This window comes from Pseudomonas sp. MONT-RG-20F-20-E-7-02 (assembly GCF_022662395.1).
Taxonomy (GTDB): domain Bacteria; phylum Pseudomonadota; class Gammaproteobacteria; order Pseudomonadales; family Pseudomonadaceae; genus Aquipseudomonas.
In genome coordinates, this window is the sequence record NZ_JAKNQN010000001.1 from 915446 (window position 1) to 1146131 (window position 230686).

Sequence of the window (230686 nt, forward strand, 5' to 3'; positions counted from 1 at the left end):
TGGAGGTCATCCACACGCCCAGTGCCACGGCCGCTACCGCGAACATCGCGCAACTGATGATCAGCAGGCGCAGCAAGTGTTGATCAATCAACACGCCCGTCAGCCAGATGCTCAGCAAGGCCATGAGGCCAAACACCAGCAATATCTGGTCGATGTCGGCGACTAGCCCGGCAGGCACCAGCAGGGGCGCGATGTAGGTGTATAGAATGTTATGCGCCAGCACGTAGGTAAAGGTCACCCACAGCACCGGGCGAATGCCCGGCAGGCTCAGTACCTGGCGCAATCCCAAGCGCTTTTGCGCCGCTTGCCCGGCGAAATCCGGCAGTTGCCAGCGTGCCCACACCAGCAGCAACAGCGTTAGCCCGGTCATGATGGCAAAGCTCAAGCGCCAACCCACAACGCTGCCAAGGAACGTACCGGCGGGTACGCCCAGCGACAAGGCCAGCGGTGCGCCGAGCATGGCGACAGCAATCGCCCGGCCTTGCAGGTGCGGGGCCACCATTCGGCTGGCATACCCGGCCAACAGCGCCCAGAGCAACCCGGCGAATACGCCGGCAAAAAACCGCGCGACCAGGGTCAGCCCGTAATGGGTGGACAGTGCCGTCACGCTGTTGACCAAGGCAAAGCCGCCGATGGCAATCAGCAGCAAGGGTCGCCGCCGCCAGCCTCGGGTCAACAGCGTGAGCGGGATGGCCGCGAGCAATGAGCCCAGGGCGTACAAGGTGACCAGTTGGCCCACCAGTGCAGGCGAAACGCCCAGGCCGTCGCTCATTTGCGGTAGGAGCCCGGCGGGCATGGCTTCGGTGAGGATGGTGATAAAGCCGGCTGCGGCCAATGCCAGCAAGCCGCCGAATGGCAGTGCGTCACGCTGGGTGACAGCGGGTGAATCGGTGATTGAAGGGCTGTTGCTCATCGCACGCTATCCATGAAAAGGGCCAGGGACGCAGAGTAGGGGGCTGCAGGCTGCGGAAAAACAGGCTAAGGTTCCGAACTTATCGGACGTTGGTGTCCGCAATCTTCAAGGGTAAGACGATGGACAGTCTGGGCAGCCTCTCGGTGTTTGTGCAGGTGGCGGAGACGCGCAGTTTCACCGCCGCTGGCCGCGTGCTCGGCGTGTCGTCTTCGGCGGTGGGCAAAAGCATCGCGCGCACCGAAGCGCGCTTGGGCGTGCGTTTGTTTCATCGCAGTACGCGCAGCATCACGCTGACCAGCGAGGGCGCGTTGTTCCTTGAGCGTTCACGGCGGATCCTCGCCGAGGTCGAGGCAGCGGAGCAGGAGTTGACCGAAGCCAGTGCCACGCCACGCGGCAAGTTGCGTGTCAGCCTGCCGCAAGTGCGCGGGCTGTTGATGCCGGTGCTCAGCGACTTTATGCGCGCCTACCCGGATATCGAGCTGGACCTGGATTTTTCCGACCGCATGGTGGACGTGATCGAGGAAGGTTTCGACGCGGTGATTCGCACCGGCAAGCCGGAAGATTCGCGGTTGATGGCGCGACACTTGGGGCATTACCGCTTGGTACTGGTGGGCACCCCGACTTACTTCGCGCAGTTCGGCACCCCGCAACAGCCACAGGATTTGAGCAGCCACGCCTGCCTGCGCCATAAATTCTGCGCCACCGGCAAGCTGGAACCCTGGCCGCTGCGGCACGTAGCCGGCTCGGTTGAGCCCACCTTGCGCACGCCGCTGGTCAGCACCACCATCGAGTCCCTCAACCATGTGGTGCACGAAGGGTTGGGCATCGCCTGCCTGCCGGACTTCATGGTCAACCAGGCTGTGCGGGAAGGGCGTTTGCAGCGGGTGCTGGACGACCATCTCGACCACCGTGGCAGTTTCTGGATGTTATGGCCATCAAGTCGCCATGCCTCGGCAAAACTGCGCGTATTTATTGACCATATGGGCGCCGGGCTTTTTCCTGCAGGCGCCGTCCTGTAGGCCTGTGACGTTTTACCGACAGGAATGCGCGCGCCAAGGCCTCGTTCTGTTGCACAATACCGCCCGGACTGTTTTTCTCAGGATTTTCAATGTCGACATCATTTCACTTGCGTAGCCTCGGGCTGGCGCTGGTGCTGGCGGGCGCCGCGGGCTGCTCGTCACCCAAGACCGCTATTTATGAACATGAGAATTTCGACGACTCCGGTACGTTCTCCCGTGATTACCCGGTCAGCGATGTGGCGGCCTGTGAAGCGGCGCGACGTGCGCTGTTGAGCCAGGGTTACATCATCACCAGCAGCGACCCCAAGCTGGTGGTGGGTAACAAGAGCTTCCAGCAGACTGGCGAGACTCATTTGCAGATCAGCTTCAACGTGGTGTGTGCCAACGATGGCAAAGGCAATAACCACTCGACGATGTTTGCCAACGCCTTGCAGGATCGCTACGCGCTGAAGAAGGTCAACAACTCCGCGAGCCTGGGTGTGGGCGTGTTGGGCTCGGTGTCGATGCCGATTGGCTCCACCGATGACTCGATGGTCAAGGTGGCGAGTGAGACGGTTTCGGCGCCGAAGTTCTATGACCGTTACTTTGCGCTGGTGGATGTGTTCCTGCCGCAGGAAGTGAAGAAGGCCGAGCACATCCCTGAAAAGCCCAAGGCTGAGCTCGGGGTGCCGGAACCCAAGGCCGCTCCGGTTGCGGAGAAGGTCGAGGCACCGAAGGACGCAACGCCAGCGCCTGCCGCTGCGCAACCGTTGGCACCGCCTGCCGAGGCCGCACCGATTGCGCCACAGGCCGAACCCGAACCGGCTCCAGCACCCGCTCCGACCACGCCGACCACGCCGACCTTGCCGGCGCCGACAGAGGCGATTCCTCCGCTGCCGACGCCTGCGCAGTAACTCAGACCGCTACGGGGTTCGCCTTGTCGACGTTGATCCCGTAGCGGTTGATCGCTTCACTGACGTTATCGCGCCCGATCACGCCGTCATCCGCCAGCGCTTTTAAAGCCGCGAGGACGATGAAGTGGCGATCCACCTCAAAGAATTCACGCAAGGTTTCCCGGGTGTCCGATTGCCCGAAACCATCGGTGCCCAGCGCCACAAAGCGGCGGGCGTGGACGAAGGGGCGAATCTGGTCGGCGAATAATTTCATGTAGTCCGTGGCGACCACCACCGGCCCGGTGTGCCCGGCGAGGCATTCCTCGACGTAGCTGCTGCGCGGCTCGCTCAGCGGGTGCAGCAGGTTCCAGCGCTCCGCCGCGTGCCCGTCTCGGCGCAACTCGGTCAGGCTGGTGACGCTCCACACGTCGCTGTGTATGCCGAAGTCCTTGGTGAGCAAGTCGGCTGCGGCGATCACTTCGCGCAAAATCGAACCACTGCCCATCAGTTGCACCTGCGCTTGCGGGTGGCGGCTCAGCGGATACATGCCCTTGAGAATGCCATCCTCCACGCCTTCGGGCATTGCCGGGTGCGGGTAGTTTTCGTTGAGCAGGGTGATGTAGTAGTAAATGTCCTCCTGCTCGACATACATGCGCCGCATGCCCTCCCGAATAATCACCGCCAGCTCGTAGGCAAAGGTCGGGTCATACGACACACAGCACGGAATGACCGACGACAGAATGTGGCTGTGGCCGTCGTCATGCTGCAAGCCTTCGCCCATCAATGTAGTGCGCCCGGCCGTAGCGCCGAGCAGGAAACCACGCGCCCGTGCATCGCCGGCCGCCCACGCCAGGTCGCCGACCCGTTGGAAGCCGAACATCGAGTAGAAAATGTAGAACGGCACGGTCATCAGGCCGTGGTTGCTGTAGGACGTACTCGCCGCGATCCACGAGGAAATGGCGCCGGATTCATTCAGGCCTTCCTGCATGATCTGTCCGTCTTTGCTCTCCTTGTAGTAGCTCAGTTGCCCGGCATCCTGTGGGGTATAGAGCTGGCCTACAGCAGAGTGGATGCCGATCTGACGGAACAGGCTTTCCATGCCGAAGGTGCGCGACTCATCCGGCACGATGGGGACGATCAGCTTGCCCAGGTGCGGATCCTTGAGCAGTGTGCCGAGGATGCGCACAAATGCCATGGTGGTGGAGATGGCGCGCTCGCCCGTGTCCTTCAGTTGGGTGGCAAAGGCGCTCAGTTCGGGGATCTGTAATGACTCGACGGCCGTGTGGCGCGCGGGCACATAGCCGCCCAAGGCCTGGCGCCTGGCGGCGAAATAACGCGCCTCTTCACTGTCGGCGGCGGGTTTGAGGTAGGGGATTTCGTCGAGTTGGTCATCCGCCACTTCCAGCCCGAAGCGGTCGCGGAAGGCTTTTACCGCGTCGGCGCCCATCTTCTTCAACTGGTGGTTGATGTTCTGGCCTTCGCCGGCTTCGCCCATGCCAAAGCCCTTGACGGTCTTGGCCAGGATCACCGTCGGCTGGCCCTTGTGGCGCACGGCGGCCGCGTAGGCGTTGTAGACCTTGTCCGGGTCATGGCCACCGCGTGAGAGTTTCCAGATTTCGTCGTCGGACATGTCCGCAACCAACGCCAGCAACTCCGGGTATTTGCCGAAGAAGTGCTCGCGTACATAGGCGCCGTTCTGCGATTTGTAGTTCTGATAGTCGCCGTCCACGCATTCCATCATGCGCTGGCGCAGCAGGCCGCTCTGGTCTTTTTCCAGCAGCGCATCCCAGCCACCGCCCCAGATCACCTTGATCACGTTCCAGCCGGCGGCGCGGTACAGGCTTTCGAATTCCTGGATGACTTTGGCATTGCCGCGCACCGGGCCGTCCAGGCGTTGCAGGTTGCAGTTGACCACGAAGATCAGGTTGTCGAGTTTCTCGCGGCCGGCCAGGGAGATCGCCGCCAGGGATTCCGGCTGGTCCATTTCGCCATCACCAAGGAACGCCCACACTTTGCGGCCTTGGTGTTGCTTGAGGTCACGCAACTCCAGGTAACGCATGAAGCGCGCCTGGTAAGCCGCGGTGATCGGCCCGAGGCCCATGGACACAGTAGGGAATTGCCAGAAGTCCGGCATCAGCCGTGGGTGCGGGTAGGAGGACAGCCCCTCGCCAGCGGCCTCGCGGCGGAAGTTGTCCAGCTGAGCTTCGCTGATGCGGCCTTCCAGGTAGGCGCGGCCGTAGATGCCCGGCGAGGAGTGACCCTGGATGTACACCAGGTCACCGTCGAACGTGTCGGTGCGCCCACGGAAGAAATGGTCGAAGCCTACGTCGTACAGCACGGCGGCTGACGCATAGGTCGCGATATGCCCACCCACACCGGAATGTTTGCCTGCGCGCAACACCATGGCCATGGCGTTCCAGCGAATAAACGCATTGGTGCGCCGCTCGATGGCGAGGTTGCCAGGGTAGGGCAGTTGGCGGTCAACCGGGATGGTGTTGACGTAAGGCGTGGTCACCCGCCCGTAGAAGTCTCCATGGCGCGCAACGTCGAAATCCAGCAACTGATCAATCAGGTAGTGGGCGCGCGGGCGGCCTTCGGTGGACAGCACCGATTCGATGGACTCCAGCCATTCGCGGGTTTCCTGTGGATCGTCGTCCAGTCTTACTGCGTTATTCGGGGTCATGTGAGGCTCCAGGGTAGGCGGATTTCAAGCGGCAAGCTCCTTGTGGGAGTAACGCCAATGTAGTTGCAATTGCAACGACATGCCTGAATCTAGCGCGGGATGAGCTACTATTGCAACCTTCTTGAAATTCCCCGGATGGTGTTGCATGTCGTCGAAAGAGCCTGATGTATGGTTCCGTTTTGTCAGGGCCCACAGGACGGTCATCCGTGAAATCGAACGCCGTTTGGCGCAGGCGGACCTGCCGCCATATGCTTGGTATGACGCCCTGTGGGGCCTGGAAAGTGGTCCCGATGGCACCCGTCGCATGCACGAATTGGCCGACGTGCTGGCGATTGAGCGCTACAACCTGACACGCCTGGTGGACCGCCTGGAAAAAGACGGCCTAGTGGTGCGTTCGCGTTCTGACGGCGACGGCCGTGCGGCGTTTGCCTCGATCACCGACGCGGGTCGGGTATTGCGAAAAAAGATGTGGACGATCTACGAAAGCACCGTGGACGAGCTGTTCCTGTCGCAAATCGAGCCCGAGCAGCGCCAGCTGTTTGCCGACACCCTGGAGCGCGCGGCGGGGCTGGCCGTGGAGGCGGGCGTGCAGGTTCGAGGGCGACGCAAGGTGTGAGGCAGCACAGGCAAACCATGTGGGAGCAGGCAAGCCAGCTCCCACCATTGACGGTTTCCCCCTTCAGTTGAGTGCATACCGATCCATCGCCTTTTCTACCTGATTCGCATCCATACATCCCTCATCCACCAACGCCCTCAACGCACACACCACAATCCAGTAACAGCTGGGCGCAGACGCCTGCACCGAACCCGCGCCGAGCGCGACAAACCGCGCCTCCACATGCGCCGCCAGCTGATCGACAATCGCCTGCGGATAACCGGTGACGGCAATCACGGGCGCGCGGCTGCCGCCCAGGCACTCACGTAAATGGCAGCTCTGCCTGGGCGCTGTGGGGTGCAGTCGATTCCAGCGTTCGGCGGCTGCCGCTTCGCGCGCCAGTCGCGTGTAGCTGGGGCAGCTCCACAGCTGCGCCGTGATGTTCCAGTCCTTTTCCAGCAATTGTGCAGCCTCGGCAACTTCCACCAGCGCCCGGCCGGCACCGAGCAATCGCACCTGCCCTTGGCGACGCTGGATCGGGTACATCCCCTTGAGGACATCGTCACGATCCTGTGCATCCAGCGTCGTCGCGCTGTCCTGGTCGTGCAGCGCCAGGTAATAAAACCCAGGCTTGCCCTCGACATACAGCGTGCGCAAACCCGCCAGCACAATCGCGCGGGCTTCCGCGCCTGACGCCGGGTCATACGGCGTGCAGCGCGGGTGAGTGGCCAGCCATAACGGCAGCGACGGTTGCGTGCCCCTGGGCCATGCCGACGGTTGATTTTCGATGTCGTTGCACAGGATGCCGCGCTGCGCGGTCTCGTCCGACAATGCACATAACTGCGCCGACGACGCCGCGCTGTGCAGGTACAACATGGGTTTTTCAGCGGTGTTGCGTGCGAACCAAACCGGCCAGCCGCCCACACGGCGGGAGCGTGACTGACCGCGGATCACCCAGGCCTGGCGGCTGAGTTCCAGGGTGTTGGCCATGGTCATGACCGTGTACAGCGGCGAACTGCTTGAGTGCGCAGCCGTGCTGAGTGCGTCGATACAGCATTGGGCGGCATGGGCGGTAGAGGCGGGCATGGGACGAGCTCCTTGCAACAGAGGTTCGTACCCTAATGGAAATGTTGTTGCAATTGCAATGATTGCAATAGTATCTCAACGCCCAGGTGCTAAATCAAGGCAGCGCTGCTACGTTTTATCCTGAAGTGCAGGAACGTCATGGCGCCGACATTTTTTCGTCATCACGGCACTTTAGGCTGGCTGTGCAGGTCATTTATTGGCAGCTGCTTTAAACCTACAAGGAGTCCACCATGGACGATTACCAAGAAGAACTGCTTGAGTACCACGCGTTTGAGTTGGATCCGCTGGATCCGGTTGATGACGCCACCGAGCTGTAACACCGACTTCAGGCGGAATGCCGCTGACTGCGGCGAAATTCCCCTGGGGTCTGGTTGTTCCACCGCCTGAACGCCCGTTGAAACGCCTGGGCTGAGGCAAAACCGAGCAAGTAGGCGATCTCGCCGAACGCCAGCTCCGTATCGCGAATGTAGGTCATGGCCAAGTCGCGGCGGGTGTCGTTGAGAATCGCGCGAAACTGCGTGCCTTCATCGGCCAGTTTGCGGCGCAGCGTCCAGGTCGGCAGCTTCAAGCGTGCCGCCACTTCTTCCAGGTCGGGTTCCCGGCCACCATTGAGCATCGGCCCGAGCAAACGGGTAATGCGCTCGCGCAAGCTGCGGGTGCGCGTCAACTGCTCCAATTCTGCTTCACACAACTTCAACAACAGCTGCCAGGTACTCGGGCAATGCTGCGGGTTACGCAGTGCCAACGTGTTTTGGCTCAGGCGCAGTTGATTGGCCTCGGCGCCGAAGCACACCGGGCTGTCGCCCAGCACACCGTATTGTTCGCTGTACTCGGGGGCTTCAAATTCGATGTCGATGCGCTGCGCCCGCACCGGTTGCAGCGCCACGCTGGATAACTGCTGCAGCCAGCCGGCGATGATCGAATCCACCACAAAGCGGTTATAGGCGTTGTACGGGCTGATGGAATAAAACCGCAGCCAGGCGCCTTCGGCATCCTCGTGAAAACTCGATTGCCCGCGGTAATTGGAGCCGTACAGCGCTTCAAAACGGGTCAAGGCACGCGCCGCTTCACGCACATTGGGCGCTTGTGCGGCGGTGACGCCTGCCAGACCTGCCTGGCTCAAACGGCTGAGCTGGCCCATGCGCAGGCCCAGGCCTGGGTCGCCGGTCAGCTGGATGGCTGCGTGGCCCAAGCGCATATAGCGCGGGATCGACAAGCGTGCGCCGGCTTCGGCCAGGCGTGCCGGGTCAAGGCCGTATTGCAGGAGCAGCGGTTGCGGGTCCAGGCCGTGGCTTTGAATAGCATCCGCCAAGGTGTGCACGAAACCCACCGACAGATCGCCAAGGCGCACCGGCTTCAAGACGCTACAACCAGATATTCAGCAGGCGCGCGCCACGGGCACCGTTGTCGGCATTGATTTGCCCGTTGCTGCTGAGAAAGCTGTGCCCGGCAGTGCCCAGATCCCAGAACTGCCCGCGCAGGAACACGCTCATGCCGGCAGTGGCCTGGCTGATCGGTTGCTGGCTGATCAGCGTAAGGCGGTGCCAGGCTTCGCCTTCGCTGAGTTCTTCGGGTTTGAGGCTGATTTCGGGCGGCGTCGAAACGCTTTTGAAACCGCGCCATGGGCGGTCCCACGTCTCGCGGCCGGTCACAAAGGCAGGCACGGCAACCAATTGCGCGCCTTGCTCGTTCAGTTTGCGGTAGTTGTCCGGGTACCAGCTGTCGCTGCCGATCAGGATGCCCAGGCGCCCGGCCGGGGTATCGACCACGCTGACGATGTTTTCATCGCCCGGCTGGATAAAGCCGCGCTCATCGTAGATCGGATAGAACTGGCGCTGCGGCTGGCCAACCGGCAAGCCGTCGGTGCCAAACACCAGGCTGGCGTTGTACAGCGCGCCATGGCCAATGTGCAGTTGCCCTTGCTCGACACTCGGGTTGGGCAGGGCGATGGAGCCGGCCACCAGCGTCACGCCAAACTCTTTGGCCAACCCGCCGAACAGCACCTGATAGTCGCGGGCCATGGCGGGGGCTTTCATGCGCAGGTAGGCGTCGTCCATGCGGTTATCGCCCTTGGCGCTGATCCACGCGCGTGCGAACTGCAGCGGGTTGCTGGCTGACAGCCAGTTCATCGCGTCCTTTAAATGGACCGCTTGGTACAGCTCGTTCTTTTCGCCGCTGAGCATCAGCCAGGTGCCGATGTGTTCCGGCAGCACGACGATGGTCTTGCTGTTAATCAACCCTTGGTCCCGAGCTTTTTGCAGATAAGCCGCCAGCTTCAGGTGCAGGCGTTCCAGGCTCTGGTAATCGGCGGGGAACAGCTCCGGCTGGATACCCAGCAGGTTGCCACGGTCGGCAGGCTGGCCTTCATTGACGGCCAAAGTGATGCGCAGGTCCGACAGGTAATGCGCCACAGGGCGCTCCTGGGTCCAGACCAGATACGCGGTGGTGGCGGCAACCAGGGCCATGACGAGGGTGAAGCCTAGAAGTTTACGCATGGGGCAACAGACAACAGACCGTGTGCAGGGTTCGCCGACTAGGGTAGGGCCCATGCACCGGCTTGCCAAGGGGCGCTGTGCATTTGGATCAATAACTTGTCAGTTTCAGTCATTGAGCGGTAGTCCGCTGCCTCTTAGTCTGTGGGACATAAACCGATGGCAGGCCATTTCGAGCCTTCCACGTCCCGTGATGATCCGTTGTGGAGCTGTACCATGACCGCTGCTGCCTACCCGCACCTGCTGGCCCCGTTGGACCTGGGCTTTACCACCTTGCGCAATCGCACCCTGATGGGTTCGATGCACACCGGCCTGGAAGAAAAACCCGGCGGCTTCGAGCGCATGGCCGCCTATTTTGCCGAGCGCGCCCGGGGTGGTGTCGGCCTGATGGTCACCGGCGGTATTGGCCCGAACGATGAGGGCGGCGTGTACGCCGGTGCCGCCAAGCTGACCACCGACGAAGAAGCCCAGAAACACAAGATCGTGACCCAGGCCGTGCACGCAGCGGGCGGCAAGATCTGCATGCAGATCCTCCACGCCGGGCGCTATGCCTACAGCCCCAAGCAGGTCGCACCGAGCGCGATCCAGGCGCCGATCAACCCGTTCAAGCCCAAGGAGCTGGACGAGGAAGGCATCGAGAAGCAGATTCAGGACTTTGTCACCTGTTCGCTGCTGGCCCAGGTCGCCGAGTACGACGGCGTGGAAATCATGGGCTCCGAAGGTTATTTCATTAACCAATTCCTCGCCGCCCACACCAACCATCGCACCGACCGTTGGGGTGGCAGTTACGAAAACCGCATGCGCCTGGCGGTGGAAATCGTGCGCCGGGTGCGCGAGGCCGTCGGCCCGAACTTCATCATTATCTTCCGCCTGTCGATGCTTGACCTGGTGGAAGGCGGCAGTAGCTGGGAAGAAATCGTGCTGTTGGCCAAGGCCATCGAGCAGGCGGGTGCGACCCTCATCAACACCGGCATCGGCTGGCACGAAGCGCGTATCCCGACCATCGCCACTAAAGTGCCGCGTGGCGCGTTCAGCAAAGTCACCGCCAAGCTGCGCGGTGCGGTGCAGATTCCGCTGATCACCACCAACCGCATCAATACGCCGGAAATTGCCGAGCAGATCCTCGCCGAGGGCGATGCCGACATGGTCTCGATGGCGCGGCCGTTCCTGGCCGACCCCGAGTTCGTCAACAAGGCCGCTGAAGGTCGCGCCGATGAAATCAACACCTGCATCGGCTGCAACCAGGCCTGCCTGGACCACACCTTCGGCGGCAAGCTGACCACCTGCCTGGTCAACCCGCGCGCCTGCTACGAGACCGAGCTGAACTACCTGCCGGTCAAGCAGATCAAGAAAATCGCCGTGGTCGGTGCCGGCCCCGCAGGCCTGGCGGCGGCCACCGTGGCGGCGGAGCGCGGCCATCAAGTGACCTTGTTCGACTCGGCCAGCGAAATCGGCGGCCAGTTCAATATCGCCAAGCGCGTGCCGGGCAAAGAGGAGTTCTTTGAAACCCTGCGCTACTTCAAACGCAAATTGCAGACCACCCACGTCGAGGTGTGCCTCAACACCCGTGTGGATGCCGCGCAACTGGCGGCGGGCGGGTATGACGAGATCATCCTGGCCACCGGCATTGCGCCGCGTACCCCGGCGATTCCGGGGATCGACAACGCCAAGGTGCTGAGCTATCTGGACGTGATCCTTGAGCGCAAGCCAGTGGGCAAGCGCGTGGCGGTGATTGGCGCTGGCGGTATCGGCTTCGACGTCTCCGAATTCCTGGTGCATGCAGGCGTGTCTACCAGCCTGGACCGTGAGGCATTCTGGAAAGAGTGGGGCATCGACACCCAGCTGCAAGCCCGTGGCGGTGTGGCGGGTATCAAGCCTGCGCCGCATGCACCGGCCCGTGAAGTGTTCCTGCTGCAACGCAAGGCCTCCAAAGTTGGCGACGGCCTGGGCAAGACCACCGGCTGGATTCATCGCACGGGCCTTAAGAACAAGCGGGTGCAGATGCTCAACAGCGTCGAATACCTGAAGATCGATGACCAAGGCTTGCACATCCGCATCGGCGCCGACGGTGAACCTCAAGTGCTGGCGGTGGACAACATCGTCATCTGCGCTGGCCAGGACCCGCTGCGCGAACTGCAGGACGGCCTGGTTGCCGCAGGCCAGAACGTGCACCTGATCGGCGGCGCCGATGTGGCGGCCGAGCTCGACGCCAAGCGCGCCATCAACCAGGGCTCGCGCCTGGCCGCCGAGCTGTAAAACGCCCAAAGGGGCGGTGTTAGACTGCCGCCCCTTTTCATTCAGATACCTTCCCCGATGGGCCCTTTCGACTGGCTTCCCCACGCACCGCTCGAACCTTTGCAGCTGGATTGGCTGAACGGCGTCGAGTTGGCTGTGCTGCGCCTGGACCGCATCGACCCGCTGATCAGCGGCAACAAGTGGTTCAAGCTCACCGAGCACCTGGCCCAGGCAAACATGGCCGGTGCCAGCGGGGTCATCAGCCTCGGCGGCGCCCACTCCAACCACCTGCACGCCCTGGCGGCAGCCGGCAAACGCTTCGGTTTCCCCACCGTCGGCCTGTTACGCGGCCATCCTCAAGACACGCCCACTGTTCTCGACCTCAACACCTTCGGCATGCAGCTGCATTGGCTGGGGTATGGCGGCTATCGTGCGCGGCATGAGCCAGGTTTCTGGCTGCCATGGCGTGAACGCTACCCGCAGTTCCATGCCGTGCCCGAAGGCGGCGGTGGAATAGCGGGTGCCTTGGGCTGCGCGGCACTGGTCGAGCAGGTGCGCGAGCAGTTGGGCAACCTGGGTTGGGCCGATTACGATGCCTGGTGGCTGGCGGCGGGCACCGGCACCACCGTGGCCGGGCTGGCGCTGGCAGAGGCGGGCGCGCACCCGGTGTTCGGCGCCTTGGCCGTGCCGGACGATCACGGCGTTGAGCAAAACGTGCAGGCGATCGTGCAGGGCGGTTATGAACTGCTGGACGCCAGCCGAGGTGGCTTCGCCAAAGTCGATCCGTTATTGCTCGCATTTATTGAACACACCGAACAAGCGTCCGGCATGCCGTTGGAGCCGCTCTACACCGGCAAGGCCCTGCTGGCGCTCAAACACCAGATCGAGGCCGGACACTTCGCCCCCGGCACCCGCCTGATCTTCGTGCACACCGGCGGCCTGCAAGGCCGCCGAGGGTTTGAAATCTAGCGATGTGCCCCTGTGGGAGCGGGCTTGCCCGCGATTGCGGTCTATCATTCAACAGATTTGGTGACTGACCCGCCGCCTTCGCGAGAGAGCCCGCTCCTACCCGGCATCATGCGCAGCGCCGTGTTATCGCGCAGGATGTAATGGTGAATGATCCCCGCCAATGCATGCAGCCCGATCAGCCAGTAGCCGATCTTGCCGAACAGCACGTGCCAGCCTTCAATCTGCTTGGCCAGCGCCTTGTTCTCAGCGATCAATGGCGGCAACTCGATGCCGTAGAACATCACCGAATGCCCCTCGGCGCTGACGATCAGCCATCCGGCAATCGGCATGCCGATCATCAATGCATACAGCGCAACATGCATCAGCGTGGCCAGCAGGCTTTGCCATTGTGGCGGCGTCGGCACGATTTTCGGTGCCACCCCCAGGCTGCGTGCAAACAGGCGCAGCCACACCAGCACGAACACGGTCAGGCCGAACATAAAGTGCATTTCGACGATCAATGTTCGCGCGCCACTGCCTTTGGGGAATTGGCCGCGTAACTCTATGCAGGCGTAAACCACCGCCAGCAGCACCACCATCAACCAGTGCAGCGCAATCGACATGGTGCTGTAGCGCGTATCGGAGTTTTTCCACGGCATCGCTGTGTTCCTCACTCATCAGGGCAAACCTCCATTCTTTAGTGACGGAGTCCTTTAACTGTATGCCGATTTTGAGCGATTCGCCTGGCGTAAGTGCCGTTGTTTTGACCTCAATCAGTGGCTTTGCGGCATTTCACCGCGGGCCAGGCGCTGGTTGATGTCGGTGATGACAGCCGGCAGGTCGTTGATAGTGTCGATCAGGTAGTGCGGGCGCGAGCCTTCGAACAGTTTCTCGATGCGTTCGCGCTCGCTGTTCAGGGCGGCGGCGTCCAGGTCGCGGAATTGCTCATAGGTCAGGCCCAGCGCATTGCCCGAGCAGGTGAGGGCGACGGTCCACATGCCGGCGCGGCGGCCTTCGAGGATGCCCGGCACGGTGTCGTCGACCTTTACGCAAGCCGCCACATCGTCAATGCCCAGCGCAATCACGTTGGCCAGCGCCTGGGCGGGCCATGGGCGGCCGTTGGGCACTTCGTCGGTGGCAACCACGTGGTCAGCGATGTAGCCATTGGTGGCGGCGAGGGCGACGACTTTGTCCATCACTTGCTTGGGGTAGCCGGAGCAGGAACCGATCTTGATGCCCTGCACGCGCAGCCGCGCAATGGTGTCGAGGGCGCCGGGAATCAGCGCCGAGTGCTCGGCGATTTTCTCGATCTGCAACGGCATGAAACGCTGGTAGATGGCGGTTACGTCATCATCCGTTGGCGTACGACCGAAGGCCTTGCGATAACGCTCGGCCACCTGCGGCTGATTGCAGAGCGTGCGGATATGGTCCCATTTGCCCATGCCCATCGGGCCACGGGCTTCGTCGATGGAGACTTGCACGTCGAACTCGGCGAAGGCTTCGACAAAGATCTGCGTGGGGGCGAAGGAGCCGAAATCGACTACGGTGCCGGCCCAGTCGAGGATAACGGCCTGCAGGGTGTTGGGGTTCTGGTAGTTCATGGTTCGATCCTGTGAGTAATTGGGGGAAATCAAACGGTCAACACTTCCATTTCTTGCAGCACTTCGGCGATCGCCTTGACCGCTGCGCGCATGCCGGCCGCATCAACGTGGCCGATGCAACCCACGCGGAAGGTTTCCACTTGGGTCAATTTGCCGGGGTAGAGGATGAAACCCTTGGCCTTGACCCGCTCATAGAAGTCCTTGAACTGGTAGCGCGGGTCTTGCGGGGCGTGGAAGGTGACGATGATCGGTGCCTGGATCGCCGTCGGCAGAAAACTGCGCAGGCCCAGTTCGGCCATGCCGTCCAGCAGCGCCTGGCAGTTGCGGGCGTAGCGTTGGTGACGCGCGGGCAAGCCGCCTTCTTCCTGGTATTGCAGCAGCGCTTCATGCAAGGCCGCGACCACGTGAGTGGGCGGGGTGAAACGCCACTGGCCGGTCTTGGCCATGTAGCTGTGCTGGTCGAACAGGTCCATCGCCAGGGAGTGGCAGTTGCCTTGGGCGGCGGCCAGTGCCTGTTTGTTGGCGAAGACGAAACCCATGCCCGGTACGCCTTCCAGGCATTTTCCGGAGGCTGCGATGAGTGCGTCGAACGGCACTTCGCGCGCGTCGATCGCCAGTGCGCCGAAGGAGCTCATGGCATCAATGATCAGGCGCTTGCCGTGGTTTTTCACCACGCCTGCGATCTGCGCCAAAGGGTTGAGGATGCCGGTGCTGGTTTCGCAGTGGATCAGCGCCACGTGGGTAATGGCCGGGTCGGCCTGCAGCAGGCGGTCGACGTCGGCGGCGGTGGTCGGTTCATCTTCGGCGGTTTCGAAGGTGCTGAAATCGCGGCCGAGCACTTCGCAGATCTTCGCCAGGCGCTTGCCGTAGGCGCCGTTGATCAACACCAGCACCTTGCCGTCACGCGGCACCAGCGTGCCAATGGCGGCCTCGACGGCAAAGGTGCCGCTGCCTTGCAGGGGCACGCAGTGGTGGCTGCCTTCGCCGTTGAGGATCGCCAGCAGTTGCTCGCAGACACTCGCGGTGAGCTGGTTGAAACGGTCATCCCAGGAGCCCCAATCCACCATCATTGCCAGACGGGTGCGGTTCGATGTGGTCAGTGGGCCAGGGGTCAGCAGGATCGGCGCGGCAGTGCTCATCTCAATTCCTCGCAAGGTATCGGGGGTTGAATCTACGGCGCCTAAATTGCAGTTTGGCTTGTCATCAATCAAATTGTTTGTTGTTATGCGAGCTATCAGTGAGGCCGATAGCTATGAACCTGTTTCAATTGCGTGCATTCGATGCAGTGGCCCGCGAGGGCAGCTTTACCCGAGCGGCCGCGCGGCTGTTTATCAGCCAGCCAGCGGTGACCGGGCATATCAAGGCGCTGGAAGAGCACTACCAGATTCCGCTGTTGCGCCGCACGGCACGGCGCGTGGAGCTGACCGAGGAGGGCACCCGCCTGGCGGCGATCACCCGCGCGATCTTCGGCCTGGTGGACGAGGCGCAGACCTTGCTGGAGGCCAATCGCCAATTGCTCACCGGGCGCCTGGAAGTCGCGGCGGATGGGCCGCACCTGGTGATGCCGATGATTGCCAGCCTGCGCGCTCGCTACCCGGGTATTACCGTCAACTTGCGGCTGGGCAACGCCCAGGAAACCTTGGCGGCGCTGTTGTCGGAGCATGCGGATGTGGCGGTGCTCACCGAGGTGGAACCGCGTAACGGCCTGCACCTGCAACCGCTGAGTGAGTCGCGCATTTGCGCGTTGGTGCCCGCCGGCCACCCGTGGGCGCAACTGCCCAAGGGCATAGGCCTGGGGCAGTTGAACGATGTGATCATGGTACTGCGCGAACCTACCTCCATCACCCGTCGCACCTTCGATGACGCTTGCCGCTCAGCCGCGGTGCAACCCAAAGTGTTGCTGGAGCTGGACAGCCGCGAGGCGGTCACCGAAGCCGTTGCCGCCGAACTGGGCGTGGGCGTGGTCTCATCGATGGAAGTCAGCCCGGACCCACGGGTGCAGCCCGTTGCGATCCAGGGCGATGGGTTGCGCAACCGGCACATGCTCGGCTGCATGGAGAGGCGCCGCTCGTTGCGCCTGATTCAGGCGTTCTTCGAGTTGGCGCCTTAAGCGCAAGGAGGCTGAAGGCCGGGTGGGCGCAATCGCCGGCTTGCCCGTGATGGGCCCTTGGAGTTCACCGCAGGCTTTCCCGGACAATATCGAGAAAGGTCGCCACCACCCGGCGCGAACTCTGCTCTTTGAGGCACACCAGGGTTTCTTTCATGCGCTGGCTGCAATCGCGGATCGGCATGGCGTACACCCGTGAGTCGGCGCCGAGTTCGGCTGCGGACACCACGCCCACGCCAATCCCCACCACCACGGCCTCACGCGCGGCTTCGCGGCCCTCCACCTGGATCGCCGGGCGGATACGCAGCCCGGCTTGGCGCATTTCCTGTTCGAGGGTCTGGCGCGTCACCGAGCCGATTTCGCGCAGAACCAGCGGCGTATCATCCAGATCGGCCAAGCAGATCGACGCGCGCCCGGCCCATGGGTGGTTGCGTGCGACAAAGGCGAGCAATTGGTCGTCGGGCAAGGGCAGTGAGAGCAGGCGTTCATCGTCGACATCGCGACCCAGCAACGCCAGGTCGGCCTGGTAGTTGTACAGGCGAAACAGCGACTCATCGGTGTTGCCGGTTTCAATCTTCACGTTGATCCCCGGGTAAAGCTGACAGAAACGTGCGATTTGCGGCAGCACGTGCACAGGCGCATCCACGGCGAGTGTGAGGGTGCCGGTTTGCAAGGCGCGCGAGTCCTGCAGCAACTCTACGGCCTCGGCTTCGATCACAAACAGACGCTGGGTGATGCTCAGCAGGCGCTCACCCAGGTCGGTCAGGCGCACCGAGCGTTTGTTGCGGTGAAATAACAGCACGCCGAAGCGCTCTTCGAGTTTGCGCACCTGGTCGGAAATGGCCGGCTGCGTCAGAAACAGGCGCTCGGCCGCTTGGGTAAAGCTGCCGTGTACGGCCACGGCGTGGAAGGCTTTGAGTTGTGCATGGGAAACCGACATCGCAGATCCTCTTACAAGCTCAGCTTATATTTGAAATACGATAAATCGATTTTACCTATTAGTCAGCCATTGGTTTTATACGCCCAGTCGCCGTCAGTTGAGTCCTACAACTGCGCCGGCCATGGGTTCTGGCAGCAGTGCCCATCTGACCAATGTCGTGCGCTCCAAGGCTCGACATTGCAGTGCTTAACCATAAAAAAAACAGGCATTCGCTTCTCGATTCTGCCGGCACACTCACCTGAGGTCAGAACCACCATGAATATCCCTATGGGTAATATCAAGCGTTGGCGCGTGCAGATTTTCGCCATCACCTGGCTGGCGTACGCCGCCTTCTATTTCACTCGCAAAGCATTTTCGGTGGCCAAACTCGGGATCGTCGACGACCCCAGTTTTCCCCTCGATAAAATGATGATGGCCAACCTCGATGGCCTCTACCTGGCTGCCTATGCCGTGGGGCAATTCACCTGGGGCATGCTGGCCGACCGCTTTGGCCCTCGGGTGGTGGTGCTGGGCGGGCTGCTGATCTCCGCTGCCGCCGCCTTGGTGATGGGTACGTTTGCCACCTTGCCGATCTTTGTCAGTTGCATGCTGATCCAGGGGCTGGCGCAGTCCACCGGCTGGTCGGGTTTGTGCAAGAACCTGGGCAGTTTCTTTCCGGCGCAGCAACGTGGGCGAGTGCTGGGATTATGGAGCTCGTGCTACGCCTTCGGTGGCCTGGTGGCGTCACCCTTTGCCGGGTGGTGGGCCTACACGTTGATCGGCAGTTGGCACGCGGCTTTTATGTCCAGTGCGGCGGTGGTGGCCGTGGTCGCGGTGCTGTTCTTTATCTTCCAGCGCAATACGCCTCAGGATGTGGGCTTGCCTGCAGTCGACCCGCAACCGCAGCTGAGCGCCGAGGAGGCGGCCGCCGAACAACGTATCAGCGTGCTTGAACCGCTGCGCGCCATCCTGCGTAACCGCACGGTGCTGACGTTGGGGCTGGCGTACTTCCTGTTGAAGCCTGCGCGTTACGCCATCCTCTTGTGGGGACCGGTGATCGTTTACGAACAGATGCCCTCGGTGGGCAAGGTGGGGGCGGCTATCGTGCCCACGGCGTTTGAGCTGGCCGGGTTGCTGGGGCCGATCATGATCGGGCTGGCGTCCGACAAACTGTTCGGCGCTCGGCGCATGCCCGCCTGTGTGCTCAGCCTGCTGGCGCTGACGGTGGCCCTGGCGTTGTTCATGGGGGCGCTGCACACCGGCAGTGTCATGCTGGTGATGGCCTTGTTGTTTGTCATGGGCCTGACCCTGTACGGCCCGGATTCGATGATCAGCAGTACCGCCGCCATCGACTTCGGTACTGCCAAGGCCGGCGCCACGGCCGCCGGCTTTGTGAATGGGTGCGGTTCGGTCGGGGCGATTCTCGGCGGGTTGCTGCCGGGATACTTCGACACGGTGACGGTATTTATCGTGTTTGCCGGCGCCGCGCTGTTTTCCTCGGTGGTGCTGATGCCGTACTGGAACGCCAGGCCTGCGGTGCTGGCGCAGGTGGGGGATTTTGTGCCGGACCGCAGCGTTGCGATCAAACCCTTGCGAACCTGAGGGGCATAGCCGGTTTTTTGGTGGATTAGCGCGTTTTTGCCCTATAAACTCTGCCCCCAAAGCGCCGGCCAGTAGACGTCTCGGCGCGATGGACAGAAGAGAGTGAGTCATGGGCGCACAGTGGAAAGTTAAACATAAAGAAGCGGCATCGAATGCCAAGGGCAAAATCTTCGGCAAGCTGGTGAAAGAAATCACCATCGCCGCCCGCAACGGCGCCGACACCGCGACCAACGCCCACCTGCGTCTGGTGGTAGAACAGGCCAAAAAGGCCTCGATGCCCAAGGAAACCCTGGAGCGCGCGATCAAAAAAGGCGCCGGCCTGCTGGGTGAAACCGTGCAGTACCACCGCGTGACCTACGAAGGGTTTGCCCCGCACCAGGTGCCGCTGATCGTTGAGTGCGTGACCGACAACATCAACCGTACCGTGGCGGAAATCCGTGTGGCATTCCGCAAGGGGCAACTGGGCGCTTCCGGCTCCGTGGCCTGGGACTTCAACCATGTCGGCCTGATCGAAGCCTCGCCGGACACCCCGGATGCCGACGCGGAAATGGCCGCGATCGAAGCCGGCGCCCAGGATTTTGAAGACGGCGAAGAAGAGGGCACCACCCTGTTCATCACCGAAACCACCGACCTGGATGCCGTACAGAAAGCGCTGCCGGAGCAGGGCTTTACCGTGCTGTCGGCCAAGCTCGGCTACATCTCGAAGAACCCGGTGAGCGGTTTGACCGATGAGCAGATGGCTGAAGTCGAAGCCTTCCTGGAAGGCCTGGACAACCACGACGACGTGCAGGATATGTTCGTTGGCCTGGCTGGCTGATTAAACGCGGTTCACTCATGAGGGAGCTGGCTTGCCTGCGATAGCGCTGTATCAGTCACTGAAAAGGTGAATGACACGGCCTCACCGCAGGCAAGCCAGCTCCCACAGTTGGATTGGGTTTCACCCCAGGTTCAGCAGCGCTTCAATCTCTTCAAAGCTCGGCCGCGCCAACACATCAGGCTGGCAGCAGCTGTTCTGCAGCGCGACCAACGCCTCGTCGTTGAACGGCGTGTCGACGCGCTCCAGCAACTCCCCCAGCAACACCCCAAACGCCCGCACTTCAATGCGCTGCAATGCCCGGGTTTCCACGGTATCCGCCGTGGCATGGAACGAGGCCGCGCCAAAGTCGCCGAGCAAGCAGTCGCCATCGGCGTTCCACAGAATATTGTGGCCGTAGAGGTCGCCATGGGTGATGCCGTGCCGGTGCAAGTGCGCCGCCACCGAGGCAATGCCCCGCGCCATGCGCAAGGCCACTTCAGGGCTGAAGCGCGTGCTCGGTGCGTAGATGTCCCGCGTGCACGACGCCAGGCTCGGCAAGGCGGCGAGGTTGCGGTAGCTCGGGTCGATCAGGTCCATCACCAGCGCGGCCTGATCTTCGGGATGGCCCACCACGCGGCCTTCCACCTTGATCAGGTTGGGGTGCAGGCCAGCGGCGATGCAGGCCTGCATTTCATGCAACGGTGAACCGTCGCTGGTGATCGCGCCTTTGTACAGTTTGACCGCCACGGGCAAGGCCTGCGGCTTCCATAGCGCCTTGCGGATGATCCCCGAAGCGCCTTCGCCGAGCACATCGCCCAGCTCCAGTTCCGCCCAGGCAATGTTCGGTGTTGCGTCATCGGTGGCTACGTCCACCGCCATCTCCACCGGGTTGCCGGCATAGGCCAGCCAGGTCAGGCTCGGCAGCGTCAGCAGCCACTCGGGCAATTGGGTCAGGCGGTTGGAGGCGATGCGGATCAGCTCCAGGTTGTGGCAGTTGATCAGGCTGTGCGGCAGCTCCGTCAGTTGGTTGCCGGCCAGCATCAGTTTTTGCAGCAGCGGCCGCTCGCCCAATTCGCTGGGCAATTGGCTGATGCGGTTATCGGTGAGGATCAGCCAGCGCAACTGCGGCGGCAGGGCGGCGGCGGGCACGTGGCTGATCTGGTTGGCCTTGAAGCCGATCATGCTTAGCTTGGCGCACTGGCCCAGGCATTCCGGCAACGCGGTGAAGGCGTTGTCCGAGCAAAACAGCACGCGCAGGTGCGACAGGCGATGCAGGTCGTCGGGCAGGCTGCTCAGGGCGTTGCCCGTGAGGTTGAGGATTTCCAGCGAGTCGGCCAGTTCGAAGATTTCCCGCGGGAATTCGGTCAGCCCGCAGGACAGGTCCAGGCGCGTGGTGCCGGCCAATTGGCCGGCCTTGAGTTGGGCGAGGGTATTCATGAACGGCGCGGTCACTCGGCAAGAGGGCGTAAAAGGCGCTCATGATACCGGGTGATGCGCGGGTTGCGGGCACAGGCTTTGCAATTCGGCGGTTTGTAATTGATGCAGGCGGCTGGCCGTGCGGGCAAGGTCGATGGCTTGGCCTTCCAGGCAGTGCGCCAGCGGCTGTTGACCGATCAGCGTCAGGCGTTTGTCCTGGTCGTAAAGCACATCCACCAGGTTGATAAAACGCTGTTGCACGGCGATTGGGCATTCGGCCAATTGCGGCAGCCCGTCGATGATCCAGTGGTCGAAGTCCTGACACAGCAGCAGGTAATCCATCACGGCCGTGAGCTGTTCGCAAAGGTCGTTGAAGGTGAAGACGATGGTCGGCGCCTGATGGCTGCGACACCGCAACTGGCGGTTGCCCACTTGCAGGGTCTGCGCCGGGCCATCCACGGCGGGCAGCCCCAGCGCTTCACGCTGGGCGGCTGTGCCGGGCCATACATACTGACCGGCGCTGAAGCGTTGCTCGGTATGCGCCTGGGGCAGGCTGCGAAAGTCCTGGGGCGAGCTGACTTCCAGCACGTCCATGCGCGCGGCGATCAGGTCGATCACCGGCTTGAACCGTTCGTGGTACAGCGGGTTGGGCAGCAACCCCTCGGGAGCATAGTTGGAGGTCACCAGCACCCACACGCCACGCTGGAACAAGGCCTTGAACAGCCGGCTGATGAGCATGGCATCGCCGATATCGTGCACATGGAACTCGTCGAAACACAGTACCCGGCAACCCGCCAGCAGCTCGTCCAGGGTGACGCCCAAGGCATCGTCGTGCTCGCGGTGCTGGAACATGCCGTGATGCAGGCGCGCAAAAAACGCGTGGAAATGCACGCGCTGCTTCTCGGCAATCGGCAACGCCTGGAAAAACCCGTCGAGCAGCCAGCTTTTGCCGCGCCCCACCGGGCCATGCAGGTACAGGCTGCGCGTCGGCGTGCCAGTGAGCAGGTGCTCGGTCTCGCGGGCCAGGGCGGCAATCGCCTGGGTTTGGCCGGTGCTGAGGGTGTAGCCCTGCTGCTCGGCTTTTTGCTTAAAGAACGCCGGGATAGGCGAGGGGCCCGAAGGTGCGGTGGTTTTACCGAGCAGGCGCCGGATCAGGGAAAGCACAGCCAATGCAAGTCACTCTGTAGTGCGGTGGTCGCTCACTTTAGGGCGCCTGTCGCCATTTGACCAATAGAGAAGGGCGCTGCCAGCTATCTCGAAACAGCATGTCGCAGGTGTAATCCTGTCCAGACTGGCAGTTTCCCCCTGAGTGACTAACCTCCTACATAGCAATTACCCCTGTACAAAGGATTGGGTGCAGTGAAGGGACGAGTGGTATTGGCAGTCATGGGCACGATGCTCTGCAGCACGGTTTACGCTGCGCAGCTCCAAGTGGAGGTGCGCATCGACGTGCAGCGGGGCTGCCAGTTGGTGGGCACCACCCGCAGTGCTGGCATCGAGCAGCTTGGCGTTTTGGATTTCGGCAGCGGCCCGCGTCTGGATGACCCGGCCGGCCCCTTGAGTGCGGCGCTGATCAGCCAGCGCCAGCCACGCCTGGAATGCAACCCCGACACGCCCTATCAAATGCGCGTCGACGGCGGCCTGCACGGCGGCGTAGGCGAAATACGCTACCTGAGTGCCGCAACCCCTTCGAGCAAACCTATTCCCTATCGTATTTACGCCGATGCAGCGCGGCGAATTCCGTTGTCCGTCAATGAACCGTTGAGCGGGCGCGTGCCGGACTCCGGCTCGGTCGACCTGCCGCTGTATGGCCGCATCGAACCGCTCAAAGACATCCCCGCCGTCGGCCGCTACACCGACCTGCTCAAGGTCACGGTCACATGGTAAGCCGGGGCTGGGCCCTTGTGGCCATGGGCGGCCTGTTGCTGCTGGCGGATGACGCCCAGGCGGCAGCGGTCACCGGGCAGATCCACGCGCGTTTGGTGATCACCGCCAGTTGCGAAGTCAGTAAAGGCGTAGAAAGCGCCCCGGTCAGCCCCACGGGCGGCACCGCGATGCTCGACTTCGGCAGCCAGGGGCCGACCTGGAGCAACCCCTTGGGCGCAGGCGTGACCGACGGCAGCAAGGCGCCGCTGTCGGTGTCGTGCAACCCCTCGGTGGTCAGCAGTTTCACCGTGACCATCGACGGCGGCGCCAACGGCGACGGCACCACACGGCGCCTGAGCAACGGGCGCCAGACCATTCCCTATCGGCTATCGGCTGACCCGCTGGGCCACAGCGACTACAGCATCGGCCAACAACGCAATTTCGTCGTGACCAAGGGCACACAAGTACCGATCCCGGTATTCGGCTCGGTGGTGGCGAATACCAGGGCCCTACCGGCCGGCATCTACACAGACACCCTGACGGTGACTCTGGATTGGTAAATCATGAGGATGAACATCATGCATGCACTTGTATCGAAAGCGGTTTTTCCATTGATGGCGCTGGTGTGGGTGTCGGGGGCGCAGGCGGCGACCGTGGCCGGCACCGTCACCGCGACGCTGGTGCTGACCAGCAGTTGCCAGGTCAATGGTGCGGCGGCGACCGGCGGGATGAGCTTCGGTAACTTGAACTTCGGTACGGCCAACAGCCTGTTCACCGAAGCCGACGGCCAGGTGCTGGGCGGCGGTGGCGGGGCATTGTCGATTCTGTGTTCGGCGGGCACTTCGCCGACGCTGACCGTGTCCGCCGGCGCCAATGACGGCAAATCCACCGGCGGCGCCCGCGCACTCTACGACGGCGTGGCCAACTACGTGCCGTATGACTTGTACACCGACAGCGGCCATTCGCAGCTGCTGGCCATCGGCGGCGTGATCAACCTGGCACCGAGTACGGGTGTTGCCCAGGCCGTGAATATTTACGGTAAGGCCAATGGCAAGGCCGGGCTGCCGGCCGGTACGTATACCGACACGGTCAACGTGACCCTGACGTTCTAAGGGCCATGAACCGGGCAGGGTGGGCGGCGTTGGCGGTGTGCATCGGCTGGGGCATGCCGGTGTCGCTGCTGGCGGTGACCAGCCAATCGTTCCAGGTCAGCGCGACGATCACGCCCGGCTGCCTGGTGGTCGGTGGCGGGACGAACTACGGCAGCCTGGTGTTCGGCACGTACTCGGCACTGGCGACCAGCACGGCGTCGGTCGCACTCACCGGCGGCGTGACCCTGCAATGTACGCCGGGGGTGGCGTTGAACATGAGTGTCGATGGCGGTTTGCACAACAACAGCGGCCGGCGGATGCAGCTCAATAGCGGCACCGCCCAAGTGGCGTATCAGCTGTTTCGGGACGCGGCGTTCAGCCAGAGCCTGGGCATCAGCCAAAGCGTGAGCGTGACCTACGCCAACGCCGCCAGCATCACCTTGCCGATTTATGGGCGAGTGCAGTTACCGGGTAATACGCCTGGGGGGACGTACAGCGACACGTTGCAGGTGCAGCTGTCGTGGTAAGGCGATTGGCAATAAGGAGTGAGACCTATGTATGCAGCTTCCCGGCGGTGGTGGGCAGCGGGTTTTAGCGCGGTGTTGGGGTTGGCGGCGGGGCAGGCCCAGGCGGCCAGCTCGGTGCTGATTTGGCCGATTGACCCGGTGCTGGAGGCCGATCAACAGGCCAGCGCATTGTGGCTGGAGAACCGTGGCACCGAGACCGCCAACCTGCAAATCCGCGTGTTTGCCTGGACCCAGAGCGGCTTTGATGAGCAATACCAGAACCAGCGCGACGTTATAGGCAGCCCGCCGGTGGCGAAAATCGAGCCGGGGCAAAAGCAGTTGGTGCGCCTGACCCGTACCAAAGAGGTGCCGCCGGGCCAGGAGTTGGCCTATCGCATCATCATTGATGAGATCCCTTCGGCGACGCCGCCCGCCGCCCCGGCCGATGGCAAGACCGCCGCCGCGGTGCGTTTCCAGATGCGTTATTCGGTGCCGCTGTTCGCCTATGGCCCAGGCCTGTGGAGCAAGGTCGACGGCACTCGCGATCGCGACCCCAAGGGCGCCGGCAAGCCGGACCTGAGCTGGAAAAAAGTCAGCGTCGGCGGGCGCAACTACGTCGAGATGCGTAACCAGGGCGCCGTCCACGCGCGTTTGACCGATGCCACCTTCAAGCAGGGCGGCCAACCGCGGCCACTGGTGGAAGGTTTGATGGGCTATGTGCTGCCTGGAGCGACCATGCGCTGGGCGGTGCCGGATGGGCTGCCGGCGGATCAGCCGTTGCAGGTACGTGTGAATGGTGCGACGCAACTGGAGAGCCTCGCGCCAGGGCGATAAAACAGTGCGGTAGGGCATGGAGCAGCCCTTGGTGTTAACGGATGGAGATGTCCATTGATGGACACAAAGCCTTGGTGAGCCATGGTCGAGCTCGATATCTATGGCGATCGGTGTGGGTGGTGAGTGGCTTGTCCGGCCTGGCGTTTGCGGCGCCGGGCGTGGCCGCGCCGTTGCCGCCCCCTCCCAGCAGTATGGAGGCTGTTGCCGATGCTCAGTTGTTTCTGGAACTGGTGGTCAACCAGATGGACACCGGCCGCGTGGTCGCCGTCAATCAGCGCGCCGGGCAATTGTTTCTGCCGGCCTCGGTGTTGCAGGAGATCGGCATGAAGCTGCCAGGCGAGGTGGGCGCCGAGGTTGCGCTGGAAAACCTGCCGGGCCTGCACACCGATTACGACAGCCAGGGCCAGCGCCTGATGCTCACGGTGCCGCCCGCCTGGTTGCAGGAGCAATTTATCGGCAGCCGCAATAACTACCCGCGCACCCAGGCGCTGACCAGTTTCGGCGCGTTGCTCAACTATGACGCCTACCTGAATGACACGGATGACGCCGGCACTTACCTCGGCATCTTCAACGAAGTCAGGCTGTTCGACAGCTGGGGTACGCTGTCCAACACCGGCCAGTACCGCACCACCATTGGCCGGGAGACAGCGGGCAGCAGCCTTGACAATGGCTATCGGCGCTATGACACCACCTGGCGCTTTTCCGACGATGAGCGCCTGCTGACCTACGAAGCGGGCGACGTGATCAGTGGCGCCTTGCCGTGGAGCACCTCGGTACGCCTGGGTGGAGTGCAGGTATCCCGCGACTTTGGCGTGCGTCCCGATCTGGTCACTTACCCCTTGCCACAGTTCGCCGGGGAAGCGGCGGTGCCGTCGTCGGTGGACCTGTTTATCAACGGTTACAAAACCAGCAGCGCCGACCTGCAGCCGGGGCCGTACACCCTTACCAACGTACCGTTTATCAACGGCGCGGGGGAGGCGGTGGTGGTCACCACCGATGCCCTCGGCCGGCAGGTGTCGACCACGGTGCCGTTCTATGTCACCAGTACGCTGTTGCAAAAGGGCTTGTCGGACTTCTCGGTGGCGGCGGGTAACCTGCGCCGCGATTACACCGTGCGCGATTTCGGCTACGGCCCCGGCGTGGCCAGTGGCACCTTTCGCTATGGTCTGTCGGATGCGTTTACCCTGGAAAGCCACGCCGAAGCCTCCGGCGACCTGGCCTTGGGCGGTGTCGGCGGCAACCTGCGCATGGGCAATTTCGGCGTGCTCAACACCGCCGTCAGCCAAAGCCAGTTCGACGGCCGCACCGGCCAGCAGTTGAGCCTGGGCTACCAATACAGCAATCAGCGTTACAGCCTGTCTTACCAACGCGTGGAGCGCCGCGATGAATACGCCGACCTGAGCCTGGTCGATACGCCGTATGCCAGCCTCAGCAAGCGCAGCCAGCAAGCCACCTTGAGCCTGAACCTCAACGATTTCGGCAGCCTCGGCGTGGGCTATTTTGATGTGCAGGCGGCGGACGACTCGCGCACGCGCCTGGTGAATATGACCTGGAGCAAATCGTTGTGGCGCAACAGCAGTTTTTACCTGTCGGCCAACCATGAGGTCGGCGATAGCAGTTGGGCCGTGCAGGCGCAGGTGGTTATTCCCTTCGACGTCTACGGCAGCCTCAGCGTGGGCAGTGAGCGCAGCAAAACCGGGCAAAGCCTGCAGCGCGTCAACTACAGCCGTGCGGTGCCCGCCGAGGGCGGCGTGGGCTTTAACCTGGGCTACGCCAGCGGTGATGGCCCGGCTTATCGTCAGGCCGATCTAACCTGGCGCCTGCAGTCGGTGCAATTGCAGGCGGGCGTGTACGGCACCAGCGACGCCGAAACCCGCTGGGCGGATGCCAGCGGCTCGCTGGTGTGGATGGACAACCAAGTGTTCGCCGCCAACCGCGTCAACGATGCGTTTGTGGTGGTGAGCACCGACGGCGTCAGCGGCGTGCCGGTGCGCTACGAGAACCAGGTGGTCGGCGAAACTGATCGCAACGGCCACCTGCTGGTGCCGTGGAGCAGTGCCTACTACCGTGCCAAATACGAGATCGACCCACTGAACCTGCCGGCCAACGTACAGGTGCCGAATGTCGAGCAACGCGTTGCCGTGCGCCGGGGCAGTGGTTATTTGCTGGAGTTCCCGGTGCGCCGGGTGCTTGCCGCGAGCATCACCTTGGTCGATACCCAGCATCAGGAGTTGCCCCTGGGCAGCCAGGTGCGCCATGAACAAAGCGGCGCGTTGGCGGTGGTCGGCTGGGACGGCCTGGTCTACCTGGAAAACCTCGCGGCCCATAACACCTTGCAGGTCACGGTCGGCGACGGCCAGACCTGCCAGGCCACGTTCGAGCTCGATACAACACAGGAGCAGGTGCCGCTGATCGGGCCACTGGTGTGCCAATGACATAAAGGAGTGTGCGTGTGCGGGTCAGGGAATGGCTGTTGCGGTTACTGCTGTTGGCGGGCCTGGGTGTGTCGGCGCAGGTGCAGGCCGTGTGCTCGGTGGTCGCCACCGTCCCGGCCAGCTTTGGCACGACGGTGAGTTCGATGATCGTGCGCACCACCTCCCAGCCCAGTTCGACCACCAACGGTGGCTTGAGCTGCACGCCCGCCGTACTGTCGGTATTGACCTCCAGCGACCATTTCTACGCAACCATTACCGGCTCTTCACAAGGCGGTTTGGTCGGGCCGACCGGTGACGTGATCAACTATACGGTCTACGCCAACAACACCACCGCGTTCCCGATGACACGCGGCACGGCGTTCGATTTCGGCGGCAGTGGCGGGATTGCCGCCTCCCTCGGCCTGGTGTTCGGGCCCGGCACGAAAGTCGTGCCGTTGTACTTCGCCACCACCATTGGCAGCAACGTGGCTGCAGGTGTGTACAGCGAAACCCTGAGCATTTTCTGGAACTGGAACTACTGCTCCGGCATTGGGTTGGGCGGGATATGCCTGGGCCGCGAGGTCAACAGTGGCACCACCACGCTGAACGTGAGCATGACCGTGGTCAATGACTGCCAGATCACCACACCGCCCATCGCGTTCGGCAGTGCGCCTGTGGTCGGGGCGTTTTCCACCGTCAGCGGGCAGGCCAGTGTGGCGTGCACCAAGGGCAGCGCCTACACCGTGGGCCTCAGCGATGGGCAGAACCCTGTGAGCGTGGGCGGGCGGCGGCGCATGGTGTCCGGGAGTAATTTTCTCGCCTACGACATCTTCCAGGGGGCCGGCACCACCCGCTGGGGCAGCGTGGGCGCGGCGCGGCGGGCCAGCTCCACGGCCGAGATCAACCCCGGCAACGGCCTGGGCACCGGCAGCCAGGTGTTCAACTACAACGCCAAGGTCTACACCGACCAAACCACGCCGCCCGCTGGCACCTATATCGACAACGTGGTGCTCGATGTCGGCTTCTAGAACTTCAACGTAGTCTGCTGACCCACCGGGCTGACCACGGCGTAGTTGTAGCCGCTGCCGGACCAGTACTCGGCCTGCAAGCCATCGGCGCTGCGGCTGCCGCGCGGCAGGAAGCCGTTTTCCGGGCCCGGTGGGCGGATGTAGAAACTGATGCGCCGACCTTGCCCGTCTTCGTACAGCACCATGGCGGCGGCGCCTTGCTCGGTGGTGAGCAAACGCCCGCTCACCGGTTTGAAGCCCGATTGGCTCAAGTCCGGCAGGCGATGGGCCTGGTTGAAGTAGCGGTCCAGCCAGGCCTGCATGCTGCCGCTGTTCTGGGCGTTGTAGTCGGCGGGCATGATGCCGTCCTGGGCAAACAGGCGGAACGCCTGCATCGCGTCGGCCATCGGCAGCATCGCCGGTTGCGTGGCTTCACGGGCGTGCCAGCCGCCAATGCCGCCCAGGCTGATTGCGATCAGCAGCACGGCGGCGCTGGCGAGGTGGCGGCGCGACTGATGCTTGATGCGCTGGCGAATCAGTGCCGGGTCCAACTCGGGGTTGGCGGGTTGCTGCAGCGCGCCGCTCAGTGACGCGCGCAGCGCCTGTGCATCCTGTTGCCAGGCGTGCACCTGGGCGGCGACTTCCGGGTGGGCCGCCAAGTAGGTTTCAAGCACGCGGCGGTCGCTGTCCAACAGTTGGTGATCGACGTAGGCATGCAAATCGCGTTCGCTGGGGGGCAGGCTGATCATTTGAGTATCCGCAGGGAAGGGCTGGCAATTTCGCCATCGCTGAGTTGACGCAAGGCTTGGCGCGCCCTGGACAGGCGCGACATGACGGTACCGACTGGCACCTCAAGGATAGCGGCAACCTCCTTGTAGCTTAAGCCTTCGACCGACACCCAGAGCAGCAAGGCGCGCTGTTCGGTATTGAGTTGATCGAAGGCCTGCAGGGCCGATTGGGCCATCACCGTGCGCTCCACCGACGGTTGCGCGTCGTCACGGCCGGTGAAGAAGTCGAGCATGCGCGCGTAGCGGCGACTGCGGCGATGGGCGTCGAGGAACTGCCGGTAGAGGATCGAGAACAGCCAGGCGCGCAGGTCGCCTTCGATGCGTTTGTCGGCCCAACTGATGATCGCTCGCTCAAGGGTCGACTGCACCAGGTCGTCGGCGCTGCTGGCGTTACGGGTCAGGGACACGGCAAAGCGCCGCAATCTGGGGATGACTTCACGTAACTGTTCGTCGAGTTCATGCATGGGAATCTGGCTGGTCGCTACGCTGGGACTAGAGAGACGTCCGGCGTTAAAGGTTATTCCCAAGTCTGAAAAATAAACACAGCACGTGGGAATAGAGCAGATCGGCGTTCGTCTTAATGCTCCGACCTTATGTTTCACCGCTTAGGCCTTCTGGCCCTGGAGTCACTTCATGGTAGATCACTCATCACCGCCCCGTCCGCCGCTCAGCACGGCGAGCCTGATCGCACGGCTCGCCGGTATCGGCGCCGTGGTTGCCGTTGTAGCCGGGGCGTTTGCCTACGTCAACGGCACGCTCGACCCACAACGCCTGCGCCCAAAAACGCTGGTCAATGCTCTGGAAACCAATAACGGCCTGCACCCGGGCTTCCGCCGCAACCATGCCAAAGGCGTGTGTGTGGCCGGTTATTTCGAGAGCAGCGCTGAGGCGCGCGCTTACTCCAGTGCCCAAGTGTTCAGCGCGGCGAAAACCCCGGTAATCGGCCGTTTTGCCTTGCCCAGCGGCAACCCTTACGCGCCGGACAGCAGTGTGCCGATCCGCAGTTTTGCCCTGCAGTTCAGCCAGGCCAACGGCCAGCAATGGCGTACGGGCATGAACAGCATGCCGGTGTTCCCGGTGGGCACACCTGAGGCGTTCTACCAGATGCTCAAGGCGGGGGCGCCAGACCCGGCCACCGGTAAGCCGAACCCGGCGAGCATGCCGGCGTTTTTTGCCGCGCACCCGGAGACGGCGCCGTTCCTGGCGTGGGTCAAGACGGCCAAGCCTTCGGCCAGTTACGCGACTGAAACCTACAACGGCATCAATGCGTTCTATTTGGTGAGCGCCGATGGCAAGCGTCAGGCGGTGCGCTGGGGCGTGGTGCCGCAGAGCCAGGATGCAGCGGGCGATACCGCGCCATCGGGCAGTGATTTTCTCGAAAAAGACTTGGTACAGCGCCTGGCTTCAGGGCCACTGCGTTGGCAGTTGAACATGACCCTGGCCAACCCCGGCGACCCTTTGGATGATGCGAGCAAGACCTGGGCCGGTGAACACAAGGTGCTGAACGCGGGCACTCTGGTGCTGCAAAGCAGCCAGCCGCAAGCGGACGGTGATTGCCGCGATATCAACTTTGACCCGCTGATTCTGCCCAGTGGTATTCAAGCCTCCAACGACCCGCTGTTGGCTGCACGCTCGGCCGCCTATGCCAGTTCGTATGTGCGCCGCGCCGGTGAAGTCAGCCCACTGCACAGTGCCCCTCAGGAGTCGAAGCCATGAATGTTCAACCACAGTTTTTTGCGCCACTGGCGCGTCTGCTGCATTGGCTGATGGCATTGATGGTCATCGCCATGTTGTTTATCGGCGCGGGTATGGCGGCGTCGGTGTCGGAGCGCCATGAGTGGTTGATTCACCTGCACAAGCCGCTGGGCATTGCGATTCTGGCGCTGGTGATTGTGCGGCTGGTGGTGCGTTTTTCCACCCGGCAACCGCCGCTGCCCGCCGATTTGCCACTGTGGCAAGCGCTCGCAGCCAAGGCGTCCCATGTGTTGTTGTACGGGTTGATGCTGGTGTTGCCGCTGCTGGGCTGGGCGATGATTTCGGCGGCCGGTGACCCGGTGATGCTCAGCAGTTCAGTGCAGTTGCCGGCGCTGGTGGGGGCCAATGCGCCGTTGTTTGCGCTGTTGCGCAAGGCCCATGGTTACCTGGCTTATCTGCTGTTTCTGACGGTGTTGTTGCACTTGGCGGCGGCACTGTTCCACGGGCTGATTCGCCGCGACGGTGTGCTGCAAAGCATGACCGGTACCAAGCACTGAGGGTTGTGGCGAGCGCGCAGGTTCGCTCGCCACAACAAGCAGTCAGCGCAAGTTGCCGACGATATCGGCTACGCTGCTCAGTACGTCCTTGCCCAGCTGTTTGGAGCGCTCACCCGACCAACCGGTTTTCGGGTTGGGCGCGTCGTCGTTGTCCTTGAAGGGCATTTCCAGGGTCAGCGACAGGCAGTCGTACTTCTCACCGACCGCATTGCAGGCCAGCGTCATGTTGGCCTCGCCCGGCAGGTCGCGGGTGTAACCGTGGGTGGTCTGGAAGTCACGGGTCAACGCGCTCAAGTGGCTGCGGAACTGTTTTTCCAGGGCTTCCAGACGCGGTGTGTAACCTGGGTTGCCTTCGCAACCGGCGGTGAACACGTAAGGGATTTCTTCGTCGCCGTGGATATCGAGGAACAGGTCCACGCCGTACGTTTCCATCTGCTGCTGGACGAACAGCACTTCCGGGCTGATTTCCTGGCTGGCGCTCTGCCAGGCACGGTTGAGGTCCTGGCCCATGGCGTTGGTGCGCAAGTGGCCGTGGAAGGCGCCGTCGGGGTTCATGTTGGGGATCAGGTACAGGTCGGCGACGGACAGCAGCTTTTTCAGCTCCGCGTCACCGTCCTGCTGCAGGCGCTCGATGATGCCTTCCATGAACCACTCGGCCATGTGTTCGCCGGGGTGTTGCTGGGCGATGATCCACACGCTGCGTCGGCCTTCGCCACCTTTACCGCGGCGCAACAATTGGATGTCGCGGCCTTCGGCGCTTTTACCGGTAGCCAGTAATTGGGTGCCGGCCCGGTTCAGGGCCTGCTCGATCAGCCAATCGTGACGCTCACGGCTGTAGGGTTCGAAGTAGGCGATCCAGGCGTGCTTCTCGCGGGTTTCCAGGCTGATGTGCAAGGTTTCGCCATCAAAGCGCGTGGGTACGCGGAACCAGTTGATATGGTCGTAGGACGCCACCGCGTTGTAGCCGCTCCAGGCGTTTTTGTAGGAGGACTGGCTCGCGTTACTCAGGCGAAACGTGTGGGTGTGGCCCACGTGCATGCCTTCGGCCTTGAAGTGGAACCATTGGAAATGCGCGCTGCGGGTATCGGGTTTGATCGCCAGCAGCAACTGATAGGCGTCGCTGGCATCCAGGACCTGGATATTGCCGCTGTCGAAGTCGGTGCTGATCTTGATGGAGGTCAAGGCCACGGTCATAGTCGGGTCGCCTGAGTACGAGAGGTGTGGCGGATATCTTACAAGGAGTCAGGCAAAATTCTGATGCGAAATTGTTGCAGAGGGGAGGGGGCGTCGTCCTTGACGCCGCAGCAGCTTAGAATCTATGAGATTGATTCTCAAGCGCTATTTCGTAAAGATCCGGGCTAGAGCGCCCGTTCGACTTTCTTTTGGCGATGGTCTTTTGCTACCATGCGCGCCATCGAGCAACACACAGTCTTCATTAGCCTGAAGCCATGCCAGGGAAACTGGCAAAAAAAAGACCCGGCCAAAGAGCCGGGTCAAAAACCGTGATTAGCCTGATGAGGAGATATTCCAAGAGTCCGACCTAAGGTCCCTTGGTCTATCGACTGATCTCGCGATCAGCTGAGCCCAATAATAATCATTATCATTTGCAAGTCAAATGTTTTTATCCGTGGGATAGAAATATTTTTGCGCTCTGCCGGTTATGCGTTTGCCTGACCCACTGGCGCCCGCAACGTCTGCTCCACCATCGCTTTCGCCATATCAATCAAATACACCACTGAAAACGCCAGGTCCCGCCCGTCGCCACGGCGACTGCTTGCCGACTCATAGGCTGCCGCTGCTGCGCTGCGCAATAGGTCTGAAGCGTGAATCAACGCGTCCTCATGGCTGATGCCGGGCTTGATGTCGAAAAACGGCTCGTCCGCGACCGGCGCGCACACATCTTCTTTCAAGTAATAGTCGAGTGCGCGCCGGGCGGCGCCGCTGTTGCGCATCCCCAACAGTTCGTCGGTTTCAGGCGTGCCGGGCAGGTGATTCGGGCGGGTCGTCATGAGGGCGGGTACTCTGAGTGAATGTCGAAAACCTTCCCTCGATAATAGTACGAATCGTATTTATGTCATTTGATGGATTACTACAAACTGTTTATTGTCGTGGCAAATACGCAACGTATTGTCTCGCCCGTGGATAACTGGATAGCGTTGGTCAAAGCCAACATGAAAGACCGCAAGGTCACGCAGGATGAACTGGCCGAACGCTTGGGCATGTCCCAGGGCGGTGTTGGCCATTGGCTCAACAAGCGCCGTGTGCCAAGCCTGGCGGACATGAACCGGGTGCTCGCCGAGCTGGGGTTGGGCTACTTGGAAGTCGCGCTGGAAATTCGCCAGAAAGCCGAAGAGGCGCCGGCTCTGGAACATCACTACAACCCGTATTTCCGCTACCCGGTCAATGACTGGAAAGGCATCTGCGAAATACGTGAAGAACGCCCGACCTACGGTGCCCCGCGATTCGAACTGACCGATTACCACGCCCGTGGCGAAGCCTTCTGGCTGCCGGTGACGGGCGACGCCATGACCGCCCCCAGCGGCCTGAGCATCGGCGACGGCATGATGATCCTGGTGGACCCGGCCATCGATGCCGAACCCGGCAAGTTGGTGGTCGCCCAATGGGCCGACAGCAATCAGGCAACCTTTCGCCAATTAAAGGAAGAAAGCGGCCAGCTTTACCTGGTGCCGCTCAATCCCACTTACCCCAAGCTGCTGTTCAGCGACGATTGCCGAATCCTCGGCGTGGTCGTGCAAGCCACGGCGAAGTTTTAGTCCGCCGTTTCAAGCTCGACCAGGGCACTGCCTTCGGCAACCATTTCACCTTCCTGGCAAAACAGTGCTTTGACCACCCCGGCCTGGGGCGCGCGGATGCTGTGCTCCATCTTCATCGCCTCGAGCACCACCAGTTGCGTACCGGCTTCGACTGCCTGGCCGACCTCCACCAGCACCCGCACGATGCTGCCGTTCATGGGCGCCGTGAGGCCGCCCTGATGGGATTGGTTAGCCTCGACGGCGGCAATCGGGTCAAACAGGCTGACGGCATGCATCTCGCCGTCCCAGCGCAGGTACACGCTGCCTTCGCTGCGCACCGCCAGATGAGCGCGACGCACGCCGTTGTGTTCGATCCACAGCTGCTCGTCTCGCCACTGCGCGTTGGCGCCCTCGAGCCTCACCCGCCGGTCCTGCCCATTGCAGCTCAAATGCAGTGATACTTCGGCAGGCAGCCCGGCACGAAACCCGCGCGTATCGGCCCACGGACCACTGCCTGCGGGCAAACTCTGCATAAACGCCGCGCCTGCCGCCTGCCAGAACGCATCGCTTAATTCACCCGGCGCAGGCAGCAGGTCCTCCTGATAACGCGGGATAAATCCGGTATCCAATTGCGCTGCCGCAAATGCCGGATGAGCGATGATGCGCCGCAAAAAGCCCAGGTTGGTCTTAAGCCCGCCCACGGCAAACTCATCGAGCATGCTCAACAACCGCAGGCGCGCCTGTTCGCGGTCTTCGCCCCAGGCAATCAACTTGCCGAGCATCGGGTCGTAGAACGGCGATACCGTGTCGCCTTGTGCTACGCCGCTGTCCACGCGGCGGCCCGGGCCTGGCGCCGATTCGCGGTACAGCGCCAGGTGCCCGGTGGCCGGCAGGAAATCATTGGCCGGGTCTTCGGCATACAAGCGCACTTCAATCGCATGCCCGATCAACGGCACCTGTTCCTGCGTGATCGGCAGCGGCTCACCCTGGGCGACTCGGATCTGCCAGGCCACCAGGTCGAGGCCGGTAATCGCCTCGGTCACCGGATGCTCCACTTGCAGCCGCGTATTCATTTCCATGAAGAAAAACTCGCCACGCGCGTCCAGCAAGAACTCCACGGTGCCCGCGCCTACATAACCGATGGCCTGCGCTGCGCGTACGGCGGCTTCACCCATGGCTTTGCGTTGTTCAACACTCAAGCCCGGTGCCGGCGCTTCTTCCACGACCTTTTGGTGGCGACGTTGAATCGAGCAGTCGCGCTCATTCAGGTACAGGCAATGGCCGTGCTGGTCGGCGAACACCTGGATCTCCACATGGCGCGGCTTGAGCAGGTATTTCTCCACCAGCATCTGCCCATTGCCGAAGGACGACAGTGCCTCACGCTGGGCCGACGCCAAGGCTTCCGCCAGTTGGCTGACGTCCTCGACCACCTTCATGCCTTTGCCGCCGCCGCCGGCCGTGGCCTTGAGCAGCACCGGGTAGCCGATGCGCTCGCAGGCATCACGGAAGGTTTCCAGGTCCTGGGCTTCGCCGTGATAACCCGGCACCAGCGGCACACCGGCGGTTTCCATCAACGCTTTGGCGGCCGATTTGCTGCCCATGGCGTCAATCGCCGAGGCGGGCGGGCCGAGGAAAATCAGGCCTGCCGCTTCAATCGCGCGCGCAAAACCGGCGTTTTCCGACAAAAAACCATAGCCCGGATGGATCGCCTGGGCGCCGCTGGCCTGGGCGGCGGCAATCAGCTTGTCGATCTGCAGGTAACTGTCCGTGGCCTTGCTGCCGCCCAAGTCGACACGGATATCCGCCTCGCGGCTGTGGCGTGCATCGCGGTCGATGGCGCTGTGGACGGCCACGGTGGTCAGGCCCATGGCCTTGGCCGTGCGCATCACGCGGCAGGCAATTTCGCCGCGGTTGGCCACCAGTACAGTGGTCAGTGTGTTCATGAACGAGGCTCCTGCGCTTGCCAGCTGGGCGGGCGTTTTTGCAGGAAGGCGCGCAAGCCTTCCTGGCCCTCGGCGCTGACGCGAATTCGTGCGATGGCGTTTTCGCAATAGCGGCGCAGGGCCGGGGTGAGGGCACCATTCCCGACTTCGCGCAGCAAGTCTTTGCTGGCGCGCATCGCGGCGGGGCTGTTGAGCAGCAGGTTGGCAACCCAGTGTTCCACCTGCTGGTCGAGCTCGCTGGCCGGGTAGCTTTCCGCCAACAAACCGATGTCCCGCGCACGTTGGCCGCCAAAGCGTTCGGCGGTCAGGGCATAACGCCGCGCCGCGCGCTCGCCGATGGCCTGCACCACGAACGGGCTGATCACCGCCGGGGCCAGGCCGATACGCACTTCCGACAAGCAGAACTGCGCGTCATCGGCGCCAATCGCCATGTCGCAGCAACTGATCAGGCCCAGCGCGCCCCCGTAGGCGGCGCCTTGCACCACCGCCAGCGTGGGGATTTTCAGCTTGGCCAGGTTGTACATCAACTCCGCCAGCTCGCGGGCGTCGTCGAGGTTGGTGTGGTAGTCCAGCTCGGCCGATTGCTGCATCCAGGCCAGGTCGGCACCGGCACTGAAGTGCTTGCCACGCCCGCGCAGCATCAGGAAGCGTAAAGATGGGTCGCCCTGCACGTGGTCGAGGGCGATGATCAGTTCGCGGATCATTTCGGCATTGAACGCGTTGTTCTTGGCTTCACGACTGAGCCACAGCGTGGCAAAGCCACGGCTGTCGGTAATCAGTTCGAGGGTGTTGAAATCGCTCATGGGGTACGGCTCCATTTACATGCGGAACACGCCGAAGCGGCTCGGCTCGATGGGGGCATTCAGCGACGCGGATAAGGCCAGGGCCAGCACCTCACGGGTTTGCTGCGGGTCGATGACGCCGTCATCCCACAAGCGCGCGCTGGAGTAATACGGGTGGCCCTGGGTTTCATACTGGTCGAGGATCGGCTGCTTGATCGCCGCTTCTTCCTCGGCGCTCAAGCCTGTGCCTGCGCGTTCGGCCTGCTCACGTTTGACCTGCACCAGCACGCCGGCCGCCTGTTCGGCGCCCATCACGCCGATGCGCGCATTCGGCCACATCCACAAAAACCGTGGGTCGTAGGCGCGACCGCACATGCCGTAGTTGCCGGCACCAAAGCTGCCGCCGATGATCACGGTGAACTTCGGCACCTTGGCGCAAGCCACCGCCGTGACCAGCTTGGCGCCGTGTTTGGCAATGCCGCCGGCTTCGTACTTCTGGCCGACCATAAAGCCGGTGATGTTCTGCAGAAACAACAGGGGAATCCCGCGCTGGCAGGCCAACTCGATAAAGTGCGCGCCTTTTTGCGCGGCTTCAGCGAAAAGAATGCCGTTGTTGGCCAGGATCGCAATCGGGTAGCCGTGCAGGTGGGCAAAACCACACACCAGCGTGGTGCCGAACAACGCCTTGAACTCATCGAATACCGAGCCGTCGACCAACCGCGCGATAACCTCGCGCACGTCGAACGGTTGCTTGGCGTCGGCGGGGATCACCCCGTAAAGCTCTGCGCTGCTGTACAGCGGCGCTACCGGCGTGCGTTGCAGCAGCTCGCCCTGTTTGCGCCAGTTGAGGTTGGCCACGCTGCGCCGAGCCAGGGCCAGGGCATGCTCGTCACTGTCGGCATAGTGGTCGGCCACGCCGGAGATCTTGCAGTGCACGTCGGCGCCGCCGAGGTCTTCGGCGCTGACCACTTCGCCGGTCGCGGCTTTCACCAGCGGCGGGCCGGCGAGGAAGATGGTCGCCTGCTGGCGCACCATGATCGCTTCGTCGGCCATGGCCGGCACATAGGCGCCCCCGGCGGTGCAGGAGCCCATCACCACGGCAATCTGCGGGATACCTTGGGCGCTCATGTTGGCTTGGTTGAAGAAGATCCGCCCGAAGTGCTCGCGGTCGGGAAACACTTCATCCTGACGCGGCAGGTTGGCGCCACCCGAATCGACCAGGTAGATGCACGGCAGGCGGTTCTGCTCGGCGATGGTCTGGGCGCGCAGGTGTTTTTTCACCGTGAGCGGGTAGTAGGAGCCGCCTTTGACGGTGGCGTCGTTGGCGACAATCATGCATTCGACGCCTTCGACTCGGCCGATTCCGGCAATCACCCCGGCCGCCGGCACGTCTTCGCCATACACCTGATACGCGGCCAGTTGGCTGAGCTCAAGGAACGGCGAACCGGGATCGAGCAAGCGATTGATACGCTCGCGAGGCAGCAGTTTGCCACGCGAGGTGTGCCGCTCCTGGGCCTTGGCGCCGCCGCCTTGCTGCACGTGGGCGAGCAGGCTGTGCAGGGCGTCGACTTGTAGGCGCATCGCTGCGCTGTTGTCGGCAAATTCCGTCGAGCGTGGGTTGAGCTGGGTGTGCAAGGTGGCCATTGGCGCGCTCCTTCAGCGGGTTTCGTTGAAGAGTTCGCGACCGATCAGCATCCGCCGAATCTCGCTGGTGCCGGCGCCGATTTCGTACAGCTTGGCATCACGCAACAGGCGGCCAGCCGGGAATTCGTTGATATAGCCGTTGCCGCCCAGAATCTGGATCGCATCGAGGGCCATTTGTGTGGCGCGTTCGGAGCTGAACAGGATCACCCCGGCCGCGTCCTTGCGCGTGGTCTCGCCGCGCTCGCATGCCTGGGCCACCGCGTAGAGGTAGGCGCGGCAGGCGTTGAGTTGGGTGTACATGTCGGCGACCTTGCCCTGGATCAGCTGGAACTCGCCGATGCTCTGGCCGAACTGCTTGCGGTCGTGGATGTACGGCACGATCAGGTCCATGCACGCCTGCATGATGCCGATCGGGCCGCCAGCCAGTACTACGCGTTCGTAATCAAGACCGCTCATCAGCACTTTGACGCCGCCATTGAGCGTGCCGAGGATGTTTTCTTCGGGCACTTCGACGTCATCGAAAAACAGCCCGCAGGTGTTGGAGCCGCGCATGCCCAGCTTGTCGAACTTGTTGCTGCGGCTGAAGCCTGTTGAGTCGCGCTCGACGATAAAGGCGGTGATGCCGTGCGCGCCTTTTTCCAGGTCGGTCTTGGCGTAGATCACGTAGGTGCTGGCGTCGGGGCCGTTGGTGATCCAGGTCTTGCTGCCGTTGAGCACGTAATGATCGCCGCGTTTGTCGGCGCGCAGCTTCATCGACACCACGTCGGAGCCGGCATTCGGCTCGCTCATGGCGAGGGCGCCGATGTGCTCGCCGCTGATCAGCTTGGGCAGGTACTTGATCTTCTGTTCGTGGCTGCCGTTGCGGTTGATCTGGTTGACGCACAGGTTGGAGTGCGCGCCGTAAGACAAGCCCACCGAGGCCGACCCACGGCTGATTTCTTCGAGGGCCACCACGTGGGCCAGGTAGCCCAGGCCGGCGCCGCCGTATTCTTCCGGCACCGTGATGCCGAGCAAGCCCATGTCACCGAACTTGCGCCACAGGTCGGCGGGGAACAGGTTGTCACTGTCGATTTGAGCCGCGCGGGGCGCGATTTCCTTGGCCACGAAGGACTGCACCTGGTCGCGCAGCATGTCGATGGTTTCGCCGAGGGCGAAGTTCAGGGACGGGTAACTCATGGACAGGCACCTTAATGTGAGCTTTGTTGTTGTGTGGATAGCGCGCCAGGGGAGGGCGCTCACCTTTACGTTAACGTAAACTTGCGTTACGGCGCTGTCAATCGTAGTTTACGTTTACGTCAACCTACAAAAAAGACAACAGGGGTCGTTATGGATCAACCGAATCAGAGCTACAGCCGTGGCGCTCAGGACAAGACCTTGCTGGCCATGACCATCGGCCAGGCCTTCGATCACACGGTGACGCAACATGCCGATGGCGAAGCCTTGGTGGTGCGCCATCAGCAGCGTCGCTACACCTGGCGGCAACTGGCCGAGACGGTTGACCTGCACGCCCGTGCCTTCCTCGCCCTGGGCATGCAAACCGGCGACCGCCTGGGCATCTGGGCGCCCAATTGCGCTGAGTGGTGCATCAGCCAAATCGCCAGCGCCAAGCTGGGTGTGATTCTGGTCAATATCAACCCGGCCTATCGCAGCAGTGAACTGGACTACGTGCTCAAGCAATCCGGTTGCCAATGGCTGGTGTGCGCCGGGTCGTTCAAGGGCTCCGATTACCACGCCATGCTGCAAGAACTGCAACCCGAGCTGTGCGCGATAATCAGCCTCGACCCCAGCCCGCCCCCAGGGTTTGTGCCCTGGCAGCAACTGGCAGCCCTCGGCGCAGGCGTCCCGCCCGAACAACTGTACACGCGCCAGGCCAGCCTGCACTTCGATCAAGCCGTCAACATTCAGTACACCTCCGGCACCACCGGCTTCCCCAAGGGCGCCACCCTCAGTCACCACAACATTCTCAATAACGGCTACATGGTCGGCGAAAGCCTGGGCCTTACCGCGCAGGACCGCCTGGTGATTCCGGTGCCGCTGTATCACTGCTTCGGCATGGTCATGGGCAACCTCGGCTGCATCACCCACGGCACCACCATGATTTACCCCAACGACGGCTTCGACCCGCTGCTGACCTTAAGCGCCGTCGCCGCAGAACGCGCCACCGGGTTGTACGGTGTGCCGACCATGTTTATCGCGCTGCTTGATCACCCACGCCGGGGCGAGTTCGACCTGGCGAGCTTACGCACCGGCATCATGGCCGGTGCCACGTGCCCCATCGAGGTCATGCGCCGGGTTATCAGCGAGCTGAACATGGGCGAAGTGCAGATTGCCTATGGCATGACCGAAACCAGCCCGGTGTCGCTGCAAACCGGCGCGAATGACGACCTTGAGCGTCGCGTCACCACCGTGGGCCGCACCCAGCCGCAGCTGGAAAACAAGATCATCGACACCGACGGCAATACGGTTGCACGCGGTGAGATCGGCGAACTGTGCACCCGTGGTTACAGCGTGATGCTCGGCTACTGGAATAACCCCGAAGGCACCCGCGACGCCATCGACGAGGCCGGCTGGATGCACACCGGCGACCTGGCGAGCATGGACGAGCACGGTTACGTGTGCATCGCCGGGCGCAACAAGGACATGATTATTCGCGGCGGCGAAAACGTGTACCCGCGCGAGCTGGAAGAGTTTTTCTTCACCCACCCGGCAGTGGCGGATGTGCAAATTATCGGCATCCCGGATGAGCGTTACGGTGAAGAAATCGTCGCTTGGGTCAAGTTCCACCCCGGCCATGTGGCCAACGCGCTGGAGCTGCAAACCTGGTGCAAGGGCCGCATTGCGCACTTCAAGACGCCCAAGCATTTCAAGTTCGTGGATGAATTCCCGATGACGGTGACGGGCAAGATCCAGAAGTTTCGCATGCGCGAGATGTCGATCGAGGAGCTGAAAACCAATTCCAACTAACAACCCAAAACCCACATAGGTAAATGGCAGAAAGCACAAAGGGGACCCGAAGGTCCCCTTTAATTTGTCGTTGCGTGCTCTTTTTTTATTATTGAGGGACGGTCTATTGTTGTTTTTGGCAACCGTTACCCTTTACCGCTGTTTTGGGTGACCCCCATCCGGGGTCAAGAGCAAACGTATTTTTTTGAGCGCTGATCTGCTTCTTCGTTATCGATCCAACCAGTGGTAGCTACCTGAGGTAGTTTTATTTTTCTCTAACCGGTTGCGGGTTTCGGCACGCCGTACCCTGCGAAGCACATCTTCTCCAAAAAAATCTGTTAGCTGCGTCTCTGCCGTGTTGTTTTTGTTATGTCAGAGTCGTTTCGTCTTATTTTTATTAGGTTTGGCGCTTTTTATTCTTGTTATGCAATAGAGATAGCAGAAGGCGTGCCAACTTTTAAAAGTCCTTTAAAATCAATGGTTTGATTTTTTAGTGGGCAGTGGCATAGGGCAAATCGGGCAAAATATGTTCCCGTGTTACTCGTTAAGTAGGCGTGCGGTAACACATTGTCACAGCAATGCTACTCAACCGGCGTTACGCGCCTTGGCCACCCGCGAGCCGCTGGGTCGGCCGAGCACCTGGCTGATTTGCTCGCCCGCGCGAATCAACGCGTCCAGGTCGATACCGGTGTCGATCCCCAGGCCGTTGAGCAGGTACACCACATCTTCGGTGGCAACGTTACCGCTGGCGCCCTTGGCATAAGGGCAGCCGCCGAGGCCCGCGATAGAGCTGTCGAACACATTGATGCCTTCGAGCAGGCTGGCGTAGATATTCGCGATTGCCTGGCCGTAAGTGTCATGGAAGTGACCGGCCAGCTTGTCCCGCGGCACCTGCGCGCCGACCACCTCGAACAGCCGCCGTGTGGCGCCCGCCGTGCCAGTGCCGATGGTGTCGCCCAAGGACACCTCATAGCAGCCCATCGCATACAGTTCGCGCGCGACCGCCGCGACCTGTTGCGGCGCAATCTCGCCTTCGTAAGGGCAACCCAACACACACGACACATAGCCGCGCACGCTGACGCCGTGTTGTTTGGCCGCCGCCATGATCGGCGCAAAGCGCTCCAGGCTTTCGCTGATGGAACAGTTGATATTGCGCTGGGAAAACGCCTCGGAGGCGGCCGCAAATACCGCGACTTCCTTCACGCCGGCGGCCAGGGCATCTTCAAAACCACGCACGTTCGGCGCCAGTGCACCGTAGGTGACGCCGGGCTTGCGCTGTATCTGCGCAAACACATCGGCGGAGCCGGCCATCTGCGGCACCCACTTGGGCGACACAAAACTGCCGACTTCGATATAGCTCAAACCCGCGTGGGTCAGGGCATCCACCAACTGGACCTTATCGGCCACGCTGATCGGCCGGGCTTCGTTCTGCAAACCGTCGCGCGGGCCGACTTCGACCAGGCGCACGTGTGAGGGGAGGGACATGATGGCTACCTTGTGGTTATTGGCCAACCTGGCTGATGGTCTGCGCCAGGGCCTGGGTGCAGCGCTCTTCGGCGGTGTCCAGCTCCAGCTTCATCTGTTCGATATCCAGCAGTTGTTGCTCAAGCTGCTCGCGGCGCTCGGCGATCTTGGCAAGCATGCTGTTGAGTTGGATGTGGTTGCCGCTGCTGGGGTCGTAGAGTTCGATCAATTCGCGGCACTCGGCCAGGGAGAAGCCGATACGTTTGCCCCGCAGGATCAGCTTGAGGCTGACCTTGTCCCGCGCCGAATAGATGCGCTCCTGGCCCCGGCGTTCCGGAGCCAGCAGGCCTTGTTCTTCGTAGAAGCGAATGGCGCGGGTGGTGATGTCGAGCTCGCGGGCGAGGTCGGAAATGCTGTAGGTCGTGCTCATGGGGGCGCTCAAGAAGGTCTTGGCGCTAAGCTAATGGCAGGTTGACGTAAACGTCAAGGGCCGCTGCGCAGCCCATCGGGGGCAAGCCCCCTCCCACACACAGCTTCAGGTCAGGCTTGCTTGCCATCCAGCTTCTTTTCGTGCGCGGTGACTTGCTGGCACAGCTCAATCATCTGCTCACGCATCCAGCGGTTGGCCGGGTCCTGGTCGGTGCTTTCGTGCCAGTACAAGTGGGTTTCCACCGGTGGCACATCGTTGACCGGCAGGTTGAACCAGTGCAGCTCATGGCGGCGGGCAAAGCGCTCGGGCACGGTCATCACCATGTCGGTCTGCTGCAACACTTGCGAGGCCATCAAGTAATGCTGGGAGCGCAGGGCGATCTTGCGCTGGATGCCCATTTTGCCCAAGGCCAGGTCAACGTGGCCCAAACCGTTGCGACGGCTTGAGATATGGATATGCGTCAGCGACAGGTAGTCATCCAGCGTGAACTTGTCCTTGCCCGCCATCGGGTGGCCCTTGCGCATGGCACACACGTAGCGGTCTTCCATCAGCTTGACGTGACGTACCTGCGGGTCGGTGTTGAGCGGCGCGTCAACGGCAAAGTCCAGGCGCCCGGCAGCCAGTTCCTTGGTGGTTTCGCGGCGTTTGGACAGGAAACTCTCAATCACCACTGTCGGCGCCAGGCGGCGCAGGCGCTGGAACAGCAGCGGCAAAATCACCGCCTCGGTGAGGTCGGTCATGCTGATGCGATAGGTCTTGGCCGCCTGTTGCGGGTTGAAAATCCGGCTTTCCTGCACCGACACCCGCAGCAACGACAACGCGTTGCGCACCGGGCCGATGATGTTCTGCGCCATCGGCGTGGGCACCATGCCCTGGGCGGTGCGCACGAACAGCGGGTCGTTGAAGGTTTCGCGCAAGCGCGCCAACGCGTTGGACACTGCCGGCTGGGTGATGCCGACGATCTGCCCGGCGCGGGTCAGGTTGGCTTCGGTGTAGATCGCGTCGAAGACAATAAAGAGGTTGAGGTCGACCTTGCTCAAATTCATTTCGTTGCGCTCTTATTGTTAGGTGTTCATACGCCGATCATATATCGGTGATGAATGTTAATACACGCCGAGAATAGGCTAGGTAAATTATCAACGCTGTTCTAGCATCGATTGCATGACCTAAACAACCTCTCAGAGAAGGGAGCTGCTCATGGATTTCGCCTATTCGCCCAAGGTTCAGGAACTGCGTGAACGCGTCACCGCGTTCATGGACGCTTACGTTTACCCGGCCGAGCCGGTGTTCGAACGCCAGGTCAATGAAGGCGACCGCTGGCAGCCCACCGCCATCATGGAAGAGTTGAAAGCCAAGGCTAAGGCCGAAGGCCTGTGGAACCTGTTCCTGCCCGAATCCGAACTGGGCGCCGGCCTGACCAACCTCGAATACGCGCCGCTGGCCGAAATCATGGGCCGCTCGCTGCTGGGCCCGGAGCCGTTCAACTGCTCCGCCCCGGACACCGGCAATATGGAAGTGCTGGTGCGCTACGCCAATGAAGAGCAGAAACAACGCTGGCTCGAACCGCTGCTGCGCGGCGAGATTCGTTCGGCGTTCGCCATGACCGAACCGGACGTGGCCTCCTCAGACGCCACCAACATGGCCGCCCGCGCCGAGCGCCAGGGCGATGAATGGGTGATCAACGGCAAGAAATGGTGGACCTCCGGCGCCTGCGACCCGCGCTGCAAAATCCTGATCTTCATGGGCCTGAGCAACCCGGATGCGCCGCGTCACCAGCAGCACTCGATGATTCTGGTGCCGTTGGATGCTCCCGGCGTGAAAATCGTGCGCCCGCTGCCGGTATTCGGCTACGACGACGCGCCCCACGGCCACGCCGAAGTGCTGTTCGACAATGTGCGCGTGCCCTACGAAAACGTGCTGCTGGGTGAAGGCCGTGGCTTTGAAATTGCCCAGGGCCGCCTTGGCCCAGGCCGTATCCACCACTGCATGCGCTCCATCGGCATGGCCGAGCGCGCGCTGGAACTGATGTGCAAGCGCTCCGTCAGCCGTACTGCGTTCGGCAAGCCGTTGGCACGCTTGGGCGGCAATATCGACAAAATCGCCGACTCGCGGATGGAGATCGACATGGCCCGCCTGCTGACCTTGAAGGCGGCGTACATGATGGACACCGTCGGTAACAAGGTCGCAAAAAGCGAAATCGCCCAGATCAAGGTGGTGGCGCCGAACGTGGCATTGAAGGTAATCGACCGCGCGATCCAGATTCACGGTGGTGCCGGGGTGTCCAACGACTTCCCGCTGGCCTACATGTACGCCATGCAACGCACCTTGCGCCTGGCGGATGGCCCGGACGAAGTGCACCGCGCGGCGATCGGCAAGTTCGAGATTGGCAAGTATGTGCCTAAAGAACTGATGCGCAGCGGTCAGTAAGACCGAGTCGCCTGCATCGCGGGCAAGCCCGGCTCCCACAGGAGCATGCATTCCAACATGTGGGAGCGGGCTTGCCCGCGATGAGGCCAGTGTCAGCCACACAAAATCTGCAGGTCAGTACACCCAAACCTCCACCCGCCGATTCTTGATCCGCCCCTCATCCGCCGTATTCGCCGCCACCGGCATCTGCGCGCCAAACCCGCGAATATCGCGCAGCACCACGCCGCTTTTAACCAACTCGCGCCGCACCGCCATCGCCCGCAACTTCGACAGCAACGCCGCCCGCTGCGGATCATCTTTGGCGTCACCAAACCCCACCAGCGTTACCTGCTTGTCGAGCTTGGCGTGGCTGCGGATATACGCCACCACTCGCTGCAAATCCTGGCGGGCCTTGTTGTCCAGGCTGGCGCTGCCTTCCTCGAAGCGAAAATTCACCGTCAAACGCTGCGCGTCACGCGCAATGGCTTGATAGTCCTCGGGCATTGAGGCGCGTGGCTCCACGCCGATCGCTTGCACTTGCTGCGCAATAAAACCATTGGCCGCCACAATCGCCTGGCCCTTGCTGCTCTGGGTAAAGTCCACCAACGCTTTGGCCCAGGGGTTGCGCCCCGAAGGTGGCAGGTAGAAATACAAACGGCGTGACAGCGGGTAATCCTCGGTGGCGATCAGGCTGGTGACCGGCAACATAGGCTGCGAATCGCCGTCGACAATCGCCACCGCCTTGGCCTGGCGCACCGACGGCAGGCCGATAAACCCAATGCCCTGCGGGTCATGGCTGACCGCATCAGACAAGGCTTCGCTGGACTCGAAACGCTGGGCAGAACTTGCAAGGGGCTTGCCGCGCGGGCGCAGCACCAGTTCCTTGAAGGTGTCATAGGTGCCGGATTGGTCATCGCGCGCATATAAATGAATGGCGCCACCACGGCCGCCGAGTGCTTCCCAGGTGCTGACCTCGCCGTTGAAGATCTGTGCCAACTGCTCGGTATTCAGCGTGTTCAGTGGGTTGCTCGGGTTAAGGATGATGGCCAGGCCGTCGATGGCGATCACCTGTTCGGCTTCGGGGCTTTTCAGGTCGCCGAGGGGTTCAAGGTCAACCAGTTCGCTGTCCTTGATCGGGCGGGACGACGCGGCCAGGTCGGCGCTGCCTTTTTTCAGCGCCGTAAACCCGGTGCTGGAACCGTGGGCGGCCACCTCGATGATCACCGGTTTGCCCTGGCGCGTCTTGCCGACCACACGCTGTTCATTGGCGCCGTCGCCCGGCTCGCTGTGCACCGCCTGCAAGCCCTGGTGTTCCATCAGGCCCTTGACCAGCGCCGGGCCAAGCGCCGCGCCAATGGTGTTGGAACCCTGGATGCGCAATGCAGGGCCATGGTCGGGGATGGGCAGGGGTGCAGCCACAGCGCAGAGGGGCAGGGTCAACAGGAACAGAACGCGCAGCATCATGCCGGCACCTTCTTAAGCCAAAGGGGGTGCCGGGAGAATAAGTCAGTTGGATTTCAACAATATGACGGGTACACAACAAAACCAAAGGTGGGAGCTGGCTCCCACATTGAGTCGCGTCAGCTCAACTCAAGCCAGATCGGCGCATGGTCCGACGGCTTTTCCAAACCACGCAAATCGTAATCCACGCCCGCATCCTTCACGCGGGGCAGCAAGCCATTGGACGCCATGATCACGTCAATGCGCAGCCCACGCTTGGGCTCATCCTCAAAGCCACGGCTGCGGTAGTCGAACCAGCTGAAACGGTCGGCCACGTCCGGGTTCAAGTGGCGGAAGCTGTCCACCAGGCCCCAGTTTTTCAGGCGTGCCATCCACTCGCGCTCTTCCGGCAGGAAGCTGCACTTGCCGGTTTTCAGCCAGCGCTTGGCGTTGTCGGCGCCGATGCCGATATCGCAGTCTTCCGGGGAAATGTTCACGTCGCCCATCACCACCAGTGCCTGTTCATTGCTGAACTGGCTTTCCAGCAGGTGCTGCAAATCTTCATAGAAGCGCTGCTTGGCCGGGAATTTGGTCGGGTGGTCGCGGCTTTCGCCTTGAGGGAAATAGCCGTTCATGATGGTGACGGGGTTGCCGTTTTCATCGGCGAAGGTGCCCCAGATAAAGCGACGCTGGGCGTCTTCTTCATCACTGGCAAAGCCTTTGTGTACGCTCAGCGCCTCTTTGCGCGAGAGCAGCGCGACGCCGTAGTGACCTTTTTGGCCGTGGTAATAAACGTGATAGCCCAAAGCCTGGACTTCGGCCAACGGGAACTGATCATCATGGACCTTGGTTTCCTGCAGGCCGATCACGTCGGGTTGATGCTTTTCAATCAGCGCCGCCAGCTGATGAGGGCGAGCGCGCAGCCCGTTGATATTGAAGGAGACGATTTTCATGGTCGGCAGTCCAGTCTGGCAAAAGGGCGATGCTAGCTGACAAGTCGGATGGGGGCCAGCGTGGCGGCAGGGCGGTTGCACTGCTAATGTCTGGGAACGACTCGCGCCGTACAGGTTCGTACCCGTAAGAACGCCATCTTTTGAGTGGCGCCCAGGGAGATTGACTGTATGCCTGACACTTCGACTGCCACCGCCGACATTCGCCTGCTCAACAGCGGCTACTCGCGCGAGGCGCGTTCCATGTTGTACCAGGCCTATCGGCATGAGCCGACCTTCGCCTACATCTTCGAGGCTGAACGGCCAGGCTATGAACAGCGGGTGCGCGCCACGGTGCGCGAGCTGGTCAAGCAGCATTTTTTTCAGAAACTGCCCGCCATCGGCCTGTTCGTCAATGACCGGCTGATTGGCATCGCCTTGATCGCGCCACCGCAACGGCGCCTGGGCATCACCGAGAGTTGGGCCTGGCAATTGCGCATGTGGCTGAGCACTGGTGTGCGCGGTACGCGGCGCTACCTGGAATACCATCACGCGGTGCTGGCCTGCTTGCCGAGCGAGTCGGTGCATGTGCTGCCGCTGTTGGGCATTCATCCGCAATTCCAGGGTAAACACTACGGCGAGCAACTGCTGGAAGCCGTGCACAATTGGTGCGCCGAGGACCCGCATTCGTCGGGTGTGGTGCTCGATACGGGTAATTCACGCTACCTGGATTTCTATAAGCGTCAGGGCTATGAGGAAATCGGCGAAGTGGCCATAGGGCCCGTTTTGGAGCATGTGTTTTTCCATCCCAATCCCCAAACGTTACATGCTGCAACGGCTTAGACAGAATTATTCAGACAATTCCGGGTTCAAAGAGCCTCCCTAGCTCGTGTAGCATCCGCGCCTATGAAGTTTCCAGGAAGATTTACCAGCGGCTTGATTCTGCTGTTCACAAGCTGCGGCGCGTTGGCGCAAAGCGAACTGGACGTGCGGATCAAACCTTCAAACGACGCGTTGAAAGCCAACATCGAAGGCTATATCGGCGGGGTCGGCGATCGCGATGAAGAAGCCTTGCAGCGCTTCAGCCGTGGCGCCGAGGAGCAGGCCCGCAAGGCCGCCCAGGCGCTCGGCTTCTATCAGCCGCAGATCGCCAGTGAGGTCAGGGGCGGCAAGAACCCGCGCCTGACCCTCACCATCGACCCCGGCGAACCGGTGCATTTGCGCAACGTGACCATCAAGGTCGACGGTGACGCTGCGAGCCTCAAGGCGTTTCGCGTGCCTGCCAGCGACGACCTCAAATCCGGCGCCGTGCTCAACCACGGCCATTACGAAGACGCCAAGCGTCTGATCCAGAACCAGGCCTCGCGCTACGGCTTTTTCAGTGGGCGCTTCACCCGCCAAAAACTCTCGGTCGACCCCAAGGCGGGCGTCGCCGATATCGAACTCGTTTACGACAGCGGCCCGCGCTACAGCATGGGCAAGGTCAGCTTTGCCGGCGACACGCCGTTCGATGAAGAGCTGCTGCAACGCATGGTGCCGTTCAAAAGTGGCACACCTTACGACTCCGAGCTGATCGCCGAACTCAACCAGAACCTGCAATCGAGTGGCTTCTTCGAGGCCGTGCGCGTCGACGCCAGCCCAGCCGCGTCGGCCAACGATGTGATCCCGGTGGCCGTGCAACTGGAAACCCGCAAGCCGCGCACCATGGGGCTGGGCCTCGGTTATTCGACCGACGTCGGCCCGCGCGGCAAAGCCAACTGGACCCGTCACTGGGTCAACCCGCAAGGCCACAGTTACGGCTGGGAAGCCGAACTGTCGGCGCCACGCCAGAACGTCGGCCTGTGGTACGACATTCCCCTGGACCCGCCGCTGACCGATAAATTGCGCTTCGCCGGTGGTTACCAGAACGAAGAAATCGCCAACACCGACACCCTGAGTAAATTGCTCACCCTGGGCCCTGAATGGCACAGCAAATTGCCCAGCGGCTGGACACGGGTTATCTCGCTCAAATACCAGCGCGAAGAATACCGCCTGGGCAATGACTCGGGCCTGAGTAACCTGGTGATGCCAGGTATCAATTATTCCTACCTGCGCAGCGACAACCGCATCGACCCACACAATGGCTACCGCCTGATGTTCGATGCCAAGGTCGCCAAGGAAGGCCTGGGCTCCGACACCAACCTGCTTTACGGCACGGCGACGATCAAAGGCTTGACCACCTTGTGGGATAACCACCGCTTCCTCGGGCGTGCGCAGTTCGGCGGCAGTGCCACCAATGGCTACAACGCCGTGCCGCCGTCGCTGCGCTTCTTTGCCGGTGGTGACCAAAGCGTACGCGGCTACGAGTACCAGACCTTGTCGCCGGAGAACGATCGCGGTGATCGCATCGGCGGCCGCTACATGGTGGCCCTGAGCGCCGAGTATCAATATTCCATCGCCGAAAAATGGCGGATCGCGACCTTTATCGACCAAGGCAACTCGTTCAACACCCTCGAAATGCCCAGCCTGAAAACCGGTGTGGGCGTGGGTGTGCGCTGGGTGTCGCCGGTCGGGCCGATTCGTCTTGACCTGGCCCATGCCCTCGAAGATCCGGGCGGCATTCGTTTGCACTTTTCCATGGGGCCTGAGCTGTGATGCGTGGTTTGAAAATAGCGGGGCTGGCCGTTGTGGCGGTCCTTGCCCTGGTTGTGTTGGGGCTGTGGACCGTGCTCGGCACCCAAGCAGGCAGCCGTTGGGCCTTGGGCCAGGTGCCGGGGCTGACGGTGGAGAATTTCCAGGGCCACTTGGGCGGCCAGTGGAGCGCCGATCATCTGCTCTGGCAGCAGGACGCCAGCCGCGTCGAACTCAATGCGCCGAAGTTTGACTGGTCACCGGCGTGCCTGCTGCGCATGACCTTATGCGTCAATCAGCTGGATGTGGAGCAGGTCAGCCTGCAGTTTCCGCCCAGCACCGAAGAAAGCAGCGGTGGGCCGATTCAACTGCCCGATTTGAAACTACCTGTGGCGATCCAGCTGGGCGACGTTCGCGTCGGTAGCTTGCTGTTTAATGGCAGCGAAGAGCTCAAGGGCCTGCAATTGGCGGCGCACTGGACGGCTGCCGGTATGCAGATCGACTCGGTGCACCTGCAACGCGACGGCTTGGTGCTGGACCTCGCCGGCCTTCTGCAACCGACCGGCGACTGGCCGCTGAGTGCCACGGGCAACCTGAGCCTGCCTTACGCACCCGGTGGCGCGCCGTGGCAAGTTGCGTTGAAAATCGACGGTGACCTGCTCAAGAGCCTCAAGCTCGACGCCGACAGCAGCGGCTACTTGCCCGCCAAGCTCAGCGGCGAGCTGCAACCGCTGGTGGAGAACCTGCCCGCGCAACTGCACCTCACCGCGGACGCTTTCAAACCCAGCGCCGAGTTGCCCGATACCCTGCAACTCAATCAACTGGACCTCACCGCCAAGGGCGACCTGAGCAGCGGTTATCAACTGTTGGGCAAGGCCGTTCTGCCAGCGGAAAAGGGCCCGGTGGACCTGCTGCTGCAAGGCAAAGTCGACGCCAAGGGCGCGCAGATCGCCGGCCTGGATTTGACCGCCGGCGACAAACAAAACCTCAAACTCAGCGCCAACCTCGACTGGCAACAAGGCTTTAGCGCTGACGCCAGGATCGACTGGCTGGATTTCCCTTGGCACCGCCTCTACCCATTGATCGATGAGCCGCAGGTCGCGTTGCGTACCTTCAATGGCGAAATCTCCTATAAAGACGGCAACTACCTCGGCAACCTCAAGGCCGACCTCGACGGTCCGGCCGGCAAGTTCAACGTGGTCACACCGTTCAGTGGCGACCTCAAGCAAATCTTCCTGCCCGAGCTGAAACTGACGGCTGGCCAAGGCAAGGCTGAAGGGCACCTGAACCTGCAGTTTGCCGACGGCATAGCCTGGGACACCGCACTCGACCTGTCGGCGTTGAACCCGGCGTATTGGGTCGCTGAGTTGCCGGGCACATTGGCCGGGCCATTGCGCAGCAAAGGCGAATTCAAAAATGAACAGCTCAAGCTGAACGCCGACCTCGATCTCAAGGGCCGCTTGCGTGGCCAAACCGCCGTGCTGGCGGCCAAGGCCGAAGGTGCGGGTGAGCAATGGACCCTGGCCAACCTGGATATTCGCCTGGGCGACAACCGCATCAATGGCAGCGGCAGCCTGCAACAACGCCTGGCCGGGCAGATCGATATCAAGCTGGCGCGCCTCGCCCAACTGTGGCCGCAGCTGCGCGGGCAGATCAATGGCCGCGTCGATGTGGCCGGCACGTTGAAGGCGCCGCAAGGCAAGCTCGACCTCAAGGGCCAGCAGCTGGCATTCGCGGACAATCACCTGCAAAACCTCAGTCTCAACGCCACGCTGGATAACGCCCAGCGCGCGAAGATCGACCTCAAGGGCAGCGGCATCCAGGCCGGTGAGACCCAAGTCGGCACCCTGACGGCCAGCGCCCAAGGCGATATCAAAAGCCAGAAAGTCCAGCTTGACCTCGCCGGGCCGTTGGTCAAATTGGCCCTGGCCCTGGACGGCAATCTCGACAAAGGCAACTGGCGCGGGCGCCTGGCCAGCGGTGACGTACAAGCCGGTGGCCAGGACTGGAAGCTGCAGGCACCGGCGAAAATCGAACGCCTGGCCGACGGCAAGCTGACGTTTGCTGCGCATTGCTGGGTGTCCGGCCCGGCCAGCCTGTGTGGCGAAGACCAACGGCTGATGCCGGAACCGAAGCTGCGCTACCACCTCAAGCAGTTCCCCATCGACAGCCTGGCGGCGTTCCTGCCCAAGGACTTCGCCTGGCAGGGCAAGCTCAACGCCGACGTCCAACTTGACCTGTCTGACAGCGGGCCCAAGGGCGTCGTTTCGGTCGATGCCAGTGGCGGCACGTTGCGCGTCAAGGACAAGGACCAGTGGCTGGATTTCCCTTACGACACCTTGAAGCTGGAAACCACGCTCAATCCCAAGCGTATCGACACCCAGCTGAATTTCCGTGGCGGCAAGCTCGGCGAGTTGCTGGTGCAGGCGCAGATCAACCCGCTGCCGAAGAACAAGCCGATCACCGGTAATTTCAGCCTCAACGGCCTGGACCTCGCAGTGGCGCGGCCGTTTGTGCCGATGGTGGAAAAACTCACCGGCAAGCTCAACGGCAACGGCCGTATCTCCGGTGGGTTGTTGGCGCCGCAGGTCAACGGCAGCGTCAACCTGGTTGGCGGCGAAATTTCCGGGCCGGAACTGCCGATCAGCCTTGAAGGCTTGAACGTGCAAGCGTTGATTGCCGGCGAAAGCGTGCAATTGAATGGCGCCTGGAGCAGTGGCAAAGCCGGGCAGGGCAGCCTCAAGGGGCAGATCGACTGGGGCCAGGCCTTGGTCGTCGACCTCAGCCTGCAAGGCTCAAAACTGCCGGTCACCGTGGAGCCTTATGCGACGCTGGAAGTGGCCCCCGACCTGAAAATCAGCCTGAAAAACGACAAGCTGGCGATTGCCGGCAAGGTACACATCCCGCGTGGCGATATCACCGTGCGTGAATTGCCGCCGTCCACCGTCAAGGTCTCGGATGACACCGTGATCGTCGGTAGCCAGACCGAAGAGGGCAAGGCGCCGATGGCGATGGCCATGGACATCGACGTGGTGGTGGGCGAAGACCAGCTCAACTTCGCCGGATTCGGCCTTACCGCCAAGGTCCAGGGCCAGGTGCACATTGGCGACAACATGGACACCCGTGGCGAGTTGTGGCTCAACGATGGCCGCTACCGCGCCTATGGGCAGCGGCTCAATGTGCGGCGTGCGCGGCTGCTGTTCGCCGGGCCGCTGGATCAACCGTTCCTGGATATCGAAGCCATACGCGTGGTTACCGAACCGTCCAGAACCGTGACCGCCGGCATTCGCCTGAGCGGCAGCGCCGAACAGCCGACTACGCAAATTTTCTCCGAGCCGGCCATGCCCCAAGAGGATGCGCTGTCGTACCTGGTGCTGGGGCGTTCGCGCAACAACACTGGCGAAGACAACAACATGCTCGCCGAAGCCGCCTTGGGCCTGGGTTTGATGGGCAGCGCCGGGGTGACCTCGGATATCGCCACCAAGCTCGGTATCCAGGACTTCGACCTCGACACCCAGGGCACCGGCAATAACACCTCCGTGGTCGCCAGCGGCAAGATCACCGAAAAACTCAGCCTGCGTTATGGCGTGGGGGTGTTCGAACCGGCCAGCACCATTGCCTTGCGTTACTTGCTGAGCAAAAAGGTGTACCTGGAAGTGGCGAGTGGCGTGGCCAGCTCGCTGGATATCTTCTACAAGCGGGATTTCTAAGCGCTTACGCAGTAAAAAAATGTGGGAGCTGGCTTGCTGTGGCGAGCGGGCTTGCCCCGCGTTGGGCTGCGAAGCAGCCCTAGAACGGCTAATGCGTTCCTCCAGAATAAACGCGCTGGCAGGTTTCAGGGCCGCTTCGCGCCCCAACGCGGGGCAAGCCCGCTCGCCACGCAGAACGGTGGCTCCCCATGGAAGTTCCATAGATGCCAGCTCCCACTTTTATTTGTATGCCAAGCCTTCCGTCGCGAAATTAGCAAGCAAGCTAATAATTCCATTTGACATTCGCTGCCTAAGCAGTAACATCTTGTCATACATTCACTGCCTAGGCAGTAATAAGGTGACTTCCGATGACCCACTTCACCCCTGACAGCTTTCGCAACTGCCACCTCGGCCTGTTGCTGGGCCGGGCGGCGCTGCTCAAGGACCGTATTATCGACACCCATATGGAACCGCATGGCGTCACCGCTGCGCAGTTCAAGGTGTTGATCATCATTGCCCAGTTTGACGTCGACACCCCGGCCGAGCTGTGCCGCAACCTGTCGCTGGATAGCGGTTCGATGACGCGCATGCTCGACCGTCTGGAGCAAAAGGGCCTGCTGGCGCGCAAGCGTTCCGAGCAGGACCGGCGCCAAGTGCAGTTGGTACTCACTGAAGACGGCCAGCGCCTGGCAGACATGCTGCCGCACATCGGTGCGCAGTCGATGAATGAACTGGCCGGCGCCCTGGAGCCCGGTGAGTTGCAAACCCTGGAAAAAATCCTCACGAAAATTCTGGTAGCTGCCGGTGACGCCATCGTCATCCAGCGGGTAGGTAATCAATGAACACACGCGCACTTAGCCTGGTGCTGGTGGCGATGAGCATGGCCGGTTGCGCCAACTTCAGCGGCCTCGACACCCAGGGCCAACGTCTCGACGCCAACACCTTGCAAACCGGTAAATCCCTCAGTGGCGTGACGCTGTCCAACGCCGCGTGGCCGACTGCCGACTGGTGGAAAAGCCTTGGCGACCCACAATTAGACGGCCTGATCCACGAAGCCCTGCAAAACAGCCCGGACATGCAAGTCGCCAGCGCCCGTGCCCACCAGGCCGAAGCCGCTGCCTATGCCGCCGACGCTGCACGCATGCCGACCCTGGATGCCAGCGCCGGCGTGAGCCGTTCGCGCCTGGCCAAGGATCAGGACCCGCGTGGTGAGGGCGATGCCTACGCCACCGTGCGTAACATCGGCGCCAGCTTCAACTACAACTTCGACCTCTGGGGTGGCCAGCGTGCCGCCTGGGAAGCCGCCTTGGGCCAGGCGCGTGCCGCCGAAGTCGATCAACAGGCTGCCCGCCTGACCTTGGCCGCCAACGTCGCCAAGGCTTACAGCGACTTGGGCCAGGCCCACATCGTGCGTGACTTGGCCGCCGACGACCTCAAGCGCACTCGCCAGATGCTCGACTTGAGCAAGCGTCGCCTGAGTTCCGGCATCGACAGCCAGTACCAGTACCAGCAGACCGAAAGCCTGGAAGCCAGCTCCCAGTCGCAATTGATCGATGCGGAGAAACAGCTGCAAAGCGCCAAGATCGCCCTCGCCGTATTACTCGGCAAAGGCCCGGACCGTGGCAACGAACTGACCCGCCCGAACGTGCTTAAACCCAGTGCGGTAGCGGTGCCTTCGGTGCTGCCGGCCGAGTTGCTGGGCCGTCGCCCGGACCTGATCGCCGCACGCTGGCGCGTCGAAGCCGCGAGCAAGAACATTGCCGCGAGCAAAACCCGCTTCTACCCCAACCTCAACCTCAGCGCGAGCGCCGGGGCCGAGTCGTTGCTGGGGGACGCGATGTTTGGTTCGGCCAGCCGTTTCTTCAGCATTGCGCCGACGATCTCGTTGCCGATCTTCGATGGCGGCCGCTTGCGCGCCGACCTCGATGCCCGCGACGCCGATTACGACCTGGCCGTGGCCCAGTACAACAAGACCCTGGTGCAAGCCTTGGGCGATATCGGCAACACCCTTTCGCAATTGCGTGACACCGGTCGGCAGATCCAGGCGCAGCAACACGCCGCGGACATTGCCCAGCAGTCCTACGACACCGGAGTGCAACGCTACAGCTCGGGGATCGGCAATTACCTCGATGTGCTCAGCATCGAGCAGCAATTGCTGCAGGCCCAGCGTCAGCTGGCGACGCTGAATGCGGCACAGATCGATCTGTCGATTCAATTGATGCAGGCCCTGGGTGGCGGGTACGACGCCAAAAACGTGGCCGCGACCACCCCAGCTACACGCACGGAATAATTTGAGGTAATTGTCATGGCCACTGCCGAAAACACCCAAGCAAACGAACAACCCAAAGACACCAACCCGCGCAAACGCAAGATCATGCTGATTGGCCTGGCGCTGATTGTCATCCTCGGCGCCTTGGGCGTATGGGGCTGGTATGAGCTTTACGGGCGCTTCAGTGAAAGCACCGACGACGCTTATGTGAATGGCAACGTGGTGGAAATCACGCCGCTGGTGACGGGCACTGTGGTCAGCATCGGCGCTGACGATGGCGACCTGGTTCACGAAGGCCAGGTGTTGATCAACTTCGACCCGAACGACGCCGCTGTCGGCCTGCAAAGTGCCCAGGCCAACCTGGCGCGTACCGTGCGCCAAGTGCGGGGTTTGTACAGCAACGTTGATGGCATGAAAGCCCAGGTACTGGCGCAGCAAGCCAACGTGCAAAAAGCCCAGGACAACTACAACCGGCGTAAGAACCTCGCCGCCAGCGGCGCGATTTCCCAGGAAGAGCTGTCCCACGCCCGTGACGACCTCACCTCGGCGCAAAACGCCCTGGCCAACGTGCAGCAACAGTTCAAGACCAGCAGCGCGCTGGTGGACGACACAGTGATTTCGTCGCACCCGGACGTACAGGCCGCCGCCGCGCAACTGCGTCAGGCTTACTTGACCAATGCGCGCAGCACCTTGATCGCACCGGTTACCGGCTATGTGGCCAAGCGCACCGTGCAGCTGGGCCAGCGTGTGCAGCCGGGCACGGCGTTGATGGCGGTGATCCCGCTGGATCAGCTGTGGATTGATGCCAACTTCAAAGAAACCCAACTGCGCGATATGCGTATTGGTCAGCCGGTGGACATCGAGTCGGACATCTACGGCAGTGACGTCAAGTTCAGCGGCACCGTTGACAGCCTGGGCGCCGGTACCGGCAGCGCGTTCGCCCTGCTGCCGGCGCAGAACGCCACCGGTAACTGGATCAAGATTGTGCAACGGGTGCCTGTGCGTATCCATATCAACGCCGACGAACTGGCCAAGCACCCGCTGCGTGTGGGCTTGAGCACCGTGGTCAATGTGGACCTGCACGACCAGAGCGGCCCGGTGCTGGCGCAACAGGCGCCGCAAAAGGCCTCGTTCACCACCAACGTGTATGACCGCCAATTGGCCGAAGCCGACGCCATGATCACCCAGTTGATCCATGACAACAGCCTCGCCGCGCCCAAGGCTGTGCAACGCTGATGAGTGCTAACGCCCCCGCGTCCTTTACGCCGCCGAGCTTGTTGATGGCCACTATTGGCCTGTCGCTGGCGACCTTTATGCAGGTGCTCGACACCACCATCGCCAACGTGGCGTTGCCGACCATTTCCGGCAACCTCGGCGTGAGTTCGGAGCAGGGCACCTGGGTCATCACCTCGTTTGCGGTGAGCAACGCCATTGCCTTGCCGCTGACCGGCTGGCTGAGCCGGCGCTTTGGCGAGGTGAAGCTGTTTTTGTGGGCGACCATCCTGTTTGTGTTGGCGTCGTTCCTGTGCGGTATCTCTACCTCGATGCCTGAGCTGATCGGCTTTCGGGTGTTGCAAGGCCTGGTGGCCGGGCCGCTGTACCCGATGACCCAAACCTTGCTGATCGCGGTTTACCCACCGGCCAGGCGCGGCATGGCCCTGGCGTTACTGGCGATGGTCACGGTGGTGGCGCCGATTGCCGGCCCCATCCTTGGCGGCTGGATCACCGACAGCTACAGCTGGCCGTGGATCTTCTTCATTAACGTGCCCATCGGCATCTTTGCGGTGATGGTGGTGCGTTCGCAGCTGAAAAAACGCCCGGTGGTCACCAGTTACCAGCCGATGGATTACGTCGGCCTGCTGAGCTTGATCGTCGGTGTCGGTGCCTTGCAGATCATCCTCGACAAGGGCAACGACCTGGACTGGTTCGAATCCAACTTCATCATTATTGGTGCGGTGATTTCGGCGGTTGCCCTGGCGGTGTTCATCATTTGGGAGCTGACCGACAAGCATCCGGTGGTTAACTTGCGGTTGTTTGCCTATCGCAACTTCCGCATCGGCACCATTGTGCTGATCCTGGGTTACGCGGGTTTCTTCGGCATCAACCTGATCCTGCCGCAATGGCTGCAAACCCAGATGGGCTACACCGCCACTTGGGCAGGCCTGGCGGTGGCGCCGATCGGGATTCTGCCGGTGCTGATGTCGCCGTTTGTGGGCAAGTACGCGCACAAGTTCGACCTGCGCTTGCTGGCGGGCCTGGCATTTTTGGCGATTGGCCTGAGCTGCTTTATGCGCGCCGGCTTCACCAATGAGGTCGACTTCACCCACATCGCCCTGGTGCAGCTGTTCATGGGTATCGGCGTGGCGCTGTTCTTCATGCCGACCTTGAGCATCCTGATGTCCGACCTGCCGCCGGCGCAAATCGCCGATGGCGCAGGCCTTGCCACGTTCCTGCGGACCTTGGGCGGCAGCTTTGCGGCCTCGCTGACCACGTGGATCTGGATTCGCCGCGCCGACCAGCACCATGCCTACATGAGCGAGAACATGACCACCTACGACTCGGCAACCCGCGACGCGTTGCAGGCGCTTGGCGGGGCAGGGCACAAGGCCTATGCGCAATTGGACCAGATCCTCACCAGCCAGGCTTACATGATGTCCACCGTGGATTACTTCACGTTGCTGGGATGGATGTTCATGGGCTTGATCGTGATTGTGTGGCTGGCCAAACCGCCATTTGCGGCGAAGGCCGGGCCGGAGGCTTCGGGGCACTGAGCCGAAGTTGAGGATCGTTCCCACGCTCCGCGTGGGAACGCCTCCTGTGACGCTCTGCGTCACGACCTTCAAAAGCGGACGCCGAGCGTCCAAAGCGGCATTCCCACGCAGAGCGTGGGAACGATCTGGTTCAAGCGCCAGGCAACGCCAGCTGCGGATTGACGAAGTCAAACGCCGCCAACGCAAACCCTTGCTCATCCACCTGCAACGCCCAACCCTGCTTGTCCCAATCCCCCAGCACAATGCGCTTGGCCGCCTGGTCGCCAATCTGCAACTTATGAATGGCGGGGCGGTGCGTATGGCCGTGGACTAACGTGCGCACGCCAAACTGCTGCATCACCCGTGGTACTTCCTCGGGCGTCACATCGACAATGTCGTTGGCTTTCATGCGCACTTGGGCAGTGCTCTCACTGCGCAGCTTGCGTGCCAGCTTGTGCCGCGTGCGCAAGGGCAGGTGCCGCAGGACAAACAACACAATCGGGTTACGCAGGATGCGTCGCAGCTTCATATAGCCGACGTCGCGGGTGCACAGGCTGTCGCCATGCATCAATAGCACGGGCTCGCCATAAAACTGCACGACACTCGGGTCCTTGAGCAAGGTGGCGCCTGCCGCTTTGCAGAACGCCTTGCCGATCAGGAAATCGCGGTTGCCGTGCATGATGAAAATCGGGGTGCCGCTGTCGCTCAGCTCGCGCAATGCTGTGCAAATCGAGCGCTGGAACGGTGTCATCCCATCGTCGCCAATCCAGGCTTCAAAGAAGTCCCCCAGAATGTACAACGCCTGGGCGCCACGGGCGCGGCCGTGGAGCAAATCCAGAAACGCCCGGGTGATATCCGGGCGCCCCTCTTCCAGATGCAAATCTGAAATCAGCAATATCACCCAACGATCTCGGCTTTTTCGACGATAACGTCTTCTACCGGAACATCCTGGTGACCGGCTTTACCGGTGGTCTGCACGCCTTTGATCTTGTCAACGACGTCCTGGCCTTCGGTGACTTTACCGAATACCGCGTAACCCCAACCCTGCACGTTCTTGCCGCTGTGGTTCAGGAAAGCGTTGTCGGCCACGTTGATGAAGAACTGTGCGGAGGCCGAATGCGGCTCCATGGTACGGGCCATGGCGACGGTGTATTTGTCGTTGGAAAGGCCGTTGTCCGCTTCGTTCTGGATGCTTGGACGCTTGTCTTTCTTTTCTTTCATGCCAGGCTCGAAACCGCCGCCCTGGACCATGAAGTTACCGATTACACGGTGGAAAACGGTGCCGTCGTAGTGGCCAGCCTTCACGTATTCGATGAAGTTGGCGACGGTGATCGGCGCTTTCTCGGCGTTCAGCTCGATGACGATGTCACCGTGGTTGGTGGTCAGTTTGACTTGAGTCATGTTCACTACTCTTTTCAGGGAATTCGTGGGTTTGGACGCCCGGGCGCCGCTACCGGATTGGCGAAACAGCAGCCAAGGCGCGCAGTTTAGCGTGACCTGCAGGAATTTCGAGGTGGTTTTTTACCGCCTGGGCAATTAATCCAGCAGTTTTGGGCCGCGCTCTGTCAGTGTCTTGACAGCTTCGGCTATCATAAGCCCTTTGTTTTATCGGCCCCACTTCTGGCCAAGCACTTCGTCTGTTCAAGGATCCTATGAGCAAGCCCACTGTCGACCCTACCTCGAATTCCAAGGCCGGACCTGCCGTCCCGGTCAATTTCCTGCGCCCGATCATCCAGGCGGACCTGGATTCGGGCAAGCACACGCAGATCGTCACCCGCTTCCCGCCAGAGCCCAACGGCTACCTGCACATCGGTCACGCCAAGTCGATCTGTGTGAACTTCGGCCTGGCCCAGGAGTTCGGTGGCGTCACGCACCTGCGTTTCGACGACACCAACCCGGCCAAGGAAGACCAGGAATACATCGACGCCATCGAAAGCGACATCAAGTGGCTGGGCTTCGAGTGGTCCGGTGAAGTGCGCTACGCGTCCAAGTATTTCGACCAGCTGTTCGACTGGGCCGTCGAGTTGATCAAGGCCGGCAAGGCCTACGTCGACGACCTGACCCCGGAGCAAGCCAAGGAATACCGTGGCAGCCTGACCGAGCCGGGCAAGAACAGCCCGTTCCGCGACCGTTCGGTCGAAGAGAACCTGGACTGGTTCAACCGCATGCGCGCCGGTGAGTTCCCGGATGGCGCCCGCGTACTGCGCGCCAAGATCGACATGGCCTCGCCGAACATGAACCTGCGCGACCCGATCATGTACCGCATTCGCCATGCCCACCACCACCAGACCGGTGATAAGTGGTGCATCTACCCCAACTACGACTTCACCCACGGTCAGTCGGACGCCATCGAAGGCATCACGCACTCCATCTGCACCCTGGAGTTCGAAAGCCACCGTCCACTGTACGAATGGTTCCTCGATAGCCTGCCAGTGCCGGCGCACCCGCGTCAGTACGAATTCAGCCGCCTGAACCTGAACTACACCATCACCAGCAAGCGCAAGCTCAAGCAGCTTGTTGACGAGAAACATGTGCACGGCTGGGATGACCCACGCATGTCGACGCTGTCGGGCTTCCGCCGTCGCGGCTACACCCCGGCGTCGATCCGTAACTTCTGCGAGATGGTCGGCACCAACCGTTCCGACGGCGTGGTCGACTACGGCATGCTCGAGTTCAGTATCCGCCAGGACCTCGACGCCAACGCCCCGCGCGCCATGTGCGTGCTGCGCCCGTTGAAAGTCGTGATCACCAACTACCCGGAAGACAAGGTCGACAACCTCGAACTGCCGCGTCACCCGCAGAAAGAAGAGCTGGGCGTGCGCAAGCTGCCGTTCGCGCGGGAAATCTACATCGATCGTGATGACTTCATGGAAGAGCCGCCGAAGGGCTACAAGCGCCTGGAGCCGAATGGCGAAGTGCGCCTGCGCGGCAGCTACGTGATCCGTGCCGACGAAGCGATCAAGGACGCCGATGGCAACATCGTCGAACTGCGTTGCTCCTACGACCCGGAAACCCTGGGCAAGAACCCTGAAGGCCGTAAGGTCAAGGGCGTGATTCACTGGGTACCGGCCGCTGCCAGCATCGAGTGCGAAGTGCGCCTGTACGATCGTCTGTTCCGTTCGCCGAACCCTGAGAAGGCGGAAGACAGCGCCAGCTTCCTGGACAACATCAACCCTGACTCGCTGCAAGTTCTCACCGGTTGTCGTGCCGAGCCATCGCTTGGCGACGCACAGCCGGAAGACCGTTTCCAGTTCGAGCGCGAAGGTTACTTCTGCGCGGATATCAAGGACTCGAAACCAGGTCATCCGGTATTCAACCGTACCGTGACCTTGCGTGATTCGTGGGGCCAGTGATTCTCTAAGGAAGCCGTTGTGCTAACGATCTACAACACACTCAGCAAGACCAAAGAAGTCTTCAAGCCGCTCGATGGCAACAAGGTGCGCATGTACGTGTGCGGCATGACCGTGTACGACTACTGCCACATCGGCCACGGCCGCAGCATGGTTGCCTTCGACCTGGTGACCCGCTGGTTGCGTTTCAGCGGCTATGACTTGACCTATGTGCGCAACATCACCGACATCGACGACAAGATCATCAACCGCGCCAACGAAAACGGCGAGTCGTTCGACGCGCTGACCGAGCGCATGATTGCCGCCATGCACGAGGACGAGGCCCGCCTCAATATCCTCAAGCCGGACATGGAGCCGCGTGCCACGGATCACATCCCTGGCATGCACGCGATGATCCAGACCCTGATCGACAAGGGTTACGCCTACGCCCCGGGCAATGGCGACGTGTACTACCGCGTCGCCAAGTTCATGGGCTACGGCAAGCTGTCGCGCAAGAAAATCGAAGACCTGCGCATCGGCGCACGCATCGAAGTCGACGAAGCCAAGCAAGACCCGCTGGACTTCGTGCTGTGGAAAGGCACCAAGCCCGGCGAGCCGAGCTGGGAGTCGCCGTGGGGCGCGGGCCGTCCGGGCTGGCACATCGAATGCTCGGTGATGTCCACCTGCTGCCTGGGTGACACCTTCGACATTCATGGCGGCGGCAGCGACCTCGAGTTCCCGCACCACGAGAACGAAATCGCCCAGAGCGAAGCGGCCACCGGCAAGACCTACGCCAACGCCTGGATGCACTGCGGCATGATTCGCATCAATGGCGAGAAGATGTCCAAGTCCTTGAACAACTTCTTCACCATCCGCGACGTGCTGGAAAAGTACCATCCGGAAGTGGTGCGGTACCTGTTGGTATCGAGCCACTACCGCAGCGCCATCAACTACTCGGAAGACAACCTCAAGGACGCCAAGGGTGCCCTGGAGCGTTTCTACCACGCGTTGAAAGGCCTGCCGGCCGTGGCGCCTGCCGGCGGTGAAGCGTTCGTTGCACGCTTTACCGAAGTGATGAACGACGACTTCGGCACGCCGGAAGCCTGCGCGGTGCTGTTCGAAATGGTGCGTGAGATCAACCGCCTGCGCGAGACTGATCTCGACGCAGCGGCCGGGCTTGCGGCACGCTTGAAAGAGCTGGCCAGCGTGCTGGGTGTGCTGCAGATGGAAGCCGATGACTTCCTGCAAGCCGGCGCCGAAGGGCGTGTGGATGCGGCTGAGGTGGATGCGCTGATTCAGGCGCGTCTGGCGGCTCGTACCAATAAAGACTGGGCGGAGTCCGACCGTATCCGTGACCAACTGACCGCGATGGGTGTGGTGTTGGAAGACGGCAAGGGCGGGACGACGTGGCGCTTGGCTGATCAGGCTTGATCGGTAAACGCTGAATGAAAACGCCCCGACGGGTTCGGGGCGATCGTTCCCACGCAGAGCGTGGGAACGATCAGGCTCACCGCATTCGCGAGCAAGCCCGCTCCCACAATTTGACCGAGTTCAGCGTTCACATTGGCTTCAGATACGGCGGTGAGGCACTGACCTCATAAGCGCCACTTTGCGCTTCGTTGCGGATCAGCCTGTGGTATTGGTCATTTTTGAAATGCAGAGCAACGCCATCATCTACCGCGTAGGCAGGCTGTATACCCTGGAGACGCACCAGCTCGACAAACGATGCTTCCCTTCCTACCTCTGAGCAGAAATGCGGACACAGGGCGCCGGAAAGCAAGCCGAGGCCTGCGACCAGGGCAAACGCTCCCCCTGAATCAGAGTGCCCATAATCAAACCAGCAAATGGCCCCGGCACTGACACCACAGAGCACTGTGCCGTTTTTCGCTGCCGCTTTCAGAAGCCCGGTCATGCCGAACTCGCGCCACGTAGCCAGCATGGCGCGCGTATTTCCGCCCGCCACATAAATGATGTCGGCCTGTTCAATCAGCGATGAAACCCGGTCAGTGCCGGGGAAGGGCGCAATGAAAAACGTCAGCGTGGTGACGGTGCAGCCTGCGCTTTGATATTTGGTGATGAAGTTGGAGATTTTAGTTCGGTCATCGCCATTGGCAGTGGAGATATAGAGAACATTCGGACGTGCTTTGCCTGATGACGCGACGATGTGTTTGTCGATACACGTCATACGTGTCATCTCCGCGTCGGACTCTCCGCCGATAACAATGATGTTTGTATCCATCCTGGCCTCCAGCCTGTCCTGGGACGATTAAGCCATTCAATATAAACGTGCGGTTTTCTGATCTCAATTTCGTGAGACCTTTCAGAAAGTTCTGTTTTGTTTTGACGCTCGCCCAATCATGGCTTTAGATATTCGCCACGACCAAACTCATGATGAAACGGGCGGTGATTTGAATGGATTGTATTTTTTGCAGCATTGTCCGAAAGACCTCTCCAGCCCACATTCTGTGGGAGGACGAACACCATATGGCGTTCCTGTCGATCTTCCCCAACACGCCGGGTTTCAGCGTGGTGATCCCCAAGCAGCATTACGGCAGCTATGCATTTGCGCAGTCGGATAAGGTGCTGGCTGACCTTGTTGTCGCCACCAAGAAAACCGCGTTGCTGATCGACCGGGCGTTTGCGGATGTGGCGCGCACGGGGATGATGCTGGAAGGGTACGGCGTGGATCACCTGCACGCGAAGCTGTTTCCCATGCACGGCACAGGGCAGGACAGTGCGTTCAAGCCAATCAGCTCCAAGGTGGATAAGTTCTTTGAAGCGTATGAGGGCTACATCTCGTCCCACGATTGTGTGCGGGCGGATGATGGAGAGTTGGCAGAGCTGGCGGCGCATATCCGCTCGTTTGCCTGATACAAAACCAACTGCTCCCACATTTTTATATCCTGTGCGCCTGGTCGATCAGCGGCGGCTACTGACCTCAGCCGGCACATCGTCCCCGGCCATGCGCTTGCGGAACAGTGCGGTGCGAGCCAGCAGCAGCGTGGTCACCGGCACCGTGATCGCCAACAAAATCGGAATCAACCACCCGTGCAGCACCGGCGCGGATTTGAGCACCGAAAAGTAGATAATCGACGCCAACGCCACGCACCACGCGCCCAACGTCGAGGCCAGCGCCGGTGGGTGCATGCGCTGGAAGAAGTCCTTCATGCGCAACAAGCCAATCGCGCCGATCAGTGCAAACAGGCTGCTCAGCACCAGCAGCACGGCCACGCTCACTTCAACCCATAACGGCATCATTCAATCACCTCGCCACGCAGCAGGAATTTCGCCAGGGCGAACGACCCGACAAAGCCAAACAGTGCAATCAGCAGCGCTGCTTCAAAGTAGGTGTCACTCGCGTAACGAATGCCAAGCACCAGCATCATCAGCATCGCCAGGATGTACAGGTAGTCCAGCGCCAGAACCCGGTCCTGGGCCGACGGGCCTTTGAACAGGCGCAGCAGGGTCAGCACCATGGCCAGGGAGAACAGGAACAGGCTGACCAGGATCGCATTGGAGAGCAGGGCGCTCATTCGAAGATCTCCATCAGGGGCCGTTCATAGGCGTGTTTGAAGTGCTGGATAAACTGCGCTTCGTCATCCAGGTCGAAGACGTGGATCAGCAGAATACTGCGGTCCAGCGCCAGTTCCGACCAGACGGTGCCGGGGGTGACACTGGTGATCATCGACAGCACGGCCAGGCCGTTGGCGTCGCGCAGGTCCAACGGGACTTTGATAAAGCGCGAGCGCGGTGGCCGCGAACCGCAGGTCAGCACGCCCCAGGCCACGTGCAGGTTGGAGATGATCACGTCACGGCCCACCAGCAGGAACAGGCGGATGATCACGCCGGGGCGGCGGATGCGGATCGGCAACGGGCGCAACGGCGCCATCAGCAACGGGGCGAGAAAACCCATCAGCGCGCCCAGCAGCAGGTTGCCGGGGCTGACCGACAGGTTCAACACCAGCCACAACAGCCACAACGCCAGCGACAACCACGGAGCAGGCAACAGACGCTTCATGGCTGCACCTCCAGGGCGGCGGCCTTGGCTTCAGGGCTGGGGATCGGGCGCGTCGCCATCACCGCCATCACATAGTGTTCCGGGTTGTTCAGGCTTTCGGCGGTGGCCTGGGTGTAGCGCATCAACGGCTCGGCCTTGAACGTCAGGAGGATGCTCAGGCCGAGCAGGAAGAAGATCGGCACGCACTCGTAGCGGCGCAGCAGCGGCGAGGGGCGCTCTTCCGGGGTCCAGAAGCGCTGGATGCCCAGGCGGGCGAAGGCGATCAGCGAGGCCAGCCCCGACAGAATCAGCAACGTCACCAAGCCCCAGGCGGCCGGGCGGATCGGCTCGTCCACGGCGTTGCCCAGGCCCATTGGGTTAACCAATGCGCTCAACAGGCTGAGCTTGCCGATAAAGCCGGACAGCGGCGGCATGCCGATAATCAGCAGCGCACAGGCGACAAAACTCAAGCCGAGGAAGGCCATGGTCCAGGGAATTACCTGGCCGACCACGGCTTTCTGTTCATCGTCGAGGTTCACGCCAGGGCGCGGATGCAGCGATTCCATGGCCTTGGGCAGCGCGTCGATTTCCTCATCCAAGGGAAGGTCATTGGCGGAGCGCGAACGCTCGATCAGTTCAGCCAGCAGGAACAGCGCGCTCAATGCCAGCGTCGAGCTGACCAGATAGAACAACGCACCGGCGGTCAGGCTCGGCTGGGCAAAACCTACAGCCGACAGCAGGATCCCGGCGGACACCAAAATGCTCAAGCTCGCCATACGCTCCAGGCGTTGCGCCGCCACCATCGCCAGTGCCGCGCAAATGATCGTCGCCATGCCGCCGTACACCAGCCAGTCGCCGCCGAACAGCGCCGAGGCACCGGCCTGGCCGGAGAACAGCAGCGTCCACAGGCGCAGCACGGTGTAGACGCCAACCTTGGTCATGATCGCAAACATCGCCGCCACCGGCGCGCTGGCCGAGGAATAGGCGGGCGCCAGCCAGAAGTTCAGCGGCCACATGCCGGCTTTGGCCAGGAAGGCAGTCGCCAGGATCGCCGCACCGGCGTGCAACAGGCCACGATCAGCCTCCGGCACCAGGGGGATTTTCAGCGCCAGGTCGGCAAAGTTCAGCGTGCCGGTGACGCCGTAGATCATCGCCGCGCCGATCAGGAACAGTGACGAGGCCAGCAGGTTGATCGCGATGTAATGCAGCCCCGACGACACCCGCGCGCGGCCCGAGCCATGCAACATCAAGCCGTAGGACGCCGCCAGCAGCACTTCGAAGAACACAAACAGGTTGAACAAGTCGGCCGTGAGGAAGGCGCCGTACAGGCCCATCATCTGGATCTGGAACAGCGCGTGGAAACTGGTGCCGGCGCGGTCCCAGCGGGCCATGGCGAACAGCAGCGCACTCACGCCGATGATCCCGGTCAGCACCAGCATCATCGCCGACAGCGGGTCCACCACCAGCACAATGCCGAACGGCACCTGCCAGTTGCCCGGCAGGTACACGCCGATCGAGCCGGGGCCGCCTTGCTGGGTCAAGTACAGCAGCAGGATGGCGATGCCCAGGCCGATGGCACTGGAGAACAGATTGATTTTAGCCTTCAGCGGGCGGCGTTTTTCGCCGAGCATCAGCATCAGCGCGGCGGTCAGCAACGGCAGCAGGATCGGCGCGACGATCAGTTGATTCATCCACGTCATTCCTTGGGCTCCCGGCCGTCTACATGGTCAGTGCCGGTCAAGCCTCGGGAGGCCAGCAGCACCACCAGGAACAACGCCGTCATGGCGAAGCTGATCACGATGGCGGTCAGCACCAGGGCCTGGGGCAGGGGGTCGGTGTAGTTGAGCAGGTCTTGCGGCACGCCGTCCTTGATGATCGGCTCCTTGCCGATAAACAGGCTGCCCATGCTGAAAATGAACAGGTTGACCCCGTACGACAGCAAGCACAGGCCCATGACGACCTGGAACGTCCGTGGCCGCAGGATCAACCAGACGCCGGAGGCCGCCAGGACCCCAATGGCAATTGCGATGACTTCTTCCATCAGGCGGCTCCTTCCGTAGCGGCAACGGCTTTGGCCTGGTTGCTCGGTTTGTGGGCCCGCACGGATTGGTGACCGAGGGCGGTGAGCATCAGCAGCGTGGAACCAACGACCATGGCGTACACGCCGACGTCGAAGAACAGCGCGCTGGCGACATGGATATCGCCGAGCACCGGCAGGCTGAAATGCCAAGTGTGGGTGGTGAGGAACGGGTAACCGGCAAACAGCGCGCCAAGCCCGGTGAGGGTCGCCGAGAGCAGGCCGAAGCCCATCCAGCGCATCGGCCGCAGGCTCATTTGCGCCTCGACCCACTGGGTGCCTGCCACCATGTATTGCAGGATGAACGCCACCGACATCACAAGGCCTGCGACGAAACCGCCGCCCGGCTGGTTGTGGCCGCGCATGAACAGGTAGAACGACACCACCAGCGCAATCGGCAGCAGCAGGCGTACCAGCACCGCCGGCACCATCATGAACCCCAGCGCGGTATCGCTGGCCTGGCGTGGGTTGACCAGATCAGTCGCCACGTCCGGCGCCAGTTGGCGTTGTTGTGCAGGCAGTTGCATGCTTTCTTTTGATGGGCGGAAGCGGCGCAGCAGGGCGTACACGGTCAAGGCCACGGCGCCAAGCACGGTGATTTCGCCGAGGGTGTCGAAGCCCCGGAAGTCCACCAGCATCACATTGACCACATTGCTGCCGCCGCCTTCGGGCAGTGCGCGGCTCAAGTAGAACGAGGAAATGTCGTTGGGTGTCTGGCGCGTCAGCATCGCGTAGGACAGCAACGCCATGCCGCCGCCGACCACGGTGGACAGCAGGAAGTCACGCAGGCGGCGAATGCGCGCCTTGCGCAGCGAGCTGGGCAGTGGCGAGACTTCTTCGATCCGCCGTGGCAGCCAGCGCAGGCCCAGCAGGATCAGCACGGTGGTCACCACTTCGACCACCAACTGCGTCAACGCCAGGTCCGGGGCCGAGAACCACACGAACGTAATGCAGGTCATCAGGCCGCATACGCTGACCATGGTCAGGGCTGCCAGCCGGTGATACTTGGCTTGCCAGGCGGCGCCGAGGGCACAGGCGATTGCCAGCAGCCACAGGGTCACAAACACAATCGACCCCGGGATTTTTGGCCGGTCGCCCCAGCTGAGGCCGCTGTTGAGCATTGGGATCAAGCCTGCAATCACTGCCGCCAGCACCAGCAGGAACAGCTGGGTTTGCAGGCGCTTGGTGCTGATGCGTTTCTCGATCCTGCGCACACCGCGCATCATCACCACCAGGCTGCGCTCGAACATGCGCTTGCCGTTGAAGTAGCTGATGATCGGCGGGTATTTGAAGCGGCCGCGCTTGAGTTGTTTGCGCAGCATCAGGTAGAGCATCACACCGCCGGACATGGCCACCAGGCTCATGATCATCGGCGCGTTCCAGCCGTGCCAGATCGCCAGGCTGTACTCGGGCAGCACGCCACCCACCACCGGCAGCGCGGCGGCGGCGAGGATCGAACCGACCACCTGGGCCGGGAAGATGCCCACCAGCAGGCAGGTGAACACCAGCAACTCAACCGGCGCACGCATCCAGCGCGGTGGTTCGTGCGGTGTGTGCGGCAGGTCGGTGGCGGGCGGGCCGAAGAACACATCGACCGTGAAGCGCAACGCGTAGGCGACACTGAAGGTGCCGGCGATGGTCGCAATCGCCGGCAGGGCGATTTCCACCCAGGCGGTCGAGGTAATGAATACGGTTTCGGCGAAGAACATCTCTTTGGACAGGAAGCCATTGAGCAACGGCACGCCAGCCATCGACGCACTGGCCACCATCGCCAGGGTCGCGGTAAACGGGATCAGCCGCACCAGGCCGCTGAGCTTGCGAATATCGCGGGTGCCGCTTTCGTGGTCGATGATGCCCGCGGCCATGAACAGCGAGGCTTTGAAGGTGGCGTGGTTGAGAATATGGAACACCGCAGCGACGGCAGCCAGCGGGCTGTTGAGGCCCAGCAACAGGGTGATCAGCCCGAGGTGGCTGATGGTGGAGTAGGCCAGCAGGCCTTTGAGATCATTTTGGAACATGGCGCAGTAAGCGCCGAGGAGGAGGGTGATGGCGCCGGCACCGCCGACGATCCAGAACCATTCTTCGCTGCCGGACAGTGACGGCCACAGGCGGGCCAGCAGGAACACGCCGGCCTTCACCATCGTCGCCGAATGCAGGTACGCCGACACCGGCGTGGGTGCCGCCATCGCGTGGGGTAGCCAGAAGTGGAAGGGGAATTGTGCGCTTTTGCTCAAGGCGCCGATCAGCACCAGGGCCAGCATGACCGGGTACAGCGAATGCGCGCGAATCTGATCGCCCGCCGCCAGCACCTGGTCCAGGTCATAGCTGCCGACGATATGCCCCAGCAGCATCACGCCCGCCAGCAGGCACAAACCGCCCGCACCGGTGACCATCAGCGCCATATAGGCACCGCGCCTGGCATCGGCGCGGTGGTGCCAATAGCCGATCAACAGGAACGAGAACAGGCTGGTCAGTTCCCAGAAGAACACGATCTGGATCAGGTTGCCGGAAATCACCAGCCCGAGCATGGCGCCCATAAAGGCCAGGAAAAACGCGAAGAAACGCGGTACCGGATCGTCCGGCGACATGTAATAGCGCGCATACAGCGACACCAGCGAGCCGATGCCCAGCACCAGCATCGAGAACAGCCAGGCGAACCCATCCATGCGCAACACGAAGTTCAGCCCAAGGCTGGGCAACCACATGAATTCTTCGCGGATCACGCCACCATGGGCGATCTGGGGGTACAACAGGGCGACTTGAATGGTGCCGACCAGGGCCACAAGGCCAGCCAACAGGGATTCGGTGTTACGTGCATTGTGCGGCAGCAAGGCCGCCAGACAGCTGCCAATAAAAGGCAGAAGCAGTAGAACTATCAGGGACATAGGCTTCTAATCTGCGGGAGTTTGGGATGCATCATACGTGCCGCTTTCTCGATCACCAAACGGCAAGATGTGGCAGGATCCTACAAAGTAGGCTGAAAACCCCTGTTTCGCATTGTTTCAGCGGGTCCCTGTCCACCTGGCACCACCGCCCCCTGTGGGAGCCGGGCTTGCCCGCGATGGCGATCCGACAGCCACCACAAACCGTCAGACCTTACCCCTGCTGTTCCTGTTCCCTTTCATCTTGCAGTTCGATGGCCTTCTGCCCCTTGGTCTTCAACTCACTGACAATCACCGCCGCCACAATCAACGCCGCGCCCACCATCGCAATCGGCGGGAAGCGTTCCCCGGCGATCCGCCCGATCACGCCGGCCCAGACTGGCTCACCGGCGTAGATCAAGGTGGCACGTGTCGGCGAGACACTTTGCTGCGCCCAGTTCATCGCGACCTGGATCACCGCGCTGGTCAAGCCCAGGCCTACCGCACTGAACACCAGCAGCCAGGAGAACCCCGGCAAGGCCTCACCCATTGGCACCACCATCAGAAACGACAGCAGCGACGCCGTGGCCAACTGCACCACCGTCACCCGGCGCACATCCACCTGCCCGGCAAACGCGCTGATCAGAATGATTTCGGCGGCCACCGCGACCGCACAGATCAGCGTGGCGATTTCGCCGGGGCTGAAGTTCAGCGAGGCGCCGGCCGGGCCGGTGAGCAACATCAACCCGGTAAACGCCAGCATGATGCCGATGGCCGGCATCAGCGCCGGGCGCCGACCGAGTACCAACCACTGCAACAGCGGTACAAAGGGTACATACAGCGCCGTGATAAACGCCGACTGGCTGCTCGGAATCGTCTGCAAGCCAATGGTCTGCATGCCATAGCCGAACATGATCGAGGTGCCAATGAAGGCACCGGCTTTCAATTCAAACCAGGTCAGGTCGCGCAGGGTGCGCAACGAAAAGAACCCGACCACGATGGCCGCCGCCGCAAACCGCAGGCCCACGAAAAACATCGGCCCGCTGACGGTCATCGCATGCTGCACCAGCAAAAAGGTGCCGCCCCAGATCATGGTGATCACCACCAGGATGCATTCGGCTTTGCTGAAACGGTTGAAACGTGAAGAAGCGTTCGGGGCAGTCATGGCGGCTCGGTCTTGCAAGGGAAAGGCACGGACCGCACAATGCGCCGCACGCTGGGCAGTATACTGCGCACACCTACCTTATGAGCAATATAGTGCACAAAGAAAATCCACAACGCGCTTCGGTCCTGCAACACGTCAGCCAGAATGTGCGTCGTTTGCGGCATGCTGCCGACCTGAGCCAGACCGCGCTATCGGAAAAGTCCGGGGTCAGCCGGCGCATGCTGGTGGCTATCGAGGCGGGCGAGAAGAATGTCAGTTTGTCGACCCTGGATCGCGTGGCCGAAGCCTTGGACGTGGCCTTCAGCGACCTGATCCAGGCCCCGGATGCCGGCGACCACAGCCGCATCAACGAGTTGGCCTGGGCCGGTGAAATCCCCGGCAGTAAAGCCGTGCTGCTGGCCAAGGCCACGGCGCGGCGTGAGGTCGAGTTGTGGGAGATGCACCTGGAACCAGGCGATCGCTACAACCCCGACCCCGACCCGGACGGCTGGAGCGTGCAGCTGTTTGTGTTCGAAGGCTGCCTCACGCTTTTGGTCGGCGATGAGGAAAAGCGCGTCGCCGCCGGTGAGTTCTACATGTTCGCCAGCCGTCACGTTCACGGCTATCGCAATGACGGCGACGTGCCGGTGCGCTTTGTACGCAACGTGGTGATCTAACTGTCTGCCAGGCAACAGTGGATGGACACTTTGCTCGTCTGCAAGCGCGCTCGTTTCAAGGTTTTAGCCGCAAACCGCTGATTTTATTGCCGATTACATTCAGGCACGACTCCTGCAATCACTCCGTTATCCCATCGGAGCCTGGAGTCGGCCCATGTCAGCCCACCCTCAACACCCAGCCCATATCATTCGCTCGGATGCCGAAGCCATCGAGGTGGCCACGCGTTTGGCTGCCCGCTTCGCCATCGACGCCAGCGTGCGCGACCGCGAGCGGCGCCTGCCGGTGGACGAGCTCGAAGAGTTCTCTGCCAGCGGCCTGTGGGGCATCACCATTCCCAAGGCCTACGGCGGCGCTGAGGTGTCCTATGTGACGGTGGCCGAGGTGATCAAAGTGATCTCCGCCGCCGACCCTTCACTGGGGCAAATCCCACAGAACCACCTGGGTGTTATCGACATCCTCCTGCAAACCGCCAGCGAGGAACAAAAGCGCCATTACTTCGGCAAGGTCTTGGCGGGCTACCGTTTCGGCAATGCCTTTTCCGAAGCCAAGAGCAAAAACGCCGGCACCTTCGACACCCAGATTCGGTTTGACGGCGACACCGCGCAAATAAACGGCGAGAAGTTCTACTGCACCGGCGCGTTGTTCGCCCACATCGTGCCTACGGTCGGCAACAATGAAAACGGCCAGGCCTTTATTGCCTTCGTCGAACGCAATGCGCCGGGCCTCACAGTGATCGATAGCTGGGACGGCTTTGGTCAGCGCACCACCGCCAGCGGCGGCGTGACCCTCGACGGCGTGACCGTGCCGCGCACCGCGGTGATCCCGGCGCACCTGGCGTTTGACCAGCCTACCGCGAATGGCCCGATCTCCCAGATCATCCAGGCCGCCGTCGACACCGGCATCGCCCTTGGCGCGCTGGAACAGGCAAAAAACTACGCGCGCCAGGCGCGGCCCTGGATCGACAGCCAACAGGAACACGGCTGGCAAGACCCCTTCACCATCGCCGCCATCGGTGACCTGCAATGGCGCGTGCACGGCACCGAAGCCATTCTCGCCAAGGCCGGCAAGGCGGTCGACCGTGCCCTGGCCGAGCCGAATGAAGACACCGTGGCCCAGGCTTCGCTGGTGGTCGCCCAGGCGAAAGTGTTGTCGGCCGAAACCGCCTTGCTCGTCAGCAGCAAGCTGTTCGAACTGGCCGGCACGCGTTCGGTCACCGCCAAGCACAACCTCGACCGCTTCTGGCGCAATGCGCGCACCCATACCTTGCACGACCCGGCGCGCTGGAAATACCACCTGATCGGCAACTTCGTGCTCAACGGCGTGAAGCCTGCGCGCCACGCCTGGAACTGAGGAACCTGCCCCATGACTGCACTGAATCAAGCGCGTCAACTGCTGCAAAGCACCCGTCGCGCAGTGGAAACAAGCGATGACCCTTACGTGATCAGCCGCTTCGGCGACTGGCAGATTCGCGTCGATGTGGCCGCCGCCTTGCTGGAACGCGCCGAAACCCATCCAAGCCCGGTCGCAGTGACCGAAGCGCAAATCGCTGCCGCCGAAGCGCTGATTTTCGCCAGCAACGCCGAATTCGAACTCACCGGCCAACGCACCGCGCTGCTGCCCAGCCTGGATGATCCGTTGCGCTGGAAATACCAGATCGTCGGCAACTACCACCTCAACGGAGTGCGTTGATGTCCCGTGAAATCCGCTTGAATGCCTTCGACATGAACTGCGTCGGCCACCAATCCCCCGGCCTGTGGGCGCACCCGCGTGATCGCTCGTGGCAGTACAAAGACCTGGAATACTGGACCGACCTGGCCAAAATCCTCGAGCGCGGCAAGTTCGACGGCCTGTTTATCGCCGACGTGCTGGGCATCTACGACGTGTACAACGGCAACGGCGACGCGGCGATTCGCCAGGCCGCCCAGGTGCCGGTCAATGACCCGCTGTCACTGATCGCGCCGATGGCGCTGGTCACCGAACACCTGGGTTTCGGCCTGACGGCCTCGTTGTCGTTCGAGCATCCGTACCCGTTTGCCCGCCGCCTGTCGACCCTCGATCACCTGACCAAGGGCCGTATCGGCTGGAACATCGTCACCTCGTATCTGGAAAGCGGCGCCAAGAACCTCGGCCAGAAAGCCCAGACCGAACACGACGCGCGCTACGACTACGCCGAGGAATACCTGGAGGTTTGCTACAAGCTCTGGGAAGGCAGCTGGGAGGAGGGTGCGGTACTGCGTGACCGCGAGCGGCGAATTTTCAGCGACCCGAGCAAAATCCACGAGATCCGCCACGTCGGCAAGCACTTCCAGGTGCCCGGCATTCACCTGTGCGAGCCGTCGCCGCAGCGCACACCCGTGCTGTACCAGGCCGGCGCGTCCAGCCGTGGCAAGCAGTTCGCCGCCGAGCAGGCCGAGTGCGTATTCGTGGCGGCGCCGTCCAAGGTGCTGCTGAAAAAAACCGTCGCCGACATCCGCCGCCGTGCGGCTGAGGCTGGGCGTGATCCGAAGAAAATTCTGATTTTCAATTTGCAGACGGTGATCGTCGGCGAGACCGACGCCAAGGCCAAGGCCAAGTTCGACGAATACAAATCCTACGTCAGCTACGAAGGCGCGATGGCGCTGATTTCCGGCTGGACCGGCATCGACTTCAGCCAGTTCAAGCCGGATGAGCCGCTCAAGCACGTGCACACCAATGCGATTCAGTCGGCGGTGGAAGCCTTCTCCACGGCGGACCCGAACAAAGTGTGGACGCCAAACGAGCTGGCCGACTGGGTCGGCATCGGCGGCTTTGGCCCGTTGTTTGTCGGCGGCCCGGAAACCGTGGCCGACCTGCTGCAGGAATGGGTCGAAGAGACCGACGTGGACGGCTTCAACCTCGCCTATGCACTGACCCATGAAACCTTTATCGACGCCGTGGACCTGCTGGTGCCGGAGCTGCAAAAGCGTGGCGTGTACAAAACCGAATACGCCCAGGGCACCTTGCGCGAGAAGTTGTTTGGCGATGGAGCGCGATTGGGGGCGAACCACCCGGGCGCCGGTTACCGCGATCTCAAAGCCACCACCCTCTAACTGAAACACCTCGGTCAATGTGGGAGCTGGCAAGCCAGCTCCCACAGTAGAACGGTGTTGATCCAAATTACTCAGCCAGCGGACCACCGCACGCACATCACTTGAATAGGAGCATTACCCCTATGAGCGTGCACGAACTCAAACGCCCGCTGGCCCTGGAATGGCCTGCCGAGCTGCTCGGCAACCTGCCCAAGGCCTTTGAACAATTGCACCACTGGGCGCAGATCACCCCGTTGCACACCGCCCTGCGCCACAAGCGCCAGGGCCAGTGGTATGCCTGGCGCTGGATCGACGCCTTGCGCGATGTCGAGCGCCTGGCCGATGGGTTGCGCCAGCAAGGTTTCGGCGAGCAATCGCGGCTGGCCCTCAGCGGCGCCTTCGAGCCCAACCTGTTGCTGCTGGCCTTGGCTGCCCAGTCCGTCGGTGGGCAGGTGTTGACCCTGGCCGATGACCTGGAACCCGAAGTTCTGTACCAACAGCTGTGGCGCATTCGCCCCAGCCATTCTTACGCCCAGGGCCGCCAGCAGGTGCGGCACTGGCAGTCCGCCAACCTGGTGGATTTTGCCCAATTGCTCGGCCCCATTGACCCGGCGCAGCACCTGCAGCGTTGGTGGCAACCGAGCGGCGAAACCGTGTTGTGGAGCGAGGAGGGCACCCATTGGCAAGGCGGGCTGGCGGTGGTGCTGGAGCAATGGCTGAACAGCGGCCACGGCCTGGCATTCCCGGAAAGCCTGGCTTCGGCGCGGCGTGATCGCAGTGAAGTCGCACCGACCGGCCTGCTGCTGTCGCCCGAGCGTTTACAGCACCTGGCCGATGATATCGAAAGCCGCCTCGCGCTCCACGGCACTTGGCGCCGACGCTTGTGCGACTGGGCCATCGCCCACCCGCAAAGCGGCCTGCGCCGGTTGCTGAAAAATCGCGTGCGCAGGCTGCTCGGTTTCCAGCGCCTGTCCTCTATCTGGCAACCGCTCAAATCCAGCGCCGAGCCGGTATGGCTGGCCGAATTCAAACGGGACATCGCATGAGCCAGGCCATTCTCCAAGTGCGGGATATCTCGCTGTCGTTCAAAGGCGTCAAGGCCATCAATGCGTTGTCGTTCGAGGTGCAGCGCGGCGAAATCTGCGCGTTGATCGGGCCCAATGGCGCGGGGAAGAGTTCGTTACTCAATGTACTCAACGGCGTGTATCGCTTTGACGCCGGCGAGATCGTGTTTGAGCAACAGCACTTCCAGCGCATCGACCCGCTGGGCGCCGCGCGCCGAGGCATCGGCCGCACGTTCCAGAACAATGCGCTGTTCAAAAAGATGAGCGTGCTCGACAACATCCTTACCGGCCTGTCGCGGCATATGCGCACCACCTTTATCGAACAGGCCCTCGGCTTACCGCGCGCCCGGCGTGAGGCTGAGGCCTTCCGCCTGCGTGGCCAAGCCATCCTTGAATTGCTCGAACTGCAAGCCGATCGCGACGTACTGGTCGGCAACTTGTCCTACGGCCTGCAAAAACGCGTGGAGTTGGGCCGCGCATTGATCGCAGGCCCGAGCCTGTTGCTGCTCGACGAGCCGATGGCCGGGATGAACGCCGAAGAAAAACAGGACATGGCGCGCTTCGTCGCCGACGTAAACCGCGACCTCGGCACCACCGTGGTGTTGATCGAGCACGACATGGGCGTGGTCATGGGCCTGTCCGATCACGTGGTGGTGCTCGACTACGGGCGCAAGGTCGGCGACGGCACGCCCGCCGAGGTGCAGGCCAACCCCGAGGTGATTGCCGCTTACCTGGGAGTCGCACACTGATGACCTTCTTTTTCGAAACCCTGCTCGGCGGCCTGCTCGCCGGCACCCTGTACTCGCTGGTCGCCATCGGCTTCGTGCTGATCTACAAGGCCAGCGGTGTGTTCAATTTCGCCCAGGGTCCGATGCTGCTGTTTGCCGCGCTGACCTTCGTCAGCCTGCATGACCAGGGCGTGCCGTTTGCCCTGGCACTGCTGCTGACGGTGATCGTGATGATCATCGGCGCCTTGCTGATCGAGCGGCTGGTGTTGCGCCCGCTGGTGAACCGCTCGCAGATCACCCTGTTCATGGCCACCTTGGGCCTGTCGTTCATTATCGAAGGCCTGGCCCAAGGCTTGATGGGCTCGCAGGTGCGCGCGCTGGATCTGGGTATCGACGACGTGCCGCTGTTTGTCGGGCCGCTGATGCTCAGCCAGTTCGACCTGATCGCCGCTGCCGCTGCGGTGGTGCTGGTGAGCGTGCTGGCGTTGCTGTTCAACAAGACCCGCATCGGCGTGTCGCTGCGCGCGGTGGCGGATGACACCACGGCGGCGCTGTCCATCGGCATCAACCTCAACCGTATCTGGCAGATCGTCTGGGCCGTGGCCGGGGTGGTCGGGCTGGTGGCGGGGCTGTTGTGGGGCGCGCGCCAGGGCGTGCAGTTTTCGCTGTCGCTGGTGGTGCTCAAGGCCTTGCCGGTATTGATCATCGGCGGCTTTACCTCGATTGGCGGGGCGATCGTCGGCGGGTTGATTGTCGGCGCGGCGGAGAACCTCGCCGAGGTGTATATCGGCCCGCTGATCGGCGGCGGCATCACGCCGTGGTTTGCTTACGTATTGGCCCTGGCCTTCCTGTATATCCGCCCCGCCGGCCTGTTCGGCGAGCGCGCCATCGAGCGAGTCTGAAACCATGTCGATTCCCGTTGCTCAAGTAACCGCGCCGCTGGTGTTGATCCAGCGGCGCGTGCCCTGGGGCCTGATTGGCCTGCTGGCGCTGGCCTTTATCGTGGTGCCGCTGTGGGGCAATGACTATTGGCTCAACGCGATCCTGATTCCCTTCCTGGTGCTGTCCCTGGCCGGGCTGGGCTTGAACCTGCTGACCGGCTACACCGGGCAAACCTCGGTGGGCGCGGCGGGCTTCATGGCCGTTGGTGCGTTCGCCACCTATGGGTTTTTATTGCGCCTGCCGGAGCTGGGCTTGCCGGTGGCGCTGCTCGGCGGCGGCGTGATCAGTGCGTTGGTGGGGCTGCTGTTCGGCTTGCCCAGCTCGCGGATCAAGGGTTTCTATTTGATGGTCACCACGCTGGCCGCACAGTTTTTCCTCGAGTGGCTGTTCGTCAAATTCCCCTGGTTCTACAACTACGGCTCCTCGGGCACCATTTCTGCGCCGAAACTGGCGCTGTTCGGCCATGACCTCAACACCCCGGTTGGCCGCTATCTGCTGACCTTGATTACGGTGCTGCTGTTGACCTGGACCGCCGTCAACCTGGTGCGCAGCCAGGTCGGTCGCAACTGGATGGCGATCCGCGACATGGACACCGCCGCCGCCGTGGTTGGCATTCCGGTGGTGCGCTACAAGCGCCTGGCGTTCGCGGTCAGCTCGTTCTACTTAGGCATCGCCGGCGCGCTGTGGGCCTTCGCCTACCTGGGCACGGCCAGCGCCAGCAGCTTCGATATCAACCGCTCGTTCCAGATCCTGTTCATCATCATTATCGGCGGCATGGGCAGCATTGCCGGTAACTTTGTCGGCGCGGCGTTTATCAGCCTGCTGCCGATTTTCCTCAGCCATGCCGGGCAGGCGTTGTTCGGCGGTTCGGTGGATGCGGGGCAGTTGCAGAACCTGCAGAAAATCATCTTTGGCGTGTTGATCATCGTGTTCCTGATCAAGGAACCCGAGGGCTTGATTCGCCTGTTGCACACCCTTCGCGATCGGCTGCGTCAGTGGCCTCTACGTTTCTGACCCTAAGAGAACCTCCCATGCGTGCATCCTTGAAACGTTCCCTGGTCGGCGCCGCCTTCGCGCTGGCCGCCCTGGCCGGTGCTGTGCCCCAGGCAAGCGCCTCGCCCGACCAGCAATTCATTCCCCTGGCCACTTACCGCGTCGGCGCCTACGCCTCCAGCGGCGTGCAGGTGTGGGCCGGGATGATCGACTACCTGCGTTATATCAACGAGGTTGAAGGCGGCATCAATGGCGTGAAACTGGTGTGGCAGGAATGCGAGACCGAGTGGACGGCAGAGAAGGGCATCGAGTGCTACGAGCGCTTCAAAAATGGCCTGGATGGCGCGCCGGTCGCGGTGTATCAACCCAATGGCGCACCGGCGGCGTATGCGCTGAGCGAGCGCGCCGAGGTCGACAAGATCCCGCTGATCACCCTCGGTTACGGCCGCACTGAAGCCACCGACGGCACCGTGTTCCCGTACAACTTCCCGGTGATGCTGACCTTCTACAGCGAGGCGTCGACATTGGTGAACTACATCGCCCAGCGCGAAGGCGGTTTCGACAAGCTCAAGGGCAAGAAGATCGCCACGGTCTATCACGACTCGGCCTACGGGCGGGAAACTCTCGGCCCGTTGAAGCTGCTGGCGGAGAAATACGGCTTTGAAAACATCCAGATTCCGGTCGCCGATCCCGGCAACGAGCAGTCGGCGCAATGGCGCCAGGTGCGCCAGGCCAATCCTGACTGGGTGTTCCTGCGTACCTGGGGCGTGTCGACGCCGGTTGCGGTGAAGACCGCCGCACGCTTCGGCTTCCCGGTCGATCACATCATCGGCGATATCTGGGCCAGTTCCAGCGAAGACGTGTTGCCGGCCGGCGCTGCTGCCAAAGGCTACCTGGCACTCACCCCATACCCGGCCGGCGCCGACTTCGAGATTCATAAACGCCTCAAGCAATACATCCTCGACAAGGGCCACAGCGACCTCAAAGACCTGAAAAACTTCGGCAGCGTGTACTACAACTCAGGTCTGGTGAACGCCGCCGTGGCGGTGGAAGCCATTCGCACCGGCCAGGCCAAATTCGGCAAACGGCCACTCAATGGCGAAGAAGGCCGCTGGGGCCTGGAGCATCTGAATATCGACGACGCGCGTTTGAAGGACATGGGCTACCTGGGCCTGATGCAGAACCTCAAGCTGTCGTGCCGCGACCACGAAGGTGGCGGTTCGGCGCGCGTGCAGCAGTGGGACGGTGCCAACTGGACGCTGATCAGCGACTGGATCGCCGCCGACCGCGCGTTGTTGCGCCCGTTGATCGATGAAAAGTCCGCCGCCTTCGCCAAGGAAAAAGGCCTGACGCCGCGCACCTGCACCGGGGATGAATAAACCATGAGCCAAGCCGCCGCTGAAACTGCGCAGCCGTCGCTGCTGACGGTCAACGACATCGAAGTGATCTACGACGGCGCGATCCTGGCGGTGGCCGGGGTGTCCTTGAAGGTGCCCAAGGGCGCCATCGTCGCCTTGCTCGGCGCCAATGGCGCGGGCAAAAGCACCACGCTCAAGGCGATTTCGGGGCTGGTGCGTGCCGAGCGGGCCGAGGTCAGCCGGGGTGTAATTACGTATGCCGGGCGCGATGTGGCCGGCATCGACCCCAGCCGGCGCGTGCGCCAGGGCATGGTTCATGTGCTGGAAGGTCGGCATGTGTTCGGCCAACTGACGGTGGAGGACAACCTGCGCAGCGGCGGCTTTGTGCGGCGCCTGAGCCGCAAGGCCATGGAGCACGACCTGGAACGCATCTACGCCTGGTTCCCACGGCTCAAGACCAAGCGCCACACCCGCGCGGGGCTGACGTCGGGCGGCGAGCAGCAAATGGTCGCGATTGGCCGGGCGCTGATGACTCGCCCGACCTTGGTGCTGCTCGACGAGCCGTCGATGGGGTTGGCGCCGATGATTGTGCAGGAGATTTTCGAGATCATCGCGCAGCTCAACCGTGAGCAGCAGGTGAGCTTTTTGATCGCCGAACAGAACATCAACGTCGCGCTCAACTATGCGTCCCAGGGCTACGTGCTGGATACTGGACGAGTGGTGTTGAATGGCAGTGCAACTGAGCTGCTGGCGCGTGGCGATTTGCATGATATTTATCTGGGTAAACAGTAAGGGCGAACGTGCATGACTGAATCCATCCGCAACGCTGATGTATTGATCATCGGCGGCGGCCTGAGCGGCACGATGTTGGCCGTGCAACTGCTGCGCCAGCCCGGGCAGCGGCACATCCTGGTGATTGAACCGCGCGCCGAACTCGGGCGCGGCGAGGCCTACAGCGCCGTTGAGCTGGGCCACACCTTGAACGGTAACGCCGCGCGCATGAGCGTCGACCCGGACAACGCCGATGACCTGACCCAATGGCTCACCGACTACATCGGCGCCGGTGGTTGGCCGGAATCGGATCAGCAGCATGTGCCGATCAGTGAATTGTTCCCGCCGCGCGGAATTTTTGGCGTGTACGCGCAGCAGCGGCTGGCCGAAGCCAAGGCGCTGTCGATATCCACCGTCGAGCATGTGCGTGGCGAAGTGGTCGACCTGCAAGTGGACGACGCAGCCACATTGCTCACCCTCGATAACGGCCAGCAACTGCGCGGCACTTACGCGGTGCTGGCCACCGGCATGTTCCCGGCGGCGCGTACACCGCAGACCGAGTCCAGCGGTTTGAACGCCGCCGCAGTGGACCCGTGGGATGTGCAGGCCATGACTCACATCGACCCGCAGTCGACGGTGCTGATCATCGGTTCCGGGCTGACCATGGTCGATGCCGTGGTGTCGCTGGAGCAGGCGGGCCATCGTGGGCCCATCGAGATTTTCTCGCGACACGGTCTGTTGCCGCATGTGCGTCGGCAGCCGCCAAGCTGGGAAGACTTTCTCGCCGCCGACCACAGCCTGCGCAGCCCACGGCAACTGCTGCGCGAGGTGCGCCGCCAATGCCGGATCGCACAGGCCCAGTGCATCGATTGGCAGGCGCCGCTGGACACCGTGCGCGCGCACATCGGCCGCCTGTGGAGCCAGGCCGACGAGCGCGAGAAGCGCCAGTTCGTGCGTCATGTACGGCCGTGGTGGGAGAGCCATCATCACCGTTCGCCGCCGTTGAGTGCGCAGTTGGTGGCGCGGTTGCAGGCCGATGGCAGGTTGCGGATTCAGGCGGCGTCGTTCAAGGGGTTGGTGGCGTCGGACGCTGGCGTGACTATTCGCTTGCGGCGTCGTGGTGAGCAGGCGGTGACGCAGGTGTCGGGCGCGGCGCTGATCAATTCCAGCGGTATCGAATACGACTGGCGCCGCGTGGCCAGGCCGTTGCCGCAGCAGTTGCTCAAGCGTGGGTTGATCCGGCCGGGGCCGTTGGCGTTGGGGATTGCGGCGGATGTGTCGGGGGCGGTGGTGGATGCTGAGGGCAATGTCAGCCCGCGCCTGTTTGCCATGGGGCCGCCGTTGCGGGGGATGTGGTGGGAGAGTACGGCGGTGACCGATGTGGCGATTCAAGCCAAGGCGTTGGCGGTGAAGCTGACAAAAAACTAATGTGGGAGCTGGCTTGCCTGCGATAGCGGCCTCTCAGGCAACCCAAATCTACCTGACACCCTCCATTCCAAATGTGGGAGCGGGCTTGCCCGCGAATGCGGTTTGTCAGTCAATTCATCTGTCACTGACCCTCCGCATTCGCGAGCAAGCCCGCTCCCACAATTAGTCCGAGTTCGGCCGTCAGTATTCTGTGCTCTGCTTTTCTGTGGGATCCGACAAGCCAGCTCCCACAGTTAATCAGCATTTCAGCCGCCAATCTTCACGAAGCCAGGCTTCAGCCCAAACACTTCCACCCCCTGCGCGGTCGACTGCCCGGTGGTGACCTTCACCCGTTCCACTGGCTTATCCATCGCCTCGCGGTATTCGACCGTTTTGTCCGCCTGGATCGCCTGGCTCGGCACTACAATCGCCTGCTCATTGTTGTACGTGACAATGGTCAACCGCGCACTCATCCCCAGCCGCACCCGCTGCAATTGCTGCGGCGTCAGCTTGGGTATCGACAAGGTCACCGGAAATTGCGCGCTGCCCTGGCTGTCGCTGGCTATCGCCAAGCCACTGACCACGCTCACGGACCCGGTCAGCCGTTCACCGTCGAAGCCATCGCCCATCACTTCCACCGCCTGGCCCTGGTGCAACTGGTTGATGTCCAGCTCCGACACTTTGGCGACGATTTTCAATCGCTCGATGTTCGCCAGGCCAAACAGCACCTGGCCCTGGCTGACTTTGCTGCCGGCCTGCACCGGTGCATTGGTGTTGCCGGCGCCTTGGGGCGAGCTGTTGCTGCCGGGCGCGGGCACCACGATGCCGGAGAACGGCGCCTTGACTTCCTTGCCCTCCAGCAGCGTGTGCAGGGCGTCGTATTTCACCGTGGCGTTGGTCAGTTCCATATCGGCGATCTGCCGGTATTCGCCTTGGCCTTGATCCAGCGCTTGCTGCAGTTCGCTGCGGGCGGAGGCGAGGTCGAGTTGCTGTTGCTGGGTCTGTTGCTTGAGATCGTCCAGTTCATTGCGCGGGATGATGCCGCGCTTGAACAGGTTTTCGCTCTCGGTGAGTTTGCGCTGGGTGTTGCCGGCGGTCATTTCGGCGGTGCGCAGGCTGCGGCGCGCGCGGCTGACGGCGGGGCTGCTGTTCCAGTCCTGCATTTCCTGCACGGTGCGACGAGCCTTGAGCAGGACGGACAGCGCATCGCGCAGTTGCACTTCGAGGGTGGACGGGTCCATGCGCAGCAGCACCTGGCCAGCCTCGACGCGCTGGCCTTGCTCCACCAGATTGGCCAGCACGTTGCCGTCGAACGGCGCCGTGAGGATGAGGGTGGTGTCGGGTTCGATCTTGCCCACCAGGCCGATCTGGTGCACCAGCGGGTCAGGCTTGACGGCCAGCCATTGCGTGGTCGCGGTGGCCTGGCCGGTCGCCGGGCTGCGCAGGGCAATGCCGGTGCCCGCCAACAGCACGACGAGCAAGGCACCCAGCAGGTATTTTTTGTTAGTAGTCATTGAGGGCGATTTCCCAACTTTCCAGCGTCATGCCCAGCGTCAAGTCGAGCTGGGTCTGGGCGTTCAAATAAGCGATCAGCGCATTGAGCCGCGAATTTTCGGCGTTGCGCAGGTCGGTCTCGAAACTCAGTACCTGGAAGTTGGTGGAGCGCCCGGCGCTGAGTTTTTCCCGCTCGATCTCGATCTTGCGCCGCGACAGTTCCACCGCACGTTGGGCGATTTCATATTGGCGCCAACGCGTGCCGAGGTCGCGCACCACGTCATTGACGCTGCGTTCCAGTTCCTGGCGCGCGTCGGTGATGCGGATCTCCTGATCTTCCACATTGACCCGTGCGCGCACTTCGGCCTGGCGGGTGCTGATGTCGCCGATCGGGATTTGCACCTGCACCCCGGCATAGCTGTTCCACGAGCGGTTATTGCTGCTGCCGTTGTCGTTATTGTAGGCATCGCGAAGCTGGTTGGCCCCGGCCACCAGGTCGACTTGCCAGCGCCCGGAATCCTTGGCGATCACCAGGTTGAGGTCGGCCTGCTGGCTGCCGAGCAGGGCGGCGAGGTATTCCGGTTGCTGGGTCTGCGCCAGGTTGAAGGCCTGACGCTTGTCGATGGTCATCGGCCTGGCCTCCAGGGCCTCGCTGGCGCGGATTGGCGTCGACAGGTCCAGGGCCAGCAGGCGCAGCAGCGCCAGGCGGCTGGTATCGAGTTGGTTCTGGGCTTCTTCCACGCCGAGCTGCTGGGTGGCGATGTCGGCCTCGGTCTGCACGATTTCGAACTCGGCCATGCGCCCGGCACTGATCAAGGCCTTGTTGACTTCCAGCAAGGTGCCGGAACGTTTGAGCGCATCCTGGACGATGCTCAATTGCTCCTGGGCGCGCAGCAGTTCGCGGTAGGTGGCGATGATCTGGCTGATGGTCTGCGCCACGGTGGCCTTGAGGTTCAGGCGGTTGGCCTGCTCCGACAAGCGTGACAGGCGCAACGGCGCGGTGGTGGCGTCCCAGCCGGCACCCCGCATCAGCGGCTGGATAAGTGCCAGGTCGAGGCCGTCGCTGCGGTAGCGGCCGGCGCGGTCGGCGTTGTTCAGTTGCTGGGTCCAGGCCATGCTCAGGCGGGTGCCGTATTCGCCGAGCAAGGTGGCGTTCGGCGCCAGGTTGGCATTGCGGGAGTTATCCGCGGTACCGCGACTTTGGCGGTAATAACTGTTGAGGGTGAGCTTGGGGTTGAAGGTGTCTTCGGCCACGCGCAGGTCGAATTTTTGTGCAACGCGTTGCAGGTACGCGCTGCGGATCGCCGGGTTGTTGCGCAAGCCCAGGTACACCGCATCGCCCAGGGTCATGTTGGTGGCCTGGGCTTTGAGCGAGACACTGCGGTCATAACCGCTGCGGGTGGTGCTGGGGGCCGAAGGGTTGATCACCACGTCGGCGGCCATAGCCGGCAGGCTCGCGAAAATCAGTAGCAGCGGCCATTTATTCATCACGCAAGGCCTCCACTGGCTGCAGCCGTGAGGCCGACACCGCCGGGTAGATGCCAAAGAACAAGCCGACCAGCAGCGTGCTGCCCACCCCCAACGGCAGCGCGGCGGCGGCCAGGGCGAATTCCCAGCCCGACAGCCAGGCGTAGAACCAGGCGGCGGTCATGCCCAGCACCGCGCCGCAGAGTGCGCCGACGGCGGTCAGGGTCACGGCTTCGAGCAGGAACAGGTTGCGGATATCGCGCTGGCGCGCACCCAGGGCCATGCGGATACCGATCTCACGGCGGCGCTCCGAGACATTCATCAGCATCACGTTCATTACGCCGACGCCGCCGCCCACCAGCGAGATCGCGCCCAGGGCCAGCAGCAAGTAGGCGAATGTGCGGCTTTGCCGGGTCATGCCATCAATCATTTGCTGGGGCACCTGGATATCGACATCGTGGTCGGTGAGCTGGATTTTCAGGGCGATGGCGGTGTCGCGGGCGATCTGCTCCATGTCCTCGCCGGGCGCGGCGCGGATAATCACGTTGCCGATCTGCGGCGCGAGGTAGATGCGGCGCATGCCTTCGGCGGGGATAAACAGCGATTCGTTGGCCTGCACCGGCATCAGCATGGCGCGCGGTTGGTTGTGCAAGATGCCCACCACCAGGAACAGGTAATCGTTGATGCGGATGCGGTCGCCCAGCCGCAGCGGGTCGCCGGGCGCGCCCAGGGCTTGGGCGACTTGGTCGCCAATCACGCCGTAGGTTTCGCCGGCGTCGAAACTCGACAGAAAGCGCCCCTCGCGCACGGCCAGGCGCATGGCGTCCTTGATGTCCGGGGTAGTGCCGACAAAGTTGGCGTTGGCGCTGCGGCCATGGAACACGATGGGCCCGCTGAACAAACTGAGTGCGCCGATATGGGCAATGCCCGGTACGGCTCGGCGCACGGCCTCGAGGTCGAGGCTGGCGCGCATCGGTGTGTTGCCGCTGCCCTTGGGCGGGAACTGGGCGATCAGCGTGTCGGTGCCCATGTCTTTGAAAATCAGCGCCGCATCCACCGCCGCGTTATGGCCGATATTGATCAGCGCCACCACCGACGAACTGCCGATCACGATACCCAGCAACGCCAGGACCGAGCGTTTGCCCAGGGTGCGCAGGCTCACGAATGCTTCGTGCAGCAGTTGGCTCAGGTTCTGCTCGACCCGCAGGCTCATAGGCATCCGACCTCATGCACCACGCCATTGCGCACCAGGATTTTGCGCTCCAGGCGCTCGGCGATATGGGGGTCATGGGTGACGATGATCAGCGTCACTTGCTGCTCGCGGTTGAGGGCCAGGAGCAGGTCCATGATCTCTTGGGCAGTGGTGCTGTCGAGGTTGCCGGTGGGTTCGTCGGCGAGGATCACCGAAGGTTTGCCGACCAGCGCGCGGGCAATGGCCACGCGTTGGCGCTGGCCGCCGGAAAGGTCGGCGGGGCGATGGTGGGCACGCTCGGCCAGGCCGACTTGTTCGAGCATGCGCAACGCCTGCTCCACGGATTCATGGCGTGACACGCCACGGTAACTCAGGGGCAGTGCGACGTTGTCCACGGCACTGAGGCGCGGCAGCAGGTTGAAACTCTGGAACACGAAGCCGATCTGCTGATTGCGGATCGCCGCCAGCTCATCCGGGCTGGCGCTGAAAATATCGTGGCCGGCAAAGTGGTACTGGCCGCAATTGGGCAGGTCCAGCAGGCCGAGAATATTGAGCAGGGTGCTTTTGCCGGAGCCGGAGGCACCCAGAATGCCGCAGCTGTCACCGCGGGCGATGGCCAGGCATACATCGTTAAGAATGGACAGGTGTTGCCCGGCGAGCTGATAGTGCTTGCCGATGCCTTGCAGGGAGATCAAGCCTGGGTGCGCGGGGGTATCTGTCATCATGACTACGCCTGCAGTCTCGACGGTGCCGCTTGCCCCCGGTAAATCTTTGTAACAAGTTCGGGAGCTGGCTGGTACGCGTCACGGACTGGTTTTATTTCTTGTTTTTAAAATATTGTTTGAATAGTAACCGTGTTCAATGCGCTTCGCCAGCCATGGATGTAGAGCGGTTTTACCCCTTGAAACGAATTTTCTGCGGCCGGGTTCGAGCGGCGCCCAAAACCCTCGACTACCCTCGTTACGCCCGGTTATACAGGCTTTTAGAGGGGTAGCGCAGCGGCAGTACTTGCTTTCGAAGGGCTGCCCCGGTATAAAAAATCAAATTATTTTTTAAAACAATATTTCCCCCGTGGAACTCCTATGGTCGCGAAGAAACTCAGCGCTCCAAACGTTACCAAGACTCGATTGCTGGATGCGACAGAGGCTCTCTTCATCAAGTACGGCTACGACGCCGTTCTGCTCCGGCAGATTACCGAGCGCGCCCAGGTGAACCTGGCCGCGGTGAACTACCACTTCGGGGACAAGGACTCCCTGATGAAAACCCTGCTGATGCAGCGCCTGGAGCCGCTCAACGAGCAACGCCTGGAATTGCTCGCGCGCTGTGAAGCCGAAGCCGACGGGCCGCTGGACTGCGACACTTTGCTTGGCGTGCTGTTCGCCCCGGCCATGGGCCTGGAGCGCAGTGACCCGGCCAGCGGGGAAGGGCGCTCGTTCATTCGTTTCCTCGGCCGGGTCTACAGCGACACCTCGCCGTTTATCCAGGAATACCTCAAGGTGCATTACCAGCCGGTGTTCCAGCGTTTTTTCGAAGCCTTCGCCCTGGCCTTGCCGGACTTGCCACGCAATGAGCTGGGCGTACGCCTGCAATTTGCGCTCAAGGCGATTTCCGGGGTAATGGCTGGCACTGAACTGCGCCTGCTGATGAACTCCATGAGCCTGGGCCGCCCGGCCACGGACGCCGAGGTGATGGCCAAGCTGATCACATTGGTATCGGCCGCGATCCGCGTGCCGCAGCAAAGCCCGCAAGCGGAAACCGCTTTGGCCAAGGTGCTGGATACCCAGCGCGCCATTCGTGAGCAGGCGGCGGCGCCTGCCATCAAGGCCGCGCGTTAAGCGCCCTCCCTTAAAAATTCCAGGCAAAAAAAAGCCCGCTGGGGCGGCGGGCTTGATGTGCAACGTTTGTAACGGATGAGGCTTCACCCTACGTCTGTGGATGTGAATAAATCGTGAAAAATATGTAAGAAAAAACGCGGCGACAGGAAAGTTTTGATCGCCGTGGTGGCTGCCAGATTAATCCTACGCACCTACCGCTCGTCGCCACTGTCAATTCTGACAGTAGATTGGGCTGCGCCTCCAGGAGCCTTATTTCCCTTGCCCGTCGCGCCATTCTTGCGCGGCTTATCCCTGCAAGGTGATGGTCATGTCCACTGTTCCTACTCCGCCCTATGACTTACTTAAACCCACGCCTTCGTCGCCTGCTCAGATTCAACTGAGAACGCCGATTGACCCTGATGATCCCGATGGGCCTGAAGAACCCGACTTTCCTCGCAAACCCCTCTATCGAGAAGATGCCCTCTGGGGCGTCGGCCACGCAAGCATGCAGAAGGATCTGCTCTTTATCAGGGTAGTGGCCTGGTCTGATCTCGCCATGGGCGACTACTTCGAAGTTGTTATCAAAGACCAGAAAGACCCAAAAGCCTTTGATTACGTTCGAGAAGTGAAAAGTGAATACTTTTTGACGGTCAAAAAGGCGGATTTGCCGGAGGGCGAAGTTCCGATCTTTACCCGGGTGGTTCGCTCCAATGGGCAGGAAAGCCGCACGCACACCCTCTTGGTGTTGATCAAAACGACACTGCCTGGCGGGAAAGATCTGAAGTTTTGGGAAGCCTGGCATAGCGAGTTGAAGCTGTCGCTGGAAGACCTGCCGGAAGAATCCATTATCGATAAAGACATCGTCGCAGCCGGAGTGTGGTGCCTGATTGAAAAATATCCGAACTGCCGCAAGAACGACAAGTTGACCATCAATTGGGGGGGGCAGGAGTTCTATTACACGGTAAGCCCCGAAGACGTCGCCCGCGCTGGACCCATTCGGATTCAAGTCCCTGCTAAGACTATCGCGGATGCCATCCAGGATGGAATCATTGGCGTCGGGTTTACGGTTCAAGATGTGGTCGGGAATCAGCCAGGAGGGAATTACACGTATTCCAAACCCTACAAGGTACGCCTGCAAACGGATAAAAAGCTGTACAAGCCACCCGTCCTCAGAGTGGATGGGGAGCCCACCACCCAAGTCGATTTTGATACTCAACACAACTCCGTATTCATGCTGAAGACCTATGTACCTTTTAACAAGCCAAAGCCCAACCCTCGCCATACGATCACGGTCGTCCTTTCCATTAAGAAGGATGACGACACCTGGGCCGAAGTGCGCTTGAAGGGTGTTCCCGACACTAACGTGGAGGGGGAGGATATCAATGTCCCCAACGACATTATTGCTAAAGCGGCAGGCGGGCAGAAACGCGGGGAAATCCTGGCATGGGTGGAGGTGCACAACGCCAGTGGTACGAAGTTAGGGTCGTCGGCCTACGCCCAGATCTTTGTCGTAGGTACGGCGACCAAGATGCCGGCACCGCTGGTCTCCCCGATGGAAGGCACGTTGATGCCGTTTGATACGGACGCGGCAGCGACAATCCCCAATTATGAGCCGTGGAATCGCATGTGGCGAGAAGACCTGGTGTTGCTACTGGTAAAAGAAGGCGGCAGTAGTGTGATCTATACGGATTCGCGGCTGGCCGGTGAACAAGGCGGTGTGCGCGACGTGCTCAAGGAAGATCTCAAACAGTTTGAAAATAAAGGCCCATTCTCTATTTTTTACCGCGTCAATAACGGCAAGGGCCTCGCGTCGTCCATCCGTCAATCCGAGGTGGTGACGGCCGAGATAGGTGTTCGCGTGATCGATGCGCCTGCACCGATCGTCAAATACAACGTTAACGGCAACCTCGACCCTAAAGACGTAAAACGCTCTGTCATACAGATGTCGTTTCCCTTCATCGGTGCGACCGTTGGCTGCACGATCTTCTGGAACATAGTCGGGGTGGACCCCGAAGCGTCGGACAGCGGCAGCTTCGTTATCGATGCGTCGACCGAAGGGCCGCTTTTGACGCAACTGTGGATTGAGGCAAGCCCTTCGGTCATGCGCCTGAATCTCGACGGCTCGATCCGTTGCAGTTACAGCGTGCAAAAGGAGGGCACAGCGACGATGCCTAAAACATACGTGCGTTCCGAATTGCTTAACCTCACCGTCGGCCCACTGGTGGAGCTTTCGCTGCCCAGGGTGTTGGAGGCCGATAAGGTCTTGCAGGATCAACTTCACCCCAAAGACGTAATGAATGGCGCCACCCTGGAGGGGACTATCACCAATCTGCGCCCCACTGACGAGGTTATTTTCCGGTGGGAGGGGGAGTTTGGCATCAGCATCACTGAGGTGACCGTTAATGGCGATTCCAAGGGGAAAGTTAAAGCCGTTATTCCACCCGACATCATTGCGTTGGCCATTCGTGAAAGAGGCAACTTTATTACCGTGGACTACCGTTTTACCCGCGGGCAAATCACGTACCGATCCAAACCCTTGAAGATCAAGTTGCTGCTCGTCACTGCGCTGCCGGCGCCGACGCTCAACAAGATTGAGAACGGTGTATTTCCGTTGCTGGCACTGGGGAATGAAGCGAAGATCCACGTGCCCAAGTGGATTATGATTCAAAAAGACCAACGGATGTTTTTGACGATCAAAGGCACGTTGAACGATGGCTCGGCACTTGATGAGGTCATCTACTCTGCTGACAAGGTCACCGAGGAAGAAGTTGCCAACGGGGTGAACGTGCTTGGGCCGGTGGAGCAACTGCGCAACCTCAAGGCTGACTCGATCTTGAGCCTTATTTTCGGCGTCAGTTTTGCGCAACGGGATGAGGCGCAGACGCAGGTGCCGTTTGCCAAGTGTGAGTATCATGTCCAGGCTGTTCCGGCGACGCTGCCGGCCCCGGCCTTCGACGCCAATACAGGGCCGACGCTGAATGTCTCAGGCCTGGGCTATAAGCAAGGGACCAATGTGCTGGTGGCGTACTCCGGTATGACGACGGCGCAGGACATCACCCTCGAAATGATGCTATCGGACGGTACCTTCGCTTTTACTGCACTGAAAGGGCTGAGCGGCGGGCGAGTAACCTTCGCCTTGACGCCGCGATTTATCGCCCAGTGTGTGGGTAAAACGCTCACCTTGCGCTACAAGGTGACAACGGGAACCAAAGTTGTCTGGTCAGACACCCAGATTGTCAAAGTTAGCCCTATTTCCGCAGAGTATTTCCCACAGGCATTGATCAATAAGATCGCGGACAATGGTGCCGTTAACCTGGCGACCTTCGGCGCTGACCCTACCTTGACGCTGCCTATATGGATTTTGATATTTGCCGGTCAGCGGGTATGGATTACCCTGCGCAGCTTGGGCGTTGCGCAGTTGAATGTGCTGGCGAACTATGTGGTAACGGACACTGATGTAACGAAAGGACTGCAAAATATACCGGTTTCGAGAGCCTGGCTGGAGGCGTTACCCGCTAATCGCACGGTGGTGGTGGAAGTCGGGGTCGCATTGGATGGCAGTGACAAAGAAGAAAACAAGCAGCCGTTTAAATCAACGACCTATACGATTTCGGGGCAGTTGAAAATTGATCAAAATTATATGTACTTGAATGGCGTTTCTATAAAAGGGTTGCCTCTGGGAAGAACGGGTGCGGATTCAGTAGCGAATACTCAATACCGGCAAGCCAGTGGCGGTGCCGGCGGTTACACGTATGCCTCAAATAACCCACGAGTGGCTTCAGTGGACGCAGGCGGGAAAGTGACCGGTAACGCGAACGGGACCGCCATAATTACCGTGACCGATAAGAACTTAACAAAAGTTTCCTACTATGTATGGGTATCCAATATTTATCGGTTTGTGTTTAATAATGGCCAACTAACGGCCGACGAGGCGTTGGCGTGGACTTACAGTGTTCCTCAATGGGCGCTTATGAACGATTCTGCGCTCTACGATGTGCAACGCTGTTACGTGAATTCCTGGTCTTATATAACTAACCGTTGGGCGGGCCGTGGATGGACATATTTTCAATACAACGCGGGCGTCTATATCAGGGACGGGCGTGAGAGGTGGCCAGTGATGTGCTTGCAATCCGTCTACTGACGTTGGAATGAGAGGGTGGTTTGAGTAACAAAAAAGGGGCAGCACTATTTGAATATAGGCTGTCCCTTTTTACTGCTGACTCAAATCTTCCAATGCCTCGCCGTCTTCGCCAACCGCTGGCGCATCCCATCCACATTCCCCGCCAGTTGCAACGTCAACAACCGATACCCATCCAACGCACTCTGCACCGGCGCGTCCAGCACGGCTTCATCCATCGCATTTGCAGCAGGCCGTTCCAGCCGCTCGGTAAACCCTGATTTCAACGCGCGTGCCATCCCCACCAATTGCACGCGAATCTGTCGATGCTCGGCCTTCAACATCACCTGCATCCGTGCCATGGCCTGCTCGTCCCGAGGGTCGGGGCGCGTATTGCCGAGAATCTCCAGGGTGCTGATGCACATGCGCAAGTGCCGTTGGATCGCGTCCAACTCGGTCATGGAAATGCGCACTTCCTTGGACACCGATGGCATCAACGAACGCAGTTGCAGCATTGCCGCGTTCAAGCGGTTGAGCAGTTTGAAGTGTTCGTCGTCGGTGACCGACTGGCCGTTGATGATCCGGCTGTAAATCGCGGCGCAGTCGCGCAGCGCGCTGGCCAGGTTGTAGCGCCACGAATACACGGCATAGAGCGGCAGGGCAAAGGAGAAGGCCAGGGCCAGGACGATGCCGATGAGGATATCGACGGTGCGCCACAAGCCATCCGAGATCGGGTTGTCGCCGTGACCGGCGACGATAAACACCGTGATCGCCGACAGCAGCGCGATGTAACCGCCCTTGCCGATGGCGTGATAGGAAAAGAACCCGCACACCACTGACATCAACAGGTAGGTCAACAACGGCTGGCCGAAATACGCTTGTTGCACCACCAGCAGCAAGCCGACGCTGGCGCCGATCAACGTGCCGTAGGCGCGCTCCACGGCTTTTTTGCCGATATTGCCGTGGTGCTGCAAGCCGCCGATCACGATCAGCATGGTCACCGAGGCCCACTCACCGTGGGGCAGGTTGATGCCGGTGGTCAGCAGGATCGTCGCCAGCAGGCCGATGGACACGCGTACCGCGTGGATCAGCTTGGCATGGCGATAGCGGCGGTACGGGTCGAGCAATGGGCGCAGCAGGCGCCGGGCGAAGAAGGGCAGGTTCATCGGGAGTAAAATGGCCTCGGTAGTCAGGGCAAAACCTTTAGAAAATATAGTCAGTGGTCAAAAAGCTCGAATCGCGATTGCGCAGGATATCGCTGACCAGTGCCTTGTTGCTCTCCTGGAATTTGGTCGCCACCAACGTGCGGATCGAGAACACGCGCAATGCGTCATGTACCGACAGCGTGCCTTCTGCCGAGTTCTTGCGCCCGTTGAAGGGGAAGGTGTCCGGGCCGCGCTGGCACTGGGCGTTGATATTGATACGGCCGACCTGGTTGGCAAATACATCCACCAGGCGCCCGACTTCCACGGCGTTGGTGCCGAAGATACTCAGTTGCTGGCCGAAATCCGAATCCAGCACGTAGTCGATCACGGTCTCCAGGTCACGGTAGGGCACGATCGGCACCACCGGGCCGAACTGTTCCTCGTGGTACACGCGCATCTGCGGGTTCACCGGGTACAGCACCGCCGGGTAGAAGAACGAACCACGGCTGGTGGCGCCATTCGCATTCACCACCTGGGCGCCATGCTGCGCCGCATCCGCCACCAACGCGTTGAGGTAATCGACCTTGCCGACTTCCGGCAGCGGCGTCAGTGAGACGCCGTCTTCCCATGGCATGCCGGGTTTCAGTGTGGCCAGTTTGGTGTTGAATTTTTCGATAAAGCTGTCGACCACATCTTCATGCACAAACAGGATTTTCAACGCGGTGCAGCGCTGGCCATTGAACGACAGCGAGCCGGTGACGGCTTCGTTGACCGCATTGTCCAGGTCCACCTCGGGCAGCACGATGCCGGGGTTTTTCGCATCCAGGCCCAATGCCGCGCGCAAGCGATGTGGTTTGGGATGCAGCTTTTTCAAATCGCTGGCGGCCTTGTTGGTGCCGATAAACGCGAAAATATCGATCTTGCCGCTGGCCATCAACGCGCTGACGGTTTCGCGACCGCTGCCGTAGATCACGTTGATCACCCCGGCCGGGAAGCTGTCGCGGAACGCTTCCAGCAATGGGCGAATCAACAGCACCCCGAGCTTGGCCGGCTTGAACACCACGGTGTTGCCCATGATCAGCGCCGGGATCAGCGTGGTGAAGGTCTCGTTCAGCGGGTAGTTATACGGCCCCATGCACAGCGCCACGCCCAGCGGTACGCGGCGGATTTGCCCGAGGGTGTCCTGTTCCAGTTCAAAGCGGCTGCTGCGGCGGTCGAGTTCCTTGAGCGCATTGATGGTGTCGGTGATGTAGTCGCAGGTGCGGTCGAACTCTTTCTGCGAGTCCTTGAGGTTCTTGCCGATCTCCCACATCAGCAGCTTCACGACAGCATCGCGCTGTTCGCGCATGCGCCGCAAAAAGGCTTCCACATGCTGGATGCGTTCGGCCACGCGCATCGTCGGCCATTCGCCTTGGCCACGGTCGTAGGCGCGCACGGCGGCGTCTAGGGCGGTGAGGGCCGTGTCGGCGTCCAGCAGCGGCGTGCTGCCGATATGCACGCGCTCATCACCGATTTGCACCGGGCTCAGCACTTGGGCCAACGGGCCGTTCCACACCTGTAACTGGCCATCGACCAGGTAATCACGCTGTTCAATCGGCGCCGCGAGGCGAAATTGCTCGGGAATATCGGCGGCGGATGTGGGAAACAGCTGGTCGAGCAGGTTACTGGTGGTCATGTCGCTACCCCTGGAATAGTTGCAAAACATGACTAGAGAGTCACCCAACAACCGGCTCTATGGCAAGGCTTGTGCGCTTTCTTGTACACATTGCTGTGTGCGCCACGCTCGTCGGAGTAAACTGCGCGGCTTTTCAGAAGGAGTTCACATGAGTCAGTACCAGCCGGGCATTCTTGCCGCACCGGTGCCGTTGCAGGCACGCCATCTGTTTTTTGCCGTCGAGTCCCTGGCAGCCGTGCCCGCCGCGTTGGACGCGCTGGTGCAGTTGGTGGATTCGGCCGCGGTGGTCGGTTTTGGTGAGTCGCTGGTAACCGCACTCGGCGCCCAGGTCGAAGGGCTGCGTGCATTCCCCGCCGTCAGCGGGCCGGGTGCGCATAACCCGTCCACCCAGCAGGCGCTGTGGGTATGGCTGCATGGTGTGGATCGGGGTGAGCTGCTGTTACGCAGCCGTGCGTTTGAAAAAGCCCTGGCCCCGGCCTTTCGCCTGGTGCAGATGACCGAAGGCTTTCGCTACAAGACCGGCTTCGACCTGACCGACTACGAAGACGGCACTGAAAACCCCCACGACGATGCCGCCGTCGACGCCGCGATGACCGACAGCGGTGCCAGCTTTGCCGCGATCCAGCAATGGCAGCACGACCTCGACGGTTTTGCCGCGCTGCCCGCACAAGAGCGTGACCACATCATCGGCCGCCGCCATGGCGATAACGAAGAACTGGACGACGCGCCTGAATCAGCCCACACCAAGCGTACCGCCCAGGAAAGTTTCACACCGGAAGCCTTCGTGGTGCGCCGCTCCATGCCATGGGCCGAGAACGGCCAGGCGGGGTTGATGTTCCTGGCGTTCGGGCATTCCTTTGATGCGTTTGAAGCGCAGTTGCGGCGCATGAGCGGGTTGGAGGATGGGATTGTCGATGGGTTGTATCGCATCAGTACGCCGTTGACGGGCGGGTATTACTGGTGCCCGCCGTTGAAAGATGGGCATTTGGATTTGGGTGCGATCACTGTTTCGCCGCCTCTCTAAACCTGTGGGAGCAGGCAAGCCAGCTCCCACATTAGCCGGTCAGCTGTTCTGCATGCCCAGCTGCGCAAACATCGGCATCATCCCGGCGCCTCGGCAATGGCGGCAGCCGTACACGCCGAGTATCACCGGCTCTTTGACCACCGGCACGGGCGCGCGCTCGACCCACGTCGGCGCGACAAACCGGTAGCCCTGGCCCGGCGCCGTGGCGATGTAGAACGACTCATCGTCGCCCAGGGCCCGGCGCAGGGTCTTGATTTGCGTGCGCAGGTTGCATTCTTCCACCACGGTTTTCGGCCAGGCGATGGCGAGCAAGCGGTTTTTTTCCAGCAGTTCACCCGGCCGCGAGGCGAGGGCGATCAGCAAGGTCAGGGCGCGGCTGCCGAGGGCCACGGGTTGCCCGTGCTTGAGCAGCAAGTGACGTTGGGGCAGCAGTTGGAAGGGGCCGAAGTGGATACTTGAAGCCGTGTCATCGGTGAAATACGTCATGTCGTAGAACCTTTAGGCGGTGAAAGCTTAATCCGGTCAGGTGTTGATGGCCGGGATCGGGTCGGCCGGGTAATCGCCATCCATGGTCGGGCCACCGGTCAAACCGTATTGCTGCAGCACTGGCGCGAGCTGGCCGTAGAACGCGTCTTGCGCCTTGCCGTGAGCATCCGCCAGGGCGAACGGCAGGAAGGCGCTGCCGATACCGCCGAGTATCGCCGTGGCCCCGCCGAGAATGCCGCTGATGGTGCCGGCCACGGCGCCGATTTCAGTCGCGCCATACAACCCGGCCCCGGCCTCAACCAGGCCGGCGACGGCCGCGCCCGTGCCGAGCACGCCGGTGGCCACCGAAAAACTGCCGGTGAGGTAGTCACCTTTTTTCAAGGAGTCGACACCGCCGATAATCCCGATCACGCCGCCGATAATCCCACCGGCCGAACCGATGATCTTGCCGGCGGCACCGATATCGGCGATCTGCTGGGCTGACAGCGGGCCTTTGCCCACCGGCACCTTGCCGGGGAAATCACCGATGGTGCCGCCGTCCGGGCGGTTGACCCAGGTCACGCCGTAGCCGGCTTCCTTGGCGTACTTGGTGCCGCCTTCCAGCAACAGGCCGGCGAATTGCAGGCCTGCCGAGACACGGTTGGCATCTGCCACCGGCGTGTTGCTGCCATTGGCCGAACGCGCCATCAGCACGCCGCTCATCAACACCGCGCTGCCGATGTGCAGCAGGCCTTGCTTGAACGCCGGGCTGACATCACCGAACTTCATGCCTTCGATTGCCTTGGGCAGGGCGTCGGCGATCTTGTTGCCCTGGCGGCCGATGTCCCACACCGAACGCAGCATCGACACCACTTGGGCCGGGTCGATCTTGCCGCCATCGGAGGTGACGAACATCTGCGGGTCTTTCTGCTGCGCGTCGTTGATCGCGGCGGTGACTTTGGCCTCGTCAAAGTTGCCCTTGCCATCGCCCAGCGTGACGTTGAGGGTGTCGGTGGTGGCGCCGCCGAGCAGGGCGTCGCTGAGGTTTTCGTTGAAGTTGACCTGCAAGGTTGCCGCGTCATCCGCCGTGGCCTTGTTACCCAGGAAAGCCTGGGCCGACGCGGTGCTGGCGGCGAAACTGCTGGCCGCCACCGTCGGGTCCATGCCACCGGCCACGGCGTCGGTGAAGGCTTTGCCGGTGACCAGTTGGTTCTTGTAGTAGCTCTGGATCGCGTCACTTTGCCCGGCATTCGCGGCGATTTTGCTCAGGTCGACATGGCCGTTGCCGCCCAGCGCCAGGTTGGCGATGGTCGCGTCGTTGGCAGCGTTCTGCAGGCCCATGCCCATGTCGATCTGCTTGCCGTTCTGGTCCTTGGCGTTGAGGTTATCGTTGAGGTTCTTGCCCGACTCGATGCCGTCGGCCACGTAGTTCTGCATCGCGACTTTCATGGTCGGGTCGCTGCCGACGATATCGCTCAACGCCTGGCCGCGATTGTTCTGCAAAAAGCTCTGCACATCCGGGTCGGCCGACAGGGTCTCGATGCCGCTTTGCAACTGCGCCTTGATCTTGTCTTCGTTGGGGTTCAGGCCCCAGTTCGGCGAGGTGTACTTGTCCATCAAGCCTTCGTTGCCGACGTAATCGCTGACCAGCAGGCGCGTTTGCGCGTCGGTCAGTTGCACCATCACCGCAGCTTTTTGTTCGCCGCTGTAGTTCTGTGGGTTGGCCAGGATGTCGGCGGTCAGCTTCGAGGTGTCCACGCCCGCGACCGCATCGCGGGTGGCGGCGCCGTCGAGGAAGGTCAGGGTGTCGCTGTCGGTTTTCGGCGCCTGTTTTTCCAGCCACGCGCCGATGTTGTCGCGGGTGCCGATGGTGTCGGATTTGCCGGTGGCGGGGTTGTCGCCACCGGTTTCCAAGGCGTGGAACATGCCGGGTTTCGACCACATGGCCGCAGCACCCGTCAGCTCATTGCTCAAGGCCGAATCACTGCCCAGCGCCTCAAGGTTGTCGGGGCGAATCATGCCGTCGTTGCTGCGCTGGTTGTCACCGGGGCGCATCACCGTGCCGGAGCTTGCGACCAGGCTTTCGTTGGCCATCACGATAGCGGCGGACTTGGCGTTGGCGGTTGCCAGGTCGCCGGGCTTGCTGCCCATGAAAATGCCGAAGGATTTCGACGCCGCGCCAAGGTCCTTGTTGGCGTTGTCGATAAAGTGATCGACGTCGGAGTGGGTGATCACATTGTCGGCTTTACCGCGCCCGCCACTGTCCAGCGCCGCCATCAGGTTCGGGCTGCTGGCCACGTATTTGAGCACCGCCTGCGCCTCGGGTGGCAAGGTGGTGGGCGGGTTGGCGAAGTCGATCGGCGCGCCGTGCAGGCCCCACGCGTCCCAGTTCTGCGAGAGCAGCTGCGCGGCGGCGCGCGGGCGGTTCAGGTCGAGTTCTTCCTTGGTGGGCGTGCCGCTGGTGTTGCCGGTGATGGTGTCCCAGTCCTTGGCACCGGAGACGCCAAACGACGCGTTGTCGATCCACGACGTGTCCGAGGCGCCAGCTGCGCCGGCGTCGGCCTCGGTGTAGCCGGCGGCTTTGCTGTCGGCGAGGTTTTTTTCGAAGCTGGCATCGTTCTGTTGCCTGTTGTACTGGTCGACCAGTGTTTCGAAGAGGCGCGGGTTGTCGATCTGCTTGAGCGTCACCGGTTTGTCGCTGCCCAGCGGCGTATAGGTGATGGTGTTGTTCACCGGTGCTTGCACATTCTGATAGGGCAGGGGGATCGAAGGACCACGGATCTTGGACGGGTCAAACGTCGGCTGGTTGACAGCCGTGAACAGCGCGGTTTCGAATTTTTTCTGCGCGCCGTCTGTGCCTGGGGTTTGCGCCGGGTCACGACTACTTGGGATCGCTGGCATAAATGATCACCTGGAAGTTCTTGCCTATATCAGGGCCTGCGCACGCAGGGTGTTAGCTATTAGTGCAACTGCACTAACTAATGGCGCAGGAAATTAGTTGTTAACGCGCATTAAGGTCGCTTGCGCCGAGCTATAAAACGCGATGATCAAGTCGCTTTTGTTACAAATGGAAATATCTGCAAAGTTGGGCAAAGGGCTATTAGCGAAAAATGTGAAGTGGTCGCGAAAATAGTTGCCGGATAAGCTCGGAACGATCGCTCGCAGGGGCGCAGAGTGTTCAGCGAGGTTCCAGGTGAGGCCAGGAAAGCCCTGTAAACATTGGACTTGGCCATGTTTGGTTTTTTCGGAAAAAGTTCAACGCCCTCAACTGCATGAGTTTTTCTCAACGCCAGGTTGAGCCAAACCTTTCACACCCGGTAGCCGAAACGTTTCACAAGCTTTCACAGCGAAGGCGTTTTGATCGTGAGTAGTATGGCTGCCATGCAAACCAACGACGGTTCGAAGGCTCACTGTCTGACGTTTTGGGCATTCACCGGTTTGCATACTTTCAGCTTGCTGTTGCGCAACTGAATAACTTCCCTATCGATGCAAGGAGATGAACATGGCTGATGTCCCACCAGTAAAAGCCGGCGGCGCCGACGACGCTATCGCGAAGATGGAAGCGACCTTCAACATGGCTATCGAGAAGTCGGCCAAGATCACTGAAATCAGCACCGCGAAAAAAGCGGAACTCGACGCCACCAAACAGCGTCCGCAGAACTGATTCGCCAAAACGGGCGGCGCCGGCGCTGCCCGTTTACCTGAGTACTTTTACCTCCTGATTGTTGACCCCGCTGCACATGCTCAAGGGGGCAAACCCGAACATGACAGCCTTGATTTCTTTAGGCCCGGTCGCCGGTATTGGCGCACCGACCTTGACTGTGACCGGCGGTTTGCACCAGGGCAGTTCCCTGGTGCTCGACCAGCCCGTCTATACCCTCGGCGCAGACCTTGCGGCCGACCTGGTACTCAGTGATCCCGGCATCGCCGGCTTGCACCTGCGCCTGCGTTTTGAGGGCGACCAGGTGGCGGTCGAGGCCTTGGGCGGCGATGTGCTGCTCAGTGGCAATGTGCGTATTCCCCACGGCAGCGGCCATCGCGCGCGCTTGCCGGTGCAATTGCGCCTCGGCGCGGCGGGCGTGAGCCTGGCTTTACCGGAAGGGGCGCAAAAACCTTCGGACGCGAGGCGCCCATTTACCCCCTGGAGTGTCGCGATCGTCCTGCTGTTTTTGTGTGCGGGGGCCTTGGCGGTGCGTAACGACGCACCAATAGCCCAAACTGCCGTGACAGCAGCAGATGTTCCGGTGCTGAAAAAACCGCCCCGTGAACTCGCCAAAGCCTGGCTGGAGCAGCAACTCCAGGCCGCCCATCTGGACGCAATAAAGGTCACTAACGCCAACGGCCAACTCAGCGCTGTGGGCAGCTTCGAACAGTCGCAAAAACCCCAGTGGCTGGCCCTGCAACAAGCCTTCGATCAGCGCTACGGCCAACAAATCGTCCTCAACCCCCGCGTCGCCGTGCGCGCCGACGCCGCGCGACCACGCGTGCGCTTCCAGGCCGTGTGGTTCGGCACCCACCCCTACGTGATCAACGACAGCGGCAAACGCCTGTACCCCGGCGCAGCCCTGGCGGACAACTGGGTGCTGGAGCGCATCGAGAACAACCAAGTGATCCTCGCCCGCGGCGAAGAACGCTTCACCTTCACCCTATGAGCTGCGCCATGGCACACACCCAGATGATCGTCCCCACGCTCTGCGTGGGAATGCCGCCCCGGACGCTCCGCGTCCTGACGTCAGCGCACGGTGACGCGGAGCGTCACACCCTGCATTCCCACGCAGAGCGTGGGAACGATCAGGCCCGCGCATGAAAGTCGAACCCCGCCCGCTCATCCCCAGCGACGTGCGCAGCGCGCCCGTCGAAGCCGTTCGCCCGGTCAACTCACGCCAGGCCACTGCCTTCGAAGCGGTGCTGAAAACCCGCAAGACCCAAACCCGCCGCTCGCTGCGCAGTGACCTCGAAGAACTCACCAGCGCCGCCGGCGTCGACTCGCTGCTGTTCGGCAGCGCCCGCTCCCTGGAACTGTTGGAACACGTGATGGAACACATCTTGCCAAGCCTCGACGCCGAGCCCGAAATCAAGGAACTGGCCCACGACCTGATCAGCGAAGAGATCGAAATGCGCCGCACCCTCGAACAGCAACGCTCGGAGGTACATGCCTGATGGCCCGCGATAACGACGACGCCGTGCAACTGCTCAAGGGCATTGGCGAGCTGTACCGGCGCAATGGCCAGTCCCAGCGAGCGCTGGTGATGTTGCTGATTGCCGTCAGTGTCGCGCCAGAAGACGCCGTGTTGCTGCGCTCGCTGGTGCTGGCCTTTACCGACAGCGGCGACGCCACCCGCGCCCTCGGTGCCCTCGACCGCTTGGTGGCGCTGGAAGGTGAGTCCGCCAGCCTGTTGCTGCTGCGCGCCCGCGCGCTGTGGTACGGCGAGCGCAAGGACGAAGCGCGCCAATGCTTCAAACGCTACCTGGCCGCACGCAGGGCCAGCGCATGAGTGCACTCAACCGCCTGAACAACCTGGCGCGCATGGCGGCGCAGCGCACCGACGTGATCATCGTCGCGTTCATGCTCATGGCAATTGTGATGATGATCATCCCGCTGCCCACTTACCTGGTGGACATGCTGATCGGCCTCAACATTGCCCTGAGCATCCTGATTCTGATCGTCGCGTTCTACATCGGCCATTCGGTGGAGTTCTCCGCGTTGCCGCCGCTGATCCTGCTCAGCACCCTGTTTCGCTTGTCGCTGTCGATCACCACCACCCGCTTGATCCTGCTGCACGGCGACGCCGGGCATATCGTCAAGGCCTTCGGTGACTTCGTCATCGCCGGCCAGGTGGTGGTCGGCATGGTGGTGTTCCTGATCATCACCGTGGCGCAGTTCGTGGTGATCACCAAGGGCGCCGAACGCGTGGCGGAAGTGGCCGCGCGCTTCACCCTCGACGCCATGCCCGGCAAGCAGATGAGCATCGACAACGACCTGCGCAACGGTGATATCGACCAGGCCGAAGCGCGCCGCCGCCGTTCGCGCCTGGAGCGTGAAAGCCAGATGTTCGGCGCGATGGACGGCGCGATGAAGTTCGTCAAAGGCGACGCCATTGCAGGTTTAGTCATCCTCGCGGTCAACCTGCTCGGCGGCATGCTGATTGGCATGATCGAGCGCGACATGCCATTCGGTGTGGCGGTGCACACCTACTCGCTGCTGACCGTGGGCGACGGCCTGATCGCACAGATCCCGGCGCTGCTGATTTCGGTGGCGGCAGGCACTGTGGTCACCCGCGTCAACAGCGACGGTGAAGCCGGTGACCTGGGCAGCGAGATCATCAAGCAGTTGGGCGCCAGCTACCGCGCGCTGGGCCTGACCGCATTGATCATGATCGGCGTCAGCTTGTTGCCGGGCTTCCCGACCTGGGTGTTCCTCGGCTTGTCCGCCGCCTTCGGTGGTGCGGCGTTCGTGATGTATCGCCGGCACACGCGCCAGCCCCAAGTCGAGCCTGAAGCCTTGGTCGAGGCACCGGAACCGGTGGTCGAAGTGCAGGCCGAGCTGGATGACAACCTGCTGCCCGATACCCGCGTGCTGCTGACCATCGGCAGCGGCCTGTCCCAAAGCGCGCCGCGCCAGTTGCTGCGCCAGCGTGTCGAAGCGCTGTGCCACGACATTCGTACCGACCTCGGCGTGGATGTGCCGGTGCCGGGCATCTACATGGAACCCAAGGCGCCGCCGGGCGGTTTCCGCGTGTCGCTGGAAGGCGTGCCGGTGAGCGAAGGCGAGTTGCCGATCAACTGTCTGTTGCTGCAGGACGATCCGGTGCATGTGCAGCTGCTGGACATCGCCACCGTGCAAGCCGATTCGCCGCTCAATGGCCGCAACGCCCACTGGATCGAGCGCCAGCACGAAGAGACGTTGCGCAACGCCGGCATCGGTTTCCTGCTGCCCGATGAGGTCTTGCGCGCTGTGCTGGAACGCAGCTTGCGCCGTTATGCCGCCGACTTCCTCGGCATCCAGGAAACCCGCCTGTTGCTCGAACGCACCGAAGCCACCTACGGCGAGCTGGTCAAAGAAGCCTTGCGCCTGGTGCCCTTGCAACGGGTTGCCGAAACCCTGCGCCTGTTGGTCGGCGAAGGTGTATCGATCCGCAACCAGCGCGCCTTGCTCGAAGCCATGGTGGAGTGGGGCGCCCGCGAGACCGATGCCGGGCGCCTGGCCGAACACTTGCGCGCCGCGTTGGCGCGGCAGATCAGCCATCAATACGCCGACCGTAACCGGGTGATCGGCGCGCTGGTGCTGGCGCCCGGCCTGGAAGATCAGTTGCGCGCGTCCCTGCGTCGCCAGGAACCGCAGCGCGAAGTGATCCCCGAAGACGTCAGCCGCGCCTTGCTCGCGCAACTGCGCCAGGCCTGTGAGAACACCCGCGAAGTCAACAGCGCGGTATTGCTGGTGCACCCGGAATTGCGCCGCAGCCTGCGTCGCCTGGTACTGCGCGGCGAGCTGGAACTGGCGGTGCTGTCGTTCCGCGAGCTGGCCACCGAATACAACCTGCAAGCGCTGGTGACCATCAGCCTCTCCGATATCTCTAACCGCCGCGCACCTGCCGCGGCTTCCGTCACTACCCTGGCGTCTGCCTCATGATGCGTTTTTGTGTGTTGTTGCTGGCTCTGGTCAGTTGTGCAAGTCAGGCTCAGGAAATTGCCAATGGGGCGGGGGGCTCGATCAATCTGGCGTCCGGCGAAGGGCGTATTTTGCATTTTGTCGCGCCGGTGGAGTCGGTGCTGGTGGCCGAGCCCAACGTCGCTGACCTGCAAGTGGTGTCGCCCGGCACGCTGTATATCTTCGGCAAGGCGCCGGGCAACACCAGCCTGATCGCCCTCGGTAATGACGGCAAACAACTCGCCAGCCTGACCTTGTCGGTCAGCAGCGGCACCCAGGCGGTGACGGCGCCGATGCAGGAACTGCACCCCGGCAATGGCGCGCAAATCACCGGCGCCGGCAACCGCCTGATCGCCAAGGGCACTGTCGGTTCAGTGGCCGAAGCGACCGACCTCAACGCGCTGCTCAACCCGCAGGGCCAAGGTTTCCAAAGCGCAATCAACACCACCGAATACGCCGGCGCCGCCCAGGTCAACCTGCGTGTGCGCTTTGCCGAAGTGTCGCGGTCCGAGTTGCTGCACTACGGCGTGAACTGGAACGCGATGTTCAACAACGGCACCTTCTCGTTCGGGCTGATTACCGGCGGTGGCCTGGCGGCTGCCACGGCGGGGGGCTTGGCGTCGGCGGGCACCGGCTCGGGCAATGTGAATATCGACGGCATGCTCGACGCACTGCAAGCCAACGGTGTGTTGCAGATACTGGCCGAGCCGAACATCACCGCCATGACCGGCCAGACTGCCAGCTTCCTCGCCGGCGGCGAAGTGGCGATCCCGGTGCCGGTCAACCGTGACCTGGTGGGCATCGAATACAAGTCGTTCGGCGTGTCGCTGCTGTTCAACCCGACGCTGTTGCCCAACGGCCGCATCGCCCTGCAAGTGCGCCCCGAAGTCAGCAGCGTGGTCAGCGGCGGCACCGTGGATTTCGGCAATTTCCATGTGCCGTCCTTCAGCGTGCGCCGCGCGGATACGCGGGTTGAAGTGGGCAGCGGGCAGACCTTCGCCATCGCCGGGCTGTTCCAGCGTGAGAGCAGCCAGGACATCGAAAAACTGCCGTTGCTGGGCGACTTGCCGATCCTCGGCAACCTGTTTCGCTCCAAGCGTTTCCAGCGTAACGAAACCGAGTTGGTGATCCTGATTACGCCGTATCTGGTGGAGCCGGTGCGCAGCCGCAGCCTTGCCACACCGTTGGACGCACAGCCGGCTACCGCCGCAGCCACCGGTCCGCGCAGCGGCGGGGCGTTCGGTTTCTACATGAATTGATGAGGGGGCCTGCGATGACTGCTTTGCGTGTGTTGATGCTGTTGCCCCTGGCGCTGGTGGGCTGCCAGACCCATTTGGCGCCGGTGTATTACGCGCCGGAATACCGCGCGGATGGTTTGCCGAGCCAATGCCAGCAGCCGCCGGCCAAGGATGCAATCGGCCTGGACGAAGATTTCAAACCGACCTTGCCGTTGGGCTGTGCGAACAATTTGAATTTGATGCAGATGGTTGAGCGCAAGCAAGACCTGACCCAAGGCCGCGCCACCGGCCCGGCCATGGCCGCCCCCGTCGGCCGCGCCGCCCAGGTCTACATCGAAGGCTTCGACCGCGAGCAACTGCAGCGGCGCAAAGATCAGCAAGAAGCCAAAGCCGGCGCCACCGGAGGCCAACAATGACCAAAGGCACGCCAATGATCGCAATGATCGTTCCCACGCTCCGCGTGGGAATGCCCCTTGTGACGCTCCGCGTCACGCCTCGGAACGCAAAACGTCCCGGCCTGCATTCCCACGCAGAGCGTGGGAACGATCAGTCAGCGCGGGTCCACCAACCCCAATTCCTTCGCCTGCGCCACCGGATCACTGATCGCCTTGATGCGCTTGGCCTCCACCACCAATCGCGCGCGCTCAGCCGCGGGAATATCATCCAACGGCAACCCGGCAATCTTTTGTTCAAAGCCCGCCAACACCATCACCAACAACTCATTGCGCTGATGCCGTGGCAACGCACGGGGCGACTGAGTCACCGGTGCAATGGTCTCCAGCGCCTGTTGCGACTGCCCGCCAAGCGCATAAGCCAGGGCCAGATTGCAACGGCTGTCGAGGTCGTCCGGCTGCAAGCTCAGGCTTTTAGCGAACGCCGTCTGTGCCGCGACCGCCTGGCCATTCAGCACCTGGGCGATGCCCAAACGGGTGTAGGCGACCGGCAAGTGATTGATCTCGGCAGCCTGCCCCAAAGCGGTCACCGCACGTTGGGTCTTGCCCAATTGCAATTGCGCGGTGCCCAGGCCGAGCAGGGCGTCGGCGTTGTGGGCGTCGAAGCCCAGGGCCTGCTGGAAGGCGCGTTCGGCGCCCAGCGCGTCCTTGGCGTCGAGCTTGGCCTGGCCGAGTTTGAGCCACAGGTCGATGCCGGCGCCCGGTTGCTGGGCGGCGCGCTCGTACAGCGCGGCCGCGCTGCTGTAGTCGCCGCGTTTGCTCAGGTCGTTGGCCAGTTGCAGGGACTTGTCGGTATCGGTCGCAGGTTTGCTGGAACAGGCCGCCAACAGCAGGGTACTGGCGAGCAGAAAATTCTTGGTCATCGTCACAACTCGTCGGGCGAAGGCGGACGTCATGTAAGCATATTTTTGATGGCCGTCCTATGCCTGTTCAATGCCGGTTTGGCCGACGCCGCCGAAGAGCCCGCCTGGTTCTCCCAGCCCTACGCCTACGTGCTGGTCGATCAGGATGTACGCAGTGCCCTGGAAGAATTCGGCCACAACCTCGACGTGCCGCTGGTGCTCTCGGACAAGGTGCGCGGCAAGGCCCGCAGCACCATTCGCGCCGCCACTGCCGGTGAGTTCCTGCAGACCCTGTGCAGCACCAATGGCCTGACCTGGTACTTCGACGGCAACCTGCTGTACCTCAATGCCAGCGACGAAATCAGCACCAAGCTGTTCAAGGCCAGCGCGCTCAACCTCGACCAGTTGCAGGCCTACCTGAACACCCTCGACGTGTTCGGCCAGCAGTTGTCGATGCGCAATAGTCCCGAGGGCGATGAGGTGTTTGTCTCCGGCCCACCGCCGTACCTGGCGTTGGTGCAACAGCATGTCGATCACCTGCAACCCACTGTCGCGGCCGCCCCGGTGGCACGCGAGCATGGCGTGCGGGTGTTCCGTGGCGCCCAAGTCAGTACCGAAACCCCAACCCAGTAAAGGAGCAGCACCATGTCCGTAACGGCCGTAGACAGCAACCTCGCCCCCGGTGGCGCCAGCCCTGAAGCCAAGTTCAACGCGGCGGTGGATAACGCCAAGGCCGCCGACAAACCCTCGGACACCAGCGATGCCGAGTTCAACGATGCGCTGATCACCCAGGCGGTCACCATTGGCGGGCAGTTCATCATCATGCCGAAGATGCAGGAACTGCTGAACGACGCCATGTCCGATGACGACGACGAGTAGGGAGCCCCTATGACTATCAGTCTCGCTGCCGGCGCTTCGGCTTTGCCGCCGTCCGCCGGTGCGGGGCCCGCCGGGGCCTCGCAGAACCTGTTCGAACACATGGCCAATACCGCCAAGGGCATGCCCGAAGGCGCCAGCCCGCACCAGATCGGCTCGGGCCTGATGGAGCGCATGAACAGTTTCATCGACCGCACCCGGGCGTTTTCCGAACGCGCCGACGTGCTCACCAATAACCCGTCGGCGCCGCCGCCGGCCTCGGTGGAAATCCGCACGGCGAGTGCTTCGCCGCAGGGCGAGCCGGGCAAAAAAGTCGGCGAGCAGCAGGTCGACCAGATCGTGCACTCCCTGGGCAAGATGTTCGATTACTCCATCGAAACCCAGATGGTGGTGCGCGGTGCGACGCAGATTTCCGGGTCCGCCAACACGTTGCTCAAGGGTCAATAACGCCATGCCAAGCCCAAACCGCGCGCTGCGCCTGCTGCTGATCGGCCTGCTCGCCAGCCTCTTGCAGGCGTGCAACACCGACCTCTATACCAACCTCAGCGAGCGCGATGCCAACGCGATGGTCGCGGTGCTGCTGCGCGGTGGCATCCCGGCGGAGCGCAAGACCCAGGACAACGGCCAGCTCAAAGTGGTGGTCGATGAGGAGCGCTTTGCCGAAGCCATGACCCTGCTCGACAACGCCGGCCTGCCCCAACAGAGCTTTTCCAACATGGGCGAGGTGTTCAAGGGCAATGGCCTGGTGTCGTCGCCGGTGCAGGAACGCGCGCAGATGATCTACGCGCTGAGCGAAGAGCTGTCGCACTCGGTGTCGCAGATCGACGGCATCGTCGCCGCCCGTGTGCACGTGGTGTTGCCCGACAACGACTTGCTCAAGCGTGTGATTTCGCCGTCGTCGGCCTCGGTGCTGGTGCGTTACGACCCAGGCACCGACATCAATACGCTGATCCCGCAGATCAAGACCCTGGTCGCCAACGGCATCTCCGGCCTCAGCTACGACGGCGTGTCGGTGACCGCGATCAAGGCCGCCGTGGCCATCAGTCAGAACCCGGCACAGCCTCGGCTGGCGCGCTTCATGGGCCTGTGGTTGCTGGAAGACAACCTCGCCCAGGCCCGCATTATGTTTGGCGGCTTGCTGCTGATCGCCCTTGGCGCGCTCGGCGTACTGGCCCGCCAGCAGTGGGCGCGGCGCCAATCCCAGGCGTTGTATGTGCTCAAGGAGGGTGAATGAGTTTGTTTGAACGCTGGCAGGGGCTGATCGCCGAGCCGCTGCAGTTCGTGCGCGCGCCAAGCCTGGGCGCGTGTTTTGCTGATGACCTGCCGGAAGACGTGCTGCACGCGATGCAAAACCAGCCACGTTTTCGCCAGCGCCTGGAACAACTGCTGGTCAGCCACTATCAGCTGGCGCCGCTGGCATACCTGGTGACGCCGTTGGCGGCAGACCTGCCGGTGTTACTGCTGTCGCCGGCGCAATTTGCGCGCTTGCCGAGGTTGTGCGGCGCCATCTGGCACGCCTCGACCTTGAGCCGCGAGATTCGCCGCGACGTGGTCAATGAACTGCGCGAAGGCCTGGGCGCCGAGGTCTTCAGCCAGGCGCTGGCCTTGCGTCAACTGGGCGGTGCTGCGGATTTGCTGCGCGAGCCTGCGGAACTGATCGACGCCATCGACCGCGATGGTCAGGGCTGCGTGGCGGCCTGGCTGCACGCCCAGCAGGCCGATTTGCAGGGCTGGATGCGTTTGCGTTTTGCCTTCCCCCAGGGCCATAGCGCGCGGCTGCCGCGTGACCTGGAGATCGTCCAGGCCGCCGCCGCCCTGATGGCCGAGGATAATACTGATGAGTGAATTACCGAGCCGTCCCACCGCACGCATCCTGCGTGCCGAAGAAGCCGCGCTGTGGACCGACGGTTTTGCCTTTTTGCAGGCCGCCAAGGATCAGGCCGAGCAGGTCAAGGCCGAGAGCGACCAGTGGCTGCAAGCCGCGCGCGCCGAGGGCTTTGAAACGGCGCGGCAAGAAGGCGCGGAGCAAGTCGCGCAGTTACTGGTGCGAACCCAGTCCCAAGTGCAGCACTACCTGAGCAGCCTGGAGGCATCCCTGGCCGATCTGGCCCTGGGCATCGTGCGTGAGGTGTTGGGTGAACTCGACAACGCCGAGCGCGTGGTGCGTTGCACCCGCCAGGCCTTGAGCGCCTTTCGTCAGGACCAGGCGTTGACCCTGTGGGTGCCGCCTGCCGAGGTTGAGGCCTTGCGCCAACGCCTCAAGCACGAAGGCCTGGCGATTGCCGTGGACGCCGATGAACAGCTGAGTGCCGGCCAGGCGCGCCTCAACAGCCCGGCCGGCTCCGTCGAGCTGGGCCTGGAAGCGCAATTGCAAAACCTGCGTCGCAGCCTGTTGCCGTTCGCCGAAGAGGGCGTGGCATGAACCTGGAGCAGTTGCTGCCGCGCTTGACTGAGCGCTTGGCCCAGGCGCGTATACGACCGATGCACGGCACCGTGTTGAGCATCCGTGGTGTGCTGCTGCGCGCCAGTGTCGCCGGCGCAAGCATCGGTGAACTGTGCCAGCTGCGCGACCCTGGCAGCGGCCGCAGCTTGAGCGCCGAGGTGATCGGTTTTGATGGCGACGAGGCGATTCTGTCGCCCATCGGCTCCATGGAAGGCCTGTCGACCCGCACGCAAATCACTGCCACCGGCGAAACCCTGGGCGTGGCGGTGGGCGATGCGCAACTCGGGCGGGTGATCAGCCCGATGGGTGATTTCCTCGACGGCGACGGCATCCCGCCGACCCTGGCCTTGCAGCGCTACCCGCTGCACGCCGAACCGCCGGCGCCGTTTTCGCGGCAACTGATTGTGCGTTCGATGGCGCTGGGTATTCGCTCCATCGACGGTTTGCTGACCTTGGCCCAGGGCCAACGCATGGGCATTTTTGGTGAGCCGGGCGTGGGCAAGTCGTCGCTGCTCGCGAGCATCATTCGCAACAGCGAAGCCGATGTGATTGTGATCGGCCTGATCGGCGAGCGCGGCCGGGAAGTGCGCGAATTGCTCGATGTGCAACTCGACGCCCAGGCCCGCGCGCGGACGGTGGCGGTGGTGGCGACGTCTGATCGGCCGGCGGCGGAGCGGGTGCGTGCGGCGTTTGTCGCCACCACCCTGGCCGAGTACCACCGCGACCAGGGCCGCAATGTATTGCTGTTGATGGACAGCCTGACGCGCTTTGCCCGTGCCCAGCGTGAAATCGGCCTGGCGGTGGGCGAACCGCCTACCCGCCGCGGTTACCCGCCGTCGTTTTTCTCGGCCTTGCCGCGCCTGCTGGAGCGCGCCGGCCCAGGCCCCACCGGCAGCATCACCGCGCTGTACACCGTGCTCACCGAAGGCGACGCCGCCAGTGATCCGGTGGCTGAGGAAGCGCGTTCGATCCTCGACGGGCATATCGCCCTCAGCGCCGAACTGGCCCAGCGCAACTATTTCCCGGCGGTGGATGTATTACGCAGCCGCAGCCGCTTGATGGAGCAGGTCGCGGGTGAAGAACACAAACGCCTGGCCCTGCGCATTCGTGAACTGATGGCGCGCTACGGCGAAATCGAAATGCTCATCCGCGTGGGCGAGTACTCCGCTGGCAGCGACCCGCTGGCCGACGAAGCCATCAACCGCCACGCGGCGATCGAAGCATTCCTGCGCCAGAACGCCGGCGAACCGAGCAGCCTGGACCAGACCTTGGTCCGCATGCGCCAGGTGCTGGCATGAGATCAATGAACAACGGTGAACTTCAGCCCCATGCAAAACCCTGTGGGAGCTGGCTTGCCTGCGATAGCGGTCTATCAGTCACACAAGGGCAAGCTGACCCACCGCCATCGCAGGCCAGCCAGCTCCCACCGTTGATCTTCATGGATCTAAAGATTGTCACGCAGGCTTAAGGAAGGAGTGACCCCCAATGAAAACTGACCAACTACGCACCCTGCAAACCCTGCGGGTGCTGCGTGAACAACGCGCCGCCAGCCAACTGGCCGCCCAACAGCAACGCTGCGCGCAAACCCACGGCGTGTTGACCGATGCCAAGGAACAACTGCGCCTGCACCGTGAGGCGATTGCCGAAGAGGCGCGGCAGGTGTATGCGTCCCTTACCGAAGGCTTGTCGGTGGCCAGTTGGCAGGCGGCCCAGGACCGTTTGCGCGGCCTGTCGGATGACCAGCAACTGCTGGAAAACGACGTGACCCACGTGTCCACCACCCTGCAAAGCCAGGAGCGCGAGCGCGACCTGTTTCGCCAGGAACGCCTGAACCGTCAGCGCCAGTCCGAAGCCTGGCAAAGCCTGCTGGACGGACGCGAAAGCGCTGAGCGCCGCGTCGGTGAGTTGCGCGACGAAGGCACCGGCACATGATCGCAGCCCTTGCCGACCCTCTGGCGCCGTGGCTGACGCTCTACGACCCGGCGTTGCTGGATTTGCATAACCAACTGCACCGGCGCCGGCGCGCCTGGCAGGGCCGCTGCGCCGGGCAAGACCTGCGCGTGAGTTGGGCCGCTGAGCCGCACACCCTCAACGCCCCGCGCGATGTGCTGCTGTTGCTCGGCCGCGCGCCGGTGCGCCTGCGTTTGTCGACGGCCGCACTGGAACAGGTGCTGGTGCCGTTGGCGCTGCAATTTGACGTGCAGCTGTTGCCCTCGCTGCCGCGTTCGTTGCTGCTGGAACTGGCGGTACTCGACCTGATCGAGACCCTGGAACCGTTGCTTGGCCACCCGGTGCAGTTGCTCGAAGGCAAAGACGACCCGCGCACGTTTGCCGTGAGCCTGGCGCTTGAACTGACCTTCGGCAATCAACCCGCCATGCGCGCGCAGCTGGACCTGAGTGAAGGCGCCGCCGTGCTGGTGGCGCAGTTGCTCACGCAATACGGCCAGGTCGAGCCCGACCCACTGCCCGCGCTGCGCCAGACCCTGGCGGTGCTGGCGGGGCAGCAGTGGCTGAGCCTCGGTGAGTTGCGCAGCCTGCGCCCCGGCGATGTGCTGATGCTGGAACACGACGCGGGCTTGCTGCTGGACCTGGACGGGCGCTTGCAGGCCCGCTGCCAATACCAGGGTGAAGCCTTGCGGTTGCAAGAAGAATTGAAAGCGCCCCTTTTGCACATGGAGAACACAATGACTGATGTGGATGCGGCTGCGGCCCTGGATGACTTGCCGCTCAAACTGGTGTGCCAGGTCGGCAGCCTGGAATTGAGCCTGGCGCAATTGCGTGAACTGGGCGCGGGCAGTCTGTTGCAGCTCAACACCCAAGGCGTGGACAGCGTCGACCTGATGGTCAACGGGCGCCGCGTCGGGCAGGGCCAACTGGTGAAAATCGGTGACGGTCTGGGCGTGCGCCTGCTGAGTTTCGCCACCCCATGACCGGTTATCAGCCGAACCTGATCGAGATCATCCTGGTCGTTGCGACGATCGGGCTGATCCCGTTGGCGGTGGTCACCCTCACCGGTTTCATGAAGATTTCGGTGGTGCTGTTCCTGATCCGCAACGCCCTCGGGGTGCAGCAAACCCCGCCGAACCTGGTGCTGTATGGCATCGCGCTGATCCTGTCGGTGTACGTGACCACGCCGCTGATTGGCGACATGTACCGCCAGGTGGAAGGGCGCGACCTCAACATCGAGCATGTCGAGCAACTCAAGGACCTGGGCGATGCGCTACGCCCGCCGCTGCAGGCGCATTTGAAGCGCTTTGCGAATGAGTCCGAGCGTGGTTTTTTCGTGCAGGCCACCGAGACCATCTGGTCGCCGGAAGCCCGCGCCGACCTGCGTGACGATGACCTGGTGGTGCTGATTCCGGCGTTTGTCAGCTCGGAACTGACTCGCGCCTTCGAGATCGGCTTTCTGCTCTACATCCCGTTCCTGGTGGTGGACTTGCTGGTGTCCAACGTGCTGATGGCGATGGGCATGTCGATGGTGTCGCCGAACCTGATTTCGATCCCGCTGAAGATCTTTTTATTCGTGTCGCTGAGTGGCTGGTCGCGCTTGATGCACGGTTTGATTCTGAGTTACGGCTGAGGCGCGACCCATGGGCCAGGACGTTTTCCTGTCATTGATGAAACAGGCACTGATGACCGTGCTGATGCTCTCGGCACCGGCGCTGGGCGTGGCGATTATCGTGGGCTTGAGCGTGGGCCTGTTCCAGGCGCTGACGCAGATCCAGGACCAGACCTTGCCCCAGGTGGTGAAGCTGGTGGCGGTGTTGTTGACCATCGTATTTCTCGGCCCGGTACTCGCGGGGCAAGTCGCGGAGCTGGGCGGCCAGGTGCTGGACAATTTCCCCATGTGGACGCGCTGACCGCCCATGGATGCCAGCCTTACCGCGCAGTTTCTTGAAGTCGCCTACCCGGTGATCAGCGCCGCCTCGCTCGCCGCCTGCCGCGCGATGGGCGTGGTGGTGATCACCCCGGCGTTCAACCGCCTGGGTCTCACCGGCATGATTCGCGGCTGCGTGGCCGTGGCCATCTCAATTCCGATGTTCTTCCCGGTGTTCGACGCACTCACCCATATGCCCGAACACGGCAGCGTGTTTATCGCCGGGTTGCTGATCAAGGAGTTCCTGATCGGCATCCTGATCGGCCTGTTGTTCGGCATCCCGTTCTGGGCGGCGGAAGTGGCGGGGGAGTTGATCGACCTGCAACGCGGCTCGACCATGGCGCAATTGGTCGACCCGTTGTCGTCCGGCGAGTCCAGCGTGATGGCGACCTTGCTCACGGTGATGCTGATCACGCTGTTCTTCATGTCCGGTGGTTTTATCCTGATGGTCGACGGCTATTACCACAGCTACCAGTTATGGCCGGTCACTTCGTTCACCCCGGTGTTCGCCAGCTCCGCGTTGCTCGCGGTGTTGTCGATCCTCGACCAGATCATGCGCGTCGGCGTGCTGATGGTTTCACCCTTGCTGATTTCGCTGTTGATCACTGACTTGATGCTCGCCTACCTGTCGCGGATGGCGCCCAACCTGCATATTTTCGACTTGTCGCTGCCGGTGAAAAACCTGTTTTTCAGTATCTTGATGGTCATCTATATCGGCTTCCTGATTCCCTTGATGCTCGACCAACTGGCGGAGTTTCGCGGCACCGTCGAACTGCTCAAAACCCTGTCGGGCATGGAGTAGCCCATGGCCGATACCAGCGAAGAGAAATCCCAGCCGGCCACGGACAAGAAACTCAAGGACGCGCGCCAGAAAGGTCAGGTCGCCAAGAGCCAGGACCTGGTGTCGGGCATGGTCATCCTGTTTTGCACGCTGTGTATTTCCATCCTCGCACCGCGGGCCAGGGCCCAGGTCACGGCGCTGATCGACCTCACCGCGCAAATCTACATCGAGCCGTTCGCTACAGTGTGGCCACGGGTACTCGACCATGCCGAGCAACTGGTGATCAGCATCACCTTGCCGGTGATGGCGGTGACCACCGGCGTGGTGATCCTGACCAATATCATCACCATGCGCGGCTTTGTGTTCTCGGTGGACCCGATCAAGCCGGAGTTCAAGCGCATCAACCCGGCGGAGGGCATGAAAAAGATTTTTGCCTTGCGCAACCTGGTGGAGTTCATCAAGGGACTGATCAAGGTGCATGTGCTGGCGATCGCGTTTTACGTGATCGGCAAGCATGCGTTGCAGGCGCTGATGGAGTCGTCGCGCTGTGGTGCGGAGTGCATGGAGTCGACGTTTTTTCTGGTGCTCAAGCCGCTGGTGTTTACCGTGTTGTGCGCCTTCATCCTGGTGGGCGCGGTGGACGTGATCATGCAGCGCTGGCTGTTCGGCCGCGACATGAAAATGACCCGCAGCGAAACCAAGCGCGAACGCAAGGACATCGACGGCGACCCGCTGATCAAGAGCGAACGGCGCCGCCAGCGCAATGAAATGCAGGCACTGGCGACCAAGCTGGGGTTGGGCCGGGCGTCGATGATGATCGGCACCACCGATGGTTGGGTGATTGGCGTGCGTTATGTGCGCGGCGAGACGCCGGTGCCGGTGATCGTGTGCCGGGCGTCGCCGGAGGAGGCGTTGTTGATGTTGCAGGAGGCTTACGATTTGGGCATTCCGCATGCGCCGGATAAAACCCTGGCCACTGAAATTGCCCGTAAGACCGTGCCCGGCGACCCCGTGCCGGACGCCTCATTCCAGGCCGTGGCCGATTGGCTGGTCGCGGCGCGTCTGATCTGACCCGACACAACTCCAAATGTGGGAGCGGGCTTGCTCGCGAATGCGGTGGGTCAGTGACACATGAGCTTGCTGATACACCGCCTTCGCGAGCAAGCCCGCTCCCACATTTGATTGAGTTCAGCTTCAATGAACAGGCCGGCTGTCAGGCCGCCTCGGCCTTGCTTTTGATCCAACCACTCAGGTCGGCTACCAGGCCGCCGTGCTTTTGATCTTGATCTGCTTTTGATCTTAGGCGCCCCGTTAAACCACGCTGGCCGAACGCAGGCTTTGGAGCGGGGGTAAACCGGCAGGACGCCGGTTTAGCCGCGCTGGGCCAAGGATGGCCCATCGCGGCGGCCCCCGCTCCAAAGCCGGAGTGAGGGCACACCGAGCCTAGGCGAGGTGCCGAGTGGTGGGGCAAGAGCGTTTTGCTTACTTTTGCGCTGTTCAAAAGTGAGCCGCCGTAAGGGTGGAACCCATCTCAGCCCTAACCCAAATAACGGATATGTACTCAACCCCACCCATCAACGATGCTGAAACCGAGGCAACGAAGCAATCCGCAATTTAGGCTCCTGCAACCGCGCCAAATCCGTCGCAATCTGCGCCCGCCAAAAATGCGCCCCCGCCAATTGCGCATCCACCCACGCCTGACGCAGCAGCACCTTGGCCTTGTCCACCGACCCATAATGCCCCTGGCGCAATGTCAGTTGCGCCTTGATCCGCAACATCTGCGGCACAAACCAACGCTCATGGCGGCCAATCGCCAAATGCAGCGTGTCCTCCAACACTTCCAGCGCAAGTTTCTCCAGTCCCAGCCGCGCCAAACCCAAAGCATATTCACACCGCAACAAACTGTAGAGCTGGCTGTCACCCTGGCCCTGCAAGTGATGCAGAGCCTCACCAAGCTGTGGCACGCCTTCTTCCGGCGAACCCTGGCGAATCAGCAGGATGCTCTCAAAACACAGACGAAACTGCCGCCAGATATGCAAATCCTGACGCGTGGTGCTGTCTTGCAGCAGGCCCAGGTAATAACGCATTTTCGGCAAGTTAGAGGCCAACAGCGCCAAAGGAATCGCCCCCAGGCACAAGGTGTACCAGAGCGTCGCCGGGTGATCGAGTGAGATGGCTTCGTCGACGCAGGCGCTGATCAAGCGCAGCGCCGGGTCGACATCACCTTCCAGCAACAACACCTTGGCCTTCAGGCAACGGGCGGCGATGCGTTGGTCGAAATGCACGTCGATGATGTGCGAACGCGGTGCCGACGGCGCGCCAAGGGCCTCGTCGATATTCTGCCGCGCGCCCGCCAGGTCGCCCATATGAAACAGCGCCACCGCGCGCATGCGTTTACCCAGTAGTTGCTGGTTGCCGCTGCTGTTCAAGGCGATATAACGCTCGGCCAGTTCCAGCGCTTCGGTGTATTGGTTACAGCCGCAACGGTCCGTCCACAGGCCCCACAAGGCGCGCATTTTGTGTTCGGCATCGCCCAGCTCACGGGCGTCTTCGCGTACCTGGCGCCAGGCTTCGCGCATCGGCCCGCCGGTGCCGTAGGTGAGCATCAACACACTGGCCAGGGCGGTTTGCAGGAGCATGCGTTGGCGCACCGGCAGCGGTGCAATGGCGTTGCTGGCCAGGCCTTTTTCGACCCAGGTACGGCACTCGCTGACCAGCGACAGGCGCAACCACAGCGGCACGCCGCCCAGGGTCAGCTCGATGCCCAGGGACAGATCGCCGTTGGCCGAATACGCCCAGTCCAGGGCCGAGCGAATGGTGCTGATTTCTGGCCCGTACAGCGCGATCCAGGTTTCCGGCGACAGGCCATCCAGGTTTTCGCCGGCCTCCTGCAACACGCCAAGGGCGTAACGGGCATGGCGTTGGGCGGTGGCGTTGGTTTCGCCATGCTCAGTGAGTTTTTCCTGGGCATAGGCGCGGGTGGTTTCCAGCAGGCGGTAGCGCTTGAGCAACTGCGACTCACCGGCGATCAGCAGTGACTTGTCCATCAGGCTTTCGAGCAAAGGCAGCGCGTTGCGTGGGTCGAGGCTGCTGCGGGTGGTCATCGCCTTGACTGCATCAAGGGTGAACGAGCCGGTGAATACCGCCAGTTGGCGCAACATCGCCTGCTCGTCGCCGCTGAGCATCGAATAGGTCCAGTCCAGGGTCGCGCTCAACGAGCGGTGGCGGGCGAGGGCGGTGCGCCGGCCGGTCATTTGCAGGCGAAAGCTGCCGTCGAGCAGGCCGACCAGGTCCTGGATGCCGAAGGTGCGGACCCGCGCGGCGGCGATTTCGATGGCCAGCGCGTTGCTGTCGAGTTTGCGGCAGATTGCGCAGGCTGCTGCCACATCGGCGTCGTTGAACACAAAGTCGGGGTCGAGGGCGCGCACGCGTTCGACAAACAGGCGTACGCCGGACCAGTTCAGGGCTTCGGCGGCGTTGAGGTGCGGCCCATCGTCGGGCACTTGCAGCGGTGCCAGGTCGTGCACGCGTTCGCCTTCGGCGCGCAGCGGTTCACGGCTGGTGGTCAGCACGTAGCAGTGAGGTGCACTGCGCAGCAGGGTTTCGACGGCGTCGGCGGTGGCCGGCAGAACGTGTTCGCAGTTGTCCAGCACCAGCAGCAGGCGTCGCTCGGCGAGGGTGGCGGCGATGCTGTGCAGCGGATCGTCGCTGACGGTCTGGATGCCCAGGGCGCTGGCGAGCATACCGGTCACCCATTGCCCGTTGGTGGCGGGCGCCAGGTCGACGAAGCAAGTGGCCAGTTGGAGTTCGTTTGCCAACTTGTGCGCCACGCCCATGGCCACGGTGGTCTTGCCGATGCCGCCGGGGCCGGTGAGGGTCAAGAAGCGTTGGCTCAGCACTTGTTCGGCCAGGCTTTCGATTACCGCATCGCGGCCGATCACCTCAAAGGACGGCGGCGTGGCGCAGGGTTCCTGGCTGCGCGGGGCGGGCACCGGCAAGCTGTCTTCGCCGGCCGCCTGCACGGTCACCGGCGCGACGAAGCGATAGCCACGGCCCGGTACGGTAACGATGTAACTGAAGTTGCCGTCGTCGCCCAAGGCGCGGCGCAGGGCGACGATCTGCGCGCGCAGGTTGCATTCCTCCACGACCACCTTGGGCCAGGCGAAGGAAATCAGTTCGGCTTTCTCCAGCAACTCGCCGGCGCGGGTGGCCAGGGCGATCAACAGGTACAGGGCGCGGCTCCCCAGCGTGACGGGCTCGCCGTTACGCAGCAACACGTGCTGGCGTGCCAGTAACAGGAAGGGGCCAAAGCCCAACACGTTATCGCCGGTAGTCGGGGCTTGGTGGTCTGCGTCCATACAGGACACTGCGTGATTCTTGCTCGAGCTCATCAATTCGTCCTTTTTATAGTCAGGCTTGTTATTGGCGATCAGGCCATTCGCCCTTTTTGGGGTGCAGATGTGCAGCAGCAGTCTTGGAAAGTTGATGTCGATCAAAAAGTCGAAAAAGTCGCCCTCCTTTGGGGCGTTGTCGTTTTTATTCGCGTGTCACGGATTGGGTTTCAGTGGATGAGACTGTCTCAAAGCTGAAACATTTTATTACTAGAAATACTGATAAAGCAGAATGTATGCCAGTTGGCATGTAACAAAGATGACAACAACCTTATGAAATTTATGGTGATTTTTGCGGTCGTTGGCGGCGCCTGAGAGGCACCGTTCGGAAAGGCGAATATTTCTAATTGTGTCGTTCGGGATGCCGAATAAATTGGCGGAAATTTGGCAGCTTTTTATTGACTGTGTATCGCACTGTATCCCCGCACCACCTTGATACACCGGCATGACGTTCTGTCGTGTTTGCGACACAGAGCGGATACACGCCTGGCTTTAACTCTGTTCACCAGCTGGCGCCGGCGGTCACTCACCGCCACTCGCGCCCTGGCCACACTCAGTCAAGCCAGGAGATACACCGATGAAGCGTCCCTACGCTGCCCTCGCGGCAACCCTCGCCCTGTCCCTCAGCGCCTTCGCGGCGGTGGCTCATGCCGATGAGCCCAAGCCCCAGGAAAAATGCTTCGGCGTGTCCCTCGCCGGCGCCAATGATTGCGCTGCCGGCAAGGGCACTTCGTGCGCCGGCACTGCCACTGCCGACTACCAAGGCAATGCCTGGGTGCTGGTGGACAAAGGCACCTGCACCCAGATCAAAACCCCCAAAGGCTACGGCAGCCTGACGGAACAACCGTGATCCAGCGCCTGCTGCCCCAGGCCCTGCTGTTGCTGGTGGCGCGGGTCGCGATTGCGGCGGTGTTCTTCCTGTCGGGGCGCACCAAGGTCACGGGGTTTCTTGAGCTTAAACCGTCGACCTACACGCTGTTCCGCTCGGAATACGCCTTGCCGCTGATTCCGCCGGACTGGGCCGCGCACCTGGCGACCTACGCCGAACACCTGTTCCCGCTGCTGCTGTTGCTGGGCCTGCTGACCCGCCCGGCCGCCGCTGCGCTGCTGGGCATGACCCTGGTGATCGAGGTGTTCGTGTACCCCGACGCCTGGCCGGTGCACCTGACCTGGGCGGGGCTGTTGCTGCCGCTGCTGGCCGCTGGCGGTGGGGCCTGGTCGTTGGACCGCCTGCTGTTCGGTAAACCTTTACAACCCTGATGGAGATTCCCGATGCGCATGCTTTCTTCCCTGGCCGTTGCGATGGCCATGACTGTTCCACTGCTGGCCCAGGCGGCCGACATCGCGCAGCCCGGCACCGGTAAAAGCGTGGTGATCGTGCCCGGTTCGTTTGTCGACGGCTCCGGTTGGCGTGTGGTGCACGACATCCTGATTCACAAGGGCTACAAGGTCACCGTGGTGCACCAGGGCCACGAAAACCTGGCCGCCGACGTGGCCGAGGCGCGCGAAGTGCTGGAGCAGCAAGTCGGCCCGGTGGTGTTGGTGGGCCACAGTTCCGGTGGCGCGGTGATCTCGATTGCCGGCGACCGCGACAAGGTCAAGTCGATGGTCTACGTCTCGGCGCTGCAGCCGGAAGTGGGCGAGAACATGGCCCAACTGATCGGCTCGATGCCGGCGCCCAGCGATGACATCAAACAGAGCCGCGACGGCCACCTGTTCTTTGACCGAACCAAATACAACGCAGATTTTGCCGCCGACTTGACCACCAATCGCACCGATTTTATGGCCGCCTCACAGGTGCCAGCTACCACCGCGCTGTTCGGCGGCACCGTGTGGGCTGCGGCCTGGCACAAGAAGCCGACCTACGCGGTGGTCTCCACCGAAGACCGTGCGCTCAGCCCCGCGCTGCAACGCTGGATGTACCAGCGTGCCGGTTCCAAGGTCACTGAAATCAAGGGCAGCCACTCGGTGTACATTGCCCAGCCTGAGGCTGTGGCGAAGGTCATCGAAGACGCTGCTTCCGTCATCAAATAACGCCCCCCGAAAAAAGGAAAACACCATGAACACTGCACTCAAATCTCGCCTGAGCCTCGCCGCTGCTGCTGCCCTGATCGCCATGGCCTCGGCTTCATTCGCCAGTGCCGTCAGCGCTGCCGATCAGCAGGAAAAACCCGGCCGTTGCTACGGCGTCAACAGCTGCAAGGGCGAAAGCCTGTGCGCCACCGCCAAGCATGACTGCAAGGGCCTCAACAGCTGCAAGGGCGAAGGCGTGATCGTCAAGACGCCGTCCGAATGCCTCAAGGCTGGCGGCACGCTGACTGAGCCGAAGTAACTCACCCACCCTTGTGAGGTGCGGGTTTGTTGTGGCGAGGGAGCTTGCTCGCCACCACAAGCTCGCTCCTGCAGTTGATGGAGAACAGGCTATGCCAACACCCAACCCACATTTTTCCGGCTACGGCCTGGGCCTGCGCAAGGAACACTACTGCGACTTCCTGGAGACCTCGGTGCCGGTGGATTTTGTCGAAGTGATCTCCGAGAATTTTATGGTCGAAGGCGGCCAGCCTCGGCATATCCTGCGCCAGATTCGCCAGCGCCATCCGGTAGCGCTGCATGGCGTGTCGATGTCGATCGGCAGCGCTGAAGGGCTGGACCCGCACTATCTGCGCCGGCTCAAGTCGCTGGTGGATGAGGTCGAGCCGCTGTTTGTGTCCGACCACTTGAGCTGGTCGCGCAGTGGCGGCTTCAATTCCCATGATCTATTGCCCGTGCCCTATACCGAGGAGGCGCTGGAGCGGGTGTGCGCCAATATTCACCAGGCCCAGGAAGTGCTGGGCCGCACGCTGTTGATTGAGAACCCCTCCAGCTATGTGGCCTTCGACGGTGCATCCATGCGCGAGTGGGAATTTATCGCCGCCATGGCCCGGCGCACCGGCTGCGAGCTGTTGCTGGACGTCAATAATGTGTTTGTCAGTGCCCGCAATCATGGCTTCGATGCGCTGGCGTTTCTTGATGGCATTCCCGCCGAGCGTGTGCGTCAGGTGCACTTGGCCGGCCATAGCCAGGGCCGTGATTTGCTCATCGACAGCCATGACAGTCCGGTGTGTGTCGGGGTGTGGGAACTGTATGCCAAGGCCATTAAGGTACTCGGGCCAGTGGCGGTGATGATTGAACGCGACGATGAGATTCCGCCGCTGGCCGAGTTGCTTCAGGAGCTGTCGATGGCCCGAGCCTTGGGGGCGCAGCGATGAACCTGAGTGAGTGGCAGCAGGCCTTTCGCACGTGGCTGGTAAGTGCGTCGGACGACGCCGCGCAGGTGCTGGGTAATCACCGCGCGGGTCTGGCGGTGTACCAGAATAACTACCGCGCGCAGTTGGTCGGGTGCCTTGAGCAAGCGTTTCCGAATCTGCGCCGCTGGCTCGGCGATGAGGTGTTTCTGGCGGCCAGCATTAGCCATATCGACCAGCACCCGCCGCATGCCTGGACGCTGGATGCTTATCCTGAAGGTTTCAACGCGACGTTGAAGACGCTGTTCCCACATAACCCCGACGTGCATGAGTTGGCCTGGATCGAGTCGGCCTTGAATGAAGCCTTTGTCGCCGCCGATGCGTCGCCTGTGCCGCTGCACGCGTTGGCTGAGTTGGACTGGGATACCGCCATTTTGCGGCTGACGCCGTCGCTGCGCTGCCATGCCCTGACCACCAATGCCGAGAGCATCTGGTCGGCGCTGTGGCAGGAGACGCCCGCGCCCGAAGCGACGATGCTTGAAGAGGCGGGCGGCCTGCTGGTATGGCGACGCCAGTTCACCTCGCGCTTGCGCCAGGTAGAGGCTTTGGAGCTTGAGGCCTTGCTGCACTTACGTGCCGATGGCAGCTTCGCCGGGCTGTGTGAGTTTCTGGTGGCGCGATTGGGGGAAGACGCGGGTGTGGCCCAGGCCGGTGAATACCTGGCGGGGTGGTTGGGCAGTGAGTTGATTGTGGGTGTTGGGGCGAGTGAGTAACGGGTCCCTTTTTGGCGAGCGGGCCTGTTGTGGCAAACGGGCCTATTGTGGCGAGCGGGCTTGTTGTGGCGAGCGGGCTTGCCCCGCGTTGGGCTGCGAAGCGGCCCCAAAGGCTACCAACCAGTTTTGTCAGAAATACCGAGGCGACTGGGGTGGGAGCGCTTCGCACTCCAACGCGGGGCAAGCCCGCTCGCCACAACAAGCGTCTGGCCACAACAAATCGACGGTTTAAATGAAAATTCTGACAGCCAGGCAATTGGCCACTGAAAAAATCCGCGTCTGCCCGTACTCTAGAAGCCTTTGTTACCAGCGCCGGATTGTCCATGTCTTCTGTTGCCGATGGGTTGCCCTCCAATAAACGCCTGCCGGCGGTGATCGCCCTTTCTTTAGGCATCGGCATGGCAACCCTGGACACGGCCATCGTCAACACCGCGTTGCCGACGCTGGCCGAAGGCATCGGCACTGACTCCGCCTCGGTGATCTGGGTGGTCAACGCCTACCAGCTGGCGATTATCGCCACGGTGCTGCCATTTGCTTCGTTGAGTGATGTGTGGGGGCATCGCCGGGTGTACCTCGGTGGCTTGCTGCTGTTTATTCTCTCGTCGCTGTTTTGCGGGTTGGCCGGGTCGTTGCTGACGTTGACCGCCGCGCGGGTGGCGCAAGGGCTGGGTGCGGCGGCGGTGATGAGTGTTAACACGGCGCTGCTGCGCCATATCTACCCATCAAAAATGTTGGGGCGTGGGCTGGGCTATAACTCGCTGGTAGTGGGGCTGGCCTTCACGCTGGGGCCGACTGCGGCGTCGGCGATTTTGTCGGTAGCCACCTGGCATTGGCTTTATCTGATCAACGTGCCGCTGGGTTTGCTGGCCCTGGGGTTGGGCCTGCGTTCATTGCCGACGCTGCCCATGACCGGCCACGCCTTCGACCGTCTCGCCGCTGCACTGTGTGCCGGGTTGTTCGCCTTGCTGGTGCTCGGCCTGGGCACGGCGGTGCACGGTGCCCAGGGCGCACTGACGTTGGGCCTGATCGCCGTGGCGCTGGTGTGCGGCGCGTTGCTGCTGCGCCGCCAGGCCGGTCACCCGGCGCCGATGCTGGCCCTGGACTTGTTCAAGCGGCCGGTGTTTGCGCTGTCTTCCCTCACCGCGATCTGCGCATTCAGTGCTCAGGGCCTGGCGTTTGTGTCGTTGCCGTTCCTGTTGCAGGCGGCGCTCGGGCATAGCCAGGTGGAAACCGGTTTTCTGATGACGCCGTGGCCGGCCGTGGTCGCTGTGATGGCTCTGGTGGCGGGGCGCCTGGCGGATCGTGTGTCGCTGGGCGTGCTGTGCGGTATCGGCCTGTTGATGCTCAGCGCCGGCATGGCCGCGCTGGCGACCTTGGGCAGTGGCGCGTCGGCCTTTGATATCGGCTGGCGCATGGCCTTGTGCGGCGCCGGCTTTGGCTTTTTCCAATCGCCCAACCTCAAGGCAATCATGACCAGCGCGCCGTTGGCCCGCAGCGGCGGGGCGAGTGGCATCGTCGCGATTTCGCGGTTGCTGGGGCAAACGCTGGGGGCGTCATTGGTGGCGTTCTGTTTCCATCTGTCGCTGGGCAGTGGCCCGCAATACGCGCTGTGGCTGGGTTGTGTGTTCGCCTTGGTGGGCAGTGTGGCCAGCGGCTTGCGCTTGTTGCCCTATGAGAAAAAAGCCTGATGGGGCGTTGTAAAACCCGGCACGAGAAGGCTAACGTGGCGGCCTGAGTATTTCGGGATGTTTCAGATTTATGTCCAGCCTGGCCCAACGCACTGCTGATACGACCTCCCGACGCGCCGCACTGACCCTCGCGTTATGCCTGCCCAGTGACGTGCTGCTCTACCTGCTGCTGCCGATGGAATCCCAGGCGTTTGGCATCACGCTGGCCCAGGCCGGGGTGTTGCTGGCGGCTAACCGGCTGGTGCGGATTTTTGGCTACCGGCATGTGCTGAATTTCTACGCACGCAACGGTGATCGGCTGACATGCATGATCGCCGCCGCGGCCGCCACGGTGTGCGCCTTGGGCAACTCGATGCTGTCGGGTTTCGCCGCATTGCTCGGGCTGCGGCTTATCTGGGGCTTGTGCTTTGCCGCGCTGAACCTGTCGACCCAAGTGTTGGCGACGTCCGAACCCGCTGGCGCCGCGCGCAGGGCAGGGCGCTCAAGGGCGATGATTGCCCTCGGGCCAATGCTGGCGTTGCCACTGGGTGGCTGGTTGACCTTATGGGCCGGGCCGCGCCCGATCTTTATGATCCTCGCCGGCTGCTGCCTGGCGGGCGTGTGGGCGGCGCGCGGTTTGCCCACCGCCGGGCATGACCTGCACAGCACCGGGCGACGTTTCAAGTGGCCCGACAGCGTAGCGACCTGGTCGTTTATCGAAGGCGTGGCGCTGGACGGGCTGTTTATTTTTGGCCTGTCGATCCAGGCACAGAAGATTCTCGGCGGCGATGCGGTACTGATCGCCGGTGGCCTGATGGCCCTGCGATACGCCTCGGAAATGCTCCTGAGCCCATTGGGTGGCCGCGCGGCACAACGCTTTGGCGCCACCTCGATGCTGTTGCTGTTTTCGTTCTTGAGTGCCCTGGCCTTGACCGCGTTCGGCAGCTATTGGGTGATCGTCGGCGCAGCCGCCGTGCTGGTGCTGCGCGCGCTGCAACTGCCTCTGGTAACCACCTTGGTGGCCGAGCGCAACCCCGGCTCGATGCGCGTTTCCGCGCTGGCCTCCAACGCGGTGTGGCGTGACGTCGGCGCTGGCCTCGGGCCGTTGCTGGCCGGTTTGTTGCTGCCAGTGGCCTCGGCGCCGTGGGTGTTTGGCGTGGCGGGCGCGGCCATTGCGGTGAGCGCGGTGTTCTGCTGGCGAGCCAGGGTTGCCCGCTGACGAGGTCAGGCTTTTTTTACATGTTCAAGCCAGGCGGGGTCGAGGCGGGTTTGCTCGGTGTCGATCCCCAACGTCTGCATCTTCTCTTTGTGCGCCTCAATCTCGCCAACCAATTGCGCCTGGGCGCTGGAGTTGGCGTCCAGCTCATGCATCTGCGTAAGGCCCAAATGGTAGAAGCGCAGCAGCTTGATCGCCGTCGGGTCGTTGGCCTGCACGCGTTCGGTGACGGTGTGCATCACGTTGGTCACGCTCATCAGGCTGCGCTTGAGCTGCCAGCCATACACCGCCGGCGCGAACCATGGCTGGGTCCAAAAGGGCCCTCGCACCAGGGCGATGGTGATCAAGACACCGGCAAACACGCCGCCGACATTGAAGCGAAAGTTGTCCCCGCCGGGTTCGCCGAACAGCATCACTGCCAGGCTCGACAGCAGCATTGCCAGGGCCACGAACAGCACGGCGATGATCAGGGTGCTGCGGCGCGTCTGTTGGCGGAAAGTCACGGGGTCGCAGGGTTTGAGCTCGAACATCCGGGTCAGGTCTCAAGAAGGGCGGGGTGGCATCTTCGCATGCTTTGCGCAATCAAGTTGAACGATGGCTTGCGGCGCTTTCTCTAAACCTGTGTAGGCCAGCCAATCCCCCGTGAGGTGAACCATCATGCCCGAATACAAGCAACCGCCGCCGGGTACGCCCGACCCTGACCGCACACCCGGAGAAGAGGAGCGCGACAACGATGCGTTACGCCCCAACGACCCGGCGGAGCGTCAGGATGATGAGGTGGAGCAGGTTGAGGAAGACCTGGAAACCCTGCACGACAAAGCCCGCCCGCTGTAACTGAGGAGAGCACTGTGAGTAATCCACCGAAAGGCCCGCGTTCAGGCGAACATGCCAGCGGCAAGGATGAACTGGGCTTCGACCCGGATTCCCCCGATGTAGCCGACCCGCAAGTCGACCCCATCGGCCCGGCTATCGCGCCGCTGGATCGGAAAGATAAAGATGAAGCCAAAAAAAAGCCGCCCTACGATCCGTTGGGCGACTTGAAGAAGTAACGCAAACCCCGCCACTGTGCGGGGTTTGTGCTTAGTTAGGGGCTGCTTATTTGGGCGCGATCCAGGTGACGTCGGTAATGCCGAACTTTTCCGCCCAGGGCCGGGTGGTTTTCTTCACCTGTTCATGACCCACACGCCCAATGCGGCTGACGTGGGCGATGTCGGCATCGACCGCCGCCCAATGCCAGGCTTCGGCGTTGTTCATCACTTCGGCGCGCACCACAAAGGACTTCGGTTGACCGTGCAGCTGATAGTTGATGGTGTAGATTTTTGCGGTACTCATGTTGCCTCCCTGTCTTGTTATAGATGGATAGGCGAGCGTTCAAAAAGGTTCAGTCAAAATGACAAGTCGCCTGCTTGCGCTGCATAGTGATGCCTTCGTCACGCGCCCAAGGATCGCGCCATGCCCCGTTTGACTCATTGCCAGCTCTACCTGCAACGCCTGGGCTACGATTCGCCGCCACCGCCCACCTTGCAAACCTTGCAGGAACTGCAACTGCGCCATGTGTGCACGTTTGCCTTTGAGAGCCTGTCGACATTGCTGCGCACGCCGGTGCCGATCGACCTGCCCAGCATCGAGCAAAAGGTGTTGCTCGACGGGCGTGGCGGGTATTGCTTCGAGCTGAACCACCTGTTTCTGGCCTTGCTGCAGGACTTGGGTTTCGACGCGCGCGGCCTTACCGGCTGGGTGGTGATGGGCGGGCCGCCGGACGCGCGCACCGGGCGTACCCATCGCCTGAGCCTGGTGACGCTGGAGGGCGTGCGCTACGTCACCGACGTCGGCTTTGGCGGCATGGTGCCGAGCAGCCCGTTGCAGCTGGACACCGATGCGACCCAGGCCACCGCCCATGAGCCGTATCGGCTGACGTTCAATGACGGCGCCTACACGCTGTGGGCACAAGTCGGTGAGGAATGGCGGGGCTTGTATGTGTTCGACCTGCAGACACAGGCGGATATCGACTATGAAATCGGCAACTGGTACGTGTCGACGCACCCGGCTTCGGTGTTTGTCGGTCAGTTGAAGGCGGCGCTGTTGGCAGTGGGTAAACGCCATACGTTGAATAACGCCAACTACGCCGTCCATTACCTGGACCGGCCCAGTGAAAAGCGCGCCATCGAGAGTGCCGATGAGCTGCTGACGTTATTGCAGGCGACCTTCGGCATTCGCTTGCCGGCACATCCGCAATTACGCGAGATAGTTGATGGCTTAATAATGGCGAATTCCAAAGAAGGTTGAGATAGAGCCTGCGCTGAACCGTTTTTCCTCCAAGTCGACGCAAATTAATTCGAACTTTCCGCAAAAGCCGAGGTTCGAAGCGGTTCCTGAATAATTTGCTCACCAGACAAGGAGATGTAGAACGATGTCCAAGCTATTCGGAAAATTCCTCAAAGGTTCCTCGCTGCTGGCGCTGGTCGCTGCGCCTGCCGTGGTGTTCGCTGCACCGTCCACCGGGCCGATTTCCGTACTCGGCCTGCAGGGCAGCTACAACGACTTCAAACTTGAAGGCGGTAGCGAAAGCGACAAGGACCACATGCCCGAAGCGGGCCTGTTCTATAACTTCGGCAACAAGCTCACGGCTGAATCCGGCTTTATCTACCAGGCTGGTATCGAAGCCAAGTACGGCGAAAAGAGCAGCAACAAACTCAAGGAAGGCCAGGCTGACCTGGACCTCGGCTGGCGTGCCGCGCTGGACGCGCGCAACTTTGTCGACGTGATTGTGGGCGGTGGCTACAGCTGGACCCGCTACGAGCCGGACACCAACGACTACGACGTCAAGCTCACCAACAAGTCGCCGTTCGCCAAGGCTGCCCTGGGTTACAACCACCAATTCGATGACATGACCCTGCGCGTCGAAGCCGGTGCCCGTCGCACCATCGACGGCCGCGCCAAGCTCAAGGTGGACGGCGTTGGCAGCGACACCGTGGACCTCAAGGACCGCACCAACCCGTACGCGGAAGTCAGCCTGCTGATGAACCAGAAGGGCGACCTGCCGGTGATGGCGGGCCTGTACTACACCCGTACCGAATACAAGCTTGACGAAGACTCTGAAGTCGCCGACAACACCAAGCTCAAGCGTGACGAGTACGGCTTCAAGGTCGGTATCGCGTTCTAAGCGCGACCCGGGATGCGGGGTGGCCAACGCCCCGCATTCGACTGACCGATCAAGCCTACTTTGTGTCCCCCAAAACCCTCAACGCCGCGCCATCGCTGCCTTAGTGTGGAAACCGCTTCCACATCATAAGAAAAGAGGGTGGCCATGCGCCGCATCGCATTACTGTTGGCTGTGCTGGGCCTGCTGACAGCCTGTGACAACCCACCAAAACCTCACTCCGAACGCGCTGCTGCGATCACCGCCATGCCTGCCGACCCGGCACTGGCCCGTGCGCCAGATATGGGTGGGGCAAGGATTGCCCGACGGCCAGACATTTGCCGATATGCTTGGCGGGCGATAAAACAGCATAAAAAAGCCCCGAACCTGTCGGGGCTTGGTCCATCAACCTAATGCGGCGAGTTGCGCCACGGTTTCCGGAAACCGCGCCACCAGGCGAATCAAGGTGGTGGCCTGGGCGTTCGGCTTGGCGCGACCTTGCTCCCAGTTTTCCAGGGTGCGCAGGTTGGTGCGCAGGTACATGGCGAACACCGATCGCGACAGGTTGAGCTGTTGGCGCACGGCCACCACCTCTTCGGCGGTCAGCGGGGCCAGGTTGTTGAGCTGGACCTTGTGGGTGCGCAGGGTGACTTTGCCTTGGCGCTCGTCGGCCAGGGCGTCGAAGCCCTCGACCAGTTCGGAAAAGATTTCACGTTTCATGTTGTGTTCTCGCTTTGATTTCCCTGTCCAGCAGGTGTTTCAGGGCTTTTTTGTGATGGGGGGCCAGGTCGTCCTGTTCGTGCTTGCCGTACAGGGTGAACAGCCAGAATTGCGTGCCGCCCGACCACCAGTAATAAATGACCCGCAGGCCACCGCGTTTGCCTTTGTTGCGTCGCTCATCAACGAAGCGAACCTTGCGTAGCCCACCGGTTCCTTCGATGACATCGCCCGCTTCCGGGTTTCTCATCAGCTCCTGTTGAAAGCCTTGGAAAAGCTCGTCGCTCAGATAGTCCTTGCGATGCCGTTCGAAGGCCGGCAGTTCGATAAATAGAGCATCCATGTTCTGTACGTAGCCTGCGTATAGTTTGCTGGCCCACGCGCACTGGGTCAAGTGACCTGGCTGTGGGAACTTTCCTAAAACGCAGACACCATACGGCGGCCTTCAGCGGGTAGATGCCGGACGCGGCGGCAGAGGAAAGAGGAATTTTCCGTGATTGGAAGAGGATAAAAGCATTGCAAGCGCGCAGAGCCCTGTCGGTCGACAGGGCTCTGGCGGGGGAAGGGCGAAGGGCTTCAGTAGGCGGCTATCAAACCGTCTTTGCGCGGGTCGGTTCCGCCCACATAGCCATGCTGGGTGCGCTGGATGATCTGCGCGCCACCAAACGCGAACACGCCGCTTTGGTCTTCAACCTGGATGGTGTGGCCTTTGGCGCGCAGTGCCTGCGCCACCTGTTGATCGAACGCGCGCTCCACGCACACCTCAAGGCCCGCCTCGACCCGCCAGCGGGGCGCATTGGCGGCGGCTTGCGGGTTCTGTTTGTAACGCAGGATGCGCAGCATCATCTGCAGGTGCCCTTGCGCCTGCATCGGCCCGCCCATCAAGCCGAATGCCATCAATGGCGTACCGTCGGCATTCATGACGAAGCCTGGGATGATGGTATGAAACGGCCGCTTGCGCGGCGCGACGGTATTTACGTGGTCAGGGTCAAGCGTGAACGCCGCCCCACGGTTTTGCAGACTGATACCGGTGCCCGGCACCACCACGCCTGAGCCGAACCCCATGTAGTTGGACTGGATGAACGACACCATCATGCCGCTTTCGTCCGCTGTCGACAGGCACACCGTACCGCCTGCCTTGGGTGAGCCGTGGCCGGGGTTGGCCGCCTGCTCATTGACCAGTGCGGCACGTTCGCGCAAATAGGCCGGGTCGAGTAAACGCTCGGGGTCGAGGCGCATATGGTTGCTGTCGGTGACATGATGCTGCAGATCGGCCAGCGCCAGTTTCATCGCCTCCAGCACCGGGTGCAGGGTTTCGACGCTGTCGACCGGATGTTCGCCAACGCCTAGCGCTTCAAGCATGCTCAGCCCGGCCAGTGTGGCGATGCCTTGGCCGTTGGGCGGCAACTCGTGAACCACAGCGCCGGCGTAGGGCACCGACATCGTCTGCGTCCACTCGACGCTGTGATGGGCCAGGTCATCAAGGGTCATGACACTGCCGTTGGCCTGCGCATGGGCAATGATGGCCTGCGCCAGCTCGCCACGGTAGAAGGCTTCGCCCTGGGTCTCGGCGATGCTCTTGAGGGTTTTTGCGTGGTCTTTGAGCCACACTTTCTCACCCGCCACAGGGGCTTTGCCACCGGGTAGAAAACACTCTGCAAAGCCCGGTTGGTCCTTCAGTTTTTCAGCGCCCAGGCGCCACAATTCACCGATGATAGGCGTGACCTGATAACCGTCTTGCGCATAGGCAATCGCAGGTTCTGCCAGTGTGGCGAAGGGCAATTTACCGTAGCGTTCGGACAGCGCCACCCAGGCCGACACCGCCCCCGGCACGGTCACTGAGCCCCAGCCGCGCTGCGGCATTTCGGCTTGCCCGGCGAAATGCTCGGGCGTCCAGCCTTCAGGCGAGTGGCCGGAAGCGTTCAGGCCTTGCAGTTTTTCCCCGTCCCAGACGATGGCAAACGCGTCACTGCCAATGCCGCAGCCCGTGGGTTCGACCACCGTCAGCACCATGGCCGCGGCGATGGCAGCGTCGACCGCATTGCCGCCTTTGCGCAGTATTTCCAGGCCAGCCTGAGCGGCCAGGGGCTGGGAGCAGGCGACCATGTTGCTGCCCATAACGGGCGAGCGCGCGGACGGATAGGGTTGGCTGTAATCCAGGTCATCAAACATGAGTGGCTCTCTTTCGGCAGTCGTCAATTTTTGGGGTCCAGGGCGTCACGCAGACCGTCCCCCCAACGTGCGCCTCTTTTGCGTGCGCTTGGGGGGGGGTAAATCGGCTTAAATGTGGGAGCTGGCTTGCTCGCGAAAGCTCTGTGTCAGTCGCCGGAGGTCTTGGGTCTGAGTACATATCCATTTCTGCGGTAACGGCTACTTAGGGTTCCGCCCTTACGGCGGGTCACTTTTTGAGGGACCAAAAAGGTAACCAAAAAGTCCTCGCCCCACCACTCGACACCTCGCCTAGGCTCGGTGTGCCCTCACTCCGGCTTGAATCCGTGGGCCGCCGCAATGGGCCATCCCTGGCCCAGTGCGGCTAACCCGGCGTCCTGCCGGGTTACCCACGGATTCAAGCCTGCGTTCGGCCAGCGTGGTTGATGGGGCGATCCCAGATCAAGATCAAGATCAAAAGCACGGCGGCCTAGTAGCCGACCTGAGTGGTACAAGCAAAAGCACAGCAAAAGCATAACTACCTGATGTACTGAGATCCAAAATGTGGGAGCGGGCTTGCTCGCGAATGCGGTGGGTCAGTGACACATGAGCTGGCTGATACACCGCATTCGCGAGCAAGCCCGCTCCCACAATTAGACCGAGTTCGGCCGCCAGACTTCTGTGCTCTGCTTTTCTGTGGGAGCTGGCTTGCCTGCGATGCAGGCACCTCGGTGTATCAGGCAGAACCAGTTGATGCCATCGCAGGCAAGCCAGCTCCCACATTTGATTGAGTTTAGCTTCAATGAACAGGTCGGCTGCCAGGCCGCCTAGGCCTTGCTTTTGATCCAACCACTCAGGTCGGCTACTAGGCCGCCGTGCTGTAGATTTTGATCTTGATTTTGATCTTAGGCGCCCCGTTAAACCACGCTGGCCGAACGCAGGCTTTGGAGCGGGGGTAAACCGGCAGGACGCCGGGTTAGCCGCGCTGGGCCAAGGATGGCCCATCGCGGCGGCCCCCGCTCCAAAGCCGGAGTGAGGGCACACCGAGCCTAGGCGAGGTGCCGAGTGGTGGGGCAAGAGCCCTTTTGGTTACTTTTGGGGCTCTTTTCCAAAAGTGACCCGCTGTAAGAGCGGAACCGATCTCAGCCATCACCCAAATATCGGATATGTACCAAGAGCCCCAGACACCTGCAAAAACGGCGCCCAAAGGCGCCGTTCTTTTTACTGCATATTGCTAAGCGATCAAACCCCCAGTACCGCGTGCTGCACCAGGGTGAGCAACGGCTGTGGGTACACGCCCAAGAAGAACGCGAGCAGGGCGATCGCCAGCAGCATCACGCCACCGGCTTTCTGTTCCCAGTGCAGCTCGGCATCCACACGGCGCAGGTTTGGCTCGATCAGGTACAGGGTGACCATCACACGCAGGTAGTAGAACACGCCGATGGCGCTACCCAGCACGAGGGAGGCAACCAACCACCATTCGTGAGCTTCAACACCGGTCGCAACGATGTAGAACTTACCGATAAAGCCTGCAGTCAGCGGGATACCCGCCAGGGACAGCATCATCACGGTCAGTACGGCAGTCAGGTACGGACGGCGCCAGAACAGGCCGCGGTATTCGTACAGGGCGTCAGCGTCACGGCCTTTGAACGGCGAGGACATCAGCGTGATCACGCCGAACGCGCCAAGGCTGGTGATCACGTAGGTGACCAGGTACACGCCCATCGCTTCCACCGCCAGGCCTTTGCTCGCCACCAGCGCGATCAGCAGGTAGCCGAAGTGCGCGATGGAGGAGTAACCGAGCAGACGCTTGAGGTTGTTCTGGGTCAGGGCCAGCAGGTTACCGAACAGGATCGACGCAATGGCGATCACGGTCAGCACGTTGCTCAGCACGCCGGTGTTGGCGGCAGGCGAGATCTGGAACAGACGCACCATCACCGCAAACACGGCAACCTTCGACGCCGTGGCCAAAAACGCCGCCACCGGCGCCGGGGCGCCTTCGTAGACGTCCGGGGTCCACAGGTGGAACGGCACCAGGGAGAGCTTGAACGCCAGGCCGATCAGCATCATGGCCAGGCCCAGTTGGGCAATTGGCGCAGGCATGCTGGTGGTTGCCAGGGCGTGACCGATACCGGTGAAGCTCAGGCTGCCGGCTTCTGCGTAGAGCAGGGCCATACCGAACAACAGGAACGCGGAACCGGCGGCCGACAGCACCATGTACTTGATGCCGGCTTCCAGGGAGCGCTTGTTGAAGAAGGCATACGCCACCAGGCCGTAGGTCGGGATCGACAGCAGTTCCAGGCCGATGAACAAGCCGGCCAGGTGCTGTGCGCTGACCAGCACGATGCCACCGGCCGCAGCCAGCAGGATCAGCAGGTACAGCTCTTCCTTGTTGCCCGGGTAGCCCGTGCCGCCTTCGCCGAGGTAGGCGTGGGCGAGGGTGACGCAGGCCAGGGTGGCGACCAGGATCAACGCGATGTACAGCAGCGCGAAGTCATCGATCATCATCAGCGGGGTCACGGCCAGTGGCGCGACCTTGAGGGCTGGAATGATCGACAGCAGGGCCAGGTTCAAACCGGCACAGGACAGCAGGAACGTTTGCGAGTGATTGCGGCGCCAGGCGATCGCCAGCATCACCACCACGATGGTGAGGCTGGTGATCAGCAGCGGCGCAAGCGCGATAAAGTGTTGGATCGTGAATTCCATAGCGCTCTTACCGTGCCGAAGCGAGTTGAGTGAAGGCGGTGCTGAACCACTGCTGCACGCCATGCATCGTCGCGGCAGAAGTGTCCAGGAACGGTTGCGGGTACACGCCGATGTAGATCAGCAGTACCGCAAGGCCGAGCACCATGATCAGTTCGCGAGCATCCATCCCTTGCAGGACGGTGTCGGACTTGGCCGGGCCGAAGTAGGCGCGGTGGATCATGATCAGCGAGTAAACCGAACCAAACACCAGGCCGGATGTAGCAATGGCGCTGATCCACGGCGTGTGCACGAACGAACCCATCAGGATCAGGAACTCGCCGATGAAGTTGCCGGTGCCCGGCAAGCCCAGGGACGCCGCAGCGAAGAACAGGCTGATCGCCGGCAGGTAAGCGATGCGCGACCACACGCCACCCATTTCACGCATGTCACGGGTGTGCAGGCGCTCGTACAGCTGACCACTGAGGATAAACAGTGCGGCTGCTGAAACACCGTGGGCCAACATCTGGATCACGGCGCCTTGCAACGCCAGTTGGCTGCCGGAGTAGATGCCGATCAGTACGAAACCCATGTGGGAAACGGACGAGAACGCGATCAGACGCTTGATGTCGGTTTGTGCGAAGGCCAGGAACGCACCGTAGAAGATCCCGATCAGACCCAGGGTCATGGCGATCGGCGCGAACTCGGCCGAGGCATTCGGGAACAGCGGCAGGGCGAAACGCAGCAGGCCGTAAGCAGCGGTCTTCAACAGGATACCGGCCAGGTCCACGGAGCCTGCGGTCGGCGCCTGGGCGTGAGCGTCAGGCAGCCAGGAGTGGAACGGCACCACCGGCAGCTTCACCGCGAAGGCGATGAAGAAGCCGAGCATCAGGATGTACTCGGTGGTCAGCGACATCTTGGTTTTCAACAGGTCGGCGTAGTTGAAGGTAATCACGCCGGTGTTGTTGAAGTTGACCAGTACCAGACCCAGGATCGCCACCAACATGATCAGGCCGGAAGCCTGGGTGAAGATGAAGAACTTGGTCGCCGCGTAGATCCGGGTTTTCTTGCCGTCCGAAGAACTGTGACCCCAGAGCGCGATGAGGAAGTACATCGGCACCAGCATCATTTCCCAGAAGAAGAAGAACATGAACAGGTCGAGGGCGAGGAACACGCCGACAACACCGCCCAGGATCCACATCAGGTTCAGGTGGAAGAAGCCCACGTGGCGCTGAATTTCTTTCCAGGAGCAGAGTACCGAAAGGATACCCAGCAGGCCGGTCAGCAGGATCATCAACAGCGACAGGCCGTCGAGGGCCAGGTGCACGTTGATGCCGAAGCGCTGGATCCACACGTGCTTGAATTCAAGCGCGAAGGTTGGATCGACACCCGGTGCCGGAGCGAATGAATAGTCACCGTGGGCCCACAGCCAGAGGCCGAGCGCGAGTTCCAGGGACATGGTCAGCAACGCAATCCAGCGGGGGAGGGTGGCGCCGAAGCGTTCACCCATCCAGCAGAGCAGGCCGCCGATAAAGGGGATCAGGATTAGCCAGGGCAGAATCATGACGGGCTCGTTTCCTTTCGCAAGTTCGCAAAGTTCGCAATGTACATAGTTACACCGCCACGACGACGATGGCGCCGATCACCAGCACGGCACCAACGGCCATGGAGGCGGCGTACCAACGCAATTGGCCAGTCTCGCTGCGGCTCAGGGCGGTGTGACCGGCCTTGGCGGCGCGCGGGATCAAACCGATGGTCTGGTCGAGCGGGTCTTTGCGCAGTACATGGCTGATCGCAAGGTAAGGCTTGACGAACAGTTTGTCGTAGATCCAGTCGAAGCCCCAGGCGGCGAACCACCAGGCCGACAGGAAGCGGCCGATGCCACTGTTGGCAACAGCGGTAACGAAGCGACGCTTGCCGAGGAACAGCAGGGCTGCCAGCAGGATACCGGCCAGGGCGATGGCGCCCGAGGCGATTTCCAGGCTGTGCTTGGCGGCGCCGCCGGCATGGCCAGCGCTTTCCGGCAGTACGCCGGCCAGTGGCGGGGTGATCATGGCGCCGATGAAGGTCGACAGGATGATCAGCACCGACAGTGGCAACCAGTGGGAGATGCCGTGGCCTGCGTGTGCTTCGGTCTTGGCTTCACCGTGGAAGGTGATGAAGATCAGGCGGAAGGTATACAGCGAGGTCATGAAGGCACCGACCAGGCCTGCGTACAGCAGGTTCTGGTTACCGCTGGCAAAGGCTTCCCAGAGGATTTCGTCTTTCGAGTAGAAACCTGCGGTCACCAGCGGCAGGGCAGCCAGGGCGGCACCACCGACGATGAAGCTGGCGTAGGCCAACGGCAGTTTCTTCCACAGGCCGCCCATCTTGAAGATGTTCTGCTCGTGGTGGCAGGCAACGATTACCGCACCGGAAGCGAGGAACAACAGGGCCTTGAAGAAGGCGTGGGTCATCAGGTGGAAGATCGCCGCGTCCCAGGCGCCGACGCCCAGGGCCAGGAACATGTAGCCGATCTGGCTCATGGTCGAGTAGGCGAGGATCCGCTTGATGTCGGTTTGCACCAGCGCGGCAAAACCGGCCAGTACCAGGGTTACGCCGCCGACCAGGCCGACCAGGTGCAGGATTTCCGGCGCCAGGGTGAACAGGCCGTGGGTACGCGCGATCAGGTAGACACCCGCCGTTACCATGGTTGCCGCGTGAATCAGTGCGGAAACCGGCGTAGGGCCGGCCATCGCATCCGCCAGCCAGGTTTGCAGTGGCAGTTGCGCGGATTTACCCACGGCGCCGCCCAGCAGCATTAGGGTTGCAAGGGTGATCCAGAAGTCGCCGACCTGGAATTTCTGCGGTGCCAGCACCAGCAGTTCCTGGATGTTCAGCGTGCCCACTTGTTGGAACAGGATGAACAGGCCGATGGCCATGAACACGTCGCCGATCCGGGTAACGATGAAGGCCTTGAGTGCCGCGTTGCCGTTGTTGCGGTTGCTGTAGTAGAAACCGATCAACAGGTACGAGCACAGGCCCACGCCTTCCCAGCCGAAGTACAGGAACAACAGGTTATCGCCCAATACCAGGAACAGCATGCTGGCGATAAACAGGTTGGTGTACGAGAAGAAGCGCGAGTAACCGGCTTCACCGCGCATGTACCAGGACGCGAACAGGTGGATCAGGAAGCCCACACCGACCACCACGCCGAGCATGGTGATCGACAGGCCGTCGACGTAGAGGGCGAAGTTCGGCTTGAAGCCGTCCACCGACATCCACTGCCACAGCACCAGGGTGTAGTGGCCGCCTTCCGGCGGCGCCACGTTGAATTGCCAGATGACGTAGGCGGCGACGATCGCCGACAGGCCAATGGAACCCACACCGATCAGGGCAGACAGGTTTTCCGACCAGCGTCCACGGGAGAACGACAGCAGCAGGAAACCGATCAGGGGAAATACGAAAGTCAGAAAGATCATGTTCATCCGCGCATCTCACTGGCAGCGTCGATATCAAGCGTGTGGAAGCGACGATACAGTTGCAGCAGGATCGCCAGGCCAATACTGGCTTCGGCGGCTGCCAGGCTGATCACCAGGATGAACATGACTTGTCCATCCGGCTGGCCCCAACGTGCACCTGCAACGATGAACGCCAGTGCTGCAGCGTTCATCATGATTTCCAGGCTCATCAACACGAACAGAATGTTACGGCGAACCATCAGGCCGACTAGGCCAAGGCAGAACAGGATGCCGGCGACCGCCAGACCATGCTCCAAAGGGATAGCAGGCATCGTCATTGCTCCTTGGCTTCGTTGCGGCCCAAGTGGAAGGCGGTGATGGCTGCAGCGAGCAGCAGCATCGAAGCCAGTTCGACCACCAGCAGGTACGGGCCGAACAGGCTGATGCCCACGGCTTTGGCGTCTACGGTGGTGTGGCCGATGGCCTGGCCGCTCTGGTGAGCGAACAGCACATACAGCAGTTCACCCAGCAGCAGCGCTGCCAGGACAACCGGGCCGAGCCAGATGCCGGGCTTGAGCCAGACGCGTTCCTGGGCGACCGAAGCCGGCCCCAGGTTGAGCATCATCACCACAAACACGAACAGCACCATGATGGCGCCGGCGTAGGCGATCACTTCCAGAACACCGGCGAACGGTGCGCCGAGGCTGAAAAAGGTCATGGCCACGGCGATCAGCGAAATGATCAGGTAGAGCAGGGCGTGCACGGGGTTGGTGTTGGTGATCACGCGAAGCGTGGACACCACTGCAATACCCGACGCGAAATAGAAAGCGAATTCCATCTTTCTTCCTTAAGGCAGCAAGCTCTTCACGTTGATCGGCTCGGCTTCGTTTTGTGCGGCGCCCTTCGGCTTACCGGCAACGGCCATACCTGCAACACGATAGAAGTTGTAATCAGGGTTTTTACCGGGACCAGAGATCAGCAGATCTTCTTTCTCGTACACCAGGTCCTGACGTTTGAACTCGGCCATCTCGAAATCCGGTGTCAGCTGGATCGCGGTGGTCGGGCAAGCTTCCTCGCAGAGGCCGCAGAAAATGCAGCGCGAGAAGTTGATGCGGAAGAAGTCCGGGTACCAGCGACCGTCTTCGGTTTCAGCTTTCTGCAGGGAGATACAACCCACCGGGCACGCCACGGCGCACAGGTTGCAGGCTACGCAACGCTCTTCGCCGTCGGGGTCGCGGGTCAGCACGATGCGGCCGCGATAGCGCGGCGGCAGGTACACCGCTTCTTCCGGGTATTGCAGGGTGTCGCGTTTGCGGAAGCCATGGCCGAAAACCATCACCAGGCTTCGCAACTGGGTACCAGTACCCTTAACGATGTCGCCAATATATTTGAACATGGGTCAAATCCTCACTGAACCGCGCCGGCTGGCGTGTTCAACAACACAACAGCAGCCGTCACCAGCAAATTGATCAGGGTCAGCGGCAGGCAGAATCTCCAGCTGAAATCCATCACCTGGTCATAGCGTGGGCGCGGAATAGAGGCGCGCAGCAGGATGAACAGCATGATGAAGAACGCCGTCTTCAAGAAGAACCAGAAGAACGCCAGTTGCGGCAGGATGTTGAACGGGCCGTGCCAGCCGCCGAAGAACAGCGTGACCAGCAGTGCCGAGATCAAGATGATGCCGATGTATTCGCCAACGAAGAACATGCCCCATTTCATGCCGGCGTATTCAATGTGGTAACCGTCAGCCAGTTCCTGTTCTGCTTCCGGTTGGTCGAACGGGTGACGGTGAGTCACGGCGACGCCAGCGATGAAGAAGGTACAGAAGCCGAAAAACTGCGGAATGATGAACCACAGGTTCTGCGCCTGGTACTCGACGATGTCGCGCATGTTGAACGAGCCGACCTGCACCACGATGCCCATCAGCGCCAGGCCCATGAACACTTCGTAAGACACGGTCTGGGCCGAAGCCCGCAAGCTGCCCAGCAGGGCGAACTTGTTGTTGCTCGACCAACCGGCGAACAGCACCGCGTAGACCGACAGACCGGCCATGGCGAAGAAGAACAGCAAGCCGATGTTCAGGTCCGCCACGCCCCAGGTCGGGGTGATCGGGATGACCGCGAAGGCGATCAGCAAGGCGCTCATGGCCACGACCGGTGCCAGGGTGAAGATCACCTTGTCGGCAAACGGCGGGGTCCAGTCTTCCTTGAAGAACATTTTCAGCATGTCGGCAGCGATCTGGAACATGCCGAACGGGCCAACGCGGTTCGGACCATAACGGTCCTGCCACCAGCCCAGCAGGCGACGTTCGACGAAGCTGAGCAGGGCGCCCGCAACGACCACGGCCAACAGGATCACGATGGCCTTGACGACCGAGATGATCACGTCGATCACTTCAGGGGTGAACCAGGTCATTGCGCTGCCTCCTGCAGACCGTCAACGGTTTTGCCAAAGATCGCCGGCGGAATGCCCGCGAGGCCTTTAGGCAGTGCAACCAGGCCAGCACCCAACTCTTCATTGATGCGCAGCGGCAGACGCAGGGTCTGGCCGCCGACGGTCAAGCTCAGCAGGGCACCGTCGTTGACGCCCAGGCGGTCGGCTTCGGACTTGGCCACGGACACGTAAGCGGCCGGAATGCGCTCTTGTACCGGCGCGGCTTTGGAAGAGGTTTCTTCGCTGCCGAACAGGTGGAAGAACGGCACAACCTGCCAGGTGCCCTGGGCCGGGTTGAACGGACGCGGTACGGCTGCGAACCAGTTCAGCGCATCACCGGTGCTTTCGATCAGGCGGGTGCCTGGGTCGCCAGCGCGGATGTGACCACCGACTTCGTCCTGGAACTTGTTCCAGGCCTGTGGCGAGTTCCAGCCCGGCGACCAGGCGAAAGGCACCTGCTGACGCGGCTCAACCGAACCCGAGTAACCTTCCATGGAGAAGGCGAACGCGGTGTCGGGGTCTTGTGGGGTACGCGGTTCGTGCACGCTGATGTCGGCGCGCATGGCGGTACGCCCGGAGTAACGCAGCGGTTCACGGGCCAGTTTCATGCCCTTGATGCGGAACGAGGCGGACGGTGCAGCGTCGACGATACGTGCCAACTGCGGCGCGCTCGCGGCGGCAGCGGCCGTCACGTGGTCGAGCTGGGTCCAGTCGATCGGTTGGTTCAGCAAGGTGGCGCGCAGGGCATGCAGCCAGCGCCAGCCTTCGTGAACCAGGATGCTGGCGTCCATGTACTTCGGATCGAACACCTGGAAGAAGCGCTGGGCGCGGCCTTCCTGGCTGACCAGGGTACCGTCGCCTTCGGCGAAAGTAGCGGCTGGCAGGACCAGGTCGGCACGTTCGCTGGTGGCGGTCTTCTGGTGGTCGGCCACGATCAGCACTTTGGCAGCGTCCAGCGCGGCGTCGACCTTGGCCGAATCCGTGCGGGTGTACAGGTCGTTTTCCAGTACCACGATGGCGTCGGCTTTACCGTCAGTCACGGCTTGCAGCGCGGCATCCAGCGATTCGCCACCGAGCATGGCCAGGCCAAGGCTGTTGGCTTCCGGCACGACCAGGCTGATGGAACCGTTCTTGTCGCGCAGCTTCAAGGCTTTGGCGATGTTGGCAGCGGCTTCGATCAGCGCTTTGGAACCCAACGAGGTGCCGGCAATGATCAATGGGCGCTTGGCGGCCAGCAGGGCGTCGGCGATGCGTTGGGCCAGTTCACCGGCTTCAGCGTCCAGGCCTTCGACGGCAGGCGCGCTGGCGTCCAGGGCGTGCGCCACGGCGAAACCGATGCGGGCCAGGTCGTCTGGGGCGGCGTGGACGCATTCTTCGGCGATATCGTCGAGCTTGGTTTCTGCCAGGCTTGCAATAAACAGCGGGTTCAGCGCGTGCTGGCCGATGTTTTTCACCGCAGCGTCGAGCCAAGGCTGGACGCGCATGGCATCGGCCATGTCTTCAGCTTTGCCTTTGACCGACTGACGCAGCGACAGCGCGATACGCGCGGCGGTCTGGGTCAGGTCTTCGCCGAGCACGAAAATCGCGTCGTGGTCTTCGATGTCGCGCATGTTCGGAACCGGCAGCGGGCTGTCGTTCAGTACTTGCAGGACCAGGCGGATGCGCTCCAATTCACCGGCTTCGATACCGGAGTAGAAGTGCTCGGCGCCGACCAACTCGCGCAACGCGTAGTTGCTTTCGAGGCTGGCGCGGGGCGAGCCGATACCGACGATGTTGCGGCCACGCAGCAGGTCGGCGGCTTTATCCAGCGCGTCGTCCAGGCTCAGCTTGGCGCCATCGGCCAGCAGTGGCTGGCGCGGGCGGTCTTCGCGGTTGACGTAGCCATAGCCGAAACGACCACGGTCGCAGAGGAAGTACTGGTTGACCGAACCGTTGAAGCGGTTTTCGATCCGACGCAGTTCACCGTAGCGCTCGCCCGGGGAGATGTTGCAACCGCTGGAGCAGCCATGGCAGATGCTCGGCGAGAATTGCATGTCCCACTTACGGTTGTAGCGCTCGGAGTGGGTCTTGTCGGTGAACACACCGGTCGGGCAGACCTCGGTGAGGTTGCCGGAGAACTCGCTCTCAAGCACACCGTCTTCAACGCGACCGAAGTACACGTTGTCGTGGGCGCCGAATACGCCGAGGTCGGTGCCGCCGGCGTAGTCTTTATAGAAACGCACGCAGCGGTAGCAGGCGATGCAGCGGTTCATTTCGTGGGAAATGAACGGGCCGAGGTCCTGGTTCTGGTGGGTGCGCTTGGTGAAACGATAGCGGCGCTCGTTGTGGCCGGTCATCACCGTCATGTCTTGCAAGTGGCAGTGACCGCCTTCCTCACAGACCGGGCAGTCGTGCGGGTGGTTGGTCATCAGCCATTCGACAACGCTGGCGCGGAACGCCTTGGATTCTTCATCTTCGATGGAGATCCAGGTGTTGTCGGTGGCTGGGGTCATGCAGGACATGACGATACGACCACGGGTGTCGTTCTCGTCGGTGTACTGCTTGACCGCACACTGGCGACAGGCACCGACGCTACCAAGAGCGGGGTGCCAGCAGAAATAAGGGATGTCGAGGCCTAGTGAGAGACATGCCTGTAACAGGTTGTCTGCCCCATCGACTTCGAGCGCTTTGCCGTCTACGTGGATAGTGGCCATGGTTCAAAGTTCTTCGTTGGCCCGTTGTCAGCGGGCGTGGCTAATGGAATCTTGTTATTCATGTGCATCTACACAGCCATAAAGGCGTCAGCACATGAGAAAGCGAAGGGCACGGACCCTTCGCTCTTTAAACGTTACGCACCAACCATGGTTGGTGTGACCACCTGATTCAGATCGCCAGCGCGCGCAGGTGCGATGCCAGCCTCGAATTCAGAGCGGAAGTATTTGATTGCGCTGCCCAATGGTTCCACGGCGCCCGGTGCGTGAGCACAGAAAGTCTTGCCTGGGCCGAGGAAACCGACCAGACCCAGCAGGGTCTCGATGTCGCCTGGCTGGCCTTCGCCTTTCTCGATCGCCATCAAGAGCTTCACGCTCCAGGGCAGACCGTCACGGCACGGGGTGCAGAAACCGCAGGATTCGCGGGAGAAGAACTGCTCCATGTTGCGCAGCAGCGAGACCATGTTCACGGTGTTGTCCACCGCCATCGCCAGGCCCGTACCCATCCGGGTGCCGACCTTGCCGATGCCGCCGGCATACATTTGTGCGTCCAGGTGCTCAGGGAGCAGGAAGCCGGTGCCGGCGCCGCCTGGTTGCCAGGCTTTCAAGGTATAGCCGTCGCGCATGCCGCCGGCGTAGTCCTCGAACAGCTCGCGGGCGGTCACGCCGAATGGCAGCTCCCACAGGCCAGGGTTCTTGACCTTGCCGGAGAAGCCCATGAGCTTGGTGCCCATGTCTTCGCTGCCTTCGCGGGCCAACGATTTGTACCAGTCCACGCCGTCGGCAATGATCGCCGGCACGTTGCACAGGGTTTCAACGTTGTTCACGCACGTCGGCTTGCCCCACACGCCCACGGCGGCAGGGAAGGGCGGCTTGGAACGCGGGTTGGCGCGGCGGCCTTCGAGGGAGTTGATCAGTGCGGTTTCTTCACCGCAGATGTAACGCCCGGCGCCGGTGTGCACGAACAGTTCGAAGTCAAAACCGGAACCCAGGATGTTCTTGCCCAAAAGGCCTGCAGCCTTGGCTTCTTCCACGGCACGGGTGAGGTGCTTGGCGGCGGTGGTGTATTCGCCACGCAGGAAGATGTAGCCACGGTAGGTTTTCAGCGCGCGGGCACTGATCAGCATGCCTTCGATCAGCAGATGGGGCAGTTGCTCCATCAGCATGCGGTCTTTCCAGGTGTTCGGCTCCATTTCATCCGCGTTGCACAGCAGGTAGCGGATGTTGATGGATTCGTCCTTGGGCATCAGGCCCCACTTCACGCCCGTGGGGAAGCCAGCACCGCCGCGACCTTTAAGGCCGGCGTCTTTCACGGTCTGGACGATATCGTCCTGGGCCATGTCGGCGAAGGCCTTGCGCGCAGCGGCGTAACCGTTCTTGGCCTGGTATTCGTCGAGCCATACCGGCTCGCCGTCGTCACGCAGGCGCCAGGTCAGCGGGTGAGTCTCGGCCGAACGCTTGATCAGGTTGGCCGGGCCGAAAGATGTAAGGGTCATGGGTAGCCCTCGAGCAATTGGGTCACGCCAGCAGGCTGCACGTCACCGAATGTGTCGTCGTCGATCATCAACGCCGGCGCCTTGTCGCAGTTGCCCAGGCAGCACACCGGCAGCAGCGTGAAGCGGCCGTCCGGAGTGGTTTGGCCCAGGCCAATGCCCAGCTTGTTCTGGATCTCGCTGACCACCGACTCGTGACCACCGATGTAGCAGACCATGCTGTCGCACACGCGAATAATGTGGCGACCCACCGGCTGGCGGAAGATCTGGCTGTAGAACGTGGCCACACCTTCAACGTCGCTGGCCGGGATGCCAAGGATTTCGCCGATGGCGTAGAGGGCGCCGTCCGGCACCCAGCCACGTTCCTTCTGCACGATCTTCAAGGCTTCGATCGACGCCGCGCGCGGGTCTTCGTAGTGATGCAGCTCGTGCTCGATGGCCGAGCGCTCGGTTTCACTGAGGGTGAAACGGTCTGTCTGGATAAGCGTGCTGTTCATGCTTAGCGGTCCACGTCGGCCATAACGAAATCGATACTACCCAGGTACGCAATCAAGTCCGCGACCATCTCGCCTTTGATCACCGAAGGGATCTGCTGCAAGTGGGCAAAACTTGGGGTACGAATCCGGGTGCGGTAGCTCATGGTGCCGCCATCGCTCGTCAGGTAATAACTGTTGATACCCTTGGTCGCTTCGATCATCTGGAAGGATTCGTTGGCCGGCATTACCGGGCCCCACGAAACTTGCAGGAAGTGCGTGATCAGGGTTTCGATGTGCTGCAGCGTGCGTTCTTTCGGCGGCGGCGTGGTCAGCGGGTGATCCGCCTTGTACGGGCCGGCCGGCATGTTGCGCATGCACTGCTCGATGATCTTCAGGCTCTGGCGCATTTCTTCGACGCGCACGATGCAACGGTCGTAGGCATCGCCGTTGGCCGCCAGCGGCACTTCGAATTCGAAGTTCTCGTAGCCGGAGTACGGGCGTGCTTTACGCAGGTCGAAGTCGCAGCCGGTGGAACGCAGGCCGGCACCGGTGACGCCCCATTCCAGGGCCTCTTTGGTGTTGTACTGCGCGACGCCGATGGTGCGGCCTTTAAGGATGCTGTTGTCGAGGGCGGCTTTCTGGTACTCGTCCAGACGCTTGGGCATCCAGTCGATGAATTCCTTGACCAGGCGCTCCCAGCCGTTCGGCAGGTCGTGCGCCACACCGCCGATGCGATACCAGGCCGGGTGCAGGCGGAAACCGGTGATGGCTTCGATGACCTTGTAGGCGCGTTGACGGTCGGTGAAGGTAAAGAACACCGGAGTCATGGCGCCGACGTCCTGGATGTAGGTACCCAGGAACAGCAGGTGGCTGGTGATCCGGAAGAACTCGGCCATCATGATGCGGATGGTGTCGACGCGGTCTGGCACTTTAATGCCGGCCAGCTTCTCGACCGAGAGCACGTACGGCAGGTTGTTCATCACGCCGCCGAGGTAGTCGATACGGTCGGTGTACGGGATGAAGCTGTGCCAGGATTGGCGCTCGGCCATTTTTTCGGCACCACGGTGGTGGTAGCCGATGTCCGGCACGCAGTCGACGATTTCTTCGCCGTCCAGTTGCAGGATGATACGGAAGGCACCGTGAGCCGAAGGGTGGTTCGGGCCCAGGTTGAGGAACATGTAGTCCTCGTTGGTGCCGGAGCGTTTCATGCCCCAGTCTTCCGGACGGAAGCGCGCAGCCTCTTCTTCAAGCTGTTGCTTGGCGAGGTTGAGGCTGAACGGATCGAATTCGGTGGCGCGCGCCGGGAAGTCCTTGCGCAGCGGGTGACCTTCCCAGGTCGGCGGCATCATGATGCGCGTCAGGTGCGGGTGGCCCGGGAAGTCGATGCCGAACATGTCCCAGACTTCACGCTCGTACCAGCTGGCGTTCGGCCAGATACCGGTCACGGTCGGCACGCTCAGGTCGCTCTCGGACAGCGCCACCTTGATCATCACGTCGCTGTTACGTTCGATCGACAGCAGGTGATAGAACACGGTGAAATCGGCGCCGCTCGGCAGCCCCTGGCGCTTGGTGCGCAGACGCTCGTCCACGCCATGCAGGTCATAGAGCATGACGTACGGCTTGGGCAGGTTGCGTAGGAAGGTCAGGACTTCGACGAGCTTGGCGCGCGCCACCCACAGCACCGGCATACCGGTGCGTGTGGCCTGGGCGGTGAAGGCGTCAGGGCCAAAACGGTTATTGAGTTCGACGACCACATCCTGGTCGTCTGCCTTATAAGGCGGGATGCGTCGAGCACTGCCTGTAGTCATGGTTTTTTATCGCTTTCGGTCAACGTAAAGAATGAAGCCAGGTTTTCGTTCTATAAAAGAAGCGGTGCTGGATCAGACTTCGTCGGGGCTGCGCAGGTTGGTGACTGCGATTCGCTGTTCGCGGCGCTGTTCCTTTTGCGACGGCATCTCGGCGCGGTACACGCCTTGATCACCGACGACCCAGGAAAGCGGGCGACGCTCCTTGCCAATCGATTCCTGCAGCAGCATCAAGCCTTGCAGGAATGCTTCAGGGCGGGGCGGGCAGCCAGGCACGTAGACGTCCACGGGCAGGAACTTGTCCACCCCTTGAACGACGGAGTAGATGTCGTACATGCCACCGGAGTTGGCGCACGAACCCATGGAGATAACCCACTTCGGCTCGAGCATTTGCTCGTAGAGACGCTGAATGATCGGCGCCATCTTGATAAAGCAGGTTCCGGCGATAACCATGAAATCCGCCTGGCGCGGTGATGCCCGGATAACTTCGGCGCCAAAGCGCGCGATATCGTGGGGCGCCGTGAAGGCGGTGGTCATTTCCACGTAGCAGCACGAAAGACCGAAGTTGTACGGCCACAGGGAGTTCTTGCGTCCCCAGTTGACCGCGCCACTCAGCACGTCTTCCAGCTTGCCCATGTAGATGTTTTTGTGGACTTGGTCTTCTAACGGGTCGGAAACGGTTTCGCGTTCGCCGATTGGGTACTGCTCGTTAGGAGCATCCGGGTCGATCCTGGTGAGATTGTATTGCATCGCCAAAGCCTCATTGTTTCAGCTTCGCTTGCCGCTTGCGACGAGCTTCCGGAGCCCAATCAAGGGCGCCCACTCGAAATAGGTAGACAAGGCCTGCCAACAGAATTGCTATGAAAACGAGGGCTTCGACGAATCCGGTCCAGCCGCTTTCGCGGACGGACACAGACCAGGCAAAGAGAAAGAGGGCTTCGATATCGAAGATCACGAACAGCATCGCGACCAGATAGAATTTGGCTGAGAGCCGCAAGCGGGCGCCACCTGTAGGCAGCATGCCGGACTCGAACGGTTCATTTTTGCTGCGGCCCCAGGCTTTTGACCCGAGGAGGCTGGAGACACCAAGCATGAAGGCGCAAAGGCCGACAACACCGAGGAGGAAAATGGCAAAGCCCCAGTTGTGGGCCATGAGTCCTGTCGCTTCGGTCATGCTGGAAATCCTTAACAGAGAGCAAAGGTCTCTGAGCTCGAAAAAGTAACGATGCAGTGACGATATGTCGCACTGCAATCAATCGCGGTGATTTTATGGCTAAACACCGGGCAAGTAAAATTCCTATAGCGAAATTATTCGATGGAATAAGCACATAGTGCACCTTCTTGGGGCTGTAGCCCTTGCGTGGCGGGCATTAGCGGGCTTTTTATCAAATATGTTTTGTTTAACCAGTAACGAAGTTTTCATGGGCTAAATGATAATGAATATTGTTTGCGTGGGTTTTAAGCGGATGGGTGTGGTGTAACGGGGGAAGTTGCTGTTACTTGCTAGAGTGCCGCTAGTTCATGCAGGGGATCTTTTAACCGATTTTATTCAGGTGAATACCGCTCTGGATCAATGTTTTGCCAGAAACCGGGTAGCAATGAGCTCAATCACCCTCTCGGCCCCCGACTGATGGCTATTGTCAGAAAATTCCCACAAGAGTACAAATGTACTCCATGACGACTCTGACTCCCCGCCGCACCGCCATCCTGACCTTTATCCGCGACCGCATCGCGCAACAAGGCCAACCGCCCAGCCTCGCCGAGATCGCCGAGGCGTTCGGCTTCGCCTCGCGCAGTGTCGCGCGCAAGCACGTGGTGGCGCTCACCGAAGCCGGCTTCATTGAGGTCAACCCCAACCAGGCACGCGGTATCCGCCTGCTCAACCAACCGGCTCGCCCCGAATGGCTGGACGTGCCGGTCCTCGGCCGTGTTGCGGCGGGGTTGCCCATCGGCGCCGACGCCGAAGTGCACAACCGCCTGCAACTCGACCCCGCCACCTTCGCGAAAACCCCGGACTACCTGCTGCGGGTCCAGGGCGATTCAATGATCGAAGACGGTATCCTCGACGGCGACCTGGTCGGCGTACGCCGCAGTGCCGAAGCCTTGAACGGCCAGATTGTAGTGGCGCGCCTGGACGGCGAAGTCACCATCAAACGCTTTGAACGCCATGGCGAGCATGTGCGCCTGCTGCCGCGTAACCCCGCGTATCAACCCATCGTGGTCGGGCCTGATCAGGACCTGGCCATCGAAGGGGTGTTCTGCGGCCTGGTGAGGCAAGGCTGATGGGCGCCGTCGTTGCCCTCGACGCGCTGTTCAATGGCGGCCGCGTCTGGAAGGGCCGGCCCGCCGCGCCACCGGCCAGCGTGCACCCCACTGGGCTGGCGGCGCTGGACGCGGTACTGCCCACGGGTGGCTGGCCGGAATCGGCGTTGAGCGAAATATTGATGGCCAAGGAAGGTGTCGGCGAACTGCAATTGGTCTTGCCGACCCTGGCGCGGCTGTCGGCGGCAGGCGAGCGCATTGTGCTGGTCGCGCCACCTTATACGCCGTACCCGCACGCCTGGCAGAACGCCGGGGTGGACTTGCGCCAGCTCTCGGTGATCCAGGCCGAGGAGCGCGATGCCTTATGGGCAGTCGAGCAATGCCTGCGGTCCGGCAGTTGCGGCGCGGTGTTGTGCTGGCCGCGCAAGGCCGATGACCGTGCTTTGCGCCGTTTGCAGGTGGCGGCCGAAACCGGCCAGACCCTGGCGTTTGCCTGGCGCGCTTTAAATGAAGCGGTGAATGCCTCACCCGCCGCCTTGCGCCTGGCCGTTGAGGCAAAACCCGCGCAAGTGCGCGTGCTCAAGTGCCGCGGTGGGCTGGCCCATCCGGCGCCGATTGCGCTGGCGGGGCACTGAGGTTGCCATGCGCTGGGTGTGTATTGTGTTCCCGCAATTGGCGCTGGACGGGGTGCAGCGTGTGCACCCCGAGCCCGACCAACCCCTCGCGTTGCTGGCCGGCACGCCGCAGCGCCGCGTGCTGCAAACCGTCAATGATGCCGCCCGCGCCTTGGGCCTGCGCCCCGGTCAATCGCTGACGGCAGCGCATGCGCTGGCCAAGACCTTCGCCAGTGCCGAATATGACCCCGCCGAGATCGAGCGCTGGCAGCAGTTTCTCGCGGCCTGGGCCTACCGTTTCAGTTCCCAGGTCAGCCTGTATTACCCGCGCGCCTTGTTGTTCGAGATCGAATCGAGCCTGGGCCTGTTCGGGCCGTGGCCGCAGTTCGAGGCGCGGTTGCGCAAGGAGTTGACCGAGCTGGGCTTTCGCCACCGTATCGTCGCCGCGCCCAACCCGGCAGCGGCGCGGGTGCTGGCGAATCTTTACGATGGCCTGGCCGTGGCCGACGATCACGCCTTGCTGCAAGCCCTGGCACCACTGCCGATTGACCGCGCCGGCCTCGACCCGCAGGCCGCCACGGCCTTATCACGCATGGGCCTGCGCAGCCTCGCCCAGGTGCAGGCGTTGCCCCGGCACACCCTGGCGCGGCGCTTTGACGCCAGCCTGCTCAAACACCTGGATGCGCTGACCGGGCAACGCCCGCTGGCGATGGCGTTCTATCAGCCGCCGGACCAGTTCGATGTGCGCATCGAGCTGAATTTCGACGTGCAATCCCATCAGGCGCTGCTGTTTCCGTTACGTCGGTTGACGGGCGACCTGTCCGCCTTCCTCTGCGGCCGCGACAGTGGCGTGCAGCGCTTCGACCTGCACCTGGAGCACGCCCAGGCGCCCGACAGCGTGATCAAAGTCGGCCTGCTCAGCGCCGAACGCGAACCGGCGATGCTCTTTGAACTGGCCCGAGGGCGCCTCGAGCAGGTGCAAGTGACCTCGCCGGTACGCGGCTTTCGCCTGGTGGCCCAGGACTTGCCGGTGTTCGTGCCACAGCGCCAGGACCTGTTCGACGACCGCCCGCAACAGACCTTGCCCTGGGAGCAACTGCGCGAACGCCTGCGTGCGCGCCTTGGCGATGAGGCGGTGCAAGGCTTGCGCTTTCATGCCGACCATCGCCCCGAATGCGCCTGGCAAGCGGCCGCCGATAACCGTGTGTGCCCCACCTTGAACAAGGTGCAACGCCCTGGCTGGTTATTGCCCGAACCGACTTTGCTGGCCGAGCAGGGCGTGCAGATTCTGATGGGCCCGGAACGCATCGAGTCCGGCTGGTGGGATGGCGCCGATGTGCGTCGCGACTATTACCTGATCCAGACCCGCGCCGGGCAGCAAGGCTGGGCCTATCGCCACGTCGGGCAAAACGACGGGCTGTGGCTGCAAGGCTGGTTTGCATGAACTACGCCGAGCTGCATTGCCTGTCCAATTTCAGTTTCCAGCGCGGCGCGTCGAGTGCGCTGGAATTGTTCGAGCGGGCCAGGCGCCAAGGCTATAGCGCCTTGGCAATCACCGACGAATGCACCTTGGCCGGCATCGTGCGGGCCTGGCAGGCGGCGAAGGCGGTGGACATGCCGCTGATCATCGGCAGCGAGGTGCGCATCGAAAACGGCCCGAAACTGGTGTTGCTGGTAGAAAACCTCAGCGGCTACCAGCACCTGTGCCGCCTGATCACTGTGGCCCGACGCCGCGCCGAGAAAGGCAGCTATCGCCTGTTGCAGGAAGACTTCGAGCAGCCGCTGCCCGGCCTGTTGGCGCTGTGGGTGGCCGAAGACAACGATACCCAAGCCTCGATCCAATGGCTGCGCCGCACGTTTGCCGAACGCCTGTGGCTGGCGGTGCAATTGCATTGCGGCCAGGACGACGCGCGCCATCTGCAACAGCGCCTGGCCTTGGCCGCCAGCCTGAACATTCGCGCAGTGGCCTGCGGTGATGTGCATATGCATGCGCGTGGCCGCCGCGCCCTGCAAGACACCATGACCGCCATCCGCCATCACGTCACGGTGGCCGACGCCGGCACGCGCCTGCACCCCAATGGCGAGCGGCACCTGCGCAGTCTCGACGCCCTGGCCGCGCTGTACCCGCAAGCCTTGCTCGACGAAACCCTGGCCATCGCGCAGCGCTGCACCTTCGACCTCAGCCAATTGCGCTACCACTACCCGCGCGAGTTGGTGCCCGAAGGCCAGGATGCGCAATCCTGGCTGCGCCAGCTCACCGAAGAGGGCATCGCCCAGCGCTGGCCGCAGGGTGTTGACGCCAAGACCTTGCAGCAGATCAACCATGAGCTGGCGCTGATCAGCGAACTGGGCTACGAAAGTTATTTCCTCACCGTGCACGACATCGTGCGCTTCGCCCGCAGCCGTTCGATCCTGTGCCAGGGCCGGGGCTCGGCGGCCAACTCGGCGGTGTGTTTTGCCTTGGGCATCACCGAAATCGACCCGAGCCTGATGAACATGCTGTTCGAGCGCTTCCTGTCCAAGGAGCGCAACGAGCCGCCGGATATCGACGTCGACTTCGAACACGAGCGCCGTGAAGAAGTGCTGCAGTACGTGTTCCAGCGCTACGGCCGCACCCGCGCGGCCTTGACGGCGGTGGTCAGCAGCTACCACGCGGCCGGTGCGGTGCGCGATGTGGCCAAGGCCCTCGGCTTGCCGCCCGACCAGATTAACGCCTTGGCTGAATGCTGCGGGCGCTGGAGTGAAGATGCGCCGCCTTTGGAGCGATTGCGCGAAGGCGGCTTCGACCCGCAAAGCCCGATCCTGCGCCGGGTGCTTACACTTACCCAACAGTTGATCGGCTTTCCCCGGCACTTGTCCCAGCACCCGGGCGGCTTTGTGATTTCCGAATACCCGCTGGACACCTTGGTGCCGGTGGAAAACGCCGCCATGGCCGAACGCACGATTATCCAGTGGGACAAGGACGACCTCGACGCCGTCGGCCTGCTCAAGGTGGATATTCTGGCCTTGGGCATGCTCAGTGCGATCCGCCGTTGCTTCGATTTGCTGCGTCGTCATCGCAACCTGGATTTGGCCCTGGCGACCATCCCCAAGGAAGACCCCGCGACCTACGCGATGATCAGCAAGGCCGACACCATCGGCGTGTTCCAGATCGAGTCGCGCGCGCAGATGTCGATGCTGCCCAGGCTCAAGCCGCAAAAATTCTACGACCTGGTGATCGAAGTCGCCATCGTGCGGCCCGGGCCGATCCAGGGCGGCATGGTGCATCCGTATCTGCGCAGGCGTAATAAAGAAGAGCCGACGACTTATCCATCCCCGCAACTGAAGGCGGTGCTGGAACGCACCCTGGGTGTGCCGCTGTTCCAGGAGCAGGTCATGCAGATCGCCATGGTCGCCGCCGACTACGGCCCCGGCGAGGCCGACCAATTGCGCCGCTCCATGGCCGCCTGGAAACGCCACGGCGGGCTGGAACCGCATCAGGAGCGCCTGCGCACCGGCATGCTAAAAAACGGCTACAGCGAAGCCTTTGCCGCGCAGATCTTCGAGCAGATCAAAGGCTTTGGCAGCTACGGCTTTCCCGAGTCCCATGCGGCCAGTTTTGCCTTGCTCACCTACGCCAGTTGCTGGCTCAAATGCCACGAGCCGGCAGCCTTTGCCTGTGCGCTGATCAACAGTTGGCCCATGGGCTTCTACAGCCCGGACCAGATCCTGCAGGATGCGCGGCGTCATCGCCTGCAGATTCGCCCGGTGGATGTGCTGGCCAGTGACTGGGATTGCAGCCTGGAACCCATCGACGGCCAGCAACCGGCGATTCGCATGGGTTTGCGCATGATCTCGGGGTTTCGCGAAGAGGATGGACGGCGCATCGAGGCAGCCCGCCAGCGCCGCACGTTCAGTGACATTGCCGACCTCGACGAGCGCGCCGGGCTGGATGCGCGCGCCCAGGCGCTGTTGGCGGACTCGGGCGCCTTGCGCGCCCTGGCGGGCAACCGGCACAAGGCGCGCTGGGACGTGGCGGGCGTGCATAAACAGCTTGGCTTGTTCGCCGGCCTGCCCAGCCCTGACGAAGCGGCGGTGGCGCTGCCGGCACCGACGGTCGGCGAGGACCTGCACGCCGACTACGCCACACTCGGCACCACCCTCGGCCCGCATCCGCTGGCGCTGCTGCGGGGTGAATTGCGCAAGCGCCGCTGCCGCAGCTCCCTTGAGCTGATGGCGGTAGAACATGGGCGCAATGTCAGCGTCGCCGGCCTGGTCACTGGCCGGCAGCGCCCAGGCACCGCCAGCGGAGTGACCTTCGTCACCCTGGAAGACGAATTCGGCAACCTCAATGTGGTGGTCTGGCGTGATCTGGCCGAGCGCCAGCGCCAGGCGTTGGTCGGTTCGCGGCTATTGAAAGTCGACGGGCGCTGGGAGGCGGTAGGCGAAGTGCGGCACTTGATTGCCGGGCGCCTGACCGACCTGACGCCGCTGCTGGAGGGCATTAATGTGCGCAGTCGGGATTTTCACTGAGGGGAGTTGCTCAGGTCTCCACGGATAAGCTATATGCAATGAAACGATTTATTGCCGCCAGGCTCCAAGTTTTTAGGAGTGGAACTGCGCCACGACTCCATCTTTCTCTTCGCCACGAGCCAATTGATGCAATTTTTATCCAACACCCATGGCTGCGAAGGCTGGGGCGGTGAAATGGCCCAGCGAATCCGCGCCTTCGATTGGTCGACCACCGACCTCGGCCCGATCGACGCCTGGCCCACCAGCCTGGTCAGCGCCGTGCAGATGCTGTTGGCATCGCCCGTGCCGATGGTGATGCTGTGGGGGCAAGCGGGGTACATGATCTATAACGACAGCTATTCGGTGTTGGCTGGTGGGCGGCATCCGTATCTGCTGGGCACGCCCGTGGAGCTGGGCTGGCCGGAAGTCGCCGATTTCAACCGGCATGTGCTGGACACCTGCCTGGCCGGCGGCACCTTGTCGTATAACGACAAGGCGCTGGTGCTGCTGCGCAATGGCCAGCCGGAAGAGGTGTGGATGGACCTCTATTACAGCCCTGTTGCCGGGGATAACCATCAACCGGCCGGCGTGCTCGCGATTGTGGTGGAGACCACCGCCCACGTGCAGTCCGAACGCGTGCGCCAGGAATTGACCCATAACCTGGAGCAACGCGTAGCCGCCGAAGTAAAGGCGCGTTCCGCCGCCGAAGCCCAACTGCGCCAATCGCAAAAGCTCGAAGCCATCGGTGGGCTGACCGGCGGCGTGGCCCACGACTTCAATAACCTGCTGCAAGTGATTGCCGGCAACCTGCACCTGTTGGCCCGGCATGAGCCGGAAAACGCCCAGGTACAGCGGCGGGTCTCGGCCGCCATTGCGGCGGTGGAACGCGGTGCCAAGCTGTCGTCGCAGCTGCTGGCGTTTGCGCGCCGCCAACCCTTGTCGCCGGCCGTCTATAACCCCCAGCGCATCTACGCAGGCTTGGGCGAATTGCTGCAGCGCGCATTGGGCGAAACCATTCATATCGATGTTCAATTGCCGCAAGATTCCTGGTGCATCAACGTCGACCGTAACCAGTTGGAAAACGCACTGCTCAACCTGGCGATCAATGCCCGCGATGCCATGCGCGGCGAAGGCGTGATTCGGATTACCGGCGAGAACATCATCCTCAACCCCGACGACTGCGCGGGCAAGAGCATCCGCCCTGGCGAGTATGTGCGCCTGGCCGTTACGGACATCGGTGTGGGCATGTCGCCGGCGATCCTGGCGCGGGTGTTCGAACCGTTTTTTACCACCAAGCGCGAAGGCCATGGCACCGGCCTGGGCCTGAGCATGGTGTTTGGTTTCGTCCGCCAAAGCGGCGGCCATGTCGAGGTGTGGAGCGAGGAAAGCAAGGGCACCGTGGTGCAGATGTATTTCCCGCGCAGCCTGGGCGAGGAGTGCCCGGACAGCCACGTCGAACCGGAGCCGCACCTGGTCGGGCAGGAGACGATTCTGGTGGTCGAGGACAACGAGGATGTGCGCGTGACGGTGGTGGAGTTGCTTGAGCAGTCGGGCTACACCGTGCTCACCGCCGAAGACGGCGACCGCGCCATGCAAGCGTTGCAGGGCGGCGTGCAGCCGGACCTGATCTTTACCGATGTGGTGATGCCGGGCCGGGTCAAAAGTACTGACCTGGCCGACTGGGCCCGCTCCCAGGTGCCGCCGGTGGCGGTGCTGTTTACCTCCGGGCATACCCGCGACATTCTCTCCAGCAATCACTTGCTGAGCCCCGACATTCATCTGCTGAGCAAGCCTTACAGCCCCGAAGCCCTGACACAACGGGTGCGCAGCGTGCTCACTGTTCGATAAGGTTTTCCATGACTTCACAGCGCAACTTTCCGCCGCTTACCGGCCAGCACTCAGGCTTTGTACGGGTGCGTGGCGCCCGCGAACATAACCTGCGCAACGTCGACGTGGACATTCCCCGCGACGCCTTGGTGGTGTTCACCGGCGTCTCGGGTTCCGGCAAGTCCTCGTTGGCGTTTTCCACGGTGTATGCCGAGGCCCAGCGCCGCTATTTCGAATCGGTGGCACCCTATGCGCGGCGCCTGATCGACCAGGTCGGCGTACCCGATGTGGATTCCATCGAGGGCCTGCCACCGGCCGTGGCCCTGCAACAGCAGCGCGGTACGCCGAGTGCGCGTTCGTCGGTGGGCAGCGTGACCACCTTGTCGAGCCTGATCCGCATGCTGTACTCGCGCGCCGGCAGTTATCCGCCAGGGCAGGCGATGCTGTATGCCGAAGACTTTTCGCCGAACCTGCCCCAGGGCGCGTGCCCGCAATGCCACGGCCTGGGCCGGGTGTACGAAGTGACCGAAGCGCTGATGGTGCCCGACCCCAGCCTGACCATCCGCCAGCGTGCGGTGGCGTCCTGGCCGTTGGCGTGGCAAGGGCAGAACCTGCGCGACATCCTCGTCACGCTCGGCTATGACGTGGATATTCCCTGGCGCGACCTGCCGAAAAAACAACGCGACTGGATCCTCTTTACCGAGGAAACCCCGACCGTGCCGGTGTATGCAGGCTTCAGTCCCGAACAGACCCGCGATGCTTTAAAACGCAAGCTGGAGCCGAGCTACCAGGGCACGTTCAGCGGCGCGCGGCGTTATATCCTGCACACCTTCACCCACACCCAAAGCGCGCTGATGAAAAAGCGCGTCTCGCAGTTCATGCAGGGCAGCGCCTGCCCGTTGTGCGAAGGCAAGCGGCTGACCAAGGCGGCGCTGTCGGTGAAGTTCGCCGGAGTGGATATCGGCGAGCTGTCACAACTGTCGCTGGCGCAGCTGGCCGAGCTGCTGCGGCCGGTCGCTGCGGGGCAGGACAAGATGAAACTGTCGGTGGAAAAACGTCTGGCCGCCCAGCGCATCGCCCAGGATTTGCTTGAGCGGGTCAGCACCTTGACTGAGCTGGGCCTGGGCTATTTGTCCCTGGAGCGCAGCACGCCGACATTATCGTCCGGGGAACTGCAGCGCCTGCGCCTGGCCACGCAATTGGGCTCGCAGTTGTTCGGCGTCATTTATGTGCTGGATGAACCGTCGGCCGGCCTGCACCCAGCGGATGGCGAAGCCTTGTTCACCGCCCTTGAGCGTCTCAAAGCGGCGGGCAATTCGCTGTTTGTGGTCGAGCATGACCTGGAAACCATGCGCCGCGCCGACTGGCTGATCGACGTCGGGCCGGCCGCCGGCGAACATGGCGGGCAGGTGCTGTACAGCGGCCCGCCTGCTGGCCTGGCGCAAATCGAAGCCTCGCAGACGCGTGAATATTTGTTCGCCGAGCCTCGGCCTTTGAACCCGTCACGCCGTGAGCCTTCCGGCTGGTTGAAACTTGAAGGCGTAACCCGTAACAACCTCAACGACCTGAGCGTGGATTTCCCCTTGGGCTGCTTCACGGCGGTGACCGGTATTTCCGGCTCGGGCAAATCCAGCCTGGTCAGCCAGGCGTTGCTGGAACTGGTGGGCACGGGCCTGGGCCGCGTGGTTGAAAGCGACGAGGAGCCCAGCCTGGAAGACGACACCCCGCAAAGCAGCGGTGGGCGTATCAGCGCGGGGCTTGAGCATATCCGCCGCCTGGTGCAGGTGGACCAGAAACCCATCGGCCGTACGCCGCGTTCCAACCTTGCGACTTACACCGGGCTGTTCGACAACGTGCGCAAACTGTTCGCCGCCACGCCGGCGGCGAAGAAGCGTCAGTATGACGCTGGGCAGTTCTCTTTCAACGTCGCCAAGGGCCGCTGCCCCAATTGCGAGGGCGAAGGGTTTGTCAGTGTTGAACTGCTGTTTATGCCCAGCGTGTACGCGCCATGCCCGACCTGCCACGGCGCGCGCTACAACCCTGAAACCCTGGCGGTCAAATGGCAGGGCTTGAACATCGCCCAAGTGCTGGCGCTGACGGTGGAGCAGGCAGTCGAGGTGTTCGCCGACCAGCCTGGCGTGTTGCGCTCGTTGCAGGTGCTGCGCGATATCGGCTTGGGGTATTTGCGCCTGGGCCAGCCGGCGACGGAGTTGTCCGGCGGTGAGGCGCAACGCATCAAGTTGGCCACCGAGCTGCAACGCAATGCGCGTGGCGCCACCTTGTATGTATTGGATGAGCCGACAACCGGGCTGCATCCACGGGATGTGGACCGCTTGCTCAGCCAGTTGAATCATCTGGTGGAAGCGGGGCATACGGTGGTGGTTGTGGAGCACGAGATGCGCGTTGTCGCGCAGAGTGACTGGGTGATTGATATCGGGCCGGGCGCCGGGGATTTGGGCGGGAAAGTGGTAGCCAGTGGCACGCCGCAGAAGGTTGCGAAGAGCAAGGGCAGCCGGACTGCGCCGTTCCTCAGCCGAGAACTGACCTGACTATCACTGCTTGATCAAATGTGGGAGCTGGCTTGCCTGCGATGACGGTACATCAGTCAACACAGTATTGGCTGAAAGCCCGCTATCGCAGGCAAGCCAGCTCCCACAGGTTTTGATCAGTGTTGGGTCAGTTGAATCTGTTCCTTCGCCAGCTTCACCACATTCTCAAGGGTAAACCCAAACTTCTCCTGCAACTTCGGCAGCGGCGCCGACGCGCCAAAGCTGTTCATCACCACCTTGGCGCCGGTCTGCCCGACATAACGGTCCCAGCCCAGCGGGCCAGCCTGTTCCACCACCACACGGGCTTTAACCGACGGCGGCAGCACGCTGTCGCGGTACGCCTGGTCCTGATCTTCAAACAGCTCCCAGCTCGGCATCGACACCACTTGTGCGGCAATGCCTTCGCTTTTCAACTGCTCATAAGCGGCCACCACCAGGCTGACTTCACTGCCGGTCGCCAACAACAACACCTTGGGATTTTCGGCGCCCGCCAACACGTAAGCGCCCTTGGCCGCACCGGACGCTGCGGCATACTTCGTACGGTCCAGCGTCGGCAACGCCTGACGCGACAACACCACGCAGCTGGGCCGATGGGTTTGCGCCAGCGCAACCTTCCACAGCTCCAGGGTTTCATTGGCATCACCCGGCCGCAAGGTCAGCAGCCCCGGCGTCGCGCGCAGTTGCGTCAAGTGCTCGACAGGCTGGTGCGTCGGCCCATCTTCACCCACGCCAATCGAGTCATGGGTAAACACAAATACCACCGGCAACTCCATGATCGCTGCCAGCCGAATCGGCGGCTTCATATAGTCACTGAACACCAGGAACGTCGAGGTGTACGGCCGCAGGTACGACAGCGCCATGCCGTTGGCAATCGCGCCCATCGCGTGTTCGCGGATACCGAAATGCAGGTTGCGCCCGCTGTAATCCTCGGCGCTGAAACGCCCTGCGCCGTCGAAGGTGAGGTTGGTCTTGGTCGACGGTGACAAGTCTGCCGAGCCGCCGAGCAGCCAGGGGATTTGCTGGGCAAAGGCATTCAGCACTTCACCACCGGCGGCACGGCTGGCCACGCCCTTGGCGTCGGTGTCGAAGTGGGGCAACTCATCTTGCCAATGCTCGGGCATTTCACCGGCGCGCATGCGGCGCAGTTCGTCTGCCAGTTCCGGCTCGTACTGTTCCAGCTGCGACAGGTGGCGCGTCCATTCTTCGTAGAGTGGCTGGCTGCGTTCAAGCAGCGCGTCACGCAGTACGGTGCGGGCCTCATCGGGCACCAGGAAACTGGAATCTTCGGGCCAGCCATACGCGGCCTTGGTCAGGCGGATTTCATCCGCGCCCAACGGCTCGCCATGGGCGGCGGCGGTGTTGTGTTTGTGCGGCGAGCCATAGCCGATCACGCTGTCGACCACAATCAGGGTCGGTGCGCCGGTATTGGTCTTGAACGTTTCCAGGGCGGTACTCAGGGCCTGCAGGTCATTGGCATCGGTGACATGCAAGGTGTGCCAGCCGTAGGCCTGGAAACGCTTGATCACATCCTCACTGAACGCCAGCTCGGTGTGGCCCTCGATGCTGATGGTGTTGTTGTCGTAGATCCAGCACAGGTTGTCCAGCTTCAAGTGCCCGGCCATCGATGCCGCTTCGCTGCTGATGCCCTCCATCATGTCGCCGTCGCCGCACAGGGTGTAGACGTTGTAGTCGAACAGCAGCTTGTCGTCGCGATTGAACCGCTGGCCCAGCCAACGCTCAGCCATGGCCATGCCCACACTGTTGGCGCAGCCCTGGCCCAGCGGGCCGGTGGTGGTTTCAACGCCGGTGGTCATGCGGTACTCGGGGTGGCCTGGGGTCTTGGAGCTGATTTGTCGGAACTGCTTGATGTCGTCCAGGCTGATCGCCGGCTGGCCGGAGCGCTTGCCGTGGGCATCGATCTCCACCACGCCAGCCAGGTGCAGCAGCGAATAGAGCAGCATCGATGCGTGCCCCACCGACAATACGAAGCGGTCACGGTTGGGCCAGTCGGGATGCTGCGGGTGATAACGCAGGAACCGGCTCCACAGCGTGTAACCCACCGGCGCCAGGCCCATGGGTGTGCCGGGGTGGCCGGAGTTGGCCTTCTGCACGGCGTCCATGGCCAGGGTGCGAATAGTGTTGATGCATTGGGTGTCGACAGCAGTGGCGGCGCGAGTCATGAAACCGTTCTCCCTCAGGTGGCGATCTACAGTGGAGGGCAGGGCGCGGCAAAGGTTTGATCCCATCGCCCGCCTGGCGACGAACGGGGATGCAGTGACCCAGGACATGACAACACCCCTTGGAATGGGCTAGCTTCAAAGCGTAGGCCATTGATCAACTTGCGGAGGTACTCCATGCCAGTGAAACACGACCTGCTACAGGACCTGGGTCTGAGCAAAGAAAAAGTCGACGAGCGCCGGGCGAAAAACCCCCACCTGAACGCGCTGTTTGATAAATACAAAACCGTCGATGACTTGGTAGTGACTGCTGAAAAGGCAGCTGGCAGTGACGAGGAACTGAAGAAGCTCAAGGAGAATCGCTTGTCTGTTAAAGACGAGATCAGGCAGCTTCTGGCGTAATTGAACGTCCGCGCTCCTACAGGGCGCGGACACATTTGTTCAGAATTGTCTGAGGGACAGGGCACTTTTCACTGTTTAAGATGCGCCCCGTCCACCCGGCTCTGGGGACTGTTGCGGCGCAAGGATTGCGCTGGTGAGCCGGGCGGGCACTCTGATTTCACCTCAGCATTTCACCCCAGCAGTGCCTGAATGCATTCATCGATGGAGCGCTGCTGCGTTTCGCCATACAGCTTCAACTCATCAATCGTCCGACGGCCCAGGGCCCTTTCGAATTCAGCCTGGTTTGAATTCGCCGCATAGTGACTCTGCGCCGCATCGCCCAGGTTCGACTGAAATATCCCCGCCGCACTCACCGGCAGAAAATCCTCATACACCAACGGTTCCACCGCCACATGGCCAGCCGCAATCAGCGCGTCCAGCGTGCGTGGCTGATTGGCTTGACCGCGCGCCGCCAGGCCTTGTTCGGTGGCGAAGTAGCGGAAGTACGCGAGCCCCTGTTCACGCATCTGGGTGTGGTTGTCGGGGAACGCTTCGAAGTGCTCCTCCATCAATTGCACATAATGCGCGGCGTTGGTCTCATTCGGGAACGCGCCCAATGCGTCGCGTGCGGCGTTCAGCAGTTGGTCGTAAAGGGCGCGGCCTTTTGGCGTCAGCGCGACGCCGCGCTGTTCGATTTCGCCGAAGCGCGCGCTGTGGCTGCCTTTGGCGTCGGTGAAGGCGATGGGTTCGTCGAGGGCCTTGAAGCTGGTCTGGCGCAGCAGGATCGGGCACTGGCGGCGCGGCGGCCCTTCGATCACGGCTTTGGGGGTGATGCCTTTGCCGGGCATGGCGGCCTGCACCTGGTCGATGTCCAGGGTGCGCGGGGTCAGGTGGTTGATGTGCGGGCCTTTGAACGCGACCACGTCGGCGATCAGGCGGTGCTGGTCGCTCAGTTGCTGGTATTGCGCGCCTGTGACGGTGGCGGTGTGGTGCCAGCGGAAGGTCTCCAGGGCTTGGCGTACGAATTCGTCGGCGTCACGGGCGTTGAGGCCGCCGTCGCGCTCCGCTTGTTCGATCAACGCCAAGGCGCGTGGGGTAAAGATGTTGCGTTTGGCCAGGGCGCTTTCGGCGAAGGTGCGCAGTTCGACGTTTTCGATCAATTCCAGGCGTAGCAGCGAGGTGAACACGCGGAATGGGCTGGTTTGCAGTGAGCGCTCATGCACCGCGCGAAAGGCGGTGGAATGCACCGGTACGCCGGCCGGCGTCAGGTCGTAATAGCCCACCGGTTGCATGCCCATCACCGCAAACAAACGGCTGATAGTTGCCAACTCATGGGCGGTGCCCAGGCGAATGGCACCGTGGCGTTCCATGTCCAGTCGATCAATTTCACCGGTGCGTTGCAACTGCTGGGCCAGGCCCGATTCACTCGCCAGCACGCGCGCGTTGGTCTCGGCCACCAGCGCCATCAGTGCGCCGTAGAGTGGAACTTCATCTCGGTACATGTCGGACATGGCCTTGGAAAAGTCTCTGCGAATCTCGTCGGGGCTGACATGTGCGGCGCTTGGCATAGAAAAATTCCTGAACACTGTGGAGAGGGTGCGGCCTTTCTCTGGATTTTGTTGGGCTGGCGGTGGTCTGGCAAACGAAGAATCCTCAGGACTTCATTCTGCAAATGAATGAAATGACGCAAATATGACAAAAAACCACAACTGAGAAATTTCATTTTCGAGCCGCCTTTCCTAACTAATTCTTCACGAGGCGCGCCCCGGTCCTCATGAAACAATCGTCACGTTTGTAGGGATGAAAACGCCGTTTCACACACAACGCACATAAAAATATGTTTAGGGGCCGTGACACATGAAAATTTCTACATTGGCGTTATCCATCACCGCCGCGTTGCTCGCGCAACAAGCGAGCGCTGATGATTTTGGGCTCGGCTCTCTGGGCACGGGCACAGGTCACAGTGGCTTTCTTGAAGACAGCCATGCTGCGATCAGTTCGCGGACCATGTACTACAGTGCGGACAACCGCTCGGGGACCAACAACGATCTGCGCGAAGCCGCGACCCTGCTGCGCTTCGACTACAAATCCGGCTTCACCCAAGGCACCCTTGGCGTCGGTTTCGACGTGATGGCGTTCGGCGCCTTGCGCCTGGACGGTGGCGATGGCCACGCAGCCGGCCCGGGCCTGGCGGGTAACGGCAACAGCTTCTTCCCGACCAAGAACAACGGCACTGAACCTGCCGACAGCTTTGGTCGCGCCGCCGGCAACGTGAAGTTCCGTATTTCCCAGACTGAGTTGCACGTCGGCGGTGGTTTGGCCCCCGTGTTGCCTATCCTGGTTTCCAACGACAGCCGTGTGGCGCCGCAGACCTTTGACGGCGGCATCCTCACCTCCAGCGACATTCCAAACGTAACGTTCACCGGCGGTGAGCTGAACAAGGCCGAAGGCCGTGCGTCCAGCAACTCCACAGGCCTGAGCGTTGCCGGCGGTACGCGCGACAGCGACAGCTTCAAGTTCGGCGGTGTGGACTACAAACCGTTTGGCTCGTCTGACAACGCCATCGCTAAAAACCTGACGTTGCAGTACTACTACGCCAACCTGCAGGACTTCTACAAACAGAACTACTTCGGCCTGGTCCACGTCCTGCCGCTGGGCAATGATCAGTCGTTCAAGACTGACCTGCGCTACTTCGACAGCACCAGCGACGGCAAAAACGGTGAAGCCGGCTACCAGTTCAACAACAACGGTGGCTATGCCAAACACGCTGGCGAAGTGGATAACAAAACCTACAGCGCCGCGTTCACCTACCAGTTGGGCGGCAGCAGCCTGATGCTCGGCCATATTGGCGTGAGCGACGATGGCGGCTTTGTCTGGGTCAACCAGGGCAGCATTGCCGATCCAAACGCACAAGGCGCAGGCGGCAGCGACTTCTACCTGTTCACCGACGCCGTAGTCGGCCAGTTCTCCCGTGCGGGCGAGCAGGTCAATTTCGGTCAGTACACGTATGACTTCAAGGCCTATGTGCCTGGCCTGAAAGCCTCCATTGCTTACCTGGACGGTACGGACATCAAGTCCAAAGTGGCTGGCGGTTCCGATCAGAAAGAGAACGAAACCGACTTCCGCCTGGATTACGTCGTGCAGCAAGGCCCACTCAAAGGCTTCGGCACTACGTTCCGTACCGGTACTTACAAAGGCCACAACACGGGCACCGCGGACCAGGATCAAACTCGCCTGATCTTCAACTACACCTACGCGATCTTCTAAGAAACCCCGCAGGGTTTTACCGCCGAAAAAATCGAGGCCGCCTAATCAGCGGCCTCTTTTTTTGCGCGAGTGGATCAGACTTCATGTGCATCCGCGCGTAGATGGGTTCTACACTGCGCCTCACTGTGTCAGTGATGGAGGAACCAATGACGGCCACGCCCGAGACCAACATCCTTGCAACAACTGAAGGCCAGCGCCTGGCCGCCCAAGACGCCGAGCGCTGGCGCGAGTGGGGCCCGTACCTGAGTGAACGCCAATGGGGCACGGTGCGCGAAGACTACAGCGCCGACGGCGATGCCTGGGCGTACTTCCCGCATGAACACGCGCGCAGTCGCGCCTACCGTTGGGGCGAAGACGGCCTGGCCGGGTTCAGCGACAAGGCGCAACGCTGGTGCCTGGGGCTGGCGCTGTGGAACGAGCGCGACACGATCATCAAGGAGCGCCTGTTCGGCCTGAACAACGCCGAGGGCAACCACGGCGAAGACGTCAAGGAGCTGTACTTTTTCGTCGATGGCGTGCCGAGCCATGCCTACATGCGCATGCTCTACAAATACCCGCATGCGGCCTTTCCCTACGCCGACCTGACCACCGAAAACGCGCGGCGTGGGCTCGAGGATGCCGAGTACGAGATCCTCGACACCGGCGTGTTCGAAGATAACCGCTACTGCGATGTCAGCGTCGAATACGCCAAGCACCAGCCCGACGATATTTTCATGCGCGTTACCGTGCATAACCGCTCGGACCAGCCGACCCGCCTGCAGGTACTGCCCCAGGTGTGGGCGCGCAATGACTGGAGTTGGACCGTTGACGCCCCCAAGCCGCAGTTGCGGCTTGACGGCGCACACGTGCTGGCTCGTCATCATGAGATTTCTGATCGCCACCTCAGCGCTTGGGGCCAGGACGGCGTGGAGTGGTTGTTCTGCGAAAACGAAAGCAATTTTCCCCGGCTGGACGGGCAACCGGCACCGGGCCCATTCAAGGACGGCATCAACGATTACGTGGTGAGCGGCGTGCAGTCGGCGATTCGCCGCGACGCGGGCACCAAAGTCGCCGCGCGTTTCGTCCTCGAACTGGCAGGCCAGGAAAGCAAAACCCTGTACCTGCGATTTGCGCCGACGGATGCGCCCGAGGTGAATGCGCGCAAGCTGTTTGAACAGCGTCGCGAGGAAGTCGATGACTTCTACGCGGCCCTGCAACACGGTATTACCGACGCAGACGCACGTAATGTGCAGCGTCAGGCCCTGGCCGGGCTGCTGTGGTCCAAGCAGCTCTACTACTTTGACGTAAACCAGTGGCTCGACGGCGACCCGGCCCAGCCCGCGCCACCGCCCGAGCGTTTGCATATTCGCAATACCCATTGGCGGCACCTGTCCAACTTCGACATCCTTTCAATGCCCGACACCTGGGAATACCCGTGGTATGCGTCCTGGGACCAAGGCTTCCAGGCGGTGGCGATTGCGCTGATTGACCCGGGCTATGCCAAGCAGCAGCTGTTGCTGCTGGTGAAAGACCGTTTCATGCACCCCAACGGCCAGTTGCCGGCGTATGAATGGCGTTTCGATGACGCCAACCCGCCCGTGCATGCCTGGGCCAGTTGGCGGGTGTATCAGCAGGACAAGGCGTTGACCGGTGTCGGCGACATGGATTTCCTCGAGCGGATTTTCCACAAGCTGCTGTTGAATTTTTCCTGGTGGGTCAACCGCAAGGATGCCGAAGGCCGCAACCTGTTCCAGGGTGGCTTTCTCGGGCTGGACAACATCGCGCTGTTCGACCGCTCGGCCACCTTGCCGCCGGGTTATCAGCTGGACCAGGCCGACGGCACGGCCTGGGTGGCCGCCTATGCACTGGACTTGATGCGGATCGGCTTGGAGCTGGCCAAGCGCAATGTCGTCTACGTCGATATTGCGGTGAAGTTTTTCGAGCATTTCCTCTACATTGCCGGTGCCATCAACCGCGTCGACGACAGCGCCGAAGGCTTGTGGGACGAGCAGGACCTGTTCTTCTACGACGTGCTGCACCGCCCCGATGGCCAGAACGAGCCGGTGCGCCTGCGCTCCATCGTCGGCCTGATGCCGTTGTTTGCCGTGCTGGTGCTGGAGCAGCGCGAGCATGAAGGTCTGGAAGGCTTGCGTGAGCGGCTGTTGGGTTTTATGCACCACCGGCCGGATTTGGCCAAGTTGGTGTCACGCTGGAACGAACCTGGGCAGGGCAATCGCCTGCTCCTGGCGCTGTTGCGTGGCGAGCGGACCAAGGACCTGCTGCGGCGCATGCTTGATGACACCGAGTTCCTGTCGGCTTTTGGCGTGCGCTCCTTGTCCAAGGCGTTTGCCGAACAGCCGCTGGGGTTGAAGATGAATGGCGACACACTGTGCGCGCGTTATCAGCCCGGCGAGTCCGACTCGCGCTTGTACGGCGGCAACTCCAATTGGCGCGGGCCGTTATGGATGCCGGTGAACTACATGCTGATTGAATCACTGCGCGAATTTCATCGGTACTACGCGGATAACTTCTCGGTGGAGTACCCAACGGGGAGTGGTTATCTGGCGTCCCTGGAGGAAGTGGCCGATAGCCTGAGCCAACGTCTCACGCGATTGTTTTTGCGCGATGAAGATGGCCAGCGCCCGTCGATGGCGGGTTATGCGCAATTGGAAGCAGACCCGGCCAGTCGCGATCTGGTGTTGTTCCATGAGTATTTCCATGGCGAAACCGGGCGTGGGTTGGGGGCGTCGCATCAGACCGGGTGGAGTGCGTTGGTGGCGTTGTTGCTGCAGCCGAAAATCTAAGCTGCACCACTGATCTGCTTTTCTGTGGGAGCTGGCTTGCCTGCGATGGCGGTGTATCAGCCACATGCGGATGGGCTGACCCACCGGTATCGCAGGCAAAAATTTCCCGCCACCAAAAGGTCTGAATCAGGTAAATTCGCCACCCCTTCAGACAAGGATGTAGACGATGGCGAATGTTATCGCGCGGGTTGGCAGTGCAGGCCTATTGGGGGCACTGCTGATCACCTGCGCAGTGTCGATCACTTCACTGTATTCCCGAGAAAGCGCCGCGGCCCCGCTGATGATGCATTGCAGCGAATGCGAGAAAGGTGACGACACCTTCGATGCAACAAAATGGTTCAGCAGCGGCATGTACCGCCTTGAAACGGATATTGTTCCCAACCCGATGCGGTCGATGACTCGCACTCATCCGGTGGTCTTCAAAGCCAAGGACAATGACCAACTGGTCGAGGCCGCGCTGCGTGGAATCAGCAATGTGCTCCCATCCTTCGATTCCCGCACGTTTGAAGCACAGTGGCCTGTGTTGACCAAGCGCGTACGTTACAGCTACAGCTTTTTTGTGGCGCCCGATGAACCCCGGGACCTCTATGACATGTACTTGCAAGTGGGCAAATACAAGCTGGTGATCGTGGTTGGGCTTGACGTCAATACCGGTGAAATCACCGCCGAGTATGAAGGGCGTGTGATACGTGAAAACGATGGTAATGACCCTGCGTACATGGACACGTTCGAAGAAATGGATAATGCCAACACCCGCTGACCGGGAGGCTGGCTGAACGAAAAATCCCGCCGAAAGGCGGGATTTTTTTTGAGCGCGGCCTTATCAAGCCGGGAACAGTTCGCTCAGCTTCATGGCCAGCATCATGTCGCCTTCGGTGCGCAGCTTGCCGCTCATGAAGGCCTGCATGCCGTCGGTGTCGCCGCTGACGATGCCTTCCATGGTTTCGCCGTCGGTCACCAGTGTCACTTGGGCGTCCGGGTTTTCGCCTTCCAGCAGTTCGCAGGTGTTGTTCTTCACCACCAGCGAGAAGTTCTGGGTGTCGTCGATACGGAAACCGAACACCAGGTCCAGGCCGTCGGCAGCGGCTGGGTTGAATTTGGCTTTCATTGCTTCTACAGCTTTGGCTACGTCAGTCATGGTTTCGATCCTTTAAGGTAGAGTCCAGTGACCTTGGGGTCACGGTTGGCCGCAATTCATCGGAAGGTGATGAGCTGCGGCGCCTTCAACAGTTGCAAGTGGCTATGACTGTTGAAGGAAGCCAGTGCCACCTCGCGACCGCGGAATTTCAGCTGGTTGAGCGAGGTGTTAACAATTTGCCAGTTCAGTTCGAAGGCCTGCGCCGCAGGCATCCGGGTAATCAGGTGGAGCAGGGCGGTGATGGTGCCGCCGGAGGTAAACACGGCGATTTTGTGTGAGTTTTCAGCCGCTTCAAGCATGCGCTGCAAACCACCCTGGACACGCTCGACGAACCCCAGCCAGCTTTCCAGGCCGGGCGGGTCGTAGGTGCCGGCCAGCCAGCGCTCGACGATCAGGGCAAAAATGCGCTGGAATTCGCCGCGGTTCTGCGCCGCATTGCGCAGGATCTCCAGCGCATCTGGCTCGGTGCTCAACAGGTCGGGGAGCAGGGCGCGGATGATGGCGTCGGCGTCGAACTCGTTGAAGGCGCTGTCGACTTCAAGTGTCGGCACCGGCAGGCCAAGGGCACGGTATTGATCGAAGGCGGCGGTGGCGGTGTGCTGCTGGCGACGCAGGTCGCCGGCGATGCAGCGGTCGAACGTCAGGCCCAGGTCGGCCAGATGGCGGCCGAGCACTTGCGCCTGTTCCACGCCGACGTGCGACAGGACGTCATAGTCGTCTGCACCGAAGGAGGCCTGGCCATGTCGTATCAGATAAATGCTGCCCACGTCCGTTTTCCCGGTACGTTGAAAGTCTGGCGAGGTTATGAGGATGCCTGCGAGCTGTCAATGAAAAAACATACGCTTGTTTTAAAAGCGCGTTAGAGCGCTTGGCTGCTGGCGGTTTGAGCACTGGTCGCCCGGCGATAGCCTCGGTATGCTTGGGCGATCCGCGCCTGGCGCCGTGCATTTTTAAGGGGACACATGGATTTTTTGGCTGAATACGCGAGCTTTCTAGCGAAGACCGTCACTCTGGTGGTCGCTATTTTGGTGGTATTGATCAGCTTCGCGGCGCTGCGCAGCAAAGGCCGTCGCAAGTCCGCCGGCCAATTGCAGGTCAGCAAACTGAATGATTTCTACAAAGGCCTGCGTGAGCGCCTGGAGTCGAGCCTGCTCGACAAGGACCAGCTCAAGGCCCTGCGCAAGTCTGAAAGCAAAACCGAAAAGAAAAACAGCAAGAAAAAGCCTGAGGCCAAGCCACGGGTGTTTGTGCTGGATTTCGATGGCGACATCAAGGCCTCGGCCACCGAGAGCCTGCGCCATGAAATCACTGCGCTGCTGAGCCTGGCCACCCCTAAAGATGAAGTGGTGCTGCGCCTGGAAAGCGGCGGCGGCATGGTGCACAGCTATGGTTTGGCGTCCTCGCAACTGGCGCGTATCCGCCAGGCCGGCGTGCCGTTAACCGTGTGCATCGACAAAGTCGCGGCCAGCGGCGGCTACATGATGGCGTGCATCGGCGAGAAGATTATCAGCGCACCCTTCGCCATCCTCGGCTCGATTGGTGTGGTGGCGCAGTTGCCTAACGTCAACCGCCTGCTGAAAAAGCACGACATCGACTTCGAAGTGCTGACGGCCGGTGAGTACAAGCGCACCCTCACCGTGTTTGGCGAAAACACCGAGAAGGGGCGCGAGAAGTTCCAGGAAGACCTGGACATTACCCATCAACTGTTCAAGAACTTCGTGTCGCGCTACCGCCCACAGCTGGCAATCGATGAGGTTGCGACCGGAGAAGTGTGGCTGGGTGTTGCAGCGCTCGACAAGAGGCTGGTCGACGAGTTGCAAACCAGCGACGAATACCTGGCCACCAAGGCCAAGACCGCCGACGTCTTCCACCTGCACTATGCCGAGCGTAAAAGCCTGCAGGAGCGCGTGGGCCTGGCGGCCAGCGGTTCGGTGGACCGGGTGCTGCTGACCTGGTGGAGCCGGTTGACTCAGCAGCGGTTCTGGTAACCACTGATCGCTGACTGATCGTTCCCACGCTCTGCGTGGGAATGCATGCTGTGACGCTCCGCGTCACCCTTGCGAAGGGCTTGAGTCTGGCGAGGTTGGACGCGGAGCGTCCGGGGCGGCATTCCCACGCAGAGCGTGGGAACGATCAGATACCAGAATGTAGGTAATCCCCTTGTGGGAGCGGGCTTGCCCGCGATAGCGGTGTACCGGTCGATACATCTACCGACTGAACCAGCGCCATCGCGGGCAAGCCCGCTCCCACATGGAATTCAGTGTGTTCAGTGTGTTGGCAAAGACTGGGGCAGCAAGGGAATTGGTTTTCTCATTAAATTCCCCACCACCAATGCCCCCAGCAACGCCAACAAACCCGCCACCCACAATACCCCGCCGAACCCACTCACAAACGCTTGCCGCGCCAGCGGTTGCACCACCGTGCGTGCCGTCTCCGGCAACAATGCCATGGCCGCCGGCATATCACCGGCCACCACCCGCGATGCAATCCCCGCCGCCTGTGCCTGCCACTGCACGTCGATACTTGCGCGCAGCATCTTCTCACTATGGCTGCTCAACAACGCCCCATACACGCCGATGGCCAACATGATCGCGCTGAAGCGCATCGTCGTACTCATCCCCGACGCCATGCCCGCCCGGTCCCGTGGCACGCACGCCATGATGTTTTTCTGCGTATCACCATTAAGCAGGCCTGCACCGGCGCCTGTCACCGCAATCGCCAGGGCGAAGGGCAGGTAGCCGCCGATAGTCACCGCCCAGGCACTTAACAGGTTGCCACAGCCGACCAGGGTCAAGCCGGTCGCCATCATCGTCGCCGGCGCAAATCGTCCGGCCAGGCGCGCGCCGATCCTTGGGCAGATCAGCATGGTCAGCGCAAACGGCAACATGCCCAGGCCCGAGGCAATCGCCGAAAAACCCAAGCCGTTTTGCAGATAAAACGGCAGCAGCGTCATCATCACTTGGGCGCAACCGGCGTAGGCAAACATGCCCAGCAGCGCACCGATAAAGCGCGGGTGCCGGAACAACTGCAAGTCCACCATCGGCCGCTGTTGCACGCGCTCGGCCATCACGAACACACCCAGCAACAGTGCGCCGCCGATGAGTCGCACGTAAGTCAGGGAGTTGCCCCAGCCGATACGATTGGCCTCGATCAGCCCCCAGATCAGGCATAACAGGCTGGCGCTGAAGGCCAGGCTGCCCCACGGATCCAGGCGCGCTGACTGAGTGTCGCGGGACTCAGGAATCGCCCGCAGCACCAGCGCCATCAACCCCAGGCCCACGGGCAGGTTGAGATAGAAAATCCAGCGCCAGCCCAGGTACTGCGTGATCAAGCCGCCCAGCGTCGGCGCGGCGGTCATCGCCACGCCCATGCATGCCCCCCAGAACGCCCAGGCTTTTGCGCGCTCGGCTTCATCGTGGAAGGTGTGGCCGATGGACGCCAGCGCCGAGGTCAGCAGCAACGCCGCGCCGACCCCTTTTACGGCGCGGGCAATGTCGAGGAACAACGCATTCGGCGCGGCCCCGCACCCCAGGGACGCCAGGATGAAAATGCTCAAGCCCCAGATCAGCGTTTTCTTGCGTCCAAAACGGTCGGCGATGCTGCCGGCCGGCAATAACAACGCGGCGAACGCGAGCATATAGGCGCTGACGACCCACTCGATGTCGGCGAAATTGGCGCCCAGGTCGCGGGCGATGCTGGGCAGGGTCACGGCGACGATATTGGTGTCGAGCACGATCAGTGAGCACACACCGGAGGCGGTGAGCAGCGTGAGACGAGGGCTGACTCGGTTCATGATTTAATTACCTTGCAGGTAATGTGGGGAATACGCTTGACGGCCATCGCAAGGGCTCTCTAGTGTTGAGGTCTCGCTAGCGTATTCCCAGCTTCTGCGGTTTTTATTAGCTGGGCTGAAGCACTTCATTACCTTTGAGCTAATGTCACGATGGAAATCCGCCATTTTCGCTATTTCCTGGCCGTTGCCCGCCAGCGCAACTTCACCCGCGCCGCCGAGCAACTGGGCATTGCGCCGCCGACGTTAAGCCGGCAAATCCAGGACATGGAAGCCAGCCTGGGTACGCGCTTGTTTATCCGCCAGCAACGCGAAGTCAGCCTGACCGAGGCCGGCGCGGCCTTGCTGATCGAGGCCGAAGCCACCGTGCGCCAATTCGAATTCGCCCAGCGCAATGCCCAGCGCGCCGGGCGGGGCGAGATCGGCCATATCGAGTTGGGCTATGTGGCCTCGGCGGTGTACTCCGGTGTGTTGCAGCGGCAGATGCAGGCGTTCAGCCAGGCCAATCCCGATGTGAGCGTGAATGTGCGCGAATGCGCGATGGCGACACTGCCCAGCGCCGTGGCGGACGGGCGTTATGATATTGGCTATGTTCGCTCGCCCATGACCTTGCCCGATGGCATCGAAGCGGTGCGCCTGAGCAGCGAAGGGTTTGTGTTGGCGTTGCCGCAGGCTTCCTGGCTGCTGGAGCTCAAAGCCATCGGTTGTGAACACCTGCAAAACGAGACGTTTATCCTGCCGGAACAAATCAGCGGCACGCTGCATGTCGCGGCCCAGGGCGGTTTTGCGCCGCGCCTGGGGCCGCAACCGGGTGGGTTGGTGGCGGTGGTGGCGCTGGTGTCGTTAGGGCAGGGCGTGGCGGTGGTGCCGGTGTCGATGGTTGGGCATGTGAGTTTGCCGGGCGTGGTGTATCGCGCTATTCAGGGCAGTGAGGCGTCGTCGTGGCTGTCGCTGATTCACCGGCGTTTTGAGAAAGCGCCGGCGGTGGCGCGGTATATCCAGCAGGTTTCTGCCGGGGCAAAGGGTTGATTACAGATTTTGTAATAGTTTTGCGTTGTGGGAAATTTTGGTTTCGCCTGTACGATCCAAGTCCTTTTGTTATTTCAGGACTTGCATGAACACCCTCTTGGAGCCTCCCAGTCGTCTTTCCCCAAGACATTTGCTGCTGTTCCCGTTAAAGCACCCCGTATTCCGACTGCTAACCTTGTCCCGGTCCACTGACCGCGCTTTGCCGTGTCCGGCATTCTGAAATCTATTACGAGACTCTATAAATGGAATGGTTAGCGGATCCAACGGCCTGGCTCGGCCTGTTGACCTTGATTGTGCTGGAACTGGTGCTGGGCATCGACAACCTGGTGTTTATCGCGATCCTGGCGGACAAGCTGCCGCCGGAGCAGCGCGACCGGGCGCGGTTGATTGGTTTGTCCCTGGCGTTGCTGATGCGCCTGGGCTTGCTGGCGAGTATTTCCTGGTTGGTGACGCTGACCCAGCCCTTGTTCGAGGTGTTCGACAAGAGCTTCTCCGGCCGTGACCTGATCATGCTGTTTGGCGGTGTGTTCCTGTTGTTCAAGGCCACCATGGAATTGCATGAGCGCCTGGAAGGCCACGTGGCCCAGCGCTCGGGCAATGTGGCGTATGCGATGTTCTGGCCGATCGTGGCGCAGATCGTGGTGCTCGACGCGGTGTTCTCCCTCGACGCGGTGATTACGGCCGTGGGCATGGTGGATGAACTGGCGGTGATGATGATCGCAGTGATCGTGTCCATCGGCTTGATGATCGTGGCGAGTAAACCGCTGACCCGCTTCGTCAACGCGCACCCTACGGTGATCATGCTGTGCCTGGGCTTCTTGATGATGATCGGTTTCGCCCTGACTGCCGAAGGCTTGGGCTTCCATATTCCCAAGGGCTATCTGTATGCGGCGATTGGTTTCTCGATCCTGATCGAGGTGTTCAACCAGATTGCCCGCGCCCGCCGCAAGAAGTCGGCGCAAGGCACGTTGCCGGTGCGCCAGCGTACCGCGCATGCGGTGATGCGTTTGCTTGGCGGTCGCAGCCTGGCCGTCGAAGGCATGGATGACGACGTTGCTGACCTGATGGGCGAGCCGGATGCAGCCCAGGGCCCGTTGTTTGATCGACGCGAGCGCGTGATGATCAGCGGCGTGCTGCAATTGGCCGAGCGGCCGATTCGCACCTTGATGACGCCACGGGCCAAGGTCGACTGTATTGATCTGTCGGACGATCGCGACACTATTCGCCTGAAATTGATGCATTCGTCCTACTCGCGCCTGCCGTTGATCCGCCACGGCGCTATCGATGAGCCATTAGGTTTCGTGCACAAGAAGGAGTTGCTCAAGGAATACCTGGCCGGCAACGAGCCGAACCTGGAGCACTTGGCACGCCGCGCGATCAACCTGCTGGAGAGTTTTTCGATCCTCAACGCCCTGGAACAGATGCGCCAGGAATCCACCCACATTGCGTTCGTGATCAACGAATTCGGCGATTTCATGGGGGTGTTGAGCATGACCGACATTCTCGAGTCCATCGCCGGTGAATTGCCGGATGCCAGCGAGATTGAAGGGCCGGATATTGTTGAGGAAGGCGAGGGTTTTCGTGCCAATGGCGCCGTAAACCTGACCCAGATTCGCCAGCGCACCGGCTTCAAGGCCGTGGCCACCGATGATTATCAGACCCTCGCAGGTTTAGTCATGAGCCTGTTGGACCGCCTGCCGATAGTCGGCGACAGCCTAGAGCATGAAGGCTGGCGCCTTACCGTGGCAGCGGTGGATGAGCGGCGGGTGACGCAAGTTCGTCTGGAGCCTACAGCTAGGCATAGCGGCTGAATATATTGTTCAGTTCTTGCGTCAGGGTTTTCTCGTCTTCAAACCCTCTGATGACTTCCTGAACCTCGCCGTCGATATGCGTTACCAGCGTAGGTGTGCCGGTAACCTTCTCAGTACTGCGGCGTTCAGGCTTGCCCAGCTCAGGCGCAACGGTCGGCTCGATGACATAGCTATCCACAAACCTATCATGCTCTTTGGCGGCGCTTTCAAAAAATGGTCTGTAGTACTCGCATGCCGGGCAGCTTTTTGAAACAAATAGCGTGAATACGATTCGACCCTGTTTCAGTGCGGACTCATAGCCCGCCTGGCTGGTAATGACGTCGTTAGTGGTTGCCATGATGAAATCCCTCTCGGCTTGCGGTTACTGCCAACGCTAAGCCGAGAGATCACCCCCGTCTACTGTCAACCTTCACAGGTAGACACGCTTAAACATCTGCGTCACGTTCCATGCGTTCACGGGCCTTGCGCGCCTGACTCGCGCATTTCTTGTATTCCTCATTGTCCCGCGACGCCTTCGCCTTGCGATAGCCGTGATGGTTCTGGCTGGTGTAATCGGTGCTGAAAGCCTCTTTCAGCTTGGTTAATTCCTCCTTGCATTCGCGCCGATCATTACTGGCCAAGGCCGTACCGGCCACCCACCAACACACCACAACCACCAAAATTCTTACCTTCATCACGCCCGGCTCCTCCACACAGATACCCCCAGCCTAGCCCAACCCAAAAAATCAGCCACACCCACACAATACTCAAAGCAACAACGCCCCCCCCTGTGGGAGCGGGCTTGCCCGCGAATGCGTCAGCTCAGCCACCATTGATGGCAACTGACCCACCGCCATCGCGGGCAAGCCCGCTCCCATAGGTGTTCAATATCAGCCCCGCTACGGTGCAAGGTAACGCCACCCTGGTGCGCCACCTGTCACTGTGTGTCCCTGAGTAGCAGACTGCCTCCATCCGCTGGCCAAGCGCCTCACCCAGCACAAACCATTATCCCTATGATTCAAAACGAATTTATCCCAATCATATTTTTCTCTTACCCCGTGTGGCACACTTTCTGCTGTCTATTCCGTTGTTACATACTAAGTTCCGGTATAGCGGAATACACAACTCCTGGAGTGCTTGTCATGCATCACCGACCTTCCGTGTTTAAAGCGTGTGTTTTTCTCTTCGCCGCATCGGCTTCCCTCGCAAGCGTAGTGCAGGCGGCGGACAGCAAGCTCGATGATGTGCTCAAGCGTGGGCATCTCATCGTGGGTACAGGCAGTACCAATGCGCCGTGGCACTTCCAGGGAGCGGATGGCAAGTTGCAGGGTTTTGATATCGACATCGGCCGTATCGTCGCCAAGGGTCTGTTCAACGACCCGAGCAAGGTCGAGTTTGTGGTGCAGTCGTCTGACGCACGTATTCCCAACCTGCTGACCGACAAGGTCGACATGAGTTGCCAGTTCATCACCGTCACCGCCAGCCGTGCGCAGCAAGTTGCATTTACCTTGCCGTACTACCGCGAAGGCGTGGGCCTACTGTTGCCGAACAACAGCAAGTACAAGGAAATCGAAGACCTGCAAGCCGCAGGCGACAGCGTCACCGTGGCCGTGCTGCAAAACGTCTACGCCGAAGAGCTGGTGCACCAGGCATTGCCCAAAGCCAAGGTCGACCAATACGACAGCGTCGACCTGATGTACCAGGCCGTGAACTCCGGCCGCGCCGATGCCGCCGCCACCGACCAATCCTCGGTCAAGTACCTGATGGTGCAGAACCCCGGCCGCTACCGCAGCCCGACCTACGCCTGGAGCCCGCAAACCTACGCGTGCGCGGTCAAGCGTGGCGATCAGGACTGGCTGAACTTCGTCAACACCGCGTTGCATGAAGCCATGACCGGTGTGGAATTCCCCACCTACAAGGCCTCGTTCAAGCAATGGTTCGGCGTGGATTTGCCAGAGCCTGCGATCGGTTTCCCGGTTGAGTTCAAGTAAATCGTAAACCCTGGGGCGCCCCTGACGGCGCCCCAATCAGGTACTGCCGACCATGAACTATCAGTTGAACTTTGCCGCCGTGTGGCGTGATTTTCCCAGCTTGCTGGCGGGGCTCGGCCTGGGCCTTGAGCTGGCGCTGCTGTCGATCGCGATTGGCTGCGTGATCGGTTTGATGATGGCGTTTGCCATGCTGTCCAAGCACCGCGCGTTGCGAGTCTTCGCCTCGGTGTATGTGACGGTGATCCGCAATACGCCGATCCTCGTGCTGATCTTGTTGATCTACTTTGCACTGCCGTCATTGGGGATTCGTCTCGACAAAATCCCCTCGTTCATCATCACCTTGTCGCTGTACGCCGGTGCCTACCTCACCGAAGTGTTCCGTGCCGGGCTGTTGAATATTCCCAAGGGCTTGCGCGAAGCCGGCCTGGCGATTGGCTTGGGTGAGTGGCGTATCCGCGCCTATATCACCGTGCCGGTGATGCTGCGCAATGTGTTGCCGGCGCTGTCGAACAACTTTATCTCGCTGTTCAAGGACACCTCCCTGGCCGCTGCGATTGCCGTGCCGGAGCTGACCTACTACGCCCGCAAGATCAACGTCGAAAGCTACCGGGTGATTGAAACCTGGCTGGTCACGACCGCGCTCTACGTGGCTGCCTGTTACCTCATTGCCATGCTGCTCCGTTACCTGGAACAGCGTCTGGCGATCCGTCGTTAAGGAGGGTTTCCATGTACGAATCCCCCAGTTGGTTGCATGAGTTGTGGATCGCCCGGGACACCCTGTGGGCGGGCTTTCAGGCCAGCGTGTATGTGTCTGCGCTGGCGATTATTTTCGGTACGCTGATCGGCATTGTCGCCGGGTTGATCCTGACCTACGGCAAGTTCTGGATGCGCGCGCCGTTTCGTCTGTATGTCGACCTGATCCGTGGCACGCCGGTGTTTGTGCTGGTGTTGGCGTGTTTCTACATGCTGCCGGCGCTGGGTTGGCAGATCACTGCGTTCCAGGCTGGCGCCGTCGGGCTGACGCTGTTTTGCGGCTCCCACGTCTCGGAAATCGTGCGCGGTGCGCTGCAGGCCATTCCCCGTGGGCAATTGGAGGCGGGCAAGGCGATTGGCCTGACGTTCTACCAATCCCTGGGCTACGTGCTGTTGCCTCAAGCGTTGCGCCAGATCCTGCCGACCTGGGTCAATTCCTCCACGGAAATCGTCAAGGCCTCGACCTTGCTCTCGGTGATCGGCGTGGCGGAATTGCTGCTGAGCACCCAGCAAGTGATCGCGCGTACCTTCATGACCCTGGAGTTCTACCTGTTCGCCGGGTTTCTGTTCTTTGTCATCAACTACGCCATCGAGTTATTCGGGCGCTACATTGAAAAGCGGGTGGCCTTGCCATGAACCAACCTCAAACAAACCAACCGCTGCTGAACATTCGCGGCCTGCGTAAACAGTACGGCCAGGTAGAAGTGCTCAAGGGCGTCGACCTGTCCATGCAGCGCGGCAATGTGGTGACGTTGATCGGCTCCAGCGGCTCGGGCAAGACCACGCTGCTGCGTTGCGTCAACCTGCTGGAAGAATTCCAGGGCGGCCAGATCACCCTGGACGGCGAGTCCATCGGCTACAGCGAAATCGCCGGCAAGCGCGTGCGTCACCCCGAGCGCGTGATTGCCCAGCACCGCGCGATGACCGGCATGGCGTTCCAGCAATTCAACCTGTTCCCGCACCTTACCGCGTTGCAAAACGTCACCCTCGGCCTGCTCAAGGTCAAGAAGATGGGCAAGGACGAAGCCGTAGCCCTGGCGGAAAAATGGCTGGACCGCGTCGGCCTGCTGGAGCGGCGCAACCACTTCCCGGGCCAGCTCTCCGGCGGCCAGCAACAACGCGTGGCGATTGCCCGTGCGATTGCGATGAACCCCAGCCTCATGCTGTTCGACGAAGTCACCTCGGCCCTCGACCCCGAGTTGGTGGGCGAAGTGCTCAGCGTGATCAAGGGCCTGGCGGAAGAGGGCATGACCATGTTGCTGGTCACCCACGAAATGCGTTTTGCCTACGAAGTGTCGGACAAGATCGTATTCATGAACCAGGGCCGCATTGAAGAGCAGGGCACTTCGAAAGACATCTTCGAACGCCCGCAGTCGCCGCGCCTGGCGGAATTTTTGAAGAACATTCGTTTTTAATCAGGAGCAACTTTATGAGCATTACTCGTTACGGCACCGGCAGCACCGCCGGCGGTGGCCAACCTCGTCCTTTCGCCCGCGCGGTAGAAGCGGACGGCTGGCTCTACGTCTCGGGCCAGGTGCCGGCAGTCGACGGTGAAATCATCAACGGCGGCATCGTCGAGCAAACCCGCCAGACCATGCGCAACGTGGTGGCGATTCTGGAAGAGGCCGGCTACGAACTCAAAGACGTGGTGCGCGTCGGCGTATGGCTCGAAGACCCACGGGACTTCTGGAGTTTCAACAAAGTCTTCGGCGAATACTTCACCCCGGAACACGCCCCGGCGCGCGCCTGTGTGCAGGCCAACATGATGGTGGACTGCAAGGTCGAGATCGATTGCGTGGCCTACAAGAAGAAGTAAAGATGGCTGCCTAAACGATCGTTCCCACGCTCTGCGTGGGAACGCCGCCCTGGACGCTCTGCGTCCGCTTCTGTGACGCAGAGCGTCACGGTATGCATTCCCACGCAGAGCGTGGGAACGATCAACAGAGACCGACTACTGCCATGACCGAAGACACCATCAAACGCCGCGCCAAAGGACTGGACCGTGCATTCGATATCCTCGATTTTCTCAAGGAAATCGGCCAGCCCCTGCGCCCGAATGATATTGCCAGCGGCATCGGCAGCCCCAAATCCACCGTCTACGAACTGGTCGCCTCGTTGCTTGAACGGCGCATCCTCGAAACGGTGGGCAAGGACGGCCACGTCTACCTCGGCCGCCAGCTGTACTTCCTCGGCCAGGCGCACCTGCGCCATTTCGACCTGACCCGCGAGGCCGACCACGCCTTGCAGGAAATCGTCAGCCAAACCCACGAAACCGCGCAGATGTGCCTGCTCAACGGGCGCAAATACACGGTGGCGCTGATGCGCGAAGGCGAGCGGCATTTCCGCATTTCGTCGGACATCGGCGAAAACGCACCGATCCCGTGGACCGCCTCCGGGCGCCTGCTGCTGGGGCACTTGAGTGACCAGCAAATCATCGACCTGATCGACTACGACGACTTCATCCTGCCGGACGGCCAGCGCCTGCCGTTGGAAACGTTCCTGGCGCAAATCCGTCAGGCCACCCTCGACGGGTTCTTCTCTTTCGACAGTGTGGCCGACACCTTTACCCATTGCTTCGCCGCCCCGGTGCGGGACGCGCAAGGCATCAGCATTGCAACCTTGTGCATCGTCGCCCCACGGGCCGACGCGATTAAAAATTACAACGACTATCGCCGGGTGTTGATCGACAGCGCCAACAACCTGGCCCGTCGCATCAACGAATAGGAGTTTTTATGTCTGCCCTCAATGCCGTTGAAAAAGGCGCCGCCGCCGTTGGCGCCCACCTGGTCCGCGACGTCAGCCTGCCGGCCCTGGTGCTGCATCGCGACGCCCTGGAACACAACATTCGCTGGATGCAGGCATTTGTCAGCAACAGCGGCGCAGAACTCGCGCCCCACGGCAAAACCAGCATGATGCCGGCATTGTTCCAACGCCAGATCGAAGCCGGCGCCTGGGGCATCACCCTGGCTAACGCGGTGCAAACCCGCGCCGCTTATGCCGGTGGCGTGCGCCGCGTGTTGATGGCCAACCAACTGGTCGGCGCGCCGAACATGGCGTTGATTGCCGACTTGTTGGCCGACAAGGATTTTGACTTTCACTGCATGGTCGATCACCCGGATAACGTCGCCGACCTCGGCCTGTTTTTCGCCGCCCGTGGCCTGCGCCTGAACGTGATGATCGAGTACGGCGTGGTCGGCGGCCGTTGCGGTTGCCGCAGCGAGCAGGAAGTGCGCGAGCTGGCCAAGGCGATCAAGGCCCAGCCAGCCCTGGCCCTTACCGGTATTGAAGGCTACGAAGGCGTGATCCACGGCGAACACGCCGTCAGCGGCATCCGCGACTTCGCCGCCAGCTTGGTGCGCCTGGCAGTGGACCTGCAAAACAACGGCTCTTTCGACCTGCCCAAGCCGATCATCACCGCCTCGGGCTCGGCCTGGTATGACCTGATCGCCGAGTCGTTTGAAGTACAAAACGCCGCTGGCCGCTTCCTCAGCGTGCTGCGACCTGGCAGCTACGTGGCCCACGACCACGGCATCTACAAAGAAGCGCAATGCTGCGTGCTCGACCGCCGCAGCGACCTCAACGAAGGCCTGCGCCCGGCGCTGGAAGTCTGGGCGCATGTGCAATCGTTGCCAGAGCCGGGCTTTGCGGTGATTGCCCTGGGCAAGCGCGACGTCGCCTACGACGCCGGCCTGCCGGTGCCGCTCAAGCGCTACAAGGCCGGTATTCTGCCGGCCGAAGGCGATGACGTCACGGCCTGCAAGGTCACGGCAGTGATGGACCAGCACGCGTTCATGAGCGTGGCGCCGGGGGTTGAACTGCGTATCGGCGACATCATCTCCTTCGGCACCTCGCACCCGTGCCTGACCTTCGACAAATGGCAAGTGGGCTGCCTGGTGGATGAGCAGTTGCAGGTGATCGAGTCCTTGCAGACCTGCTTCTAAACCGCGTCGCGCCTATCGCAGGCAAGCCAGCTCCCACATTGGAAGTGTGAATACATTCCAACTGTGGGAGCTGGCTTGCCTGCGATGAGGCCCTCCAGAACACCGAGAGACCCAGGCATGAACACACAACCGCGCATCGCCCTCATCGGCGAATGCATGATCGAACTCCAACACCGCGCCGACGGCAGCCTGCAGCAGAGCTTCGGCGGCGACACCCTCAACGCAGCCGTCTACCTGCGCCGCGAATTGGGCAGCGTCGGCACGGTCGACTACGTCACCGCCCTGGGCGATGACAGCTTCAGCGATGCCATGTGCCAACAATGGACCGACGAAGGCCTCGGCCTGGGCATGGTCCAACGCCTGCCCGGCCGTCTACCCGGTTTGTACTGCATCCAGACCGACGCCAATGGCGAGCGCAAATTCCTCTACTGGCGCAACGAAGCCGCCGTGCGCGACTGCTTCACTACCCCGGCCGCCGAGCCGATCCTGGCGGTTTTGCCGGGTTACGACGTGGTGTATTTCAGCGGCATTACCCTGGCGGTACTCGGTGAAGTCGGGCGCGCGCGTTTACTGCACACCCTGATCGAAACCCGCCAGCGCGGTGGCAAGGTGGTGTTCGACAATAACTACCGCCCGCGTTTATGGGCCAGCGTCGAAGCGGCGCGCGCGGCGTATCACGCGGTGTTGGTCGAGGTGGATATCGCCTTGCTGACCGAAGACGACGAACGTGCGTTGTTTGGCTATGCCGACAGCGAACAGGTGTTTGCGGCGTACCCGGCGATTGCCGAAGTGGTGCTTAAGCGCGGCGCAGATGACTGCTTGATCCGCTGTGATGGCGAGCGCTTTGCCGTACCGGCGTTGAAGGTCGAGAAGGTGGTGGACACCACGGCGGCGGGGGATTCGTTCAGTGCGGCGTATTTGGCCAGCCGGCTGAAAGGTCAGTCACCTGAGGAGGCGGCCTTGGCTGGGCATCGGTTGGCGAGCCGGGTGATTCAGGTGCCAGGGGCTTTAATTGCGCGGTGAATGGCCGCCTGCGGCGGTTCGCAGGCAAGCCAGCTCCCACATTTGACTGCACTGATCGTTCCCACGCTCCGCGTGGGAATGCCTCACCGGACGCTCCGCGTCCGCTCTCTGGTCAGTCGCGGTAAAACACCTGCACCAAGTGATACCCAAACTTGCTCTTGATCGGCCCATGCACCACCTTCACCGGCTTCTTGAAGATCACCACATCAATCGCCCCGACCATCTGCCCCGGCCGCACTTCACCCAAATCACCGCCGCGCTTGCCGGACGGGCAGGTCGAGTATTTCTTGGCCAGCACATCAAACGCTTCGCCCTTGGCAATGCGCTGCTTGAGCTGTTCGGCTTCTTCACTGGTCTTGACCAGGATGTGACGGGCTTGGGCTTTCATGTTGTTACCTTGCAACGGTCAAACGGAAGGGCGCGCGATTATGCCTGAACTCATTCGTCAACGTTGATCATGCTGCGGATTTTCGTCGCCAGCAGTTCGATGGAGAACGGCTTGGCCACCATGTCCATGCCATCTTCAAGGAAACCCTGGCGTTCGGCGGCCTTTTCGGCGTAACCGGTCATGAACAACACTTGCAGGCCGGGCCGGTGCTGGCGGGCGATTTCCGCCAATTGGCGGCCGTTCATGCCCGGCAGGCCGACGTCGGTCACCAGCAGGTCCACACGCAAATCCGACTCCAGCAACGGCAGTGCCGTGCGTGCGTCCGCCGCCTGGTGCGCGGTGTAGCCCAATTCATCCAGCACATTGACCACCAGCATGCGCACGGCCGGGTCGTCCTCGACCACCACCACGGCTTCGCCAGCCAGGGCCAGCGGGGCTTCGCTCATGTGCGCCGGCAGGCTGCTTTCCAGCGCGGTGCCGTGCAGGCGCGGCAGGTACAGGCGCACGCTGGTGCCTTTGCCGGGCTCGCTTTGAATGGTCACGTGGCCACCGGATTGCTGGGCAAACCCGTAGATCATCGACAACCCAAGGCCAGTGCCTTGGCCGATGGGCTTGGTGGTGAAAAACGGGTCGAACGCCTTGGCCAGAATCTTCGGCGCCATGCCGCTGCCGTTGTCACTCACGCCGAGCATCACATAATCGCCGGCCTTGACCGGTTCCAGCGTGGTGATGTCGGTGCCGTCCAGGTAACTGTTGGCGGTTTCGATGAGCAATTCGCCGCCGTCGGGCATGGCGTCGCGCGCGTTGATCACCAGGTTCAACAGGGCGTTTTCCAATTGGCTGGCATCGGTGTTCACCGCCCAGATATCGCGGCCCAGTTCCACGTTGAGCGTGATGTGCGCGCCCTTGGTACGCCGGAACAAGTCTTCCAGCGACGCCACCAACTGATTGGGGTCCAGCGGACGTCGGTCCAGTGACTGGCGCCGCGAGAACGCCAGCAGCCGGTGGGTGAGGGCGGCGGCGCGGTGGGCGGAAGACACCGCCGCGTCGGTAAACCGGCCGATTTCGTCGCTGCGCCCGGCCGCGATGTAGCGCTGCATCAGGTCCAGGCTGCCAATAATCCCGGTGAGCATGTTGTTGAAGTCATGGGCGATGCCGCCAGTGAGCTGGCCCACCGCTTCCATCTTCTGCGCATGGCGTAGCGCGTCTTCGGCGCGCTCGCGTTCGAACATCTCGTTTTGCAGGCGCTGGTTGGCCTCGGCCAGCGCCTGGGTGCGCTGGGCCACGCGTTCTTCGAGGTTTTCGTTGAGGTGGCGCAGGGCTTCTTCGGTGAGTTTGCGTTCGGTCTCATCGATCACAAAGATGTAGAAACCGTTCACCGAGCCGTCATTGCTGAAGCGCGGCAGGTACTTCATCAACGCATGGCGCGGGCGCCCATCGTGGTGCGGCGTGATGGTCATAAAGCTGCAGGCCTTGCCGCGCAGCGCGGCGGCGATCTTGTCGGCGCGCCCGGCATACACCTCATCACCGAGCACTTCGCGGATGCTCTTGCCGTACAGCTCTTGCGGGGTCATGCCGTACCACTCCAGGTACGCGCTGTTGTTCAAGCGAAAACGCTGTTCGTGATCGACATAGCCGATCAGCACCGGCATGGCGTTGATGATCAACTGCAGCTCGGTCTGGCTTTGGCGCAGGGCCTGCTCGGTGTGCTTGCGCTCGGTGAGGTCCAGCGCGGCGCCTAAAAAGCGCGCCGGGCGGCCATGCTGGTCCTTGTAGCAACGGCCTCGGGCAAACACCCAGCGCACCTGGCCATCGGCTTGCTGCAGGCGGTATTCCTCGGCGTATTCGGTGCCGAAGGTGATGCAGTGCTTGATGCTGCGCGCCACCATGCCACGGTCTTCAGGGTGCACGCCTTGCAGGTACTCGCTGATCGGCAACAGGCCGGCGTCACTTGGGTCAACGCCGTGCAGGTAGGCGAAGTGAGCGTCGGCAATAAAGCGGTCTTCGCCGATATCCCAGTCCCAGGTGCCGACCGCGTCCGTCGCCGCCAGTGCCAGTTGCAGGCGCTGCTCGCTGTTGTGCTGGGCCTTAAGGCTGTCTTCGGAGCGCTGTTGCAGTTCCAGGGCTTTGCTGCGGCGTTCGTTGGTTTCGATGGCGATGACCAGGATGCCGGCCACCGTGCCGCTTTCGTCGCGGACCGGGCTGTAGGTCAGGTCGAGCCAGATCTCAGTGTCGCGATGGTTGCGTTGCAGCACGAAGCGCTGCTCGCTGAACGTGCGCACCTCGCCGCCGAGGACCGCGTCGTAGACCGGCGCAGTGAAGCTCGCCAGTTCCGGCCACGTCTCATGCGCCGGCTGGCCGAGCGCGGCGGGGTGTTTGTTGCCCGCGAGCTTGGCAAAGCCGTCGTTATAGAGCTGCGTGAGTTGGCTGCCCCACAGCAACAGCATCGGCATCGGTGAGTGCACCACGATGTCGACGGCTGTGCGCAGGCTTTGCGGCCATTCATTGGCCTCACCGAGGGGGCTTTGCGCCCAGTCCAGCCGCGCAATCAATGCAGCGGCTTCGCTACCGGTGGATGTTCCATTCATGAAAAAGCCCTACACCTGACACTTTTAAGTACAACAAAATCCGATTATCCCGCGAGACGGGAGCGGCTGACTACCCCCCGAAAAATAGCATGCATTGGGGTTTTGTCTTCAAATGAGTGCTTGGGAGCTGAAACCTTTCATCTTTACGCCAGTTCAGGGCGGTCGCGAAATTGCTCCAGGGCCTGCGGGTTGGCCAGTGCGTCAGTGTTTTTGACCGGCTCGCCATGCACCACATTACGTACCGCCAATTCAACGATCTTGCCGCTGATGGTGCGTGGGATGTCCGTGACGGCGAGGATCTTCGCCGGCACATGCCGTGGCGTGGTATTGGCGCGGATCACCTGGCGAATCTGTTGTTCAAGCGCCTCATCCAGTTCGATGCCGTCAGCCAGGCGCACAAACAGCACCACGCGCACATCGCCTTGCCAGCGTTGGCCGATGGCCAGGCTTTCCAGCACCTGCGGGACTTTTTCCACTTGGCGATAAATCTCCGCCGTGCCGATGCGCACGCCGCCTGGGTTGAGCACCGCGTCGGAGCGCCCGTGAATCAGCAGGCTGCCATTCGGGCGCTGTTCGGCGTAGTCGCCCTGGGCCCAAACGCCGGGAAACTGGCTGAAATACGAGGCGCGCAGCCTGGTCTGATCCGGGTCGTTCCACAGGCCAATCGGCATCGCCGGAAAGTGCCGGGTGCATACCAGCTCGCCTTTTTCGCCGACCAACGGCTGGCCCTGGTCGTCCCACACTTCGATGGCCATCGCCAGGCTCTTGCACTGCATTTCACCGCGGCGCACCGGCAGCACCGGGTTGCCGATCACAAAGCAGGAGACGATATCGGTGCCGCCGGACATCGACGACAGGCACAGCTCGGCCTTGATCTCGCGGTACACGTAGTCGTAGCTCTGCGGTGACAGGGGCGAGCCGGTGGAGATCAGGCCCTTGAGGCTGCCCAGAGCGTGGCTCAGGCGTGGCTGCAGCCCGGCCTTTTCCAGGGTGGCGAGGAACTTGGGGCTGGTGCCGAACACGCTGATCCGTTCCGCGTCGATCAGGTCGATCAAGCGCGCAGGCCCAGGGTGAAACGGCGAGCCGTCATACAGCACCGCCGTGGCGCCGAGCGCGAGCACCGACACCAGCCAGTTCCACATCATCCAGCCGCAGGTGGTGTAGTAGAACAGGCAGTCGTCGCGCGACAGGTCGGCGTGCAGGCCGTGTTCCTTGAGGTGGGTGAGCAGCACGCCGCCGGTGCCGTGAATGATGCACTTGGGCACGCCGGTGGTGCCGCTGGAATACAGAATGTACAGCGGGTGATCGAACGGCACCGCGACAAACTCAGGCTCGCCGCCAGCTTGGTAAACCTCGTTCCACAGCGCGACCCTGGCGTGAGTCTGGTAGTCCTCGACACGCGCTTGAGGCCGCGCGTAGGGCACGATGATCAACTGTTCGAGGGATGGCAGGCGATCAAGGATTTCATTCAGCTTGGCCGTCTGGTCGATGTCCTTGCCGGCGTAGCGATAACCCGCGCAGGTGATCAGCACCTTGGGCTCGATCTGGCCGAACCGGTCGATCACGCCCTGGGTGCCGAAGTCCGGCGATGAACACGACCAGATCGCGCCCAGGCTGGTGGTAGCGAGCATGCCGACCAGGGTTTGCCAGGTATTGGGCATGCACGCAGCGACGCGGTCGCCCACCCCGACACCGGCCGCGCGCAGGCTGTTTTGCAGGCCCGCGACATGTGCAGCCAGTTCGGCATAGCTGAGGTGTTCGCGCTGGCCGTCCTCGCTGATCGCGACCACCGCCGGGTGATCATCGCGACGGCGTAGCAGGTGTTCGGCAAAGTTCAGGGTGGCGCCGGGAAACCACTGGGCGCTGGGCATTTCAGCCTCTTCGATCAGCGTCGCGCTGGGCGGGCTGCGAAATTGCACCTCGAAGTACGCGACGATGGCCTGCCAGAAGTCGGGGCGCTGGTCGATGCTCCACTGGTGCAGGGCCGGGTAGTCGCTGAGCTGCAGGCTGTAGCGCTGATTGATGAAGCGCCGGAACTGGTCCATCCGCGTGTTGCGGATGCGTTCGGGGGAGGGTTGCCAGAGGATTTCGGACATGCGGGAGTCTCTTGTTCTTGTACCAGGCGCCCAGCCAACACAGGTCGAAACTGTGGGAGCTGGCTTGCCTGCGATAGCGGTGTATCAGTGACAAATGAGTCAACTGGCCCACCGCTATCGCAGGCAAGCCAGCTCCCACATTTGATGTTCAGTGCCTGTATTTATTGCGCCAGCCAGCCGCCATCAATATTCCACGCCGCCCCGCGCACCTGCGCGCCCGCCTCACTGCACAAAAACAACACCAACTCACCCAGCTGCGGCGGCGTCACAAACTCCAGCGACGGCTGCTTCTCCGCGAGCAAGTCATGCTGCGCCTGCTGCGGATCGATGCCCTTGGCTGCGCGGTCATCAATCTGCTTCTGCACCAGCGGCGTCAGCACCCAGCCCGGGCAGATGGCGTTGCAGGTGACGTTACTGGTGGCGGTTTCCAGGCCGACCACCTTGGTCAAACCGATCACGCCATGCTTGGCCGCCACATACGCGGCCTTGCCCACCGAACCGACCAGGCCATGCACCGAGGCAATATTGACGATACGCCCCCAGCCCTTGGCCTTCATGCCCGGCAGGCTCAAGCGCGTGCTGTGGAACACTGCCGACAGGTTGATCGCGATAATCGAGTCCCAACGCTCGGCCGGAAAGTCTTCCACCGCCGACACATGCTGGATCCCCGCGTTGTTGACCAGGATATCCACGCCACCGAACTCACGCTCGGCGTAGGCGATCATGTCGGCGATCTGCGCCGGGTCGCTGACGTCCGCCGGGTGATGGCCGACCTTGCCGCCGAACGCCTGCACTTGGGCGATCACCGCGCTGGCGTCGCCGAAGCCGTTGAGGATCAGGTTGGCGCCGGCCTTTGCCAGGCTCAGGGCTATCCCCAAGCCGATGCCGCTGGTGGAGCCGGTAACCAGGGCGGTCTTGCCGTTCAATGTCGTCATGAAAACCTCACACAATGCCGGTGGCGTAGAAAGTACCGATCACCACGAACACCGCGAGGGTCTTGATGATCGTGATGCCGAAAATGTCCTTGTAGGCTTCGCGATGGGTCAGCCCGGTCACCGCCAGCAGCGTGATCACCGCGCCGTTGTGGGGCAGGGTGTCCATGCCGCCGCTGGCCATGGCCGCGACGCGGTGCAGCACTTCAAGGGGAATATTGGCCGCATGCGCCGCCGAAATAAAGCTCTCGGACATTGCCGCCAGGGCGATGCTCATGCCGCCGGACGCCGAACCGGTGATGCCGGCCAGCAGGGTCACGGTAATCGCTTCGTTGACCAGCGGGTTGGGAATGCCTTTGAGCCAGTCCGCCAGCACCAGGAAGCCCGGCAGCGAGGCGATGACCGCACCAAAGCCGTATTCCGACGCGGTGTTCATCGCCGCCAGCAGCGCACCGCTGACCGCGCTTTTACTGCCTTCGGCGAGTTTGCTTTTGATCGCCGACCAGCCAAACACCAGCACCATGACGATGCCCACCAGCAACGCCGCCTGCACCGCCCAGATCGCCGTGAGCTTGGCAATTTCGGTGGTCACCGGTGCGCTCATGCCGGGCAGGCTGAGGCTGTGGGTCTTGCCGTACCACTGCGGGATCCAGTGGGTGAACAGCAGGTTCATCACGCCCACCAGAATCAGCGGTGACAGCGCGATCCACGGGTTGGGCAAGCTCAGGTTCTCTGCGGTTTCCGGCTCATTGCGCAGCTCGGTGCCATAGCCTTCACCGGCACGCTGGGCCTTGTTGCGCTGGCGCGCCAGGTAAAGCATGCCAGTGCAGAACACAAAGATTGTGCCGATCAGGCCCAGCCACGGCGCGGCCCAGGCGGTGGTGTTGAAGAAGGTGCTGGGGATGATGTTCTGGATCTGCGGCGTGCCGGGCAGGGCGTCCATGGTGAACGAAAACGCACCGAGGGCGATGGTCGCCGGGATCAGGCGCTTGGGGATATTGCTCTGGCGGAACATCTCTGCCGCAAACGGATATACCGCAAACACCACCACAAACAGCGACACGCCGCCGTAGGTGAGCAGTGCGCAGACCAGCACGATCACCAGCATCGCCTGGCGCGTGCCGAGCAAGCGGATCGCCGCCGCCACAATCGAGCGCGAAAACCCCGACAACTCGATCAGCTTGCCGAACACCGCGCCGAGCAGGAACACCGGGAAATACAGTTTGATAAAGCCGACCATTTTCTCCATGAACACCCCGGTAAACGCAGGGGCGACGGCGGACGGGTCGGTCAACAGGACAGCGCCGAGGGCGGCGATGGGGGCAAACAGGATGACGCTGTAGCCACGGTAGGCAGCCAGCATCAGCAGCGCGAGAGCTGCCAGGGCGATGATCACACTCATGGTGTGTCTCCAGATCGAATTGTTATTTTTGTGGGGTGAGGCTTTGGAAAGGGCTATAGCGAGATCTGTGCCAACTGGTTAACCAATTGATATATAAGGATAATATCGTGTAGTTAAGCGAGGGTTTTAAATTTTGTCTCCATCTAGAGACAAATGAAGATTCAATGTGGGAGCTGGCTTGCCTGCGATAGCGGTGTTTCAGTGGCAGGTGTGTGGGCTGAAAGACTGCTATCGCAGGCAAGCCAGCTCCCACATGAGAGTGTCTTTATATTGAGATTTTTGTCTCTTTATGGAGATTAGGCAATGCCCAAGGCCACCATCTTCTTGTACAGCGTCGACCTGCCAAGCCCCAATCGCTTGGCTGCCTCCACCACATTGCCTTCACACGCCGCCAACGCTGCGCCAATCACCTGCCGATCAAAGCGCTCCCGCGCCGCCGCAAAGGTCTCGCCAGCAACCGTCTCCACCGCGCCACGCGCCACTGGGCTGAACGTGCCAATCGCCGCGCGAATCTCCTGGGCATCCAACACCAGGTCATCACTCAACAACGCCGCGCGCTCCAGCACATTGCGCAGCTCGCGGATATTCCCCGGCCACGCATGCCGGGCCAGCAGCGCCAGTGCCTCAGGCGCCAGTTCATGCTGGCTGCGCAGCTCTTCCAGAATCGCCTCGCTCAACGCCGGAATATCGTCCAGGCGCTCGCGCAGCGGCGGCACCTGGATCGGCAACACATTGAGCCGGTAATACAAATCCGCGCGAAACTCGCCGCGCTTGATCGCCGCTTCCAGGTCCATCGACGTGGCGGCAATCACCCGCACATCGCTGTGCAGCATTTCATTGGAGCCTACGGGCTCGTATTCCTTTTCCTGCAACACCCGCAGCAGTTTGCTTTGCAGCGGCAGCGGCATGTCGCCGATCTCGTCGAGGAACAGCGTGCCGCCCTGGGCGATCTGTAATTTGCCCGGACGGCCCTTGCGGTCGGCGCCAGTAAACGCGCCCGGCGCGGTGCCGAAGAACTCGGCTTCGAGCAGGTCATGGGGAATTGCCGCGCTGTTGATGCTGACAAAGGCTTTGTGCGCCCGGGGCGAAGCGCCGTGGATGGCCTGGGCCAGCAACTCTTTGCCGGTACCGGTTTCGCCCAGCAGCAACACCGGCGACTCCGCACTCGCACTACGCCGCGCCCGGCGTTTGACTTCCAGGCTGGCCGCGCTGGTGCCGATAAAGTGCGCAAAATTGTATTTGCTCTGCCGCGACCGCAACAGCGAGCGCGTCGACGCCAACTCCTGTTGCATGCTCAGGTAACGCTCGATCAGCGGCGATAGGTTGCGCAACTCATCGAACAGCGCAAACCCGATCGCGCCGATCACCAAGCCTGCGTCGTCGTGGATCGGCAGGCGCATTACCACCAACGGGCCTTTGGGCGTGTCCTGGATATCCAGCAGGATCGGCTGGTCATTGCGCACCACCTGGCGCAACAGGCTGTTGGCGATCACCTGTTCGCAGGGCTGGCCGATGGCTTCATCGGCGCTCTTGAGGCCGAAACGCTTGGCGTAGCGTTCGTTCATCCACACGATATTGGCGTCACGGTCGACAATCACCGTGCCTTCGCTGGACTGCTCGATAATCTCGAACAGCGACTGGATGGCCAGGCCGCGAACCTGTTGGTAGTCCTTGAGGCTTTCGTTGCTATTCATGCGTGCGAATCCTGTGAACGGTGATCGTTGCCACGCTCTGCGTGGGAACGCCTCCCGTGACGCTCTGCGTCACTTGGCGTGCGGGACGCGGAGCGTCCAAGGCGGTGTTACCACGCAGAGCGTGGGAACAATCTCGGCGCCTACAAAGGAAGCTGCGCCGCCGCCAGCAGCTCTTTGGTGTACGCGTGCTGCGGCGCTTCAAACACTTCATGGCTCGCACCGCGCTCCACCACCTTGCCGTCCTTGATCACAATCATGTCGTGGGCCATGGCCCGCACCACGGCCAGGTCATGGCTGATAAACAGGTAGGTCAGGCCGTACTTTTCCTGCAACTCACGCAACAGCGCCACCACTTGTTTCTGCACCGTGCGATCCAGGGCCGAGGTCGGTTCATCCAGCAGCATCAGCGCCGGCTTGAGCACCAGCGCGCGGGCGATGGCGATGCGTTGGCGTTGCCCACCGGAAAACTCATGGGGGTAACGGTGGCGGCTGTCGGGGTCGAGGCCCACGTCCTTGAGCACCTGGATCACTTGCGCGTCGCGGTCAGCCAGGCTGCACGGCGCGTGCACTTCCAGGCCTTCGCTGATGATCTGTTCGACCGACATGCGCGGGCTGAGGCTGCCGTAAGGGTCCTGGAACACCACCTGCATCTGCTTGCGCCACGGGCGCATTTGCTGGTTGTTGAGCGGGTCGAGGGCTTCGCCCTGAAAGCGGATGCTGCCGGTGGAGTCGAGCAGGCGCAGGATCGCCTGGCCCAGGGTCGACTTGCCCGAGCCGGACTCGCCGACAATCCCCAAGGTCTTGCCGCGCTGCACGCTGAGGCTGATGCCGTCGACGGCGCGCAAGTAGGTTTTGCGCCGGAACAGGCCGCCACTGAGGGGGAATTGCACAGTCAGGTCGTCCACCTGCAATACCGTCTCGCGCTCATCGCTGCACAACACATCACCGGCCGGTTCGGCGTCCAACAGCAGGCGGCTGTAAGGGTGTTGCGGCGCGTTGAACAGCGTCTGGCAGTCGGCCTGCTCGACAATTTCCCCGGCACGCATTACGCACACGCGTTGGGCGATACTGCGCACCAGGTTGAGGTCGTGGCTGATCAGCAGCAGCGACATGCCCAGGCGCTGTTGCAAGGATTTGAGCAGCAACAGGATCTTGCGCTGCACGGTCACGTCCAGCGCGGTAGTCGGCTCATCGGCGATCAACAATTCCGGCTCACAGGCCAGGGCCATGGCGATCATCACCCGTTGGCGCTGGCCGCCGGAGAGTTGGTGCGGATAGGCCTTGAGCCGCTCCTGGGGTTTCTGAATGCCCACCAATTCGAGCAATTCGAGGATGCGCGCCTGCGCCGCTTTGCCGCCCAGGCCCTTGTGCAACAGCAGGGTTTCGCCGATCTGCTTTTCGATGCTGTGCAGCGGGTTGAGCGAGGTCATCGGCTCCTGGAAGATCATCGCAATGCGGTTGCCACGTAGCTTCTGCAAGGTGCCGGCAGAGGCGCCGATCAACTCCTGGCCGCGGTACTTCACCGAGCCCGTGGTGTGCGTGCCGGCTTCGGGCAGCAGTTGCAGAATCGAATGGGCCGTCACCGACTTGCCCGAGCCCGACTCGCCGACCAGCGCCAGGCATTCGCCGGGGCGCACGTCCAGGCTCAGGTTGCGCACTACGGTCTGGCCGCTGAAGGCGACACTGAGGTCGCGGATTTCGATCAGGTTCATCTGCAATCACTCATGAACGTGGGTCGAAGGCATCACGTAATGCCTCGCCGATAAAGACCAGCAGCGACAGGATCAGCGCCAGGGTGAAAAACGCCGTCAGGCCGAGCCATGGCGCTTGCAGGTTCTGCTTGCCCTGCGCGATCAGTTCGCCCAGCGACGCGCTGCCGGCGGGCATGCCGAAACCGAGGAAGTCCAGGGCGCTCAAGGTGGAAATCGCCCCGGTCAAAATAAACGGCAGGTAACTCAATGTGGCGGTCATGGCATTCGGCAGGATATGTCGACGGATGATCTTGCCGTCGCCCAGGCCGAGGGCACGTGCGGCCTTGACGTATTCCAGGTTGCGCCCGCGCAGGAACTCGGCGCGCACCACGTCCACCAGCGCCAGCCAGGAAAACAGCGCCATGATCCCCAGCAGCCACCAGAAGTTTGGCTCGACAAAGCCCGACAAGATGATCAGCAGGTACAACACCGGCAGCCCGGACCACACTTCCAGAATGCGCTGGCCGAGCAAATCCACCCAGCCGCCGTAGTAACCCTGCAAGGCGCCTGCGGCAATGCCGATGGCGGCGCTGATCGCGGTGAGGGCCAGGGCGAACAGGATCGACACCCGCGCGCCAAAGATCACCCGCGCCAGCACATCCCGTGACTGGTCGTCGGTGCCCAGCCAGTTCACCGCCGAGGGCGGGCTGGGGGCAGGGCGGGTCAGTTCGTAATTGGGCGTGTCATCGCTGAACGGAATCGGCGGGAACAGCATCCAGCCGCCGTCCTGCTTGATCAGCTTCTGCACGTAGTCACTGCGATAGTCGGCCTGGAACGGCAACTGCCCGCCGAACTGCTGCTCGGTGTAACGCTTGAACACCGGGAAATACAGCTCGTTCTTGAAGCTGAGTACCAAGGGCTTGTCATTGGCGATCAACTCGCCGCCCAGGGTCAGGATAAACAGGCCGATAAACAACCACAGCGACCACCAGCCGCGACGGTTCTTCTTGAACCGCTCGAAACGCCGACGTGCCACCGGAGACAAGTTAAGCATCAGGCGTTCCTCGCGGCGAAGTCGATACGCGGGTCCACCAGGGTGTAGCAAAGGTCGCCGATGAGTTTTATCAAGAGGCCGAACAAGGTGAAGATAAACAGCGAGCCGAACACCACCGGGTAGTCGCGGGACACGGCGGCTTCGTAGCTCATGCGGCCCAGGCCATCGAGGGAGAAGATCACTTCGATCAGCAGGGAACCGGCGAAAAACACGCTGATAAAGGCCTGGGGAATTCCCGAGATCACCAGCAGCATCGCGTTGCGGAACACATGGCCGTAAAGCACGCGGCGCTCGCTCAAGCCCTTGGCGCGGGCGGTGACCACGTATTGGCGAGTGATTTCATTCAAGAACGAGTTTTTGGTGAGGATGGTCAGGGTGGCGAACCCGCCGATCACCAACGCCGTGACCGGCAGCACCAGGTGCCAGAAGTAATCGGCAACCTTGCCCACGGTGCTCAGCTCGTCGAAGTTCTCCGAGACCAGCCCGCGCACCGGGAACCAGTTCAAGGAGGTGCCACCGGCGAATACCACAATCAGGAACATCGCAAACAGGAACGCCGGCATTGCGTAGCCGATGACGATGGCGGTGCTGCTCCACACATCAAAGCTGCTGCCGTGGCGCACCGCCTTGCGAATGCCCAGCGGGATCGACACCAGGTAGGTAATCAAGGTGGCCCATAAACCGAGGGAAATGGTCACCGGCATCTTTTCCAGGATCAGGTCGATCACGCTTTTGCCGCGGAAGAAGCTGTTGCCGAAATCCAGTTGCGCATAGCTCTTGAGCATCAGCCACAGGCGTTCCGGCGCGGGTTTGTCGAAGCCGTATTGTTTTTCGATGTCCTTGATCAGCTTCGGGTCCAGGCCGCGGCTGGCCCGCGAGCCGCTGCTGATGCCTTCGCCGGATGAACCGCCGACGCCACCGCCGCCGCCGATGCCTTGCAGGTGCGCTATGGCTTGCTCCACCGGGCCGCCAGGCGCGGCCTGGACGATGACGAAATTGACCAGCAGGATGATCACCAGTGTCGGGATGATCAGCAGCAGGCGCCGCACGATATAGGCAAACATCAGCGCGTACCTCCGCGTTTTTTCAACTCGGCGTTCATTTGCTCATTGGTCAGGGGCGTAGGGCTGATTTCCCACCAGGTTTCCAGCGCTTCGTCGTTCTTGGCCTCGATGGCCGGGCGGCCGAAGCGGTTCCACCACGCGGCGGAGGTGCCGGGCGGGTAGTAGTTGGGAATCCACAGGTAATTCCATTGCAGCACACGGTCCAGGGCGTGGGCGTAGGTGAGCATCTGCGCCTGGGTGTCGGCCTTGACCAGGCCCTTGATCAGCGTGTCGACGGCCGGGTCCCGCAGCACCATGTAGTTGTTGGCGCCTGAGTCGTACGCGGCGGCGGAACCGAAGTAGTTGTACAGCTCCATGCCTGGCGAGGTGGTGACCGGGAAGCCGGTGACGATCATGTCGTAGTCACGGGTCATCAGCCGATTGACGTACTGGGAGGAGTCGATGCGGCGGATATTCAAGGTGATGCCGATTTGCGCCAGGTTGCGCTTGTACGGCAGTAACAGCCGCTCCAGGCCCGCCTGGGCGTTGAGGAAGGTGAACTCCAGCGGTTCGCCCTGGGCATTCACCAGCTTGTCGCCGTCCGGTTTCCAGCCGGCTTCTTCCAGCAGGGCCAGGGCTTGCAACTGCTTGTCGCGGATCATGCCGCTGCCGTCGGTGACCGGGGCCTTGAACACCTGGGTGAAGACTTCGTCGGGGACTTGCCCGCGCAAGGGCTCCAGAATCGCCAGTTCCTCTTTCGTCGGCAACTGGCTCGCCGCCAGCGGGCTGTTGGAGAAGTAGCTCTGCTGGCGGATGTACAGATTGCGCATCATCTGCCGGTTGGCCCACTCAAAGTCCCACAGCATCGCCAGGGCCTGGCGCACTCGGCGGTCCTTGAACATCGGCTTTTGCACGTTGAACACATAGCCCTGGGCCGGTTGCGGCATCTCTTTGGCCAGGTGTGCACGTTGCAGGCGGCCATCGTCGAGGGCCGGGCCGTTGTAGCCGATGGAATAGCCGGTGGCGGAGAACTCGCGGTTGAAGTCATAGGCGCCGCCGCGCAGCACCTGGCGGGCCACTTCGGTGTCGCCGAAGTACTCAAGGCTCAAGTGATTGAAGTTATACAGGCCACGGCTGACGGGCAAGTCCTTGCCCCACCAGTCGGGGTCGCGGGTAAAGGTGATGGTGCTGCCGGAGTCGATCTTGCTGATCTTGTAAGGGCCGCTGCCCAGCGGGGCTTCGTAGCCGCCGCCGTTGGCGAAGTCGCGGGTTTTCCACCAGTGCTCGGGGAACACTGGCAGGGTGGCGATATCCAGGGGCAGGGTGCGGTTTTCATTGCTGGAGAAATCAAAGCGCACCTGGCGCTCGCCTTCGACTTCGACGTGCTTGACGTCGGCGAACAGGGTGCGAAAGCGCAGGCTGCCTTGGGTCATCAGCAGGTCGAAACTGTAGCGCACGTCTTCGGCGGTGATTGGCGTGCCATCGGCGAAGCGCGCCTTGGGGTTCAGGTAGAAGCGCAGCGACAGGCCGTCGTCGGCGCGTTCCATTTTTTCCGCGACCAGGCCGTAGACGGTATAGGGCTCATCCAGGGAACGCTGGGCCAGCGGGGCGTAGAGCCAGCCGTCGACCTGGGAGACGCCGATGCCTTTGTCGATATACGGCAACACGTGGTCGAAGCGCCCGATCTCAATGGCCGAGCGGCGCAGGCTGCCGCCTTTGGGGGCGTTGGGGTTGGCGTAGTCGAAATGGGTGAAGCCGGCGGGGTATTTAGCCGGTTCGCCGTAGACCGTGAGGTAGGTCTGCGGGGCCGCGCTCACGGCGGTGCTGGCCAGCAGCAGGGCCAGGGCGGAGCTTAGGAATGTTGTGGGAAAAGCCAATCGCATTGTCAGCCTTGAGCGCCGAGTGAAGATCAGGGATTTGTACGTTAACGGCTTGAGCGTCGCTAGTCATCACATGCACAACGGCCCGCCAAGAGGCGGGCCGTTGTTTATAGCAGCAGCACAGACTGGATCAGTCCTGGCGGCTGGTGACTTCCAGCAGGTGGTAGCCGAACTGGGTTTTCACCGGGCCTTGTACGGTGTTGACCGGGGCGCTGAAGACGACGGTGTCGAATTCTTTAACCATCTGGCCTGGGCCGAACGAACCGAGGTCGCCGCCTTGACGGCTGGAAGGGCAGCTGGAGTTGGCTTTGGCGACTTCTGCGAAATCGGCGCCGCCTTCGATCTGGGCTTTGAGTTCGTTGCACTTGTCTTCAGTGGAAACGAGGATGTGACGGGCGGTGGCTTTGGCCATGGGGAATAACTCCTTGAATAAAAAGGGTGAGCCTACCGGATTGAGGCGGTTATTTGTTGGCAAAGTTCCGTTGGGTTTTGGTTGGGGGCATATCCGTTGCTGCGGTAACGGCGGCTTAGGGTTCCGCTCTTACAGCGGCTCACTTTTTGAGGGACCGGAATGCCGGCCCAGCAAAAAGTAAGCAAAAAGTCCTCGCCCCACCACTCGGCACCTCGCCTAGGCTCGGTGTGCCCGAACGAAGGCTTGAATCCGTGGGCCGCCGCAATGGGCCATCCTTGGCCCAGTGCGGCTAACCCGGCGTCCTGCCGGGTTACCCACGGATTCAAGCCTGCGTTCGGCCAGCGTGGTTGATGGGGCGATCCCAGATCAAGATCAAAAGCAAGAGCACGGCGGCCTAGTAGCCGACCTGAGTGGTAGAAGCAAAAGCACAGCAAAAGCATAACTACCTGATGTACTGAGATCCAAAATGTGGGAGCGGGCTTGCTCGCGAATGCGGTGTGTCAGTCAATTCATCTGTCACTGACCCACCGCATTCGCGAGCAAGCCCGCTCCCACAATTCAACCGAGTTCGGCCGCCAGACCACTGTGCTCTGCTTTTCTGTGGGAGCTGGCTTGCCTGCGATGCAGGCACCTCGGTGTATCAGGCACAACCAGTTGATGCCATCGCAGGCAAGCCAGCTCCCACATGTGATTGAGTTCAGCTTCAAAAGTCAGGTCGACTGTCAGGCCGCCTCGGCCTTGCTTTTGATCTAACCACTCAGGTCGGCTACTAGGCCGCCGTGCTCTTGCTTTTGATCTTGATCTTAGGCGCCCCGTTAAACCACGCTGGCCGAACGCAGGCTTTGGAGCGGGGGTAAACCGGCAGGACGCCGGTTTAGCCGCGCTGGGCCAAGGATGGCCCATCGCGGCGGCCCCCGCTCCAAAGCCGGAGTGAGGGCACACCGAGCCTAGGCGAGGTGCCGAGTGGTGGGGCAAGAGCGTTTTGCTTACTTTTGCGCTGTTCAAAAGTGAGCCGCCGTAAGGGCGGAACCAATACCCGCCATCACCCAAATAACGGATATGCCCCCCCCAAAAAAACACCCAGCGTTACTTCAGCGCCGCCACCTGCTTCCAATCAATCGAAAACCGCCCCAGGTACTTGCGCAGACGATCCGCATCATTCGGTTGCGCCTTGGCCTGGCGCGAAACCCCGAACAACCGGCGACCCGCATCCGACAGGCTATCGGCCTGCAAGCACACCTCGATCACCGCTTTCAGTTGCAGCTGGTCAAACAGGTCCAGGTCCTCAGGCACCAAGGCTTGCCATTCAGCCTGCGGCGCTGACAAACCCCAGGCGTAGCGCAAGCGTTGAATTTCCTGTTCAGCCTGGGCCTCATCAATACGCCCGCTGTCGGCCAGCGTCGCCATGCGTGTGATCGAAGCAGACAGCTCACGAAAATTACCCAGCCAGGCGGCTTCACTCGAGCAGGCGAACGCCAGGTAGCGGCGCCGTGCCTCCAGGTTGAAGCGCACGCGGCGGCCTTGTTCGCGGGCGTGGCGCTCCAGTTCGAAATCGAGGTTGGGTTCGATGTCCTCACGGCGGCCCGCCAGGCCGGGCAGGTCAAAGGTCCAGAGGTTGATACGTGCATACAGGTCTTCACGAAACAGCCCCTGGGCCACGCGCCCGCGCAGGTCGCGGTGGGTGCCGGCGATGATCAGGAAGTCGCTGGCCACTTCCTGGTCGGCGCCCAGTGGGTAGAAGCGTTTTTCTTCGATGGCCTTGAGCAGCATGGCTTGCTCGTCCAACCCCAGCTCACCGATTTCATCGAGGAACAGCATGCCGCCATCCGCCGCGCGCAGCAGGCCGTCGCGGGCGTTTTGCGCGCCGGTGAAGGCGCCCTTGATGTGCCCGAACAGCGCCGACATCGCGCCGTCGCCGCGCAGGGTGGCGCAGTTCACTTCGACAAAGCGGCCTTGCAGCTGGTGGCGGCTGCGCTTGAGTTCGTAGATACGCCGGGCGAGGAATGACTTGCCGGCGCCGGTGGGGCCGATCAACAGCATCGGCGCCTTGGAGCGCACGGCCACGCGTTCGATCTGTTCGATGGAGTCGTTGAAGGCAGCATTGCGCGTGGCGATCCCCGACTTGAGAAATGCCAGGCCTTCCAGGCGTTTGTGGGCAAAGCGCAAAGCGATGCGGTCGTAGCGCGACAGGTCGAGGTCGATCAGTGTGTGGCTGCCGGTGGCACGCGCGGCGTCATTGCCGCGCCGTGCCGGGGCGGTCTGGATCAGGCGCGCCGGCAGGTTGCGAGCCTCGGTCAGCAGGAACCAGCAAATCTGCGCCACGTGGGTGCCGGTGGTGATGTGCACGAGGTAGTCCTCGTGCTCGGTATTGAAGGCATAGTCGGTGGTGAAATCGTGCAGCGCGGCGTAGACCTCTTCGAAGTCCCACGGGTTGTGCAGCGCCATTGCGTGCAGGCGCACTTCGGTGTGCGGTGAGATCTGCAGGATGTCGGCGCGCACCCGTTCAGCGAGGCTGACGTCGCGGGCGTCGACGTCGTGGATCAGCTCCAGGCGATCAATCAGCACGTCGGCTTGCTGGCACAGGCCGACGCTGGGGCGCCAGTGGTTCCAGCGGTTGGCGCCCTTGCCGACGCGATCCAGTTTGGAACCGATAAACCCGATGGCGACGGTGCGCTTGTGTTTCATGGCTAGACCAAAAGATAAGTAACGATATACAAGGATATGAATGGGCGAGTGCGCTTGTCATCGATTTTCGAGATTTAAATCTGGATCGCTATAAATACATAATTAAAACAATGAGTTATAAATTTTTAGTGAAGTGTTGAAAAAGCTGGCACGCCCGCTGCTATAGCCCTGTCAACGCCGCAGTGACGGCCTACCAAGAAAGAATCAAGACCATGCAAGAGAAGACCTACCAACTGCTGGAAGTGGCCAACGGCAAGCCGATCAAACTCTGGACCGAGGGCGTGCCGGTGGAGCCTGAAGCCCGCCAGCAACTGATGAACACCGCGAAGATGCCGTTTATCTTCAAGCACCTCGCGGTGATGCCGGACGTGCACCTGGGCAAGGGCTCGACCATCGGCAGCGTGATCCCCACGGTGGGCGCGATTATTCCGGCGGCCGTAGGCGTGGATATCGGTTGCGGCATGATCGCCGCGCGCACCACGCTGACCGCCAGCGATTTGCCGGACAACCTTCACGGGTTGCGCTGCGCCATCGAAGCCGCGGTGCCCCATGGCCGCACTCGCAGCCGTGCGGGTCGCGATAAAGGTACCTGGGAAAATGTACCGGCCCAGGCGGATCAGGTATGGGCGGCGCTGCACCCGCGCTTCAAGGCGATCACCGACAAATACCCGAAGCTTGAGCACAGCAACAACCGCAAGCATTTGGGCACGCTCGGCACGGGTAACCACTTTGTCGAGGTGTGCCTGGATGAAGCCAACCGTGTCTGGTTCATGTTGCACAGCGGTTCGCGCGGCGTCGGCAACGCCATCGGCAACCTGTTTATCCAGCTGGCGCAGGCGGACATGCGCCAGCACCTGGCCAACTTGCCGGACCGCGACCTGGCCTATTTCGAAGAAGGCAGCCAGCACTTCGATGACTACGTGGAAGCGGTGGGCTGGGCCCAGGATTTTGCCCGGCAGAACCGCGAGTTGATGATGCGCGCGGTGGTCCAGGCCACACGCCAGGTCATCAGCAAGCCGTTTGAAGTGGCGCTGGAGGCAGTGAACTGTCACCACAACTACGTGCAAAAAGAGCGGCACTTTGGTCAAGAGGTGCTGGTGACGCGCAAGGGCGCGGTGTCGGCGAAGAAGGGCGAGCTGGGGATTATTCCGGGCTCCATGGGCGCGAAAAGCTTCATCGTGCGTGGCCTGGGCAACGAGGAATCGTATTGCTCGTGCAGCCACGGCGCCGGTCGCACCATGAGCCGCACCAAGGCGAAGAACACCTTTACCGTCGCCGATCAGATCCGCGCCACGGCCCACGTCGAATGCCGCAAGGATGCCGATGTGATTGATGAAATTCCGATGGCCTACAAGGACATCGACAAGGTCATGCAGGCCCAGCGCGAGTTGGTGGAAGTGCTGCACACCCTGCGTCAGGTGGTGTGCGTAAAAGGTTAAGAGGGAATACGTGATGGAAAAGCAACAACGACACCCATTGAGCGAGGCCATGCGTGCGCGCGTGCTGGATGAGTTGGCGCGCATAGAGCGCGAGCGCAATGTGACCGTGCTGTATGCCTGCGAGTCCGGCAGCCGCGCCTGGGGGTTTGCCTCCACCGACAGCGACTATGACGTGCGCTTTGTCTACGTCGAGAAACCGGATTGGTTTGTGCAGGTGGATGCGCCCCGCGACGTGATCGAACGCCCGCTGGATGACGAACTGGACGTGAGTGGCTGGGAGCTGCGCAAGACCCTCGGGCTGCTGCGCAAGTCCAATCCCACCTTGCTGGAGTGGCTGGACTCGCCGCTGGTGTATCGCCAGGAGACTGAGGCGACGGTGCAACTGCGTGCCTTGGCCGAGGCGTTCTACAGCCCGCCAGCGGCGCGTAATCATTACCTGTCGATGGCCAAGAAGGTTTTTCGCGGCTACCTGCAAGGCGACGAGGTGCGGTTCAAGAAGTACTTCTATGTGCTGCGGCCTTTGCTGGCAGTGCGTTGGATCGACCTGGGCCTGGGGCGGCCACCGATGACGTTCACCGAGCTGCTGGGCACGGTGGATGACCCGCAACTGCTGGATGAAGTGGCAACGCTGCTGGCGCTCAAACGCAATGCCGGTGAAGCCGCCTATGGCCCACGGCGCCCGGCGTTGCATGAATTTATCCTGCGCGAACTGGAGCGCCAGGCGCCGGTTTTGCCACGCACGCAAGCACACTCCCAACGGCTGGACCACTACCTGCGGGACACCGTCAAACGCTACGCATAAGGATGAACATGAAACAGGACGTGATTGAACTCGACGGCGCCATCGGCGGCGGTCAGGTGTTGCGCAGTGGCTTGAGCCTGTCGATGGTGACCGGGCAGACCTTGCAGATCAAAAACATCCGCGCCAAACGCAGCCGGCCCGGCTTGATGCGCCAGCATCTGACCGCCGTGCTGGCGGCCGCGCAGGTGTGTGGCGCTAAGGTGCAAGGCGCTGAGCTGGGCTCGCAAAGCCTGGTGTTCGAGCCCGGGCCGATTCAAGGCGGCGAGTACCGCTTTGCCATCGGCACGGCCGGCAGCTGCACGCTGGTGCTGCAGACGCTGATACCGGCGCTGTTGCGCGCGCCGACCGCCAGCCAGGTGACCATCAGCGGCGGCACCCACAACCCGCTCGCGCCGCCGGTGGACTTTTTGCAGCGCGCCTGGCTGCCGTTGTTGCGACGCATGGGCGCGCGTGTCGAATTGAACCTGAACCGCCACGGTTTCGTGCCGGCGGGCGGCGGTGAGATAGAGGTGTTTATCCAGCCCTCGCAGCTGCTGCCGTTGCAGTTGATGCAGCGCGGCAAGCTGCTGGAAAAGCGCGCTACCACGCTGAATGCCGGGCTGCCCGCCCAGGTCAGCGCGCGTGAGTTCAAGCGTGTTCGCCAACGCCTGGGCTTCACCGAGGCGCAGTGCTTCCCGGTCGAGATTGACCCACAGCAAGGGCCGGGCAATGTGTTGATGCTGGAGTACGTCCATGCGCACGTCACCGAAGTGTTCAGCGCGTTTGGCATGGCCACGGTGCGGGCCGAGACCGTGGCTGACGCGGCTATTGATCAGGCCATGGAGTGGCAGGGCACCGACACGGCGGTGGGTGAGCACTTGGCGGATCAGCTGCTGTTGCCGATGGCGTTGGCCGGCGGCGGGCGCTTTACCACGCCGCATATGAGCGAGCATTTGCACAGCAATATGACCGTGATCCAACGCTTCCTGCCGGTGGTGATCGAAAGCCATGTGCGCGAGGAGGGCGGCTTGCTGGTCGAGTGCCGACCCGCATGATCGGCTAACCAGCGAGCCGAAGGTTTAGCTCAGCAACCCGGTGCTGACCGCCACAATCAAAAAGACGCCCAACAGCGCACGGTAGATTACGAACGGCCAGGTGGAGAACCGCTCGAGGAAGCGCATCAGGCCCCAGATGGCGAAGAACGCCGAGACGCTGGCGACCACCAGGCCGAAGATCAAGTGCGACCAGGCATGGGCGGGCATGTCGGCGTGCAGCAGCACCCACAGCTCTTTCAGGCCGGCGAGGGCGATGGCGGGCAGGCCCAGCAGAAAGGAAAAGCGCGCGGCTTCTTCACGCTTGAAGTTCAGAAACAGCGCGGCGGTCAGCGTGGAGCCGGAACGCGACACGCCGGGAATCAGCGCGCCAATCTGCGCAATGCCGACGATCAACGCATCGCGCAGGCGCATCTGGCTCATGTCGCGGGTGTGGCGCGCGCGCAGCTCGGCGCCAGCCAGCAACACCGCCATGACCACGCAGGAAATGCCGATCACCATCAGCCCGCGCAATGGCGAGTTGCAGGTGTTCAAGGTCGAAGACAGCGCCAGGCCGGCAATCCCAATCGGGATGGTTGCCAACACAATCGCTACGGCTAGCTTGAACCATGGGTCGTCGTAGTCGCCCCGGCGCACTGCGCCGATGCTTCCGGTCGTGACCTGGCGCACATCGCGCCAGAAATAACTGACCACCGCCGCCAGCGCCGCCAACTGCATCGCCGCCGAAAACGCCGAGCCGGGGTCTTGCCAGCCGAGCAGGGCGGGCACCACGCGCATGTGCGCCGTGGACGACACCGGCAGCAGTTCGGTAATGCCCTGGATCACACCCAGGATGAAAATCTGCAGGTAATCCAGGGAGGCAAAGCCCACATCCAGGCCGGCGGAACAGACGTTGGTCAAAGTGCGTGTCCTTGAAAAAGGGCGTGAGAAAAAAACTATTCAGCGAAGTTTATTCTAAATGTTTCAGGATTTTGGGCGCAGCCAAACAAATCCGCAATCGGTTCAGCAAACAGAAAGGTTATGCAATGTATTGGCGTGTGTACGGGTTTTGTGAACAATGAGGCCTTGCGTAATTTTCACTGAGAGCCCAATGCCTGAAACCACCGTCGAATTGATCCAGACCGGCCCCGATGCGTCTGAGCTGATCCGCAATCTTTACCAGTACTACGCCTACGAGTCGTCGGATTGGGAGCAGGAAGATGTCGAGGCGGATGGCCGTTTCTACATCCATGACGAGCACCTGACCCGCTACTGGCAAGACCCGCAATGGAGCGCAAATCTGCTGCTGGTGGATGGCTACATCGCCGGCTTCCTGCTGATCGAAGGCAGTGAACTGCCGGGCATGGATGCGCTGGAGCTGGCCGACCTGTTCATCCTCAAGCGCTACCGTCGCAAAGGCATTGGCCGCGCCATCGCCACCCAGGTGTTGAGCAGCGGCGAGGCGAATTGGCTGGTGCGTTTCTATGACCAGGACGAAGTGTCCCAGGCGTTCTGGCGTGCGGTGCTGGATGACCTGCCGCGCCCGGCGCAGATGATTGAGCTAGAGGATGATCCGCAGCTGGTGAGTTACTTGATCACGCGGGCGGCGCTGCATTAAACACAACGTTGAACTTAACCGGGCGCGGCGGCTCCTGGACGCATCGGCCGGTTTGGCCCTGAATTTCACAAGGATGCGAAATGAACACCTTCACTTCATTCAAACGCGTTGTTTGCGCTGGCGTCTTGCTGACCGTGGGCGGCTGCCTGACGATGTCGGGTAACTACAAGGTCACCGCCGTTGACGCCAACGGCACGCCGGCCAAGATGGTGTTCACCACCCAAGGCCACGGCATCTACTCGGTTCGAAACGCGTTCTGCATGAACAACCCGAAGGGCACGGTGACCATCCGTGACCTGGACACGGGTGAAGAACTCAAGAGCGAAAGCCCTTATCACTGTCGCTAGGCTCCCGCGTTGAACAGCACCTGCTGCATCGCCTGCGGCGGCTGCCCGAACGCGCGCAGAAACGCCTGACGCATGCGCTCGCGATCACCGAAGCCGGTTTCGCGGGCCACCACTTCGACCGGGTGACGGCTGGTTTCCATCATCGCCCGGGCCGCTTCTACCCGCAGCGACTCGATGGCCTTGGCCGGTGTTTGCCCGGTTTCTTCACGAAACACCCGGCTGAATTGACGTGGGCTCAGCCGCGCCACGTCGGCCAGGGCTTCCACCGACAGGTCGTGGGTCAGGTTCTCGCGGGCATAGGCCAGTGCCAGTTGCACGCGGTCGGACTTGGGGTCCAGTTCCAGCAATGCCGACAATTGCGATTGCTCGCTGCCGCGACGTTGGGCAATCACCAACTTGCGCGCAATGCGCCGGGCGAGGTCGCTGCCCAAGTCGGCCTCGACCATGGCCAGGGCCATGTCCACACCGGCGCTCATGCCGGCGCCAGTCCAGACCTGGCCGTCGACCACAAACAGCTTGTCTTCTTCCAGGTGAATAGCCGGGTAGCGCTTGCGAAACGCCGGCGCGTGAATCCAGTGAGTGGTGGTGCGCTTGCCTTCGAGCAAACCGGCTTCGGCCAATACGAAAATGCCCATGCACAACGAGGCGACCCGTCGCGACTGCGCGGAGGCCGCCTTGACCAGTTCGAGCAAATTGGCCTCGGGCAAGCGAAATTCCAGGTAACCGCTGACGATCAGGGTGTCATAGCCTTGCGCGCGAATCGGCGTGGTATTCACCGAAAAGCCCTGGGAGGTCATCACCGCGCCGCCACTTTCCGAGACCAGGTGAAACTCATAGGCCGGTTCGCCGCGCAGCAGGTTCGCGCACTCGAACACCGAGCCGAGGCTAAGGCTCAGGGACTGGAAGTTCGGGTAAACCATCAGCGCAACGCTGTGCATCGTCATTCTCCAAGGGGCGCGGGAGAGGGGATTGTCGGCGTGTACCGGGCAAACGGCAACCGCCTTTGGCGCATGTCCGAAATCCTTGCGGATATGACATTGTTGAAGTTTTTCGCGGCGCCTAACATCCCCTCAACGAACTAGACGACTGGTCTAATCGGACGGGATGAACCATGACTAACGCCACTAAAAGTGCACGGCAGACCATTCTGGATACGGCGCAATTGATTGTGAGCCGCAAAGGATTTTCTGCGGTGGGGTTGAACGAAATACTTCAAGCCGCCGATGTGCCTAAAGGTTCGTTCTATCACTACTTCAGCTCCAAAGATGCCTTTGGCGTTGTTCTGCTCGACACCTATTTTGACCACTACGTGCAGGGCGTGGAGCAGCTGTTCCAGCAACCCGAACTGTCCGGGGCCGCCAAGTTGATGCGCTATTGGCACTCCTGGGTCGACAACCAGACCGGCTGCACCGATGCGGGTAAATGCCTTGCCGTCAAACTCGGTGCCGAGGTGTCAGACCTTTCAGAGCCGATGCGTCTGGCCCTGCAACGCGGCACTGCACGCACCATCGCCTTGCTGGTCGAGGCGTTGCAGCACGGCGTCGCAGACGGCTCGCTGACGGTACAACAAGCGCCCGAAAGCCTGGCCCAACGCCTGTATGCGTTGTGGTTGGGGACCAGCGTCATGAGCAAGATCACCCGAACATCCGCGCCTTTTGACGAGGCGCTGCTGCTGACCCGACAGCTGTTGGGTTGCCCTGAACCTACTGACATTCACATCGATCGAGGCACTGGAAAATGAAAGTATTAATGGTACTGACCTCTCACGACCAGCTGGGCACTACCGGTCGTAAAACCGGCTTCTGGCTCGAAGAGTTTGCTGCGCCCTATTACACCTTCAAAGATGCGGGTGCCGAGTTGGTGCTGGCATCCCCGGCCGGCGGCCAACCACCGCTGGACCCGGTCAGCGACCAGCCTGACGCGCAGACCGAGCAAACCCGGCGTTTCGCCGCCGACTCGGCGGCGCAGCAGGCGCTGGCCAACACCGTCAAGCTGGACACGGTCAACGCCGACGACTTCGACACGGTGTTCTACCCAGGTGGTCACGGGCCACTGTGGGACCTGGCGGAATCGCCGGTGTCCATCGCGCTGATCGAGTCATTCGAGCGCGCCGGCAAGCCCATTGGTTTTGTCTGCCATGCACCGGGCGCGCTGCGTCACGTCAAGGCCGTGAATGGCGAGCCGCTGGTCAAGGGCCGTCGCGTCACCGGTTTCTCCAACTCCGAAGAAGCCGCAGTGGGCCTCACCGACGTGGTGCCGTTCCTGATCGAAGATGATTTCAAGGCACTCGGCGGCCACTATGAAAAGGGCGCTGATTGGCAGTCCTTTGTGCTTGAAGATGGCTTGCTGGTGACCGGCCAGAACCCGGCCAGCTCCAGCGATGTGGCAAAAGCACTGCTGAAACTCACCGCTTGAATTAACTAATCGCTGTATGAATTGGCGGCTCTCAGGAGCCGCCAACGCTTTGGCTCGTCCTGAATTTGGAAATTTGCACATGAGCAGTCGTTTGAATACCCCAGTAAAACTGGGGCATCACACCTTGAACAACCGCGTTGTATTGCCGCCTCTGACGCGTCAGCGCAGCGCGCAACCTGGCGATACCGCCACCGGCCTGATGGCCGAGTATTACCGCCAGCGCGCGAGCGCCGGCTTCATGGTCAGCGAAGGCACGCAAATCGAGCCGCGCGGCCAGGGTTACGCCTGGACGCCGGGCATCTACGCACCGGCGCAGATCGACGGCTGGCGCACCGTCACCGACGCGGTGCATGCCGAAGGCGGGGTGATTTTTGCGCAACTGTGGCATGTCGGCCGCGTGTCCCATAACGCGTTGCAGCCAGAGGGTGCCGCGCCGGTCGCACCGTCTGCAATTGCCGCTGAGCAAGCCAAAGCCTTTATCGAAACCGGGCCGGGCACCGGCGAGCTGAAGCAGCCGCCCGTGCCGCGTGCCTTGAGCGCACTTGAGATCGAGGAATTGGTCGGGCATTACGCCCAGGCGGCGCGCAATGCGTTGGACGCCGGGTTTGACGGGGTGGAAATCCACGCGGCAAATGGTTACCTGGTCAACCAGTTCATTTCGGCCCATGCCAACCAGCGTGATGACGAGTACGGCGGCTCGCTGCACAACCGCCTGCGTTTCCTGCGCGAGATCGTCGAAGCCGTGACCGCCGTGGTCGGGCCGGAACGCCTCGGTGTGCGTTTTTCACCGTTGTTCAGCGGCACCGACCAGGACCGCGTGTACATCGGCCTGGTGGAGGAAGACCCGCATCACACTTATATCGAAGCGATCAAGGTGCTTGAGGCGTCGGGGATTGCCTATGTGTCCATCGCCGAAGCCGATTGGGACAACGCCCCGGACTTGCCCGAGACCTTCCGCCAGGCCGTGCGTAGCACCTTCAGCGGGCGGATCATCTACGCCGGCCGCTACACCGCGGAGCGCGGTGAAAAACTGCTGGAGGCGGGGCTGGCGGACTTGATTGCCTTTGGTCGCCCGTTCATTGCCAACCCGGACTTGCCGCAGCGCCTGTTCAACGGCTGGCCGCTGAACCCGCTGCGGGCTGAAGGCATGTACGGTGGTTCGGAGCAGGGCTATACCGATTACCCGGTGTACGCCGGATAAGTGTTCCAGGCCACTGCGCAGATCCCACCGTTGATCTTCAGCGGGGCTGATCAGCGTTATTCCACCCGCAACACAATCTTGCCGATATGGTCGCCGCCTTCCATCCGCGCATGGGCCTGGGCGGCGTCGGTGTATTCATACACCTTGTCGATCATCGGCAGGCAGCGCCCGGCGGCCAGCACCGGCCACACATACTCGCGCAGTTGTTCGGCGATGGCGGCCTTTTCGTCCTTGGTGCGGGCGCGCAGCAGCGAGCCGGTGATGACCGCGCGTTTGCCGAGGATGGTCAGCAGGTCGACGTCATTGGCCTTGCCGCCGCCGAGGAACCCCAGCATCACCAGGTGCCCGTCCATGGCCAGGGCCTTGAGGTTGTTGTTGAGGTAGGAGGCACCCATGATGTCGAGGATCACATCCACGCCGTTACCGTCGGTTTTTTGTGCAATGACCTCGGCAAAATCCTGCTCGCGGTAGTTGATCGGCTCGGCGCCGAGCTTGGCAATCGCCGCACATTTGTCGGCGCTGCCGGCGGTGGCGAACGCCTGTATACCGTACTCGCGGCACAGCATCAGCGCGGTGGTGCCGATGCCGCTGGTGCCGCCGTGGATCAGCACGCGCTGGCCGGTGTGGGCGTCGCCCAGGCCGAACAGGTTGGCCCAGACGGTGAAGAAGGTTTCCGGCACGGCAGCGGCTTGAATCCAGTCCATGCCTTCCGGAATGGGCAACGCCTGGCTGGCCGGCACCGCGCAAAACTGCGCATAACCGCCGCCGTTGGTCAGGGCGCAAACCCTATCGCCAATGGCGTACTCGCTGACACCTTCGCCCAATGCGACCACTTCACCGGCCACTTCCAAACCGGGAATGGGGCTCATGCCCGGTTTCATCGGGTACTTGCCGGCGCGTTGCAACGCATCCGGGCGGTTGACCCCGGCGGCGTGTACGCGAATCAGGATTTCACCCGGCCCCGCCACCGGCACGTCAGCCCGGCGCGGTTGCAGCACTTCAGGGCCGCCGGGTGCGGTGATTTCGATCAGGGTCATTTCTTTTGGGAGCGACATTTGCGTTTACCTGCAGCGATGAGCGTATGAGTTGGGACCGCGTCGGGCAGTCGCCGGTTCAGCGGCATCATACCGAGGGTTGGCAGTGGTCGAAAAAAAGCCGGGCAAGCCCGGCCAAACAAGGAGCGGGTGAATCAGTCGTTTCAGCGGTTCAGGAACGCCAGCAAATCTTCGTTCAGCTGTTGGGCATGGGTGGCCGCAAAACCGTGCGGCGCATCCTTGTAGACCTTCAGTTGCGCGCCCTTGATCATCTCGGCCGCGACTTTGCCGGTGGTCTCGAATGGCACGATCTGGTCGCCGTCACCGTGGATCACCAGGGTCGGCACGTCGATCTTGGCCATGTCTGGGCGGAAGTCGGTCTCGGAGAACACGGTGACACAGTCCACTGTCGACTTGAGTGAGGCGAGCAGGGCGATTTGCAGGGTTTGGGTCAGCACGCCTTCCGAGACTTTCTGGCCTTTATTGATGCCATAGAACGGCGTGTTGAAGTCGCTGATAAATTGCGCGCGGTCCTTCAGCAGCCCGGCCTTGATGCCGTCGAATGTGGCGGTCGGCACGCCCTGCGGGTAGTCGGGTTTCTGGCCGAAGATCGGCGTGACCGCGCCCAGCAGCACCAAGCCGGCGACGCGGGACGTGCCATGGCGGGCGATGTAGCGCGCCACGTCGCCGCCGCCCATGGAGAAGCCCACCAGGGTCACGTCCTTGAGGTCCAGGTGTTCGATCAGTTGGGCGATGTCATCGGCGAAGGTGTCGTAGTCGTTACCGGTCCACGGCTGGTCGGAGCGGCCGAAACCACGGCGGTCGAAGGCAATAGTGCGAAAGCCACGGCTGCTCAGGTATTCCATCTGGTATTCCCACATGTCGGCATCCAGCGGCCAGCCGTGGCTGAACAGCACGGGCTTGCCGCTGCCCCAGTCCTTGAAGTAGATCTGGGTACCGTCTTTGGCAACAAATGTGCTCATCGAAAACTCCTTGGGTTCAGGGGGCAAAAGGCTCAGCCTCACTATTGCGTCAAACCCGACGAAGGGCTTGTACGGATGTGCTCGGTTGAACGGTTCAGCGTCTATATTGGTCCACTGACCTCTACCGTCAGTTCAACAGGTGAACCAAATGGCCAAGACTTACAGCTACGCCGCTCGGGATTCCAAGGATGCGCTCAAACCCTATACCTTCGAGCGCCGTGCGCCGGGGGCGGACGACGTGCAGATCGACATTCTGTATTGCGGCGTGTGCCACTCCGACCTGCACACCGTGCGTAACGAGTGGCACAACACCTTGTACCCGTCGGTGCCGGGCCATGAAATCGTCGGCCGTGTCACGGCGGTCGGTGCCAATGTGAGCAAATTCAAAGTCGGTGACCTGGCCGGTGTCGGCTGTATGGTCGACAGCTGCCAGCACTGCGCCTCCTGCGCCGAGAGCGAGGAGCAATACTGCGAGAACGGCTTTACCGGCACCTACAACGGCCCGGTGTTCGGTGGCGAAAATACCTTTGGCGGCTACTCGGACAACATCGTGGTCAAGGAGAAGTTCGTGCTGCGCATCTCCCACGATGATGCAAACCTGGCGGCCGTGGCGCCGCTGCTGTGCGCCGGGATTACCACCTATTCGCCGCTGCACCACTGGAAGGTCGGCCCGGGTAAAAAGGTTGGCGTGGTTGGCCTCGGCGGGCTCGGGCATATGGCGGTGAAGATCGCCCATGCGATGGGCGCGCATGTGACGCTGTTCACCACTTCGCCGAGCAAGCGCGAAGACGGCCTGCGCCTGGGCGCCGACCAAGTGGTGGTGTCGAAGAACCCGGACGAAATGGCCAAGGTTGCCAACAGCCTGGACTTCATCCTCAACACGGTGGCCGCGCCGCACGACTTGGATGCCTTCCTTAACCTGCTCAAGCGCGACGGCACCATGACCCTGGTCGGCGCCCCCGACAGCCCGCACCCGTCGCCGACGGTGTTCAACCTGATCTTCAAGCGCCGCAGCCTCGCCGGTTCGTTGATCGGCGGTATCCAGGAAACCCAGGACATGCTGGACTTCTGCGCCAAGCACAAGATTGTCTCGGACATTGAGATGATCGATATCCAGGGCATCAACGAAGCGTATGAGCGGATGCTCAAGGGCGACGTGAAGTATCGCTTCGTGATTGATATGGAAAGCTTGAAGAAGGAAAGCCACGCAGCTTAAAACGCTGTAGATCTAATGTGGGAGCGGGCTTGCCCGCGAAAGCGCATTGTCAGTCAACAGAGTCATCGACTGGTCCATCGCCTTCGCGGGCAAGCCCGCTCCCACATTTTTTCAGTGCGGGCCGTTAAGCCGAAAGGTGCTCGTAAAGAATCGTCGCGCCCACCAGCATCAATACAACGCCGCCGACCATCTCGGCGCGTTTGCCCACCACTGTCCCCAATACGCGACCGAGCATCATGCCAATGGTCACCATGGTCATGGTCGCCAGGCCAATCGCCGCCGAGGCGACCAGGATGTTCACATCCACAAACGCCAGGCCCACGCCGACTGCCAACGCATCGATGCTGGTGGCAAAGGCGGTAACCGCCAGGATCATGAAGGAATGCTGCGTCGGTTTTTCAACCTCGTCATCGTCGGCCTTCAACCCGTTGTAGATCATGTGCAGACCCAGCGCGACCAGCAGGGTGAAGGCGATCCAGTGATCCCAATCTTCCACCCAGCGGGTGGCCGCATGGCCGATGGCCCAGCCGATCATCGGCGTGATGGCTTCGATCACACCAAAGATCAGGCCTGCGCGCAGGGCTTCGATCAGGCGTGGTTTGTGCAGGCTGGAGCCTTTGCCGATGGCCGCCGCAAAGGCGTCCGTGGACATGGCAAGGGCGAGAAAGATAAGGGAAATGGGGTTCACGGTAAGGCTTCCAGTCGGGCTGTATGAGTCAACGACACAACCACACGCCCGACTTTAGGCATGGATGTGTCGCTGGTCTCACCAACCACAACGGTGTTCGTACCACGGCAGGTTGCCGAATATGTTGATACGAACGCTTCTGAGCGGGTCAGAAGCCGGTTACTCCCCAACGAAGGTGCGCAGCATAGACAGCCGAATATGAAAATTCCGTCAACGCCTGTTAAAAGTTGAGCTATAGCCAGGCGCGCCCGCCGACGAAAATCATCTTCGACACCAGCTCCACAATGTTTTTGACCTCGAGTTTCTTCATCAGGCGTGCCCTGTGCACTTCCACCGTGCGGTGCGAGATGTGCAGGCGTTGGGCGATTTCCTTGGACTTGAGGCCGTTGACGATGTGCATCGCCACTTCGCGCTCCCGTGGCGTCAGGTCGCCGGTGCCTTGGTGGGTGCGGTCCAGGCGCTCGAAGTGCCAGATCATCAGCTTGAACGGGTCTTTGGGCGTGAGGGTGTAGCCGTGGGACTTAGCCCAGAACACTTCGCCGTTTTTGTGCTGCATGAAGCGTTCGTCGGAATAGAAGCCGTTTTCGCTCTCCAGCAGCCAGTCATGGCTACGCTTGCCGATGGCGTGATAGTCGGCCTGGGACGGATAGATCAGCAGGGTCAACTGGTTGACCAATTCGTCGCGCGAATAGCCGAACAACTGCAGGAAGGCCTCGTTGCAATCGACCATCACGCGGTTGCGCGTGACCAGTTGCGGGGCGGGGGAGAGCTGGAACGCCAGGCGTTCGATGTCGGGGAATGGCTGTGTAAACGCGTTCATTGGGCATCCTGCCTCGTTGCTTTTCTCACGTGGGCTACTTATCCGTGTAAGTAGTTACACGAATTGGCGAGCGCCCAGCGGTGCGTCATTGTAGGTAAATGTCCGCATCAAAAACAGAAGAAAATTGATTATGTCAGCTGATTGCGTCTCCATTGTTGCCGCCGGTCATTCGCGTTTTGGTCGCCTGGAAGGCACCACCCTTGAGGACCTGATCGTGCAGGTCACCCGCGAAGCCCTGACGGACGCGGCCATTGATGCGTCAGAAATCGATGCGTTGTTCCTCGGCCATTTCAACGCGGGGCTGGTGCCCGACGGGTTTGCGGCGTCGTTGCTGCTGCAGGCCGACCCCGGCCTGCGCTTCAAACCGGCCACGCGCTGTGAAAACGCCTGCGCGTCCGGCTCGGCGGCGATTCAGGCCGGGGTCAATGCGATCCTGTCCGGCAGCGCCGAGCTGGTGCTGGTGGTGGGCGCCGAGAAGATGACCCACACGTCCACCGCCGAGGTCACCCAGGCGTTGGCCGGCGCCGGTTATCAGAATGACCCGGCCGAAGCCGGCTTGAGTTTCCCGCAGTTGTTCGGCCGCGCGGCGCGCCAATACACCGAGCGCTACCACTGCCCGCTGGGCTCAATGGCGGCCATCGCCACCAAGAACCACTCCAATGCCATGGCCAACCCGTTGGCGCAGATGTACCGGGTGATGGATTTCGAGCACTGCAACAATGTGTCCAAGAGCAACCCGTTTGTGGCCGAATCCCTGCGCCTGACCGACTGCTCGCTGATCAGCGACGGCGCTGCCGCGATCATCCTGGCTTCGCCCAAGCGTGCGCGGGCGTTTCGCCGTGACGTGCAGATTCGCGCGATGACCCAGGTCAACGACTTCCTGCCGATTGCCCAGCGCGACATCCTCGCTTTTGAAGGCCCGCAACGGGCGATCCACGCCGCCCTGCGCGGGGCGAATATCACCCTGGCCGACCTGAGTTTCGCCGAGGTGCACGACTGCTTCACCATCGCCGAGCTGCTGATCTACGAAGCCATGGGCCTGGCGCCCAAAGGCGAGGGCCATCGCGTGCTCGACAGCGGCGTGGTGCGCGCGGGCGGGCGGTTGCCGGTGAACTTGTCCGGCGGGCTCAAGGCCAAGGGGCATCCGGTGGGTGCCACCGGTGTGTCGATGCATGCACTGGCGTTCCGGCAGTTGACCGGCGAACCCATCGGCCTGGCGGCGCCCAACCCGGAGTTCGGCCTGGTGTTCAACATGGGCGGCATGGCCGTCGCCAACTACGCCTCGGTCCTGCACGCGCGCCGGTACTGAACCATGAACATTGCCAACTGGTTGCACGACACCCAGCGTCGCCACCCGCAACGCCCGGCGTTGTTCGAAGGCACGCAGCAGGTGGCCGATTACGCCACCTTTGCCGCGCATGTTCGCCAACGCGCCGCACACCTGGTCGACCAGCATGGGCTGGTGGCGGGTGATGCGGTCGCCGTGCTGATGAAGAACAGCTGTGATTACCTCGAATTGCTCTACGCCATCTGGTGGATGGGCGGCGTGGTGGTGCCGATCAACGCCAAATTGCACCCGGCCGAAGCCGCGTGGATCGCGGATAACGCCGAGGCGCGTTTGATCTTTACCGATGGCGGCCGGGTGTTTTCGGCATCGCGGGACTTGCCGCAACGCTGCAAGGAACTGGACGGCCACACACGGCCGCCAACCCGTGGCTGGCCGACCCTGGAGCAGCCGGTGCCGCGCCTGGACCAGGACCTTGCATGGCTGTTCTACACCTCCGGCACCACCGGGCGCTCCAAAGGCGTGATGCTGTCCCACGGCAATTTGGTCGCGATGTCGCTGTGTTACACCACGGACGTCGATTCGGTCAGCAGCGATGATGCCGTGCTGTACGCCGCGCCCATGTCCCATGGCGCCGGGCTCTACAACTTCATTCATGTACGCTGCGGCGCACGCCATGTGGTGCCGGCGTCCCAGGGTTTTGACGCCGCCGAGCTGTTCGGCCTGGCCGCCGAGTTGGGCGATGTTTCGCTGTTTGCCGCGCCGACCATGGTCAAACGCATGGTTGAACAGGCGCGCGTTCAGGGCTATGCAGGCGAAGGCATCAAGACCATCGTCTACGGCGGTGGCCCAATGTACCTGGCCGATCTGTGTGAGGCCGTCGACACCTTCGGCCCGCGGCTGGTGCAGATCTACGGCCAGGGCGAAAGCCCGATGACCATCAGCGTATTGCCCCGCGCGCTGATCGCCGACCGCCAACGCGCCGACTGGGCCACCCTGGCCGCCTCGGTCGGGCACGCGCAAGCCTGTGTGGAAATCCGCATTCTCGACGCCCGGCACCAACCCGTGCCCACCGGTGAGCGCGGCGAAATTGCCGTGCGCGGCGCCACGGTGATGCAAGGCTATTGGCGCAACCCCGAGGCCACGCGCCAGACGTTGGTGGAGGGCTGGTTGCTGACCGGCGACATTGGCTTTCTCGACCCGGCCGGCTACCTGACGCTGACGGATCGCTCCAAAGACGTGATCATCACCGGCGGCAGCAACGTGTACCCGCGTGAAGTCGAGGAAGTCCTGGCGCAGCATCCCGAGGTGTTCGAGGTGTGTGTGGTGGGCGAGCCGGATGCGCAATGGGGCGAATCAGTGGTGGCGTTTGTGGTGACGCGCAGCGGGCAGCCACTCGATGAAGCCGAGCTGACCGCCTGGTTTGTACAGCGCATGGCTTCGTTCAAAAAACCGAAAAAGTACCTGTTTCCAGGCGAGCTGCCGAAGAACAGTTACGGCAAAATCCTCAAGACCGACTTGCGGCAGTGGCTGAAAGCAGCGAGTATCGCCGCGCTTCCCTAGACCCGTTTTTCATGGACAGATCATCAGACAAGGAGTCCCTTCGATGGGCAATCACGCGCAAGACACGGTTCGCAAGCGGCGCCGTGCGTTTCTCGGTGCCACTTCCGGCCACCTGATCGAGTGGTACGACTACGGCGTCTACGGCTTCCTCGCCGTGTACATCGGCCAGGCTTTTTTCGTCTCCGATGACCCCACCACCAGCCTGCTGGCGAGCTTCGCCGCGTTTGCCCTGAGCTTCTTTATCCGGCCACTGGGCGGGCTGTTCTTCGGCCCGCTGGCGGACAAGATCGGCCGGCGCAAAACCCTGATCATGGCGCTGGTGATGATGACCGGCTCCACGGTGTTGCTGGGCCTGCTGCCGACTTACGCCACCCTCGGCATCGCCGCGCCGATCCTGCTGATCCTGGTGCGCTGCGTGCAGGGTTTCTCGGCCGGTGGCGAGATCGGCACGGTGACCAGTTTTATCTCCGAATACGCCGGCCCCGGCCGACGCGGTTTTGCCACCTGCTGGCTGATGGTCACCGCCGTGCTCGGCCTGCTGCTGGGCGGCGCCGTGGCCAATGGCATGACCTGGATCCTGGGCGCCGACCTGATGCAGGAATGGGCCTGGCGCGTGCCGTTCCTGATCGCCGCACCGCTGGGTTTTATCTCTATGTACATCCGCCTCAAGCTCGAAGACAGCCCGGAATTTCTCGCCCTGCAACGCGCCGGCCAAACCTCCCGCGCGCCGTTGCGCGAAGTCTGGCAGTGGAAGCGCGCAATCGCCCTGGTGTTTTTTATCATCACCTTGCACAGCTCGATCTTTTACCTGGTGCTGACCTTCGCCTCGACCTACATGGCCAAGATCCTCAAGTTCGACAGCGGCACCACCTTGCTCTACGTGTTTGTCGCGAGTTTTTCAGCGGCCTTCGTGATGCCGTTCGGCGGCGCGTTCACGGATAAGTACGGGCGCAAACCATTCCTGATGGTGATCGGCACCTTGGCCACCCTGGCGATGTTCTGGCTGTTCAAGTCGGCGCCGACTGCCACGCCTGCGACGTTCTTTGCGCCGTTGATGGCGGTGGCGATTCTGTTCGGGCTGTATGCCTCGTCCACGTATGCGCTGATGAGTGAACTGCTGCCGACGCGCATCCGTTCCACCGGGATTGCCGTGGCGTACAACGTGCCGGTCGCGGTGTTTGGCGGCAGCGCGCCGTTGATCTCCACGTGGCTGATCAAGGTCACCGGCGACATCACCTCGCCGTGGTACTTCTACGTGGCGACCGGCGTGGTGTCGTTGATTGCCCTGGTGGTGCTGCGCAAGGAAGATTTTGTTGCCAGTGGCAACCCGGTGACGACACCGCTGGGGGCCGGTTTGGCGCCAGCCGCCTGATCGATTACGCAGGCGGAAAATCCGACTACGCTGTTGCAGGCGCATTTCATTGATCAACAAGGAAGACTGACCTTGAGTGAACTGATCAATAGCGTTACCCCCAAGAGCCTCACCGAATTGCTGCAAGAGGCCGGCTACCGCGTCAACCAGACCGAACAGAACGGCGTCGTGCAATTGCTCAGTGCCAGCCAGGGCATCGGCTTTGCCGTGCGCTTCGGCAACTGGGCAGCGGAGCCGGGCAGTTACGTAGACTTCACCTACAGCTGCGCCCTGCGCGTGCAAGGTGAACTGCCTGAAGGCCTGGCCCAGGTGTGGAACGCGTCGCGACGCGTTGCGCGGTTGTCGCTGCAGGGGGAGTTTTTGTTGATGGAAATGGACGTGGTGGTGGCCGGTGTCGGTACCCAGCACCTGCGCAGCCAACTGGAATTGTGGGATCGCCTGTTGCAGGAGTTCATCGTCTACCTGCGTGACTACAGCCAGCAGGCCGCGCAGTTGCAAACGCAAGCAGCGGCTGTCGGCGAGGAAGCACCTGTCGCCTGATTCAGCGCTGCAGCGCACCGCGAAACGTTGCGCTCAAGGCGCGCAATGTTTCGCGGGATCGCGCGTCGCTGATCCGGCTGTGCAACACCACTTCACTGACCGGTAAGGCGGGCAAACCGTATTGCTCGCTCACGTCCACCGCCCCGGACGGGGCCACGCGATGGGCGAGGGCGGCCACGCCCAGCCCGGCGCTCACGGCTGCTCCCACCGCCATCACGCCACCGCCGACAAACACTTCGGTCCAGTCGATACGCGCCGCGTCCAAAGCCCTCACCGCCAGATGCCGAATGCCACACGGCGCTGCCATGGTTGCCATGCGCAACGGTGTGCCGGGGTTGTGTTGCCAGGTCGGTGCAGCGAACCAGCCAAAGCGTTCCACCGCCAACACCTCGCCGTCCTGGCGGTCGCCTTCGTTGCGCACGATCACGGCGTCCAGCTCGTTGCGGTCGAACGCAGCCATCAGGTCGCGGGACGAGGCGATGCGCACTTCAAGAATCACCAGCGGGTCGTAGGCCGCGAGGCGGCTGAGCCAGGTGGGCAGGTCCGGGCCGGCCACGTGGTCGCTGATGCCAATCACCAGGCGCCGTGGTGCGTGGGTGCCCATGTCCCCGAGTGCGCGCTCATGGGCGTTGAGCAAGGCGCGGGCGGCGACGATGAACTGCTCGCCCTGGGGCGACAGGCGCACATGCCGTGGGGTGCGTTCAAGCAGGCGATAACCGAGGCGTTCTTCCAGGCGCTTGAGCTTGAGGCTGATGGCGGCCTGGGAGGTGTCGAGGGCTTCGGCGGCGCGGGTGAAACTGGCGAAATCGGCGACCAGCACAAAGGCCTGTACGGTGTCGATATCCAGGGGTTTGAGCGCGTCAGTCATATCAAATCCTTATCGCACCTATATCCGCTCATATCTTGTTGAAATCATCGCCACTGCGCAAGCTCAAACCTCATTTTGCACAGGAGCGTTGCCATGTTTGCCAAACAGTATTCACACCGCCTGCCGGCCGACTACGACATGGGCGTGATTCGCCGCCGCGCCGCGCAGTTGGGGCCGTTGTGGGATCACACCGAAGGGTTGCTGTTCAAGGCGTTTATCGCCCAGGAGCATGGGCAAGCGCCGGGCAATGTGTACGCGTCGGTGTACCTGTGGGCTGATCCGTTGCAGGCCGCCGATTTTTTGCTCGGCGAGCGTTTTCAAAAGGTGCTCGACAGCTTCGGCCGCCCGCATATCGAGAGCTGGCTGCCGTTGGACTTGCAGCGCGGGCCGGCGCAGAACGCATTGAGTCTGTACCGAGAAGAGTGGGCGCTGGAGCCTGGCGTGGATCGCGCCGGGGTATTGGCCGAGGGCAAACGGCGCAATCAGCAGTTGGCTGATAGCCCTGATACGTTCGCAGTATTTTTGGCGCTGGATGTGCAGGCGTGGCGCCTGATTCGGATCACCTTATCGGGCCAGGCGTTGAACGCGGAGCATCCCGGGACGGGCTATCAGGTGTTTTACCTGGCCCGTCCCGGCATTTGACTCAGGAGTTGAACCGCGCCCGTAGACAGGCCGAAGCATTCAACCGGCTTCCTCTTTCATGTTCGTTGTAACATGTTGAAATAGCTTCGGCAGTCTACGCTGGCTGCGCGTCGAAATAGAGTGAATTGTGATGCACGCCACCCGTTTGACCCTGATTTGCCACGCCGCCACGCCGCTGCAAAAACACGGGCGGTTTCCCGATGATGAATCCGTCGCGATGGATTGGCAGAGCGCGGCGTTGTCCCACGCCGGGCGCTTCAAGAAAGACCCGCGCCTGGTGTGCGCGCCCGAGGCCAGAACCCGGCAAACAGCGGGGCTGTTCGGCGATAACGCGCAGATCGAACAAGCCCTGCGCGACGCTGATTTCGGCCACTGGAAAGGCCAGGCCATCAGCCAGCTCGACGCTGACCAATTAACCGCCTGGATGACCGACAGTGCCAGCGCACCCCATGGCGGCGAGTCGGTGGAGCAGCTTTGCGCACGCATCGGGCAGTGGATGAAAACCCTCGAAACCCAGCCCGGCCACGTAGTGGCAATCACCCACCCCTTTGTGATTCGCGCCGCGATGCTGTACGTGGTGCAGTTCCCGCTGTCGATGTTCTACCGGATCGACGTCGAGCCGCTGTCCGCCACTGAACTGCGCTTCAACAACGTTTGGCGCCTGCGCCTGGAAACTCACGCCTGAGCGCCTGAACATGGCAAAATTCACGCCCCGCAATGAGAGCAACCCATGAAACGCATCCTGATCATCGGCATTGGCGCCGGCAACCCTGACTACATCACGATGCAGGCCGTGAAAGCGCTGAACCGCACCGACGTGTTTTTCCTGATGGACAAGGGCCAGAGCAAAGACAAGCTGATCGACCTGCGCCGCGAGATCTGCGAGACCTACATCACCGAGCCCGGCTACCGCTTCGTCGAGGCCGATTGCCCCGAGCGTGTGCGCGGCGATATCGACTACACCACCGCCGTGCAAGACCTCAACCGCGACAAGCAGCAGACCTTCGAGCGCATGATCAACGAGGAAATGGCTGACGGCGAAGTCGGTGCTTTCCTGGCCTGGGGCGACCCCGCGCTGTACGACAGCACCATCCGTATTCTGCAGGCGATCCTCGCCAGTGGCCGCAGCGAATTCGAGTTCGAAGTCATCCCCGGTATCACCAGCGTGCAGGCCCTGGCGGCCCAGCACAAAGTGCCGCTGAACCGCATCGGCCGTTCCATCGAGATCACCACCGGGCGCCGTTTGGCGGCAGGGCAGGCGAGCGATGCCGACACCCTGGTGGTAATGCTCGACGCCGAAGATTCCTACCGCACCGTGGCCGATCAGGACCTGGATATCTATTGGGGCGCCTACCTGGGCACGCCGGACGAAATCCTCATCAGCGGCAAAGTCAGTGAAGTGGCTGAAGAAATCGAACGGGTGCGCAAGGCGGCGCGCCTGGAAAATGGCTGGATCATGGACACTTATCTGTTGCGCAAACCCTGAGGTAACTTCCCCATGCTCAAACTGTTTGCCCTGGCACTGACCCTGGTGGCCGGTGCCGCCCACGCCGATTCCACTTTGCACACGGACTTGCCGCTGTCGTACCTGGAACAGACCCAGGGCGATGCGCGTAATCAGCCGTTGGTGATTTTCCTGCACGGTTTTGGCAGCAACGAGGAAGACCTGTTTGGCATCAAGGACGCGCTGCCGTCGACCTGGACTTACCTGTCGGCACGCGCGCCGATGCCAGTGGACCCGCACGGCTATCGCTGGTTTACCAAGACGCCGGGTGACGGCGATTACAATGGCGAGACCGCCGACCTGCAACGCAGCGCCAAGCTGATTGAAGACTTTGTCGGCCAAGCCACGGCCAAATACCACACGCAAAGCGATCGGGTGTTCCTGGTGGGGTTCAGCCAGGGCGCGATCATGTCCTACGAGGTGGGCTTGCGACAGCCTGAGTTGGTGCGCGGGATTGCGGCGTTGAGTGGCAGTGTGTTGCCGGTGCTCAAGGCTGAGCTCAAGCCGAGCGAATCACTGGGCAAGCTGGCGATTTTTATCGGCCACGGCACGTTGGACCAGGCGCTGCCGTACAACTCGGCCACGCGGGCGAATGAGGTGTTGGTGGGGCTGGGGTTGAAGCCGGAGTTTCATGGTTATCCGGGCATGCCGCATACCGTGAGTGAGGCAGAGGTGCAGGACCTGAAGGCCTGGCTGGAAAAAAGCCTGAAGTAAACGCGGTTTAAAAATGTGGGAGCTGGCTTGCCTGCGATAGCGGTATATCCATCACCAGACATATTGCCTGGTGGATGGCTATCGCAGGCAAGCCAGCTTCCACATTTGGTCCTATGTTGCAGGGTAGAGCGGGTTATTTGCCGCCAGTAATCTGCTTCACCAGCTCAGCATGGCCCTTCACATCATCCGCCCGCGAAATGGCCTGGATCACCAGCAAGTGGCTGCCCGAGCCGCCGAGGAAGGTCGAGTTCAAAGTCTTGCCGCCGCCCTGGGTGGCGGTGCTGTCGACCTGGCGAAGGCCCAGGCCCTTGTAGGTCAGCTTTTTCTCGTTGAGCTTCTTGAAGTCGGGCAGGGCGGCGCTCTGGTCCTTGACGAAATCCGCCACGGCGCCATCGAGGAATTGCGGGTCATTGTCTTTGATCGTAGCGCCATCGTTGCGCACGGTTTCGGCGACGATCACCACACTCTTGGTGGTCGAGTTGGCGTACAGCGTGCCTTGGGTGTCGGCGGTGCCATCCTCAACCTTGCCGGTGGGCAGCGTGTCGGCGATGTAGGCCTTGGGCAAGTTGAAGGTGAACTTGCCGCCCAGGGTCGAGATGGTCTGTGTGGTGCTCGGCTTGCTGGCTGCGAACACGCTACCGGCGGTGAGCGCGAGGGCCAGCAGGACGGCGGTCTTGGTGAAAGTGGCCATGAAGCGCTCCAGGGATGAACGAAATTGCGGCGTATTCTGTCAGAAATTTCGCAAGATCGTTCATCCGTGCCCTCACACTTTGTCGGACTCTTCCTCAAGCCGATCCATCTCAAACAGCCGCGCCAGTTCGGTTCGGGCTTCCTGGGCGGTTTGCATGACCTTGGCGGCGTCGTCGTACACCGCGTGCTGCGCGGCGAGTACTTGCAGGTCATGGTTTTTGAAACGGTTGATGCGCGCATCGGCCTGGGCCTGGCTCAAACCGAGGCCGACCAGGGTGCGGCGGCTCATTTCCAGGCTGGAGTAAAACGTCTCGCGCACCGGTGACGCGTCCAGGTCCACCAGGCGGTGGACGTGCTGGCGGTTACGTGCGCGGGCGATGATTTTCATGTGCGGGTAGAGGTTGCGCACCAGCTCGGCCGTCTTGATGTTGATCTCCGGGTCGTCCATGGCGATCACGAAGAACTCGGCTTGATCGACTTTGGCTGCGTGCAGGATTTCCGGGCGCTGCGGGTCGCCGTAGAACACCGGCATGCCGCCGAAACTGCGGGTCAATTCGATGGTTTCCACTGACGTGTCGAGGGCGATGAACGAGATGTTTTGCGCGCGCAGGATCCGCGCCACGATCTGGCCCATACGGCCCATGCCGGCAATTACCACGCGCGGCGCATCGCTCTCGATGGCGCGGTATTCCTCGGGCACTTCCACCGGTTTGACCTTGGGCTTGAACAGCTTCGGGCACACCAACAGCAGCAGCGGCGTCACGGCCATGGACAGGGTGATGGTCAGCACCAGCACATCGTAGAGATGCGGCTCGAACAAGCCCTGATCGCGGCCGATCTTGAACACCACGAAGGCGAACTCACCGCCTGCCGCCAACACCACACCCAGGCGCAGCGCGCTTTCGCGATTGAGGTCACCGACCAGTCGGCCGACCGCGTACAGCAGCGGCAGCTTCAAGCCGATCAGCAACAAGGTCAGGCCAATCACCACCAGCGGCGAGCTGAGCAGCAGGCTGAGGTTGGCGCCCATGCCCACGCTGATAAAAAACAGCCCGAGCAGCAGGCCCTTGAACGGCTCGATCTGCGATTCAAGCTCGTGGCGGTATTCCGAATCGGCCAGCAGTAGCCCGGCGAGGAACGCGCCCAGGGCCATCGACACGCCCACCAGTTCCATCAGCCAGGCGGTGCCGATCACCACCAGCAGCGCGGTGGCGGTGGACACTTCGCGCAGGCCGGTCTTGGCGACGATGCGAAACACCGGGCGCAACAGGTAGCGCCCGCCGATGATCACCACGGCGATGCTGCCGAGGATTTGCAGCACGTGCTGCAAGCCCTGGGCTTCGGTGGTTGGGTGATCGCTGCCGGCCAGCAACGGCACCATGGCGATCAGCGGGATCGCGGCGATGTCCTGGAACAGCAGAATCGCAAACGCCAGGCGCCCGTGGGGCTGGTTCAACTCCTTGCGCTCGGCCAGGCTTTGCAGGCCAAACGCCGTGGAGGACAGCGCCAGGCCCAGACCCAGCACAATCGCACTGTTCCACGCCTGGCCAAACAGCCACAGCGCGACCACGCCCATCACCAGGCCCGTCAGCAACACCTGGGCCAAACCGACGCCGAACACCGCCTTGCGCATCACCCATAAGCGTTTCGGCGACAGCTCCAGGCCGATGATGAACAACAGCAACACCACGCCCAGTTCAGAGAACTGCGCCACGCTTTGCGGGTTGCCGATCAGGCTCAGTACCGACGGGCCGATGATCACGCCGGCGAACAGATAGCCCAGCACTGCGCCCAGTTGCAAACGCTTGGCCAACGGCACGGTGAGCACGGCGGCGAGCAGGAACACCACGGCTGCTTGTAACAGGTTGCCTTCATGGGGCATTGCGAACTCCAGGATCTTTAAAGCGAATCGACAGGGCGCTATTAGAGCGCCTTTTTACATTTTGAAACTTGTATTTATGTCGCGACAGTCAATGAATATTGGCTGTAATCCCATTCTTACGCGGTGTTTACGTAAGTATTAATACCATTTAATTCAATGACTTTTCTTTAGCTCTACTACCGTTTCGACAAACTAGATCAGTTGTCGCCACGGTCAGGTATTTCGAATTCGATGCGTGTGGGTCACTAGTGCAGGGCTTCTGCGCATTCATGGATGAAAGGCTTGAACCACGAAGGAGTGTCACGTGGAAAGAAGACTTGCCGCTGCCGGTGTGTCGCGTATTGCCCCGCTGAATATGGCGATTCGAATGGGGATTGTGGGGTTGATGATGGGCCTGCAAGTCCCGAGGCATTGGCCACGTGTTCCACGGCCGGGTCTACCGTGACCTGTACGGGCGTGCCGACCCTGCCGCTGTTTCTGAATACTTCAGCAGTGCCACCAACGGCTTGACCGTCAACGTCAACGCCGGCGCGCAGATGAACGCGACGCTGGGCGGCCACGTGATGGACCTCTCCGGCGTCAACATCAGCTTGAACAACTCCGGCACCCTCGACCCGGCCCTGTTGGGCCTGGTGTCGGTACTGAGCGGCGGGGCCTTTATCGGTACGGGCGCCACCAGCACGGTCAGCGTCCTCAACAATGCCAGCGGGATCATGCGCGGCACCGGCATGTTGCTCGGGCTCAACCTGACGAGCATCGACGGCCTGGCACTGGCGGTGAACAACGCGGCGGCCGGCACCACCAGCATCACCAACAACGGCACGATTACCTCCACCGGTTTATCGGTGGGCGGCATTACCCTGGCCGACACGCCGGTGGTGGGCATATACGGCGGCTCCCAGGTCAACATGACCAACAGCAGTACCGGGGTTATCAACGGGCGGGTCGCGTTCGAAACCTCCGCCGCGGGCAACACCTTTACCAACGCCGGTGCGATCACGGGCGGCGTGTCGATGGGCGCGAGCAGTACCAACACCTTTACCGCGATTACCGGCTCCAGCGTCAGCGTCGGTGACGGTGTGCAAGTCAGCGTGGGCTTGGGCGGGCTGGTTGGCATCAATTTGACCTTTGGCCCTACGGGCACGGTCGATGGCGGGGCCGGGGGCACCAACTCGCTGATCCTGCAGAACCCGATCGGCGTTGGCGGCGGCACTACCGGTACTGGCACGGTATCGAGCGCCACCTATGTCAACTTCAACAACCTGACCCTCAACAGCGGCACCTGGACCCTGCAAGGCCCGGTCGTCTCCGGCAGCACCACGCTCAATGGCGGGGTTGCGCAGTTCAACAACAATGCGACGTTCGGCTCCGGCGTGCTGACCTCCAACGGCGGTATTCTGCAGGCAGTAACGCGGGCTTGAACATCGCTAACCTGGTGACCGTCGGCGCTGGCGGCCTCACCGTACAAGGCACTAACGCCACCACCTTGTCCGGGTGATCTCAGGCGCAGGCGGCTTGACCGGCAACGGCAGTGTCGGCTCGCTGGTCAACAACGGCAGCGTCACCCCCGATGGCGGCAAACTGACGGTGGCCGGTAACTTCACCAACGCCAGCACGGGTGCGCTGAACCTGGTCATCACACCGTCGGTAACCGGTGCCCTGGCGGTCGGAGGCACCGCCAACCTGGGCGGCACTTTGAATGTGATCAACCTGGCACCGTATGCCGGCCCGACCACCTACACACTGCTGACGGCGGGCGCGGTGAACGGCACCTTCAGTAATAGCAACCTGGAGAACCTGGCGTTCCTCAGCACGTCGTTGAACTACAGCCCGACTCAGGTGGCGTTGGCGGTCAGCCGTAACAACGTCAGCTACGCCAGCGTGGCGGCCACGCGTAACCAGCGTGGCGTGGCGGCGGCACTGGGCAGTGGGGCCGCAGTGGGCGGGGTGGCGGTGCAGAATGCGCTGCTCAACGCTGATGCGGCCGGGGCGCGTGCCGCGTTCGACAGCTTGTCCGGCGAGATCCACGCCAGCACCGCCAGCGCGATGCTTGAAGATTCGCGTTACATCCGTGACGCGGTCAACGAGCGCCTGCGCCAGCCTGGCTGCTACCGCGAGGACGACCCGCGCAACAGCCTGGCACCGAGTGAAAACCGCCTGAGCAGCGCCGGTTGCCACGGCGAGATGGTCGGCTGGATGCGCGTACTCGGCACTTGGGGCCACATGGGCGGCGACAGCAACACCGCCAAGCTGGACCGCAACCTCGGCGGCTTCCTGCTCGGCACCGACAAACAAGTGGATGACGCCTGGCGCGTCGGCGTGGCCGCCGGCTACACCCGCAGCGACCTGGACGCCAAGCGCCGCAGCTCCAGCGCCGATGTCGACAGCTACCACCTGATGGCCTACACCGCGTACCAGCAAGAAGCCTTCGCCGCGCGCATGGGTGTGGCGTACAGCTGTCATGACATCGAAAGCAAACGCGACGTGGCGGTGGGCGGCGAAGGCCAACGCCTCAAAGCCGACTACAAGGCCCGCAGCGCACAAGTGTTCGGTGAAGTCGGTTATACCCTCACCACCGGCAACCTGGCGGTCGAACCGTTCGCCGGCCTGGCCTACGTCAACTACGACAGCGACACGATCAAGGAGAAAGGCGGTTCGGCGGCCCTGCGCGGCGATGCCGACCAGGACGTGACCTTCTCGACCCTGGGCGTGTGCATCGGCCAGACCATCACCCTGGGCAACGGCTCGAAAATCACCCCACGCGGCAGCCTCGGTTGGCGTCACGCCTTCGGCGACACCAAGCCGGATGCCGACCTGAGCTTTATCAACGGCGGCGCTTCGTTCAGCACCCAAGGTGTGCCGATCGCCAAGGACAGCGCCGTGGTGGAAGCGGGCGTGGATTACCAGATCAGCCAGAACGGCAGACTGGGCCTGGGCTATTCGGGGCAGTTGTCGCGCAATGACAAGGACCACGCGATGACGATCAGTTTCTCCCTCGGTTTCTGATCAAGGCCGAGCACCTTTAACCGCCTGAAAGGGCGGTTTTTT

208 protein-coding genes and 1 pseudogene (1 of these 209 only partly in view) are annotated in these 230686 nt (G+C 61.8%); 119 read left to right on the forward strand and 90 right to left on the reverse strand.

Annotated features, from left to right (window positions below; all coding sequences use genetic code 11):
- A protein-coding gene (locus tag L8I05_RS04180) for an MFS transporter (RefSeq protein WP_242167293.1) crosses the window boundary here: on the reverse strand, window positions 1-913 show its 5' portion. 302 nt of this gene lie to the left of the window's left edge; 913 of the gene's 1215 nt are visible here — the first part of the coding sequence; its start codon is at window positions 911-913; the stop codon falls past the left edge of the window.
- Between the two features lie 119 nt (window positions 914-1032).
- On the opposite strand from L8I05_RS04180, the gene L8I05_RS04185 reads away from it, so the two are divergent.
- Both L8I05_RS04185 and L8I05_RS04190 read left to right on the forward strand, forming a co-directional pair.
- Complete coding sequence (locus tag L8I05_RS04185) at window positions 1033-1932, forward strand: LysR family transcriptional regulator (RefSeq protein ID WP_242167294.1); 900 nt, start codon at window positions 1033-1035, stop codon at window positions 1930-1932.
- Window positions 1933-2021: 89 nt separating this feature from the next.
- Window positions 2022-2825: a DUF2242 domain-containing protein gene (locus tag L8I05_RS04190; protein ID WP_242167295.1), complete on the forward strand. Its 804-nt coding sequence runs from the start codon at window positions 2022-2024 to the stop codon at window positions 2823-2825.
- Window position 2826: 1 nt separating this feature from the next.
- Here the strand turns inward: L8I05_RS04190 and aceE are convergent, their stop codons facing one another.
- Window positions 2827-5487, reverse strand: coding sequence for a pyruvate dehydrogenase (acetyl-transferring), homodimeric type (aceE, locus tag L8I05_RS04195; RefSeq protein WP_242167296.1), 2661 nt, complete (start codon window positions 5485-5487; stop codon window positions 2827-2829).
- 145 nt (window positions 5488-5632) lie between these two features.
- Between aceE and L8I05_RS04200 the strand changes: the two genes are divergently transcribed.
- Window positions 5633-6103 carry a MarR family transcriptional regulator gene (locus tag L8I05_RS04200; protein WP_242167297.1) on the forward strand — a complete coding sequence of 157 codons (471 nt, stop codon included), beginning with the start codon at window positions 5633-5635 and terminating at the stop codon, window positions 6101-6103.
- Window positions 6104-6166: 63 nt separating this feature from the next.
- Here the strand turns inward: L8I05_RS04200 and L8I05_RS04205 are convergent, their stop codons facing one another.
- The 3 genes from L8I05_RS04205 to L8I05_RS04215 all read right to left on the reverse strand — a co-directional run bounded on the left by L8I05_RS04205 (window position 6167) and on the right by L8I05_RS04215 (window position 9663).
- Window positions 6167-7168 carry a pyruvate dehydrogenase gene (locus tag L8I05_RS04205; RefSeq protein WP_242167298.1) on the reverse strand — a complete coding sequence of 334 codons (1002 nt, stop codon included), beginning with the start codon at window positions 7166-7168 and terminating at the stop codon, window positions 6167-6169.
- 325 nt (window positions 7169-7493) lie between these two features.
- The gene (locus L8I05_RS04210) at window positions 7494-8528 is read right to left on the reverse strand and encodes an AraC family transcriptional regulator (RefSeq protein WP_242167299.1); all 1035 of its coding nucleotides are present in this window, start codon (window positions 8526-8528) and stop codon (window positions 7494-7496) included.
- Window positions 8529-8532: 4 nt separating this feature from the next.
- Complete coding sequence (locus tag L8I05_RS04215) at window positions 8533-9663, reverse strand: carbon-nitrogen hydrolase family protein (RefSeq protein ID WP_242167300.1); 1131 nt, start codon at window positions 9661-9663, stop codon at window positions 8533-8535.
- 213 nt (window positions 9664-9876) lie between these two features.
- On the opposite strand from L8I05_RS04215, the gene L8I05_RS04220 reads away from it, so the two are divergent.
- Window positions 9877-11916, forward strand: a complete 2040-nt coding sequence (locus tag L8I05_RS04220; RefSeq protein WP_242167301.1) for an NADPH-dependent 2,4-dienoyl-CoA reductase — start codon at window positions 9877-9879, stop codon at window positions 11914-11916.
- Window positions 11917-11973: 57 nt separating this feature from the next.
- Window positions 11974-12864, forward strand: a complete 891-nt coding sequence (locus L8I05_RS04225) for a pyridoxal-phosphate dependent enzyme (RefSeq protein WP_242167302.1) — start codon at window positions 11974-11976, stop codon at window positions 12862-12864.
- A 44-nt stretch (window positions 12865-12908) separates the two neighbouring features.
- On the opposite strand, the gene L8I05_RS04230 is transcribed toward L8I05_RS04225, so the two are convergent.
- The 3 genes from L8I05_RS04230 to L8I05_RS04240 all read right to left on the reverse strand — a co-directional run bounded on the left by L8I05_RS04230 (window position 12909) and on the right by L8I05_RS04240 (window position 15583).
- Window positions 12909-13502, reverse strand: a complete 594-nt coding sequence (locus L8I05_RS04230) for a cytochrome b (RefSeq protein ID WP_242167303.1) — start codon at window positions 13500-13502, stop codon at window positions 12909-12911.
- Between the two features lie 114 nt (window positions 13503-13616).
- Window positions 13617-14444 (reverse strand): phosphonoacetaldehyde hydrolase, encoded by an 828-nt coding sequence (gene phnX, locus L8I05_RS04235; protein ID WP_242167304.1) that lies wholly within the window; start codon window positions 14442-14444, stop codon window positions 13617-13619.
- A gap of 29 nt (window positions 14445-14473) precedes the next feature.
- Window positions 14474-15583, reverse strand: a complete 1110-nt coding sequence (locus L8I05_RS04240; RefSeq protein WP_242167305.1) for a 2-aminoethylphosphonate--pyruvate transaminase — start codon at window positions 15581-15583, stop codon at window positions 14474-14476.
- Between the two features lie 113 nt (window positions 15584-15696).
- On the opposite strand from L8I05_RS04240, the gene L8I05_RS04245 reads away from it, so the two are divergent.
- Window positions 15697-16554 (forward strand): LysR substrate-binding domain-containing protein, encoded by an 858-nt coding sequence (locus tag L8I05_RS04245; protein WP_242167306.1) that lies wholly within the window; start codon window positions 15697-15699, stop codon window positions 16552-16554.
- Window positions 16555-16618: 64 nt separating this feature from the next.
- On the opposite strand, the gene L8I05_RS04250 is transcribed toward L8I05_RS04245, so the two are convergent.
- Entirely contained in the window at window positions 16619-17491 is an 873-nt protein-coding gene (locus L8I05_RS04250) for a LysR substrate-binding domain-containing protein (RefSeq protein WP_242167307.1), read from the reverse strand.
- Between the two features lie 255 nt (window positions 17492-17746).
- On the opposite strand from L8I05_RS04250, the gene L8I05_RS04255 reads away from it, so the two are divergent.
- The gene (locus L8I05_RS04255; RefSeq protein ID WP_242167308.1) at window positions 17747-19072 is read left to right on the forward strand and encodes an MFS transporter; all 1326 of its coding nucleotides are present in this window, start codon (window positions 17747-17749) and stop codon (window positions 19070-19072) included.
- 109 nt (window positions 19073-19181) lie between these two features.
- Window positions 19182-19889, forward strand: coding sequence for a YebC/PmpR family DNA-binding transcriptional regulator (locus L8I05_RS04260; RefSeq protein ID WP_027606258.1), 708 nt, complete (start codon window positions 19182-19184; stop codon window positions 19887-19889).
- A 120-nt stretch (window positions 19890-20009) separates the two neighbouring features.
- Here the strand turns inward: L8I05_RS04260 and L8I05_RS04265 are convergent, their stop codons facing one another.
- Entirely contained in the window at window positions 20010-21305 is a 1296-nt protein-coding gene (locus L8I05_RS04265) for a protein kinase (protein ID WP_242167309.1), read from the reverse strand.
- A 39-nt stretch (window positions 21306-21344) separates the two neighbouring features.
- Window positions 21345-22454 (reverse strand): cell division protein ZapE, encoded by a 1110-nt coding sequence (zapE, locus tag L8I05_RS04270; RefSeq protein WP_242167310.1) that lies wholly within the window; start codon window positions 22452-22454, stop codon window positions 21345-21347.
- A 225-nt stretch (window positions 22455-22679) separates the two neighbouring features.
- Here zapE and L8I05_RS04275 point away from each other — a divergent pair, with 225 nt between their 5' ends.
- The 7 genes from L8I05_RS04275 to L8I05_RS04305 are packed head-to-tail and all read left to right on the forward strand — an operon-like array spanning window position 22680 to window position 29023.
- Complete coding sequence (locus tag L8I05_RS04275; RefSeq protein ID WP_242167477.1) at window positions 22680-23171, forward strand: spore coat U domain-containing protein; 492 nt, start codon at window positions 22680-22682, stop codon at window positions 23169-23171.
- On the forward strand, window positions 23165-23710 hold the full coding sequence (locus tag L8I05_RS04280; RefSeq protein ID WP_242167311.1) for a spore coat U domain-containing protein: 546 nt from the start codon (window positions 23165-23167) through the stop codon (window positions 23708-23710). The genes L8I05_RS04275 and L8I05_RS04280 overlap by 7 nt, the downstream gene beginning before the upstream one ends.
- A gap of 18 nt (window positions 23711-23728) precedes the next feature.
- Complete coding sequence (locus L8I05_RS04285) at window positions 23729-24262, forward strand: spore coat U domain-containing protein (protein ID WP_159957748.1); 534 nt, start codon at window positions 23729-23731, stop codon at window positions 24260-24262.
- A gap of 5 nt (window positions 24263-24267) precedes the next feature.
- Window positions 24268-24768: a spore coat U domain-containing protein gene (locus L8I05_RS04290; RefSeq protein ID WP_232109220.1), complete on the forward strand. Its 501-nt coding sequence runs from the start codon at window positions 24268-24270 to the stop codon at window positions 24766-24768.
- Between the two features lie 27 nt (window positions 24769-24795).
- The gene (locus L8I05_RS04295) at window positions 24796-25581 is read left to right on the forward strand and encodes a molecular chaperone (RefSeq protein ID WP_242167312.1); all 786 of its coding nucleotides are present in this window, start codon (window positions 24796-24798) and stop codon (window positions 25579-25581) included.
- 41 nt (window positions 25582-25622) lie between these two features.
- Window positions 25623-28016: a fimbria/pilus outer membrane usher protein gene (locus L8I05_RS04300; RefSeq protein WP_242167313.1), complete on the forward strand. Its 2394-nt coding sequence runs from the start codon at window positions 25623-25625 to the stop codon at window positions 28014-28016.
- A 35-nt stretch (window positions 28017-28051) separates the two neighbouring features.
- Window positions 28052-29023, forward strand: coding sequence for a spore coat U domain-containing protein (locus L8I05_RS04305; protein WP_242167478.1), 972 nt, complete (start codon window positions 28052-28054; stop codon window positions 29021-29023).
- Here the strand turns inward: L8I05_RS04305 and L8I05_RS04310 are convergent.
- Together L8I05_RS04310 and L8I05_RS04315 are read right to left on the reverse strand one after the other, a co-directional pair.
- On the reverse strand, window positions 29020-29751 hold the full coding sequence (locus tag L8I05_RS04310) for an anti-sigma factor (protein ID WP_242167314.1): 732 nt from the start codon (window positions 29749-29751) through the stop codon (window positions 29020-29022). The two genes, L8I05_RS04305 and L8I05_RS04310, sit on opposite strands and share 4 nt — an antisense overlap.
- The gene (locus L8I05_RS04315; RefSeq protein ID WP_159957738.1) at window positions 29748-30254 is read right to left on the reverse strand and encodes a sigma-70 family RNA polymerase sigma factor; all 507 of its coding nucleotides are present in this window, start codon (window positions 30252-30254) and stop codon (window positions 29748-29750) included. The genes L8I05_RS04310 and L8I05_RS04315 overlap by 4 nt, the downstream gene beginning before the upstream one ends.
- A gap of 169 nt (window positions 30255-30423) precedes the next feature.
- On the opposite strand from L8I05_RS04315, the gene L8I05_RS04320 reads away from it, so the two are divergent.
- Entirely contained in the window at window positions 30424-31506 is a 1083-nt protein-coding gene (locus tag L8I05_RS04320; RefSeq protein ID WP_177018426.1) for a catalase family peroxidase, read from the forward strand.
- The gene (locus L8I05_RS04325) at window positions 31503-32042 is read left to right on the forward strand and encodes a cytochrome b (protein ID WP_177018425.1); all 540 of its coding nucleotides are present in this window, start codon (window positions 31503-31505) and stop codon (window positions 32040-32042) included. The genes L8I05_RS04320 and L8I05_RS04325 overlap by 4 nt, the downstream gene beginning before the upstream one ends.
- A 42-nt stretch (window positions 32043-32084) precedes the next feature.
- Here L8I05_RS04325 and L8I05_RS04330 read toward each other — a convergent pair whose 3' ends face one another.
- Window positions 32085-33236, reverse strand: a complete 1152-nt coding sequence (locus L8I05_RS04330; RefSeq protein WP_242167315.1) for a M14-type cytosolic carboxypeptidase — start codon at window positions 33234-33236, stop codon at window positions 32085-32087.
- Between the two features lie 464 nt (window positions 33237-33700).
- Window positions 33701-34051: a DUF3077 domain-containing protein gene (locus L8I05_RS04335; protein ID WP_242167316.1), complete on the reverse strand. Its 351-nt coding sequence runs from the start codon at window positions 34049-34051 to the stop codon at window positions 33701-33703.
- A gap of 129 nt (window positions 34052-34180) precedes the next feature.
- Between L8I05_RS04335 and L8I05_RS04340 the strand changes: the two genes are divergently transcribed.
- Complete coding sequence (locus tag L8I05_RS04340; protein ID WP_242167479.1) at window positions 34181-34816, forward strand: XRE family transcriptional regulator; 636 nt, start codon at window positions 34181-34183, stop codon at window positions 34814-34816.
- On the opposite strand, the gene L8I05_RS04345 is transcribed toward L8I05_RS04340, so the two are convergent.
- The 4 genes from L8I05_RS04345 to L8I05_RS04360 are packed head-to-tail and all read right to left on the reverse strand — an operon-like array spanning window position 34813 to window position 40340.
- Window positions 34813-36738, reverse strand: a complete 1926-nt coding sequence (locus L8I05_RS04345; protein ID WP_242167317.1) for an acetyl/propionyl/methylcrotonyl-CoA carboxylase subunit alpha — start codon at window positions 36736-36738, stop codon at window positions 34813-34815. The two genes, L8I05_RS04340 and L8I05_RS04345, sit on opposite strands and share 4 nt — an antisense overlap.
- Complete coding sequence (locus L8I05_RS04350) at window positions 36735-37541, reverse strand: gamma-carboxygeranoyl-CoA hydratase (RefSeq protein ID WP_242167318.1); 807 nt, start codon at window positions 37539-37541, stop codon at window positions 36735-36737. The genes L8I05_RS04345 and L8I05_RS04350 overlap by 4 nt, the downstream gene beginning before the upstream one ends.
- A 15-nt stretch (window positions 37542-37556) precedes the next feature.
- Window positions 37557-39164 (reverse strand): carboxyl transferase domain-containing protein, encoded by a 1608-nt coding sequence (locus L8I05_RS04355; RefSeq protein ID WP_242167319.1) that lies wholly within the window; start codon window positions 39162-39164, stop codon window positions 37557-37559.
- 12 nt (window positions 39165-39176) lie between these two features.
- Window positions 39177-40340 (reverse strand): isovaleryl-CoA dehydrogenase, encoded by a 1164-nt coding sequence (locus L8I05_RS04360; RefSeq protein ID WP_242167320.1) that lies wholly within the window; start codon window positions 40338-40340, stop codon window positions 39177-39179.
- A 150-nt stretch (window positions 40341-40490) separates the two neighbouring features.
- On the opposite strand from L8I05_RS04360, the gene L8I05_RS04365 reads away from it, so the two are divergent.
- Window positions 40491-42128, forward strand: coding sequence for an AMP-binding protein (locus L8I05_RS04365; RefSeq protein ID WP_242167321.1), 1638 nt, complete (start codon window positions 40491-40493; stop codon window positions 42126-42128).
- Window positions 42129-42692: 564 nt separating this feature from the next.
- On the opposite strand, the gene L8I05_RS04370 is transcribed toward L8I05_RS04365, so the two are convergent.
- From L8I05_RS04370 to L8I05_RS04380, 3 genes are all read right to left on the reverse strand, one after another.
- Window positions 42693-43592 carry a hydroxymethylglutaryl-CoA lyase gene (locus tag L8I05_RS04370; protein ID WP_242167322.1) on the reverse strand — a complete coding sequence of 300 codons (900 nt, stop codon included), beginning with the start codon at window positions 43590-43592 and terminating at the stop codon, window positions 42693-42695.
- A 16-nt stretch (window positions 43593-43608) separates the two neighbouring features.
- Complete coding sequence (locus L8I05_RS04375) at window positions 43609-44001, reverse strand: MerR family DNA-binding transcriptional regulator (protein ID WP_159957710.1); 393 nt, start codon at window positions 43999-44001, stop codon at window positions 43609-43611.
- A 110-nt stretch (window positions 44002-44111) separates the two neighbouring features.
- Window positions 44112-45047, reverse strand: a complete 936-nt coding sequence (locus tag L8I05_RS04380) for a LysR family transcriptional regulator (RefSeq protein WP_017136514.1) — start codon at window positions 45045-45047, stop codon at window positions 44112-44114.
- 151 nt (window positions 45048-45198) lie between these two features.
- Between L8I05_RS04380 and L8I05_RS04385 the strand changes: the two genes are divergently transcribed.
- Entirely contained in the window at window positions 45199-46428 is a 1230-nt protein-coding gene (locus L8I05_RS04385; protein WP_242167323.1) for an acyl-CoA dehydrogenase, read from the forward strand.
- A gap of 114 nt (window positions 46429-46542) precedes the next feature.
- Here the strand turns inward: L8I05_RS04385 and L8I05_RS04390 are convergent, their stop codons facing one another.
- Window positions 46543-47871, reverse strand: a complete 1329-nt coding sequence (locus tag L8I05_RS04390; RefSeq protein WP_242167324.1) for a phosphate ABC transporter substrate-binding/OmpA family protein — start codon at window positions 47869-47871, stop codon at window positions 46543-46545.
- 116 nt (window positions 47872-47987) lie between these two features.
- A complete protein-coding gene (gene xthA, locus L8I05_RS04395) occupies window positions 47988-48800 on the reverse strand; it encodes an exodeoxyribonuclease III (protein WP_177018414.1) in 813 nt (270 codons plus the stop codon).
- Between the two features lie 168 nt (window positions 48801-48968).
- Between xthA and L8I05_RS04400 the strand changes: the two genes are divergently transcribed.
- The 7 genes from L8I05_RS04400 to L8I05_RS04430 all read left to right on the forward strand — a co-directional run bounded on the left by L8I05_RS04400 (window position 48969) and on the right by L8I05_RS04430 (window position 60115).
- Complete coding sequence (locus tag L8I05_RS04400) at window positions 48969-49619, forward strand: GNAT family N-acetyltransferase (protein ID WP_197627630.1); 651 nt, start codon at window positions 48969-48971, stop codon at window positions 49617-49619.
- A gap of 63 nt (window positions 49620-49682) precedes the next feature.
- Window positions 49683-51410: an autotransporter assembly complex family protein gene (locus tag L8I05_RS04405; protein WP_242167325.1), complete on the forward strand. Its 1728-nt coding sequence runs from the start codon at window positions 49683-49685 to the stop codon at window positions 51408-51410.
- Window positions 51410-55096, forward strand: coding sequence for a translocation/assembly module TamB domain-containing protein (locus tag L8I05_RS04410; RefSeq protein WP_242167326.1), 3687 nt, complete (start codon window positions 51410-51412; stop codon window positions 55094-55096). Before L8I05_RS04405 ends, L8I05_RS04410 begins: the two co-directional genes overlap by 1 nt.
- A 347-nt stretch (window positions 55097-55443) precedes the next feature.
- Window positions 55444-55917, forward strand: a complete 474-nt coding sequence (locus L8I05_RS04415) for a MarR family transcriptional regulator (protein WP_177018411.1) — start codon at window positions 55444-55446, stop codon at window positions 55915-55917.
- On the forward strand, window positions 55914-57365 hold the full coding sequence (locus L8I05_RS04420) for an efflux transporter outer membrane subunit (protein WP_159957694.1): 1452 nt from the start codon (window positions 55914-55916) through the stop codon (window positions 57363-57365). Before L8I05_RS04415 ends, L8I05_RS04420 begins: the two co-directional genes overlap by 4 nt.
- 15 nt (window positions 57366-57380) lie before the next feature.
- Window positions 57381-58580, forward strand: coding sequence for an efflux RND transporter periplasmic adaptor subunit (locus L8I05_RS04425; RefSeq protein WP_159957692.1), 1200 nt, complete (start codon window positions 57381-57383; stop codon window positions 58578-58580).
- Entirely contained in the window at window positions 58580-60115 is a 1536-nt protein-coding gene (locus L8I05_RS04430) for a DHA2 family efflux MFS transporter permease subunit (RefSeq protein WP_177018409.1), read from the forward strand. The genes L8I05_RS04425 and L8I05_RS04430 overlap by 1 nt, the downstream gene beginning before the upstream one ends.
- Window positions 60116-60245: 130 nt before the next feature.
- On the opposite strand, the gene lpxH is transcribed toward L8I05_RS04430, so the two are convergent.
- Window positions 60246-60995 carry a UDP-2,3-diacylglucosamine diphosphatase gene (gene lpxH, locus L8I05_RS04435; RefSeq protein ID WP_177018408.1) on the reverse strand — a complete coding sequence of 250 codons (750 nt, stop codon included), beginning with the start codon at window positions 60993-60995 and terminating at the stop codon, window positions 60246-60248.
- Window positions 60992-61495, reverse strand: coding sequence for a peptidylprolyl isomerase (locus tag L8I05_RS04440; protein WP_159957687.1), 504 nt, complete (start codon window positions 61493-61495; stop codon window positions 60992-60994). Before L8I05_RS04440 ends, lpxH begins: the two co-directional genes overlap by 4 nt.
- 251 nt (window positions 61496-61746) lie before the next feature.
- Between L8I05_RS04440 and L8I05_RS04445 the strand changes: the two genes are divergently transcribed.
- On the forward strand, window positions 61747-63447 hold the full coding sequence (locus L8I05_RS04445; RefSeq protein ID WP_159957685.1) for a glutamine--tRNA ligase/YqeY domain fusion protein: 1701 nt from the start codon (window positions 61747-61749) through the stop codon (window positions 63445-63447).
- 18 nt (window positions 63448-63465) lie between these two features.
- The gene (gene cysS, locus L8I05_RS04450; RefSeq protein WP_242167327.1) at window positions 63466-64854 is read left to right on the forward strand and encodes a cysteine--tRNA ligase; all 1389 of its coding nucleotides are present in this window, start codon (window positions 63466-63468) and stop codon (window positions 64852-64854) included.
- A gap of 127 nt (window positions 64855-64981) precedes the next feature.
- Here cysS and L8I05_RS04455 read toward each other — a convergent pair whose 3' ends face one another.
- Window positions 64982-65662 (reverse strand): peptidase E, encoded by a 681-nt coding sequence (locus L8I05_RS04455; RefSeq protein WP_242167328.1) that lies wholly within the window; start codon window positions 65660-65662, stop codon window positions 64982-64984.
- Between the two features lie 173 nt (window positions 65663-65835).
- Here L8I05_RS04455 and L8I05_RS04460 point away from each other — a divergent pair, with 173 nt between their 5' ends.
- Entirely contained in the window at window positions 65836-66294 is a 459-nt protein-coding gene (locus L8I05_RS04460; RefSeq protein ID WP_242167329.1) for an HIT family protein, read from the forward strand.
- A 48-nt stretch (window positions 66295-66342) separates the two neighbouring features.
- Here the strand turns inward: L8I05_RS04460 and L8I05_RS04465 are convergent, their stop codons facing one another.
- From L8I05_RS04465 to L8I05_RS04495, 7 genes are all read right to left on the reverse strand, one after another.
- On the reverse strand, window positions 66343-66681 hold the full coding sequence (locus L8I05_RS04465; RefSeq protein ID WP_159957675.1) for a Na+/H+ antiporter subunit G: 339 nt from the start codon (window positions 66679-66681) through the stop codon (window positions 66343-66345).
- The gene (locus tag L8I05_RS04470; RefSeq protein ID WP_159957673.1) at window positions 66678-66956 is read right to left on the reverse strand and encodes a K+/H+ antiporter subunit F; all 279 of its coding nucleotides are present in this window, start codon (window positions 66954-66956) and stop codon (window positions 66678-66680) included. The genes L8I05_RS04465 and L8I05_RS04470 overlap by 4 nt, the downstream gene beginning before the upstream one ends.
- Window positions 66953-67441 (reverse strand): Na+/H+ antiporter subunit E, encoded by a 489-nt coding sequence (locus tag L8I05_RS04475; RefSeq protein WP_242167330.1) that lies wholly within the window; start codon window positions 67439-67441, stop codon window positions 66953-66955. The genes L8I05_RS04470 and L8I05_RS04475 overlap by 4 nt, the downstream gene beginning before the upstream one ends.
- Window positions 67438-69120, reverse strand: coding sequence for a monovalent cation/H+ antiporter subunit D (locus tag L8I05_RS04480; RefSeq protein ID WP_242167331.1), 1683 nt, complete (start codon window positions 69118-69120; stop codon window positions 67438-67440). Before L8I05_RS04480 ends, L8I05_RS04475 begins: the two co-directional genes overlap by 4 nt.
- Window positions 69117-69461, reverse strand: coding sequence for a Na+/H+ antiporter subunit C (locus L8I05_RS04485; RefSeq protein WP_003192163.1), 345 nt, complete (start codon window positions 69459-69461; stop codon window positions 69117-69119). The genes L8I05_RS04480 and L8I05_RS04485 overlap by 4 nt, the downstream gene beginning before the upstream one ends.
- Window positions 69461-72382, reverse strand: a complete 2922-nt coding sequence (locus L8I05_RS04490; protein WP_242167332.1) for a monovalent cation/H+ antiporter subunit A — start codon at window positions 72380-72382, stop codon at window positions 69461-69463. Before L8I05_RS04490 ends, L8I05_RS04485 begins: the two co-directional genes overlap by 1 nt.
- Before the next feature lie 211 nt (window positions 72383-72593).
- The gene (locus tag L8I05_RS04495) at window positions 72594-73523 is read right to left on the reverse strand and encodes a DMT family transporter (RefSeq protein ID WP_159957665.1); all 930 of its coding nucleotides are present in this window, start codon (window positions 73521-73523) and stop codon (window positions 72594-72596) included.
- Between the two features lie 92 nt (window positions 73524-73615).
- Here L8I05_RS04495 and L8I05_RS04500 point away from each other — a divergent pair, with 92 nt between their 5' ends.
- The 11 genes from L8I05_RS04500 to L8I05_RS04550 all read left to right on the forward strand — a co-directional run bounded on the left by L8I05_RS04500 (window position 73616) and on the right by L8I05_RS04550 (window position 84511).
- Complete coding sequence (locus L8I05_RS04500) at window positions 73616-74179, forward strand: XRE family transcriptional regulator (RefSeq protein WP_242167333.1); 564 nt, start codon at window positions 73616-73618, stop codon at window positions 74177-74179.
- A gap of 154 nt (window positions 74180-74333) precedes the next feature.
- Window positions 74334-75530, forward strand: a complete 1197-nt coding sequence (locus L8I05_RS04505; protein ID WP_242167334.1) for an SfnB family sulfur acquisition oxidoreductase — start codon at window positions 74334-74336, stop codon at window positions 75528-75530.
- Between the two features lie 12 nt (window positions 75531-75542).
- Window positions 75543-75869: an acyl-CoA dehydrogenase gene (locus tag L8I05_RS04510; protein ID WP_242167335.1), complete on the forward strand. Its 327-nt coding sequence runs from the start codon at window positions 75543-75545 to the stop codon at window positions 75867-75869.
- A complete protein-coding gene (locus L8I05_RS04515) occupies window positions 75869-77248 on the forward strand; it encodes an LLM class flavin-dependent oxidoreductase (protein ID WP_159957657.1) in 1380 nt (459 codons plus the stop codon). Before L8I05_RS04510 ends, L8I05_RS04515 begins: the two co-directional genes overlap by 1 nt.
- Window positions 77249-77370: 122 nt before the next feature.
- A complete protein-coding gene (locus L8I05_RS04520; RefSeq protein WP_242167336.1) occupies window positions 77371-78273 on the forward strand; it encodes an acyl-CoA synthetase in 903 nt (300 codons plus the stop codon).
- Window positions 78270-79040, forward strand: a complete 771-nt coding sequence (locus L8I05_RS04525; protein WP_242167337.1) for an ABC transporter ATP-binding protein — start codon at window positions 78270-78272, stop codon at window positions 79038-79040. The genes L8I05_RS04520 and L8I05_RS04525 overlap by 4 nt, the downstream gene beginning before the upstream one ends.
- Window positions 79040-79921, forward strand: a complete 882-nt coding sequence (locus L8I05_RS04530; protein ID WP_242167338.1) for a branched-chain amino acid ABC transporter permease — start codon at window positions 79040-79042, stop codon at window positions 79919-79921. The genes L8I05_RS04525 and L8I05_RS04530 overlap by 1 nt, the downstream gene beginning before the upstream one ends.
- Window positions 79922-79925: 4 nt before the next feature.
- Entirely contained in the window at window positions 79926-80975 is a 1050-nt protein-coding gene (locus tag L8I05_RS04535) for a branched-chain amino acid ABC transporter permease (RefSeq protein ID WP_159957649.1), read from the forward strand.
- A 17-nt stretch (window positions 80976-80992) separates the two neighbouring features.
- A complete protein-coding gene (locus tag L8I05_RS04540) occupies window positions 80993-82333 on the forward strand; it encodes an ABC transporter substrate-binding protein (RefSeq protein WP_159957647.1) in 1341 nt (446 codons plus the stop codon).
- Between the two features lie 3 nt (window positions 82334-82336).
- Complete coding sequence (locus L8I05_RS04545) at window positions 82337-83104, forward strand: ABC transporter ATP-binding protein (protein ID WP_242167339.1); 768 nt, start codon at window positions 82337-82339, stop codon at window positions 83102-83104.
- A gap of 12 nt (window positions 83105-83116) precedes the next feature.
- On the forward strand, window positions 83117-84511 hold the full coding sequence (locus L8I05_RS04550) for an FAD/NAD(P)-binding protein (protein ID WP_242167340.1): 1395 nt from the start codon (window positions 83117-83119) through the stop codon (window positions 84509-84511).
- A 245-nt stretch (window positions 84512-84756) separates the two neighbouring features.
- Here the strand turns inward: L8I05_RS04550 and L8I05_RS04555 are convergent, their stop codons facing one another.
- From L8I05_RS04555 to L8I05_RS04570, 4 genes are read right to left on the reverse strand one after another with little or no spacing between them, the layout of a single operon-like run.
- Window positions 84757-86004, reverse strand: a complete 1248-nt coding sequence (locus L8I05_RS04555; protein ID WP_242167341.1) for an HlyD family efflux transporter periplasmic adaptor subunit — start codon at window positions 86002-86004, stop codon at window positions 84757-84759.
- Window positions 85994-87472 carry a TolC family protein gene (locus L8I05_RS04560; protein ID WP_242167342.1) on the reverse strand — a complete coding sequence of 493 codons (1479 nt, stop codon included), beginning with the start codon at window positions 87470-87472 and terminating at the stop codon, window positions 85994-85996. Before L8I05_RS04560 ends, L8I05_RS04555 begins: the two co-directional genes overlap by 11 nt.
- Complete coding sequence (locus tag L8I05_RS04565) at window positions 87465-88664, reverse strand: ABC transporter permease (protein WP_242167480.1); 1200 nt, start codon at window positions 88662-88664, stop codon at window positions 87465-87467. The genes L8I05_RS04560 and L8I05_RS04565 overlap by 8 nt, the downstream gene beginning before the upstream one ends.
- Window positions 88661-89368, reverse strand: coding sequence for an ABC transporter ATP-binding protein (locus tag L8I05_RS04570; protein ID WP_242167343.1), 708 nt, complete (start codon window positions 89366-89368; stop codon window positions 88661-88663). The genes L8I05_RS04565 and L8I05_RS04570 overlap by 4 nt, the downstream gene beginning before the upstream one ends.
- Before the next feature lie 357 nt (window positions 89369-89725).
- Here L8I05_RS04570 and L8I05_RS04575 point away from each other — a divergent pair, with 357 nt between their 5' ends.
- Both L8I05_RS04575 and L8I05_RS04580 read left to right on the forward strand, forming a co-directional pair.
- Complete coding sequence (locus L8I05_RS04575) at window positions 89726-90478, forward strand: TetR/AcrR family transcriptional regulator (protein WP_242167344.1); 753 nt, start codon at window positions 89726-89728, stop codon at window positions 90476-90478.
- A gap of 307 nt (window positions 90479-90785) precedes the next feature.
- A complete protein-coding gene (locus L8I05_RS04580) occupies window positions 90786-94598 on the forward strand; it encodes an Ig-like domain-containing protein (protein WP_242167345.1) in 3813 nt (1270 codons plus the stop codon).
- Window positions 94599-94678: 80 nt separating this feature from the next.
- Here L8I05_RS04580 and L8I05_RS04585 read toward each other — a convergent pair whose 3' ends face one another.
- Both L8I05_RS04585 and L8I05_RS04590 read right to left on the reverse strand, forming a co-directional pair.
- Window positions 94679-95740, reverse strand: a complete 1062-nt coding sequence (locus L8I05_RS04585) for an FUSC family protein (RefSeq protein WP_177019181.1) — start codon at window positions 95738-95740, stop codon at window positions 94679-94681.
- Between the two features lie 37 nt (window positions 95741-95777).
- Window positions 95778-97394: an NADP-dependent glyceraldehyde-3-phosphate dehydrogenase gene (locus tag L8I05_RS04590; protein WP_242167346.1), complete on the reverse strand. Its 1617-nt coding sequence runs from the start codon at window positions 97392-97394 to the stop codon at window positions 95778-95780.
- A gap of 148 nt (window positions 97395-97542) precedes the next feature.
- Between L8I05_RS04590 and L8I05_RS04595 the strand changes: the two genes are divergently transcribed.
- Window positions 97543-98418 carry a Dyp-type peroxidase gene (locus L8I05_RS04595; RefSeq protein WP_242167347.1) on the forward strand — a complete coding sequence of 292 codons (876 nt, stop codon included), beginning with the start codon at window positions 97543-97545 and terminating at the stop codon, window positions 98416-98418.
- Between the two features lie 39 nt (window positions 98419-98457).
- Here L8I05_RS04595 and L8I05_RS04600 read toward each other — a convergent pair whose 3' ends face one another.
- Complete coding sequence (locus L8I05_RS04600) at window positions 98458-98904, reverse strand: transcriptional regulator (protein ID WP_242167348.1); 447 nt, start codon at window positions 98902-98904, stop codon at window positions 98458-98460.
- Window positions 98905-98940: 36 nt separating this feature from the next.
- On the reverse strand, window positions 98941-101784 hold the full coding sequence (locus L8I05_RS04605) for a type III effector HrpK domain-containing protein (RefSeq protein ID WP_242167349.1): 2844 nt from the start codon (window positions 101782-101784) through the stop codon (window positions 98941-98943).
- Between the two features lie 601 nt (window positions 101785-102385).
- Here L8I05_RS04605 and L8I05_RS04610 point away from each other — a divergent pair.
- From L8I05_RS04610 to L8I05_RS04640, 7 genes are all read left to right on the forward strand, one after another.
- Window positions 102386-102547: a hypothetical protein gene (locus tag L8I05_RS04610; protein ID WP_016969018.1), complete on the forward strand. Its 162-nt coding sequence runs from the start codon at window positions 102386-102388 to the stop codon at window positions 102545-102547.
- Between the two features lie 100 nt (window positions 102548-102647).
- The gene (locus tag L8I05_RS04615) at window positions 102648-103535 is read left to right on the forward strand and encodes an FHA domain-containing protein (protein WP_242167350.1); all 888 of its coding nucleotides are present in this window, start codon (window positions 102648-102650) and stop codon (window positions 103533-103535) included.
- A 151-nt stretch (window positions 103536-103686) separates the two neighbouring features.
- Window positions 103687-104043 carry a hypothetical protein gene (locus L8I05_RS04620; RefSeq protein WP_159957617.1) on the forward strand — a complete coding sequence of 119 codons (357 nt, stop codon included), beginning with the start codon at window positions 103687-103689 and terminating at the stop codon, window positions 104041-104043.
- A complete protein-coding gene (locus L8I05_RS04625; protein ID WP_242167481.1) occupies window positions 104040-104378 on the forward strand; it encodes a type III secretion protein in 339 nt (112 codons plus the stop codon). Before L8I05_RS04620 ends, L8I05_RS04625 begins: the two co-directional genes overlap by 4 nt.
- Window positions 104375-106513 carry a type III secretion system export apparatus subunit SctV gene (gene sctV, locus L8I05_RS04630; RefSeq protein ID WP_242167351.1) on the forward strand — a complete coding sequence of 713 codons (2139 nt, stop codon included), beginning with the start codon at window positions 104375-104377 and terminating at the stop codon, window positions 106511-106513. Before L8I05_RS04625 ends, sctV begins: the two co-directional genes overlap by 4 nt.
- The gene (locus tag L8I05_RS04635; protein ID WP_242167352.1) at window positions 106510-107790 is read left to right on the forward strand and encodes a type II and III secretion system protein family protein; all 1281 of its coding nucleotides are present in this window, start codon (window positions 106510-106512) and stop codon (window positions 107788-107790) included. Before sctV ends, L8I05_RS04635 begins: the two co-directional genes overlap by 4 nt.
- A gap of 14 nt (window positions 107791-107804) precedes the next feature.
- Complete coding sequence (locus L8I05_RS04640) at window positions 107805-108185, forward strand: hypothetical protein (protein WP_159957609.1); 381 nt, start codon at window positions 107805-107807, stop codon at window positions 108183-108185.
- Between the two features lie 134 nt (window positions 108186-108319).
- Here the strand turns inward: L8I05_RS04640 and L8I05_RS04645 are convergent, their stop codons facing one another.
- Complete coding sequence (locus L8I05_RS04645; protein WP_242167353.1) at window positions 108320-109084, reverse strand: tetratricopeptide repeat protein; 765 nt, start codon at window positions 109082-109084, stop codon at window positions 108320-108322.
- A gap of 48 nt (window positions 109085-109132) precedes the next feature.
- Here L8I05_RS04645 and L8I05_RS04650 point away from each other — a divergent pair, with 48 nt between their 5' ends.
- The 13 genes from L8I05_RS04650 (at window position 109133) to L8I05_RS04710 (ending at window position 118111) form a co-directional block, all read left to right on the forward strand.
- Complete coding sequence (locus L8I05_RS04650; RefSeq protein ID WP_242167354.1) at window positions 109133-109696, forward strand: type III secretion protein; 564 nt, start codon at window positions 109133-109135, stop codon at window positions 109694-109696.
- Between the two features lie 12 nt (window positions 109697-109708).
- On the forward strand, window positions 109709-109942 hold the full coding sequence (locus L8I05_RS04655) for a hypothetical protein (protein WP_159957603.1): 234 nt from the start codon (window positions 109709-109711) through the stop codon (window positions 109940-109942).
- A gap of 9 nt (window positions 109943-109951) precedes the next feature.
- Window positions 109952-110386 carry a hypothetical protein gene (locus tag L8I05_RS04660; RefSeq protein WP_159957601.1) on the forward strand — a complete coding sequence of 145 codons (435 nt, stop codon included), beginning with the start codon at window positions 109952-109954 and terminating at the stop codon, window positions 110384-110386.
- 4 nt (window positions 110387-110390) lie between these two features.
- The gene (sctJ, locus tag L8I05_RS04665) at window positions 110391-111173 is read left to right on the forward strand and encodes a type III secretion inner membrane ring lipoprotein SctJ (protein ID WP_159957599.1); all 783 of its coding nucleotides are present in this window, start codon (window positions 110391-110393) and stop codon (window positions 111171-111173) included.
- Window positions 111170-111784 (forward strand): type III secretion protein, encoded by a 615-nt coding sequence (locus tag L8I05_RS04670; RefSeq protein WP_242167355.1) that lies wholly within the window; start codon window positions 111170-111172, stop codon window positions 111782-111784. Before sctJ ends, L8I05_RS04670 begins: the two co-directional genes overlap by 4 nt.
- Window positions 111777-112361 carry a FliH/SctL family protein gene (locus L8I05_RS04675; RefSeq protein ID WP_242167356.1) on the forward strand — a complete coding sequence of 195 codons (585 nt, stop codon included), beginning with the start codon at window positions 111777-111779 and terminating at the stop codon, window positions 112359-112361. Before L8I05_RS04670 ends, L8I05_RS04675 begins: the two co-directional genes overlap by 8 nt.
- Window positions 112358-113680 carry a FliI/YscN family ATPase gene (locus tag L8I05_RS04680; protein WP_242167357.1) on the forward strand — a complete coding sequence of 441 codons (1323 nt, stop codon included), beginning with the start codon at window positions 112358-112360 and terminating at the stop codon, window positions 113678-113680. Before L8I05_RS04675 ends, L8I05_RS04680 begins: the two co-directional genes overlap by 4 nt.
- Before the next feature lie 187 nt (window positions 113681-113867).
- A complete protein-coding gene (locus tag L8I05_RS04685; protein WP_197627665.1) occupies window positions 113868-114314 on the forward strand; it encodes a hypothetical protein in 447 nt (148 codons plus the stop codon).
- Complete coding sequence (locus L8I05_RS04690; RefSeq protein ID WP_242167358.1) at window positions 114311-115312, forward strand: FliM/FliN family flagellar motor switch protein; 1002 nt, start codon at window positions 114311-114313, stop codon at window positions 115310-115312. Before L8I05_RS04685 ends, L8I05_RS04690 begins: the two co-directional genes overlap by 4 nt.
- Complete coding sequence (gene sctR, locus L8I05_RS04695; RefSeq protein WP_017137580.1) at window positions 115309-115962, forward strand: type III secretion system export apparatus subunit SctR; 654 nt, start codon at window positions 115309-115311, stop codon at window positions 115960-115962. The genes L8I05_RS04690 and sctR overlap by 4 nt, the downstream gene beginning before the upstream one ends.
- Window positions 115963-115972: 10 nt before the next feature.
- Window positions 115973-116242 carry a flagellar biosynthetic protein FliQ gene (locus L8I05_RS04700; protein ID WP_016969171.1) on the forward strand — a complete coding sequence of 90 codons (270 nt, stop codon included), beginning with the start codon at window positions 115973-115975 and terminating at the stop codon, window positions 116240-116242.
- A gap of 6 nt (window positions 116243-116248) precedes the next feature.
- A complete protein-coding gene (gene sctT, locus L8I05_RS04705) occupies window positions 116249-117061 on the forward strand; it encodes a type III secretion system export apparatus subunit SctT (protein WP_242167359.1) in 813 nt (270 codons plus the stop codon).
- Window positions 117062-117064: 3 nt separating this feature from the next.
- Window positions 117065-118111: an EscU/YscU/HrcU family type III secretion system export apparatus switch protein gene (locus tag L8I05_RS04710; protein ID WP_242167360.1), complete on the forward strand. Its 1047-nt coding sequence runs from the start codon at window positions 117065-117067 to the stop codon at window positions 118109-118111.
- A 503-nt stretch (window positions 118112-118614) separates the two neighbouring features.
- On the opposite strand, the gene L8I05_RS04715 is transcribed toward L8I05_RS04710, so the two are convergent.
- The gene (locus L8I05_RS04715; RefSeq protein WP_242167361.1) at window positions 118615-121431 is read right to left on the reverse strand and encodes a winged helix-turn-helix domain-containing protein; all 2817 of its coding nucleotides are present in this window, start codon (window positions 121429-121431) and stop codon (window positions 118615-118617) included.
- Here L8I05_RS04715 and L8I05_RS04720 point away from each other — a divergent pair.
- The 9 genes from L8I05_RS04720 (at window position 121411) to L8I05_RS04760 (ending at window position 128314) form a co-directional block, all read left to right on the forward strand.
- Entirely contained in the window at window positions 121411-121629 is a 219-nt protein-coding gene (locus tag L8I05_RS04720; protein ID WP_242167484.1) for a hypothetical protein, read from the forward strand. The two genes, L8I05_RS04715 and L8I05_RS04720, sit on opposite strands and share 21 nt — an antisense overlap.
- A gap of 379 nt (window positions 121630-122008) precedes the next feature.
- Complete coding sequence (locus tag L8I05_RS04725) at window positions 122009-122281, forward strand: DUF2282 domain-containing protein (protein WP_106579920.1); 273 nt, start codon at window positions 122009-122011, stop codon at window positions 122279-122281.
- The gene (locus L8I05_RS04730) at window positions 122278-122691 is read left to right on the forward strand and encodes a DoxX family protein (protein WP_242167362.1); all 414 of its coding nucleotides are present in this window, start codon (window positions 122278-122280) and stop codon (window positions 122689-122691) included. Before L8I05_RS04725 ends, L8I05_RS04730 begins: the two co-directional genes overlap by 4 nt.
- Window positions 122692-122703: 12 nt before the next feature.
- Window positions 122704-123465 (forward strand): alpha/beta hydrolase, encoded by a 762-nt coding sequence (locus tag L8I05_RS04735; protein WP_242167363.1) that lies wholly within the window; start codon window positions 122704-122706, stop codon window positions 123463-123465.
- Between the two features lie 25 nt (window positions 123466-123490).
- Window positions 123491-123763 carry a hypothetical protein gene (locus tag L8I05_RS04740; RefSeq protein WP_242167364.1) on the forward strand — a complete coding sequence of 91 codons (273 nt, stop codon included), beginning with the start codon at window positions 123491-123493 and terminating at the stop codon, window positions 123761-123763.
- 91 nt (window positions 123764-123854) lie between these two features.
- Window positions 123855-124679, forward strand: coding sequence for a DUF692 domain-containing protein (locus tag L8I05_RS04745; RefSeq protein WP_242167365.1), 825 nt, complete (start codon window positions 123855-123857; stop codon window positions 124677-124679).
- On the forward strand, window positions 124676-125428 hold the full coding sequence (locus L8I05_RS04750; protein WP_242167366.1) for a DNA-binding domain-containing protein: 753 nt from the start codon (window positions 124676-124678) through the stop codon (window positions 125426-125428). The genes L8I05_RS04745 and L8I05_RS04750 overlap by 4 nt, the downstream gene beginning before the upstream one ends.
- Before the next feature lie 323 nt (window positions 125429-125751).
- Window positions 125752-127116, forward strand: a complete 1365-nt coding sequence (locus L8I05_RS04755) for an MFS transporter (protein ID WP_242167367.1) — start codon at window positions 125752-125754, stop codon at window positions 127114-127116.
- A gap of 70 nt (window positions 127117-127186) precedes the next feature.
- On the forward strand, window positions 127187-128314 hold the full coding sequence (locus L8I05_RS04760; RefSeq protein WP_242167368.1) for an MFS transporter: 1128 nt from the start codon (window positions 127187-127189) through the stop codon (window positions 128312-128314).
- Window positions 128315-128319: 5 nt separating this feature from the next.
- Here L8I05_RS04760 and L8I05_RS04765 read toward each other — a convergent pair whose 3' ends face one another.
- Window positions 128320-128841: a DUF3087 domain-containing protein gene (locus L8I05_RS04765; protein ID WP_242167369.1), complete on the reverse strand. Its 522-nt coding sequence runs from the start codon at window positions 128839-128841 to the stop codon at window positions 128320-128322.
- Between the two features lie 127 nt (window positions 128842-128968).
- On the opposite strand from L8I05_RS04765, the gene L8I05_RS04770 reads away from it, so the two are divergent.
- Both L8I05_RS04770 and L8I05_RS04775 read left to right on the forward strand, forming a co-directional pair.
- Window positions 128969-129145 carry a hypothetical protein gene (locus tag L8I05_RS04770; RefSeq protein ID WP_174245638.1) on the forward strand — a complete coding sequence of 59 codons (177 nt, stop codon included), beginning with the start codon at window positions 128969-128971 and terminating at the stop codon, window positions 129143-129145.
- A gap of 14 nt (window positions 129146-129159) precedes the next feature.
- Complete coding sequence (locus L8I05_RS04775) at window positions 129160-129360, forward strand: DUF6021 family protein (protein ID WP_242167370.1); 201 nt, start codon at window positions 129160-129162, stop codon at window positions 129358-129360.
- A gap of 46 nt (window positions 129361-129406) precedes the next feature.
- Here the strand turns inward: L8I05_RS04775 and L8I05_RS04780 are convergent, their stop codons facing one another.
- Entirely contained in the window at window positions 129407-129643 is a 237-nt protein-coding gene (locus L8I05_RS04780) for a DUF6555 family protein (protein ID WP_159957556.1), read from the reverse strand.
- Between the two features lie 120 nt (window positions 129644-129763).
- Between L8I05_RS04780 and L8I05_RS04785 the strand changes: the two genes are divergently transcribed.
- From L8I05_RS04785 to L8I05_RS04795, 3 genes are all read left to right on the forward strand, one after another.
- On the forward strand, window positions 129764-130597 hold the full coding sequence (locus tag L8I05_RS04785) for an arylamine N-acetyltransferase (protein ID WP_242167371.1): 834 nt from the start codon (window positions 129764-129766) through the stop codon (window positions 130595-130597).
- A 124-nt stretch (window positions 130598-130721) separates the two neighbouring features.
- Window positions 130722-131474 (forward strand): outer membrane beta-barrel protein, encoded by a 753-nt coding sequence (locus tag L8I05_RS04790; RefSeq protein WP_242167372.1) that lies wholly within the window; start codon window positions 130722-130724, stop codon window positions 131472-131474.
- Window positions 131475-131618: 144 nt separating this feature from the next.
- Entirely contained in the window at window positions 131619-131864 is a 246-nt protein-coding gene (locus L8I05_RS04795; RefSeq protein WP_242167373.1) for a hypothetical protein, read from the forward strand.
- Here the strand turns inward: L8I05_RS04795 and L8I05_RS04800 are convergent.
- From L8I05_RS04800 to L8I05_RS04875, 16 genes are all read right to left on the reverse strand, one after another.
- Window positions 131856-132170: a transcriptional regulator gene (locus L8I05_RS04800; protein WP_177019227.1), complete on the reverse strand. Its 315-nt coding sequence runs from the start codon at window positions 132168-132170 to the stop codon at window positions 131856-131858. The two genes, L8I05_RS04795 and L8I05_RS04800, sit on opposite strands and share 9 nt — an antisense overlap.
- Window positions 132160-132510 carry a toxin gene (locus L8I05_RS04805; RefSeq protein ID WP_242167374.1) on the reverse strand — a complete coding sequence of 117 codons (351 nt, stop codon included), beginning with the start codon at window positions 132508-132510 and terminating at the stop codon, window positions 132160-132162. The genes L8I05_RS04800 and L8I05_RS04805 overlap by 11 nt, the downstream gene beginning before the upstream one ends.
- 233 nt (window positions 132511-132743) lie before the next feature.
- Window positions 132744-134339, reverse strand: coding sequence for a gamma-glutamyltransferase family protein (locus L8I05_RS04810; RefSeq protein WP_242167375.1), 1596 nt, complete (start codon window positions 134337-134339; stop codon window positions 132744-132746).
- 1218 nt (window positions 134340-135557) lie between these two features.
- Window positions 135558-137021, reverse strand: coding sequence for an NADH-quinone oxidoreductase subunit NuoN (gene nuoN / locus L8I05_RS04815; protein ID WP_106579876.1), 1464 nt, complete (start codon window positions 137019-137021; stop codon window positions 135558-135560).
- 7 nt (window positions 137022-137028) lie between these two features.
- On the reverse strand, window positions 137029-138561 hold the full coding sequence (gene nuoM, locus L8I05_RS04820; protein WP_159957544.1) for an NADH-quinone oxidoreductase subunit M: 1533 nt from the start codon (window positions 138559-138561) through the stop codon (window positions 137029-137031).
- A 49-nt stretch (window positions 138562-138610) separates the two neighbouring features.
- Window positions 138611-140464 carry an NADH-quinone oxidoreductase subunit L gene (nuoL, locus tag L8I05_RS04825; RefSeq protein ID WP_159957542.1) on the reverse strand — a complete coding sequence of 618 codons (1854 nt, stop codon included), beginning with the start codon at window positions 140462-140464 and terminating at the stop codon, window positions 138611-138613.
- Entirely contained in the window at window positions 140461-140769 is a 309-nt protein-coding gene (nuoK, locus tag L8I05_RS04830) for an NADH-quinone oxidoreductase subunit NuoK (RefSeq protein ID WP_003174727.1), read from the reverse strand. Before nuoK ends, nuoL begins: the two co-directional genes overlap by 4 nt.
- 2 nt (window positions 140770-140771) lie before the next feature.
- Window positions 140772-141275, reverse strand: coding sequence for an NADH-quinone oxidoreductase subunit J (gene nuoJ, locus L8I05_RS04835; protein WP_003174726.1), 504 nt, complete (start codon window positions 141273-141275; stop codon window positions 140772-140774).
- A 9-nt stretch (window positions 141276-141284) separates the two neighbouring features.
- A complete protein-coding gene (nuoI, locus tag L8I05_RS04840) occupies window positions 141285-141833 on the reverse strand; it encodes an NADH-quinone oxidoreductase subunit NuoI (protein WP_003174725.1) in 549 nt (182 codons plus the stop codon).
- An 11-nt stretch (window positions 141834-141844) separates the two neighbouring features.
- Window positions 141845-142852, reverse strand: a complete 1008-nt coding sequence (gene nuoH, locus L8I05_RS04845; protein ID WP_053256843.1) for an NADH-quinone oxidoreductase subunit NuoH — start codon at window positions 142850-142852, stop codon at window positions 141845-141847.
- Window positions 142849-145563: an NADH-quinone oxidoreductase subunit NuoG gene (gene nuoG, locus L8I05_RS04850; RefSeq protein WP_242167376.1), complete on the reverse strand. Its 2715-nt coding sequence runs from the start codon at window positions 145561-145563 to the stop codon at window positions 142849-142851. The genes nuoH and nuoG overlap by 4 nt, the downstream gene beginning before the upstream one ends.
- Window positions 145564-145697: 134 nt before the next feature.
- The gene (gene nuoF, locus L8I05_RS04855; RefSeq protein WP_106579872.1) at window positions 145698-147056 is read right to left on the reverse strand and encodes an NADH-quinone oxidoreductase subunit NuoF; all 1359 of its coding nucleotides are present in this window, start codon (window positions 147054-147056) and stop codon (window positions 145698-145700) included.
- Window positions 147053-147550, reverse strand: a complete 498-nt coding sequence (gene nuoE / locus L8I05_RS04860; RefSeq protein WP_003174721.1) for an NADH-quinone oxidoreductase subunit NuoE — start codon at window positions 147548-147550, stop codon at window positions 147053-147055. Before nuoE ends, nuoF begins: the two co-directional genes overlap by 4 nt.
- Before the next feature lie 2 nt (window positions 147551-147552).
- Window positions 147553-149337 (reverse strand): NADH-quinone oxidoreductase subunit C/D, encoded by a 1785-nt coding sequence (gene nuoC / locus L8I05_RS04865; RefSeq protein ID WP_233891178.1) that lies wholly within the window; start codon window positions 149335-149337, stop codon window positions 147553-147555.
- A gap of 72 nt (window positions 149338-149409) precedes the next feature.
- Window positions 149410-150084 carry an NADH-quinone oxidoreductase subunit B gene (locus L8I05_RS04870; RefSeq protein ID WP_003174719.1) on the reverse strand — a complete coding sequence of 225 codons (675 nt, stop codon included), beginning with the start codon at window positions 150082-150084 and terminating at the stop codon, window positions 149410-149412.
- A 10-nt stretch (window positions 150085-150094) separates the two neighbouring features.
- Window positions 150095-150508 carry an NADH-quinone oxidoreductase subunit A gene (locus L8I05_RS04875; RefSeq protein WP_003219575.1) on the reverse strand — a complete coding sequence of 138 codons (414 nt, stop codon included), beginning with the start codon at window positions 150506-150508 and terminating at the stop codon, window positions 150095-150097.
- Window positions 150509-150999: 491 nt separating this feature from the next.
- Between L8I05_RS04875 and lexA the strand changes: the two genes are divergently transcribed.
- From lexA to uvrA, 6 genes are all read left to right on the forward strand, one after another.
- A complete protein-coding gene (lexA, locus tag L8I05_RS04880) occupies window positions 151000-151617 on the forward strand; it encodes a transcriptional repressor LexA (RefSeq protein WP_094952635.1) in 618 nt (205 codons plus the stop codon).
- Window positions 151617-152231, forward strand: a complete 615-nt coding sequence (gene imuA / locus L8I05_RS04885; RefSeq protein ID WP_242167377.1) for a translesion DNA synthesis-associated protein ImuA — start codon at window positions 151617-151619, stop codon at window positions 152229-152231. The genes lexA and imuA overlap by 1 nt, the downstream gene beginning before the upstream one ends.
- A 7-nt stretch (window positions 152232-152238) precedes the next feature.
- Entirely contained in the window at window positions 152239-153654 is a 1416-nt protein-coding gene (locus tag L8I05_RS04890; RefSeq protein WP_242167378.1) for a DNA polymerase Y family protein, read from the forward strand.
- Window positions 153630-156722 (forward strand): error-prone DNA polymerase, encoded by a 3093-nt coding sequence (locus L8I05_RS04895; protein ID WP_242167379.1) that lies wholly within the window; start codon window positions 153630-153632, stop codon window positions 156720-156722. Before L8I05_RS04890 ends, L8I05_RS04895 begins: the two co-directional genes overlap by 25 nt.
- A 126-nt stretch (window positions 156723-156848) precedes the next feature.
- Complete coding sequence (locus L8I05_RS04900; RefSeq protein ID WP_242167380.1) at window positions 156849-158549, forward strand: ATP-binding protein; 1701 nt, start codon at window positions 156849-156851, stop codon at window positions 158547-158549.
- 8 nt (window positions 158550-158557) lie between these two features.
- Complete coding sequence (gene uvrA, locus L8I05_RS04905) at window positions 158558-161077, forward strand: excinuclease ABC subunit UvrA (RefSeq protein ID WP_242167381.1); 2520 nt, start codon at window positions 158558-158560, stop codon at window positions 161075-161077.
- 116 nt (window positions 161078-161193) lie between these two features.
- Here the strand turns inward: uvrA and tkt are convergent, their stop codons facing one another.
- The gene (gene tkt, locus L8I05_RS04910; protein WP_242167382.1) at window positions 161194-163257 is read right to left on the reverse strand and encodes a transketolase; all 2064 of its coding nucleotides are present in this window, start codon (window positions 163255-163257) and stop codon (window positions 161194-161196) included.
- Between the two features lie 174 nt (window positions 163258-163431).
- Here tkt and L8I05_RS04915 point away from each other — a divergent pair, with 174 nt between their 5' ends.
- Complete coding sequence (locus L8I05_RS04915) at window positions 163432-163656, forward strand: DUF465 domain-containing protein (RefSeq protein WP_242167383.1); 225 nt, start codon at window positions 163432-163434, stop codon at window positions 163654-163656.
- A gap of 170 nt (window positions 163657-163826) precedes the next feature.
- Here L8I05_RS04915 and L8I05_RS04920 read toward each other — a convergent pair whose 3' ends face one another.
- Window positions 163827-165203, reverse strand: coding sequence for a VOC family protein (locus tag L8I05_RS04920; protein WP_242167384.1), 1377 nt, complete (start codon window positions 165201-165203; stop codon window positions 163827-163829).
- 289 nt (window positions 165204-165492) lie between these two features.
- Between L8I05_RS04920 and L8I05_RS04925 the strand changes: the two genes are divergently transcribed.
- The 3 genes from L8I05_RS04925 to L8I05_RS04935 all read left to right on the forward strand — a co-directional run bounded on the left by L8I05_RS04925 (window position 165493) and on the right by L8I05_RS04935 (window position 170445).
- The gene (locus tag L8I05_RS04925; protein WP_242167385.1) at window positions 165493-166902 is read left to right on the forward strand and encodes an OprD family outer membrane porin; all 1410 of its coding nucleotides are present in this window, start codon (window positions 165493-165495) and stop codon (window positions 166900-166902) included.
- A gap of 146 nt (window positions 166903-167048) precedes the next feature.
- The gene (locus L8I05_RS04930; protein ID WP_242167386.1) at window positions 167049-169685 is read left to right on the forward strand and encodes a glucosidase; all 2637 of its coding nucleotides are present in this window, start codon (window positions 167049-167051) and stop codon (window positions 169683-169685) included.
- A 166-nt stretch (window positions 169686-169851) separates the two neighbouring features.
- A complete protein-coding gene (locus L8I05_RS04935; RefSeq protein ID WP_242167387.1) occupies window positions 169852-170445 on the forward strand; it encodes a hypothetical protein in 594 nt (197 codons plus the stop codon).
- 63 nt (window positions 170446-170508) lie between these two features.
- Here L8I05_RS04935 and L8I05_RS04940 read toward each other — a convergent pair whose 3' ends face one another.
- On the reverse strand, window positions 170509-170823 hold the full coding sequence (locus tag L8I05_RS04940) for an SCP2 sterol-binding domain-containing protein (RefSeq protein ID WP_016969749.1): 315 nt from the start codon (window positions 170821-170823) through the stop codon (window positions 170509-170511).
- Between the two features lie 56 nt (window positions 170824-170879).
- A complete protein-coding gene (locus tag L8I05_RS04945) occupies window positions 170880-171590 on the reverse strand; it encodes a histidine phosphatase family protein (RefSeq protein WP_242167388.1) in 711 nt (236 codons plus the stop codon).
- Window positions 171591-171785: 195 nt separating this feature from the next.
- Here L8I05_RS04945 and sohB point away from each other — a divergent pair, with 195 nt between their 5' ends.
- The gene (sohB, locus tag L8I05_RS04950; RefSeq protein ID WP_242167389.1) at window positions 171786-172811 is read left to right on the forward strand and encodes a protease SohB; all 1026 of its coding nucleotides are present in this window, start codon (window positions 171786-171788) and stop codon (window positions 172809-172811) included.
- Between the two features lie 278 nt (window positions 172812-173089).
- Here sohB and L8I05_RS04955 read toward each other — a convergent pair whose 3' ends face one another.
- A complete protein-coding gene (locus L8I05_RS04955) occupies window positions 173090-174616 on the reverse strand; it encodes an MFS transporter (RefSeq protein WP_242167390.1) in 1527 nt (508 codons plus the stop codon).
- Between the two features lie 150 nt (window positions 174617-174766).
- Here L8I05_RS04955 and L8I05_RS04960 point away from each other — a divergent pair, with 150 nt between their 5' ends.
- Together L8I05_RS04960 and L8I05_RS04965 are read left to right on the forward strand one after the other, a co-directional pair.
- Window positions 174767-175642: a LysR substrate-binding domain-containing protein gene (locus L8I05_RS04960; RefSeq protein ID WP_242167391.1), complete on the forward strand. Its 876-nt coding sequence runs from the start codon at window positions 174767-174769 to the stop codon at window positions 175640-175642.
- 242 nt (window positions 175643-175884) lie between these two features.
- Window positions 175885-177453 carry a TerC family protein gene (locus L8I05_RS04965; protein WP_242167392.1) on the forward strand — a complete coding sequence of 523 codons (1569 nt, stop codon included), beginning with the start codon at window positions 175885-175887 and terminating at the stop codon, window positions 177451-177453.
- On the opposite strand, the gene L8I05_RS04970 is transcribed toward L8I05_RS04965, so the two are convergent.
- Window positions 177437-177790, reverse strand: coding sequence for a thioredoxin family protein (locus tag L8I05_RS04970; RefSeq protein WP_242167393.1), 354 nt, complete (start codon window positions 177788-177790; stop codon window positions 177437-177439). The genes L8I05_RS04965 and L8I05_RS04970 overlap by 17 nt on opposite strands.
- Before the next feature lie 88 nt (window positions 177791-177878).
- Complete coding sequence (locus L8I05_RS04975) at window positions 177879-178127, reverse strand: hypothetical protein (RefSeq protein ID WP_242167394.1); 249 nt, start codon at window positions 178125-178127, stop codon at window positions 177879-177881.
- A gap of 447 nt (window positions 178128-178574) precedes the next feature.
- Here L8I05_RS04975 and L8I05_RS04980 point away from each other — a divergent pair, with 447 nt between their 5' ends.
- From L8I05_RS04980 to L8I05_RS05015, 8 genes are all read left to right on the forward strand, one after another.
- Window positions 178575-179423 (forward strand): transporter substrate-binding domain-containing protein, encoded by an 849-nt coding sequence (locus L8I05_RS04980; RefSeq protein ID WP_159957483.1) that lies wholly within the window; start codon window positions 178575-178577, stop codon window positions 179421-179423.
- Window positions 179424-179475: 52 nt separating this feature from the next.
- Window positions 179476-180138 (forward strand): amino acid ABC transporter permease, encoded by a 663-nt coding sequence (locus tag L8I05_RS04985; protein WP_159957481.1) that lies wholly within the window; start codon window positions 179476-179478, stop codon window positions 180136-180138.
- A gap of 11 nt (window positions 180139-180149) precedes the next feature.
- Window positions 180150-180812 carry an amino acid ABC transporter permease gene (locus tag L8I05_RS04990; RefSeq protein WP_025857548.1) on the forward strand — a complete coding sequence of 221 codons (663 nt, stop codon included), beginning with the start codon at window positions 180150-180152 and terminating at the stop codon, window positions 180810-180812.
- Window positions 180809-181591, forward strand: coding sequence for an amino acid ABC transporter ATP-binding protein (locus tag L8I05_RS04995; RefSeq protein WP_065907741.1), 783 nt, complete (start codon window positions 180809-180811; stop codon window positions 181589-181591). Before L8I05_RS04990 ends, L8I05_RS04995 begins: the two co-directional genes overlap by 4 nt.
- Before the next feature lie 14 nt (window positions 181592-181605).
- Entirely contained in the window at window positions 181606-181992 is a 387-nt protein-coding gene (locus L8I05_RS05000; RefSeq protein WP_159957479.1) for a RidA family protein, read from the forward strand.
- A gap of 143 nt (window positions 181993-182135) precedes the next feature.
- The gene (locus L8I05_RS05005) at window positions 182136-182900 is read left to right on the forward strand and encodes an IclR family transcriptional regulator (protein ID WP_106580124.1); all 765 of its coding nucleotides are present in this window, start codon (window positions 182136-182138) and stop codon (window positions 182898-182900) included.
- Window positions 182901-182908: 8 nt separating this feature from the next.
- Window positions 182909-184117, forward strand: coding sequence for an amino acid deaminase (locus L8I05_RS05010; RefSeq protein WP_242167395.1), 1209 nt, complete (start codon window positions 182909-182911; stop codon window positions 184115-184117).
- Window positions 184118-184234: 117 nt separating this feature from the next.
- Window positions 184235-185140 carry a sugar kinase gene (locus tag L8I05_RS05015; RefSeq protein WP_242167396.1) on the forward strand — a complete coding sequence of 302 codons (906 nt, stop codon included), beginning with the start codon at window positions 184235-184237 and terminating at the stop codon, window positions 185138-185140.
- 112 nt (window positions 185141-185252) lie between these two features.
- Here the strand turns inward: L8I05_RS05015 and L8I05_RS05020 are convergent, their stop codons facing one another.
- From L8I05_RS05020 to rtcR, 12 genes are all read right to left on the reverse strand, one after another.
- Window positions 185253-185528: a peptidylprolyl isomerase gene (locus L8I05_RS05020; protein ID WP_242167397.1), complete on the reverse strand. Its 276-nt coding sequence runs from the start codon at window positions 185526-185528 to the stop codon at window positions 185253-185255.
- A gap of 50 nt (window positions 185529-185578) precedes the next feature.
- Window positions 185579-188116, reverse strand: coding sequence for a PAS domain-containing sensor histidine kinase (locus L8I05_RS05025; protein WP_242167398.1), 2538 nt, complete (start codon window positions 188114-188116; stop codon window positions 185579-185581).
- A gap of 143 nt (window positions 188117-188259) precedes the next feature.
- Window positions 188260-190212 (reverse strand): acetoacetate--CoA ligase, encoded by a 1953-nt coding sequence (locus L8I05_RS05030; protein WP_242167399.1) that lies wholly within the window; start codon window positions 190210-190212, stop codon window positions 188260-188262.
- Window positions 190213-190373: 161 nt separating this feature from the next.
- A complete protein-coding gene (gene hbdH, locus L8I05_RS05035) occupies window positions 190374-191147 on the reverse strand; it encodes a 3-hydroxybutyrate dehydrogenase (RefSeq protein WP_242167400.1) in 774 nt (257 codons plus the stop codon).
- Between the two features lie 7 nt (window positions 191148-191154).
- Window positions 191155-192546, reverse strand: coding sequence for a GntP family permease (locus tag L8I05_RS05040; protein ID WP_242167401.1), 1392 nt, complete (start codon window positions 192544-192546; stop codon window positions 191155-191157).
- Between the two features lie 296 nt (window positions 192547-192842).
- Window positions 192843-194240, reverse strand: a complete 1398-nt coding sequence (locus L8I05_RS05045) for a sigma 54-interacting transcriptional regulator (protein WP_242167402.1) — start codon at window positions 194238-194240, stop codon at window positions 192843-192845.
- Between the two features lie 140 nt (window positions 194241-194380).
- Entirely contained in the window at window positions 194381-195952 is a 1572-nt protein-coding gene (locus tag L8I05_RS05050; RefSeq protein WP_242167403.1) for an ABC transporter ATP-binding protein, read from the reverse strand.
- 10 nt (window positions 195953-195962) lie between these two features.
- Window positions 195963-196985: an ABC transporter permease gene (locus L8I05_RS05055; protein WP_043050504.1), complete on the reverse strand. Its 1023-nt coding sequence runs from the start codon at window positions 196983-196985 to the stop codon at window positions 195963-195965.
- Window positions 196985-198049: a microcin C ABC transporter permease YejB gene (locus tag L8I05_RS05060; RefSeq protein ID WP_242167404.1), complete on the reverse strand. Its 1065-nt coding sequence runs from the start codon at window positions 198047-198049 to the stop codon at window positions 196985-196987. The genes L8I05_RS05055 and L8I05_RS05060 overlap by 1 nt, the downstream gene beginning before the upstream one ends.
- Window positions 198049-199911, reverse strand: a complete 1863-nt coding sequence (locus L8I05_RS05065; protein WP_242167405.1) for an extracellular solute-binding protein — start codon at window positions 199909-199911, stop codon at window positions 198049-198051. The genes L8I05_RS05060 and L8I05_RS05065 overlap by 1 nt, the downstream gene beginning before the upstream one ends.
- A gap of 127 nt (window positions 199912-200038) precedes the next feature.
- Window positions 200039-200320, reverse strand: a complete 282-nt coding sequence (locus L8I05_RS05070) for a peptidylprolyl isomerase (RefSeq protein WP_003174386.1) — start codon at window positions 200318-200320, stop codon at window positions 200039-200041.
- 1086 nt (window positions 200321-201406) lie between these two features.
- Window positions 201407-203005: an RNA repair transcriptional activator RtcR gene (gene rtcR / locus L8I05_RS05075; protein ID WP_242167406.1), complete on the reverse strand. Its 1599-nt coding sequence runs from the start codon at window positions 203003-203005 to the stop codon at window positions 201407-201409.
- Between the two features lie 212 nt (window positions 203006-203217).
- On the opposite strand from rtcR, the gene L8I05_RS05080 reads away from it, so the two are divergent.
- From L8I05_RS05080 to rtcA, 3 genes are read left to right on the forward strand one after another with little or no spacing between them, the layout of a single operon-like run.
- Window positions 203218-204444: an RtcB family protein gene (locus L8I05_RS05080; protein ID WP_242167407.1), complete on the forward strand. Its 1227-nt coding sequence runs from the start codon at window positions 203218-203220 to the stop codon at window positions 204442-204444.
- 13 nt (window positions 204445-204457) lie between these two features.
- Window positions 204458-205246 carry a nucleotidyltransferase domain-containing protein gene (locus L8I05_RS05085; protein WP_242167408.1) on the forward strand — a complete coding sequence of 263 codons (789 nt, stop codon included), beginning with the start codon at window positions 204458-204460 and terminating at the stop codon, window positions 205244-205246.
- 8 nt (window positions 205247-205254) lie between these two features.
- The gene (rtcA, locus tag L8I05_RS05090) at window positions 205255-206280 is read left to right on the forward strand and encodes an RNA 3'-terminal phosphate cyclase (RefSeq protein WP_242167409.1); all 1026 of its coding nucleotides are present in this window, start codon (window positions 205255-205257) and stop codon (window positions 206278-206280) included.
- A 24-nt stretch (window positions 206281-206304) separates the two neighbouring features.
- On the opposite strand, the gene L8I05_RS05095 is transcribed toward rtcA, so the two are convergent.
- On the reverse strand, window positions 206305-207177 hold the full coding sequence (locus L8I05_RS05095; protein ID WP_242167410.1) for an undecaprenyl-diphosphate phosphatase: 873 nt from the start codon (window positions 207175-207177) through the stop codon (window positions 206305-206307).
- Between the two features lie 120 nt (window positions 207178-207297).
- Here L8I05_RS05095 and L8I05_RS05100 point away from each other — a divergent pair.
- Window positions 207298-207874 (forward strand): annotated as a pseudogene (locus L8I05_RS05100) (GNAT family N-acetyltransferase).
- 80 nt (window positions 207875-207954) lie between these two features.
- Window positions 207955-208221 (forward strand): hypothetical protein, encoded by a 267-nt coding sequence (locus L8I05_RS05105; protein WP_242167411.1) that lies wholly within the window; start codon window positions 207955-207957, stop codon window positions 208219-208221.
- On the opposite strand, the gene L8I05_RS05110 is transcribed toward L8I05_RS05105, so the two are convergent.
- Window positions 208218-209159, reverse strand: coding sequence for a GlxA family transcriptional regulator (locus L8I05_RS05110; protein WP_159957442.1), 942 nt, complete (start codon window positions 209157-209159; stop codon window positions 208218-208220). The genes L8I05_RS05105 and L8I05_RS05110 overlap by 4 nt on opposite strands.
- A 173-nt stretch (window positions 209160-209332) precedes the next feature.
- On the opposite strand from L8I05_RS05110, the gene L8I05_RS05115 reads away from it, so the two are divergent.
- The 3 genes from L8I05_RS05115 (at window position 209333) to L8I05_RS05125 (ending at window position 211837) form a co-directional block, all read left to right on the forward strand.
- Window positions 209333-209962 (forward strand): TetR/AcrR family transcriptional regulator, encoded by a 630-nt coding sequence (locus tag L8I05_RS05115; RefSeq protein ID WP_242167412.1) that lies wholly within the window; start codon window positions 209333-209335, stop codon window positions 209960-209962.
- Complete coding sequence (locus L8I05_RS05120) at window positions 209959-210636, forward strand: type 1 glutamine amidotransferase domain-containing protein (protein WP_177018271.1); 678 nt, start codon at window positions 209959-209961, stop codon at window positions 210634-210636. Before L8I05_RS05115 ends, L8I05_RS05120 begins: the two co-directional genes overlap by 4 nt.
- 79 nt (window positions 210637-210715) lie before the next feature.
- Window positions 210716-211837: an alkene reductase gene (locus L8I05_RS05125; protein WP_242167413.1), complete on the forward strand. Its 1122-nt coding sequence runs from the start codon at window positions 210716-210718 to the stop codon at window positions 211835-211837.
- A 56-nt stretch (window positions 211838-211893) separates the two neighbouring features.
- Here L8I05_RS05125 and L8I05_RS05130 read toward each other — a convergent pair whose 3' ends face one another.
- Together L8I05_RS05130 and L8I05_RS05135 are read right to left on the reverse strand one after the other, a co-directional pair.
- Window positions 211894-212892: an NAD(P)H-quinone oxidoreductase gene (locus L8I05_RS05130; protein ID WP_242167414.1), complete on the reverse strand. Its 999-nt coding sequence runs from the start codon at window positions 212890-212892 to the stop codon at window positions 211894-211896.
- 143 nt (window positions 212893-213035) lie between these two features.
- On the reverse strand, window positions 213036-213854 hold the full coding sequence (locus L8I05_RS05135) for an alpha/beta hydrolase (RefSeq protein WP_197627735.1): 819 nt from the start codon (window positions 213852-213854) through the stop codon (window positions 213036-213038).
- Window positions 213855-214002: 148 nt separating this feature from the next.
- Between L8I05_RS05135 and L8I05_RS05140 the strand changes: the two genes are divergently transcribed.
- Window positions 214003-215070 carry an NAD(P)-dependent alcohol dehydrogenase gene (locus L8I05_RS05140; protein WP_242167415.1) on the forward strand — a complete coding sequence of 356 codons (1068 nt, stop codon included), beginning with the start codon at window positions 214003-214005 and terminating at the stop codon, window positions 215068-215070.
- 124 nt (window positions 215071-215194) lie between these two features.
- Here L8I05_RS05140 and mntP read toward each other — a convergent pair whose 3' ends face one another.
- Window positions 215195-215758 carry a manganese efflux pump MntP gene (gene mntP, locus L8I05_RS05145; protein WP_177018266.1) on the reverse strand — a complete coding sequence of 188 codons (564 nt, stop codon included), beginning with the start codon at window positions 215756-215758 and terminating at the stop codon, window positions 215195-215197.
- A gap of 232 nt (window positions 215759-215990) precedes the next feature.
- Window positions 215991-216578, reverse strand: a complete 588-nt coding sequence (locus tag L8I05_RS05150) for a LuxR C-terminal-related transcriptional regulator (RefSeq protein WP_242167416.1) — start codon at window positions 216576-216578, stop codon at window positions 215991-215993.
- A gap of 130 nt (window positions 216579-216708) precedes the next feature.
- Between L8I05_RS05150 and L8I05_RS05155 the strand changes: the two genes are divergently transcribed.
- The 4 genes from L8I05_RS05155 (at window position 216709) to L8I05_RS05170 (ending at window position 221338) form a co-directional block, all read left to right on the forward strand.
- A complete protein-coding gene (locus L8I05_RS05155; protein ID WP_242167417.1) occupies window positions 216709-217887 on the forward strand; it encodes an acetyl-CoA acetyltransferase in 1179 nt (392 codons plus the stop codon).
- A gap of 3 nt (window positions 217888-217890) precedes the next feature.
- Window positions 217891-219426, forward strand: coding sequence for an AMP-binding protein (locus L8I05_RS05160; RefSeq protein WP_242167418.1), 1536 nt, complete (start codon window positions 217891-217893; stop codon window positions 219424-219426).
- 43 nt (window positions 219427-219469) lie between these two features.
- Window positions 219470-220798 (forward strand): MFS transporter, encoded by a 1329-nt coding sequence (locus L8I05_RS05165; protein WP_197627740.1) that lies wholly within the window; start codon window positions 219470-219472, stop codon window positions 220796-220798.
- A gap of 66 nt (window positions 220799-220864) precedes the next feature.
- Window positions 220865-221338 (forward strand): YbjN domain-containing protein, encoded by a 474-nt coding sequence (locus L8I05_RS05170; protein ID WP_242167482.1) that lies wholly within the window; start codon window positions 220865-220867, stop codon window positions 221336-221338.
- A 1-nt stretch (window position 221339) separates the two neighbouring features.
- Here L8I05_RS05170 and L8I05_RS05175 read toward each other — a convergent pair whose 3' ends face one another.
- Entirely contained in the window at window positions 221340-222206 is an 867-nt protein-coding gene (locus tag L8I05_RS05175; protein WP_242167419.1) for a LysR family transcriptional regulator, read from the reverse strand.
- 93 nt (window positions 222207-222299) lie between these two features.
- Here L8I05_RS05175 and L8I05_RS05180 point away from each other — a divergent pair, with 93 nt between their 5' ends.
- The 4 genes from L8I05_RS05180 to L8I05_RS05195 all read left to right on the forward strand — a co-directional run bounded on the left by L8I05_RS05180 (window position 222300) and on the right by L8I05_RS05195 (window position 225066).
- Entirely contained in the window at window positions 222300-222848 is a 549-nt protein-coding gene (locus L8I05_RS05180) for a DUF4865 family protein (RefSeq protein ID WP_242167420.1), read from the forward strand.
- A 130-nt stretch (window positions 222849-222978) separates the two neighbouring features.
- Window positions 222979-223533 carry a histidine phosphatase family protein gene (locus L8I05_RS05185; RefSeq protein WP_242167421.1) on the forward strand — a complete coding sequence of 185 codons (555 nt, stop codon included), beginning with the start codon at window positions 222979-222981 and terminating at the stop codon, window positions 223531-223533.
- A gap of 45 nt (window positions 223534-223578) precedes the next feature.
- Entirely contained in the window at window positions 223579-224334 is a 756-nt protein-coding gene (gene cobF / locus L8I05_RS05190; protein WP_159957415.1) for a precorrin-6A synthase (deacetylating), read from the forward strand.
- 12 nt (window positions 224335-224346) lie between these two features.
- Complete coding sequence (locus tag L8I05_RS05195) at window positions 224347-225066, forward strand: alpha/beta fold hydrolase (RefSeq protein ID WP_159957414.1); 720 nt, start codon at window positions 224347-224349, stop codon at window positions 225064-225066.
- A 133-nt stretch (window positions 225067-225199) separates the two neighbouring features.
- Here the strand turns inward: L8I05_RS05195 and L8I05_RS05200 are convergent, their stop codons facing one another.
- Both L8I05_RS05200 and L8I05_RS05205 read right to left on the reverse strand, forming a co-directional pair.
- Window positions 225200-225757: a hypothetical protein gene (locus tag L8I05_RS05200; RefSeq protein ID WP_242167422.1), complete on the reverse strand. Its 558-nt coding sequence runs from the start codon at window positions 225755-225757 to the stop codon at window positions 225200-225202.
- A gap of 72 nt (window positions 225758-225829) precedes the next feature.
- Window positions 225830-227638 carry a monovalent cation:proton antiporter-2 (CPA2) family protein gene (locus tag L8I05_RS05205; RefSeq protein WP_242167423.1) on the reverse strand — a complete coding sequence of 603 codons (1809 nt, stop codon included), beginning with the start codon at window positions 227636-227638 and terminating at the stop codon, window positions 225830-225832.
- Between the two features lie 304 nt (window positions 227639-227942).
- Between L8I05_RS05205 and L8I05_RS05210 the strand changes: the two genes are divergently transcribed.
- From L8I05_RS05210 to L8I05_RS05220, 3 genes are all read left to right on the forward strand, one after another.
- Complete coding sequence (locus tag L8I05_RS05210; RefSeq protein ID WP_242167424.1) at window positions 227943-228083, forward strand: hypothetical protein; 141 nt, start codon at window positions 227943-227945, stop codon at window positions 228081-228083.
- Complete coding sequence (locus tag L8I05_RS05215) at window positions 228058-229059, forward strand: hypothetical protein (protein WP_242167425.1); 1002 nt, start codon at window positions 228058-228060, stop codon at window positions 229057-229059. Before L8I05_RS05210 ends, L8I05_RS05215 begins: the two co-directional genes overlap by 26 nt.
- Window positions 229060-229153: 94 nt before the next feature.
- Window positions 229154-230644 carry an autotransporter domain-containing protein gene (locus L8I05_RS05220; RefSeq protein ID WP_242167426.1) on the forward strand — a complete coding sequence of 497 codons (1491 nt, stop codon included), beginning with the start codon at window positions 229154-229156 and terminating at the stop codon, window positions 230642-230644.
- Window positions 230645-230686 lie beyond the last annotated feature (42 nt).

Coding starts and splice junctions, on each gene's coding strand:
- L8I05_RS04185 (WP_242167294.1), top strand. CDS start 1,033: ATGGACAGTCTGGGCAGCCTCTCGGTGTTTGTGCAGGTGGCGGAGACG.
- L8I05_RS04190 (WP_242167295.1), top strand. CDS start 2,022: ATGTCGACATCATTTCACTTGCGTAGCCTCGGGCTGGCGCTGGTGCTG.
- aceE (WP_242167296.1), bottom strand. CDS start 5,487: ATGACCCCGAATAACGCAGTAAGACTGGACGACGATCCACAGGAAACC.
- L8I05_RS04200 (WP_242167297.1), top strand. CDS start 5,633: ATGTCGTCGAAAGAGCCTGATGTATGGTTCCGTTTTGTCAGGGCCCAC.
- L8I05_RS04205 (WP_242167298.1), bottom strand. CDS start 7,168: ATGCCCGCCTCTACCGCCCATGCCGCCCAATGCTGTATCGACGCACTC.
- L8I05_RS04215 (WP_242167300.1), bottom strand. CDS start 9,663: ATGCGTAAACTTCTAGGCTTCACCCTCGTCATGGCCCTGGTTGCCGCC.
- L8I05_RS04220 (WP_242167301.1), top strand. CDS start 9,877: ATGACCGCTGCTGCCTACCCGCACCTGCTGGCCCCGTTGGACCTGGGC.
- L8I05_RS04225 (WP_242167302.1), top strand. CDS start 11,974: ATGGGCCCTTTCGACTGGCTTCCCCACGCACCGCTCGAACCTTTGCAG.
- L8I05_RS04230 (WP_242167303.1), bottom strand. CDS start 13,502: ATGCCGTGGAAAAACTCCGATACGCGCTACAGCACCATGTCGATTGCG.
- phnX (WP_242167304.1), bottom strand. CDS start 14,444: ATGAACTACCAGAACCCCAACACCCTGCAGGCCGTTATCCTCGACTGG.
- L8I05_RS04240 (WP_242167305.1), bottom strand. CDS start 15,583: ATGAGCACTGCCGCGCCGATCCTGCTGACCCCTGGCCCACTGACCACA.
- L8I05_RS04245 (WP_242167306.1), top strand. CDS start 15,697: ATGAACCTGTTTCAATTGCGTGCATTCGATGCAGTGGCCCGCGAGGGC.
- L8I05_RS04250 (WP_242167307.1), bottom strand. CDS start 17,491: ATGTCGGTTTCCCATGCACAACTCAAAGCCTTCCACGCCGTGGCCGTA.
- L8I05_RS04255 (WP_242167308.1), top strand. CDS start 17,747: ATGAATATCCCTATGGGTAATATCAAGCGTTGGCGCGTGCAGATTTTC.
- L8I05_RS04260 (WP_027606258.1), top strand. CDS start 19,182: ATGGGCGCACAGTGGAAAGTTAAACATAAAGAAGCGGCATCGAATGCC.
- L8I05_RS04265 (WP_242167309.1), bottom strand. CDS start 21,305: ATGAATACCCTCGCCCAACTCAAGGCCGGCCAATTGGCCGGCACCACG.
- L8I05_RS04275 (WP_242167477.1), top strand. CDS start 22,680: ATGCTCTGCAGCACGGTTTACGCTGCGCAGCTCCAAGTGGAGGTGCGC.
- L8I05_RS04280 (WP_242167311.1), top strand. CDS start 23,165: ATGGTAAGCCGGGGCTGGGCCCTTGTGGCCATGGGCGGCCTGTTGCTG.
- L8I05_RS04285 (WP_159957748.1), top strand. CDS start 23,729: ATGCATGCACTTGTATCGAAAGCGGTTTTTCCATTGATGGCGCTGGTG.
- L8I05_RS04290 (WP_232109220.1), top strand. CDS start 24,268: ATGAACCGGGCAGGGTGGGCGGCGTTGGCGGTGTGCATCGGCTGGGGC.
- L8I05_RS04295 (WP_242167312.1), top strand. CDS start 24,796: ATGTATGCAGCTTCCCGGCGGTGGTGGGCAGCGGGTTTTAGCGCGGTG.
- L8I05_RS04300 (WP_242167313.1), top strand. CDS start 25,623: ATGGAGATGTCCATTGATGGACACAAAGCCTTGGTGAGCCATGGTCGA.
- L8I05_RS04310 (WP_242167314.1), bottom strand. CDS start 29,751: ATGATCAGCCTGCCCCCCAGCGAACGCGATTTGCATGCCTACGTCGAT.
- L8I05_RS04315 (WP_159957738.1), bottom strand. CDS start 30,254: ATGCATGAACTCGACGAACAGTTACGTGAAGTCATCCCCAGATTGCGG.
- L8I05_RS04320 (WP_177018426.1), top strand. CDS start 30,424: ATGGTAGATCACTCATCACCGCCCCGTCCGCCGCTCAGCACGGCGAGC.
- L8I05_RS04325 (WP_177018425.1), top strand. CDS start 31,503: ATGAATGTTCAACCACAGTTTTTTGCGCCACTGGCGCGTCTGCTGCAT.
- L8I05_RS04330 (WP_242167315.1), bottom strand. CDS start 33,236: ATGACCGTGGCCTTGACCTCCATCAAGATCAGCACCGACTTCGACAGC.
- L8I05_RS04335 (WP_242167316.1), bottom strand. CDS start 34,051: ATGACGACCCGCCCGAATCACCTGCCCGGCACGCCTGAAACCGACGAA.
- L8I05_RS04345 (WP_242167317.1), bottom strand. CDS start 36,738: ATGAACACACTGACCACTGTACTGGTGGCCAACCGCGGCGAAATTGCC.
- L8I05_RS04350 (WP_242167318.1), bottom strand. CDS start 37,541: ATGAGCGATTTCAACACCCTCGAACTGATTACCGACAGCCGTGGCTTT.
- L8I05_RS04355 (WP_242167319.1), bottom strand. CDS start 39,164: ATGGCCACCTTGCACACCCAGCTCAACCCACGCTCGACGGAATTTGCC.
- L8I05_RS04360 (WP_242167320.1), bottom strand. CDS start 40,340: ATGAGTTACCCGTCCCTGAACTTCGCCCTCGGCGAAACCATCGACATG.
- L8I05_RS04365 (WP_242167321.1), top strand. CDS start 40,491: ATGGATCAACCGAATCAGAGCTACAGCCGTGGCGCTCAGGACAAGACC.
- L8I05_RS04370 (WP_242167322.1), bottom strand. CDS start 43,592: ATGTCCCTCCCCTCACACGTGCGCCTGGTCGAAGTCGGCCCGCGCGAC.
- L8I05_RS04375 (WP_159957710.1), bottom strand. CDS start 44,001: ATGAGCACGACCTACAGCATTTCCGACCTCGCCCGCGAGCTCGACATC.
- L8I05_RS04380 (WP_017136514.1), bottom strand. CDS start 45,047: ATGAATTTGAGCAAGGTCGACCTCAACCTCTTTATTGTCTTCGACGCG.
- L8I05_RS04385 (WP_242167323.1), top strand. CDS start 45,199: ATGGATTTCGCCTATTCGCCCAAGGTTCAGGAACTGCGTGAACGCGTC.
- L8I05_RS04390 (WP_242167324.1), bottom strand. CDS start 47,871: ATGATGCTGCGCGTTCTGTTCCTGTTGACCCTGCCCCTCTGCGCTGTG.
- xthA (WP_177018414.1), bottom strand. CDS start 48,800: ATGAAAATCGTCTCCTTCAATATCAACGGGCTGCGCGCTCGCCCTCAT.
- L8I05_RS04400 (WP_197627630.1), top strand. CDS start 48,969: ATGCCTGACACTTCGACTGCCACCGCCGACATTCGCCTGCTCAACAGC.
- L8I05_RS04405 (WP_242167325.1), top strand. CDS start 49,683: ATGAAGTTTCCAGGAAGATTTACCAGCGGCTTGATTCTGCTGTTCACA.
- L8I05_RS04410 (WP_242167326.1), top strand. CDS start 51,410: ATGCGTGGTTTGAAAATAGCGGGGCTGGCCGTTGTGGCGGTCCTTGCC.
- L8I05_RS04415 (WP_177018411.1), top strand. CDS start 55,444: ATGACCCACTTCACCCCTGACAGCTTTCGCAACTGCCACCTCGGCCTG.
- L8I05_RS04420 (WP_159957694.1), top strand. CDS start 55,914: ATGAACACACGCGCACTTAGCCTGGTGCTGGTGGCGATGAGCATGGCC.
- L8I05_RS04425 (WP_159957692.1), top strand. CDS start 57,381: ATGGCCACTGCCGAAAACACCCAAGCAAACGAACAACCCAAAGACACC.
- L8I05_RS04430 (WP_177018409.1), top strand. CDS start 58,580: ATGAGTGCTAACGCCCCCGCGTCCTTTACGCCGCCGAGCTTGTTGATG.
- L8I05_RS04440 (WP_159957687.1), bottom strand. CDS start 61,495: ATGACTCAAGTCAAACTGACCACCAACCACGGTGACATCGTCATCGAG.
- L8I05_RS04445 (WP_159957685.1), top strand. CDS start 61,747: ATGAGCAAGCCCACTGTCGACCCTACCTCGAATTCCAAGGCCGGACCT.
- L8I05_RS04455 (WP_242167328.1), bottom strand. CDS start 65,662: ATGGATACAAACATCATTGTTATCGGCGGAGAGTCCGACGCGGAGATG.
- L8I05_RS04460 (WP_242167329.1), top strand. CDS start 65,836: ATGGATTGTATTTTTTGCAGCATTGTCCGAAAGACCTCTCCAGCCCAC.
- L8I05_RS04465 (WP_159957675.1), bottom strand. CDS start 66,681: ATGATGCCGTTATGGGTTGAAGTGAGCGTGGCCGTGCTGCTGGTGCTG.
- L8I05_RS04470 (WP_159957673.1), bottom strand. CDS start 66,956: ATGAGCGCCCTGCTCTCCAATGCGATCCTGGTCAGCCTGTTCCTGTTC.
- L8I05_RS04475 (WP_242167330.1), bottom strand. CDS start 67,441: ATGAAGCGTCTGTTGCCTGCTCCGTGGTTGTCGCTGGCGTTGTGGCTG.
- L8I05_RS04480 (WP_242167331.1), bottom strand. CDS start 69,120: ATGACGTGGATGAATCAACTGATCGTCGCGCCGATCCTGCTGCCGTTG.
- L8I05_RS04485 (WP_003192163.1), bottom strand. CDS start 69,461: ATGGAAGAAGTCATCGCAATTGCCATTGGGGTCCTGGCGGCCTCCGGC.
- L8I05_RS04490 (WP_242167332.1), bottom strand. CDS start 72,382: ATGTCCCTGATAGTTCTACTGCTTCTGCCTTTTATTGGCAGCTGTCTG.
- L8I05_RS04495 (WP_159957665.1), bottom strand. CDS start 73,523: ATGACTGCCCCGAACGCTTCTTCACGTTTCAACCGTTTCAGCAAAGCC.
- L8I05_RS04505 (WP_242167334.1), top strand. CDS start 74,334: ATGTCAGCCCACCCTCAACACCCAGCCCATATCATTCGCTCGGATGCC.
- L8I05_RS04510 (WP_242167335.1), top strand. CDS start 75,543: ATGACTGCACTGAATCAAGCGCGTCAACTGCTGCAAAGCACCCGTCGC.
- L8I05_RS04515 (WP_159957657.1), top strand. CDS start 75,869: ATGTCCCGTGAAATCCGCTTGAATGCCTTCGACATGAACTGCGTCGGC.
- L8I05_RS04520 (WP_242167336.1), top strand. CDS start 77,371: ATGAGCGTGCACGAACTCAAACGCCCGCTGGCCCTGGAATGGCCTGCC.
- L8I05_RS04525 (WP_242167337.1), top strand. CDS start 78,270: ATGAGCCAGGCCATTCTCCAAGTGCGGGATATCTCGCTGTCGTTCAAA.
- L8I05_RS04530 (WP_242167338.1), top strand. CDS start 79,040: ATGACCTTCTTTTTCGAAACCCTGCTCGGCGGCCTGCTCGCCGGCACC.
- L8I05_RS04535 (WP_159957649.1), top strand. CDS start 79,926: ATGTCGATTCCCGTTGCTCAAGTAACCGCGCCGCTGGTGTTGATCCAG.
- L8I05_RS04540 (WP_159957647.1), top strand. CDS start 80,993: ATGCGTGCATCCTTGAAACGTTCCCTGGTCGGCGCCGCCTTCGCGCTG.
- L8I05_RS04545 (WP_242167339.1), top strand. CDS start 82,337: ATGAGCCAAGCCGCCGCTGAAACTGCGCAGCCGTCGCTGCTGACGGTC.
- L8I05_RS04550 (WP_242167340.1), top strand. CDS start 83,117: ATGACTGAATCCATCCGCAACGCTGATGTATTGATCATCGGCGGCGGC.
- L8I05_RS04555 (WP_242167341.1), bottom strand. CDS start 86,004: ATGACTACTAACAAAAAATACCTGCTGGGTGCCTTGCTCGTCGTGCTG.
- L8I05_RS04560 (WP_242167342.1), bottom strand. CDS start 87,472: ATGAATAAATGGCCGCTGCTACTGATTTTCGCGAGCCTGCCGGCTATG.
- L8I05_RS04565 (WP_242167480.1), bottom strand. CDS start 88,664: ATGAGCCTGCGGGTCGAGCAGAACCTGAGCCAACTGCTGCACGAAGCA.
- L8I05_RS04570 (WP_242167343.1), bottom strand. CDS start 89,368: ATGATGACAGATACCCCCGCGCACCCAGGCTTGATCTCCCTGCAAGGC.
- L8I05_RS04575 (WP_242167344.1), top strand. CDS start 89,726: ATGGTCGCGAAGAAACTCAGCGCTCCAAACGTTACCAAGACTCGATTG.
- L8I05_RS04580 (WP_242167345.1), top strand. CDS start 90,786: ATGTCCACTGTTCCTACTCCGCCCTATGACTTACTTAAACCCACGCCT.
- L8I05_RS04585 (WP_177019181.1), bottom strand. CDS start 95,740: ATGAACCTGCCCTTCTTCGCCCGGCGCCTGCTGCGCCCATTGCTCGAC.
- L8I05_RS04590 (WP_242167346.1), bottom strand. CDS start 97,394: ATGACCACCAGTAACCTGCTCGACCAGCTGTTTCCCACATCCGCCGCC.
- L8I05_RS04595 (WP_242167347.1), top strand. CDS start 97,543: ATGAGTCAGTACCAGCCGGGCATTCTTGCCGCACCGGTGCCGTTGCAG.
- L8I05_RS04600 (WP_242167348.1), bottom strand. CDS start 98,904: ATGACGTATTTCACCGATGACACGGCTTCAAGTATCCACTTCGGCCCC.
- L8I05_RS04605 (WP_242167349.1), bottom strand. CDS start 101,784: ATGCCAGCGATCCCAAGTAGTCGTGACCCGGCGCAAACCCCAGGCACA.
- L8I05_RS04610 (WP_016969018.1), top strand. CDS start 102,386: ATGGCTGATGTCCCACCAGTAAAAGCCGGCGGCGCCGACGACGCTATC.
- L8I05_RS04615 (WP_242167350.1), top strand. CDS start 102,648: ATGACAGCCTTGATTTCTTTAGGCCCGGTCGCCGGTATTGGCGCACCG.
- L8I05_RS04620 (WP_159957617.1), top strand. CDS start 103,687: ATGAAAGTCGAACCCCGCCCGCTCATCCCCAGCGACGTGCGCAGCGCG.
- sctV (WP_242167351.1), top strand. CDS start 104,375: ATGAGTGCACTCAACCGCCTGAACAACCTGGCGCGCATGGCGGCGCAG.
- L8I05_RS04635 (WP_242167352.1), top strand. CDS start 106,510: ATGATGCGTTTTTGTGTGTTGTTGCTGGCTCTGGTCAGTTGTGCAAGT.
- L8I05_RS04640 (WP_159957609.1), top strand. CDS start 107,805: ATGACTGCTTTGCGTGTGTTGATGCTGTTGCCCCTGGCGCTGGTGGGC.
- L8I05_RS04645 (WP_242167353.1), bottom strand. CDS start 109,084: ATGACCAAGAATTTTCTGCTCGCCAGTACCCTGCTGTTGGCGGCCTGT.
- L8I05_RS04650 (WP_242167354.1), top strand. CDS start 109,133: ATGGCCGTCCTATGCCTGTTCAATGCCGGTTTGGCCGACGCCGCCGAA.
- L8I05_RS04655 (WP_159957603.1), top strand. CDS start 109,709: ATGTCCGTAACGGCCGTAGACAGCAACCTCGCCCCCGGTGGCGCCAGC.
- L8I05_RS04660 (WP_159957601.1), top strand. CDS start 109,952: ATGACTATCAGTCTCGCTGCCGGCGCTTCGGCTTTGCCGCCGTCCGCC.
- sctJ (WP_159957599.1), top strand. CDS start 110,391: ATGCCAAGCCCAAACCGCGCGCTGCGCCTGCTGCTGATCGGCCTGCTC.
- L8I05_RS04670 (WP_242167355.1), top strand. CDS start 111,170: ATGAGTTTGTTTGAACGCTGGCAGGGGCTGATCGCCGAGCCGCTGCAG.
- L8I05_RS04675 (WP_242167356.1), top strand. CDS start 111,777: ATGAGTGAATTACCGAGCCGTCCCACCGCACGCATCCTGCGTGCCGAA.
- L8I05_RS04680 (WP_242167357.1), top strand. CDS start 112,358: ATGAACCTGGAGCAGTTGCTGCCGCGCTTGACTGAGCGCTTGGCCCAG.
- L8I05_RS04685 (WP_197627665.1), top strand. CDS start 113,868: ATGAAAACTGACCAACTACGCACCCTGCAAACCCTGCGGGTGCTGCGT.
- L8I05_RS04690 (WP_242167358.1), top strand. CDS start 114,311: ATGATCGCAGCCCTTGCCGACCCTCTGGCGCCGTGGCTGACGCTCTAC.
- sctR (WP_017137580.1), top strand. CDS start 115,309: ATGACCGGTTATCAGCCGAACCTGATCGAGATCATCCTGGTCGTTGCG.
- L8I05_RS04700 (WP_016969171.1), top strand. CDS start 115,973: ATGGGCCAGGACGTTTTCCTGTCATTGATGAAACAGGCACTGATGACC.
- sctT (WP_242167359.1), top strand. CDS start 116,249: ATGGATGCCAGCCTTACCGCGCAGTTTCTTGAAGTCGCCTACCCGGTG.
- L8I05_RS04710 (WP_242167360.1), top strand. CDS start 117,065: ATGGCCGATACCAGCGAAGAGAAATCCCAGCCGGCCACGGACAAGAAA.
- L8I05_RS04715 (WP_242167361.1), bottom strand. CDS start 121,431: ATGAGCTCGAGCAAGAATCACGCAGTGTCCTGTATGGACGCAGACCAC.
- L8I05_RS04725 (WP_106579920.1), top strand. CDS start 122,009: ATGAAGCGTCCCTACGCTGCCCTCGCGGCAACCCTCGCCCTGTCCCTC.
- L8I05_RS04735 (WP_242167363.1), top strand. CDS start 122,704: ATGCGCATGCTTTCTTCCCTGGCCGTTGCGATGGCCATGACTGTTCCA.
- L8I05_RS04740 (WP_242167364.1), top strand. CDS start 123,491: ATGAACACTGCACTCAAATCTCGCCTGAGCCTCGCCGCTGCTGCTGCC.
- L8I05_RS04745 (WP_242167365.1), top strand. CDS start 123,855: ATGCCAACACCCAACCCACATTTTTCCGGCTACGGCCTGGGCCTGCGC.
- L8I05_RS04750 (WP_242167366.1), top strand. CDS start 124,676: ATGAACCTGAGTGAGTGGCAGCAGGCCTTTCGCACGTGGCTGGTAAGT.
- L8I05_RS04755 (WP_242167367.1), top strand. CDS start 125,752: ATGTCTTCTGTTGCCGATGGGTTGCCCTCCAATAAACGCCTGCCGGCG.
- L8I05_RS04760 (WP_242167368.1), top strand. CDS start 127,187: ATGTCCAGCCTGGCCCAACGCACTGCTGATACGACCTCCCGACGCGCC.
- L8I05_RS04765 (WP_242167369.1), bottom strand. CDS start 128,841: ATGTTCGAGCTCAAACCCTGCGACCCCGTGACTTTCCGCCAACAGACG.
- L8I05_RS04770 (WP_174245638.1), top strand. CDS start 128,969: ATGCCCGAATACAAGCAACCGCCGCCGGGTACGCCCGACCCTGACCGC.
- L8I05_RS04780 (WP_159957556.1), bottom strand. CDS start 129,643: ATGAGTACCGCAAAAATCTACACCATCAACTATCAGCTGCACGGTCAA.
- L8I05_RS04785 (WP_242167371.1), top strand. CDS start 129,764: ATGCCCCGTTTGACTCATTGCCAGCTCTACCTGCAACGCCTGGGCTAC.
- L8I05_RS04790 (WP_242167372.1), top strand. CDS start 130,722: ATGTCCAAGCTATTCGGAAAATTCCTCAAAGGTTCCTCGCTGCTGGCG.
- L8I05_RS04795 (WP_242167373.1), top strand. CDS start 131,619: ATGCGCCGCATCGCATTACTGTTGGCTGTGCTGGGCCTGCTGACAGCC.
- L8I05_RS04800 (WP_177019227.1), bottom strand. CDS start 132,170: ATGAAACGTGAAATCTTTTCCGAACTGGTCGAGGGCTTCGACGCCCTG.
- L8I05_RS04805 (WP_242167374.1), bottom strand. CDS start 132,510: ATGGATGCTCTATTTATCGAACTGCCGGCCTTCGAACGGCATCGCAAG.
- L8I05_RS04810 (WP_242167375.1), bottom strand. CDS start 134,339: ATGTTTGATGACCTGGATTACAGCCAACCCTATCCGTCCGCGCGCTCG.
- nuoN (WP_106579876.1), bottom strand. CDS start 137,021: ATGGAATTCACGATCCAACACTTTATCGCGCTTGCGCCGCTGCTGATC.
- nuoM (WP_159957544.1), bottom strand. CDS start 138,561: ATGATTCTGCCCTGGCTAATCCTGATCCCCTTTATCGGCGGCCTGCTC.
- nuoL (WP_159957542.1), bottom strand. CDS start 140,464: ATGAACATGATCTTTCTGACTTTCGTATTTCCCCTGATCGGTTTCCTG.
- nuoK (WP_003174727.1), bottom strand. CDS start 140,769: ATGCCTGCTATCCCTTTGGAGCATGGTCTGGCGGTCGCCGGCATCCTG.
- nuoJ (WP_003174726.1), bottom strand. CDS start 141,275: ATGGAATTCGCTTTCTATTTCGCGTCGGGTATTGCAGTGGTGTCCACG.
- nuoI (WP_003174725.1), bottom strand. CDS start 141,833: ATGTTCAAATATATTGGCGACATCGTTAAGGGTACTGGTACCCAGTTG.
- nuoH (WP_053256843.1), bottom strand. CDS start 142,852: ATGACCTGGTTCACCCCTGAAGTGATCGACGTGATCATCTCGGTCGTC.
- nuoG (WP_242167376.1), bottom strand. CDS start 145,563: ATGGCCACTATCCACGTAGACGGCAAAGCGCTCGAAGTCGATGGGGCA.
- nuoF (WP_106579872.1), bottom strand. CDS start 147,056: ATGACCCTTACATCTTTCGGCCCGGCCAACCTGATCAAGCGTTCGGCC.
- nuoE (WP_003174721.1), bottom strand. CDS start 147,550: ATGAACAGCACGCTTATCCAGACAGACCGTTTCACCCTCAGTGAAACC.
- nuoC (WP_233891178.1), bottom strand. CDS start 149,337: ATGACTACAGGCAGTGCTCGACGCATCCCGCCTTATAAGGCAGACGAC.
- L8I05_RS04870 (WP_003174719.1), bottom strand. CDS start 150,084: ATGCAATACAATCTCACCAGGATCGACCCGGATGCTCCTAACGAGCAG.
- L8I05_RS04875 (WP_003219575.1), bottom strand. CDS start 150,508: ATGACCGAAGCGACAGGACTCATGGCCCACAACTGGGGCTTTGCCATT.
- lexA (WP_094952635.1), top strand. CDS start 151,000: ATGTACTCCATGACGACTCTGACTCCCCGCCGCACCGCCATCCTGACC.
- imuA (WP_242167377.1), top strand. CDS start 151,617: ATGGGCGCCGTCGTTGCCCTCGACGCGCTGTTCAATGGCGGCCGCGTC.
- L8I05_RS04890 (WP_242167378.1), top strand. CDS start 152,239: ATGCGCTGGGTGTGTATTGTGTTCCCGCAATTGGCGCTGGACGGGGTG.
- L8I05_RS04900 (WP_242167380.1), top strand. CDS start 156,849: ATGCAATTTTTATCCAACACCCATGGCTGCGAAGGCTGGGGCGGTGAA.
- uvrA (WP_242167381.1), top strand. CDS start 158,558: ATGACTTCACAGCGCAACTTTCCGCCGCTTACCGGCCAGCACTCAGGC.
- tkt (WP_242167382.1), bottom strand. CDS start 163,257: ATGACTCGCGCCGCCACTGCTGTCGACACCCAATGCATCAACACTATT.
- L8I05_RS04915 (WP_242167383.1), top strand. CDS start 163,432: ATGCCAGTGAAACACGACCTGCTACAGGACCTGGGTCTGAGCAAAGAA.
- L8I05_RS04920 (WP_242167384.1), bottom strand. CDS start 165,203: ATGCCAAGCGCCGCACATGTCAGCCCCGACGAGATTCGCAGAGACTTT.
- L8I05_RS04925 (WP_242167385.1), top strand. CDS start 165,493: ATGAAAATTTCTACATTGGCGTTATCCATCACCGCCGCGTTGCTCGCG.
- L8I05_RS04930 (WP_242167386.1), top strand. CDS start 167,049: ATGACGGCCACGCCCGAGACCAACATCCTTGCAACAACTGAAGGCCAG.
- L8I05_RS04935 (WP_242167387.1), top strand. CDS start 169,852: ATGGCGAATGTTATCGCGCGGGTTGGCAGTGCAGGCCTATTGGGGGCA.
- L8I05_RS04940 (WP_016969749.1), bottom strand. CDS start 170,823: ATGACTGACGTAGCCAAAGCTGTAGAAGCAATGAAAGCCAAATTCAAC.
- sohB (WP_242167389.1), top strand. CDS start 171,786: ATGGATTTTTTGGCTGAATACGCGAGCTTTCTAGCGAAGACCGTCACT.
- L8I05_RS04955 (WP_242167390.1), bottom strand. CDS start 174,616: ATGAACCGAGTCAGCCCTCGTCTCACGCTGCTCACCGCCTCCGGTGTG.
- L8I05_RS04960 (WP_242167391.1), top strand. CDS start 174,767: ATGGAAATCCGCCATTTTCGCTATTTCCTGGCCGTTGCCCGCCAGCGC.
- L8I05_RS04965 (WP_242167392.1), top strand. CDS start 175,885: ATGGAATGGTTAGCGGATCCAACGGCCTGGCTCGGCCTGTTGACCTTG.
- L8I05_RS04970 (WP_242167393.1), bottom strand. CDS start 177,790: ATGGCAACCACTAACGACGTCATTACCAGCCAGGCGGGCTATGAGTCC.
- L8I05_RS04975 (WP_242167394.1), bottom strand. CDS start 178,127: ATGAAGGTAAGAATTTTGGTGGTTGTGGTGTGTTGGTGGGTGGCCGGT.
- L8I05_RS04980 (WP_159957483.1), top strand. CDS start 178,575: ATGCATCACCGACCTTCCGTGTTTAAAGCGTGTGTTTTTCTCTTCGCC.
- L8I05_RS04985 (WP_159957481.1), top strand. CDS start 179,476: ATGAACTATCAGTTGAACTTTGCCGCCGTGTGGCGTGATTTTCCCAGC.
- L8I05_RS04990 (WP_025857548.1), top strand. CDS start 180,150: ATGTACGAATCCCCCAGTTGGTTGCATGAGTTGTGGATCGCCCGGGAC.
- L8I05_RS04995 (WP_065907741.1), top strand. CDS start 180,809: ATGAACCAACCTCAAACAAACCAACCGCTGCTGAACATTCGCGGCCTG.
- L8I05_RS05000 (WP_159957479.1), top strand. CDS start 181,606: ATGAGCATTACTCGTTACGGCACCGGCAGCACCGCCGGCGGTGGCCAA.
- L8I05_RS05005 (WP_106580124.1), top strand. CDS start 182,136: ATGACCGAAGACACCATCAAACGCCGCGCCAAAGGACTGGACCGTGCA.
- L8I05_RS05010 (WP_242167395.1), top strand. CDS start 182,909: ATGTCTGCCCTCAATGCCGTTGAAAAAGGCGCCGCCGCCGTTGGCGCC.
- L8I05_RS05015 (WP_242167396.1), top strand. CDS start 184,235: ATGAACACACAACCGCGCATCGCCCTCATCGGCGAATGCATGATCGAA.
- L8I05_RS05020 (WP_242167397.1), bottom strand. CDS start 185,528: ATGAAAGCCCAAGCCCGTCACATCCTGGTCAAGACCAGTGAAGAAGCC.
- L8I05_RS05025 (WP_242167398.1), bottom strand. CDS start 188,116: ATGAATGGAACATCCACCGGTAGCGAAGCCGCTGCATTGATTGCGCGG.
- L8I05_RS05030 (WP_242167399.1), bottom strand. CDS start 190,212: ATGTCCGAAATCCTCTGGCAACCCTCCCCCGAACGCATCCGCAACACG.
- hbdH (WP_242167400.1), bottom strand. CDS start 191,147: ATGACGACATTGAACGGCAAGACCGCCCTGGTTACCGGCTCCACCAGC.
- L8I05_RS05040 (WP_242167401.1), bottom strand. CDS start 192,546: ATGAGTGTGATCATCGCCCTGGCAGCTCTCGCGCTGCTGATGCTGGCT.
- L8I05_RS05045 (WP_242167402.1), bottom strand. CDS start 194,240: ATGAATAGCAACGAAAGCCTCAAGGACTACCAACAGGTTCGCGGCCTG.
- L8I05_RS05050 (WP_242167403.1), bottom strand. CDS start 195,952: ATGAACCTGATCGAAATCCGCGACCTCAGTGTCGCCTTCAGCGGCCAG.
- L8I05_RS05055 (WP_043050504.1), bottom strand. CDS start 196,985: ATGCTTAACTTGTCTCCGGTGGCACGTCGGCGTTTCGAGCGGTTCAAG.
- L8I05_RS05060 (WP_242167404.1), bottom strand. CDS start 198,049: ATGTTTGCCTATATCGTGCGGCGCCTGCTGCTGATCATCCCGACACTG.
- L8I05_RS05065 (WP_242167405.1), bottom strand. CDS start 199,911: ATGCGATTGGCTTTTCCCACAACATTCCTAAGCTCCGCCCTGGCCCTG.
- L8I05_RS05070 (WP_003174386.1), bottom strand. CDS start 200,320: ATGGCCAAAGCCACCGCCCGTCACATCCTCGTTTCCACTGAAGACAAG.
- rtcR (WP_242167406.1), bottom strand. CDS start 203,005: ATGAAACACAAGCGCACCGTCGCCATCGGGTTTATCGGTTCCAAACTG.
- L8I05_RS05080 (WP_242167407.1), top strand. CDS start 203,218: ATGCAAGAGAAGACCTACCAACTGCTGGAAGTGGCCAACGGCAAGCCG.
- L8I05_RS05085 (WP_242167408.1), top strand. CDS start 204,458: ATGGAAAAGCAACAACGACACCCATTGAGCGAGGCCATGCGTGCGCGC.
- rtcA (WP_242167409.1), top strand. CDS start 205,255: ATGAAACAGGACGTGATTGAACTCGACGGCGCCATCGGCGGCGGTCAG.
- L8I05_RS05105 (WP_242167411.1), top strand. CDS start 207,955: ATGAACACCTTCACTTCATTCAAACGCGTTGTTTGCGCTGGCGTCTTG.
- L8I05_RS05110 (WP_159957442.1), bottom strand. CDS start 209,159: ATGCACAGCGTTGCGCTGATGGTTTACCCGAACTTCCAGTCCCTGAGC.
- L8I05_RS05115 (WP_242167412.1), top strand. CDS start 209,333: ATGACTAACGCCACTAAAAGTGCACGGCAGACCATTCTGGATACGGCG.
- L8I05_RS05120 (WP_177018271.1), top strand. CDS start 209,959: ATGAAAGTATTAATGGTACTGACCTCTCACGACCAGCTGGGCACTACC.
- L8I05_RS05125 (WP_242167413.1), top strand. CDS start 210,716: ATGAGCAGTCGTTTGAATACCCCAGTAAAACTGGGGCATCACACCTTG.
- L8I05_RS05130 (WP_242167414.1), bottom strand. CDS start 212,892: ATGTCGCTCCCAAAAGAAATGACCCTGATCGAAATCACCGCACCCGGC.
- L8I05_RS05135 (WP_197627735.1), bottom strand. CDS start 213,854: ATGAGCACATTTGTTGCCAAAGACGGTACCCAGATCTACTTCAAGGAC.
- L8I05_RS05140 (WP_242167415.1), top strand. CDS start 214,003: ATGGCCAAGACTTACAGCTACGCCGCTCGGGATTCCAAGGATGCGCTC.
- L8I05_RS05150 (WP_242167416.1), bottom strand. CDS start 216,578: ATGAACGCGTTTACACAGCCATTCCCCGACATCGAACGCCTGGCGTTC.
- L8I05_RS05155 (WP_242167417.1), top strand. CDS start 216,709: ATGTCAGCTGATTGCGTCTCCATTGTTGCCGCCGGTCATTCGCGTTTT.
- L8I05_RS05160 (WP_242167418.1), top strand. CDS start 217,891: ATGAACATTGCCAACTGGTTGCACGACACCCAGCGTCGCCACCCGCAA.
- L8I05_RS05165 (WP_197627740.1), top strand. CDS start 219,470: ATGGGCAATCACGCGCAAGACACGGTTCGCAAGCGGCGCCGTGCGTTT.
- L8I05_RS05175 (WP_242167419.1), bottom strand. CDS start 222,206: ATGACTGACGCGCTCAAACCCCTGGATATCGACACCGTACAGGCCTTT.
- L8I05_RS05180 (WP_242167420.1), top strand. CDS start 222,300: ATGTTTGCCAAACAGTATTCACACCGCCTGCCGGCCGACTACGACATG.
- L8I05_RS05185 (WP_242167421.1), top strand. CDS start 222,979: ATGCACGCCACCCGTTTGACCCTGATTTGCCACGCCGCCACGCCGCTG.
- cobF (WP_159957415.1), top strand. CDS start 223,579: ATGAAACGCATCCTGATCATCGGCATTGGCGCCGGCAACCCTGACTAC.
- L8I05_RS05195 (WP_159957414.1), top strand. CDS start 224,347: ATGCTCAAACTGTTTGCCCTGGCACTGACCCTGGTGGCCGGTGCCGCC.
- L8I05_RS05200 (WP_242167422.1), bottom strand. CDS start 225,757: ATGGCCACTTTCACCAAGACCGCCGTCCTGCTGGCCCTCGCGCTCACC.
- L8I05_RS05205 (WP_242167423.1), bottom strand. CDS start 227,638: ATGCCCCATGAAGGCAACCTGTTACAAGCAGCCGTGGTGTTCCTGCTC.